The sequence below is a fragment of the Pseudarthrobacter sp. NPDC058362 genome (assembly GCF_042723515.1).
Taxonomy (GTDB): domain Bacteria; phylum Actinomycetota; class Actinomycetes; order Actinomycetales; family Micrococcaceae; genus Arthrobacter.
Genome location: NZ_JBHXIW010000002.1, coordinates 416,427 through 644,280, shown reverse-complemented (window position 1 = coordinate 644,280; position 227,854 = coordinate 416,427). Strand labels below are relative to the sequence as shown.

General features: G+C 67.2%; 197 protein-coding genes, 4 tRNA genes and 1 riboswitch (2 of these 202 only partly in view). Of the genes, 77 read left to right on the top strand and 124 right to left on the bottom strand.

Translation table 11 applies throughout. The features are described 5' to 3' along the window. Both ACFWIX_RS07505 and ACFWIX_RS07500 read left to right on the top strand, forming a co-directional pair. Positions 1–584, top strand: partial view of a DUF4439 domain-containing protein gene (locus ACFWIX_RS07505; protein WP_377215479.1) — the 3' portion only. It extends 265 nt beyond the left edge of the window; the window shows 584 of its 849 coding nt (coding positions 266–849); its start codon lies off the left edge, out of view; it ends in the stop codon at positions 582–584. A 129-nt stretch (positions 585–713) separates the two neighbouring features. Beyond that, positions 714–1,487, top strand: a complete 774-nt coding sequence (locus ACFWIX_RS07500; RefSeq protein ID WP_377215478.1) for a VIT family protein — start codon at positions 714–716, stop codon at positions 1,485–1,487. Between the two features lie 75 nt (positions 1,488–1,562). Here ACFWIX_RS07500 and ACFWIX_RS07495 read toward each other — a convergent pair whose 3' ends face one another. Genes ACFWIX_RS07495 through ACFWIX_RS07485 form a run of 3 tightly spaced genes read right to left on the bottom strand, consistent with a single transcriptional unit; the run spans position 1,563 to position 5,657 of the window. Beyond that, a complete protein-coding gene (locus ACFWIX_RS07495; protein ID WP_377215477.1) occupies positions 1,563–2,990 on the bottom strand; it encodes a pyridoxal phosphate-dependent decarboxylase family protein in 1,428 nt (475 codons plus the stop codon). A 52-nt stretch (positions 2,991–3,042) separates the two neighbouring features. Beyond that, positions 3,043–3,789, bottom strand: a complete 747-nt coding sequence (locus tag ACFWIX_RS07490) for a sulfite exporter TauE/SafE family protein (RefSeq protein ID WP_377215520.1) — start codon at positions 3,787–3,789, stop codon at positions 3,043–3,045. Positions 3,790–3,848: 59 nt separating this feature from the next. Beyond that, a complete protein-coding gene (locus tag ACFWIX_RS07485) occupies positions 3,849–5,657 on the bottom strand; it encodes a proline--tRNA ligase (protein WP_377215476.1) in 1,809 nt (602 codons plus the stop codon). A gap of 430 nt (positions 5,658–6,087) precedes the next feature. Here ACFWIX_RS07485 and ACFWIX_RS07480 point away from each other — a divergent pair, with 430 nt between their 5' ends. From ACFWIX_RS07480 to ACFWIX_RS07470, 3 genes are read left to right on the top strand one after another with little or no spacing between them, the layout of a single operon-like run. Then, the gene (locus tag ACFWIX_RS07480; RefSeq protein ID WP_377215475.1) at positions 6,088–6,864 is read left to right on the top strand and encodes an ABC transporter ATP-binding protein; all 777 of its coding nucleotides are present in this window, start codon (positions 6,088–6,090) and stop codon (positions 6,862–6,864) included. Between the two features lie 8 nt (positions 6,865–6,872). Next, a complete protein-coding gene (locus ACFWIX_RS07475; protein WP_377215519.1) occupies positions 6,873–7,616 on the top strand; it encodes an ABC transporter permease in 744 nt (247 codons plus the stop codon). Further along, entirely contained in the window at positions 7,613–8,203 is a 591-nt protein-coding gene (locus ACFWIX_RS07470) for a TetR family transcriptional regulator (protein ID WP_377215474.1), read from the top strand. The genes ACFWIX_RS07475 and ACFWIX_RS07470 overlap by 4 nt, the downstream gene beginning before the upstream one ends. Before the next feature lie 19 nt (positions 8,204–8,222). On the opposite strand, the gene ACFWIX_RS07465 is transcribed toward ACFWIX_RS07470, so the two are convergent. The 7 genes from ACFWIX_RS07465 to dxr all read right to left on the bottom strand — a co-directional run bounded on the left by ACFWIX_RS07465 (position 8,223) and on the right by dxr (position 14,403). Next, complete coding sequence (locus ACFWIX_RS07465; protein WP_377215518.1) at positions 8,223–9,113, bottom strand: GNAT family N-acetyltransferase; 891 nt, start codon at positions 9,111–9,113, stop codon at positions 8,223–8,225. Continuing rightward, positions 9,076–10,242 carry a flavodoxin-dependent (E)-4-hydroxy-3-methylbut-2-enyl-diphosphate synthase gene (gene ispG, locus ACFWIX_RS07460; RefSeq protein WP_364160194.1) on the bottom strand — a complete coding sequence of 389 codons (1,167 nt, stop codon included), beginning with the start codon at positions 10,240–10,242 and terminating at the stop codon, positions 9,076–9,078. Before ispG ends, ACFWIX_RS07465 begins: the two co-directional genes overlap by 38 nt. Positions 10,243–10,272: 30 nt before the next feature. Further along, a complete protein-coding gene (locus tag ACFWIX_RS07455) occupies positions 10,273–10,566 on the bottom strand; it encodes a YciI family protein (RefSeq protein ID WP_377215473.1) in 294 nt (97 codons plus the stop codon). Between the two features lie 80 nt (positions 10,567–10,646). Next, positions 10,647–11,051 carry a hypothetical protein gene (locus ACFWIX_RS07450; protein WP_377215472.1) on the bottom strand — a complete coding sequence of 135 codons (405 nt, stop codon included), beginning with the start codon at positions 11,049–11,051 and terminating at the stop codon, positions 10,647–10,649. Positions 11,052–11,081: 30 nt separating this feature from the next. Further along, the gene (locus ACFWIX_RS07445) at positions 11,082–11,774 is read right to left on the bottom strand and encodes a MarR family transcriptional regulator (protein ID WP_377215471.1); all 693 of its coding nucleotides are present in this window, start codon (positions 11,772–11,774) and stop codon (positions 11,082–11,084) included. A 93-nt stretch (positions 11,775–11,867) separates the two neighbouring features. Then, entirely contained in the window at positions 11,868–13,199 is a 1,332-nt protein-coding gene (locus ACFWIX_RS07440; RefSeq protein WP_377215470.1) for a M50 family metallopeptidase, read from the bottom strand. 19 nt (positions 13,200–13,218) lie between these two features. Continuing rightward, positions 13,219–14,403, bottom strand: a complete 1,185-nt coding sequence (dxr, locus tag ACFWIX_RS07435; RefSeq protein ID WP_377215469.1) for a 1-deoxy-D-xylulose-5-phosphate reductoisomerase — start codon at positions 14,401–14,403, stop codon at positions 13,219–13,221. A gap of 64 nt (positions 14,404–14,467) precedes the next feature. Between dxr and ACFWIX_RS07430 the strand changes: the two genes are divergently transcribed. Beyond that, positions 14,468–15,919 carry a lipase maturation factor family protein gene (locus tag ACFWIX_RS07430; protein ID WP_377215468.1) on the top strand — a complete coding sequence of 484 codons (1,452 nt, stop codon included), beginning with the start codon at positions 14,468–14,470 and terminating at the stop codon, positions 15,917–15,919. An 18-nt stretch (positions 15,920–15,937) separates the two neighbouring features. Here the strand turns inward: ACFWIX_RS07430 and ACFWIX_RS07425 are convergent, their stop codons facing one another. From ACFWIX_RS07425 to ACFWIX_RS07395, 7 genes are read right to left on the bottom strand one after another with little or no spacing between them, the layout of a single operon-like run. Further along, positions 15,938–16,771 carry an HpcH/HpaI aldolase/citrate lyase family protein gene (locus ACFWIX_RS07425; RefSeq protein ID WP_377215467.1) on the bottom strand — a complete coding sequence of 278 codons (834 nt, stop codon included), beginning with the start codon at positions 16,769–16,771 and terminating at the stop codon, positions 15,938–15,940. Next, positions 16,768–17,337: a MaoC family dehydratase gene (locus ACFWIX_RS07420; RefSeq protein ID WP_377215466.1), complete on the bottom strand. Its 570-nt coding sequence runs from the start codon at positions 17,335–17,337 to the stop codon at positions 16,768–16,770. The genes ACFWIX_RS07425 and ACFWIX_RS07420 overlap by 4 nt, the downstream gene beginning before the upstream one ends. Then, positions 17,334–18,104, bottom strand: coding sequence for a CoA transferase subunit B (locus tag ACFWIX_RS07415; RefSeq protein ID WP_377215465.1), 771 nt, complete (start codon positions 18,102–18,104; stop codon positions 17,334–17,336). The genes ACFWIX_RS07420 and ACFWIX_RS07415 overlap by 4 nt, the downstream gene beginning before the upstream one ends. Positions 18,105–18,106: 2 nt before the next feature. Then, the gene (locus tag ACFWIX_RS07410) at positions 18,107–18,892 is read right to left on the bottom strand and encodes a CoA transferase subunit A (protein WP_377215464.1); all 786 of its coding nucleotides are present in this window, start codon (positions 18,890–18,892) and stop codon (positions 18,107–18,109) included. 34 nt (positions 18,893–18,926) lie between these two features. Beyond that, on the bottom strand, positions 18,927–20,090 hold the full coding sequence (locus tag ACFWIX_RS07405) for an acyl-CoA dehydrogenase family protein (RefSeq protein ID WP_377215463.1): 1,164 nt from the start codon (positions 20,088–20,090) through the stop codon (positions 18,927–18,929). Beyond that, positions 20,087–22,336 carry a biotin carboxylase N-terminal domain-containing protein gene (locus tag ACFWIX_RS07400; RefSeq protein ID WP_377215462.1) on the bottom strand — a complete coding sequence of 750 codons (2,250 nt, stop codon included), beginning with the start codon at positions 22,334–22,336 and terminating at the stop codon, positions 20,087–20,089. Before ACFWIX_RS07400 ends, ACFWIX_RS07405 begins: the two co-directional genes overlap by 4 nt. Positions 22,337–22,343: 7 nt before the next feature. Further along, positions 22,344–23,951, bottom strand: coding sequence for a carboxyl transferase domain-containing protein (locus ACFWIX_RS07395; protein WP_377215461.1), 1,608 nt, complete (start codon positions 23,949–23,951; stop codon positions 22,344–22,346). A 199-nt stretch (positions 23,952–24,150) separates the two neighbouring features. Between ACFWIX_RS07395 and ACFWIX_RS07390 the strand changes: the two genes are divergently transcribed. Then, positions 24,151–24,762 carry a TetR/AcrR family transcriptional regulator gene (locus ACFWIX_RS07390; protein WP_377215517.1) on the top strand — a complete coding sequence of 204 codons (612 nt, stop codon included), beginning with the start codon at positions 24,151–24,153 and terminating at the stop codon, positions 24,760–24,762. Between the two features lie 147 nt (positions 24,763–24,909). Here the strand turns inward: ACFWIX_RS07390 and ACFWIX_RS07385 are convergent, their stop codons facing one another. The 3 genes from ACFWIX_RS07385 to pdhA are packed head-to-tail and all read right to left on the bottom strand — an operon-like array spanning position 24,910 to position 28,486. Further along, complete coding sequence (locus ACFWIX_RS07385) at positions 24,910–26,298, bottom strand: dihydrolipoamide acetyltransferase family protein (RefSeq protein WP_377215460.1); 1,389 nt, start codon at positions 26,296–26,298, stop codon at positions 24,910–24,912. A gap of 8 nt (positions 26,299–26,306) precedes the next feature. Then, positions 26,307–27,317 (bottom strand): alpha-ketoacid dehydrogenase subunit beta, encoded by a 1,011-nt coding sequence (locus tag ACFWIX_RS07380; protein ID WP_377215459.1) that lies wholly within the window; start codon positions 27,315–27,317, stop codon positions 26,307–26,309. Then, positions 27,317–28,486 (bottom strand): pyruvate dehydrogenase (acetyl-transferring) E1 component subunit alpha, encoded by a 1,170-nt coding sequence (gene pdhA, locus ACFWIX_RS07375; protein ID WP_377215458.1) that lies wholly within the window; start codon positions 28,484–28,486, stop codon positions 27,317–27,319. Before pdhA ends, ACFWIX_RS07380 begins: the two co-directional genes overlap by 1 nt. A gap of 195 nt (positions 28,487–28,681) precedes the next feature. Here pdhA and ACFWIX_RS07370 point away from each other — a divergent pair, with 195 nt between their 5' ends. Continuing rightward, entirely contained in the window at positions 28,682–29,155 is a 474-nt protein-coding gene (locus ACFWIX_RS07370; RefSeq protein WP_377215457.1) for an Lrp/AsnC family transcriptional regulator, read from the top strand. Between the two features lie 147 nt (positions 29,156–29,302). Then, positions 29,303–29,902 carry a hypothetical protein gene (locus ACFWIX_RS07365; RefSeq protein WP_377215456.1) on the top strand — a complete coding sequence of 200 codons (600 nt, stop codon included), beginning with the start codon at positions 29,303–29,305 and terminating at the stop codon, positions 29,900–29,902. Positions 29,903–30,036: 134 nt separating this feature from the next. Here the strand turns inward: ACFWIX_RS07365 and ACFWIX_RS07360 are convergent, their stop codons facing one another. Together ACFWIX_RS07360 and ACFWIX_RS07355 are read right to left on the bottom strand one after the other, a co-directional pair. Continuing rightward, positions 30,037–31,653 (bottom strand): cation acetate symporter, encoded by a 1,617-nt coding sequence (locus ACFWIX_RS07360; RefSeq protein WP_377215455.1) that lies wholly within the window; start codon positions 31,651–31,653, stop codon positions 30,037–30,039. Beyond that, positions 31,650–32,030, bottom strand: a complete 381-nt coding sequence (locus ACFWIX_RS07355; RefSeq protein ID WP_377215454.1) for a DUF485 domain-containing protein — start codon at positions 32,028–32,030, stop codon at positions 31,650–31,652. Before ACFWIX_RS07355 ends, ACFWIX_RS07360 begins: the two co-directional genes overlap by 4 nt. 182 nt (positions 32,031–32,212) lie before the next feature. Between ACFWIX_RS07355 and ACFWIX_RS07350 the strand changes: the two genes are divergently transcribed. From ACFWIX_RS07350 to ACFWIX_RS07335, 4 genes are read left to right on the top strand one after another with little or no spacing between them, the layout of a single operon-like run. After that, on the top strand, positions 32,213–33,415 hold the full coding sequence (locus ACFWIX_RS07350) for a sensor histidine kinase (protein ID WP_377215453.1): 1,203 nt from the start codon (positions 32,213–32,215) through the stop codon (positions 33,413–33,415). 36 nt (positions 33,416–33,451) lie between these two features. Beyond that, complete coding sequence (locus tag ACFWIX_RS07345) at positions 33,452–34,168, top strand: LytR/AlgR family response regulator transcription factor (RefSeq protein WP_377215452.1); 717 nt, start codon at positions 33,452–33,454, stop codon at positions 34,166–34,168. Beyond that, the gene (locus tag ACFWIX_RS07340) at positions 34,165–34,515 is read left to right on the top strand and encodes a hypothetical protein (protein ID WP_377215451.1); all 351 of its coding nucleotides are present in this window, start codon (positions 34,165–34,167) and stop codon (positions 34,513–34,515) included. Before ACFWIX_RS07345 ends, ACFWIX_RS07340 begins: the two co-directional genes overlap by 4 nt. Positions 34,516–34,522: 7 nt before the next feature. Beyond that, positions 34,523–35,989, top strand: a complete 1,467-nt coding sequence (locus ACFWIX_RS07335; protein WP_377215450.1) for a cation acetate symporter — start codon at positions 34,523–34,525, stop codon at positions 35,987–35,989. A gap of 20 nt (positions 35,990–36,009) precedes the next feature. Here the strand turns inward: ACFWIX_RS07335 and ACFWIX_RS07330 are convergent, their stop codons facing one another. The 6 genes from ACFWIX_RS07330 to rpsB all read right to left on the bottom strand — a co-directional run bounded on the left by ACFWIX_RS07330 (position 36,010) and on the right by rpsB (position 40,963). Next, positions 36,010–36,594, bottom strand: a complete 585-nt coding sequence (locus tag ACFWIX_RS07330) for a DivIVA domain-containing protein (RefSeq protein WP_377215449.1) — start codon at positions 36,592–36,594, stop codon at positions 36,010–36,012. 75 nt (positions 36,595–36,669) lie between these two features. Further along, the gene (locus ACFWIX_RS07325) at positions 36,670–37,593 is read right to left on the bottom strand and encodes a phosphatidate cytidylyltransferase (protein WP_377215448.1); all 924 of its coding nucleotides are present in this window, start codon (positions 37,591–37,593) and stop codon (positions 36,670–36,672) included. Next, a complete protein-coding gene (frr, locus tag ACFWIX_RS07320) occupies positions 37,593–38,150 on the bottom strand; it encodes a ribosome recycling factor (RefSeq protein ID WP_377215447.1) in 558 nt (185 codons plus the stop codon). Before frr ends, ACFWIX_RS07325 begins: the two co-directional genes overlap by 1 nt. Positions 38,151–38,277: 127 nt before the next feature. Next, positions 38,278–39,015, bottom strand: a complete 738-nt coding sequence (gene pyrH, locus ACFWIX_RS07315; protein ID WP_377215446.1) for a UMP kinase — start codon at positions 39,013–39,015, stop codon at positions 38,278–38,280. A 129-nt stretch (positions 39,016–39,144) separates the two neighbouring features. Then, positions 39,145–39,981: a translation elongation factor Ts gene (tsf, locus tag ACFWIX_RS07310; protein ID WP_377215445.1), complete on the bottom strand. Its 837-nt coding sequence runs from the start codon at positions 39,979–39,981 to the stop codon at positions 39,145–39,147. A 130-nt stretch (positions 39,982–40,111) separates the two neighbouring features. Continuing rightward, positions 40,112–40,963: a 30S ribosomal protein S2 gene (rpsB, locus tag ACFWIX_RS07305; RefSeq protein WP_377215444.1), complete on the bottom strand. Its 852-nt coding sequence runs from the start codon at positions 40,961–40,963 to the stop codon at positions 40,112–40,114. 471 nt (positions 40,964–41,434) lie between these two features. Between rpsB and ACFWIX_RS07300 the strand changes: the two genes are divergently transcribed. Then, positions 41,435–41,938, top strand: a complete 504-nt coding sequence (locus ACFWIX_RS07300; protein WP_377215443.1) for a M23 family metallopeptidase — start codon at positions 41,435–41,437, stop codon at positions 41,936–41,938. On the opposite strand, the gene ACFWIX_RS07295 is transcribed toward ACFWIX_RS07300, so the two are convergent. From ACFWIX_RS07295 to ACFWIX_RS07270, 6 genes are all read right to left on the bottom strand, one after another. Then, entirely contained in the window at positions 41,935–43,143 is a 1,209-nt protein-coding gene (locus tag ACFWIX_RS07295; RefSeq protein WP_377215442.1) for an acyl-CoA dehydrogenase family protein, read from the bottom strand. The two genes, ACFWIX_RS07300 and ACFWIX_RS07295, sit on opposite strands and share 4 nt — an antisense overlap. A 122-nt stretch (positions 43,144–43,265) precedes the next feature. Then, positions 43,266–43,339, bottom strand: a tRNA-Ile gene (locus tag ACFWIX_RS07290). Between the two features lie 79 nt (positions 43,340–43,418). After that, positions 43,419–44,615: a glycosyltransferase gene (locus tag ACFWIX_RS07285; protein ID WP_377215441.1), complete on the bottom strand. Its 1,197-nt coding sequence runs from the start codon at positions 44,613–44,615 to the stop codon at positions 43,419–43,421. Between the two features lie 93 nt (positions 44,616–44,708). Further along, the gene (locus ACFWIX_RS07280; RefSeq protein WP_377215440.1) at positions 44,709–45,617 is read right to left on the bottom strand and encodes a DMT family transporter; all 909 of its coding nucleotides are present in this window, start codon (positions 45,615–45,617) and stop codon (positions 44,709–44,711) included. After that, a complete protein-coding gene (locus tag ACFWIX_RS07275) occupies positions 45,617–46,240 on the bottom strand; it encodes a CDP-alcohol phosphatidyltransferase family protein (protein ID WP_377215439.1) in 624 nt (207 codons plus the stop codon). The genes ACFWIX_RS07280 and ACFWIX_RS07275 overlap by 1 nt, the downstream gene beginning before the upstream one ends. 76 nt (positions 46,241–46,316) lie before the next feature. Next, complete coding sequence (locus ACFWIX_RS07270) at positions 46,317–47,168, bottom strand: phage holin family protein (protein ID WP_377215438.1); 852 nt, start codon at positions 47,166–47,168, stop codon at positions 46,317–46,319. A gap of 178 nt (positions 47,169–47,346) precedes the next feature. On the opposite strand from ACFWIX_RS07270, the gene ACFWIX_RS07265 reads away from it, so the two are divergent. From ACFWIX_RS07265 to ACFWIX_RS07255, 3 genes are all read left to right on the top strand, one after another. Then, on the top strand, positions 47,347–48,570 hold the full coding sequence (locus ACFWIX_RS07265; protein ID WP_377215437.1) for a multidrug effflux MFS transporter: 1,224 nt from the start codon (positions 47,347–47,349) through the stop codon (positions 48,568–48,570). 28 nt (positions 48,571–48,598) lie between these two features. Then, complete coding sequence (locus tag ACFWIX_RS07260; protein WP_377215436.1) at positions 48,599–48,814, top strand: hypothetical protein; 216 nt, start codon at positions 48,599–48,601, stop codon at positions 48,812–48,814. A 71-nt stretch (positions 48,815–48,885) separates the two neighbouring features. Continuing rightward, positions 48,886–49,293: a hypothetical protein gene (locus tag ACFWIX_RS07255; protein WP_377215435.1), complete on the top strand. Its 408-nt coding sequence runs from the start codon at positions 48,886–48,888 to the stop codon at positions 49,291–49,293. A gap of 54 nt (positions 49,294–49,347) precedes the next feature. On the opposite strand, the gene ACFWIX_RS07250 is transcribed toward ACFWIX_RS07255, so the two are convergent. The 6 genes from ACFWIX_RS07250 to ACFWIX_RS07225 all read right to left on the bottom strand — a co-directional run bounded on the left by ACFWIX_RS07250 (position 49,348) and on the right by ACFWIX_RS07225 (position 55,601). Continuing rightward, positions 49,348–49,420, bottom strand: a tRNA-Asn gene (locus ACFWIX_RS07250). A 146-nt stretch (positions 49,421–49,566) separates the two neighbouring features. Continuing rightward, positions 49,567–49,639 (bottom strand) — tRNA-Asn (locus tag ACFWIX_RS07245). A gap of 82 nt (positions 49,640–49,721) precedes the next feature. Next, the gene (dnaG, locus tag ACFWIX_RS07240) at positions 49,722–51,635 is read right to left on the bottom strand and encodes a DNA primase (protein WP_377215434.1); all 1,914 of its coding nucleotides are present in this window, start codon (positions 51,633–51,635) and stop codon (positions 49,722–49,724) included. Between the two features lie 52 nt (positions 51,636–51,687). Beyond that, positions 51,688–52,989, bottom strand: coding sequence for a deoxyguanosinetriphosphate triphosphohydrolase (locus tag ACFWIX_RS07235; protein ID WP_377215433.1), 1,302 nt, complete (start codon positions 52,987–52,989; stop codon positions 51,688–51,690). Continuing rightward, entirely contained in the window at positions 52,982–54,163 is a 1,182-nt protein-coding gene (gene dusB / locus ACFWIX_RS07230) for a tRNA dihydrouridine synthase DusB (RefSeq protein ID WP_377215432.1), read from the bottom strand. The genes ACFWIX_RS07235 and dusB overlap by 8 nt, the downstream gene beginning before the upstream one ends. A gap of 61 nt (positions 54,164–54,224) precedes the next feature. After that, complete coding sequence (locus ACFWIX_RS07225; RefSeq protein ID WP_377215516.1) at positions 54,225–55,601, bottom strand: YibE/F family protein; 1,377 nt, start codon at positions 55,599–55,601, stop codon at positions 54,225–54,227. A gap of 154 nt (positions 55,602–55,755) precedes the next feature. On the opposite strand from ACFWIX_RS07225, the gene ACFWIX_RS07220 reads away from it, so the two are divergent. Together ACFWIX_RS07220 and ACFWIX_RS07215 are read left to right on the top strand one after the other, a co-directional pair. Next, complete coding sequence (locus tag ACFWIX_RS07220; protein WP_377215431.1) at positions 55,756–56,463, top strand: alpha/beta hydrolase; 708 nt, start codon at positions 55,756–55,758, stop codon at positions 56,461–56,463. Beyond that, positions 56,460–57,275 (top strand): DUF1295 domain-containing protein, encoded by an 816-nt coding sequence (locus ACFWIX_RS07215; protein WP_377215430.1) that lies wholly within the window; start codon positions 56,460–56,462, stop codon positions 57,273–57,275. The genes ACFWIX_RS07220 and ACFWIX_RS07215 overlap by 4 nt, the downstream gene beginning before the upstream one ends. Before the next feature lie 24 nt (positions 57,276–57,299). Here ACFWIX_RS07215 and ACFWIX_RS07210 read toward each other — a convergent pair whose 3' ends face one another. From ACFWIX_RS07210 to ACFWIX_RS07200, 3 genes are all read right to left on the bottom strand, one after another. Continuing rightward, complete coding sequence (locus ACFWIX_RS07210; RefSeq protein ID WP_377215429.1) at positions 57,300–58,352, bottom strand: GNAT family N-acetyltransferase; 1,053 nt, start codon at positions 58,350–58,352, stop codon at positions 57,300–57,302. Between the two features lie 2 nt (positions 58,353–58,354). Then, positions 58,355–59,740, bottom strand: coding sequence for a glycine--tRNA ligase (locus ACFWIX_RS07205; RefSeq protein WP_009359370.1), 1,386 nt, complete (start codon positions 59,738–59,740; stop codon positions 58,355–58,357). 135 nt (positions 59,741–59,875) lie between these two features. After that, complete coding sequence (locus ACFWIX_RS07200; RefSeq protein ID WP_377215428.1) at positions 59,876–60,877, bottom strand: DMT family transporter; 1,002 nt, start codon at positions 60,875–60,877, stop codon at positions 59,876–59,878. Positions 60,878–60,909: 32 nt separating this feature from the next. Between ACFWIX_RS07200 and ACFWIX_RS07195 the strand changes: the two genes are divergently transcribed. Next, positions 60,910–61,143: an RNA-binding S4 domain-containing protein gene (locus tag ACFWIX_RS07195; protein WP_377215427.1), complete on the top strand. Its 234-nt coding sequence runs from the start codon at positions 60,910–60,912 to the stop codon at positions 61,141–61,143. A gap of 68 nt (positions 61,144–61,211) precedes the next feature. Here ACFWIX_RS07195 and ACFWIX_RS07190 read toward each other — a convergent pair whose 3' ends face one another. Continuing rightward, a complete protein-coding gene (locus ACFWIX_RS07190; protein WP_377215426.1) occupies positions 61,212–61,862 on the bottom strand; it encodes an alpha/beta hydrolase in 651 nt (216 codons plus the stop codon). Positions 61,863–62,019: 157 nt separating this feature from the next. Here ACFWIX_RS07190 and ACFWIX_RS07185 point away from each other — a divergent pair, with 157 nt between their 5' ends. After that, a complete protein-coding gene (locus ACFWIX_RS07185) occupies positions 62,020–62,874 on the top strand; it encodes an SGNH/GDSL hydrolase family protein (protein ID WP_377215515.1) in 855 nt (284 codons plus the stop codon). A 32-nt stretch (positions 62,875–62,906) separates the two neighbouring features. Next, positions 62,907–63,392, top strand: coding sequence for a hypothetical protein (locus tag ACFWIX_RS07180; protein ID WP_377215425.1), 486 nt, complete (start codon positions 62,907–62,909; stop codon positions 63,390–63,392). A gap of 35 nt (positions 63,393–63,427) precedes the next feature. Here ACFWIX_RS07180 and ACFWIX_RS07175 read toward each other — a convergent pair whose 3' ends face one another. After that, entirely contained in the window at positions 63,428–64,912 is a 1,485-nt protein-coding gene (locus ACFWIX_RS07175) for a CoA-acylating methylmalonate-semialdehyde dehydrogenase (RefSeq protein WP_377215424.1), read from the bottom strand. Between the two features lie 32 nt (positions 64,913–64,944). Continuing rightward, positions 64,945–65,874, bottom strand: a complete 930-nt coding sequence (gene mmsB / locus ACFWIX_RS07170) for a 3-hydroxyisobutyrate dehydrogenase (RefSeq protein ID WP_377215423.1) — start codon at positions 65,872–65,874, stop codon at positions 64,945–64,947. Positions 65,875–66,013: 139 nt separating this feature from the next. Here mmsB and ACFWIX_RS07165 point away from each other — a divergent pair, with 139 nt between their 5' ends. Further along, positions 66,014–66,913 carry a LysR family transcriptional regulator gene (locus tag ACFWIX_RS07165; protein ID WP_377215422.1) on the top strand — a complete coding sequence of 300 codons (900 nt, stop codon included), beginning with the start codon at positions 66,014–66,016 and terminating at the stop codon, positions 66,911–66,913. Between the two features lie 30 nt (positions 66,914–66,943). On the opposite strand, the gene ACFWIX_RS07160 is transcribed toward ACFWIX_RS07165, so the two are convergent. From ACFWIX_RS07160 to ACFWIX_RS07150, 3 genes are all read right to left on the bottom strand, one after another. Further along, positions 66,944–68,062: a zinc-dependent alcohol dehydrogenase family protein gene (locus ACFWIX_RS07160; RefSeq protein ID WP_377215421.1), complete on the bottom strand. Its 1,119-nt coding sequence runs from the start codon at positions 68,060–68,062 to the stop codon at positions 66,944–66,946. 110 nt (positions 68,063–68,172) lie between these two features. After that, entirely contained in the window at positions 68,173–69,555 is a 1,383-nt protein-coding gene (locus ACFWIX_RS07155; protein ID WP_377215420.1) for an MFS transporter, read from the bottom strand. Between the two features lie 181 nt (positions 69,556–69,736). Then, complete coding sequence (locus tag ACFWIX_RS07150) at positions 69,737–70,852, bottom strand: homoserine O-acetyltransferase (RefSeq protein ID WP_377215419.1); 1,116 nt, start codon at positions 70,850–70,852, stop codon at positions 69,737–69,739. 12 nt (positions 70,853–70,864) lie between these two features. Continuing rightward, a riboswitch (SAM riboswitch) is annotated at positions 70,865–70,980 on the bottom strand. A 173-nt stretch (positions 70,981–71,153) separates the two neighbouring features. Between ACFWIX_RS07150 and ACFWIX_RS07145 the strand changes: the two genes are divergently transcribed. Further along, a complete protein-coding gene (locus ACFWIX_RS07145; protein WP_377215418.1) occupies positions 71,154–71,792 on the top strand; it encodes a VOC family protein in 639 nt (212 codons plus the stop codon). A gap of 88 nt (positions 71,793–71,880) precedes the next feature. On the opposite strand, the gene ACFWIX_RS07140 is transcribed toward ACFWIX_RS07145, so the two are convergent. From ACFWIX_RS07140 to tdh, 6 genes are read right to left on the bottom strand one after another with little or no spacing between them, the layout of a single operon-like run. Further along, complete coding sequence (locus ACFWIX_RS07140; RefSeq protein WP_377215417.1) at positions 71,881–72,660, bottom strand: CPBP family intramembrane glutamic endopeptidase; 780 nt, start codon at positions 72,658–72,660, stop codon at positions 71,881–71,883. A gap of 1 nt (position 72,661) precedes the next feature. Then, positions 72,662–73,450: a DeoR/GlpR family DNA-binding transcription regulator gene (locus ACFWIX_RS07135; protein ID WP_377215416.1), complete on the bottom strand. Its 789-nt coding sequence runs from the start codon at positions 73,448–73,450 to the stop codon at positions 72,662–72,664. 43 nt (positions 73,451–73,493) lie between these two features. Then, complete coding sequence (gene hutI, locus ACFWIX_RS07130) at positions 73,494–74,705, bottom strand: imidazolonepropionase (RefSeq protein ID WP_377215415.1); 1,212 nt, start codon at positions 74,703–74,705, stop codon at positions 73,494–73,496. 12 nt (positions 74,706–74,717) lie between these two features. Further along, positions 74,718–75,818 (bottom strand): NAD(P)/FAD-dependent oxidoreductase, encoded by a 1,101-nt coding sequence (locus ACFWIX_RS07125; protein ID WP_377215414.1) that lies wholly within the window; start codon positions 75,816–75,818, stop codon positions 74,718–74,720. Between the two features lie 38 nt (positions 75,819–75,856). Further along, positions 75,857–77,053, bottom strand: a complete 1,197-nt coding sequence (locus tag ACFWIX_RS07120) for a glycine C-acetyltransferase (RefSeq protein ID WP_377215413.1) — start codon at positions 77,051–77,053, stop codon at positions 75,857–75,859. A gap of 9 nt (positions 77,054–77,062) precedes the next feature. After that, positions 77,063–78,109, bottom strand: a complete 1,047-nt coding sequence (gene tdh, locus ACFWIX_RS07115) for an L-threonine 3-dehydrogenase (protein ID WP_377215412.1) — start codon at positions 78,107–78,109, stop codon at positions 77,063–77,065. A gap of 131 nt (positions 78,110–78,240) precedes the next feature. Here tdh and ACFWIX_RS07110 point away from each other — a divergent pair, with 131 nt between their 5' ends. Further along, on the top strand, positions 78,241–79,152 hold the full coding sequence (locus tag ACFWIX_RS07110) for a LysR family transcriptional regulator (RefSeq protein WP_377215411.1): 912 nt from the start codon (positions 78,241–78,243) through the stop codon (positions 79,150–79,152). Here ACFWIX_RS07110 and ACFWIX_RS07105 read toward each other — a convergent pair. The 14 genes from ACFWIX_RS07105 to ACFWIX_RS07040 all read right to left on the bottom strand — a co-directional run bounded on the left by ACFWIX_RS07105 (position 79,149) and on the right by ACFWIX_RS07040 (position 92,587). Further along, positions 79,149–79,763 carry a hypothetical protein gene (locus tag ACFWIX_RS07105; protein WP_377215410.1) on the bottom strand — a complete coding sequence of 205 codons (615 nt, stop codon included), beginning with the start codon at positions 79,761–79,763 and terminating at the stop codon, positions 79,149–79,151. The two genes, ACFWIX_RS07110 and ACFWIX_RS07105, sit on opposite strands and share 4 nt — an antisense overlap. Before the next feature lie 208 nt (positions 79,764–79,971). Further along, positions 79,972–81,480 (bottom strand): Asp-tRNA(Asn)/Glu-tRNA(Gln) amidotransferase subunit GatB, encoded by a 1,509-nt coding sequence (gene gatB, locus ACFWIX_RS07100; RefSeq protein ID WP_377215409.1) that lies wholly within the window; start codon positions 81,478–81,480, stop codon positions 79,972–79,974. After that, the gene (gatA, locus tag ACFWIX_RS07095) at positions 81,480–83,051 is read right to left on the bottom strand and encodes an Asp-tRNA(Asn)/Glu-tRNA(Gln) amidotransferase subunit GatA (RefSeq protein WP_377215408.1); all 1,572 of its coding nucleotides are present in this window, start codon (positions 83,049–83,051) and stop codon (positions 81,480–81,482) included. Before gatA ends, gatB begins: the two co-directional genes overlap by 1 nt. Positions 83,052–83,053: 2 nt before the next feature. Then, positions 83,054–83,350, bottom strand: a complete 297-nt coding sequence (gene gatC, locus ACFWIX_RS07090) for an Asp-tRNA(Asn)/Glu-tRNA(Gln) amidotransferase subunit GatC (RefSeq protein ID WP_377215407.1) — start codon at positions 83,348–83,350, stop codon at positions 83,054–83,056. 72 nt (positions 83,351–83,422) lie between these two features. Further along, on the bottom strand, positions 83,423–83,800 hold the full coding sequence (locus ACFWIX_RS07085) for a RidA family protein (protein WP_377215406.1): 378 nt from the start codon (positions 83,798–83,800) through the stop codon (positions 83,423–83,425). Between the two features lie 38 nt (positions 83,801–83,838). Further along, positions 83,839–84,351 carry a GNAT family N-acetyltransferase gene (locus tag ACFWIX_RS07080; protein WP_377215405.1) on the bottom strand — a complete coding sequence of 171 codons (513 nt, stop codon included), beginning with the start codon at positions 84,349–84,351 and terminating at the stop codon, positions 83,839–83,841. A gap of 81 nt (positions 84,352–84,432) precedes the next feature. Beyond that, positions 84,433–85,242 (bottom strand): inositol monophosphatase family protein, encoded by an 810-nt coding sequence (locus ACFWIX_RS07075; protein ID WP_377215404.1) that lies wholly within the window; start codon positions 85,240–85,242, stop codon positions 84,433–84,435. Then, positions 85,239–87,503 carry an NAD-dependent DNA ligase LigA gene (gene ligA, locus ACFWIX_RS07070; RefSeq protein ID WP_377215514.1) on the bottom strand — a complete coding sequence of 755 codons (2,265 nt, stop codon included), beginning with the start codon at positions 87,501–87,503 and terminating at the stop codon, positions 85,239–85,241. The genes ACFWIX_RS07075 and ligA overlap by 4 nt, the downstream gene beginning before the upstream one ends. A 60-nt stretch (positions 87,504–87,563) precedes the next feature. Continuing rightward, complete coding sequence (locus ACFWIX_RS07065; protein WP_377215403.1) at positions 87,564–88,118, bottom strand: hypothetical protein; 555 nt, start codon at positions 88,116–88,118, stop codon at positions 87,564–87,566. Positions 88,119–88,203: 85 nt separating this feature from the next. After that, a complete protein-coding gene (locus ACFWIX_RS07060; protein WP_377215402.1) occupies positions 88,204–88,980 on the bottom strand; it encodes a PP2C family protein-serine/threonine phosphatase in 777 nt (258 codons plus the stop codon). A 31-nt stretch (positions 88,981–89,011) separates the two neighbouring features. Beyond that, the gene (locus ACFWIX_RS07055; protein ID WP_377215401.1) at positions 89,012–90,106 is read right to left on the bottom strand and encodes an adenylate/guanylate cyclase domain-containing protein; all 1,095 of its coding nucleotides are present in this window, start codon (positions 90,104–90,106) and stop codon (positions 89,012–89,014) included. Then, entirely contained in the window at positions 90,103–90,729 is a 627-nt protein-coding gene (locus tag ACFWIX_RS07050; RefSeq protein WP_377215400.1) for a PH domain-containing protein, read from the bottom strand. The genes ACFWIX_RS07055 and ACFWIX_RS07050 overlap by 4 nt, the downstream gene beginning before the upstream one ends. Then, positions 90,722–91,627, bottom strand: a complete 906-nt coding sequence (locus tag ACFWIX_RS07045) for a biotin--[acetyl-CoA-carboxylase] ligase (RefSeq protein WP_377215399.1) — start codon at positions 91,625–91,627, stop codon at positions 90,722–90,724. Before ACFWIX_RS07045 ends, ACFWIX_RS07050 begins: the two co-directional genes overlap by 8 nt. A gap of 75 nt (positions 91,628–91,702) precedes the next feature. Then, positions 91,703–92,587, bottom strand: a complete 885-nt coding sequence (locus ACFWIX_RS07040) for an SDR family oxidoreductase (protein WP_377215398.1) — start codon at positions 92,585–92,587, stop codon at positions 91,703–91,705. Between the two features lie 222 nt (positions 92,588–92,809). Between ACFWIX_RS07040 and ACFWIX_RS07035 the strand changes: the two genes are divergently transcribed. The 4 genes from ACFWIX_RS07035 (at position 92,810) to ACFWIX_RS07020 (ending at position 98,012) form a co-directional block, all read left to right on the top strand. After that, positions 92,810–94,393, top strand: a complete 1,584-nt coding sequence (locus tag ACFWIX_RS07035) for an acyl-CoA carboxylase subunit beta (protein WP_377215397.1) — start codon at positions 92,810–92,812, stop codon at positions 94,391–94,393. Further along, a complete protein-coding gene (locus tag ACFWIX_RS07030) occupies positions 94,390–94,647 on the top strand; it encodes an acyl-CoA carboxylase subunit epsilon (RefSeq protein ID WP_377215396.1) in 258 nt (85 codons plus the stop codon). The genes ACFWIX_RS07035 and ACFWIX_RS07030 overlap by 4 nt, the downstream gene beginning before the upstream one ends. Before the next feature lie 21 nt (positions 94,648–94,668). Continuing rightward, a complete protein-coding gene (locus ACFWIX_RS07025; RefSeq protein ID WP_377215395.1) occupies positions 94,669–96,345 on the top strand; it encodes a DUF885 domain-containing protein in 1,677 nt (558 codons plus the stop codon). A gap of 254 nt (positions 96,346–96,599) precedes the next feature. Further along, entirely contained in the window at positions 96,600–98,012 is a 1,413-nt protein-coding gene (locus tag ACFWIX_RS07020; RefSeq protein WP_377215394.1) for a dicarboxylate/amino acid:cation symporter, read from the top strand. Between the two features lie 74 nt (positions 98,013–98,086). On the opposite strand, the gene ACFWIX_RS07015 is transcribed toward ACFWIX_RS07020, so the two are convergent. Next, positions 98,087–98,650, bottom strand: a complete 564-nt coding sequence (locus ACFWIX_RS07015) for a hypothetical protein (protein WP_377215393.1) — start codon at positions 98,648–98,650, stop codon at positions 98,087–98,089. A gap of 186 nt (positions 98,651–98,836) precedes the next feature. On the opposite strand from ACFWIX_RS07015, the gene ACFWIX_RS07010 reads away from it, so the two are divergent. The 6 genes from ACFWIX_RS07010 to ACFWIX_RS06985 all read left to right on the top strand — a co-directional run bounded on the left by ACFWIX_RS07010 (position 98,837) and on the right by ACFWIX_RS06985 (position 105,857). Beyond that, positions 98,837–99,493, top strand: coding sequence for a TetR/AcrR family transcriptional regulator (locus tag ACFWIX_RS07010; RefSeq protein WP_377215392.1), 657 nt, complete (start codon positions 98,837–98,839; stop codon positions 99,491–99,493). 16 nt (positions 99,494–99,509) lie between these two features. After that, positions 99,510–102,029, top strand: coding sequence for an MMPL family transporter (locus tag ACFWIX_RS07005; protein ID WP_377215391.1), 2,520 nt, complete (start codon positions 99,510–99,512; stop codon positions 102,027–102,029). A gap of 9 nt (positions 102,030–102,038) precedes the next feature. Continuing rightward, positions 102,039–102,698: a Maf family protein gene (locus ACFWIX_RS07000; protein WP_377215390.1), complete on the top strand. Its 660-nt coding sequence runs from the start codon at positions 102,039–102,041 to the stop codon at positions 102,696–102,698. A gap of 130 nt (positions 102,699–102,828) precedes the next feature. Then, a complete protein-coding gene (locus tag ACFWIX_RS06995; protein ID WP_377215389.1) occupies positions 102,829–104,640 on the top strand; it encodes an acetyl/propionyl/methylcrotonyl-CoA carboxylase subunit alpha in 1,812 nt (603 codons plus the stop codon). Positions 104,641–104,656: 16 nt separating this feature from the next. Then, positions 104,657–105,094, top strand: a complete 438-nt coding sequence (locus ACFWIX_RS06990; RefSeq protein ID WP_377215388.1) for a YybH family protein — start codon at positions 104,657–104,659, stop codon at positions 105,092–105,094. 31 nt (positions 105,095–105,125) lie between these two features. Then, the gene (locus ACFWIX_RS06985) at positions 105,126–105,857 is read left to right on the top strand and encodes a glutamine amidotransferase (RefSeq protein ID WP_377215387.1); all 732 of its coding nucleotides are present in this window, start codon (positions 105,126–105,128) and stop codon (positions 105,855–105,857) included. Positions 105,858–105,969: 112 nt separating this feature from the next. Here ACFWIX_RS06985 and ACFWIX_RS06980 read toward each other — a convergent pair whose 3' ends face one another. Next, positions 105,970–107,382: an MFS transporter gene (locus ACFWIX_RS06980; RefSeq protein ID WP_377215386.1), complete on the bottom strand. Its 1,413-nt coding sequence runs from the start codon at positions 107,380–107,382 to the stop codon at positions 105,970–105,972. Between the two features lie 297 nt (positions 107,383–107,679). On the opposite strand from ACFWIX_RS06980, the gene ACFWIX_RS06975 reads away from it, so the two are divergent. Genes ACFWIX_RS06975 through ACFWIX_RS06965 form a run of 3 tightly spaced genes read left to right on the top strand, consistent with a single transcriptional unit; the run spans position 107,680 to position 112,890 of the window. After that, entirely contained in the window at positions 107,680–109,107 is a 1,428-nt protein-coding gene (locus ACFWIX_RS06975) for an MFS transporter (protein ID WP_377215385.1), read from the top strand. Between the two features lies 1 nt (position 109,108). Next, the gene (locus ACFWIX_RS06970; protein WP_377215384.1) at positions 109,109–111,334 is read left to right on the top strand and encodes a molybdopterin oxidoreductase family protein; all 2,226 of its coding nucleotides are present in this window, start codon (positions 109,109–109,111) and stop codon (positions 111,332–111,334) included. After that, positions 111,331–112,890, top strand: a complete 1,560-nt coding sequence (locus tag ACFWIX_RS06965) for an FAD-dependent oxidoreductase (protein ID WP_377215383.1) — start codon at positions 111,331–111,333, stop codon at positions 112,888–112,890. Before ACFWIX_RS06970 ends, ACFWIX_RS06965 begins: the two co-directional genes overlap by 4 nt. A gap of 16 nt (positions 112,891–112,906) precedes the next feature. Here ACFWIX_RS06965 and ACFWIX_RS06960 read toward each other — a convergent pair whose 3' ends face one another. After that, positions 112,907–114,019 carry a hypothetical protein gene (locus ACFWIX_RS06960; RefSeq protein WP_377215382.1) on the bottom strand — a complete coding sequence of 371 codons (1,113 nt, stop codon included), beginning with the start codon at positions 114,017–114,019 and terminating at the stop codon, positions 112,907–112,909. Positions 114,020–114,271: 252 nt separating this feature from the next. Here ACFWIX_RS06960 and ACFWIX_RS06955 point away from each other — a divergent pair, with 252 nt between their 5' ends. Continuing rightward, a complete protein-coding gene (locus tag ACFWIX_RS06955) occupies positions 114,272–114,604 on the top strand; it encodes a hypothetical protein (RefSeq protein WP_377215381.1) in 333 nt (110 codons plus the stop codon). 74 nt (positions 114,605–114,678) lie between these two features. Here the strand turns inward: ACFWIX_RS06955 and ACFWIX_RS06950 are convergent, their stop codons facing one another. Further along, the gene (locus ACFWIX_RS06950) at positions 114,679–116,094 is read right to left on the bottom strand and encodes an NAD(P)H-quinone dehydrogenase (protein WP_377215380.1); all 1,416 of its coding nucleotides are present in this window, start codon (positions 116,092–116,094) and stop codon (positions 114,679–114,681) included. Between the two features lie 93 nt (positions 116,095–116,187). Between ACFWIX_RS06950 and ACFWIX_RS06945 the strand changes: the two genes are divergently transcribed. Beyond that, positions 116,188–117,006, top strand: a complete 819-nt coding sequence (locus ACFWIX_RS06945) for a purine-nucleoside phosphorylase (protein WP_377215379.1) — start codon at positions 116,188–116,190, stop codon at positions 117,004–117,006. Positions 117,007–117,045: 39 nt separating this feature from the next. Here ACFWIX_RS06945 and ACFWIX_RS06940 read toward each other — a convergent pair whose 3' ends face one another. Continuing rightward, on the bottom strand, positions 117,046–117,813 hold the full coding sequence (locus ACFWIX_RS06940) for a FadR/GntR family transcriptional regulator (protein WP_377215378.1): 768 nt from the start codon (positions 117,811–117,813) through the stop codon (positions 117,046–117,048). Between the two features lie 130 nt (positions 117,814–117,943). Continuing rightward, positions 117,944–119,746 carry an L-lactate permease gene (locus ACFWIX_RS06935; protein WP_377215377.1) on the bottom strand — a complete coding sequence of 601 codons (1,803 nt, stop codon included), beginning with the start codon at positions 119,744–119,746 and terminating at the stop codon, positions 117,944–117,946. A 185-nt stretch (positions 119,747–119,931) separates the two neighbouring features. Here ACFWIX_RS06935 and ACFWIX_RS06930 point away from each other — a divergent pair, with 185 nt between their 5' ends. After that, a complete protein-coding gene (locus ACFWIX_RS06930; protein ID WP_377215376.1) occupies positions 119,932–121,707 on the top strand; it encodes a phospho-sugar mutase in 1,776 nt (591 codons plus the stop codon). Here ACFWIX_RS06930 and nirD read toward each other — a convergent pair. Next, positions 121,704–122,081, bottom strand: a complete 378-nt coding sequence (nirD, locus tag ACFWIX_RS06925) for a nitrite reductase small subunit NirD (RefSeq protein WP_377215375.1) — start codon at positions 122,079–122,081, stop codon at positions 121,704–121,706. The genes ACFWIX_RS06930 and nirD overlap by 4 nt on opposite strands. Positions 122,082–122,361: 280 nt before the next feature. On the opposite strand from nirD, the gene nirB reads away from it, so the two are divergent. The 6 genes from nirB (at position 122,362) to ACFWIX_RS06895 (ending at position 129,478) form a co-directional block, all read left to right on the top strand. Beyond that, positions 122,362–125,004 (top strand): nitrite reductase large subunit NirB, encoded by a 2,643-nt coding sequence (nirB, locus tag ACFWIX_RS06920; RefSeq protein WP_377215374.1) that lies wholly within the window; start codon positions 122,362–122,364, stop codon positions 125,002–125,004. 2 nt (positions 125,005–125,006) lie between these two features. Beyond that, positions 125,007–126,041, top strand: coding sequence for a uroporphyrinogen-III C-methyltransferase (gene cobA, locus ACFWIX_RS06915; RefSeq protein WP_377215373.1), 1,035 nt, complete (start codon positions 125,007–125,009; stop codon positions 126,039–126,041). A gap of 14 nt (positions 126,042–126,055) precedes the next feature. Then, entirely contained in the window at positions 126,056–127,240 is a 1,185-nt protein-coding gene (locus ACFWIX_RS06910; protein WP_377215372.1) for a uroporphyrinogen-III synthase, read from the top strand. 201 nt (positions 127,241–127,441) lie between these two features. Then, positions 127,442–128,263: an FAD-dependent oxidoreductase gene (locus tag ACFWIX_RS06905; protein ID WP_377215371.1), complete on the top strand. Its 822-nt coding sequence runs from the start codon at positions 127,442–127,444 to the stop codon at positions 128,261–128,263. 189 nt (positions 128,264–128,452) lie between these two features. Next, a complete protein-coding gene (gene deoC / locus ACFWIX_RS06900; RefSeq protein WP_377215370.1) occupies positions 128,453–129,166 on the top strand; it encodes a deoxyribose-phosphate aldolase in 714 nt (237 codons plus the stop codon). A gap of 54 nt (positions 129,167–129,220) precedes the next feature. After that, complete coding sequence (locus ACFWIX_RS06895; protein ID WP_377215369.1) at positions 129,221–129,478, top strand: hypothetical protein; 258 nt, start codon at positions 129,221–129,223, stop codon at positions 129,476–129,478. Positions 129,479–129,549: 71 nt separating this feature from the next. Here the strand turns inward: ACFWIX_RS06895 and ACFWIX_RS06890 are convergent, their stop codons facing one another. Both ACFWIX_RS06890 and mfd read right to left on the bottom strand, forming a co-directional pair. Next, on the bottom strand, positions 129,550–130,365 hold the full coding sequence (locus tag ACFWIX_RS06890) for a metal-dependent hydrolase (RefSeq protein WP_377215368.1): 816 nt from the start codon (positions 130,363–130,365) through the stop codon (positions 129,550–129,552). A gap of 5 nt (positions 130,366–130,370) precedes the next feature. Then, positions 130,371–134,063 carry a transcription-repair coupling factor gene (gene mfd, locus ACFWIX_RS06885; RefSeq protein WP_377215367.1) on the bottom strand — a complete coding sequence of 1,231 codons (3,693 nt, stop codon included), beginning with the start codon at positions 134,061–134,063 and terminating at the stop codon, positions 130,371–130,373. A 289-nt stretch (positions 134,064–134,352) separates the two neighbouring features. Here mfd and ACFWIX_RS06880 point away from each other — a divergent pair, with 289 nt between their 5' ends. From ACFWIX_RS06880 to ACFWIX_RS06865, 4 genes are all read left to right on the top strand, one after another. Continuing rightward, on the top strand, positions 134,353–135,858 hold the full coding sequence (locus ACFWIX_RS06880) for an SDR family oxidoreductase (RefSeq protein WP_377215366.1): 1,506 nt from the start codon (positions 134,353–134,355) through the stop codon (positions 135,856–135,858). 44 nt (positions 135,859–135,902) lie between these two features. Continuing rightward, the gene (locus ACFWIX_RS06875; RefSeq protein ID WP_377215365.1) at positions 135,903–136,400 is read left to right on the top strand and encodes a DUF2505 domain-containing protein; all 498 of its coding nucleotides are present in this window, start codon (positions 135,903–135,905) and stop codon (positions 136,398–136,400) included. A 4-nt stretch (positions 136,401–136,404) separates the two neighbouring features. After that, complete coding sequence (locus ACFWIX_RS06870) at positions 136,405–136,626, top strand: SCO4848 family membrane protein (RefSeq protein WP_377215364.1); 222 nt, start codon at positions 136,405–136,407, stop codon at positions 136,624–136,626. A 125-nt stretch (positions 136,627–136,751) separates the two neighbouring features. Continuing rightward, positions 136,752–138,065 carry a UDP-glucose dehydrogenase family protein gene (locus ACFWIX_RS06865; protein ID WP_377215363.1) on the top strand — a complete coding sequence of 438 codons (1,314 nt, stop codon included), beginning with the start codon at positions 136,752–136,754 and terminating at the stop codon, positions 138,063–138,065. 6 nt (positions 138,066–138,071) lie between these two features. On the opposite strand, the gene ACFWIX_RS06860 is transcribed toward ACFWIX_RS06865, so the two are convergent. Genes ACFWIX_RS06860 through ACFWIX_RS06850 form a run of 3 tightly spaced genes read right to left on the bottom strand, consistent with a single transcriptional unit; the run spans position 138,072 to position 142,446 of the window. Then, entirely contained in the window at positions 138,072–139,649 is a 1,578-nt protein-coding gene (locus ACFWIX_RS06860) for a glycerophosphodiester phosphodiesterase family protein (RefSeq protein ID WP_377215362.1), read from the bottom strand. Continuing rightward, the gene (locus ACFWIX_RS06855) at positions 139,646–140,965 is read right to left on the bottom strand and encodes a hypothetical protein (RefSeq protein ID WP_377215361.1); all 1,320 of its coding nucleotides are present in this window, start codon (positions 140,963–140,965) and stop codon (positions 139,646–139,648) included. Before ACFWIX_RS06855 ends, ACFWIX_RS06860 begins: the two co-directional genes overlap by 4 nt. Then, positions 140,965–142,446: a polysaccharide biosynthesis tyrosine autokinase gene (locus tag ACFWIX_RS06850; protein WP_377215360.1), complete on the bottom strand. Its 1,482-nt coding sequence runs from the start codon at positions 142,444–142,446 to the stop codon at positions 140,965–140,967. The genes ACFWIX_RS06855 and ACFWIX_RS06850 overlap by 1 nt, the downstream gene beginning before the upstream one ends. Before the next feature lie 218 nt (positions 142,447–142,664). On the opposite strand from ACFWIX_RS06850, the gene ACFWIX_RS06845 reads away from it, so the two are divergent. The 5 genes from ACFWIX_RS06845 to ACFWIX_RS06825 all read left to right on the top strand — a co-directional run bounded on the left by ACFWIX_RS06845 (position 142,665) and on the right by ACFWIX_RS06825 (position 149,207). Further along, complete coding sequence (locus ACFWIX_RS06845; RefSeq protein ID WP_377215359.1) at positions 142,665–143,894, top strand: glycosyltransferase; 1,230 nt, start codon at positions 142,665–142,667, stop codon at positions 143,892–143,894. Next, complete coding sequence (locus ACFWIX_RS06840) at positions 143,891–145,432, top strand: lipopolysaccharide biosynthesis protein (RefSeq protein ID WP_377215358.1); 1,542 nt, start codon at positions 143,891–143,893, stop codon at positions 145,430–145,432. Before ACFWIX_RS06845 ends, ACFWIX_RS06840 begins: the two co-directional genes overlap by 4 nt. Then, positions 145,425–146,405 (top strand): glycosyltransferase family 2 protein, encoded by a 981-nt coding sequence (locus ACFWIX_RS06835; protein WP_377215357.1) that lies wholly within the window; start codon positions 145,425–145,427, stop codon positions 146,403–146,405. Before ACFWIX_RS06840 ends, ACFWIX_RS06835 begins: the two co-directional genes overlap by 8 nt. Before the next feature lie 399 nt (positions 146,406–146,804). Continuing rightward, positions 146,805–148,073, top strand: a complete 1,269-nt coding sequence (locus tag ACFWIX_RS06830; protein ID WP_377215356.1) for a hypothetical protein — start codon at positions 146,805–146,807, stop codon at positions 148,071–148,073. A 96-nt stretch (positions 148,074–148,169) separates the two neighbouring features. Next, entirely contained in the window at positions 148,170–149,207 is a 1,038-nt protein-coding gene (locus ACFWIX_RS06825) for a hypothetical protein (protein WP_377215355.1), read from the top strand. A 94-nt stretch (positions 149,208–149,301) separates the two neighbouring features. Here the strand turns inward: ACFWIX_RS06825 and ACFWIX_RS06820 are convergent, their stop codons facing one another. The 16 genes from ACFWIX_RS06820 to ACFWIX_RS06745 all read right to left on the bottom strand — a co-directional run bounded on the left by ACFWIX_RS06820 (position 149,302) and on the right by ACFWIX_RS06745 (position 173,032). Then, a complete protein-coding gene (locus ACFWIX_RS06820) occupies positions 149,302–152,121 on the bottom strand; it encodes a PKD domain-containing protein (RefSeq protein WP_377215354.1) in 2,820 nt (939 codons plus the stop codon). 11 nt (positions 152,122–152,132) lie between these two features. Beyond that, entirely contained in the window at positions 152,133–156,416 is a 4,284-nt protein-coding gene (locus ACFWIX_RS06815; RefSeq protein ID WP_377215353.1) for a PKD domain-containing protein, read from the bottom strand. 242 nt (positions 156,417–156,658) lie between these two features. Further along, positions 156,659–157,579, bottom strand: coding sequence for a hypothetical protein (locus ACFWIX_RS06810; protein ID WP_377215352.1), 921 nt, complete (start codon positions 157,577–157,579; stop codon positions 156,659–156,661). Positions 157,580–157,581: 2 nt separating this feature from the next. Then, a complete protein-coding gene (locus tag ACFWIX_RS06805; protein WP_377215351.1) occupies positions 157,582–158,226 on the bottom strand; it encodes a hypothetical protein in 645 nt (214 codons plus the stop codon). 143 nt (positions 158,227–158,369) lie between these two features. Continuing rightward, positions 158,370–159,212, bottom strand: coding sequence for a CDP-alcohol phosphatidyltransferase family protein (locus ACFWIX_RS06800; RefSeq protein ID WP_377215350.1), 843 nt, complete (start codon positions 159,210–159,212; stop codon positions 158,370–158,372). A 5-nt stretch (positions 159,213–159,217) separates the two neighbouring features. After that, positions 159,218–160,384: a DUF1972 domain-containing protein gene (locus ACFWIX_RS06795; protein WP_377215349.1), complete on the bottom strand. Its 1,167-nt coding sequence runs from the start codon at positions 160,382–160,384 to the stop codon at positions 159,218–159,220. Next, a complete protein-coding gene (locus ACFWIX_RS06790) occupies positions 160,381–160,842 on the bottom strand; it encodes an adenylyltransferase/cytidyltransferase family protein (RefSeq protein WP_377215348.1) in 462 nt (153 codons plus the stop codon). Before ACFWIX_RS06790 ends, ACFWIX_RS06795 begins: the two co-directional genes overlap by 4 nt. A gap of 384 nt (positions 160,843–161,226) precedes the next feature. Then, positions 161,227–161,676: a Fe-S cluster assembly sulfur transfer protein SufU gene (sufU, locus tag ACFWIX_RS06785; RefSeq protein ID WP_377215347.1), complete on the bottom strand. Its 450-nt coding sequence runs from the start codon at positions 161,674–161,676 to the stop codon at positions 161,227–161,229. Positions 161,677–161,700: 24 nt separating this feature from the next. Beyond that, positions 161,701–163,026: a SufS family cysteine desulfurase gene (locus tag ACFWIX_RS06780; protein ID WP_377215346.1), complete on the bottom strand. Its 1,326-nt coding sequence runs from the start codon at positions 163,024–163,026 to the stop codon at positions 161,701–161,703. 326 nt (positions 163,027–163,352) lie between these two features. Further along, positions 163,353–165,962: a LuxR C-terminal-related transcriptional regulator gene (locus ACFWIX_RS06775; protein ID WP_377215345.1), complete on the bottom strand. Its 2,610-nt coding sequence runs from the start codon at positions 165,960–165,962 to the stop codon at positions 163,353–163,355. Between the two features lie 31 nt (positions 165,963–165,993). Next, the gene (locus ACFWIX_RS06770; RefSeq protein ID WP_377215344.1) at positions 165,994–168,726 is read right to left on the bottom strand and encodes a LuxR C-terminal-related transcriptional regulator; all 2,733 of its coding nucleotides are present in this window, start codon (positions 168,724–168,726) and stop codon (positions 165,994–165,996) included. 123 nt (positions 168,727–168,849) lie between these two features. Then, positions 168,850–169,437: an aminoacyl-tRNA hydrolase gene (pth, locus tag ACFWIX_RS06765; RefSeq protein WP_377215343.1), complete on the bottom strand. Its 588-nt coding sequence runs from the start codon at positions 169,435–169,437 to the stop codon at positions 168,850–168,852. Positions 169,438–169,527: 90 nt separating this feature from the next. Beyond that, a complete protein-coding gene (locus tag ACFWIX_RS06760) occupies positions 169,528–170,154 on the bottom strand; it encodes a 50S ribosomal protein L25/general stress protein Ctc (protein WP_377215342.1) in 627 nt (208 codons plus the stop codon). A 245-nt stretch (positions 170,155–170,399) separates the two neighbouring features. Further along, complete coding sequence (locus ACFWIX_RS06755) at positions 170,400–171,380, bottom strand: ribose-phosphate diphosphokinase (RefSeq protein ID WP_377215341.1); 981 nt, start codon at positions 171,378–171,380, stop codon at positions 170,400–170,402. Between the two features lie 2 nt (positions 171,381–171,382). Then, entirely contained in the window at positions 171,383–172,861 is a 1,479-nt protein-coding gene (gene glmU / locus ACFWIX_RS06750; RefSeq protein ID WP_377215340.1) for a bifunctional UDP-N-acetylglucosamine diphosphorylase/glucosamine-1-phosphate N-acetyltransferase GlmU, read from the bottom strand. 99 nt (positions 172,862–172,960) lie between these two features. After that, positions 172,961–173,032: transfer RNA gene (locus ACFWIX_RS06745), tRNA-Gln, on the bottom strand. A gap of 177 nt (positions 173,033–173,209) precedes the next feature. Here ACFWIX_RS06745 and ACFWIX_RS06740 point away from each other — a divergent pair. Further along, on the top strand, positions 173,210–173,809 hold the full coding sequence (locus tag ACFWIX_RS06740; RefSeq protein ID WP_377215513.1) for a TetR/AcrR family transcriptional regulator: 600 nt from the start codon (positions 173,210–173,212) through the stop codon (positions 173,807–173,809). A gap of 37 nt (positions 173,810–173,846) precedes the next feature. On the opposite strand, the gene ACFWIX_RS06735 is transcribed toward ACFWIX_RS06740, so the two are convergent. The 5 genes from ACFWIX_RS06735 to ACFWIX_RS06715 form a co-directional block, all read right to left on the bottom strand. Then, positions 173,847–175,676, bottom strand: a complete 1,830-nt coding sequence (locus ACFWIX_RS06735) for an ABC-F family ATP-binding cassette domain-containing protein (RefSeq protein ID WP_377215339.1) — start codon at positions 175,674–175,676, stop codon at positions 173,847–173,849. A gap of 34 nt (positions 175,677–175,710) precedes the next feature. Continuing rightward, entirely contained in the window at positions 175,711–176,673 is a 963-nt protein-coding gene (locus ACFWIX_RS06730) for a 4-(cytidine 5'-diphospho)-2-C-methyl-D-erythritol kinase (protein WP_377215338.1), read from the bottom strand. Continuing rightward, positions 176,670–177,542, bottom strand: a complete 873-nt coding sequence (rsmA, locus tag ACFWIX_RS06725; RefSeq protein WP_377215337.1) for a 16S rRNA (adenine(1518)-N(6)/adenine(1519)-N(6))-dimethyltransferase RsmA — start codon at positions 177,540–177,542, stop codon at positions 176,670–176,672. Before rsmA ends, ACFWIX_RS06730 begins: the two co-directional genes overlap by 4 nt. Before the next feature lie 113 nt (positions 177,543–177,655). Continuing rightward, complete coding sequence (locus tag ACFWIX_RS06720) at positions 177,656–178,834, bottom strand: transglycosylase family protein (protein WP_377215336.1); 1,179 nt, start codon at positions 178,832–178,834, stop codon at positions 177,656–177,658. A 258-nt stretch (positions 178,835–179,092) separates the two neighbouring features. Further along, positions 179,093–180,001, bottom strand: coding sequence for a TatD family hydrolase (locus tag ACFWIX_RS06715; protein ID WP_377215335.1), 909 nt, complete (start codon positions 179,999–180,001; stop codon positions 179,093–179,095). Positions 180,002–180,162: 161 nt separating this feature from the next. On the opposite strand from ACFWIX_RS06715, the gene ACFWIX_RS06710 reads away from it, so the two are divergent. The 3 genes from ACFWIX_RS06710 to ACFWIX_RS06700 are packed head-to-tail and all read left to right on the top strand — an operon-like array spanning position 180,163 to position 185,140. Next, positions 180,163–181,251 carry an AAA family ATPase gene (locus ACFWIX_RS06710; protein WP_377215334.1) on the top strand — a complete coding sequence of 363 codons (1,089 nt, stop codon included), beginning with the start codon at positions 180,163–180,165 and terminating at the stop codon, positions 181,249–181,251. Positions 181,252–181,259: 8 nt separating this feature from the next. Further along, positions 181,260–182,651, top strand: a complete 1,392-nt coding sequence (locus ACFWIX_RS06705) for a DUF58 domain-containing protein (protein WP_377215333.1) — start codon at positions 181,260–181,262, stop codon at positions 182,649–182,651. Beyond that, a complete protein-coding gene (locus ACFWIX_RS06700; RefSeq protein ID WP_377215332.1) occupies positions 182,648–185,140 on the top strand; it encodes a DUF3488 and DUF4129 domain-containing transglutaminase family protein in 2,493 nt (830 codons plus the stop codon). The genes ACFWIX_RS06705 and ACFWIX_RS06700 overlap by 4 nt, the downstream gene beginning before the upstream one ends. On the opposite strand, the gene ACFWIX_RS06695 is transcribed toward ACFWIX_RS06700, so the two are convergent. Both ACFWIX_RS06695 and rsmI read right to left on the bottom strand, forming a co-directional pair. Further along, entirely contained in the window at positions 185,128–186,627 is a 1,500-nt protein-coding gene (locus ACFWIX_RS06695; RefSeq protein WP_377215331.1) for an NAD-dependent succinate-semialdehyde dehydrogenase, read from the bottom strand. The genes ACFWIX_RS06700 and ACFWIX_RS06695 overlap by 13 nt on opposite strands. A 183-nt stretch (positions 186,628–186,810) precedes the next feature. Continuing rightward, on the bottom strand, positions 186,811–187,686 hold the full coding sequence (gene rsmI, locus ACFWIX_RS06690) for a 16S rRNA (cytidine(1402)-2'-O)-methyltransferase (protein ID WP_377215330.1): 876 nt from the start codon (positions 187,684–187,686) through the stop codon (positions 186,811–186,813). A gap of 47 nt (positions 187,687–187,733) precedes the next feature. On the opposite strand from rsmI, the gene ACFWIX_RS06685 reads away from it, so the two are divergent. Together ACFWIX_RS06685 and ACFWIX_RS06680 are read left to right on the top strand one after the other, a co-directional pair. Next, positions 187,734–189,389, top strand: coding sequence for a dolichyl-phosphate-mannose--protein mannosyltransferase (locus ACFWIX_RS06685; RefSeq protein ID WP_377215329.1), 1,656 nt, complete (start codon positions 187,734–187,736; stop codon positions 189,387–189,389). Positions 189,390–189,450: 61 nt separating this feature from the next. Continuing rightward, on the top strand, positions 189,451–191,280 hold the full coding sequence (locus ACFWIX_RS06680; protein WP_377215328.1) for an AMP-dependent synthetase/ligase: 1,830 nt from the start codon (positions 189,451–189,453) through the stop codon (positions 191,278–191,280). On the opposite strand, the gene ACFWIX_RS06675 is transcribed toward ACFWIX_RS06680, so the two are convergent. The 5 genes from ACFWIX_RS06675 to ACFWIX_RS06655 form a co-directional block, all read right to left on the bottom strand. Further along, positions 191,277–192,470 carry a TIGR01906 family membrane protein gene (locus tag ACFWIX_RS06675; RefSeq protein ID WP_377215327.1) on the bottom strand — a complete coding sequence of 398 codons (1,194 nt, stop codon included), beginning with the start codon at positions 192,468–192,470 and terminating at the stop codon, positions 191,277–191,279. The genes ACFWIX_RS06680 and ACFWIX_RS06675 overlap by 4 nt on opposite strands. Before the next feature lie 151 nt (positions 192,471–192,621). After that, the gene (locus ACFWIX_RS06670) at positions 192,622–193,857 is read right to left on the bottom strand and encodes an Ig-like domain-containing protein (RefSeq protein WP_377215326.1); all 1,236 of its coding nucleotides are present in this window, start codon (positions 193,855–193,857) and stop codon (positions 192,622–192,624) included. Between the two features lie 63 nt (positions 193,858–193,920). Beyond that, positions 193,921–195,387: an adenosylhomocysteinase gene (gene ahcY / locus ACFWIX_RS06665; RefSeq protein WP_377215325.1), complete on the bottom strand. Its 1,467-nt coding sequence runs from the start codon at positions 195,385–195,387 to the stop codon at positions 193,921–193,923. A 126-nt stretch (positions 195,388–195,513) separates the two neighbouring features. Beyond that, positions 195,514–195,771: a Trm112 family protein gene (locus tag ACFWIX_RS06660; RefSeq protein WP_377215324.1), complete on the bottom strand. Its 258-nt coding sequence runs from the start codon at positions 195,769–195,771 to the stop codon at positions 195,514–195,516. Between the two features lie 78 nt (positions 195,772–195,849). Continuing rightward, positions 195,850–196,239 (bottom strand): DUF3499 domain-containing protein, encoded by a 390-nt coding sequence (locus tag ACFWIX_RS06655; RefSeq protein ID WP_377215323.1) that lies wholly within the window; start codon positions 196,237–196,239, stop codon positions 195,850–195,852. A gap of 117 nt (positions 196,240–196,356) precedes the next feature. Here ACFWIX_RS06655 and ACFWIX_RS06650 point away from each other — a divergent pair, with 117 nt between their 5' ends. Beyond that, positions 196,357–196,869: a metallopeptidase family protein gene (locus ACFWIX_RS06650; protein ID WP_377215322.1), complete on the top strand. Its 513-nt coding sequence runs from the start codon at positions 196,357–196,359 to the stop codon at positions 196,867–196,869. Between the two features lie 32 nt (positions 196,870–196,901). Here ACFWIX_RS06650 and ACFWIX_RS06645 read toward each other — a convergent pair whose 3' ends face one another. From ACFWIX_RS06645 to ACFWIX_RS06635, 3 genes are read right to left on the bottom strand one after another with little or no spacing between them, the layout of a single operon-like run. Then, positions 196,902–198,563 (bottom strand): DUF5719 family protein, encoded by a 1,662-nt coding sequence (locus tag ACFWIX_RS06645; protein ID WP_377215321.1) that lies wholly within the window; start codon positions 198,561–198,563, stop codon positions 196,902–196,904. After that, a complete protein-coding gene (locus tag ACFWIX_RS06640) occupies positions 198,556–201,909 on the bottom strand; it encodes a glycosyltransferase (RefSeq protein WP_377215320.1) in 3,354 nt (1,117 codons plus the stop codon). The genes ACFWIX_RS06645 and ACFWIX_RS06640 overlap by 8 nt, the downstream gene beginning before the upstream one ends. 29 nt (positions 201,910–201,938) lie before the next feature. Then, positions 201,939–202,469, bottom strand: coding sequence for a WhiB family transcriptional regulator (locus ACFWIX_RS06635; protein ID WP_377215319.1), 531 nt, complete (start codon positions 202,467–202,469; stop codon positions 201,939–201,941). A gap of 302 nt (positions 202,470–202,771) precedes the next feature. Between ACFWIX_RS06635 and ACFWIX_RS06630 the strand changes: the two genes are divergently transcribed. After that, on the top strand, positions 202,772–203,470 hold the full coding sequence (locus tag ACFWIX_RS06630; protein ID WP_377215318.1) for a TIGR03089 family protein: 699 nt from the start codon (positions 202,772–202,774) through the stop codon (positions 203,468–203,470). Between the two features lie 16 nt (positions 203,471–203,486). On the opposite strand, the gene ACFWIX_RS06625 is transcribed toward ACFWIX_RS06630, so the two are convergent. Beyond that, positions 203,487–204,035, bottom strand: a complete 549-nt coding sequence (locus tag ACFWIX_RS06625) for a GtrA family protein (protein WP_377215317.1) — start codon at positions 204,033–204,035, stop codon at positions 203,487–203,489. Positions 204,036–204,207: 172 nt separating this feature from the next. On the opposite strand from ACFWIX_RS06625, the gene ACFWIX_RS06620 reads away from it, so the two are divergent. Genes ACFWIX_RS06620 through manA form a run of 4 tightly spaced genes read left to right on the top strand, consistent with a single transcriptional unit; the run spans position 204,208 to position 208,946 of the window. Next, the gene (locus tag ACFWIX_RS06620; protein ID WP_377215316.1) at positions 204,208–205,404 is read left to right on the top strand and encodes a 5-(carboxyamino)imidazole ribonucleotide synthase; all 1,197 of its coding nucleotides are present in this window, start codon (positions 204,208–204,210) and stop codon (positions 205,402–205,404) included. After that, positions 205,401–205,976, top strand: coding sequence for a 5-(carboxyamino)imidazole ribonucleotide mutase (purE, locus tag ACFWIX_RS06615; RefSeq protein ID WP_377215315.1), 576 nt, complete (start codon positions 205,401–205,403; stop codon positions 205,974–205,976). The genes ACFWIX_RS06620 and purE overlap by 4 nt, the downstream gene beginning before the upstream one ends. Positions 205,977–205,986: 10 nt before the next feature. Further along, a complete protein-coding gene (locus ACFWIX_RS06610; protein WP_377215314.1) occupies positions 205,987–207,651 on the top strand; it encodes an LCP family protein in 1,665 nt (554 codons plus the stop codon). Positions 207,652–207,683: 32 nt separating this feature from the next. Then, positions 207,684–208,946 (top strand): mannose-6-phosphate isomerase, class I, encoded by a 1,263-nt coding sequence (gene manA, locus ACFWIX_RS06605; RefSeq protein WP_377215313.1) that lies wholly within the window; start codon positions 207,684–207,686, stop codon positions 208,944–208,946. Between the two features lie 13 nt (positions 208,947–208,959). Here manA and ACFWIX_RS06600 read toward each other — a convergent pair whose 3' ends face one another. Continuing rightward, positions 208,960–209,994, bottom strand: coding sequence for a lipid II:glycine glycyltransferase FemX (locus ACFWIX_RS06600; protein WP_377215312.1), 1,035 nt, complete (start codon positions 209,992–209,994; stop codon positions 208,960–208,962). Between the two features lie 100 nt (positions 209,995–210,094). Further along, positions 210,095–211,117 carry a class II fructose-bisphosphatase gene (gene glpX / locus ACFWIX_RS06595; protein ID WP_377215512.1) on the bottom strand — a complete coding sequence of 341 codons (1,023 nt, stop codon included), beginning with the start codon at positions 211,115–211,117 and terminating at the stop codon, positions 210,095–210,097. Positions 211,118–211,367: 250 nt separating this feature from the next. On the opposite strand from glpX, the gene ACFWIX_RS06590 reads away from it, so the two are divergent. The 3 genes from ACFWIX_RS06590 to ACFWIX_RS06580 all read left to right on the top strand — a co-directional run bounded on the left by ACFWIX_RS06590 (position 211,368) and on the right by ACFWIX_RS06580 (position 214,154). After that, a complete protein-coding gene (locus ACFWIX_RS06590; protein ID WP_377215311.1) occupies positions 211,368–212,015 on the top strand; it encodes a DUF4245 domain-containing protein in 648 nt (215 codons plus the stop codon). 10 nt (positions 212,016–212,025) lie between these two features. Further along, positions 212,026–212,640 (top strand): carbonic anhydrase, encoded by a 615-nt coding sequence (locus ACFWIX_RS06585; protein WP_377215310.1) that lies wholly within the window; start codon positions 212,026–212,028, stop codon positions 212,638–212,640. An 86-nt stretch (positions 212,641–212,726) separates the two neighbouring features. Continuing rightward, positions 212,727–214,154: a class II fumarate hydratase gene (locus ACFWIX_RS06580; protein WP_377215309.1), complete on the top strand. Its 1,428-nt coding sequence runs from the start codon at positions 212,727–212,729 to the stop codon at positions 214,152–214,154. Positions 214,155–214,252: 98 nt separating this feature from the next. Here the strand turns inward: ACFWIX_RS06580 and ACFWIX_RS06575 are convergent, their stop codons facing one another. Beyond that, a complete protein-coding gene (locus tag ACFWIX_RS06575; protein WP_377215308.1) occupies positions 214,253–214,774 on the bottom strand; it encodes a prepilin peptidase in 522 nt (173 codons plus the stop codon). 118 nt (positions 214,775–214,892) lie between these two features. Here ACFWIX_RS06575 and ACFWIX_RS06570 point away from each other — a divergent pair, with 118 nt between their 5' ends. Next, positions 214,893–215,540 (top strand): GNAT family N-acetyltransferase, encoded by a 648-nt coding sequence (locus tag ACFWIX_RS06570; RefSeq protein ID WP_377215307.1) that lies wholly within the window; start codon positions 214,893–214,895, stop codon positions 215,538–215,540. Here the strand turns inward: ACFWIX_RS06570 and ACFWIX_RS06565 are convergent. After that, complete coding sequence (locus tag ACFWIX_RS06565; RefSeq protein ID WP_377215306.1) at positions 215,537–216,952, bottom strand: PhoH family protein; 1,416 nt, start codon at positions 216,950–216,952, stop codon at positions 215,537–215,539. The genes ACFWIX_RS06570 and ACFWIX_RS06565 overlap by 4 nt on opposite strands. A 255-nt stretch (positions 216,953–217,207) precedes the next feature. Further along, positions 217,208–217,969 (bottom strand): isoprenyl transferase, encoded by a 762-nt coding sequence (locus ACFWIX_RS06560; protein WP_377215511.1) that lies wholly within the window; start codon positions 217,967–217,969, stop codon positions 217,208–217,210. A 253-nt stretch (positions 217,970–218,222) separates the two neighbouring features. Between ACFWIX_RS06560 and ACFWIX_RS06555 the strand changes: the two genes are divergently transcribed. Next, positions 218,223–218,864 (top strand): hemolysin III family protein, encoded by a 642-nt coding sequence (locus ACFWIX_RS06555; protein ID WP_377215510.1) that lies wholly within the window; start codon positions 218,223–218,225, stop codon positions 218,862–218,864. Between the two features lie 28 nt (positions 218,865–218,892). Here ACFWIX_RS06555 and ACFWIX_RS06550 read toward each other — a convergent pair whose 3' ends face one another. Both ACFWIX_RS06550 and mca read right to left on the bottom strand, forming a co-directional pair. Next, positions 218,893–219,240, bottom strand: a complete 348-nt coding sequence (locus ACFWIX_RS06550) for a hypothetical protein (RefSeq protein WP_377215305.1) — start codon at positions 219,238–219,240, stop codon at positions 218,893–218,895. Between the two features lie 94 nt (positions 219,241–219,334). Next, positions 219,335–220,240 (bottom strand): mycothiol conjugate amidase Mca, encoded by a 906-nt coding sequence (gene mca, locus ACFWIX_RS06545; RefSeq protein ID WP_377215304.1) that lies wholly within the window; start codon positions 220,238–220,240, stop codon positions 219,335–219,337. Between the two features lie 114 nt (positions 220,241–220,354). Between mca and ACFWIX_RS06540 the strand changes: the two genes are divergently transcribed. Both ACFWIX_RS06540 and greA read left to right on the top strand, forming a co-directional pair. After that, a complete protein-coding gene (locus ACFWIX_RS06540; RefSeq protein ID WP_377215303.1) occupies positions 220,355–220,822 on the top strand; it encodes a DUF4307 domain-containing protein in 468 nt (155 codons plus the stop codon). Between the two features lie 142 nt (positions 220,823–220,964). After that, complete coding sequence (gene greA / locus ACFWIX_RS06535) at positions 220,965–221,459, top strand: transcription elongation factor GreA (RefSeq protein WP_377215302.1); 495 nt, start codon at positions 220,965–220,967, stop codon at positions 221,457–221,459. A 99-nt stretch (positions 221,460–221,558) separates the two neighbouring features. Here greA and ACFWIX_RS06530 read toward each other — a convergent pair whose 3' ends face one another. The 4 genes from ACFWIX_RS06530 to ACFWIX_RS06515 form a co-directional block, all read right to left on the bottom strand. Beyond that, positions 221,559–222,173 carry a rhomboid family intramembrane serine protease gene (locus ACFWIX_RS06530; RefSeq protein ID WP_377215301.1) on the bottom strand — a complete coding sequence of 205 codons (615 nt, stop codon included), beginning with the start codon at positions 222,171–222,173 and terminating at the stop codon, positions 221,559–221,561. A 6-nt stretch (positions 222,174–222,179) separates the two neighbouring features. Then, positions 222,180–223,418, bottom strand: coding sequence for a threonine ammonia-lyase (gene ilvA, locus ACFWIX_RS06525; RefSeq protein ID WP_377215300.1), 1,239 nt, complete (start codon positions 223,416–223,418; stop codon positions 222,180–222,182). A gap of 134 nt (positions 223,419–223,552) precedes the next feature. Beyond that, on the bottom strand, positions 223,553–224,776 hold the full coding sequence (locus ACFWIX_RS06520) for an AI-2E family transporter (RefSeq protein WP_377215299.1): 1,224 nt from the start codon (positions 224,774–224,776) through the stop codon (positions 223,553–223,555). Between the two features lie 39 nt (positions 224,777–224,815). Next, positions 224,816–225,766: an aldose 1-epimerase family protein gene (locus tag ACFWIX_RS06515; protein ID WP_377215298.1), complete on the bottom strand. Its 951-nt coding sequence runs from the start codon at positions 225,764–225,766 to the stop codon at positions 224,816–224,818. Between the two features lie 98 nt (positions 225,767–225,864). Between ACFWIX_RS06515 and galT the strand changes: the two genes are divergently transcribed. Then, positions 225,865–227,100: a galactose-1-phosphate uridylyltransferase gene (galT, locus tag ACFWIX_RS06510; RefSeq protein ID WP_377215297.1), complete on the top strand. Its 1,236-nt coding sequence runs from the start codon at positions 225,865–225,867 to the stop codon at positions 227,098–227,100. Further along, positions 227,097–227,854, top strand: the 5' portion of a protein-coding gene (gene galK, locus ACFWIX_RS06505; protein WP_377215296.1) for a galactokinase. It continues 406 nt past the right edge of the window; the window shows 758 of its 1,164 coding nt (coding positions 1–758); it begins with the start codon at positions 227,097–227,099; its stop codon lies off the right edge, out of view. Before galT ends, galK begins: the two co-directional genes overlap by 4 nt.

The following is a 227,854-nucleotide window of genomic DNA, read 5'->3' as shown; positions in this document are numbered from 1 at the left end:
TCAGGAGCGTACCGGCCTCCACGACCGCCACACCGTGCCCCTCCCCCAAGGCAGCCCCTGCAGCCTCTGCGCCGACAGAACCTGCCACCGCCCCCTCCCCGGATGCTGCCGCCGCGCTGTCGGCTGTCGTGCAGGCTGAACGGGAGGCTGTCTACGCCTACGAGGCCGCAATGCCGCGCCTCGCGCCCGGCGCGGCCGGTCCGGCGTCGGCATTCCTTGGCAGCCACCGGACCCTCGTCCGGGACGCCGAAAACCGGCTCCTCCTGCACTGCCGCGCCACGCCGATCCAGCAGCCCGGCTACGCCATCGACGCAGATTTCCTCCAGTCCCCGGCAGGCCGGCTGGGCAGGCTCGAAGCCGGAACCCTGGGCGCTTACGGCGACCTCATTGCGCTCTCGGAAGGCGGGATCCGGGAATGGGCGGTATCGTCACTCCGGGCGGCGGCGGCGCGTGCAGTCCAGTGGGGTGCCGACCCCGGCCCGCTACCCGGCCTCGCCATCGACCCGGCACAGCTCCCCGAGCTGCCCGGACCATCCGAACCGGCCGGTCAGCCCGGGCCGGCAACACAGGGCCCCCAGCGCTAACGGCCGGGCCTCAACCCTGGTGGCAGGGCCCCACACTGCCGCCGGCCGCGGCGCTGTAGTAAACGGCGTGCCAGCGCTGCCGCCCGGCCGGCACTGGTCCTGCTCCTGCCGGAGTGGTTTGCTGGGGACATGCACGCACCCGAGCCCGCAGACGCTTCCCGGACCGGCAGCGGTGCTGACCGGCCCCTGCCCGCTGCTCCGCACGGCGACGAGCCCCACGGCAATGACCTGGCACACCGGCTCAACTGGCTGCGGGCGGGGGTCCTCGGCGCCAATGACGGCATCGTTTCGGTTGCGGCCATCGTGGTTGGCGTGGCCGGCGCCACCCCGGCGACAGGCCCCATCCTCGCCGCCGGCATGGCAGGGCTGGTGGGCGGTGCCATATCGATGGCCTTGGGCGAATACGTCTCCGTCAGCAGCCAGAGCGACAGCCAGCGGGCCCTGATCGAGAAGGAACGCCGCGAACTCGCCGAAGAGCCCCAGGCTGAGCTGGCCGAACTTGCCGCCATCTACGAAGGCAAGGGCCTGACACCGGAAACAGCAGCCACGGTGGCCCGGGAACTGACGGCCAAGGATGCCCTTGCCGCACACCTGTCAGCGGAACTCAACATTGACGAGACCGACATCGTGAGTCCGTGGCACGCTGCGTTCGCTTCTGCGGTGGCCTTTACGATCGGCGCTGTCCTGCCGATGCTGGCCATTCTGCTGCCGCCTCCCGAAATCCGCGTGCCCCTGACCTTCCTCGCCGTTCTGCTTGCCCTCGCCCTGACCGGCGCCGTGGGGGCGTGGATCGGCGGCGGCTCCAAGCTCAGGGCTGCGGTCCGGGTGGTGGCTGGCGGTGCGCTCGCCCTCGCGGCCACCTTCGCCATTGGCAACCTCCTGGGCGCTTCCGGGGTGGTCTAGATCTCCTGCCCGGTGTTGGATCTACCCAGTGCAAACCCCACGGCTCGGCGCAAACCCCACGGCTCGGCGCCCACATCAAGGGCTATGTAACCCGCCGCGGACTGCGGCCAGGGCGGACCTGACGGCGTCCACCGCCGTGTCGACTTCGTCCGGGCCGGTTTGCCAGTTGCTGACGGAAACACGCAGGACGTCGCGGTCCCGCCAGCGCGAGCCCGACATCCACACCCGGCCGTCCTCGATGATGCGCTCCGTCACGGCCCGGGTGGTGGCGTCATCGCCGAAGGCCACGCATATCTGGGTGTACTGCACCTCGTTCAGCACCTCGACGCCGTCGAGTGCGTCCAACCCCTTGGCAATGCCGGCCGCAGCCTCTGCAAGCCCGGTCACCTGGCTGGCCACGCCCGCCCGGCCAAGGCTCCTCAGGGCAGCCCAGACCGGCACACCCCGCGCCCGCCGTGAAAGCTCCGGCGCCTTCTCGAACGGATCCCCCGGCCCCTCGGCATCGTGCATGAGGTAGCTGGCGTGCAGGCCCATCGCGGACCGCAGTGCGCCGGCGTCCCTGACGATGGCGATGCCGCAGTCGTAAGGGACGTTCAGGGTCTTGTGGGCGTCCGTGCCCCAGGAATCGGCCTGCTCGAAGCCTGCAACCAGCTGCCTGAGGGCAGGGGCTGCCGCTGCCCATAGCCCGAAAGCACCATCCACGTGCACCCAGGCGCCGTGTCGGTGGGCCACTTCGACCGCCCGGTCAAACGGGTCGAAGGCGCCGGAGTGAAGGTTTCCCGCCTGCAGGCAGACGAGCGCCGGTCCGCCTGCACCTGTGCCGCTGCGTCCACCGGTCTCAGAGAGGGCAGCATCGAGGGCCTCCGGAAGAAGCCGTCCCTGGTCATCGGTATCCACCACCGTGGGCCGCCCCAGGCCCAGGTAGCGCAGCGCAAGGTCAACCGTGTCGTGGCGTTCCCGGCCCACGAAGCAACGGATCCTGGGCGCCCCCGCGAGACCGTCCCGGTCAAGGTCCCATCCGGCGTCCGCCATCAGCCGCCACCTTGCCGCAGCCATGCCGGTGAAGTTGGCCATGGTGGCGCCGGTGACGAAGCCGACGTCCGCCTGCGGCGGCAGCCCCAGCAGGTCCAGCAGCCAGGCGGCGGCGGCCTCCTCGATGGCTGCCATGGCCGGGGTGGCGTAGCGCAGCCCGGCGTTCTGGTCCCAGGCGCTCACCAGCCAGTCGCTGGCAAGGGCCGCTGGAAGGGTACCTCCAATGACCCAGCCGAAGAACCTTCCGGACGGCATCGCCATCAGTCCGGGGTCGGCTGTCCGGGCCAACAGGTCGATGACCTGGTCCGCAGGCATCCCTTGCGCCGGAAGCGGACCGCCGAAGGCCGGCACGAGATCGTGCGCGGTCCTGCCCGGACCAATGTGCCGCCCCGAAAGGCTCCCCAACCATGCTGCTGCGTGCCGGGTGGCGGCGGCAAGCGCCGGCGCGTACCCGTCGTCGTCGTGGGACATACCTGCATGCTACGCCGGGGCGCCGCGGCGGACGAGGCCTCTTCGGGGCAGGTCAACCCAGGTTTTCCTGCACGATGTCGTAACCGAGCTTGATGATCAGGGCCGCGACCACCAGCAGGAAGACAGTCCGGACGAAGCGGCTGCCCTGCTTCACCGCCGTCCTGGCGCCGAGGTAGCCGCCCGCCATGTTGGCGGCCCCGAGCAGCAGCCCCAGGCCCCACAGGATGGATCCGTGCGGGAGGAAGAACATCAGCGCACCGGCGTTGGTGGCCATATTGACGATTTTGGCCTTGGCACTGGCCTCCAGGAAGGCATAGCCCATGGCGGAGACGAGGGCTATCACCAGGAAGGATCCCGTGCCCGGGCCAATGAGGCCGTCGTAGAAGCCGATGACTCCACCGATCAGGCACGCCACCACGTAGTGCCTGTGGCCTTCATGCCGCAGTGCGGTGAGGTGCCCGGCGTCGGGCTTGAGCGCGGTGAAGAGCGCCACGGCCACCAGTGCCGCCACAATCACCGGTTTAAAGACCGACGACGGGAGGCTGGCGGCCAGCACGGCGCCGCCGAAGCTGCCGGCCAGGGCAATGACCGCCATGGGAAGGGCAGTTTTCAGGTCCGGCCCGACCCTGCGGTAGTACGTCGCGGCGCTGGTGGCCGTCCCGAAAATAGACCCCATCTTGTTGGTGGCCAGCGCCTGGACCGGTGTGATGCCGGGTACCAGCAGCAGGGCGGGGAGCTGGATCAGCCCGCCCCCGCCCACCACGGCGTCCACCCAGCCGGCGGCGAAGCCGGCAACCATGATCAGGAGGATCGTGCCGAAATGCAGCGACTCCGGGAAAAAGTCCACTGCCGCAGCCGTTAGCTGCGGACGGCGTTGACTACGTAGTCAACGGCCTTGTCCACGGCAACGTTCTCTGCTTCGCCGCTGCGGCGGTCCTTGATTTCCACTACGCCGTCCACCAGGCCGCGGCCCACGGCGAGGATGGTGGGAACGCCCACCAGTTCGGCGTCACCGAACTTGACGCCCGGGGACACCTTGGGACGGTCGTCGTAGATGACGTCCAGGCCCGCGGCCTGCAGGTCGAGGGAGAGTTGCTCGGCCGTAGCGAAAATGTCGTCGCCGCGGCCCACGGCCACAACGTGCACGTCCGCAGGTGCGACGGCGCGCGGCCAGACCAGCCCCTTGCTGTCGTGGTTGGACTCAGCCAGGGCGGCCACGGCCCGGGTGACACCCACGCCGTAGGACCCCATGGTGACCGTGACCTGCTTGCCGTTCTGGTCCAGCACCTTCAGCTCGAGTGCCTCCGCGTACTTGCGGCCCAGCTGGAAGATGTGGCCCATCTCGATTCCGCGGGCAGTCTCCAGCGGACCGGAGCCGTCCGGAGCAGGATCGCCCTCGCGGACTTCGGTGCACTCGATGACGCCGTCCCACGCGAAGTCCCGCCCGGCCACCAGGCCATAGACGTGCTTGCCCGCCTGGTTGGCGCCCGTGATCCAGGACGTGCCGCGGACGACGCGGGGGTCGACCAGGTACAGGAGCTTAGTTGCGCTTTCGGCGCCGAGGAGCGGTTCTTCAAGGGACAGGCCGGGACCCAGGTAGCCCTTGACGATGAGCGGCTGCTTCTTGAGGTCGTCGTCGTTGGCCGCCTCGATGCCGAGTTCGCCGGCAATGGGCAGGAATGCGCCGATGTTGGCCTCGACGCGCTTGAGGTCTACACCCCGGTCGCCGGGGACGCCGATGACCACGAGCTGCCGTTCCCCGGTGGGCAGGGTAACGGCGAGCACCACGTTCTTGAGCGTGTCAGCGGCCGTCCAGGCGCCGCCGTCGGACTCCGCCCGCGGTGCGATCTGGTTCGATGCCGCCACGAGGGTTTCGATGGTGGGCGTGTCCGGCGTGTCCAGGACCTCTGCTGCGGGGGCACCGGTGAAGTCGACCTCGGCGGGCACTACGGTGGTGACGGCCTCTACGTTTGCGGCGTAGCCGCCGGCCGAGCGGACGAAGGTGTCCTCGCCGATCTCCGTGGGGTGCAGGAACTCTTCGCTCTTGGACCCACCCATGGCCCCGGCTGTCGCCGTGACGGGAATGACCTCGAGGCCCAGGCGTTCGAAGATCCGCAGGTAGGCGCCGCGGTGGGCGGCGTAGCTGGCGTCCAGGCCGGCGTCGTCCACATCGAAGGAGTAGGAGTCCTTCATGATGAACTCGCGGCCGCGCAGGAGCCCGGCCCGGGGACGGGCCTCGTCACGGTACTTGTTCTGGATCTGGTAGAGGCTGAGCGGAAGGTCCTTGTAGGACGAGTAGAGATCCTTGACCAGGAGCGTGAACATCTCCTCGTGCGTCGGAGCCAGCAGGTAGTCCGCACCCTTGCGGTCCTGGAGCCGGAAGAGCCCTTCGCCGTACTCCGTCCAACGGTTGGTGGCCTCGTAGGGTTCGCGCGGGAGGAGGGCCGGAAAGTGAACTTCCTGGGCGCCGATGTTAGCCATTTCTTCGCGGATCACTGCCTCCACCTTGCGCAGGACGCTCAGGCCCAGCGGGAGCCAAGTGTAGATACCGGGGGCCGCGCGGCGGATGTAGCCTGCCCGGACCAGGAGCCTGTGGCTGGCAACCTCGGCGTCGGCGGGGTCTTCACGGAGGGTGCGCAGGAAAAGCTGGGACAGTCTAAGGACCACGGGTGGTATCCGTTTCTGGGGAAGTGCTGGATCAGCAGGGCCGGACGGGTTTTGTCTGGGTACTAATCTACCGGCACCCGGCACCGGGCCCGCACTTGGCCCGGCCGCCTGGCCTTCCGGAGGCACGCCCTGGAAACGCGTCCTGGAAGCAGTAGAGCCACGCCCGGGAATACAAAGCCCCTGGCCCCCCATGGAGCTGGTCATCGCATCCGGGCGTGGCCCGACGCCGTTACCGCCTTCGTGACTGGTGAGAACAGAGACCGTCCAAACCACTCCAGCGCAGCTAGATCGAACCTATGTGATGACGGGCACATTGACAAGTATTTTTTTGATCCGGCCTGTTGACCGGCTTTACCTGGGGTCCTACCGTTAATTCATCAGCTGGTGAATTACGGGCATCCGGCCGGTAAGGCCAGCAGCGGAGGCGGCCATGTCCCACTCGGCAACACTGCCGGGATCGTCCCGTACCGCGGCCCACGCCGCGGTGGCAGCCAGCGGCTTGTCCGTGCGGCGCGGCAGGGTCCCGGTCCTGCGCGGCCTGGATTTTTCGATACCCATCGGCAGGATCACCGGGCTCCTGGGCCCCTCGGGCAGTGGAAAGACCACCCTTATGCGGGCCATCGTCGGCGTGCAGATGGTCTCCTCCGGCACGGTCCACGTCCTGGGCCTTCCCGCAGGCAGTCCTGTCCTGCGCCACCGTGTCGGCTACGTGACCCAGTCCCCCAGCGTCTATCCGGATCTGACCGTCGAAGCCAACGTGAGGTACTTCGGTGCCATGCACGGCAAAGGGAAAGCCGACGTGGCGGAGGCGATTGCCGCCGTCGGGCTTGAACCGCAGGCGAAGCAGAAGACTTCAGACCTCTCCGGCGGCCAGCTAAGCCGCGCGTCCCTCGCCTGCGCGCTGGTTGCGCATCCCCGGCTGCTGGTGCTGGACGAGCCCACCGTGGGGCTTGATCCAGTGCTGCGGGCTGACCTGTGGGGCCGCTTCCGCGCCATGGCGGACGCCGGCACCACGCTGCTGGTGTCCAGCCACGTCATGGAGGAAGCCAGCCACTGCAGCGAACTCCTGCTGCTGCGCGACGGCAGGCTGCTGGCCCAGTTGACGCCGGCCGAACTGAGCCGCCGCGGCCGCAGCACGGACCTCGAACAGGCATTCCTGGCCATCATCCGGGAATCCGAGGAGAAGCCGGAAGGCGGTGCACGATGAACCTGCGCATGATGCTGGCCACCACCCGCAGGGTGCTGAGCCAGCTGCGGCACGACCACCGCAGCGTCGCCATGATCCTGGTGGTTCCCGCGCTGCTGCTGACCGCCGTCTACTTCCTCTACGAAAACGAGACGCTGCCGCCGGGGGCGCCACGCACCTTCGACCGCGTCGGCCTGATGATGCTGGCCATTTTCCCGTTCGTCGTGATGTTCCTGGTCACGTCCATCACGATGCTGCGGGAACGGACATCGGGAACGCTGGAGCGGCTGCTCACCACGCCGGTGCACAAGGCCGACCTGCTCTTCGGGTACGGTCTGGCCTTCTCCATCATGGCTGGCCTGCAGTCGCTGGTGGCCACTGCCGTGGCGTATTGGGTTTTTGGCCTGGACATCCAGGGCTCGCCCGGCTTCGTGGTGATGATCGCGGTGATCAATGCGGTGCTCGGCGTCGCTCTGGGCCTCTTCTGCTCCGCCTTTGCCCGGACCGAATTCCAGGCGGTGCAGTTCATGCCGGTGGTGGTGGTGCCGCAGATCCTGCTGTGCGGGCTGTTCGTGCCGCGGGACCGGATGAATGAAGTACTCGAGGCCATCAGCAACGTCCTGCCCCTGACCTTCTCGGTGGACGCGCTGCGGGAGGTCGCGGCCTTTGCCGAACCCACAGAGGCCCTCTGGCAGGACGCCGGCACTATGGCAGCGATTGTCCTGGGCATGCTGGTGCTGGCCTCCCTGACCCTGCGCCGGCGCAGCCCATGACCGCTGCACGGGGTCGTCGCAGCGGGACCACAGCCTCGAGGGACCATATCCTGGAAGCGGCCCGCCGTCTGTTCGCCGAGCATGGATTCGAGGGCACAAGCCTGCGGCAGGTTGCCCGGTCCGCCGGGGTGGACCCCGCCATGGTCCACCACTTCTTCGCGGGCAAGGACGAGCTCTTCGCCCTCAGCATCGAACTTCCCGCCGATCCCGAGCAGGTCCTCTCCGGAGTGGTGGATGCGGACCCCGAAAAGCGCGGGGAGCTGGTGGTGCGGGCCGTCCTGCGCCTGTGGGAGAGCCCCGCCCAGCCGGGCCTGCTGGCGTTCATCCGCGGCACGCTGGGGTCGAAGGCGAAGACCACCCTGCTGCGGGAAATGGTGACCCGGACCATCATTAACCGGATCATCGCCGGACTTCCGGGCAGCCCCGGGGAGCTGGCGCTGCGGGGAAACCTGGTGGCCACCCAGATGGTGGGGCTGATGATGGTCCGGTATGTGGTTCGCCTTGAGCCCCTGGCATCGACACCGGCCGAGGAAGTGGTTCAGCTGGTCGCGCCGAATGTGCAGCGCTACCTGACGGGAGCCCTCTAGCCGAAGAACCCGGGTCCCGCTAGAAAAGGACCGTCGCGAAGGTGCCCCGCTGGACGAAACCCACCCGTTCATACGTTGAGCGGGCCCTGGTATTGAAGCCGTTGACGTACAGGCTGGTGACCGGAGCGATTTCCTGCGCCCGCTGCACCACGGCGGCCATGTATCCCGCACTGAGCCCCAACCCGCGGAATTCCGGGTTCATCCAGACTCCCTGCACCTGCGTGACCTCCGCCGTCACCGCCCCGAGCTCGGCCTTGAACACCACGTCGCGGGCCTCGTTGAGGTGGACCAGCGAGTGGCCCTGCCTGATCAGCCCCTCAACCCTGCGGCTGTAGAACTCCCTGCCGCCCAGGAAGGGTGAGTAGCCGACTTCCTCCTCGAACATGGCGGCGCAGGCGGGAAGAATGCGCTCGAAGTCGGCCAGGTGCCCCCGTTCCAGCCCGGGATGGGGTTCGACGGCGGGGGGGCCTTCGATGGTCATGAGCGGCTGGTCGTCGCGGACTTCATGCGCCCGGTGTCCGAGCGCTGCGAGCTTCGCGTGCAGCGCCAGGACAGCATCGGCAGGGCCAAAAGCGGAGGCATAGCGGCGCCCGGAGCGGTTGGCTGCCGCGGCCACGGCTCCCGCCAAGGCCGGGTCCAGCTGCACCGGGACAAGGTTGGCTCCGGCCCAGCAGGCACCCACCAGCAGCCCGCCGTCGAAGACACCAAAAATGCCGGCACCGCCGCTGGTGGGCGCGGCAGTGCCGGCAGTACGCAAATGCGCGAGGATGAAGACATTGCCCACCGGGTCCCGTTGGGCAAGAGAGCGCAGGGAAGCGGTATCTTCACCGTCCAGCGTGCGGACGGAAATGCCCGCCGGCGCCTCGTCTTCCCTACGAGACGCTAACCACGGGGCTACCCTTGACAGCATCTTCGCCATCGGCCTCCCCCATCTCTTCAGCGATACGCATGGCCTCTTCGATCAGTGTCTCAACAATTTGGCTTTCGGGCACCGTCTTGATGACTTCGCCCTTCACAAAGATCTGGCCCTTGCCGTTGCCCGAAGCCACTCCGAGGTCCGCTTCACGGGCCTCGCCCGGTCCGTTGACTACGCAGCCCATGACGGCCACGCGGAGCGGGATCTCCATCCCCTCCAGGCCGGCGGTCACCTGCTCTGCGAGGGTGTAGACGTCCACCTGGGCACGGCCGCAGGAGGGACACGAAACGATTTCGAGCTTGCGCGGCCGCAGGTTCAGCGACTGCAGGATCTGGTTGCCCACCTTGATTTCCTCCACCGGCGGAGCGGAGAGGGAAACGCGGATGGTGTCGCCGATGCCGCGGGAGAGCAGGGCCCCGAAAGCGGTTGCCGACTTGATGGTTCCCTGGAAAGCGGGCCCGGCCTCGGTGACACCGAGGTGCAGCGGCCAGTCGCCTTTCTCGGCGAGCATTTCGTAGGCGGCGACCATGACCACGGGGTCGTTGTGCTTGACGGAGATCTTGAAGTCATGGAAGCCGTGCTCTTCGAAGAGGGAGGCTTCCCAGACGGCGGATTCCACCAACGCTTCCGGGGTTGCCTTGCCGTACTTCTTCAGGATGCCCGGCTCGAGCGAACCGGCGTTGACGCCGATGCGGATGGAGGTGCCGTGGTCGCGGGCCGCGGCCGCGATTTCCTTGACCTGGTCGTCGAACTTCCGGATGTTCCCGGGGTTGACCCGCACGGCGGCGCAGCCGGCCTCGATGGCCGCAAACACATACTTGGGCTGGAAGTGGATGTCCGCGATCACGGGGATCTGGGACTTCCGGGCAATGATGGGAAGCGCCTCGGCATCATCCGCCGAGGGGCAGGCCACGCGGACGATGTCGCATCCGGAGGCCGTGAGCTCAGCGATCTGCTGCAGGGTCGCGTTGATGTCCGTGGTGGGCGTGGTGGTCATGGACTGCACGCTGATGGGCGAGTCCGAGCCTACTCCCACGGAGCCGACTTTGATCTGGCGCGTCTTGCGGCGCGGGGCAAGGACGGGGGGCGGGGCTGAGGGCATTCCCAGGCTGACCGAGGTCACGTGGACTCCTAGAGTTGGAAAGTGTGGCGGCTACGCGGCGGTTCCGGCGAGCATGCCGGTCACGGGAGCCCATTCGGTAATGCGGGTGCCGGCGATGACGCCTGCGGCGGCGAAGGGATCCTGCTTGAGGATCGAGTGCAGGGCAGCCTCGTCGGCGGTCTTGAAGATCAGCAGCGCTCCGGCACCGTCCCCGTAGGGGCCGCTCGCCAGGATAACGCCATCCTGGGCGAGGCTCCCGGTCCATTCGCGGTGTGCCGGCCGGGCCTCATCGCGGGCTTCGGTGGAATCGGCGGCGTAAACGTACTCAACGGCAAAAACTGTCATACCGCTACCCTATCGCTCCCCCGCGCTGCCCATGCATCCGGCCGGCCCTGCCCGGAGCGCTCAGGCCCTGTCACGGGCAGTCAGGCGAGGAACAGTGCCATGACCAGGGCTGTGGTCCCGGCAGCCCACAGCAGGGACGTCAGGGTGCCGATAATGAACCGTTCCGCCGCCACCGGGGTTTCCTTCAGCTCCGCGAACCTGCCCAGTCCCTTGATGGCCACAATGTAGGCGATGGCCACGGACTGGCCGGTGAGAATGGCCACGGCCACCCCCAGCCGTTCGAGGACCCCAATGATCGCGCCGCCGCGCAGGATCCGCTGGCGGGGTGCATCCGGAGCATGCACCGGACCGGCGACCGTTTCCTCCGGCGCCGGATCCGCTGCACGGTCGTCGATGGTCCTGGCCAGCTTGAACACCAGCGTCGTCACCGGCCAGCCGCCAAAACCGGCCACCACCAGCGCTGCGATTATCCAGACTGCGGTCACGGCAGTTTCCCTCCTGGTCCCTGGGCAGGTCTACCCGCCCGCGTCACTGGCCCCGCCCGGGCCGACAATCCTGGTCCGGGCGTATTCGAGCAGCATCGCTGCCGCAGGCCTCGCCGCCCATTCTTCCTGCCAGCCGGACCGGACCAGGGTCCGGCTCACCGATTGCTCCGTAATTCCCAGTTCACCTGCCACCTGCTTCTGGCGTCCATGCTTGTCCGGGCCAAGGCGGCGAAGGGCGTCCACCACGCGCCATTGGGCGTCCGTGCGTTCGTGGACCAGACGGCCCAGGAGCCGCAATACGGCCTCTGCGTTGGCGCACGCCCGCACCCCCTCGTCCCCTGCCGGGGTTCCCCCGGCGTCCGTGCCCATGGCGCCGGAGACCACTGACAACGGGACCAGCGGCGCCGCGGCCTTGGCTGCTTCCACGGCTCGCCGGGCGGCCACGAAGCCCGTACCTGAACCCTCTCGGGAGCTGGCGCCGGGTGGGAGGACCACATGGCCGACACCGATCCCGACATACCAGCGCCCGGAGCGCAGGGCATGGAGCGCGGCATCCACCACCGCTCCGGGGTCAGCCAGGACTCCCTGCACCTCATCCCCCACTGAGCGTTCGAAAGCGGCACCGCCCGCAGGGTCCGTAAGGACCCTGAGTTCGGAGATCAACTCCGGCACGCGGTCCCGGTCGCCGGTACTGCCCCGTTGGTCAATGGTCAGAACGAACATGCCTCAACCATAGACGTCTGATAATCGAATATCAATCACAAATGGCTGATAATTAGATAATGACCCAAAAAGGGCTGATATTGGGGCTGGTGTCTAGCCGAAAATGTTAACCGGCTTCACGATGTCCGCATAGATCAGCAGCACGCTCATACCGATCAGCAGGGCGGCCACCACGTAAGTCACCGGCAGCAGCCTGGCAATGTCGAACGCTCCCGGGTCCGGGCGGCCGGCCAGCCTGGCCACCTGCCGTCGCGCACCCTCGTACAGTGCACCGGCCACGTGCCCGCCATCCAGCGGCAGCAGCGGAATGAGGTTGAAGACCGCGAGCGCGAAGTTCAGCCCGGCAAGAAGACCCACCAGCGTGGCCAGCCGCGAAACGGCCGGGATTTCCTCCATGGCGGCCACCTCGCCGGCCACGCGTCCCACCCCGACCACGCTGATAGGGCCGTTGGGATCGCGCGGCTCTTCGCTGAAAGCGGCCTTCGCAACGCCCACCACCCGGGCAGGCAGGTTGAGCACGACGCCGGCCACCTGGCGGATGTTCTCCCCCGCCATGGGCAGCACGGACGACGCCGGCTGGGGCACCAGGGTGGTTTGCGCGCCAATGCCCAGGAATCCTACGTCCTGGTACCGGAGGTTGCCTTCGCTGTCCCGCTCCTGCCGGCCGTCCACGCCGACGACGGGACGGGCCGAAAGGACGGGCGTCACGGTGGTGGAGACCGTTTCGCCGCCGCGCTCCACGGTGATGGCCACTTCCTGCCCTGCAGAAGCCCGGATCCATTCCGTGAGTTCTTCCCAGTTGGTGACGGTCCTGCCGCCGAAGGAGAGCACGGTGTCGTTGGGCCGCAGCCCGGCAGCGGCGGCAGGCGTGGGCGTGCAGTCGCCGGAATCGGGGTCGATGGTTTCACCGGCCGCCACCTGGCATTTGGAGACGTCAGCGATGGTGGTGGTGGCCGTGGCCATGCCAAACCCCATCAGCAGCACCGCCGTGAGGATGAGGCCCAGCACCATGTTCATGGCAGGCCCGCCCAGCATGATGATGATCTTCTTCCACACGGGCAGCCGGTAGAAGACCCGGTTCTCATCGCCCGGACCCACTTCGTCGTGGGCCATGGAGCGGGCCTCCGTGGCCAGTGCCTGGAACATGCCGGTGCTGGAAGCGCGGACAGTGCCGTCTTCCGTGTTGGGCGGGTACATTCCGATCATGGACACATAGCCGCCCAGCGGGATGGCCTTGATGCCGTATTCGGTCTCGCCCCTGCGCCGGGACCACAGCGTAGGGCCAAAGCCGATCATGTACTTGGTGACCCGCACCTTGAACAGTTTGGCGGGCAGCAGGTGGCCCACCTCGTGAAGGGCGATGGACGCGGCGATACCGACGGCGACGAAGACGACGCCGAGGATAAAGAGGAGTACGGGTGTCATGGGAGGTGTTTACTGCTTCCTAGAGGCTGCTGAGTGCTAAACGTTCGTTGGCGCGGGCGCGTGCCCACGTTTCAGCTTCCAGCACCGACTCCACCGTCAGCCCGGAGGATCCTGCATGTTCGCTGAGGACGGCCTCGATGGTGTCCACGATGTCCGTGAAGCTGATCCGGCCGGCGTGGAATGCGGTGACCGCCTCCTCGTTCGCGGCGTTGAAGACCGCCGGGAAGGTGCTGCCGCGGCGGGCAGCGTTCCTGGCCAGCTCCACGGCCGGGAAGGCCACGGTGTCGAGGGGTTCGAAAGTCCAGGCAGCGGCCTTGGTCCAGTCGCAGGCAGACGCGGCCCCGGGCACCCGGTCGGGCCAGCCCAGCCCCAGCGCAATGGGCAGCCGCATATCCGGCGGTGACGCCTGGGCAATGATGGAGCCGTCCACGAACTCCACCATGGAGTGGACCACGGACTGCGGGTGGACCACCACGTCGATCCGGTCCAGCGGAACGTCGAACAGCAGGTGCGCCTCAATCAGCTCCAGGCCCTTGTTGACCAGGGTGGCGGAGTTGGTGGTGACCATGACGCCCATGTCCCACGTGGGGTGGGCAAGCGCCTCCTGCGGGGTCACTGCGTGCAGGTCATTGCGGGTCCGCCCGCGGAAGGGCCCGCCGGAGGCCGTCAGGATCAGCTTTTGCACCTCGGACCGCGTGCCGGAGCGGAGGCACTGGGCGATGGCCGAGTGCTCTGAATCCACAGGAACGATTTGGCCTTCCCGGGCCGCGGCCTTGACGAGCTCGCCGCCCACGATCAGCGATTCCTTGTTGGCCAGCGCCAGCGTTGCGCCGGACTGCAGTGCCGCGAGGGTGGGCGCGAGGCCGATGGAGCCGGTGATGCCGTTCAGCACCACGTCGGCGTCGACGGCGGCGATGCGTGCTGAGGCGTCCGGGCCGGCCACGATCTCGGGACGGTAGCCGGTTTTACCGGCTGCGGCGGCTGCCTCGGCGATCAGCGCCGCCAGCCGGCGGGGATCCCCATCGGCGATCCCGACGGCGGCCGCGCCCGTGTGCACGGCCTGGCGGGCCAGCAGTTCAAGGTTTCCCCCTCCCGCGCTGAGTGCGACCACCTCGAAAAGGTGCGGGGCGCCGTCGACGACGTCAATCGCCTGGGTGCCGATGGAACCGGTGGATCCGAGAAGGACGATTCTGCGAGGCTGCATTGCTTAAGTATCCCGCACATCGCCAACCTCCCGGGCGGCGGCTGCCCGGCGTAACGTTGATCCCGTGGACTGGCTCTCCTGGTTTGATGCGCCCGAATACGGATTCGCCCGGCAGGTGCTGCAGCGCGGCGTGGCAGCACTCTACTTCGTGGCGTTCCTGTCCACGCTGAACCAGTTCCCGGCATTGCTCGGCGAACGCGGGCTGCTGCCGGTACCCGAGTATCTGAAGGGTTTCAGCAGGCTGCGCCGGCCCACGCTCTTCCGGTGGCGCTACTCGGATGCCCTGCTGCGGGGAGTCTGCGCGGTGGGGCTGGTGGTGTCTGCTTTGCTGGTCGCCGGTATCCCGCAGACCGGACCGCCCTGGGTTCCGCTGATCGCCTTCCTGGTGCTGTGGCTGCTGTACATGTCGATTGTGAACGTGGGCCAGACGTTCTACGGTTTCGGCTGGGAAATGTTGCTCCTGGAAGCCGGTTTCACGGTGGCGTTCCTGGGCTCGGACCAGACGGAGCCGCCGCGGACCATCCTGCTGCTGGTGGTGTGGCTGGTGTTCCGGCTGGAATTCGGCGCCGGGATGATCAAGATCCGCGGCGGGAGGGAGTGGCGGGACCTGACCGCGCTGTACTACCACCACGAAACACAGCCCATGCCCGGCCCGCTGAGCCGGCAGGCGCACCTGCTGCCCAAGCCGCTGCACCGTGTGGAAGTGTTGGGAAACCATGCCGCCCAGCTGGTGGTGCCGTTCTTCCTGTTCGCACCGCAGCCGGTGGCCAGCGTGGCGGCAGGAGTCGTCATCGCCACCCAGCTGTGGCTGGTGGCCAGCGGAAACTTTGCCTGGCTGAACTGGATTGCGATCGTGCTGGCCTTCGCCGCCGTCAGTGATCCGGTGCTGCGGGCCGTATTCCCCTTCCTTCCGGCGGACTGGCCGGGCAGGGAAGCACCCGCCGGGACTCCGCTGTGGTGGCTGGCCATCACGCTGGCCGCCACACTGCTGCTGGCGGTCCTCAGCTACTGGCCGCTGCGGAATCTCGTCTCGAAGCAGCAGCTGATGAACGCCAGCTTCAACCGGTGGCAACTGGTCAACACCTACGGTGCGTTTGGCACCGTGACCAAACAGCGCATCGAAATCGTGGTGGAGGGAACCCTCGACGCCGATCCGGACGATGCGTCCGACTGGCGGGAATACGGGTTCAAGGGCAAGCCCGGTGATGTCCGGCGCATCCCCCGCCAGTGGGCGCCCTACCACCTGCGGCTGGACTGGCTGATGTGGTTCCTGCCTCTGCGCACCGTGCACGAGGAATGGTTCTACGCGTTCCTGGGCAAGCTGCTGGAGGCGGACCGGCAGACGCTGCGGCTGCTCCGGCATGATCCGTTCGACGGCGTCCCGCCCCGGTGGGTGCGCGTGCGCGGTTACCACTATCGTTTTGCCACCCGGGAAGAGTTCCGCAGGACGGGGAACCGGTGGATCCGGACCCTGCTCTCCGAACCGATTCCGCCGTTGTCCCTGCGCCGGTCCTAGAGCCGGGACCTGCGGATCCTAGAGTCCTGCCCTGCGGATGGTTGCCTGGGCGTGCTTCAGGATGGGCCCGTCGATCATCTTCCCGTTGTGCTGGAACACTCCGGACCCGGCGTCCCGCGCGGCCTGCAGCAGTTCCTGCGCCGCTGCAACGTCCTCTTGAGACGGCGCATAGGCCTCGCGGACCACGGCAGCCTGGCTGGGGTGGATGCAGGCCTTGGAGCTGAATCCGGACGCGACGGCGTCCGCCGCTTCGGCAGTGAGGCCCGGCAGGTCCGGAATGTTCACGTAAACCGCGTCCACGGCCTCCTTGCCGTGCGCCCGGGCCGCCAGGAGCACCGCAGAGCGCGCGTGCATCGCCACGGCCCGGTAGCCACCGTCGTCCGTCCTGCTGGAGGTGCCGCCCAGGCTGGCGAGGAGGTCCTCCGCCCCCCACATCAGGGCCACCACGTTGGGGGCCGCGGCGATGGCGGGGGCGTTCAGGACGCCGAGCGCCGTTTCGCAGAGGGCGATGACGTGGTAGTCGGCCAGGGCTTCGAGCTGGCCGGCGTCCTCGGCCTTGGCCAGCATCACGGTCCGGTAGGGGGTGTGCGCCAGGCAGTGCAGGTCCTTCTCGAATTCGTCCGTGCCCACCGGGTTGACCCGCACGATGGTGCGGGTCGGTTCCAGCTCGGGCGCCTCCCCTGTGGCGCCCACCTGGGCCAGGATGGCACCTCGGGCGCGCTTCTTGTCCGCGGGCGCCACCGCATCCTCGAGGTCAAGGATGACGGCGTCGGCACGGGCTGCGGCCTTCTGGTAGCGCTCAGGACGGTCGGCCGGGCAGAAGAGGAGGGACGGGCCCATCACGAAAGTCATACCGGCATTGTCTCCTGTCCATCCCCGGCGCCGCCGCGCAGTTGCCGGGCGTGCGCTTCCCTGGTCCACATCAGGCAGCTGCGGGTGGCCAGTGCCACCACCGTGCCGTCCTGGTTGCGGCCGGTGTGTTCCATGGTGACGATTCCCTGCCCGGGCCGGGACCCGGACAGCCGCTTGCCGCTGATCACCGTCTCCGTGTACAGCGTGTCGCCGTGGTAGAGCGGGTGCGGGAAGGACACGTCCGTCAGGCCGAGCTGGGCGATGATGGTGCCCTGCGTGAGCTGGGATACCGATTGGCCCACCACGGTGGCCAGCGTAAACATCGAGTTGACCAGGCGCTGGCCGAACGGCTGCCCGGCGCTCCAGGCGGCGTCCAGGTGCAGGGCCTGGGTGTTCATGGTCAGCGTCGTGAACAGGACGTTATCCGCTTCGGTGACCGTCCGGCCGGGACGGTGCGCATACAGGACCCCCTCCTCCAGTTCGTCGAAGTAGAGCCCGCGCTGCTCGATGATGCGGGGGCCGGCGTCGTGCGCCGGTGCGTTGCCGTTCTGTGAATCGCCGTTCATACGGTCAGTTCCATGTCTTCCTCGAAGAGTTCCGCGGCGGTGGCCGCAGCCACGTCCGCCACGGAGACGTTGGGGGCCAGTTCGCGCAGCACCAGCCGCGGACCGGCGTCGTCCCGCACTACGTCGATGACGGCCAGGTCCGTGATGATCCGATCCACACAGCCCTTGCCGGTCAGCGGCAGGGTGCACTCCTGGACAATCTTGGGGTTGCCGTTCCGGTCCACGTGCTCCATCATCACGATGACTTTCTTCGCCCCGAACACCAGGTCCATGGCGCCGCCCATGCCTTTGACCATCTTGCCGGGGATCATCCAGTTGGCCAGGTCCCCGTTGGCGGCCACCTCCATCGCACCGAGGACGGCGACGTCCACGTGGCCGCCGCGGATCATGCCGAAGGAGGAGGCGGAGTCGAAGAATGCCGCGCCCTTGTTCACGGTAACGGTTTCCTTGCCCGCGTTGATCAGGTCAGGGTCCACGGCGTCCTCCGCAGGGTAGGGCCCGACGCCGAGGATCCCGTTCTCGGAGTGGAGCACCACCTCCACGCCCTCAGGGATGTAGTTGGGGATAAGGGTGGGCATGCCGATGCCGAGGTTTACGTACTGGCCGTTGTGCAGTTCCCGGGCCACGCGGGCAGCGAGTTCGTTGCGGGTCCACCCTTTGGTCTCGGGGCTGCCGTCGGCCGGCGCCGGGTGCTCCTGGTGGGAGGCACGCCGGTATTCCGGCCGGACCGCTTCCGGGCGGGGGGCCTCGGGGCTGTTGGGGTCCATGGCTATGCTCCTGCCTGCTGGGTGGTGGCGTTGGCCTGGTCGAGGGACACCGTGCGTTTCTCGATCCGTTTCTCCGCGCCGGGGGCCAGGACCACGCGCTGGACGAAGATGCCGGGCGTGTGGATGTGCTCCGGGTCCAGTTCACCGGGCTCCACCAGTTCCTCCACTTCGGCGATGGTAATCCGGCCGGCCATGGCACACAGCGGGTTGAAGTTCATGGCGGTGGCATGGAAGACCAGGTTGCCGTGGCGGTCGCCCTTCCAGGCGTGGACCAGCCCGAAGTCCGGGGTGAGCGATTCCTCCAGCACATAGTCCACCCCGCCGAACGGGCGCACTTCCTTCGCTTCCGAGGCGACGGCAATCCCGCCGTCGGCGTCGTACTTTTGCGGCAGGCCGCCGTCGGACACCTGCGTGCCCACCCCCGCCTTGGTGTAGAACGCAGGGATGCCGGCACCCCCGGCGCGGAGCTTTTCCGCCAGGGTGCCCTGCGGAGTGAGCACCACCTCCAGCTCGCCCGAGAGGTACTGGCGCGCAAACTCCTTGTTCTCCCCCACATACGAGCTGATGGTGCGCCGGATGCGGCCGTCCTTGAGGAGGATACCCAGGCCCCAGTCGTCTACGCCGCAGTTGTTGCTGACCGTTTCGAGGCCGGTGGTGCCGGCCCGGTGGAGGGCGTCAATGAGGGTGACGGGGATGCCGCAGAGGCCGAACCCGCCCACGGCCAGCGAGGCGCCGTCCGGGATGTCCGCCACGGCTTCCGCGGCGGATGCAACAACCTTGTCAATCATCAGTGATCCTTTCGGCCGGCAACGGCGCCCGGGCCTAGAGGCCCAGTTCGCGGGCGATCAGCATCAGCTGGACCTCCGTGGTGCCCTCCCCCACTTCAAGGATCTTGGAGTCGCGGTAGTGGCGCGCCACGGTGAACTCGTTGATGAAGCCATAGCCGCCGAATACCTGGGTGGCATCCCGCGCGTTGTCCATGGCTGCCTCGCCTGCGACCATCTTAGCGATGGCCGCCTGCGTCTTGAACGGCTTGCCGGCGAGCATCCGGGCCGCGGCGTCGTAGTACGCCAGCCGGGCCGTGTGGGCGCGTGCTTCCATCCGGGCGATCTTGAAGGAGACGGCCTGGTACTTGCCGATTTCCTGGCCGAAAGCGCGCCGTTCGCTGGCATAGCGGACCGAGAGGTCCACGCAGCCCTGGGCCGCACCTGTGGCCAGTGCCGCGATGGCGATCCGGCCCTCATCCAGGATGGACAGGAAGTTCGCGTAGCCGCGGCCTTCGGCTCCGAGCAGGTTGGCTTCCGGGACCCGGACGTCCTTGAGCGTCAGCGGGTGCGTGTCGGAGGCGTTCCATCCCACCTTGTTGTACGGCTTCTCCGCCTTGAAGCCCGGCGTGTCGGTAGGCACCAGGATGGTGGAGATGTCTTTCTTCACGGACCCGTCCGGGCGCTCGGTCTGGCCGGTGACGGCAGTGACGGTGACCAGGCGTGTGATGTCCGTGCCGGAGTTGGTGATGAACTCCTTGTTGCCGTTGATGACCCAGTTTCCGTCCTCGCGCCGCGCGGTGGTCTTGGTACCGCCTGCGTCCGAGCCCGCCTCGGGTTCGGTGAGTCCGAAGCCTGCGAGCGCCTGGCCCGAGGCCAGCATCGGCAGCCACTCCTGCTTCTGCGCGTCTGTGCCGAACCGGTAGATAGGCATGGCGCCCAGGGAGACTCCGGCTTCCAGGGTGATGGCCACGGACTGGTCCACCCGGCCCAGTTGTTCCAGCGCGAGGGCAAGCGCGAAGTAGTCGCCGCCCATGCCGCCGAATTCTTCCGGGAACGGCAGGCCGAAGAGGCCCATCTCCGCCATCTGCTTGACCACTTCGTAGGGGAAGCTGTGTTCCTCGTCGTGCTTGGCGGAGACCGGGGCCACCACCGTGTCCGCGAAGTCGCGGACGGTGTCGCTGAGGTCCTGGTATTCCTCCGTCAGTTCAAAACCGTTCATGCCTGGGCTCCTTCGCCATCAAGTTCGTTGGGGGTGTTCGTGTCGTCGAGCGGGTGGATGGTGGCCACCACCTGGTCTGCCTTCACCAGGGCGCCGGCAGCCGTTGTCAGGTGCACCGTGCCTGCCAGCGGCGCGAGGAGCTGGTGTTCCATCTTCATGGCCTCCACGGAGAGCAGCACCTGGCCGGCCTGCACGGTGTCGCCGTCCCGGACCGGTACGGAGACCACCGTGCCCGGCATGGGTGAGCGTACTGCCGGGTCCGCTGCGCCTTCTTCCCGCTGCACTGCCGCCAGTACGCGTTCCAGGCGGGCCTCGCGGGTGAGGATTTCCAGCCGGCAGGACCAGCCTTCATTGCCCAGGAAGAGCGCCGAGGGACCCGGCTGGGGGTCCAGCCAGCTTTGCGCCTGGGGTCCGGTGAACACCGGGGCCAGCGAGTAGTCCCGGCCCTCGCCGTCGAGTTCCAGCCGGAATGCCGCGCGGGAGCTCAGGTGCAGCGCGGCCCGGCGCACCGGGCCGCCGTCCACTTGCACGGAGGCCCGCAGGTGCTCCTTCCCCGCTGCGTCCCCCGGCGCCTCCAGGGCGCCGACCGCCACGGTGGCCACGCCGCCGTCGGGCGTACCGACACTGATGCGCCGCGGCGCCGGGCTGCCCACCCGCCAGCCGTCCTTGCGCTGCCATGGACCCGCCGTGCCAGCCGGATCGGGCGGGGTGTTCTGCCGCTCGTGGTCCGCGGCATAGAGGGCGGCCGCGGCGAACTCGAACGCGTCGGGCCGGCGGAAGGCGAGCTCCGGCATGCGGCGCCCGATCAGGCCTGTGTCCAGGCGGCCGGCGCGGACGTCCGGATCGTTGATGAGCAGGCGGAGGTACTCCACGTTGGTGTGCACGCCCAAGGCGGTATAGCCGGCGAGCGCAGCATCGAGCGTATCCAGGGCGTCCGTACGGTCCGCGCCCCAGGCGATCACCTTGGAGATCATCGGGTCATAGCTGGAGGAGAGTTCCAGGCCATCCACCAGGGAGGAGTCCACGCGGACCCTCCCCCGGGCGGTGGCCACTTCGTTGGCTGGCGGGGCGCCGGGGCGTTGCCGGGGACCGGGCAGTTCGTCAAGAAGGAGTACAGTGCCGGTGGAGGGCAGGAAGTTTTTTTCCGGCACTTCCGCGTAGACGCGCGCCTCCACGGCGTGGCCGGAAAGTCCGACGTCGGACTGCCGGATGGTCAGTTCCTCACCGGCGGCGATGCGGACCTGCCATTCCACCAGGTCGATGCCGGTGACCATCTCCGTGACGGGGTGCTCCACCTGCAGCCGGGTGTTCATTTCCATGAAGAAGAACTCGTCCGGAGCCTCGTCCGAAACCAGGAACTCCACGGTGCCCGCGCCGGTGTAGTTGACGCTGCGGGCGGCGTTGCAGGCCGCCTCGCCGATCCGGGCGCGGACCTCGGCGCCGTTGGGGAGCCCGGCCAGCAGCGGCGAGGGCGCCTCTTCGATGACCTTCTGGTGGCGGCGCTGCAGCGAGCATTCGCGCTCGCCGAGGTGGATGACGTTCCCGTAGTTGTCGGCCAGCACCTGCACCTCAATGTGCCGCGGGGTGGTGACGAGCCGCTCCAGGAAGAGGGTGTCGTCGCCGAAGGCGCTGGCCGCCACGCGGCGCGCGGTTGCCAGCGTGGCGGGCAGCTCTTCCGGAGTGGCCACGGCGTGCATGCCCTTGCCGCCGCCGCCCGCGGACGGCTTGATCAGGAGCGGATAGCCGACGGCGGCGGCCGCCTCCACGAGCTCAGCGTCGGTCATTCCCGGGCGCGCCACGCCGGGGACCACCGGAACGTCGTAACCCGCCACGTGCGTCTTGGAGCGGATCTTGTCCCCCATGACGTTCAGTGCCTCCACGCGGGGGCCGATGAACGTGATGCCCGCTTCGTCCAGGGCACGCGCGAACTCCACGTTCTCGCTGAGGAAGCCGTAGCCGGGGTGCACCGCGTCGGCGCCGCTCCGCCGGCAGGCCTCAATGACCGCACCGATGCTGAGGTAGCTCTCGGCGGCCGCTGCAGGGCCGATCCGGACGGCCGTGTCAGCCTCGCGCACGTGGCGCGCACCGGCGTCGGCATCGCTGTAGACGGCGACCGAGCGGATGCCCAGGGCGCGCAGGGTGCGGATGACCCGGCACGCGATTTCGCCGCGGTTCGCCACCAGGACGGTGCCGAACAGGGGCGGGACGGCCTGGGGCATGGATTCGGAAAGTGCGGGAGTAGTCATGGCTGGTTCACATCCGGAAGAGGCCGAAGGAGGTTTCGGGCAGCGGGGTGCGGGCTATGACGTCAAGCGCCAGGCCCAGGACGGTGCGGGTGTCCGCGGGGTCGATCACGGCGTCGTCCCAGAGGCGTGCCGTGGAGTAGTACGGGCTGCCCTGGTCCTCGTATTGCCGGCGGATGGGCGCCTTGAAGGCTTCTTCGTCCTCGGCGGACCAATCCGTTCCGGCGGCCTCGAACTGGTCCCGCTTGACGGTGGCCAGCACGCTGGAGGCCTGGTTGCCGCCCATCACCGAGATCCGCGCGGCCGGCCACATCCATAGGAACCGCGGCGAGTACGCCCGGCCGCACATGGAGTAGTTGCCGGCGCCGAACGAGCCGCCGATCACTACTGTCAGCTTGGGCACCCGGGCTGTTGCCACGGCGGTAACCATCTTGGCGCCGTTTTTGGCGATGCCGCCCTGCTCGGCGTCCTTGCCCACCATGAAGCCCGAGATGTTCTGCAGGAACAGCAACGGGATGCCGCGCTGGTCGCAGAGTTCGATGAAGTGGGCGCCCTTGAGCGAGGACTCGCCGAAGAGCACGCCGTTGTTGGCCACGATGCCCACCGGGTGCCCATGGATCCGGGCGAAACCGGTGACCAGGGTGGTGCCGTATTCCTTCTTGAACTCGTGGAACCGGCTGCCGTCCACCAGGCGGGCGATGACCTCGTGCACGTCATAGGGGGCATTGACGTCCGTGGGTACGGCGCCGTAGAGCCCGGCCGGATCCTCGGCGGGTTCGGCGGCGGGCTGCACCTCCCAGGCGGGCGCGGGCGGTGGCGGCAGGGTGGCAACGATGTCGCGGATGATCTGGAGCGCGTGCTCGTCATTTTCCGCGAGGTGGTCCGTCACACCGGAAACGCGCGAGTGCACTTCGCCGCCGCCCAGTTCCTCTGCGGTGACGATCTCCCCGATGGCGGCCTTCACCAGCGGCGGCCCGCCGAGGAAGATGGTGCCCTGGTTGCGGACAATGACGGTCTCATCGCTCATGGCCGGCACATACGCGCCTCCGGCCGTGCAGGACCCCATCACGGAGGCGATCTGCGGAATCTTCGCCGCCGACATCCTCGCCTGGTTGAAGAAGATGCGGCCGAAATGCTCCTTGTCCGGGAAGACCTCGTCCTGCTTGGGCAGGAATGCCCCGCCGGAGTCCACCAGGTAGATGCAGGGCAGCCGGTTTTCCAGCGCGATCTCCTGGGCCCGCAGGTGCTTCTTCACCGTCATGGGGTAGTACGTGCCGCCTTTGACGGTGGCGTCGTTGGAGATGACCAGGACGTGGCGGCCGTGGACCAGCCCGATGCCCGCAATCACGCCGGCGCCGGGAGCTTCGTCGTCGTACATCCCGTTGGCTGCCAGGGGGGAGATCTCCAGGAACGGGCTGCCGTCGTCCAGGAGTTGGTCGATGCGCTCCCGGGGCAGCAGCTTGCCGCGGGCCACGTGCCTCTGCCGGGATTTCTCCGGCCCGCCCAGTGCTGCGTCCGCAAGTCGTTTGCGCAGGTCAGCCACAAGCTCAAGCTGCCCCTGGCGGTTGGCCGCAAACGCCTCACTGGCTGGGTCAAGCCGGCTGAGAAGGGTCTCCATCGACGCGTTCCGTTTCTCTTCCGTTCCGGGCCGGGAATGCCAACTCGGTTAGTGTTCAATAACTGAAATTCAGGTTAGTCTCTATTAACTGTGATGTCCAACACAGGCGGGGCCTTGCTAGGCTTTGCGGGTCCAAGGAGGAGAAGTGCCCACCAGCAGCAGCGGCGCTGTCCAGCGCAGCACCACGGAGCGCAGTCCCGTGACGCAACGCAGCCCCGTCACGCAGCGCAGCCAGGCGAAGGAAAGCCGCCGGCGGGCGCTCCTGGCCGCTGCCGCTTCCCTGTTTGCGGTGAACGGCTTCAACCGGGTCTCGCTCGAGGACCTGGGCTCGGCGGCCGGTGTGAGCGGCCCGGCGGTCTACCGGCATTTCTCCGGCAAGCAGGCCGTCTTGGCGGATCTGCTCACCACGGTCAGCCAGGACCTCCTGGAAGGCGGCCGGCGCGTCGTGGCGGACAACCCTGACCCGGCCGTTGCCCTGCGGCGCCTGGTGGAATTCCAGGTGGACTTTGCCTTGGGGAAGCCGGACGTGATCCGGGTCCAGGACCGGGACCTGAGCAACTTGTCGGAGCAGGACCAGTCGGCGGTGCGGACGCTGCAGCGCAGTTACGTCGAGGTCTGGGTGGAGGTGCTGGCCCTGATCCATCCGGGCACGGATGCATCCGAGCTTCGCATGCGGGCACACGCCACGTTCGGCTTAATTAACTCCACGCCACACTCGGTGCGCAGCCACGGCCGCAAGATGGCCTCGCGGACCGCCCGGCCGCTGCTGGAAACCATGGCCCTGGCTGCCCTGACGGTCCCCCCCGACTGATCCCCGCCGCCACAACCGGCGCCGGCGCGCATAACGGGCCCCGTGGCGGCGGGCCCCCCAATCATCCCGCCGCAACAACCGGCCCCGGCGCGCATAACCGGCCCCTGGCACCACCGCCCAAGCGGGCCGGGGCCGGTCGTGCGCATGTCAGACCATGGTGAGGACCATGCCCGGCTCGGCCATGATCGCCCCGACGTCCGCGAGGAACCGGGAGGCCTGCTCGCCGTCCACGAGCCGATGGTCGAAGGACAGGCTCAGAGTGAGCACCTGCCGCAGCGCCACTTCGCCCTGGTACTCCCACGGCATGTTCCGCACCGCGCCCAGGGCGAGGATTGCCGCTTCGCCCGGGTTGAGGATGGGCGTGCCGGCGTCGATCCCGAAGACACCGATATTGGTAATCGAGATCGTGCCTCCGGAAAGATCCGCGGGAGCGGTCTTGCCGGCGCGGGCCGTTTCCGTGAGTTCCGTGATCGCGCCCGCAAGGTCCCGCAGCGACAGCCTGTCGGCGTCCTTGACGTTCGGCACGGTGAGCCCGCGCGGGGTGGCCGCGGCGATACCCAGGTTCACGTAGTTGAACGTCACGATCTCCTGGCTGGCCTCATCCCAGCGCGAGTTCAGTGACGGATTCCGCTTCAGGGCAATCAGCACCGCCTTGGCCGCAAGCGTCATCGGCGTGACGCGGCAGCCCTGAAACTCCCGGCTGGCCTTGAGCTTTGCCAGCAGTTCCATGGTGGGTGTGACGTCCACGGTGAGGAACTCTGTGGCGTGCGGGGCCGTAAAAGCGCTCTGGACCATGGCCGCAGCCGTGAACTTCCGGACGCCCTTGATCGGAGTGCGGACCTCGCGCGGCCCGCCGGAGGCACTTCCAGCTGTGGCGCCGGTTCCCTGCTGCCCGGTTCCCTGCGTTCGGGCATCCTGTGCGCCGTCGGCGTAGGCCTGGACATCCTCGCGGGTGATGAGCCGGTCCGGGCCGGTCGCCGTGACATCGGCCAGGTCGACGCCCAGGTCCTTGGCCAGCTTCCGCACCGGCGGCGTGGAGCGCGGGCGTTCACCGGAACCGGCAGGCGCCACGGCTGAATCGGGAGTGGAGTCTACGGAAGCAGGCGCAGCAGCCGGCGCAGGCGCCGCCGACGCGGTCGCAGCAGAAGGAGCCACTGCCGCGAAGTTCCGGGGCCGCCGTGCGGGACGGCCGGAGCTTTCGACGACGGCGCCGTACCCCACCAGGTTGGGTTCCCGTTTTCCGATGGCCCCTGCAGCGTCGCCCCCTTCCGCGCCGGAAGGTGCGCTGCCGCCGTCGTCCGCTACTTCAAAGGTGACGATGGGCTTTCCCACCTCCACCACTGTTCCCGGTTCCTCGTGAAGCGCCTTGATGACTCCGGCAAAAGGAGAGGGCAGCTCCACCACGGCCTTGGCCGTCTCCACCTCGGCGATGACCTGGTTGAGCGTGACGGTGTCCCCCACCCCGACCTTCCAGCTCAGGATTTCAGATTCGGTGAGGCCCTCACCCAGGTCCGGAAGCCGGAATTCCTTGATCATGGTGGCGCTCATCCTTCCAGCCCGCTCAGGGAGTTGGGCCGGCCCAAGGCACGGTCCACACCGTCCAGGATGCGGTCAAGGCCCGGCAAGTGGTGCATCTCCACCTTTGAATAGGGATAGGGAACATCGAACCCGGTCACGCGCACCGGCGCGGATTCCAGGTAGTAGAAGCAGCGTTCGGTGATGCTGGCAGCCACTTCCGCGCCCACGCCGCCGGACTGCCCGGCCTCGTGGGTGATGACCATGCGCCCGGTCTTCCGCACGGAGGCAACCACTGTGTCGTAGTCCACGGGGGCGAGCGAGCGCAGGTCGATGACCTCGATGGAGATACCCTCGTCCGCTGCCGCAGCGGCAACGTCCATGCACGTCTTGACCAGGGGCCCGTATGCCACGAGGGTAACGTCGGTGCCCTGGGTGAGGATGCGCGCCTTGTCCATGGGGAATGCCGAACGCGGGTCGACGGACTCGTCCACCTCGCCCTTGTCGTGGTAGCGGCGCTTGGGCTCAAAGTAGAGGACGGGGTCGTCGCAGGCGATGGCCTGCTGGATGACGGTGTGGGCGTCCTGCGGGTTGGATACCGTGACCACGCGCAGCCCGGAGGTGTGCGTGAAGTAGGCCTCCGGGGATTCGGAGTGGTGCTCGGGCGAGCCGATGCCGCCGCCGAACGGAACCCGGATGGTAATGGGCATCTTGACGGCGCCGCGGGTGCGGTAGTGCAGCTTGGCCACCTGGCTGACGATCTGGTCGAAGGCCGGATAGATGAAGCCGTCGAACTGGATTTCCACCACTGGCCGGTAACCGCGATAGGCCAGGCCAACGGCGGTACCCACAATGCCGGACTCGGCCAGGGGCGTATCCACCACCCGGTGCTTGCCGAAGTCCTTCTGCAGGCCATCGGTCACCCGGAACACGCCGCCGAGCGTGCCGATGTCCTCGCCGAGGAGAACCACCTTGGGATCATTTTCCAGTGACTTGCGCAGCCCCGTATTGATGGCACGGGCAAAGGTCATCTGCGTCATCAGCGTGCACCTTCCTGGGAAGCGGCGCCTGCGGGATCACCGAAGGACGCCAGGTAACGGGCGTAGTGGTCCTGCTGCCGGTCCAGCCAGGAGTTGGGCGTGCTGTAAACGTGCTTGAAGACATCCAGGGGCTCAGGGTCCGGCATGGAGATGCAGCCCGAGCGCATTTCCTTGGCCACGGCGTCAGCCTTGCCCTTGACCCGCTGTTCCAGGTCGTCGGTGAGGAGGCCCTTGCGGTCCAGCAGGGCGGCCACCCGGGTGATGGGGTCCTTGGCAGACCAGTCCTCAAGCTCGTTGGGGTCGCGGTAGCGGGTGGGGTCATCCGCCGTCGTGTGCGGTCCCATGCGGTAGCTCACGGCCTCGATGAAGGTGGGGCCGCCGCCGCGGCGGGCCCGGTCCAGTGCTACCCGCGTGGCGGCCATCACGGCCAGGACATCGTTTCCATCCACGCGGAGGCTGGGAATGCCGAAGCCGGTGGCCCTGTCTGCCAGCTGGATGTGGGACTGCAGGCGCACTGGCTCGGAAATGGCCCAGTGGTTGTTGGTACAGAAGAACACGACGGGAACCTGGTAGCTGGCAGCAAAGACCATCGCCTCGTTGACGTCGCCTTCACTGGTGGCGCCATCGCCGAAGTAGGTGATGGCCACTGAGTCAGCACCGTCGTTCTGGATGCCCATGGCGAATCCGGTGGCATGCAGCGTCTGGGCGCCGATGATGATCTGCGGGGTGGCCATGTTCACCGTGGCCGGGTCCCAGCCGGAGGACGCATTGCCGCGCCATACCCGCACCAGATCGGTAAGGTCCACGCCGCGGCAGTAGGCCACGCCGTTTTCCCGGTAGCTGGAGAAAATATAGTCGTCCTCGCGGAGCGCCCGGGCTGAGCCAACCTGTGCTGCCTCCTGGCCGAGCAGCGGTGGCCACAGGGCGAGCTCGCCCTGGCGCTGCAGCGCGGTGGCCTCGACATCGATCCGCCGGATGACGGTGAGGTCCTCATACAGCGAACACAGCTGTTCGTCGGACACGTCCTTGACCCAGAAATCAAACTCGGGATGGCTGATCCTCTCCCCCGCGGGGGTGATCAGCTGGACGAGGTTCTGCCCTGCTCCTTGGGTACTCCGGGCGCCGTTCCGGGATCCTGCCCCGATGTGGCCCGCTTCGTCTGTAGACACGATAGCCCGCAACCTTCTTACGTCGTTGACCTGCGGCTGGAGGAGCTTGTGGCCCCGGCCAGCGCCTGCCTTCCGGGCGCCGTTGCCCCGGATACTGTGACCCTACTCACAATGCTCAGGGGGCACAACCACTTTGAAATTCCTTGAGCATAATGCTCTGTCCGGACACTCCGCACCGTGCTAACGTTGCGCATTATGCAAGCTTTGGATGGCACTGACACCCGCCTGCTGTCTGCCCTCGCGCAGGACCCCCGCAGGACGGTGGTGGCACTGGCCCAGAAGCTGGGACTCTCCCGGAACACCGTCCAGGCGCGCATGGCCCAACTGGAGAAGAAGCATGTCTTCCTGTCGTTTGAACGTCGCATCAATCCGGCGTCCCTGGGGTACCCCCTGATGGCGTTCATTTCCGTCCACGTCCAGCAGCAGAAGCTGGGCGAACTGGCCGGCAAGCTTGCGGACATTCCGGAGATTCTGGAGGGCTACGGCCTGACCGGGTCCGCGGACCTGCTGCTGCGCGTGGTGGCCGTGGATGCCGAGGACCTGTTCCGGATTAACGGCAAGATCTTGGCGTGCGACGGCGTCGACCGCACCGATACGGCACTGGCGATGGGCGAACTCATTCCCTTCCGGGTCCAGCCCTTGCTCGAGCGCGGATCCGCCGGGGCGTGACCGGAAGCGGCCGGCTTCCGGTTCCCACTTCCGGCGCAACGAAAGTACGGACCGGGCGACGCGCCCGATAGGCTGGTGCCCGTTATTGCGCGGATCCAGTGCGCGCGTCCAGGCGGTGCCTCCGCACCACGTCCGGAAAGGCTTCCCTTGAGCGGTCCCCAGGAACCTTACCCGTCCCAGCAGCCGCGCCTGCCGCACGGCCTGCCGCCCGTCCCGGACAGAGAGCCGCAGCAGTCACCCGGACAGGATGACGACGGCGGCGTGCAGCCGGGCGGGCGGCGCAAGGCCCGCGCCGCGGCCCGTGCAGAGGGCCGCGTCCCGGGCAGGCCCCGGCCCATGGTCCTGCTGGCCGGCACCGGCGGACTCGTGCTCCTGCTGGTCCTTGGCATCATCATCGCCGTCAACGTCACAGGCAGCACCAGCAACCAGGCCCGTGGCCTGGCGAAAGACTTCACGGATCTGGTGATCGCCGGCGACACCGCCAAGGCCTACCGCGAATACCTGGACCCCGCACTCCAGGAGCAGCTGTCCAAGGAACAGTTCATGACCGGTATCGGCACCCTGAAGCTGACCCAAAGCTGCGAGCCGGCCTTCAACGACTTCACGGTAGACAACGATGGCGGCACCAGGCGTGCTGATGTCACTGGCCTGATCACCTGCGGGGACAGGAAGACCGACCTGTCCTACCGTTTCGAGGGTGCCGACCAGCTCAAGATGACCAGCATCACCCTGCGCCCGGCGGGCTAGCACCGAGGGTTTCCTGAAGCACTAAGCCCCTGCGCCTTGAACGGGAGTCCAAGGCGCAGGGGCTTCGTGGCGTGCGGACCGGACCGCTTGCCGTGCCCTTCAGGTGCAGTGCACCCGGCCCGGCAAGGGCCGGATCAGTGATCCACCGCTTTCTCGGCGCCGACGCCGGTCAGCGACCGCACCTCCATTTCGGCCTGCTTGGCGCTGTCTTCCCGGTTCTTGTCCAGGGTCGTTCCCAGCCAACCAAGGAAGAACGCCAGCGGGATGGAGACGATACCCGGGTTGCTGAGCGGGAAGAACGCAAAGTCGGCGCTCGGAATCATGGACTTCTCCGTGCCCGAAACCACCGGGGAGAACATGATCAGGATGATTGCCGAGGCGAGACCGCCATACATGCTCCACACCGCACCCTGTGTGGTGAACTTCCGCCAAAACAGGGAGTACACGATGGTGGGCAGGTTTGCCGAGGCAGCCACCGCGAAGGCGAGTGCCACCAGGAAGGCGACGTTCTGGCCGTTGGCGAGGATACCGCCAAGGATGGCCAGGACACCGATGACCACGACGGTGCGCCGGGCCACCTTGACCTCCGTCTCGGCGTCGGCCTTTCCCTTGGAGATGACGCTGGCGTAGATGTCATGGGCGAAGGACGCCGCCGCAGTGATGGTCAGGCCGGCCACCACGGCGAGGATGGTGGCGAATGCCACCGCCGAGATGAAGCCGAGCAGGAGCGGGCCGCCCAGGTAGAAGGCCAAGAGCGGGGCAGCGGAGTTGACGCCGCCGGGCGCGGACTTGATCGTCTCGGCACCCACCAGGGCAGCGGCGCCGTAGCCCAGCACCAGGGTGAACAGGTAGAACAGGCCAATCAGCCAGATGGACCACACCACGGACTTGCGGGCCTCTTTGGCCGTGGGCACCGTGTAGAAGCGCATCAGGACGTGCGGCAGGGCTGCGGTGCCCAGGACCAGGGCCAGGCCCAGGGACATGAAGTCGAGCTTGGACGTCTCGGACTTGCCGTATTGCAGGCCCGGGTTAAGCACGGCGGGATTGTTGGCGGTGTCCACTGCGGCGCCGAGCAGGCTGGAGAGGTTGAAGCCGTAGATGGCCAGCACCCACAGGGTCATTACGGCGGCACCGGCAATGAGCAGGATGGCCTTGATGATCTGCACCCAGGTGGTGCCCTTCATGCCGCCGATCAGGACGTACATGATCATGAGGGCGCCGACGACGATGATCACCAGCGCCTGTCCGCCCCAGTCGCTGATGCCGAGCAGCAGCGAGATGAGGCTTCCGGCGCCGGCCATCTGGGCGAGGAGGTAGAAGAAGCAGACGGCCAGGGTGGACAGTGCCGCAGCGATCCGGACCGGGCGCTGCTTCAGCCGGAAGGAGAGCACGTCCGCCATGGTGAACTTGCCGGTATTGCGGAGAAGTTCCGCCACCAGGAGCAGGGCCACCAGCCAGGCAACCAGGAAGCCAATGGAGTACATGAAGCCGTCATAGCCGTTGATGGCGATGGCGCCGGTGATGCCCAGGAAGGAAGCCGCGGACAGGTAGTCACCGGCAATGGCGGTGCCGTTCTGGGAACCGGTAAATGACCGGCCGGCCGCGTAGTAGTCGGCGGCAGTCTTGTTGTTCCGGCTGGCCCGGAACACAATGACCATGGTGACGGCCACGAAGAGGCCGAAGATGCCCATGTTCAGCAGCGTGGTGTCCTTCAGGGCGGACACGTCCACCGCCGTGGCGATTCCGATCATTTGTTTACTCCGCCCACTGGGTTGCCGTGCTTATCAAATTCGTGCCCTTCGATTTCGTGGCGGATCTCCGCCGCGATCGGGTCCAGCCGCCGGTTGGAGTAGCTCACGTACCAGCCGGTGATCGCAAAGGTGGAGACGAACTGGAGCAGGCCCAGGATCAGGCCGATGTTGATGTTCCCCCAGACCTTGGTGGACATGAAGTCCACGGCGTAGTCCGCGAGCAGAACGTACGCGAAGTACCACAGCAGGAATGCCGCGGCCATGGGAAAGACAAAGCTGCGGTGACGTTTGCGCAGTTCCTGGAACCGCTCCGTCGATTGGACCTCTTCAAAGTCCACGGACGCCGCTGCGTCCGGAGTGTGGGCGTCGTGACCCATCATTCCTCCTCATTGAGACTTGCCTGGACACACCGGGCGGCAGGGCCCCGCAAGGCGTACCGGCGCTGTGACTCCCATCACTCTGCTGTGTGGGGCGGGGAACATTCCAGCCCCCGCGGTCGTGCGGTCGCTCAACGGCCCCGATGCTGCGACAAGCGGCAGCCGCCGCTACGCTGGGCACCATGCCCGACTCCCCCCTCCTGACCGCCGCGGCGGTGGCCGTCATCGCCCTGGCCGTTGCCGCCGTCGTCGGCGTGGGACTGAAAGTACTCCGCTCCTTCCGCGACCTGGGCACCGACGCCGAGCGGGCCACCTACCACACGCTGCACGCGGCGTCCCAGGCGGGACAGCACCTGCGGCGCGGGCTCAATCCGGCCGGAGCGGCCAAGGCCAGCCGGCAGCTGAGGGCCCTGCTGGGCTGCGAGGCCCTGGCGATCACGGACACGTCCGGGGTGCTGGCCTGGGACGGCGCCGCCGAGGACCTGAAGCCGCGCCTGATGGATCTCGCTGCGGGGGTCCTGTCGGGTGGCCACACGGCGGTGCTGCGCGCCGGCAGTCCGTCCGGGCCGGACGCGGTTGACGCTACCGGAGGCCCCCTGGCAGCGGTCATTGCGCCCGTGCGTGCCGGCACCCGGGTAGTGGGTGCGGTGGCGGCCTTTGCGCCCACGGCCGGCGCCGGGCTGGTCCGGGCCACCACCGAGGTGGCGGACTGGGTGGCGGCGCAGGTGGAACTGGCTGAGCTGGACGCTTCGCGCACCCTCCTGATGGAAGCCGAAGTCCGGGCCCTCCGCGCCCAGATCAGCCCGCACTTCATCTACAACTCGTTGAACGCGATTGCGTCCTTCATCAATACGGACCCCGCCCGGGCGCGCGAACTGGTGGTCGAATTCGCCGACTTCACCCGCTATTCCTTCCGGCGGCACGGCGACTTCACCACACTGGCCGAGGAGCTGCGCTGCATCGACCGGTACCTGCTGCTGGAGCGTGCGCGGTTCGGCGAGCGCGTCCAGGTAAGCCTCCGCGTGGCGCCGGAGGTCCTCAGCACGGTCATCCCGTTCCTGAGCCTGCAGCCGCTGGTAGAAAACGCCGTGCGGCACGGCCTGGAGGCCAAGGAGGGCCCCGGCCACATCAGCATCACGGCCAACGACGCCGGCGCCTTCGCCGAGGTGACCATCGAGGACGACGGCGTGGGCATGGACCCGGCGCAGCTCCAAGCCGTCCTGGCCGGGCACGCGGACGGCGACCATGTGGGACTGCGCAATGTGGACGCCCGGCTGCGGCAGGTTTACGGCAACGACCACGGCCTGGTCATCGAAACCGCCCCCGGCGAGGGCACGCTCATCACCATGCGGGTGCCCAAGTCCCAGCCGGGGCACGATGCCTGAGGCCGCTTTGGCGGACGCGTTGGCTAACCTAGGAACATGATCAATGTCCTCGTCGTCGACGATGAGCTTCCCGCCGTCGAAGAGCTCGCGTTCCTGCTGGGCCGGGACGAACGGGTGGGGAAGGTCTTGCGGGCAACCTCCGGCAGCGAAGCGCTGAAGGCGCTGGCCGCCGGCGGCGTGGACGCAGTCTTCCTGGACATCCACATGCCCGCCCTCTCCGGCCTGGACATCGCCCGTGCCATCGCCGGGAGCAGCAACCCGCCGGCGGTGGTCTTCGTCACCGCGGACGAGGACCACGCGCTGGACGCCTTCGAACTGGCCGCGGTGGACTACCTCCTCAAGCCGGTGCGCGCGGAGCGACTGGCGCGCTCGGTGGCGCGGATCAGTGAAATGCACGACGGCGCCGCCGCACCGGAGATGATCACGGTTGACCAGGGCGGGACCACCAAAATGATCAGGCGCGACGACGTCACGTACGTCCAGGCGCAGGGAGACTACGCGCGGCTCCACACGACGGACGCCAGCTATCTGATCCGGGTGCCTCTGGCCGACCTGGAGCAGCAGTGGGCCGAGGCCGGCTTCATCCGCACGCACCGTTCGTACCTGGTGGCGCTGAAGCACGTGACGTCGATGAAGCTCGCCGCGGACGGTCCCAGCGTCACGGTGGCGGGTGCGGGGCTTCCCATCAGCCGGCGGCACCTGCCCCTGGTCCGGGAGAAGCTCGAGACGACCCGGATCAGGCCGCAGTCATGACCCGGGTCCGCGTCACCGCGCCGCGCACCGCGGTGCAGCCGGCCAAGGAAAGCCGCGAGGCCGCACTCGACTCCGAGGTGGGCCAACTGTTCGTCCGCTCGCTGATCCGGTCCCAGCTCCGGCTGGCCCTGGTGGTGGCCGGCGGGTTCCTGCTGATCCTGGGGGCATTCCCGCTCCTGCTCGCCGCCGCGCCGGGCCTGGCCGGGACGCGGATTGCCGGTATCCCCTTCAGCTGGCTGCTGCTGGGCGCCGGCATCTACCCGGTCATTGGCCTCAGTGCTTGGCTGTTCATCCGGTCCGCGGCCCGCAACGAGGCACGCTACCGCGACCTCGCCGAAGACCGGTGAGGCCGGCATGAACCCGGCAGTGGCGCTCGCCGCCGTGGCCGTGGTGGTCCTGGCCACCGCCGCCATCGGTTTCTACGGGCTGCGGATCTCCCGCACCACCGGCGACTTCTACGTTGCCTCCCGGACCGTGCGGCCCTGGTGGAACGCCTCGGCCATCGGCGGTGAGTACCTGTCCGCGGCCAGTTTCCTGGGCGTCGCCGGGCTCATCCTGCTGTCCGGGACCGACGCGTTGTGGTTTCCGGTGGGCTATACGGCGGGATACCTCATGCTGCTGCTGTTCGTGGCGGCCCCGCTGCGGCGCTCCGGGGCCTACACGATTCCGGACTTTACCGAGGCCCGGCTGGACTCCCTTGCCGTGCGGCGGGTGACCAGCATGGTGGTGGTGCTGGTGGGCTGGCTGTACATCGTCCCGCAGCTGCACGGAGCAGCGCTGACCATCAGGATCACCACAGGGCTGCCGTCCTGGGCAGGCTCCGTTGCGGTGGTCGTGGTGGTGTGCCTGACGGTGGTTGCGGGAGGGATGCGTTCCATTACGTTCGTCCAGGCGTTCCAGTACTGGCTGAAGCTCACGGCGCTGGCCGTCCCCATCGTGTTCATGGTCTTCGTGCTGGCCGGCAACGGAACTCCGGCGCTGTCCGGGCCGGACGTCAACCCCACCAACGCCCTGCCAACGGGCATGTATCAGAACATCTCACTGTTGGTGGCCCTGTTGTTCGGCACCCTGGGGCTCCCCCACGTGCTGGTCCGCTTCTACACGAACCCGGACGGCCAGTCGGCCCGGCGGACCACCCTGATCGTGCTGGGCCTGCTGTCAGTGTTCTACCTCTTTCCCACGGCCTATGGTTTCGTGGGCCGGGTGTTCGCTCCGGACCTTGCGCGGTCCGGGCAGGCGGACGCCATGGTGCTGCTGCTGCCCGGCCGGCTGGTGGGCGGGACCGCCGGGGACCTGCTGTCTGCCCTGGTGGTGGCCGGCGCCTTTGCGGCTTTCCTGTCCACCACCTCCGGGCTGGTGGTGTCGCTGGCCGGCGTCATCAGCCAGGATGCGCTGGGCGGCGGAGTCGGCGGCTTCCGCCTGGCCGCTGTGGTATCAGCGGTGGTGCCGCTGGGCTTTGCGTTCATGACCGATTCGTTTGCGCTGGCCGGCAGCGTGGGGCTGGTGTTTGCGTTCACCGCCTCCACCGTCTGCCCGGTGCTGCTGCTGGGGATCTGGTGGCGGGGCCTTACCGACGCCGGTGCCATCGCAGGGATGCTGACCGGCGGCTTGTTGTGCGGCGGCGCGCTGGTGGCGGGTGCCCTTGCCGGGGCGCACAATATCCCCGGCTGGCTGGCCCAGCCTGCAGCGTGGACCGTGCCGGCCGCGTTCGGGGTCATGGTGCTCGTGTCCCGGGCCACTTCCCGGCGGGTGCCGCGCACCGTCCAGCGGGTCATGACGCGGCTGCATACTCCGGAGCGGCCCCTGGCCACCGAGCGCTGAGCTGCGGCTTCGCCGGCTTGTTAGTCGATGGCGGCCATCAGTTCGACCACGCGGTCCAGGAACGCGTCCACCTGGGCTTCTTCGTAGCCTTCGCGGCCCACGGCGGGACGGAACACGGCACGGCGCACGCTGTCCACGCTGAGCGGCTTGTCCTTCTCCAGGTAGCCGATGAGCTCCCGGCACAGCCGGTCCACGTCGGCGGTGTTGTAGCTGCGGGCCTTTTTCCGGGACGGCCGGCGGAAGCGTTCGCCGTCGGGCCTGTGCAGACGGCCCCGCAGGGTTCCGGACAATTGGCCGATCTCGCGCAACCACGCTTCCTCGCCGCGGGCCGCGATGAGGTCATCCCGCTCCCTGCGGGCAAAGGCATCCTCCAGCCGGTCCAGGGCTGCATCCACGCGCGATGCGGAGTAGCCGCCCTTCACCGGGTCAAAGGAGACACTGCGGACATCCCCGCTGGTGACCGGATGGGTCGCCGCTTCGGGGGTCTCCAGGGACACGCGCGCACGGGCCAGGAACTGGTCCACCTGCTTGGCGTTGTAGCCGTAGTCGCTCCGTCCCACGCGCTCAAAGGACGCGGGAATCTGCCGGTGTTGGTCCAATGCCACTGTGTTTTCCTTCAATGTTCTTCTGCCGGATCGCTTGCACCATTCTAGGTGCCGCGGACGCGCCCGGGATGGATGTCAGGCGCCCGCTGCCAGCCCGAACAGGATGAACGCCACAGGGGCAGCGAAAACGATCGAATCGAGCCGGTCCATCACGCCGCCGTGGCCGGGAAGGATGGAGCTCATGTCCTTGATGCCGAGTTCGCGCTTGACCATGGATTCGGCCAGGTCCCCGGCTGTGGCGGCGGCTACCAGGGCAACTGCCAGTACCACTCCGACCCACCACGGCTTATCCAGGACGAAAACGCTGGCCAGCACGCCCACCACCGCAGCCCCGCCCACGGATCCGGCGAAGCCTTCCCAGGATTTCTTGGGGCTGATCTTCGGCGCCATGGGATGTTTGCCCAGGGAGGCCCCCACCAGGTAGCCGAACGTGTCGTTGGCAACCACCAGGAGGAGCATGACGGCAACCTGCAGCGCTCCTTCAGGCACCGTACCGCCGGGCCAGAGGCCCAGCGGCGACGCTCCGATGCCGGCGTGGAGCGGCAGTGCGGCGAAACTGATGAAGAAGGGCACCCAGCCCAGGGCAAAAACACCCGCGAAGATGCTGTTGGCCGAGCCCGCCGCCCCCTCGATGGAGCGCCACAGCAGCACGGCTACGGAACTCAGCAGCAGGGCGAAGAGCAGGCTCTCGATCCCGCCGAGATAGGCCGCGAACGGCATGGCCACGGTGCCGGTCATCACGGGAATGATGGGCAGCCTGGTGCCGTTGGCTTCCAGTGCGCGGAAGATCTCCCACACGCCGAACACGGCGAAGGCGGTGGTGACCGCCACGAATCCGAGCGGAAGGAACAGCAGGCCGCCCAGCACGCCGAACAGCATGGTCAGTCCCACCACCACCGCGGCGGGCAGGTTGCGTCCCGCTTTGGGGGTGGGGTTGGCCCTGGGCCGCTTCCCCCGTGTACGCGGACCCTGTGCGGGGGCCTGTTCTGCCTGGCCCATCAGACTTCGAGCAGCTCAGCTTCCTTGCGCTTTAGCAGCTCGTCGATGCCGTCCACGTGGGCCTTGGTCAGGTTGTCCAGTTCCTTCTCCGCCCGGGTGCCCTCGTCCTCGCCCGCTTCGCCGTCCTTGATCAGCTTGTCCAGGGTTTCCTTGGCCTTACGGCGGATATTGCGGATGGAGACCTTGGCGTCCTCGCCCTTGGTCTTGACGATCTTGACGTACTCCTTGCGGCGTTCCTTGGTCAGTTCCGGAATGGTGATCCGGATGACGTTGCCGTCGTTGGACGGATTTGCCCCCACCTCGGAATCGCTCAGGGCACGCTCGATGTCCCGCAAGGCGGTCTTGTCGAACGGCGTGATCAGGATGGTGCGGGCATCCGGGATGGCAAAGGAAGCAAGCTGCTGCAGCGGCGTGGGCGACCCGTAATACTCCACCAGCACCTTGTTGTAGAGGCCGGGGTTGGCGCGGCCGGTACGGACGGAAGCGAAGTCTTCCTTGGCTACCTCGACTGCCTTGTCCATCTTTTCTTCGGCTTCGAGCAAGGTTTCTTCGATCACGGTCTCTCCTGACGGTTCTGGTGCAGTCCGGGGCGCCGGTTTGATGCACAAGGTGGTTCTCTGTAGCTGCTTCCGTCCTCGGCGCAGAGCCGGGGACGAAACTGTCCTGCAAACATCCTAGCCGCAGCTAGGCCGTGACCAGCGTGCCCAGCTTCTCGCCGAGGATGGCGCGGGTGACGTTGCCCTCGCCCTCCATGCCGAACACCACCATGGAGAGCTTATTGTCCTTGCACATGGTCATGGCGGTCTGGTCCATGACCCGGATGTCCCGGCGCAGGGCATCGTCATAGCTGAGGGTCTCGAGGCGTTCGGCGGTGGGATCTTTCTTGGGATCGGCGGTGTAGACGGCGTCGACGCCGCTCTTGGCCATGAGCACGACGTCGGCGTGCACTTCCAGGGCACGCTGGGCAGCGACGGTATCGGTGGAGAAGTACGGGAGGCCGGCGCCTGCGCCGAAGATGACAACGCGGCCTTTTTCCATGTGGCGGATCGCGCGGCGCGGAATGTAGGCCTCGGCCACCTGGCCCATGGTGATGGCGCTCTGGACCCGGGTCTCCACGCCGGCCTGCTCCAGGAAATCCTGCAGCGCGAGGCAGTTCATGACGGTGCCCAGCATGCCCATGTAGTCGGCGCGGGAGCGGTCCATGCCGCTCTGGGAAAGTTCTGCGCCGCGGAAGAAGTTGCCCCCGCCCACTACGATGGCCACTTCCACCTCGGGGACGGCCGCTGCGATCTGCTTGGCTACGTCGCGGACCGTTTCGGGGTCGACACCCAGCTTTCCGCCGCCGAAGACCTCGCCTGAAAGCTTCAGGAGGACGCGGCGCCTGCTCTTCTCTGGCTGGATTACAGTGTTGACGGCTTCCATGATGCCTTCCCGTTGATGATCTGAAAAAAGGTTATCCTGCCCGGGCAGCTGGTCGGAACCGGCCGGGCGGCAATCGGCGCGCATGCAAAAGGGGCGGCCACCGAAGTGGCCACCCCTTGCATGGATCGACTAGGAGCCGACGCGGAAGCGTGCGAACGCGGTTCCCTTGACGCCGGCCTCTTCGAGGACCTGCGCCACGGACTTCTTGGCGTCCTTCGCGAATGCCTGGTCAACCAGGACCTCACCCTTGTAGAAGCCCGTCACACGGCCTTCGACGATCTTGGTGAGTGCGGCTTCGGGCTTGCCCTCGGCCTTTGCGGTCTCTTCGGCGATGCGGCGCTCGGACTCGACCAGTTCGGCCGGAACGTCCTCGCGGGTCAGGTAGTTCGGGGCCATCGCTGCAATGTGGACAGCGACGTCGTGGGCTGCGGTGGCAGCGGCTTCGCCTTCACCGTCAACAGCGAACAGCACGCCGACCTGGGCCGGGAGGTCCTTGGAGGTCTTGTGCAGGTAGGCGTCAACCGTTGCGCCTTCGAGGCGGGCAATGCGGCGGACAACAACCTTCTCACCCAGGACTGCGCCTTCTTCGACGACGACCTCGGACAGCGGCTTGCCGTCAACTTCGGTGGCCAGCAGGGTCTCGAGGTCGGCTGCGCCGGACTCGACGGCCACGGCCAGGACCTTGTCAGCCAGCTGGATGAACTTGTCAGCCTTGGCGACGAAGTCGGTCTCGCAGTTGACTTCGATCATGACGCCAACGCCGTTGCTGACCTTGGCGGCGACGAGGCCTTCAGCGGTGGAGCGGCCTTCACGCTTCGTGGCGCCCTTGAGGCCCTTGATGCGGATGATTTCGATGGCCTTCTCGGCGTCACCGTTGGCTTCGTCAAGAGCCTTCTTGACATCCATCATGCCGGCGCCGGTGCGCTCGCGCAGGGCCTTGATGTCCGCGGCAGTGTAGTTCGCCATGTGAACCCCTCTGTCTAGAAATTTGATGTGGTGTACGGACTGACAGGACAGCAGCCCGCCTGGCGGGCCGCCATCCTGTCAGCGGCTCCGGCGCCGCGGGCGGCGCCGGAGAATCCGGATTTACTTGTTGTTACTTGGCGTCTTCGGCCGGAGCTTCGGCAGCAGCCGGAGCTTCTTCTGCCGGAGCGGCGGGAGCAGCAGCGGCTTCTTCGGCCTTGTTACCTTCGAGGAGCTCGCGCTCCCACTCGGCCAGCGGCTCTTCCGGAGCTTCGGTAGCGCCCGTGCCGCGGTTGTTGCGGGCGATCAGGCCCTCTGCAACGGCGTCGGCAACAACGCGGGTCAGGAGGTTCACGGAGCGGATGGCGTCGTCGTTGCCCGGGATCGGGAAGTCGACTTCGTCAGGATCGCAGTTGGTGTCCAGGATGGCCACAACCGGGATGTTCAGCTTCTTGGCCTCGTCAACGGCGAGGTGTTCCTTCTTGGTGTCCACGACCCAGAGCAGGGACGGAGCCTTGGTCAGGTTGCGGATACCGCCGAGGTTGGCTTCCAGCTTGGTGAGCTCGCGCTTGAGGAGCAGCAGCTCCTTCTTGGTGTAGGCGGAACCGGCGACGTCATCGAAGTCGATCTCTTCGAGTTCCTTCATGCGCTGGATACGCTTGGCGACGGTCTGGAAGTTGGTGAGCATACCGCCGAGCCAGCGCTGGTTCACGTAGGGCTGGCCAACGCGGGTTGCCTGCTCGGCAATTGCTTCCTGGGCCTGTTTCTTGGTGCCGACGAAGAGCACGGTGCCACCGTGGGCAACAGTGGCCTTGACGAACTCGTAGGCGCGGTCGATGTAGGACAGCGACTGCTGCAGGTCGATGATGTAGATGCCGTTGCGCTCGGTGAAGATGAAGCGCTTCATCTTCGGGTTCCAACGGCGGGTCTGGTGTCCAAAGTGGACGCCGCTGTCAAGCAGCTGGCGCATGGTTACGACGGGCATGCCGACGCTCCTTCCGGCAGGTCATTCATGAGAGAGCCCCGAGGCTTCTTACCCTGCCAATAGTTGACGGTTGGTTTAGCGTGGCCCGGACGGGCCGTGCTCCTGGCATCCACCGCGCTTCCCATCCGTGCCGCAAGGCCCGGACCGCAGGAGGCGCAGTCCTTCACAGCTGAAGTTTGGGGCTTCTGTTGTGAAGGGCTGGATACGCGTAGTCAGCCACCGCTCCCCCACACTCCTGAATGAGATGTGCTGACGCTGCCCGGACAGGGAAAAATTCCGCTGGAATAATCCACCGGAACGGGAAGCGTTGAGGGCGCAGCAAACTGCTCCCCCAAGTGTACTACAGCCGCCCGCTCCGGGGGGACGGCTCACGCGGCCTGGACTCCCCCGCAAGGCACGGGGCTGCCGGCTTTTCCACATAGAGCGGCACACCCCTGCCGCACCGGCGGGCGGCCGCCACATGCTGGGCAGATGAAGACCATGGCGATCCTTGCCGCGCTGCTCCTGCCCCTGCCGGTTTCCGTCGCCCCGGGCCCTGTGTCCGGCCCGCTGGCGGCGGGCCCCACCTGGCAGTGGCCGCTGCAGCCCCGCCCGCCTGTCCTACGGGGCTTCGACCCGCCGCCGCAGCCATGGCTGAGCGGCCACCGGGGCGTTGATCTTGGAGCAGTGGACGACGGCGCACAGGTCATCTCGCCTGCCGACGGTACGGTCAGTTTCGTGGGGACCGTGGTTGACCGCCCCGTCCTGACCATCGACCACGGCAATGGACTCCGGAGCAGCTTCGAGCCGGTGGAGAGCACGCTCAGCAAGGGGACGCACGTGGAGGCGGGCCAGTCGGTGGGCATCCTTGGAACCGGGCACTGCGCCGCTCCCTGCGTCCATTGGGGCGTGCGCGAGGACGGGGACTACGTCAACCCGCTGAAATTCGTCATGGACCTGCGCCCGTCCGTCCTGCTGCCGCTCGGGACCGGCTAGACGATGGCCGAGATCCCGGTGACGCTGCGGCCCGCCACCAGGGTGTTGATTTCATGGGTCCCCTCGTAGGAGTAGATGGCTTCGGCGTCAGCGAAGATCTTGGCCATGCCAAAGTCGGTAACAATGCCGTTACCCCCGAGCAGGCTCCGGCCCAGGGCTGCGCTCTCGCGCATCCGGGCAGTGGTGAATGCCTTGGCCAGGGCGGACTGCTCATCCCTGGCCTGGCCGTCAGCCTCCAGCTGCGAGAGCCGCACCATCATGCCCATGGAGCTGACCGCGTTTCCCAGAATCTGGACCAGCTGCCCCTGGACCAGCTGGTAGGAGGCCAGCGGCTTGCCGAACTGGTGACGCTCCACGGCATACCGGCGGGCGACGTCGAACGTGGCAAGCTGCAGGCCGACAGCCTGCCAGGCTACGGCAAGCCGGGTTACCTTGAGCACCCTGTTGACGTCCTTGAAACTGTTGGCATGGGCCAGCTTGAAGAAGTCCGGGACCACCACGTCTTCCAGCGTGATGTCGGCGTTCTGGACGGTGCGGAGCGAGATCTTGTTTTCGATTTTCGCGGCCCGGAACCCCGGCAGGGAAGTGTCCACCAGGAAGCCCTTGACCTGGTTGTCGGCCACATCGCGCGCGAACACGACGACCCAGTCTGCGAACGTCGCGTTTCCGATCCAGCGCTTGGCGCCGTTGAGGATCCAGGTGTCCCCGTCGCGCCGGGCCGTGGTGCGCGTGCCGCCGGCAACGTCGCTGCCGCCCAGCGGTTCCGTCAGTCCGAAGGCACCGGTTTTCCGCAGGGAGTAGATGTCCGGCAGCCAGGCTTCCTGCTGTTCCGTGGAGGCCAGCGCTTCGATGGAACCCGTGAAGAGGCCGTCGTGGACACCGAGGAAGGTGGCGATGGAGGCATCGGCTCGGGTTACTTCGGCGTGCAGCAGGCCCGCGAAGAGCGTGGAGTGGCCCTGCCGGCGCACCGGGCTCACCAGGTCGACCTGGGCCAGCTTGGGAATGAGGTCCATCGGGAATTCGGCCCGGTTCCAGAAATCCGTGGCGATCGGCTTCACTTCGCGGTCCAGGAACGTGCGGACCTCCGCGAGGCGGTCCCGCTCCTTGTCCGTCAGGAGCTGCTCGAAGGCGTAAAAGTCACCGTCAGCGTAAGGCAGGGCCGGAGCCTCGCCGGGGGTTGCGGCAGGAGTGGACACAGCGGACATGGCTACCTCGCAAGGGTCTGGTGGGCATCTAAGTTACTGGTGAGTAACATACCGCATCCGCGCGCATTAACAAAGGAAGCCGCGGCCAACGTTTGATCGTTGGCCGCGGCTTCCTGTACCTGTAGGGCTACTCGGACTTGAACCGAGGACCTTAGGATTATGAGTCCCGCGCTCTAACCAGCTGAGCTATAGCCCCCTGCCCCCCGCAGTGCGTGTCCGGGTAAGGGACACCTGTCCGGGAGGGCAAAAACACTCTAGCAAATGCTGGAATGCGCTCAGACCACCTTGTCCTCGAACCCGGCGCCCCGGTACAGGTCCTCAAACGTTTGGAGGGTGCCCTGGATGCTGTGCGGTTCCACCATTTTGCGGCTGGCCCGGCCCATGGCGGCGCGCTGGTCCACCGGGAGCTGGAGGATCCGAGTGATCTTCCCTGCAAGGTCGTCGCTGTCGTTCGGTGTGAAGAGGTAGCCATTTTCGCCGTCACGGACCAGGTGCGGCAGCGCCATGGCATCCGCCAGGACCACCGGTGTCGAAGCGGACATGGCTTCCAGGGTGACCAGGGACTGAAGCTCGGCCGTTCCGGGCATGCAGAACAGGTCCGCGCGGATGTAGGCGGCGCGGAGGTCCTCGTCGCTGGCCAGCCCAAGGAACCGGACCCTGCCGCCGAGCCCCAGCCGGGCTACCTGTTCCTCGAGGGCAGGCCGCACCTCCCCGCCGCCCACGATCTCAAGGTGCACGTCGAGTTCCGCCGGTGTCTTGGCGATGGCGTCGATCAGCACGTCCACGTGCTTTTCCTCTGCCAGCCTGCCCGCGAACATCACGGTGGGGCTCGGATGCGGCTCAATCACCTCACCGGCCCGGAGTTCGTACGCAGCGGAATCGATACCGTTGGACAGCGGCAGGACCTTCCGCAGGAACGCGTGGTCGTGCATAGCCTTGGCGGCCAGCGGCGTGGGCGTGGTGACCACGTCCGCCTGCCCCATGACCTTGCCCATGTCCTTCCAGGAAATGCGCCCGATGATGTCCTTGAACCACTGCGGGAACGGCAGGAACGGGTTCAGGTTTTCGGGCATGAAGTGGTTGGTGGCCACTACCCGCACGCCGCGCTTCACGGCTTCGTACAGGACGTGCTCGCCGATCATGTAGTGGCTCTGGATGTGTACGACATCCGGCTTGATCCGGTCGAAGAGCAGGCTGATTTCCTTCTTGATCTCCCAGGGAAAGCAGATCCTGAAGTACTCGTGGGTGGGGACGCCGTGCGATCTGAGCCGGTGAACCGCAGCTTCGGACCGGAACTCGGTAAAGCTTGCGCCGTTATCGGCCCGGCACGCCAGCACATGGACGTCATGTCCGCGGCCGGTCATCCCCTTGGCCAGCCGATACCCGAACTGGGCGGCCCCGTTGATATGGGGCGGATACGTGTCCGCGGCGATCAGGATGGTCAGGGGACGCTGGTCGGCTGGCGTGGTCACGGGGAAAACTCCTGATGGTCACGGTGCGGACAGCATGGACTGACAGCACGGTTGGCCGCGGCATGATGGCGCCCGGCTGCGTGGATTGCACTGCTAATGGGACGCCCTGCCCGCGGTCTTCCGCGCGTCCTTCTTCCGTTTGGTGACCTCGGGATGGTGCCTGGAGAGGGCGACGACCCCAACGATAGCAAGGGATGCAGCCGTTCCCATGGCAATGGCCATGACGGCGTGGACGTCCGGGCGCAGCTCGCCGAGGATGGCGATACCGATCGCGATCCCCACAATGGGGTCAACCACGGTCAGTCCGGCGATTACCAGGTCCGGCGGGCCGGTCGCGTACGCGCTCTGCACGAACCAGGAGCCCAGGGCTCCCGCGGCGATGATGGCCACCACCGAATACCACTGCACGTTCAGCAGGAACAGGCCGTTCGGGTCCAGCAGGTGCTTGCCGATGATCCGGGTGAGGACCGCGACGAAGCCGAACAGCACGCCGGCGCCCAGGATGTAGACGAAGGCATTCATCCGGTGCCGGAACATGACCGCCAGGGAGCCGAAGACCCCCACCGCCAGGGCAAGCAGCAGGTCGATGGTGAGTTCATCACTAAGGCTGACGTGGTGGTTCTCCTGTGTCACCGTCACGGCCAGCAGGACAAAGAGCGCCGACCCCGTCACGCAGGCGGCGATCGCGACGACGGTGGCGCGGTTGATGCTGATGTCCTGGTCCCGGGCATTCACGATGGTGGTGATGACCAGAGCAATCGCGCCGATGGGCTGTACCACGGTGAGCGGGGCGGAGACCAGTGCCACGGCATTCATGGCCATGCCGGCGCCGAGCAGCAGCAGGCCAAACACCCAGCGCGGGTTTCGCAGCAGCCGCAGGAATCCGTTCGAGCTCAGCGCAAGTCCGCCGGTGTCTGCCTTGACCGCACTTCCCTGGCGCTGCGCCCCCAGCGCCAGGCAGAACGCCCCAAGCACCGCGAGCAGAACGGCGAACCACACCATCAGGAGGCCCCGCCGTCGTCCGTTGGCTGCAGTCCGCCCTTGCGCAGCATGGCCCAGAAATAGTTGTAGGCCGCAACCCAGTGGCCCACGAGGCCCAGCCCCAGGACCACCCACGCGGCCACGTACGCGGGCCCGGACACCGGGGTGTCCAGCCGTGAAAGCACCAGCAGCGGCATGCCGAGCAGGAGGAGCCCCGTGCGGACCTTGCCCACGACGCTGACCGGCAGGTCGGGGTGGCCGTGGAAGAGCGAGAGCGAAAGCACCAGGAGCACGGCGTCAGGGATCACCAGTGCAGCGAGGTAAAGCCAATGGACGACGCCGGCAATCACCAGGGTGATGGCCACCGCGATCATGGCAAGCCGGTCGGCGATGGGGTCCAGCACCCGTCCCAGCTTCGACGCCTGGTCGAAGCGCCGTGCAATGTAGCCGTCTATCCAGTCAGTGGAGGCCATGATGGCCAGGACGATGACGCCGGCGGCATATTGCTGCCTGCCCAGGACCAGCCAAATAAACAGCGGCACACCCATGAAGCGGACGACCGTCAGCAGGTTGGGAATGGTGAACACGGAGTCGTGGTCTATCTGGGGGCGGCCGGGCCGGGAACCGGCTCCAATGAATTTCACCCCGGGTCCCTTTCCTTCCTGCCAGTCGTGGCGGCGGCCTGGCCGCCTGCGTTCTTGTGCGGCCCGGAGGCCTGCGTCAGTAGGTGCGGATAAGCTTCCGAAGGAGCACCACCAGGATGGCTCCGGCAGCCGCCATGGCGGCCAGCGGTTTCCAGCGTGCGGCCAGGCCGCCGCCCGCGGCCCCGGCGCTCTGGCCTCCTGCCATGGAGGCCTTCTTCCGGGTAGCTGCAGCCTGGGCAGCCTCCAGCTTCTCCCTGGCGGCTGCGGCAAGGTACCGGGACTGTTTCTTCACGTCCAGTTCGGCACCCAAGTCGTCGCGGACCTCGGTGAGGTGGTGGCGGCGCTGGTCAAGGCGGCGGGCAAGTTCGGGTCCGGATGCCTGCGGGAACTCGCGGTCATGCTCGGCGGCTTTGGCGGCCTTAGCGGCCTTTTCCTTGGCGGCCGCTTCGTCCTTGGCTGCCTTCGCGGCCTTGGCTTCGGGGCTCTTGGGATCCAGGACGGCGGGGTTGTACGCGGAGCCTTCCCTGGCCACGCCGAGGTCATGCTTCAGCCCCCGGATGGCTTCTTCAGGAAGCAGGGGCATGGCCTTCTTGAACTTTCCGAGGCCCACCAGCGCACCGATGAGCGCAATGAGCAGGAACGCAGCGGAGACGATCAGCGCGGCAAGCCAGGCGGGCATCAGCGTTGCAAGTCCCATAATGGCTGCGACAATGAGGCCGACGGTCAGGAAGCACAGGAAGACGAGTGCGACGGCGAAGAACGCGGCCGCCACGCCCACCTGGATACCCTTGCGCTTGACTTCCGCCTTGGCAAAGGCGATCTCGTCGTTCAGCTGGCGTGGCGCCAGCCAGAAGAGGAGTTTGGCGGTGCGGGGCAGCGCGGTGATGCGCACCCCCCTGCCGGCCTGGCCGCTATGACGTCCGCTCATCGGTTCCGCCTGTCTGGTTATGGGTCGATTCGGCTTCCGTATTCCGCGGGAGGGTGTCCGTGCACCGTCCCCGATCCCAAAACTATCATTCAGGCCCGCGGCGTCCTTCCGGGCGGTCCGGGCGGCGTGGCCCCCGGCTCGGCTGATCCGACGGGTCCCGGGCCTAGGATTGGTATCCGTGACCACTCCCTCCAATCCGGGCGACCAGCTCAGCCGGCGCCGGAAGCTCCTGTACATCCTGCTCCTGGGCGCATTGACGGCATTGGGGCCATTCACCATCGACCTCTACCTCCCGGCTTTCCCCGCCCTCGAAGCGAGCCTGGGCGTGACCGAAGCCCAGGTCCAGCTGACCCTCGCCGGAACCACCTTGGGCTTCGCGTTCGGGCAGCTGGTGGTGGGTCCGTTCAGCGACAAGTTTGGCCGCCGGACCCCGCTGATCCTCGCCACGGCCCTGCATATCGCAACGTCGCTGGGTGCGGCCCTGGCCACGGACATCACCACACTGGGGATCTTCCGCGTGCTGATGGGCGTGGGCGCAGCAGGCGGCGGCGTGGTGGCCATGGCGATGGTCCGCGACCTTTTTTCCGGGTACGCGATGGTGCGGATGTTCTCCCGCATGGCCCTGGTGAACGGGTTGGCCCCCATCCTTGCACCGGTGATCGGCTCCCAGCTGCTCCTGGTGATGGAATGGCCGGGAATCTTCGTGTTCCTGGCCTCGTATGGCGCGGTGGTCATCGTCGCTACGCTCTTCCTGGTCCGCGAGACGCTTCCGCCGGAGCGGCGCGGCCAGTCCGGGATGACGGCAAAACAGCGTTACCAGGCTCTCTTCAGCGACCGGATCTTCGTGGGCCTGCTCATGGTGGGCGGACTGAACTTCGGCGGCCTCTTCACGTACCTGTCCGCGTCGCCGTTCCTCTTCCAGGATGTCTTCGGCTTCTCCGCACAGCAGTACGGGTACCTCTTCGGCATCAACTCGCTGGGCATCGTGGCCGGTGTGCAGACCAGTGCACGGCTGATCAAGCGGGTGCCGCCGCAGTGGATCATCGCCGGCGCCACCGCCTGGATGTTCGTCAACGCCTGCCTGATCGTGGCCTTCGACCAGCTGGACATGGGCCTGTGGGGCGTCATGGTGCCGTTGTGGCTCTACATCTTCGGGACCGGGTTCCTGTTCCCCTGTGTCCAGGTGCTGGCCCTGGCGGGCCACCCGGGACAGGCCGGCACTGCGGCGTCGCTGCTGGGCGCTGCCACATTCACCACCGCGGGCCTCATCTCGCCGATAGTCGGCTGGCTGGGCATCGACAGCGCCACCCCCATGGGGGGCGTGCAGGCCGCCTGCATTCTGCTGGCCATGGCGGCACTGTGGCTCGTGGTCCGGCCCCGCACCGTTCCCTCGATCCACTAGGCACCCCGCCTCAGGAAGGACTATGCCCATGAGCCGCGAAAAAGATACTGCCGGGAACCCCCGAAACCGCCGCAGGCCGCACCGCAACCGGAGGGGACTGTTCCTCGGCGCGGTGCTGGGCGCCGTCGCCGGCTATTTTGCGGGGCGCGCATCCGGCAACCCGGCCCTGGGTATGGCGCTGGGAATGGTGGCAGGGTCAGCGCTGCTCTACCGGGTTAACCCCGGCCCGTGGAACCGACCCTGACACGGGCCGCAGCGGCATCGGCAGCCGGGAAGCACCTGCCCCTGACGGGAGTGCCGCGATAAAATAGGGCTGTGCCCCACCGGCAGGACCAGCCCCGGATTCCAGCCACATGGCAGCGGTGCGACGCCCGCATCCTCCCCCTGTGGTGGGACCGGCTCTGCGCCAGTGCCGGTCCGCAGTCTGCGGCGCTCTACGCCGCAGGGCTCTTTGCCGAAGACCGGCGCCGGCCCATCGCCCAATGGTTCAATCCTGCCTTTGACGCCGCGCTGCTGGTGGCGCCGGAAACGTCGCCCGAATGGCCCGTGCAGCGCTTCGGCATCTTCTACGCCCCGCCCGGCGGCGGGGTGGTGCACGTGCACTCGGCGCCCCATGAATGGAACCCCCGCCAGCCCCGCATCTCCCCCACCGGGCATGAGGCGTTCACGGCCGCCATCGCCGAGGCCGAAAGGTTCCTCCAGGTGGAAATGGATTTTGTCTGAGGAACGCAAAATCCCCGCCACTCCGCAGGGAGGGACGGGGATCTTCCGGGATTGCTCCTCCTGCTGGACTTGAACCAGCAACCCTTCGATTAACAGTCGAATGCTCTGCCAATTGAGCTAAGGAGGAATGAAGCAGGTATGACATTAGCAAAGGTTCCGGGAGAAAACGAAATCGGCTCCGGCAGTGCCCGCACCGGGCTCCGGACCGCGGATTTCCGGTTGTCGCCAGAGACAAAAAATCCCCGCTCCGGAGACCGGAACGGGGATTGGAAGCTCCTCCTGCTGGACTTGAACCAGCAACCCTTCGATTAACAGTCGAATGCTCTGCCAATTGAGCTAAGGAGGAATGAAGCGGGTACCAGCCTAGCAAACACCGGGCCCGGAAAGAAAATCGGGGCCGCCGTTGTGCCCAAGGCCACAGCCGGCCGCTATGCCTCCGACCGCAGCGAACGGCGTTCCATCTCCAGCATCATCAGCTCACGGTTGAGCCGCTGGTAGGTGTCGGGGTCCGCCACCGGGTCCAGCCGCTGCAACTGACCCATCTTGTCCGCCTTGACCCGGGTGATTTGCAGTTCGAAAAGCCGTGCCAGGATGTCCCTGCAGTACTTCTGCACGGCCTCTTCGGTGCTGGCAGGCAGCGGGACCACGGAGAGCTCGGACACCAGCGGGCGCAGCGGCTCCGGCACCTCCTCCATCACATGCTCCACCCAGCGGACAGGGTCCCCCGTCAGCCCTGGTCCGGTGGCCCGCATGGCGTCATGCACCGCCTGGAACGCAGGCGTGGCGAACCGCGCCGCCTCGAACCGCTCCCACGGAGGCCCGGCCAGCAGCGCCGGCTGCTGCAACGCAACCTCCAGCGCCTGGCGTTCCATGGAGGCCACGGGGTCGCGTGGGTCCGGACGGTGGAAGGAGGGAACAGCGCCCGACGACGGCCCGGCAGCCACGCCGGGTGCACCGGCCGCCGCGGTGGCCGGGGAAGGCGCGCCCGGTGCGCCGGGACGGCCGGTGTCTCCGCGCTTCACCGCCGCGGTGACCAGGCGCAGCACCTCATTGGGGTCCGGCATGCCCAGCCAGCCGGTGAGCGCCTGGCAGTAGCCGGTGCGGGTGGAGGCGTCGCGGATGGCGGCCACCACCGGCACCGAGGCTTTCAGCCCCTGTACGCGCCCTTCCACGGTGTCCAGGTTGAACTGCTTGAGCGTGGTGCGGATCGCGAACTCGAAGAGCGGCCGGCGGGACTGCACCAGGGCGTGGACAGCTTCGTCGCCTTTGCTCTGGCGGAGGTCGCAGGGATCGGCGCCGCTGGGCTCCACGGCCACGTAGGTCTGCGCGGTGAACCGCTGGTCTTCCTCGAATGCGCGGAGGGCCGCTTTTTGTCCGGCGGCGTCGCCGTCGAAGGTGAACACCACCTCTCCCCCGGTGCCGTCGTCCGACAAAAGCCGCCGGGCGATCTTGATGTGTTCGGTGCCGAACGCGGTGCCGCAGGTGGCCACCGCCGTCGTAATTCCCGCCAGGTGGCACGCCATGACGTCCGTGTATCCCTCAACGACCACCAACTGCCGCTCCTTGGCGATGCTGCGCTTGGCGAGGTCGATGCCGTACAGCACCTGCGACTTCTTGTAGAGGGTGGTCTCCGGGGTGTTGAGGTATTTGGGGCCCTGGTCATCCTCGTAGAGCTTGCGGGCACCGAAACCAATGGTGTCCCCCGCAATGTCCTTGATGGGCCAGATGAGGCGGCCCCGGAACCGGTCGTAGATCCCCCTGTTGCCTTCGGAAAACATTCCGGTCAGCTTCAGTTCGGCGTCCGTGAAGCCGCGGCCGCGCAGGTGCTTGAGCAGGGCATCCCAGCCCTGGGGGGCGTAGCCGCAGCCAAAGTGCTCCGCGGCGGCACGGTCGAAGCCGCGGCCGAACAGGAAGTTCCTTGCCTCGGCGGCACCCGGAGTGAGCAGCTGGGCGCGGAAGAACTCGTCCGCGATCTTGTGGGCGTCCAGCAGCCGCTGCCGCCGGCCCACTTCCTCGCGGCTGGGGCCGCTGCCGCCATCCTCGTACCGCAGCTCGTAGCCGATCCGGGCGGCGAGCTTTTCCACCGCTTCCTGAAACGAAGTGTGGTCCTGCTTCTGGACGAAAGAGATGACGTCCCCGTCCTCGCCGCAGCCGAAGCAGTGGTAGCGGCCCACCTGGGGGCGCACGGTAAACGAGGGCGAACGCTCGTCATGGAAGGGGCACAGGCCCTTGTAGGTGCCCAGCCCGGCGCCTTTGAGCGTGACGTAGCCGTCAACGACTTCCTTGATGTCCGTGCGCTGCCGTACTTCGTCGATGTCTTCGCGTTTGATCAGGCCGGCCACAAAGCCATCCTAATGCGGACGCCCGACATGAACGGGCGGGGCATGATCCTGCTCACCACAGGGACGGCAGGCTCCCCACCAGGCGTTCGTACATGGCCAGTGCGGAGCCGTCCGTCAGGGAAGCCACCTGGTCGATGACTACGCGCAGGCGCGCGCCGTCGTCCCCAGCTGCCCGCCAGTCCGCGGCGAACATGGGTTCCAGGTGCCGATCCCCGGTTGCGCTCAGGGCCGTGACCAGTGCATGCAGGACCTCGCGCTGGCGTTCGTAGATGGGCTGCCGGTGGTCCGTGGTCATCACGAAGGTGGTGGCCAGGCCCTTCATCACGGCGATCTCCATGACGGTCTCGTCTGGGACCATGAGCTCGGCGTTGTAGCGGGTCAGCCGGCCGGGGCCGTAGACGGCCCGGGTAGTCTCCAGCGCGCTTTGGCAGAACCGGCCGATCAGCTGGCTGGTCATGTTCTTCAAGGCTGCCATGGACTTGCGGCTGCCGTCCGCCTCCCGGACCCAAACGTCCGTGGCCTCCAGCCGGGCCAGGGCAGCGTCGATCGCGGCGGGGTCGTTGTGCGGCAGGTACCACTGTTTGGCGTAGCCCACCACGCGGGCCCGGTGGTCCGGGTTGTCCATCCAGCGCAGCTGGAAGTGGCCGGCCACGATGGCGTCCTCCACGTCGTGGACGGAGTAGGAGATGTCATCGGCCAGGTCCATGACCTGTGCTTCCATGCACGACCGGCGCTCGGGAGCGCCCTGCCGGATCCAGTTGAAGATGGGCAGGTCGTCCTCGTAGGCGCCGAACTTGCTGGTCCGCTGGCCGTGGATGACCGGGGCGTCCAGCGCGGACCAGGGGTACTTGGCCGCAGCGTCCAGGCTGGCGCGGGTGAGGTTCAGGCCTGCCGGGGCGCCCTCCGCGGTGAGCACCTTGGGTTCGAGCCGGGTGAGCAGGCGGAGGGTCTGGGCGTTGCCTTCAAACCCGCCGATGGAGTGTGCAACCTCGTTCAGCGCGGATTCGCCGTTGTGGCCGAAGGGCGGGTGGCCGAGGTCGTGGCTCAGGCAGGCGGTGTCCACCACGTCCGGGTCGCAGCCCAGTGTGCGGCCGAGCTCGCGGCCCACCTGTGCGACCTCCAGGCTGTGGGTGAGGCGGGTGCGGACAAAGTCGTCCGTGTCCGGGGCCACCACCTGGGTCTTGGCGCCGAGCCGGCGCAGCGCCGAAGAATGCAGGACACGTGCCCGGTCCCGCTCGAAGTCCGACCGGTACGTGCTCTTGGCGGGCTCTTCCACCCAGCGGGCGGAATCATGGCTGCCGTACCCCGACAACAGGGGTACCGAGCGCGGCTCCGACACGGATGTTTCAGCCACCGGACACGTCCAGTTCCGCCGCGGCGATGTCCCGCGACTGGTCCTCGTTCAGGGACCGGGAATCCAGCCAGTCCTTGGGCAGGGCGGGCTTTTTCGGGGAACCGGCGCGGCCGCGGGGGCCCTCGGAGTCGATGCCGGGATAGGGCACCTCCGGGTCCAGCTCATCGAGCAGCGAGCGCAGGACCTCGAGCGTGGGCACCGTGGCGAGTTTGGCGCGCAGGTCTCCGCCCACGGGGTAGCCCTTGAAGTACCAGGCCATGTGCTTGCGGATCTCGCGGAGGGCTTTGTACTCGTCGCCGCCGAAGGTTTCGATCATGAGCTGTGCGTGGCGGTAGACGCCGTCGGCCACCTGCCCCAGGTTGGGCCGGTGCCGGTGGTCGCTGCCTTCGAACGCGGCCTGCAGGTCGCCGAAGAGCCAGGGCCTGCCCTGGCAGCCGCGGCCTACCACAACGCCGTCGACGCCGGTTTCGCGGACCATCCGGACGGCGTCCTCGGCGGACCAGATGTCGCCGTTGCCCAGTACCGGGATGTCCGGGAGTTCCTCGCGGAGGCGGGCGATCGCGGACCAGTCAGCCTGGCCGGAGTAGAACTGCGACGCGGTCCGGCCGTGGAGCGCGACGGCGGCAACGCCGGAGTCGCGCGCGATGCGGCCGGCGTCGAGGTACGTAAGGTGGTCGTCGTCGATACCCTTGCGCATCTTGATGGTGAGCGGGATGTTGCCCTTGCCCGCCTCCTTGACGGCGGTCTGCACGATGGCGGTGAAGAGGTCGATCTTCCACGGCAGGGCCGAGCCGCCGCCGCGGCGGGTCACCTTGGGTACGGGGCAGCCGAAGTTCAGGTCGATGTGGTCTGCGCGGTCCTCTTCCACGAGCATCCGGACCGCTGCGCCAACTGTTGTGGGATCCACGCCGTAGAGCTGTACCGAACGGACTTTCTCGTCCCCGTCATGGGAGATGATCCGCAGCGACTCGGGGGTGCGCTCCACCAGTGCGCGGGAGGTCACCATCTCGGCGACGTACATGCCGCCGCCGTATTCGCGGCACAGGCGGCGGAAGGCCGAGTTGGTGATGCCGGCCATGGGGGCCAGGATCACCGGGGTGTCCACGGTCAGGGGACCCAGCTTCAGGGGCGGGAGTTCCAGCCTGGGGGCGGGAGGAGTTGCTGCAACAGTCACCTGTCCATTGTTGCAAAGCGGGGCAAATCGTGGCGGCAGGGTGTCGCGGCGGCAGCTCCCGTCAGCTGTGCCGGGCCCGCCGTCCGCGCCGGGTTTCCGGCAGCTCCGTGTCTTCGGCCGCCCCTCCTTCGCGCTCCGTCAAGGCCGCCGCTGCGAGCGCTCCGGTGTCCTCGACGTCGTCCGCTGTGTGGTGCGGGCCGGGCCCGGCGACTGCGGGAACAGCTCCCCCCGTACCGGTGGCCTTGACCACCAGCACGGCGATCAGCGTGGTGACCGGGATGGCCAGCACCAGGCCGATGGACCCCACCAGCGTGCGGATGACTTCCTCCGACAGTTCGGCGCTGGTGAGCGTTTCCACCAGCGGCCGGTCGTAGAGCATCACGATGATCAGGATGGGCAGTGCGGCACCGGCGTAGGCGAACGCGATGGTGTACACGGTGGAGGCAATGTGGTCACGGCCGATCCGCATGGCGGAGGTAAAGAGCTTGCGCGCACTGCTGGACGGGGCGAGCTCGTAAAGTTCCCACACCGCGGAGGATTGTGTGATGGTGACGTCGTTGAGGACGCCCAGGCCCGAGATGATCAGCCCGCACAGGATCACGCCGGAGATGGAGATGTTGGCGGAGGTGTTGATCAACGTGGTGGCCTCGTGGTTGCCCACTCCGGCCAGGTTGGCGCTGCCCGTGGCCCATGCGGCCAGGAGCGCGGTGATGCCCAGTCCGAAAATGGTGCCTAGGAGGGCAGTGGACGTCCGGGCCGAGAACCCGTGGGCAAAGTAGAGGACCCCGATCATGATCACCGTTGAACCCACCAGTGCCAGCAGCAGCGGCGGCTTGCCTTCCACCAGGCCCGGCAGCATGAAGCCGGCCAGCACGAAGTAGGCTCCCACCAGTCCGATCAGCGCGCGCAGGCCGCGCCATCGGGCCACAGCGATGACCACCGCGGCATAGAGCAGCGCCAGCAGGAGGATGGGCAGCGTGCGGACAAAGTCCACAAAGATATAGGCCGGCGATCCCGACGCCGAGACGCCCTCGGCGCCCGAAAGATTCAGGTAGCGGATCTGGTCGCCGGGGTCCACCCCGTGGGACTTGGCGATGTCCGGGTTGATGACCACCTTGACTGCGCTTCCACCCCTGTCCGGCTCCGTGTAGGCGAACGTGCACTCCGAGCCGGCGGGCTCGGTGCCCTGCGGGCTTCCTTCCTGTCCGGCCTGGCTGGGGTCCTGGAGGCCGGCTCCCTGCATGCACGGTTCGGTAACCACGCGCTGGATGGCGCCGGTGTCGAAAGTGACGCCGGCGGCCGTGGAATAAGGGTTGGCCAGCGAGATGCCTTCCTTGCTGCCGGAAGGCCACAGCATGGCCATGGCCGCGAGTGTCAGCAGCGTCAGCGGAACCAGGATTGCCGCCAGGATGCGGTTGGCCTTCCGGCGGGCAGCCATCGCCTGGGGCGTCGGCTCCGAATGGTCAGTAGCAGCGTGGGAGTGTCCGGCGCCCATCAGCAGTGAAACCTCATACCTTGAACTCTACGGCCGGCACCTTAGGGTTGATAAATGGCCTGCCCGCCCGGGGGCGGCAGGCCGGAAGGCGGCAGGAATGGTTCAGAGCAGCAACGGCGCAGTCCTCAAAGTCCTGGCACCCGCGGGTCCGGTCCGCGGCGTGGCCCTGGTGCTGCATGGCGGGAAGTCCCAGAGCAGGGAGCCTGTGCAGGCGCGGCATCTCAGCCCGGCCCGGATGATGCCCTTCGCCAGGGATCTGCACCGCGGCGGGGGGCGGCACGGGCTGGCCGTCTGGAGCCTGCGCAACAGCGTCCGGGGCTGGAACGGCGCCGACATGTCCCCGCTGCAGGATGCGCGGTGGGCATTGCAGCTGATCAGGGAGCAGCATCCGGGCGTGCCGGTGTTCCTGGTGGGCCACTCCATGGGCGGCCTCACCGCGCTGTCCGCCGCCGGCGACCCACAGGTGGTTGCCGTCGTGGCGCTGGCACCGTGGCTGGGCCCGGCCAGCCCGACAGCCAGCGTGGCCGGCCGGGAGGTGCTGATTGTGCACGGCACCAGGGACCGCTGGACGAGTCCCGCCGCGTCGCTCGCCTTCGCCCAGCGGGCAGCGTCCGGGGCCGCCAGCATGCAGTACGTGGCGCTCCGGGGCGCCGGACACTTCATGCTGCGCAAGGTCCGGCTCTGGCAGTCGTTGACCACGGGGTTCGTGCTGAAGTCCTTCGCCGAAAGCACCGGGGCTCCGGTGGCGCCGCCGCCCGCATTCGGTGACCTGTTGCCGGAGTCCTCGCTCCAGGTGACCCTGTGAGCCCATACCCTGTAGCTGCCTTCCCGTGGGCCGCCTTTGTGGCGGCGCTCCCCTGGACTGCGGGTGCCGTCGTCGTACTCCTGATGGTGACGTTTGCCGTGGCGGTGCGGCAGGGGCGGCACTCGGTGATGGACGTGGCGTGGGGGCCGGGGTTCGTGGCGGTGGCGGTGGTCGCATGGGTGCTGTCCGCCAGTCATGGCGACGACGGCCGGCGGCTCCTGCTGCTGGTTTTGACGGCCGCATGGGGCCTGCGGCTGGGCCTGCATATCGGCTGGCGGGCCCGCGGCGGGCATGAGGACCCGCGCTACCGGGACCTGCTAGCCGGCGCGCCGGGTTCCCGCAATGCCTACGCGCTGCGCCGCGTGTACCTGCCGCAGGGTCTGGTGATGTTCTTCGTGTCCCTCACCGTCCAGGTGGGAATGTTCAGCACGGGACCGCTGGGGTGGCTGGCAATAGCCGGCACCATGCTGTGGCTGGTGGGCTTTGCGTTCGAGTCCGTGGGCGACTGGCAGCTGGCGCAGTTCAAAAAGGACCCGGCCCGGAAAGGGACCGTGCTGAACAACGGGTTGTGGCGGTATACGCGGCACCCCAACTATTTCGGCGACGCCGCGGTGTGGACCGGACTGTTCCTGGTGGTGGCGGACTCCTGGCCGGGAGTGTTGACAGTCCTCTCCCCCGCCCTGATGGTGTGGACGTTGGCTGCGAAGACCGGCAAGCCGCTGACGGAGAAGGCCATGTCCGGCCGGCCGGGCTACCGGGAGTATGTCGAGGCCACGAGCGGATTCATCCCGTGGCCTCCCAAGCGGCCCTGACCCCGCCCTACCTGCGTCCCCTGGTTAGTCAGCGACGACCAGGGTTTCGGGTCCGGCCAGGCGGGCCTTGCCGCTGTCCAGGAGGGGTTCGACGGCGGCGCGCAGGGCAGCCATCGAATCGTCCAGTTCCAGCATCACCGGATGCTGGTACGCGATGAGGGACAGGATGTCCCGTACGGCATCGGCGGCGTCAGCCGGCTCGAGCCCGGGTTCGTGCCCCACGAAGACATCCGTTGGAGTTTCCCTGCCGTCGGCGTTTTCGGTCCCGGCGGCACCGGTGCCTGGTACGCCGGGCGCGGCGTCCGGGTCCGCCGGTGCTGCGTAGCTGACGGCGAAGGCGCGGATGCGGCCCTTTTTGGTGGGCTTCACGCCGGCGCCGAATGCCGATTCCGGCCGGGCCCGGAGCACGATGGCGCCGTGCGCGCCGGTCAGTTCATCCAGGAACAGCTTCTGCACCTGCCCCACAGACAGCACGCCGGGCGAGTCCCAGCCGTGGATGGACGAGTAGTACCGACCCACCACGTCCGTCAGTTCCACGGAACCGGTAGCCAGGTCCATGACCACATCGGATCCGGCGTTTTCGCCGCCGGCGGCTCCGCCGTCGTCCGGGAACACCGGAAGCTTCAGCGCGCCAGGTTCTACCACCACCAGGCGGGACCGCTGGATGGGCGCCAGCCCAAACGCCTCGGCGAAGGCGGCACCGGGGGTGCCGGGCTCCACCTTGGCGCGGAGCTTTTCAACGCCCGACGGCGCGTGGCCGGCTTCGCGCCGCAGCATAGTCAGCAGCGTGGCGCCGATGCCGGAGCGGCGGTGGTCGCGGGCCACCTCGATGTAGGTCCAGAGCCGTTCCGGATGCAGGGATGCCTCGTAGACCACGCCGGCGGCCACCGGGATGCCAACGCCGTCAAGAACGTCCTCGGCCACGATGCAGCGGCGCCAGGGGGTGCCGGCTCCCCCGTCGGAGGAGACCGCGAGGGCGCTGCGGAACTGGCGGGCCTGGGCAGTCTCCGGGCCACCCCAGATCTCCAGGAGCGCCAGGTCGTCGCCCTCACGCCATTCGCGGTATTCGATGGCCATGCCTAGGCCCCGATCAGGCGTGCGGCCAGGTAGCCTTCCACCTTGTCCAGGGAGACGCGTTCCTGGCTCATGGTGTCCCGTTCGCGGATGGTCACGGCCTGGTCCTCGAGGGTGTCGAAGTCCACCGTGATGCAGAACGGGGTGCCGATCTCGTCCTGGCGGCGGTAGCGGCGGCCGATGGCCCCGGCGTCGTCGAAGTCGATGTTCCAGTTCTTCCGCAGCTGCGCGCCAAGGTCCTTGGCCTTCGGGGACAAGTCCTCGTTGCGGCTCAAGGGCAGCACGGCGGCCTTGACCGGGGCCAGGCGCGGGTCGAGCTTCAGCACGGTGCGGACGTCCACGCCGCCCTTGGCGTTGGGGGCCTCGTCCTCGGTGTAGGCATCTATAAGGAAGGCCATGAAGGACCGGGTAAGGCCGGCGGCGGGCTCGATCACGTACGGGGTGTAACGCTCGTTGGTGGCCTGGTTGAAGTAGCTCAGGTCCGTGCCGGACGCCTTGGCGTGGGTAGAGAGGTCAAAATCGGTGCGGTTGGCGATGCCCTCGAGCTCGCCCCACTCGGAGCCCTGGAAGCCGAAGCGGTACTCGATGTCCGTGGTGCCCTTGGAGTAGTGGCTGAGCTTTTCCTGCGGGTGCTCGAAGAAGCGGAGGTTTTCCTCGCGGATGCCCAGGCCGGTGTACCAGGCCATGCGCTCCTTCATCCAGTACTGGTGCCATTCCTCGTCCGTGCCGGGCTCCACGAAGAACTCCATTTCCATCTGCTCGAACTCGCGGGTGCGGAAGATGAAGTTTCCGGGAGTGATCTCGTTGCGGAAGGACTTGCCGATCTGGCCGATGCCGAACGGCGGCTTCTTGCGGGACGTGGTGAGCACGTTGTTGAAGTTCACGAAGATGCCCTGGGCGGTTTCCGGGCGGAGGTAGTGCAGGCCTTCCTCGCTGGCCACGGGGCCCAGGAAGGTCTTGAGCAGGCCGGAGAATTCCTGCGGCTCGGTCCATTCGCCACGGGTGCCGCAGTTGGCGCAGGCAATGTCCTTGAGCCCGTTTTCGGCAGGACGGCCCTTCTTTTCCTCGTACTCTTCCTCGAGGTGGTCCGCACGGTAGCGCTTGTGGCAGGACAGGCACTCCACCAGCGGATCGGAGAAGACCTCTACGTGGCCGGACGCTTCCCAGACCTGGCGGGGCAGGATGACGGATGAGTCCAGGCCCACTACGTCTTCCCGGCCACGGACCACGGACTGCCACCACTGGCGCTTGATGTTTTCCTTCAGCTCGGCGCCGAGGGGCCCGTAGTCCCAGGCAGAACGCGAACCTCCGTAGATCTCACCGGCCTGGAACACGAAGCCCCTCCGCTTGGAGAGGGAGATGACCTGGTCGAGAACGGATTTTGCTGCCATGGGGGTAACTCCAATTTCTACAGGGCCGCTGGGTGCGGTCCGCGGTTGTTCCGGCCCCGTGCTTCCCGCGCGGAAAGCACTGGGACGCCGCAAGTCCGGATGCGGAAAAGATGCAGGAAAGCTGCGAGACCTAGCCTACCGGCCCTGCCGCCGAAAGGCGCCCCGTGGCCAGGGCAGGGTGGTCAGGACGATGGCAGCAAGGGTCAGCAGGGTTCCCAGCACCGTGGCCGGCGCCACCACGGAGCCCGGGGCCGGCAGGACGATGTCCAGGACCAGTGACCCCACCAGTTGTCCGGCGATCATGCCCAGGCCGGTGACCAGCACTCCAAGGGTGCGCACCAGCAGGGCGCTCAGGCCGATGAAGATGCACCCCATCGGCCCGCCAAGGTAGTACCACCACTCCCCCGGCAGCGGTGCCACCGGGCCGGTCACTGCCACCTTGACGGCGAGCGCAGCCCAGAGGACCACGGTGCCGGCGATGAAGTTGACCAGGGTGGCGGCGATGGGCGACCCGTAGTGCATGGTGGCAGTACCGTTCATGGCCTGCTGGAAGCTCATCAGGAAACCGGCCAGGACGGGCAGCAGCACAGGCACCAGCAGCGCCCCCGGACCGCCTGAACCGTCGGCAGCAGCAGCGGCTCCCGTCCCGGTGAACCGGGGGGACACCGCCCATGCCACGGCCGCGATGGTCAGGACCGACCCCGCCGCCCGGATACCGGTGACGGCCTTGCGCCCGGCCGGGCCGATGCCCATCCGGTCCACCAGGAGGCCGCTAACAGTTTGCCCGGTCACTGTGGCCACGGTGAACAGTGCCACCCCGAGGATCCCCACGGTGAACGACTGGGCAAAAACGAAGAATGCACCGATGGCACCGGCGAGCGCATACGCGGGCGGGAAGGCCCGGCTCCGGAGCGCAGGGACAATCCGGGCGAGCCCTGCCCGGCCCCGCGGCAGGAGCAGCGAGACCGCCACCATCAGGACCAGCCCTGTGCTGAAACTCACCACGGCAGCGGCGATGCCGTCATCCAGCCGGGTGCCCAGGGCGCCGTTGATACGGCCCTGGACGGGAATGGCGAGCCCTGCGCCGACGGCCAGGGGAAGCCCGGCGAGCAGCGGCAGTCGGGAGGGAGAGGTCATTGAACACACCTTACGTCAGGCATTATTGCTTCATGAGCAACCCCGTTGAAGACGTCCCCATCCGCGACACCATGATCCGCCTGGGCCAGCTCCTGAAGCTTGCCGGCCTGGTGGAGGACGGCGTGGAGGCCGCAGATCTGATCAAGAACGGGCTAGTCAAGGTCAACGGGGAAATCGAGGACCGCCGCGGCCGCCAGCTCCACCACGGCGACACCGTCACCGTCAACGGGCAGTCTGTGCGGGTTGCCGGCCCCGGCGAAAGATAACCGCCGGGCTGAGCCCCCCGAAGCCCCCGCAACTGGCCCGCGCAGGCCGCGTCCCGGCGTCGTACGCGCTATTTCCGGAGCACCTCGTGGGTGAGGAATTCGCCCACGTGCCCGATTTCCTGCTGGTTGATGCCATGCCACATGCCCGTGTACAGCACCTTGGTGAGCTTGACATGCTTGCGTACCCAGCCCATGGTGAAGTCGATCTTGTCCGGGGTGATGACCGGATCCTGCTGGTCCCGCCCCCAGAACATCGGAACGGTGCCGTCGAGCTGGTCGTCGTGGAAGGTGGGATCGTCCCCGGCGTCCACCACAAAACCGGAAAGCCCGACGACGGCGGCAAAGTCCGTGGGCCGCTGGCGCAGGAGAGTGGTGGCCATGGCCATGCCCATGGAGAATCCCAGCAGCGTCACCGACGGGTGGCCCACCCGGATGGTGTCGATCCACTCCAGCACATAGGCGGAGGCGGCCTTGACCCGCTCCAGCGAGTAGTCGATGGAAGCCGTCAGCGGGAACCAGGTGAACCCCGGACCCATGGCGATGGGCGCCCGCACCGAAGCGACGGCGAAGTCGCCCGGAAGCAGGTCCGCCAGACTCAGCAGGTCCTGCTCGTTCGCGCCGTAGCCATGCAGCAGGACCAGCAGCGGTTTGCCGTCCCGCTGGTCCTCCGGGTGGGACCACAAGACAACGGGGGCGGGAAATACTTCGGCTTCAGTCATGGTTTCCATTCTTACAGCACCTTCCCGGCGCATCAGCAGCAACCTACGTTCGCGTAGCCAGAGCGGCGAAAGGCAGGATAGGACCGTGAGTGAGACCAACGCCATCCAGACCACTCCGGCCCGGCCGGGATCCCACCCCTGGACCCGGTACGTGGCAATGGGCGATTCCTTCACAGAGGGCATCGGCGACCCCGAACGCTCGAGTCCGGGCGGCTTCCGCGGCTGGGCGGATCGGGTGGCGGAGGAGCTGGGACGCACCCAGCCGGACTTCGCCTACGCCAACCTTGCCGTCCGGGGCCGGCTCCTGCAGCAGATCGTGGACCAGCAGCTCGCACCCTGCCTGGCGCTGAAGCCGGAACTGGTGACCCTGTCCGCCGGCGGAAATGACCTCCTGCGCCCCGGCGGGGATCCCGACGCCCTGGCGGAGAAACTCGATTCCGTGGTGCAGATCCTGGCCATGGGCGGTGCCACCGTGGTTCTCTTCAACGGGCCCGACACCGGCTCATCGGTGCTGGGCCGGATCCGCAGCAAGGTGGCCATCTACAACGAGAACCTGCGCACCGTCGCGGCCCGGCATGACGCGGTCATTGCGGATATGTGGTCGCTCCGCCAGCTGAAGGACCCCCAGATGTGGGACGAGGACCGGCTGCACTTTTCCCCGCTGGGCCACCACACCATCGCGGCCATGGTGCTGGACGCGCTGAACGTGGAGCACACCCTGCAGCCGCTCCAGCCCAAGCCGCTGCCTCCCCGCACCTGGCGCGAGGCCCGCTCGGAGGACCTGGTGTGGGCGCGCGAATACTTCGTGCCCTGGGTGCTCCGCCGACTGCGGCACCAGTCCTCCGGCGACGGCATCACCGCAAAACGTCCGACGCCGGGTCCCGTTTTTGGGCCGGGCGTTCCCTTGGGTTCCGGCGAGGGGCCGCTCGGCAGCACCGGCGGGCAGGACGCCCTGGGCGGGGGCACCCCTGACCCAGCGGCACGGGAAGCCGGGCAGGGCAGCCGGGCTTAAGCTGGAAGGACATATCTGAGAGGCGATTCCCCGTGAACAACCTGTTTTTCTGGATCCTTGTCCTGTCCTTCCTCATCCCCATGGGGCTGCGGATGTACCGGAAGTCCATGGCCCGCCGGAACCAGGACCGGGGATTCCCCGGCCAGTACCCGGGCCCCGGCCACTTTCCCGGAGACGGACAGTTTCCCGCCCCGGCCGCACCGCAGAACAGGCAGCCGCGCGACGGCTATACCCAGCAGGACTACTTCTCCGGCGGATTCCGCGAGATCAACCGGCCGCGGCCGGTGGAGCCGCCGGCTCCGCTCCCGGGACTCTATGGCGAGCCGCCCGCGCCGCCCCAGCCCTGGCAGCAGCAGCCGGCTCCGGAAGAGCCGGCTGCCCCGGCCACTCCCCCGCCGCCGTCGGCCCCGCAGGGCTTCCGTGCCCGGAAGCTCGCCGAACTCGACAGGCAGTACAGCGACGGCGACATCTCCATGGAGGAGTACATGACCCGGCGCAGCGACATCATGGACGGCTGACCGCCCCCGGGAAAACCTGGGGGCGGTCAGGGTGATCAGTCGATCTGGGGGAAGCCGAGGTCGATGACGGAGGTCGCGGGGTCTGGCCACCGCGTGGTGACCACCTTGCCGCGCGTGTAGAAGCGGATGCTGTCCGGGCCGTACATGTGCGTGTCGCCGAACAGCGAGTTCTTCCAGCCGCCGAAGGAGAACGTCCCCACCGGTACCGGGATGGGAACGTTGATGCCCACCATGCCGGCCTCGACGTCGAACTCGAACTGCCGGGCGGCGCCGCCGTCGCGGGTGAAGATCGCCACGCCGTTGCCGAACTCGTGTTCGTTGACCAGGCGCACGGCATCGCTGTAGGTTTCGGCGCGGACCACGGACAGGACAGGCCCGAAGATTTCCTCATCGTAGACCTTCATACCGGGCTTGACGTGGTCCACCAGGCTGACACCGATGAAGAACCCGTCCGAGTCGAACTGCTGCTCACGCCCGTCCACCACAACGGTGGCGCCTTCATCTTCGGCACCGGCCACGTAGGAGGCAACGCGGTCGCGGTGTTCCTTGGTGATGAGCGGACCCATCTGGGATGCCGGATCCGTGCCGGGCCCGATCTTCAGGTCCGCCATCCGGGTCCGGATCGCCTCTACGAGGTCGTCGGCGATGCTGCCCACCGCCACCAGGACGCTGACGGCCATGCAGCGTTCCCCTGCGGAGCCGTAGGCGGCAGAGACGGCGGCGTCCGCGGCCATGTCCAGGTCGGCGTCAGGCAAAACCACCATGTGGTTCTTCGCCCCGCCAAGGGCCTGGACGCGCTTACCGTGGTCCGCTGCGCGCCTGTAGATGGACTGGGCGATGGGGGTGGACCCCACGAAGCTGACCGCTTTGACGTCCGGGTGCTCCAGAAGGACGTCCACGGCTTCCTTGTCGCCCTGGACGACGTTGAGGACGCCGGCCGGCAGGCCCGCTTCAGCAAACACCTCGGCGATGAAAACGGCCGACGAGGGGTCCTTCTCGCTCGGCTTCAGGAGCACGGTGTTGCCACAGGCCAGGGCGCTGCCGATCATCCACAGCGGAACCATCGCCGGGAAGTTGAACGGGGTAATGCAGGCCACGACGCCCACAGGCTGGCGGACTGAGTGGACGTCGACGCCGCTGGAGACCTGCTCGGACCGCTCGCCCTTGAGCATGTGGGACAGCCCGGTGGCGAACTCGATGTTTTCGAGGCCGCGGGAAATTTCGCCCTCGGCGTCGGAGAGGACCTTGCCGTGCTCGCTGGTGAGAATGGCGGCGAGTTCGGGCTTGCGCTCGTTCAGGATCTCGCGGACCTTGAAGAAGATGTTGCTGCGCCGGGCCAGGCTGGTGGCGCGCCACGCCGGCAGGGCTGCCTTCGCCGCCGCGATGGCTTCCTCCACCCGGGCACCGGAGGCCAGCGCCACCTGCTTGTCCTGGGCGCCCGTGGCGGGGTTGAAAACAGGGCCGAAGCGCTCTGCGTCGCTGACGCGCTGGCCGTTGATGAAGTGCGGAATTGTCTGCATGGGTCTCTTTCGGGCTGGGAAGTTCGGTACGGTCAGGCGGACTGGTCTGCGGCGCCGGGCTGGGCTGCGGCGCCGAGCGAACCGTCCGCGAGCTTGATGATCATGGAGCAGTCCTTGCCGGACTCCCCTGCGTCGATCAGGCGCTGGAACAGCTGCTGGACGTGCTTGCCGATTTCCAGCGGAGTTCCCGTATCCTCCGCTGCGCTGATAGCCAGGCCGATGTCCTTGTTGGCCAGTTCGGTGGTGAACGTGGGGGCAAAGTCGTTGTTCGAGGCTGCGGTGTCCACCACGCCGGGGACGGGGTACCAGGTCCGCAGTGCCCAGCTGTCGCCGGAGGACACGGAGGCAATGTCCCAGAAGACTTGCTTGTCCAGGCCGAGGCGGTCGGCCAGCACAGCGCCTTCGGCGGTGGAGGCGAGGTTGATGAAGAGCATGAGGTTGTTGCAGATCTTGGCGGCCTGGCCGGTGGTGGCGCCACCGGTGGGGATGATGTTTGCGGCCATGGGGCGGATGTACTCGGTGGCATCGGCCACCGCGCCGTCCTCGCCACCCACCATGAACGTCAGGGTGCCGGCCTTGGCACCGCTCATTCCGCCGGACACCGGGGCATCGACGAATCGGAAGCCGGCGGCAGCAGCGGCGTCGTGCAGTTCCTGCGCCGAGGCGATGTCGATGGTGGAGGAATCAACCAGGAGAGTGCTGGTGGAGGCGTGCGCCAGCACGCCGTCCGGGCCCAGGTACACGGCTTTGGCGTGTTCGCCCTTGGGAAGCATGGTGAAGACAACGTCAGCCCCTTCCACCGCCTGGGCGATTCCGGCGACGGGCTTGACGCCGCCGGCCTCCGCAGCGGCCACGGCGGCGGGGTTGAGGTCGAAGCCCCGGACGTCGTGACCTGCCTTGGCGAGGTTCACTGACATGGACCCGCCCATGTTTCCCAACCCGATCCAACCGATAACTGCCATGTGCAAGCTCCTTCGCTTCTGGTCCGGCCGCCTTGGCCGGAGTCGTCTGTGTCCACCATCACATGCTGGTAAAGTGCAATCAAGGTAAAAAATCACAGATGCCATGTGCATTGATGCACAGGGATGGAAGGCGGAATACGTGGGCAGTCTGCCGAGCCCCGACGATTTGCTGATTCTCCTGACGGTGGCGAGACTGGGCCGGTTCAATGCGGTGGCGGAGGCGCTGGGCACAACGCACACGACGATTTCGCGCAGGATCCTTGCCCTGGACCGGCAGTTGGGCGGCCGGACGCTGGAGCGCAGCCCGCACGGCTGGGAACTGACGGAACTTGGTGCCTCCGCGGTCGCTGCGGCCGAGGCCATCGAGGAGACGCTCGGCACCCTGGCCGGCGCCATCGGCCAGGAGCGCGATGCTTTGTCCGGAATGGTGCGGATCAGTACCTCGGACGGTTTTGGCGCCGACTTCGTCACGCCGGCACTGGTCCGGCTGCAGCAGCGCCATCCGATGCTGAATGTCGAGATGCTCAGCGCCACCCGCAAGGTCAGCCAGAACAGATCCGGCGTGGACCTCGAAGTGGTGGTGGGCGGAACGGACGTGCGGAACGCGCAGACGATCTTCCTGACCAATTACTACCTGCGGCTTTACGCCAGCGCCGGCTATGCGGCGCGGCAGGGCCTTCCGGAAACGCCCGACGACGTCGGGCAGCATGGCTTCGTCTCTTACGTTGAGTCCGCACTCCAGGTAGCGGAATTGGGCCACCGTTCCTCGCAGCTTCCCATGCCGAAATCCAGCTTCCAGGCCACCAGCATCTTTGCCCAGGTGGAGGCGGTGCGCCGAGGCGCCGGCATCGGCCTCCTGCCGAGCTTCATGGTCAGCCGCGATGCCGATTTTGTTCCCGTCCTGCCGCACGACTTCGAACGGCAGCTGCCCATCTGGGCGGTGGCCCGGCCGGAGTCGCTGCGCTCAGGACGCGTGCAGGCCGTCGTCGCTGCGCTGAAGGAAGAGGTTGCCGCACGGCAGGACCTGCTCGCGTCCTGAGGCTGTTCGCACCGGCACGCGGCGGGATGCTCAGGGCTGGAATAGCCGGCGGACCACGCGGCCGGCCGCGAGGGCGTCCAGGCCCTCGTTAATTTCATCCAGCGGCCGGGTGTCCGTGTGCAGCAGTTCCACAGGCAGCCGGCCTTCGCGCCAAAAGCCCAGGTACCGGGGGATGTCGCGCTCCGGGACCGCGTCGCCCATGTAGGACCCCAGCAGCCGCTTGCCGGCGCCGGCGAACTGCAGGGCCGGGACGGTCAGTTCCGCCGAGGGATGAGGCAGGCCGACGGACACCACGGCGCCGCCGCGGGTTACCTGTTCCAGGCAGGACGCGATCACGCGCGCCGAACCCACGGCTTCCACTGCCACGTCTACGCCGTCACCGGTGGCGTCAGCGATCAGCTGCGCGGCGTCGTCGGGCGTTCCCACGGCAGTGGCTCCGCAGTCCAGTGCGAGCTGGTGCTTGCCCTCGTTCGGGTCGATGGCGATAACGGAAGCCGCGCCGGCAAGACGTGCTGCCATGACTGCCGAAAGCCCCACGGCGCCGAGGCCGAAGACGGCGACCGACTGGCCGGCGTCGACCGCTGCCGTGTTGAAAACCGCACCCATGCCGGTGAGCACAGCGCACCCGAACATGGCCGCCACGGTGTCCGGAACGTCGTCGTCGATCACCACGACGGATTCCCTCGCCACCACGGCATAGTCGGCGAATGCCGAAACGCCAAGGTGGTGGTTGACGCGTTCCCCGGCAGGGGTCCGGAGCAGGGCCTCGCCATGCAGCAGGTCCCCTGACCCGTTGACTTCGGCGGCGCGGTGGCAGAGTGCCGGCCGGCCGGCCCGGCAGGCGCGGCAGTCGCCGCAGCTGGGGACGAAGACCAGGACCACGTGGTCGCCCACGGAGACGCCTTCCACGCCGGGCCCTACGGCCTGCACGCGCCCCACAGCCTCGTGCCCCAGCGCCATGGGCAGGGGACGCACCCTGGACCCGTCGACCACTGAGAGGTCCGAGTGGCACAGGCTGGAGTAGGTGATCGCGACGCCCAGTTCCCCGGCACGCGGTTCGGGGCGGTCAAGTTCCTCCACCACCAGCGGGTGCGCCTCGGTGTAACTGGTGCCGGCGGGAACGGTGTTGTAGAGGACAGCGGCTCGCATGGCGGCTCCTTGCTGTGGCTGATTCGTGGAGTGGAGGTTCATGGCATGCAGTTGCCCGGACCCGGAAGCCGGGTCCGGGCAACTGCCCTGGCTGGTGTCGCCCGCGTGGGTTATTTCTTGGACGCGGCGAGCAGATCCGCGGTGCCCTTGGCGTCCGCGGCGTCAACGTCGTGCAGCGAAATACCCCGGGTTTCCTTGAGGAAGAAGACCGAGACTGCCGTGACGACGCAGGCTCCGAGCAGGTACAGCGCCACCGGAGTGGACGAGCCGAAGTTGCTCAGCAGTGCCGTGGCGATGATCGGGGCCAGCGAGCCGGCAACGATCGAGGTCACCTGGTAGCCCAGGGACACGCCGGAGTAGCGCATCCGGGTGGGGAACATTTCGGCCATGATGGAGGGCTGGCCCGCGTACATCAGTGCGTGGAAGATCAGGCCGATGGTGATGGCGGCCAGGATGATCATGTCGTTGGCAGTGTCCATCATGGGGAAGGCGAAGAAGCCCCAGGTACCGCCGAGGATCGCACCGGCCATGTAGACCGGGCGGCGGCCGAAGGCATCGGACATCTTGCCCACCAGCGGCACGGTGCAGAAGTGGATGAAGTGGGCCACCAGCAGCAGGAGCAGGATGCGGGAGGTGTCCGTCTCCACGACCACTTTCAGGTAGGTGATGGAGAACGTCACCACGAGGTAGTAGAGGATGTTCTCGGCGAAGCGCAGGCCCATGGCGGTGAAGACACCGCGCGGGTAGCGGCGGAAGACCTCAGCCACGCCGTAGCCCTTGTTCTCAACGGCGACTTCCTTGCGGGCCTCGATGAAGATCGGGGCGTCCTGGACCTTGGTCCGGATGTAGTAGCCGATGATGACGATCACGGCGGAGAGCCAGAACGCTACGCGCCAGCCCCAGCCGAGGAAAGCTTCCTGGGACAGCGTGGAGGACAGGGTGAAGAGGACGCCGGTAGCCAGCAGGTTGCCCATCGGCACCGCAGACTGCGGCCAGCTCGACCAGAACCCGCGCGACTTGTTGGGGCTGTGCTCGGCCACCAGCAGGACGGCACCGCCCCACTCGCCGCCGACCGCAAAGCCCTGGACGAACCGCAGGAACACCAGGAGGGCGGGCGCCCAGTAGCCGATCTGGGCGAACGTGGGAAGGCAGCCCATGAGGAAGGTGGCAACGCCCACCATGATGATGCTGAGCTGCAGCAGCTGCTTGCGGCCGAACTTGTCGCCAAAGTGGCCAAAGACAATGCCGCCGATGGGGCGGGCAACGAACCCGACGGCGTACGTCACGAAGGCGGCGATGATGCCGTCCAGCTCCGTACCCGAGTTGGGGAAGAACGTCTTGCCAAATACGAGCGTGGCGGCTGAGGCGTAGAGGAAGAACTCGTACCATTCAACGACCGTGCCGGCCATGGAAGCCGTGACGACCTTCTTCAGGCCCGTGGACTTGACGTCGGGCTCCCCGACCCGCCCTGCGGCGGACTTTTCCGTACTCATTAATGAACTCCTTCGGCGTCTACGTCGACACCAGATGCGACCAGGATGTGGCGATGCGATGTGAGGTACACAACATACCGCCGATTCACACGAGTATGGTCTGCGTGTGGCTGCAAGCTCAACGGCAAATAGTGCAGAAGGCCTCTGCATAAATGCACAGGGAGGGCGCGGAAGCCCGGAATTAATCTTCGAGATGGTCGCGCAGCTGGGCGCCCAGCTGGCCGATTTCGGTCAGGAATCCGTCGTGGCCGATGGGCGCAGAGATGACGTGGACATCCACCTCGCCCGGCAGTGCGGCGGCGAGTTCGTGCGACTGCTCCGGGAAGTACAGCCGGTCGGTATCCACCGCGGCCACGAAGAATTTCGCGGTGGCCCGGCTCAGGCTTTCGGCCAGGGACCCCCTGCCGCGGGTGACGTCGTGGCTCATCAGCGCCTCGGTGAGGGCGATATAGCTGTTGGCGTCGAAGCGCCGGACCAGCTTGCTGCCCTGGTGGTCCAGGTAGCTTTCCACTTGGTAACGGCCGCGGCCGGAAAGCGTTTCGGCCTGCAGCGGTGCTTCGCCGGACTGCGGACTGCGGCCGAAGCGGCCGTCAAACTCCCGGGCTGAGCGGTAGGTAATGTGGGCGATCCGGCGGGCCAGGGCCAGGCCGTCCTCGGGGGACGCACCGCCGTAGTAGTCGCCGTCGTTATAGTTCGCGTCCTGACGGATGGCGAGCGTCTGGGCCTGGGCAAAGGCGATCTGCTCGGCCGTACTGGCGGCCCCGACGGCGATGACCGCGCAACGCTGCACCCGCTCAGGGTAAGTGACGGCCCATTCCAAAGCCCGCGCACCGCCCATGGACCCGCCCAGCACGGCGAACCAGGACCGGATGCCCAGCTGGTCGGCCAGCCGCGCTTCCGCCACGGTGCTGTCGCGCAGGGTCACCAGCGGGAAGCGGGAGCCCCATGGCTTGCCGTCGGGAGCGGGCGACGACGGCCCGGTGGACCCGTAGCATCCGCCCAGGATGTTGATCGCCACCACGAAGAATTTGTCGGTGTCGACGGGCGCGCCCGGGCCCGCCAACTCTTCCCACCAGCCGTCCTCGTCCGTGTCGCCTCGGGTCACGTGGGTGCTGCCGGTCAGTGCATGTTCAATGAGGACGGCATTGGAGCCGTCGGCATTGAGCGTGCCCCATGTTTCATAGGCAAGGATGACGTCCGGCAGGAAGCCGCCGGCTTCCAGTTCCAGCCCGCCAATGCCTGCATACCGGACCACGCCGTGCCGCGGCCCCGCGGTGCGGGGAACGGTGACTGTCATGTGCAAACCTCTTCTACGCGCTTGCCCGCCGCCGGAGGGCCGGCGGGCCAGGTCCTCACCCGGGGCACCCCGCCGCGGTAGGAGGGTTGCCGGCCAGCAAGCCGGGGCTGTTGCTGGCACTCATGACCTCCCTCGAGTGTATGAAAGATCCCCCCAGCGGCGCCACGCGTGTGACCCGTTATGACATCCGCCGATACACCGGCATCCAACCCGCGGCGCTTTGCGCCAAGGGTTCCGCCCCCATTTCCAAGTAAGGCAAACCTAAGCTGAGAGCCTGATCACAAAGTGCCAAGATGTTGCCATGCGCATGGATCACGTCTCTTACGCCTGTGAACACGATGGCCTGGCGGCCACCACTGAACGGATTTCCTCCGCCCTGGGCGTCGAGGCAGTCAAGGGCGGGGTACATCCCCGTTTTGGAACGCGCAACATGATCATCCCGCTGGCGGGACACAAATACTTGGAGGTCGTGGAGGTCCTGGACCACCCGGCTTCGGACAAGGCACCGTTCGGCCAGGCTGTGCGTGCCCGTTCGGCGGCTGGCGGCGGCTGGATGGGCTGGTGCGTCGAGGTGGACGACCTGGCACCGTTCGAGGAGCGCCTGGGCCGCTCGGCGGTCAACGGCAACCGCAAGTTCCCGGATGGCCGCGAGCTGGTCTGGAAGCAGATCGGCATCCTTGGCCTGATCGCCGACCCGCAGGTGCCCTACATGCTCAAGTGGGAGGGCGACCCGTCGCTGCACCCCTCGAATGCCTACAACAGCAGCCTCAAGATGCGGTCGCTGACCATCGCCGGCTCTCCCGAGCGCGTCACCGAATGGCTCGGCGAGCCGGTAGAGCGCCCGCTGGAAGACGTTGCCGTGGACTGGGTGGCGCCGCACGGCACCCCGGGCATCCTGTCAGTGACGTTCGAGACTGCCACCGGCGCCGTCACGATCTGACCGCACCACAGCTTCGGCCGCCATCAGCGGGTGACAATGGCGTCACCCACCGATGGCGGCCGAATTCTTTTTAACCAGGCCCCGCCGGTCAGCCCAGGCCCACCGCACGGCCGAAGAGGCTGAAGCCGACGAACGCCACCGTATCGAGCAGGGCGTGGGCGATCACCAAAGGCATGACCCTCCGTGTCCGGGTATACAGCCAGGCGAAGACGATACCCATCACCACGTTTCCGATGAAGGGTCCGAACCCCTGGTACAGATGGTAGGTGCCGCGCAGCAGGGCGCTGGCGCCAATGGCGGCGGGGACGCTCCAGCCGAACTTGCCGAACCGGTCCAGCAGGTAGCCCACCACGATCACCTCCTCCACCAGCCCGTGGCGCACCGCCGAAAGAACGAGGACCGGGACCGTCCACCAGTAAGCGTCCAGTGCGCTGGGGATGATGGCTGTGGTGATGCCGAGTGCCCGACCCGCTGCGTAGAGCCCCAGCGACGGCACCCCGATCAGCGCAGCCAGCCCCAGGCCGTGCAGGATGTCACGGCCTGGGCGGGACAGGTCCAGGCCCAGCTTCCGGAACGCAGATCCGCTGGAAGGAAGCCCTTCGGAGGCGGTCCGCCGGTGGTCCGTGAGGAAGTAGATCACCAGCAGCACCGGGACCAGGGCAAAGACGATGTCCAGCAGCTGGTAGGTCAGGTCGAAGTACTCGCGGCTGCTCTGCTGGCGGTTGAGCGTGGACGTGCCCTGCGCCAGCGGCGCCCGGGACATCTTGTCCAGGAGCTGGACCACGGAGTACACGGCGGACTGGCCCAGGGACAGGCCCAGGACAATGAGGACTTCGAAGGTGAGTCGTCGGCGTGATGAGACCAGCATGTCAGGCAGGCGCCACGATCACTTCGGTGCCCCGGGCTTCAAAGGCGGCCTTGTCCCGTGCGGAAATTCCGGAGTCGGTGATCAGCCGGGTGAAGTTATAGCCGTGCATGGTGGCGAAGGCGCGGACGCCCACCTTTGACGAATCGGCCAGGACGTAGGACACCCGGGCCCGGCTGGCCAGGAGGGCATTCACGGAAGCTTCCCCTTCGCCGGTGTTGGTGGGCCCCACCTCGGGATCGATTCCGTTGACGCCGATAAACGCGATATCCAGCACTACCTTCTGCATGATGATGTCCGTGTAGGGGCCCACCAGTTCATAGGACCGGGGGTTGAGGATTCCACCCGTCACCATGACCTTGATGTTGGGCCGGACGGCCAGCTGCCCGGCGATGTTGATGGCATTGGTGACCACAGTAAGGGTGGGCTGGTTTGAGGGTGCATTGAGGTCCTCGCGGGTGGCCAGGATCTGGGCCAGCGCCGTGCTGGTGGTGCCGCCGCACAGGCCGATGACGGCGCCGGGGCTGATGAGCGCGGACGCGGCCTGGGCAATCTGCTGTTTGGCCTCCGCGTGGTCGTCCCGGTTGTACCGGCCGGGCAGGTCGTAGGCCAGGGCACCGGTGGTGGCCCCGCCCCGGGTGCGCGTCAGCAGCCGTCGCTTGGCCAGGCTGTCCAGGTCCCGCCGGGCAGTTGCGGGCGAGACGTTCAAGGTGGTAACGATTTCCTCGACTTCCACCTGGCCGGTCCGGGCCAGCAGGTCCAGGATCGCCGTGAGTCGGTCGGTACGGGTCATGCTGGAAGCCTCCGGGGGTTGCAGTCTGGGGCGGTGCCGGCTGCTACCCCACCCGCACGCCGGCCCGCCACACAGCGTACGTCAGCGGCATGCCCGGACGGTAGGCGAGATGCGTGGCGGAGGGGGCGTTCAGCAGGTGGAGGTCCGCGCGGTGTCCGACGGCGATGGATCCCACCGCGCGTTCGCCGTCGGCATCCTTGCCCGTGTCCCGGTGGAGGGCCAGGGCGCCTCCGTAGGTTGCGGCGCGGACGGCTTCATGCACGCTGAGCCGCATTTGCAGCACCGCGGTGGTGACGCAGAAGGACATGGAGCTGGTGTAGGAGGTGCCGGGATTGCAGTTGGAAGCCAGCGCCACCTGGACGCCGGCGTCCAGCAGGGCGCGGGCGGGAGCCAATGGCTGGCGGGTGGAGAGGTCGCAGGCCGGAAGGCACGTGGCCACGGTGCCGCGCCGGCCCGATCCTGTGGCGGGATCCCAGCCGGTCCAGGTGCCGGCGAGCGCTGCAACGTCCTGTTCGGAGAGGTAATTCACATGGTCCACGCTGGCCGCGTCGAGCTCGACAGCCAGCTGGACGCCCGGGCCTTCGCCCAGTTGGTTGCCGTGGACACGCAGGCCCAGGCCGGCGTCGCGGCAGGCCAGCAGCACCCGGCGCGATTGTTCGGCGGTAAACGCGCCTTCCTCGCAGAATACGTCGGCCCATTTCACGTAGGGGCGCACGGCGTCCAGCATGGGGCCGCAGACCAGGTCCGTGTACGCATCCGGGTCCTGGCCCACGGGGACCAGGTGCGCGCCGAGGAAGGTCACTTCGTCGGCGACGGTGGATGCGATGCGGGCGCTCCGGGCCTCGTGCTCAATGTCGAGGCCATAACCGGTCTTGGTTTCCAGGTACGTGGTGCCCTGCGATGCCGCTTCCACCACCCGCCCCATGGCCAGCCGGGTCAGGTCGAAGTCTGAGGCTTGCCGCGTGGCGCCCATGGTGACGCCGATGCCGCCGGCAGAGTAGGACTCCCCCGCCATGCGTGCCTCGAACTCCGCGGTGCGGTCCCCGGCGAAGACCAGGTGGCTGTGCGAATCCACCCAGCCGGGCAGCAGGGCACGGCCTCCGGCGTCCACGGCCTCGTCGGCGGCCGGGGCGCCTGCCGCGGAACCGATCCAGGAGATCCGTTCGCCTTCCACCACCACGGCCGCGTCTTTCAGGACCCGGTGTTCCAGGTCCTGGGTCATCAGCTCGGCCACATTGGTGATCAGCGTACTCATGCACTCCATTCTTCAGCGCCGAATGGACCATCGGGTGGCGGCCACAGCCTGTCCTGTCCGGGATTCCGGACTGGCTGCGGCTCCCTGCCCGGCCAGGATTTGCCCGGCCGCGAGTTCGGCCAGGGCCGAGGAGGTCTGGAAGCCGTAGCCGCCCTGGCCGGCCAGCCAGTAGAAGCCCGGGGCTTCAGCATCGAAACCCGCCACGGGAATGCCGTCCGCCGCCTCGGTCCGCAGCCCGGTCCATGCGCTTCGCACGGCTGTGATTCCCAACGTGGTGATCGTATTCAGCCGCTCCACCAGTCGCTCAATGTCCCCGGGGCGCGGCCGGGCGTCCTCCGGGCCGCTAGGCACGCTTTCGGAGGGCGAAATCAGCACGTCCCGTCCTTCGGCGCGGAAGTAGAAGGTGTGGTCGGCGGCTGCCACCATCGGGGCGGATTCCGGCAGGGGACGGTCGACGGCGGCAATCGCCGCGGTGCGCCGGTACGGCTGGAAGCCGAGTTTCTCCACGCCGCTGAGCACGGCGAGTTCGTCTGCCCATGCACCGGTGGCATTGACGAGGACCCCGGCCTGGAACGCCTCCGTCCCGGCCCCCACCTGCCAGCCTGAGCCCAGCCGCTGGGCCGAATGGACCCTGGCACCGGTGATGATGTCCGCACCGGCGGCAAGTGCACTCCGGCGGTGGTCTTCCAGGAGCAGCGGTGCATTACAGGCGAAGGATCCGGTGTCCAGTCCGGCGGCCTGGAACGAATCCGGAACCAGCGCCGGGCACAGCTCAAGCGCCTGTTCCACCGTGATGGGTTTCATGTGGCCGCTGGCTTCTGCCGCCACTGCAGCTTCCGAGCCCACCAGCATGAAACTGCGGGGCGTGAGGACCGGCTCGCGGAGGTCAGAATCCCGGCTGGCCAGAAGTTCGAGTGTCCGCATGGTCAGCTCCTGGACCACCGGCGGCCCGTAGCTGGGGATCAGCTGGCGGGCGGAGCGGGAGGACGTGTGGTACGCCAGCTCCTGCTCCGCCTCCACCAAGGCAACGCTGCAATGGCCGGCCAGCCGGGAGGCCAGGGACAGCCCGGCGATGCCGCCGCCCATGATCAGGACATCGTACTGTGCGCTCATGGGTCCATGATGGCAGAGGAGGGGCCCGGGCGGCGGAGCTAAGCGGCTGCCTCCGCGCGGCTGGCGACGAACGCACGGACGCACGCTTCGACGTCGTCCGTTGAATGCGCGGCGGAAAGCTGGACGCGGATCCTGGCCGCCCCCCTGGGCACCACCGGGAAGCTGAAGGCGGTCACGAAGACGCCGTGTTCCAGCATGCGGTCCGCCACCCTGGCGGCCTGGACGGCGTCGCCGAACATGACCGGGACGATGGCGTGTTCTCCGGGAAGCAGGTCAAAGCCTTCCTCGGTCATGCGGGCGCGGAACAGGGCCGCGTTGCGGAACAGCCGGCTCCGCAGGTCCGCGGAGTTTTCCACCAGGTCCAGTGCCTTGATGGTGGCGGCCACGATGGCAGGAGCCAGGGAGTTGGAGAACAGGTATGGCCGTGCCTTCTGCCGAAGCATGGCCACTACCTCCGCACGGCCGGACACGTAGCCGCCGGACGCACCGCCCAGGGCCTTGCCGAACGTGCCGGTGTAGATGTCCACTCGGTCCGAAACGCCGGCGTGTTCGGGCGTGCCGGCTCCGGTGGCGCCCATGAAGCCCACGGCGTGCGAATCGTCCACCATGACCAGCGCGTCGTGCTTCTCGGCGAGATCGCAGATTGCCTCCAGCGGCGCAAGGTAGCCGTCCATGGAGAACACGCCGTCCGTCACGATGATACGGCGGCGGGCGCCCGCGGATTCGACCAGCTTCGCTTCGAGGTCGGCCATGTCCTGATTGGCATAGCGGTAGCGCTGCGCCTTGCAGAGCCTGATGCCGTCGATGATGGAGGCGTGGTTCAGGGCGTCGGAGATCACCGCGTCCTCGGCGCCCAGCAGGGATTCGAACACCCCGCCGTTCGCGTCGAAGCAGCTGGAGAAGAGGATGGTGTCCTCGGTGCCCAGGAAACGGGAGACCCGTGCTTCCAGCTCGAGGTGCAGGTCCTGGGTGCCGCAGATGAAGCGCACACTGGCCATGCCGAAGCCGCGCTGGTCCATAGCGGCCTTCGCGGCGCCGATGATGTCCGGGTGATCCGCCAGCCCGAGGTAGTTGTTGGCGCAGAAGTTGAGCACGTCCGCGCCCGGCCGGCCGGGCTGCCCGGCGGTGATGTGGCTGGACTGTGGAGAGCTGATGCTGCGTTCGGCCTTGAAGAGCCCGGCGGCGCGGATCTCGTCCAGTTCGGTGCGCAACTGGTCCTTGATGGAGGTGTACATGGCGTTTCCTTAGAGTTTGGTCCAGTCGAGGACGACCTTGCCGCCGGTCCCGCTGCGGGCAATGTCGAAGCCTTTTTCCCATTCCGTGGCCGGCAGGACATCGGTGACCACCGCGGAGATCCCGGCATGGAGTACGGGGTTGGAGGAGAGCATGGCGCTCATGGCGTACCAGGTTTCATACATCTCGCGGCCATAGATACCCTTCAGCGTCAGCATGTGGGTGACCACCTTGGCCCAGTCGATGGTGATGTCCTGGCTGGGCAGGCCCAGCATGGCGATGCGGCCGCCGTGGTTCATGTTGTCAATCATCTCCGGCAGCGCGGCCGGGTGCCCGGACATTTCCATGCCGATGTCGAACCCTTCCCGCAGGCAGAGCTCCTGCTGGGCTTCGCGGATGCGCGTGGTGGAGACATCGATGGCCAGGTCCGCCCCCAGGCGGCGGGCCAGCTCCAGCCTCGGTCCGGAAACGTCCGTAACGGCGATTTTGCGGGCACCGGCGTGCCGGGCCACCGCGATGGCCATCAGCCCGATGGGGCCGGCGCCTGTGATCAGGACATCCTCGCCCACCAGCGGGAAGCTCAGGGCGGTGTGGACAGCATTGCCGAAGGGATCGAAGATGGCACCGAGTTCAGGTGTGACGGAAGAGTCGTGGTGCACCCAGACGTTCGTCTCGGGAATAACAACGTATTCGGCAAAGGCGCCGTCCCGCTGGACGCCGACGCTGACGGTATGGATGCACATCTGCCGCCGGCCGGCGCGGCAGTTGCGGCAGATTCCGCATACGACATGACCTTCGCCGGAGACCCTGTCCCCCACTTTGACGTCGCGCACGCCGGCACCGGTTTCCACCACTTCGCCGTAGAACTCGTGGCCGGGGATCAGCGGCGCCTCGATAATGCCCTGCGCCCAGGCATCCCAGGACTGGATATGCAGGTCCGTGCCGCAGATGCCGGTGGTCATGACGCGGATCTTCACGTCTGCCGGGCCCGTGACCGGTTCCGGGCGGTCCACCAGCTCGAATCCGGCCTGCGGGCCGGCCTTGTACAAAGCCTTCATCGGCTTCCTTACTCTTGGTCCATACGCGTGGCAGGGTGCTGCCTTCCCCATTACAGCGAGGAAAAAGCTTTAGAACAATGGGGAATATCTCAATCGACGATGTAGGTATTCCTAATGCGTAGACTGGTGCGGTGGAAATACACCAGCTTGAAATCCTGCGCGAGCTCGGGGCCCTGGGCAGCGTGAAGGCAGTCGCGGACACCCTCATGGTGACCCCCTCTGCCGTCTCCCAGCAACTGGCCCTGCTGCAGCGTTCCGCGGAGGTCCCGCTGACACGCAAGGAAGGCCGAAACCTGGTCCTCACGGAGGCGGGCCAGGTGCTGGCGGACGCCGGTGCCGCGGTGGTCAGCGCCATGGCCGATGCCCGGAGCGCGATCGGCAGCTACCACGGCTCCGAAGCAGCGCGCGTCACCCTGTCCGGATTCCACAGCGCCGGGCAGGCACTGTTCGCGCCGCTGGCCAAAGCATTGGAAGGACCAGGGCGGCCGCACATTGAACTCTCCGACGAGGACGTCGCCCAGCATGACTTTCCCGCCCTCACCGCCCGGTACGACCTGGTCCTTGCCCACCGGATGGACCACAGCCCTCGCTGGCCCACCGAACGGGTCACCGTGGTTCCGCTGGCGCACGAACCGCTGGACGTTGCCCTGCCCGCCGGCCACCGGCTGGCACAGCAGGCGTCGGTTTCCGTGGCCGACGTGGTGGACGAGGCCTGGGTGACCAGCCACGCCGGCTATTCCCCCGCAGACGTGCTGTCCGCCGTCGCGGCGGTATCCAGCCGGGAACTGAGGATCGTGCACCGGATCAACGACTATTCCACGGTGGCCGCCTTGGTGGCGTCCGGCGGGGTGGCGGGCCTCCTGCCGCGGTACACAGCAGGACCTGTCCTCAACCCGGCCATCGTCCTGCGTCCCCTCCAGGGCATCAGCACGCGGCGCCGCATCGACCTGCTGGCCCGACCCGAAAACCTGAAGCGGCGCGCGGTCACAGTGGTCTGCGAAACCCTGCAGGACATCATGGCCGGCCTGGTGGAGCCGGATTAGCGTCCGCTGCCTCGGGAGTTTCCTGCACCGGCCGCGATCCGCGTCGCCGTCACCCGCTCCGCCTCCTTGAGGCCGAAGATGCGCACCGCGTCCCCTACGGCAATGTCCGCAATGGTGCCGGTACGCCGCCCGGCCGCCTTATCGTCGTCGTCCGCTGCAGGCGACCGGTGGCCGAAGGCGGCACCGCTTCCGATGATCTTGGTATCCGTGTCCACGACATAGGCCTGCGAGTAACCGTCTTCGCTCCGGACGGTGACCGACGTGCCGCTGACGGCTTCCACGGTTCCGCGCTGGACCAGGATGGTTCGGAAGCTGCCGTCAGCGTCCTTGACCACGCTCTCGCTGTGCTGAAGCCGCCCGCCGCGGGCATGGTCGGCTTTGTGCTGTTTGTCAGGCGGGTGCTGCTTATCCTGTTTGGCCTGGTTGCCCTGCTTGTCCCGGTGGCCGGGCGGATTATGCGACGGCGCGCTGGAGGTCTGGGCGGTGGACGACGGCTGCAGGGAGGGTCCGCCGGCCGGCCAGGCCAGCGCGGCCCCCGTACCTGCGAGCGTGATGGCAACTGCTCCGGCGAGCACGAGTGTCCGTGTCCTGCTCCGGCCCTTGAACGGCACGGTCCGCCCCCTTCACCTGGCTGACTTGCATGACTGGCCGGGACCGCTGCCGCGGCCCCGTGGGGTCAAGTGTAGGGCTGCAGGACACCACTGCATACGGGTACTTTTGGCGGCGGCCACCTGAGTACTTAAAGCGCAACTGGGTAGCGCTAAGTGTCGTTATGGACGCTCAAAACGACACTTAGCGCTACCCAGTTGGGGTGGAGGGCTAGGCTGAGACGCCCAGCTTCTCGAGGATGAGCTCGCGGACCCGGCCGGCGTCGGCCTGGCCGCGGGTGGCCTTCATGACCCCGCCCACGATGGCGCCGATGGCCTGGACCTTGCCGCCGCGAATCTTGTCGGCGACGTCGGGCTGCGCGGCAAGCGCGGCGTCGATGGCTTCCAGCAGCGGACCGTCATCGGACACCACGGCGAGGCCGCGCTGCTCCACGATGTCCGCCGGGGTGCCTTCGCCGGCGAGGACGCCGTCCAGCACCTGGGACGCCATCTTGTTGTTGATCTTGCCGTCTTCCACCATGCGGTTGAGCTCCACGATGGTGCGGGGCTGGACGCCAAGCTGGCCCGGATCCACGTCTGCTGCCTTGGCACGGCCCACGATTTCGCCCATCCACCACTTGCGCGCAACGGACGCGCTGGCACCGGCGGCAATGGTCTCCTCGATCTCGTCCAGGACGCCGGCATTCACCACGTCCCGGAATTCCAGGTCCGAGTAGCCCCAGTCGGCCTTCAGCCGCTTGCGGCGCTCGGCCGGAGGCTCGGGCAGCGTGGCGCGCAGTTCCTCGACCCATTCCCGCGACGCAACCACAGGAACGAGGTCCGGCTCGGGGAAATAGCGGTAGTCGTCGGCGTCGGACTTCGGCCGGCCCGAGGTGGTGGTGCGGGTGTCCTCGTGCCAGTGGCGGGTTTCCTGCACCACGGGGTTGCCGGCATCCAGGACGGCGGCGTGGCGCTGGATCTCGTAGCGGACGGCGTGTTCGACGGCGCGCAGCGAGTTGACGTTCTTCGTTTCGGATCGGATGCCAAAGCGTTCGCGCCCGTGCGGGCGGAGCGAAACGTTCGCGTCGCACCGCACGTTGCCGCGTTCCATCCGGGCATCCGAGACGCCCAGGTTCTTCACGATTTCACGGATGGCGGCCACGTACGCCTTGGCCAGTTCCGGGGCACGGGAGCCTGCCCCCTCGATCGGCTTGGTGACGATTTCCACCAGCGGCACGCCGGCGCGGTTGTAATCGACCAGCGAGAACTCCGCCCCGTGGATGCGGCCGGTGGCACCGCCCATGTGGGTCAGCTTGCCGGCGTCCTCTTCCATGTGGGCGCGCTCGATCTCCACGCGGAACACGGTGCCGTCTTCGAGTTCGACGTCCAGGTAGCCGTCGTACGCGATGGGTTCGTCGTACTGGGAGGTCTGGAAGTTCTTGGGAGTGTCCGGGTAGAAGTAGTTCTTCCGGGCGAAGCGGCAGCTCTCCGCGATCTTGCAGTTCAGCGCCAGGCCGATCTTGATGGAGGACTCGACAGCGGTCTTGTTCACCACGGGCAGGACGCCCGGCATGCCGAGGTCCACCTCGTTGACGTTGGTGTTGGGTTCATCGCCAAAGACGTTCGGAGCGGAGGAGAACATCTTGGTGTTGGTGTTGAGCTCCACGTGGACCTCGAACCCCAGGACGGGATCGTATTTCTCCATGGCCTCTTCGAAGCTCAGGATTTCCTCGGTGATCATTATTTTGCCTCCTGGGTTTCGAGGGCCGGGGAGCCGGCAAGTTCGGGGGCCTGTGCCAGCAGCGGGCCGCCCCATTTTTCCTCGAGCAGTGATTCCAGCACCGCGCCGACGCGGTACAGGCGGGCGTCCTCGCGGGCGGGGGCCAGCAGCTGGATGCCGACGGGCAGCCCGTCCTCATCCGCCAGGCCGCCTGGCAGTGATAGTCCCGGGACACCGGCGAGGTTTGCCGGGATGGTTGCCACGTCGTTGAGGTACATGGCCAGCGGGTCGTCGAGCTTTTCGCCCAGGCGGAACGCGGTAGTGGGCGCCGTGGGCGAAATCAGGACGTCGGCGACCGTGAAGGCGGCGTCAAAGTCGCGCTGAACCAGGGTGCGGACCTTCTGCGCGGAGCCGTAGTACGCGTCGTAGTAGCCGGCGGACAGCGCGTAGGTGCCCAGGATGATGCGGCGCTTGACCTCGTCGCCGAAGCCTGCGGCACGGGTGGCACCCATGACGCGTTCGATGGTCATGGGACCGTCCTCGGGCAGGACGCGCAGGCCGTACCTGACGCCGTCGAACTTGGCCAGGTTGGAGGACGCCTCGGACGGCATGATCAGGTAGTACGCGCCCAGCGCGTACTGGAAGTTGGGGCAGGAGACCTCCACGATCTCGGCGCCGGCGTCCTTGAGCAGCTCCAGGGCTTCCTTGAAGCGGTTTTCGACACCGGCCTGGTAGCCCTCGCCGTGCAGTTCCTTGATGATGCCCACGCGCAGGCCCTCGACGTTGCCGGTCTTCGCCGCGGCTACGAGGTCCGCCAGCGGGTCGGGCAGGGAAGTGGAGTCGCGGGGGTCATGGCCGCCGATCACCTGGTGCAGCAGTGCCGAGTCCAGGACGGTGCGGGTGACAGGACCGATCTGGTCCAGCGAGGATGCCATGGCGATGGCGCCGTAGCGGGACACGCTGCCGTAGGTGGGCTTGACGCCCACGGTGCCGGTGACGGCGCCGGGCTGGCGGATGGAGCCGCCGGTGTCCGTGCCCAGTGCCAGCGGGGCCTCAAACGCGGCGACGGCGGCAGCGGACCCGCCGCCGGATCCGCCCGGGATGCGGTCCAGGTCCCATGGGTTTCGCGTGGGTCCGTAGGCCGAGTGCTCGGTGGAGGAGCCCATGGCGAACTCATCCAGGTTGGTCTTGCCCAGGATCGGCATCCTGGCCGCGCGCAGCCGCTCCACGACCGTGGCGTCGTAGGGGCTGTGCCAGCCTTCGAGGATCTTCGAGCCGGCAGTGGTGGGCTGGCCCACGGTGACGATCAGGTCCTTGACGGCGACGGGCACGCCGGCCAGGACATGCAGGGCCTCAGCTTCGGCGCCTCCCGCGGCGCGGATGGCATCCACTTCGGCGGCGACGGCCAGCGCTTCTTCGGCGTTGACATGCAGGAACGCGTTGACGCCGCGTTCGCCGCCGTCCACGGCGGCGATGCGGTCCAGGCAGGCCTGGGTGACGGCGACGGAGGTGACCTCGCCGGCGGCGAGCTTTGCGGCCAGTTCCGCGGCGGAAAGCCGGATCAGGGAGTCGGCGGTGTTCAGTTCAGTCATGGTTATGCCTCATCCAGGATTGCCGGGACCTTGAAACGGTTGTCTTCGGAATCCGGCGCGCCGGACAATGCCTGCTCGGCCGTGAAGGTGTGGCCCACAACGTCCTCGCGGAACACATTGGCCAGCGGGATCGGGTGGGACGTGGCCGGGACGTCGTCCCCGGCGGCCTGGCTGACGGACTTCACCGAATCCACGATGACGGCCAGCTCCCCGGCCATCCTGTCCAGCTCTTGGTCACTCATCTCGATGTGAGCGAGCCGCGCGAGATGCGCAACATCGTCACGGTTGATCGCAGCCATGGATCTCCCCTGCAAAGTACGGATTGTTTTCCGATCCAGTCTAGTGGGGAAACGGCCGGTGCCCCGCGTGGGTCAGCCCTTCTGGGCCACCAACTCGATTTCCACCAGCATCTTCGGGTCAAGGAACGGCAGCACGTGGACCAGGGAGAGCGTGGGGCGGATCTCGCCAAAGACCTCGCCGTGTGCCCGGCCGGCTTCCTCCCATTTGCTGATGTCCGTCAGGTACAGCTTGGACTGGACCACGTCACCGTAGCCGAAGCCTGCGTCGGAGAGGACGGTGCCAAGCTTCTCCAGGATGTAACGGGTCTGGGTGTAGAAATCCTCGCCCACTATCCCGTCCTCGCCGCTGGCCGCCGTAGCCGAAATGTAGAGGGTATTGTCCACCTGGACGGCCCGGGAATAGCCGAGGGTCTGTTCCCAGACGGAGCCGGTGCCGAAGGTTTTGCGCATGGTGGAGCCTTTCAAAGCCGGAACGGGTCGGCACCACTTTAGGGCTGGTGCACGTCCAGCCGGTAAACCAGCAGCTTTATGTCGGTCCCCGGGACCAGCCAGTCACGCTCGGGGATCCGGCGGAAGCCGGTGGCCCGGTAGAGGCCGTGCGCACTAAGCCAGCTTTCGCCGGTGGTCAGTGCCACGGCGCGAATCCCCGGAAGCGCCCGGGCGTGCGCGATGATCGCTTCCAGCAGGGCCCGTCCGGCGCCGCTGCGCTGGACGGCGGGGTCCACGACGAGCATGCGGAATTCGAGTTCATCATGCAGCGCGATGTCCGCATAAGGTTCTCCGGCCACAGCCAGCGTCACAGACCCCACGACGGCGCCGTCACGCTCGGCAACCCAAATGGTGGCCTCACCGGCGCGCAGGGCGACGTCCTGGATCTTGCGCATGTACGGGTGGTCCGCGTCATCGAAGTACCCCGCAGCGAGGTAGGCGTCGCGCGTGATGCGGGCGACGTCGTCGTAATCTGCCTCGACGGCGGGACGGATGGTTATCTGCGGCTGCACCCGTCAATGGTAGTGGCGGGCGCAGCCGCAGAGGCGCCGGAGGGCATTTTCCGTGACTGAACTATCACTCCCCGCGCCGGGTCAGAGCGGAAACCTGCCCGAAAGCTCCAGCCCCGCGGCGCACGTCCAGGCGTCCAGGCGTTCCTGGTCCGACGGGCCGCCGTCCAGCGGGCTGGCCAGCCGCGGCCGGCGCACCCAGCAGCCGGCCTCCTCGGCGATCAGGGCACCGGCGGCGAAGTCGTGTTCATTGAGTCCCCGCTCGCCGTAGGCGTCGTGCGTGCCGTCCGCCACCATGCACAGGTCGAGGGCGGCCGAGCCCAGCCGCCGCACGTCGGCGAAGCCTTCGGCCAGTTCCGCAAACGCTGCTGCCTGCTGCGACCGGACGGCCGGATCGTAGCTGAAGCCGGTGGCCAGGATCTGTCCGGTCCGCCCGGGCACCGGACCCTCCAGCCGGGTCAGCCGGCCGCCTTCCTCAAGCCATGCGCCCTCCCCGCGCACCGCGTGGTAGATCCGGCCGAGGGCAGGGGCGTGGACGACGCCGGCCAGCCACGTACCGTCCGGACCGGCCACTGCCACCGAGGTGGCGTAGTAGACGATGTTTCGGATGAAGTTGGTGGTGCCGTCCAGCGGGTCGATGGACCAGCGGTAGCCGCTGGGATCGGCGGGGCGCGTGGTGCCGTGTTCCTCGCCGGTGATGCTGTCGCCCGGGCGGGCCGCGGTGATGACGCCCCGGACGGCGTCCTCGGCCGCGACGTCGAAGGCGGTCACCCAGTCCCCTGCCGCGCCCTTGTTGCTCGGCGCAAGGGCGTCGGCGGTGCGCCCGACGAGTACTTCGGCGCCCGCTGCGGCTGCTGCCCTGGCAACGGCAAGGAGTTCGTCCGCGGCGGTCACGCCTGATCCTCCGCGGTGTCGGCCGCTTCTTCCGGCACATCCGGATCCGGCGTGACTGCCCCGCCCCCCAGTGCCGCCGGTCCGCCGTCGAGCAGTTTCCGGAAGCCCTCCTCGTCCAGGACGGGAATGCCCAACTGCTCGGCCTTGTCCAGCTTGGTGCCCGCGCTTTCGCCGGCCACCAGGTAGTCGGTTTTCTTAGAGACCGAGCCCGACGCCTTGCCGCCGCGGACCAGGATGGCTTCCTTGGCCTCGTCCCGGCTGAAGTTGGGAAGGGAGCCGGTGACCACCACGGTGACGCCTTCCAGCGTCCGGGGGGTGGATTCGTCGCGTTCATCTGCCATCCGGACACCGGCGGCCGCCCAGCGGTCCACGATCTCCCGGTGCCAGTCCTCCGCGAACCACTCCTTGAGGGCCGCGGCGATGGTGGGGCCGACACCGTCCACGCCCGCCAGTTCCTCCTCCGATGCCTGCCGGATGGCGTCCATGGTTCCGAATTCGGTGGCCAGTGCCCGCGAGGCACGCGGGCCGACGTGCCGGATGGACAGCGCCACCAACACCCGCCACAGCGGCTGGGACTTGGCCTTGTCCAGCTCCTTGAACAGTTTTTGGGTGGTGGCCGTGGGCTTGGACGGGGACTTGGCCGTGCCTTTGCTGTAGAAGTACGGCACAAGTTCGAACTCCCCGGTGGACATGCCCTTGCTCCGCTTTTCCCGCCGGATCCGGACCTCGGCGAGGGACTCGGGGGTGAGGTCGAAGAGGTTGGCCTCGGAAGTCAGCGGTGGCACTTCCGGTTCAGCAGGCTGCGTCAGCGCGATGGCCGCTTCCCAGCCGAGTGCCTCGATGTCGAACGCCCCGCGGCCCGCAAGGTGGAAGACCCGCTCTCGCAGCTGCGACGGGCAGGACCTGGCATTGGGGCAGCGGATGTCCACGTCCCCCTCCTTGGCCGGCTTGAGCGGCGTGCCGCAGGAGGGGCATTCGGTGGGCATCACGAAGTCGCGGACCGGCGGGTCCTGCTGGTCCCGAAGCGCCAGGACGGGTCCCACGATTTCCGGGATGACATCACCGGCTTTGCGGAGCACCACGATATCGCCGATCTTCACACCTTTGGCCTGCACCACGTCCTGGTTGTGGAGCGTGGCCATCTCCACGGTGGACCCGGCCACCTTGACGGGCTCCATGATGCCGTAGGGGGTGACCCGGCCGGTGCGTCCCACGTTCACTGCGATGTCCAGCAGCTTGGTGTGCACTTCCTCGGGCGGGTACTTGTAGGCGACTGCCCAGCGCGGAACACGGCTGGTGTAGCCCAGGCCGCGCTGGGTGGCGAAGGTGTCCGCCTTGACCACGATGCCGTCGATCTCGTGGAGCAGTTTGTGGCGCTGCTCGCCATATTTCCGGATGAACTCCAGCACCTCGTCCAGCCCGTCCAGGACCTCGTAGTAGGGGCTGACCGGCAGGCCCCATGACTTCATCAACGCATAGGTTTCGGACTGGCTCCTGGCCTCCAGGCCTTCCCGGGCGCCGATGCCGTGGACGAACATCTTCAGCGGCCGCTTGGCCGTTTCCGCCGGGTCCTTTTGCCTCAGCGAGCCGGCAGCGGCGTTGCGCGGGTTCGCCAGCGGCGCCTTGCCCGCCTCGATGAGCGCGGCGTTGAACTCCGCGAAGGCCTTGGACGGGATGAAGACCTCGCCGCGGACTTCCATCTCCGCCGGAAAGCCGGAACCCGTGAGCTGCTGCGGGATCTCCTTGATGGTGAGGACGTTGTGGGTGATGTCTTCGCCGGTGGTGCCGTCTCCCCGGGTGGCGGCCCGGACCAGTTTCCCGTCACGGTAGAGGAGGTTGACCGCGAGTCCGTCGATCTTGAGTTCGGTCAGCCAGGCGGTTGCGGCGGCGCCGTCACCCAGCCTGGCGATGCTGGCCCGGGCCTTGGCAAGCCAGGCTTCGAGCTCATCGAGGGAGAAGACGTCCTCGAGGCTGTACATCCGCTGCAGGTGCTCCACCGCGGCGAAGGCCGCCGAGACTTCGCCGCCGACTTCCTGGGTCGGTGAGTCGTTGGCCACCAGCTCGGGGTGCAGCGCCTCGATTTCCTCCAGGCGGCGGAAGAGCGCGTCGAACTCGGCGTCCGAGACAAGGGGTGAGTCTTCCTGGTAGTACGCAAACCGGTATTTGCGGACCAAGTCCACCAGGTTCTCGTACTCCCCGCGAATCGAACCGGCGGGAGTCGACTCCTGGCTGTCCTGTCCGTCGGTCCTGGTGTCGGTCAATTCTGCGGGGCCTGGTCCTGTGCTCACAGACCTATCTTGCCTTACCGCCGGGAGGGTCGCTCAGTGCGCCCGCACCCGGTTCCTGCCGTACCAGGCGAAGGCGGCGGCGCTGATTCCCACGAGCATGCCGCCGGCGGTGATGTTCAGCGGGTCAGGCCCGCCGGACCCGCCAACGCGGGACAGCTTGGCCTCTGTGGGGCGGGCGGACCGCGTGTAGGGGGTGTCCCAGTTGGACTCCGTGGACGGTTCCGCCGAACCCGGATGTGAAGGCGAGGGCGTAGCCGTCTTCGCCGGTGCCGCCGTTGCCGGGGGCGGGGCAGGCACCGTTGCCGGGGTGGCAGGGACGGGATCCACCTCAGGGCCTTGCGGAGCCGGGGCTTCCGGGGGTGCGGGCTCTGCAGGTGCCGGCGGGCCGGGCGTCTCCTTGTTCTTGCCGCGTCCCTCACCGGGCCGGGATTCCGTTCCCAGGCAGGATTCTCCGCAGTCCGGGGATGTAGTGGCGTCCGGCGAATCAGCCGCCGCCACACCGCCTGCCGAGAGGCTCACCGAGAGCGCCAGGACCGCGGCCGAGGCCGAAGCGGACATGGCGCGGAGTGCCGATTGGGAGGGGGTCATTGCTACCTTTCGATGCGCGCAGTCCCCCCACCCGCGGCTTTCTGGTCCAACCGGTAGTCTGCTATACCTCCCGGAGGGCCGCAAATCAGGCAGCGCCCGCAGCCCTCGTATCCACCACGATCACGGTGACGTTGTCCCGGCCGCCGTGGTCCAGCGCGGCATGGATCAATTCCATGGCTGCGTCCTGCGGATCGGCCACCGTGTCGAGGATGCGGGCGATGCTCCGGTCGGCCAGTTCGCCTGTCAACCCGTCGGAGCAGACCAGGACCCTGTCGCCTGCTTCCGCAGGCACCAGCCAGAAGTCGGCTTCGTTGTCCTCGCCGGTCCCCAGGGCACGGGTGACCACATGCCGCTGCGGATGGCTGGCGGCTTCCTCGGCGCTGATCTCTCCGTCGTCCACGAGTTCCTGAACCAGCGAGTGGTCCACGCTCAGCTGTTCCAGGTGGCCGTGACTGAACCGGTACGTGCGGGAATCCCCCACGTTCATCACGAGCCAATAGGTCCGGCCCAGTTGCTCCACCAAGACGGCACCGGAGAGCGTGGTTCCAGCGCGGGATCCGGTGGCGCCGCGGATTGCAGCGTCCGCCCGGAGCAGGTGGGCCTGGAGGGCGGGCGCCGTGAGGCTCCGCTCCCCGGTTTCGACCTGGGGAATCGCCGCCAGCGACTGAACGCAAAGGCCGCTGGCCACCTCCCCGGCTTCATGGCCCCCCATGCCGTCGGCCACTGCGAAAACCGGTTCGCGGGCAAGGTAGGAATCCTCATTGAGCGCCCGGCGGTGTCCCCGGTCCGTGCCGTGGCCGCAGGTGAGGGCGAGCCGGGTGCCTGCGGTGGTGCCCGCGGCCTGGTTTGGTTGTGCGTTCATATCCGTCATCACGTTAGGACAGGCACCCGGCCTAGTCCACCACCAGGCCCTTACCCAGTCCGCGTGTCAGCCGCACCGGCCTGATCTCGCCGAAGCCGCGCACGTTCTCCGGGGGACGCGGCTCCATCACGAAGCGCTCGTCGTGTTCCAGTGCGGAGGCGGTCATGGAGTCGATCAGGACCGTTCCGGGGTCCGCCAGGGAGGTGAGGCGGGCTGCCAGGTTGACGGTGGGGCCGTAGATATCGCCAAGGCGGGACAGGATGCGGCCCCACACCATCGCCACGCGGGCCTCGGGGAGGATCTCGTCGTCAGTGAAAGCCTGCGCCAGCGCCAGCGAGATCTCCGCTCCGGCCGCCGGTGTTTCGGCAATGTAGAGGACTTCGTCTCCCACTGTCTTGACCAGCCTGCCGCCGCCCACGGAGATGATCTCGGCGCACTTGTTCTCGAACCGCTGGACCAGCCGGGCCAGCGTTTTCTCGTTCATCCGGCGGGAGAGGCTGGTATAGGAGACCAGGTCCGCGAAGCCCACGGCGCGCGCGAGCGGCAGCGGGGCGTCATCCTCATCGCCTTCGCGGCCTTCCTCGCTGGCGCGGAGTCCGGCTTCAGCCCGGACGGCCAGTCTTTGGATGCCTGCGTTCAGCTGCCGGCGCCAGGAGTAGACGAGCATTTCCTCAAGGGCATCGACCAGTGCGGGCAGTTCGTTGACCAGCCGTTTGCGGGCCACCGCGTCCGTCACGCCCTGTTCATGGACCATGTCTTCCACCAGGGCCTCGATTTGCCACACCACCATCCGGTCCGTCATCTGGCCGATTGACCGGGTGATTGAGATGGCGGCCTCTTCCGTCAGCTTCCCGGAGCGGACCAGGTCCACCACGGTCGAGAGCGCCGACTGGTCGCGTTCGGTGAAGGCAACGTCGTCGTCGCCGAAGTTGGGGAAGCCGAGGGCGCGCCACAGCTTGCGCGCGGACAGCAGGGAGAGCCCGGCGCCGGCTGCAACTTCACGCCGGCGGAGCTTGCGTTCGCCGCCCAGCAAGCGGGATTCGAGGGCCTTGGCTGCCAGCCGCTCGGCGGACATGGCCTCGGGCGCGGCAGGTTCGACGGTCTCCTCTGCGTGCTCACCGTTCATACCGTCCACCTTCTCCCGTTTCCTCTACTGCCTGCTCCGCCACTGCCTGTTCCGCCATCCTCCGGTTCCGTGCCGCCGAATTGCGCCGCTTCCGGCCCGGACTCCCGGGTGTCCGCAGGGAGCTCCGCGATGGCGTCGAGGATGAAGTCCCGGAACCGAGCCGCCTCCGGCACGTCCGGCAGGGTCATGGTGTCCTGGTATCCGGTTTCCAAGGATATATTCCCGCTTCGCAGCAGTCGCTGCAGCAGCGTTTCATGGACGGTGAGGTTACGCACGGAGGCGAGGTTCACCTGGTGTTCGCTGCGGCGCAGCATTCCTGAGCGGGCCAGGAGGCGGCGGCTGGTGAGGATGTAGCGGGTTCCGTGCCAGCGCAGGAGCCGCGGCAGGCAATAGCCCAGCCAGGCCGCCAGGACGGCGGCGGCAAGGGCGGCCACGAGCCAAGGCGTCCATTCCTGACGGAGGGCGGGCACCAGCCGCACAGCCTCCCCGCGGATCACCCAGGCCGCGGTGAACGCGGACATGGCGGGTGCAAGGATAAAAACAACGACGGCGCCGGCAAGTTTCCGTGGCTGCGGACGGGTGGTGACAATCACCTGCTCGCCCGGGACCAGGTGTTTACGCATAACCGTCCTGGCCGGAACTGTCCGGCGGCGTCCACGGCCGGAGGTGGACCACGTCGCCGGCCGTGACCACATGCTCACGGCCGTCCCGGTCCACCACGAGGAGGGACCCGAACTCGTCCAGCCGGGTGGCGTGCCCGATGATTTCGTGGTCGCCCGGCAGCTGCGCACGGACCTGCTTGCCCAGGGTGGCCATCACCGATTCGACGCGCTTGTGCAGTGAAGGGCCCCCCGCGAGCCCTGCCGCAGGGTCGCCGTCGGCGTTGCAGAAACTCCGGTAAAGCGAGGCGAAATGGGAAAGGTAGCTCTTAAGCAGCTCCGTGCGGTTCACGGTGCGGGGCGATTCCAGGACAACGGACGTGGCCGTGGGCACCGGCAGGTCCTCCTCCCGGAGCGTCACGTTCAGCCCAGTCCCCAGCACCACAGGCACGGATCCGTCCACCATGGGAGCCAGCTGGGCGAGGATGCCCGCGATTTTCCGGCCGCGGACCAGGACGTCATTGGGCCATTTCAGTTCAGCGGGGATCCCTGCGGTTTCGAGGAGGGTTTCACGCAGCGCCACGGCGGCGATCAGGGACAGCCATGAATAGGTGTCCGTGGGGAGGGGCCTGCCCTCCGCGTTGACGGGGCGCAGGACGACGGAGACGGAGACTGAGCTGAGCGGCGGCGCTTCCCAGTGCCGTTCCAGGCGGCCGCGTGCCGCTGTCTGGTACTCGGCGGTGAGGACGGAGAGGTCCGTCCAGGCGGCAGGATCGGATGCCACCGCCCGCAGCAGGTCCGCATTGGTGGAGCCGGTGGAGTCCACTACGTCCAGCCGGGGAATTCCGGCCGCCAACAGGAAACGCTGGTCTGCCAGTTCCGTCCTGTCCAGGGGGGTGCCTTGGGTGCGTGCGTCGTCCATGACTAGATCCTATCGACACGGACCGGCCGGAGCCCGCAGGATAACCGGGTGGAGGCGCGCCCTTCCAATGGCGGCCTAGAGGAAAATGTCCGGGACAAGCTGGTCCTCCGGCGCACCCAGGCTGTAGGGACCGAAATCCGCCACTCCGGCTGCGCGCAGCACCTCCTCGTCCGTATAAAAGTTCCCGCTCGCCGCCCGCCCTTCGCCCAGCGACCCGGTCAGGATGGCATGCGCGGCGTCCGCCATGATCCGGGGACCGCGCGCGGCCTGCACCATGTCCTCCCCGCGCGGCATGTTACGGATGGCGGCGGTGTCGATCAGGGTGCACGGCCACAGGGAGTTGACGGCGATCCCGTCTGCCGCGAGTTCCTCGGCGAGGCCCAGGGTGGTCAGGCTCATGCCGTACTTCGCCATCGTGTAGGCCAGGTGCCGGCCGGCCCAGGCCGGATCAAGGTTCAGCGGCGGTGAGAGCGTAAGGATGTGGCCGTGCGGGGACTGTCGCAGAGCCGGCAATGCCAGCTTGGACAGCAGGAAGGTGCCCCGGACGTTGATGTCCTGCATAAGGTCGTACTTTTTCATGTCGATCGCCTCCGTCGTGGAGAGGTCGATCGCGGAAGCGTTATTGATGACGGCGTCGATGCCGCCGAACCGCTCCACGGCCGAGTCAACGGCGCGCGCCACGTCCTCGTCCCGCCGGACGTCGCCCACCAGCGGAAGCGCCGCTCCGCCGGCTGCGGTGATCTGTTCGGCTGCCGTATATACGGTGCCCGCCAACCGGGGATGGGGTTCGCCGGTTTTGGCCATCAGGACGATGTTGGCCCCGTCCTGCGCCGCCCGTTCCGCGATGGCCAAGCCAATGCCGCGGCTTCCGCCGGAAATGAGGAGGGTCCGGCCCTGCAGGGATCCGCTGGCCTGATAGGGGCTGCCGGCGGCCGTCAAAGCGTCGTTGCTCGAAGTCATGGGAACACTGTAACCCAACTAAGTTACTGACCAGTAACATTACGTTGCGGCTGAGGGCACGACTGAAAATTGTAGGTTCCCTACAGCTGCAGGGGCAGGATGCGTCACTAGACTAGCCAGCAGGGTCCGTTTTTTGTGTGGAAGCTACTTAAGGTCCGGCAGCCACGGTCCGCCAGCAAAGACAGCGCCACAGAACCAACTGCTACAGAGCCGGAGATATCCATGAGCCACGATCTGACAACGACAGCGGGAAAGATCGCCGATTTCCGCGACCGCCAGGCCCGTGCAGAGCAGCCCTCCGGCCCCGAGGCCATCGAAAAGCAGCATGCGCGAGGGAAGAACACCGCCCGGGAGCGAATCGCCCTGCTGCTGGATGAGGACTCCTTTGTTGAATTCGACGCCCTCGCCGTACACCGTTCCACGGCCTTCGGCATGGAGAAGAAGAAACCGCTCGGCGATGGCCTCGTTTCCGGGTACGGCACCGTTGACGGCCGCCTGGTGGCGGTCTACAGCCAGGACTTCTCCGTCTACGGCGGCTCGCTGAGCCAGGTCAACGGCGAGAAGATCGTCAAGGTTCAGGAATTTGCGCTCCGCAACGGCTGCCCCGTCGTCGGAATCCTGGACGGCGGCGGCGCCCGCATCCAGGAAGGCGTCGCCTCCCTCGCCATGTTCGCGGACATCTTCCGCAATAACGTGCACGCGTCAGGCGTGGTGCCGCAGATCTCGCTGATTATGGGCCCCTCCGCAGGCGGTGCGGCCTACTCCCCCGCCCTGACCGATTACGTGGTGATGGTGGACAAGACTTCACACATGTTCATCACGGGCCCCGACGTCATCAAGACCGTCACCGGTGAAGACGTGGACATGGAGACCTTGGGCGGCGCCCGGCAGCACAACGCCACCACCGGGACCTCCAGCTACCTCGCCTCGGATGAAACGGACGCCATCGACTTCGTCCGCGAACTGCTGGACTTCCTGCCCTCCAACAACCTCTCCGAGGCGCCGGTGCTGGAGCACCACCAGGAGCTTGAGGTCGACGATGACGACCTCGTCCTGGACACGCTGATCCCGGACTCCGCCAACCAGCCGTATGACATGCGCAGCGTGGTGGAGCAGATCGTGGACGACGGGCACTTCCTGGAGATGCAGGCTCTCTACGCGCCGAACGTGATGATCGGCTACGGCCGGGTGGAGGGCCACACCGTGGGCATCGTCGCGAACCAGCCGCTGCAATTCGCCGGAACCCTGGACATCGCCGCTTCGGAAAAGGCGGCCCGCTTTGTCCGCCACTGCGACGCATTCAACATCCCCATCATCACCCTGGTGGACGTGCCCGGATTCCTGCCCGGCAAGGACCAGGAGTTCCAGGGCATCATCCGCCGCGGAGCCAAGCTGCTCTACGCGTACGCCGAAGCTACCGTCCCCAAACTCACCGTCATCACGCGCAAGGCGTACGGCGGCGCGTACATCGTCATGGGCTCCAAGAAGCTCGGCGCGGACCTGAACCTGGCATGGCCGACGGCGCAGATCGGTGTGATGGGTGCCCAGGGCGCGGTGAACATCCTGTACCGCCGCGACATCGCCGCCGTGGCCGAGGCCGGCGGCGACGTCGAGGCCCGCCGCGCGGAAATGATCCGCCAGTACGAAGAGGAACTCCTCAACCCCTACCAGGCAGCGCAGCTGGGATACGTGGATGCCGTTATCGCGCCCTCCGAGACCCGGGTGCAGATTATCCGCGGGCTCCGGGCCCTGCGGGACAAGCGCGCCAGCCTTCCCGCCAAGAAGCACGGGAACATTCCGCTGTGACGGATCCCAAGGAAGACCAGGCATTCGACGCCCAGGCAAACGGAGAACAGGCACCCGAAGCGCCGCTGCTTTCCGTGGTCAAGGGACAACCTACGGCCGAAGAGCTCGCTGCGCTGACCGCCGTCGTACTTTCCGTGGGCGGAAGCGAAAGCGCCGGCACCGTCCGCCCCAGCGTCCGCCACTGGGTGCGGCGGCAACAGCTGCGTCTGGCGCCCACCCCCGGCCCCGGGGCGTGGAAGCGCAGCAGGGGCTGACGTTCGACTAGTCTCGGGGGTGTGACTACCGACACCCGCCGCCCGCACACCCGCATTGACGCCGTCGCCGACGATTACACCGAGACCCTCATCGCGCTGAACCCGACGTTTGCCACCACCTTGGGCATCCCGGGCCACGAAACCGAGTACCAGGACTTTTCACCGGCCGGAATCGCTGGGTTTGCCGAGGCTGCCCGCGACGCCTTGACCCGGCTGGAGGGTCTGGAGCCCGAAGATGATGTGGACGCCGTCACCCTCGATGCGATGCAGGAGCGGCTCGGGCTGCAGCTGCTGATCCACGCCTCCGGCTGGGACTATGCGGACCTGAACAACATCGCTTCCCCCGCGCAGGACATCCGCGCCATTTTCGACCTCATGCCCACCGACACGGAAGAGCAGTGGGAACACATTGCCGGCCGCGCCCGCAACGTTCCAGGGGCCATCGACGGATATGTCGAGTCACTGCGGGAAGCGCGCGACGCCGGCCGGGTTGCCGCCGCGCGCCAGGTCAGGATAGTAGCGGGGCAGGCTGCGAAGTACGCGGCGGAGGAAGGCTTCTTTGCCCGGCTCGCAGCCGATGCGGCGACGGCAACCGGCCCCCTGGGCCCCGCCACGCAGAAAATGCTCGACGACGGCGCTGCCGCTGCCCGGGACGCCTACGCCCGCCTCGCGGAATTCCTCGAAACTGAACTGCTGCCGTCCGCTCCGGAGAAGGACGCGGTGGGCCGGGCCCGCTACGCCTTGGCCTCGCGGTCCTTCCTGGGCGCCACCGTTGACCTGGAAGAGACGTACGCGTGGGGCGTGCAGGAACTCGACCGGCTGATCACCCAGCAGGAGGAGGTGGCCAACCTGATCAGCCCTGGCGCCACCATCGCGGAGGCCAAAGACCTCCTCGACAAGGATCCCGCGCGGCAGCTGAAGGGTACAGACGCGCTCCGGGAGTGGATGCAGGCGCTCTCCGACAAGGCTGTGGCGGAGCTGGCCGGCGTGCACTTCGAGATTCCGGACGTGATGAGGAAACTCGAATGCCGGATCGCGCCTACCGATGAAGGCGGCATTTATTACACCGGCCCCTCGGACGATTTCAGCCGGCCTGGCCGGATGTGGTGGTCCGTCCCCGCCGGGGAGGACACCTTTACCACGTGGGCCGAGACCACCACCGTGTTCCACGAGGGCGTGCCCGGCCACCACCTCCAGGTGGCCACCGCGACGTACCGCCGCGAGCTGCTCAACAACTGGAGAAGGAACGTGTGCTGGACTTCGGGGCACGGCGAAGGCTGGGCACTGTATGCCGAGAAGCTGATGCACGAGCTCGGCTACCTGTCCGATCCCGGCGACCTGATGGGCATGCTGGACATGCAGCGCATGCGTGCGGCGCGCGTGGTCTTCGATATCGGCGTCCACCTTGAGCTCGACATGCCGGAACGATGGGGCTCCGGCGCCTGGACTGCGGTCAAGGGCTACGCCTTCCTCAAGGAGAACCTGCCCATCAGCGAGGGGCAGCTGGACTTCGAGTTCGCCCGGTACCTGGGCTGGCCGGGCCAGGCGCCGTCCTACAAGGTGGGTCAGCGGCTGTGGGAGCAGATCCGTGCGGACCTTGAGGCCCGGCCCGGGTTCGACCTGAAGGAGTTCCACACGCGGGCCCTGAACGTCGGCTCGGTGGGACTCGACACCCTCCGCCGGGCGCTGCTTAAGTAAGCCGAACCCTTCGGGGTGGGAGGGCGACATCCTCGGCGCGCTGCTCGTTCCTCGCTTTGACGCGCGCTGCCGGATGTCGCCCTCCCGCCCCCGCCCCGACGAGACATTAAGCACACTCTGTCCGGGAATAAGTAACAAAGACCGCTTGAACCCTTGATTTCACGGGAATTTTTTGCATCCTCGGAAACTCGGGGCCCGTAATATTTCTCAATGTCCGTTCGCCGTGCTAGTCGGTCCGGTCCTAGCGTGTCCGGGTGAGCACATCAACGAGCACCCTTCCCCCCGCCGGAAAGACCGGCTTCCAGCTGCCCCGATGGGCCGGATCCTTCGGCGTCCAGATCATCGCGGCCCTCATTGTCGGCCTGGGCCTTGGCCTGCTGGCCAAGTACACGGGCAGCACCAAGGAAGTGCCCAACGGCCTGGGCGCCACGCTGCAGACCATCGGCTCCAGCTATGTCTCCCTGCTGCAGACCGCCGTGGTCCCCCTGATCTTCACGGCCGTAGTCAGCTCCATCTCCAACCTCCGGGAAGTCTCCAACGCAGCCAAGCTCGCCTGGAACACTCTCCTGTGGTTCGCCATTACCTCCCTCATCGCGGTCCTGATCGGCATCGGCCTGGGCGTCCTCCTGCAGCCCGGCAGCAACACAGGCATTGTGGGCGAAGGCTCTGAACCGGCCAAGGTGGGCAACTGGTGGGCATTCCTGACCGGCCTGTTCCCCAAGAACTTCCTGGGCCTCGGCGCCACTTCCACGGTGGCTGAAACCGGCGCGGTCACCACGGCCGTCAGCTTCAATGTGCTGCAGATCCTGGTCATCGCCATCGCAGTGGGCGTCGCCGCGCTGAAGGTGGGGAAGGCCGCCGAGCCCTTCCTGGCCCTGAACGCCTCTGCCCTGGCCGTCATCCAGAAAGTCCTCTGGTGGATCATCCGGATCGCCCCACTGGGCACCGTGGGCCTGATTGGCAACGCCGTGGCCGTCTACGGCTGGGACACCATCGGTTCGCTGGGCCGGTTCACCTTCGCCATCTACGTTGGCCTTGCCCTGGTCATCTTCGGGGTCTACCCGGCGCTGGTGCGCAGCCACGGATTGTCCGTGAAGCAGTACTTCTCCGGCGTCTGGCCCGCCGTGCAGCTGGCGTTCGTATCCCGCTCTTCCGTCGGCACCCTGCCGCTGACCCAGCGCGTCACCGAGCGCAGCCTGGGCGTCCCCCGCGCCTACGCCTCGTTCGCCGTGCCACTGGGCGCCACCACCAAGATGGACGGCTGCGCAGCCATCTACCCCGCCATAGCGGCGATCTTCGTGGCCCAGTTCTTTGGTGTCCAGCTGGACTTTAGCCAGTACCTGCTCATCGCCCTGGTCTCCGTCCTGGGCTCGGCGGCCACCGCCGGAACCACGGGCGCCGTGGTGATGCTCACCCTGACGCTCTCCACGCTGGGACTGCCGCTGGCCGGCGTCGGACTCCTGCTGGCGATCGACCCGATCCTGGACATGGGCCGGACCGCGGTTAATGTTGCCGGCCAGGCGCTGGTGCCCACCATCGTGGCCAAACGCCAGGGCATCCTGAATGAAGCGCTGTACAACGCACCGCGCAACGGCACCCCGTTCGTGGATGACAGCGAAGACACCGCCGGCGGGGACACCCGCGTCCTCCAGGACGCCAAGGCATAAGTCTCAACGCCAAAATCCCCGGGACGCCTGTCCCGGGGATTTTCGCGTGCCCGGCGCAGGCCGACGGCTCCGGATCAGTGCCCGCCGCCGCCGATCACGCCAGCCTCCACGGCCTTGGCAACGGCATCCGCTTCAGCCTGCGTGAGCTTCCCGTCGGTCACCGCCTGGTCCAGGCGGTCCTTCAGGGCAGCAGCCCGTTCAGCCTGCGCTTCGTTCCGGAGCTCCCCGAGCGCCGCGGTGACCTTAGCCTCCTCGATACCCAGGGCTTCGGCCAGCGATTTCGCCAGGTTCGCTTCCCTGGTGGCCCGGTCCGGGCGCCCTTCCGCCGGCGGGGAGAACGGACGGTTCGCTTCGTGGAAGGCCTGCAGCGCCTCCGTGACGTCTGCCTTGTCCACTCCCAGCTTCCCGGCGAGGGCCGAGGCCTGTTCCGCGCCGTGCATCCCGCCGCCGTGCATGCCGCGGCCTCCGTGCATACCCATGCCGCCTTCCGGTGCCGCGGTGCCGCTCTCAGCGGACGCGCCCGCGCTGGGTGACGGGGCGGGCGTGGTGGCGGAGGCCATGCCCGCCAGTCCAAGTCCGGCGCCGAGGGCCAGCGCGGTGGCCGACAGCCCGAGGGTCATTTTCTTTATGCGTGTCATTGCGGTGCCTCCTGGATCCGCCGTCGGTGACGGCTGTTTGCGGTACGTTCCCTCCCGGGACATTTCCAGCATGGGCGGGGAGGTTCTGTACGGGCTTTCGAAAACCTTTCATTCTGCTGTGAAGGTTGTCTGCGCCACCCGCACAACAAGTTGCGCACAGTGCAAACTTGCACGTAGTGTAATCATGTGAACATATCTGCCGCCGGAGCCCTGGCGTCTCCAGCCTCCCGCCGTGAACTGAACAAAGCGGCCACCCGCCAGAACATCACCGAGGCTGCGCTGGGCCTCCTCCGTGCCAACGGCCCGGGGAACTTCACCGCGGAAGATATTGCCGAGGCCGCCGGCATTTCCCGCCGCACGTTCTTCAACTACTTCAACAGCACAGACGCCGCCCTCGCCGCGATCACCCACGGCTTCCTGGACAACGCCATCCAGCAGCTGCGCCTGCGGCCCGCCGGGGAACCCATCATGGAATCCGCGCAGGCGGCACTGATGGCCCTCGCGGACCCGGCGGCCGTGGCCCCGCTCGCCGAACTGTTCTCACTGACGTCCGAAAGCGCACTCATGTCGCAGTCCGAGCTCGCGGCCTGGGACTACTGCCGGGAGCAGATCACCGGCGTGGTCCGCGAGCGCACGTCCGGCGCAGCCGGCGACCTTTACGCCCACGCGCTCGCCGGATCGGTGATTGCCTGCGGCAAGGCGGCCCTGGAGACCTGGTTCAGGCAGTGGGGCCCGGACCTCTCCGCTGAATCCCTCGCTGCCCTCCGCGGGCAGCTCATCGATGCAATGGCCCTCCTGGGCTCGGGCTTCACCGCACCACAGCCTTCCCCCCGTTCCTCCTGACCAGATCGGTTTCCTCATGGCACTCCTCCTCTACCGCCTCGGCATGTTTTCCTACCGGCGCCGCTGGCTGGTTGTTTCGCTTTGGGTCGCCGCACTCCTGGCAGTAGGCGGTTCCGCCGCCGCCTTCCACGGCTCGCTGTCCAACAACTTCCAGATCCCCGGCACGGAAACGCAGCGGATCGCGGACAAGCTCAAGGCAGACCTGCCCTCGGCGTCCGGCGGCACTGCCACCATCGTCTTCGAAGCGCCCGACGGCGGATTCACCCCCGCGCAACGCACAGCGGTGGCGGATGCGCTGGGCAAGCTGGAGTCCCTGCCGGAGGTCCGCGGCACAGTGGACCCATTCGCCACCCAGGCCGAACTGGACCAGGCTGGCCAGGCCATCCGTGACGGCGAAGCCCGGCTGACCAACGGAACCAGGGAGCTGGAGGACAACCGTGCCCGGCTTGAGGCCGGTGAAGCGCAGCTGGCCGCGGCGGAGCAGCAGCTCAGAGCCGCTGGAGCACCCGCCGAAGTCATCGAAGCACAGCTGGGTCAGCAAAAGGCGGCGCTGGCTGAAGGACGCGCCAAGTTGGAGGCCGGAGCCCAGGAGTTGGAAGCCGGCAAGGCGAAGCTGGAACTGGGCAAGCGCCAGGCGGAGGCCTCCGAGGGCATCCGGTTCGTTTCCGACGACAACCTCGCCGCCGTGGCACAGGTGCAGTTCAACACCTCCATCAACGGCCTCAGCCCGGAGCTGCGCCAGCAGGTCCAGGACATCGTGCACGGAACCTCCAGTGCCGGCGTCACCGCCCTGGCCAGCAAGGAAATCACCGAGGACATCTCTGCCCTCTTCGGCACCGCCGAGATCGTCGGCATCGGGGTGGCAGCCCTGGTCCTCGTTATCATGCTGGGAACCCTCGTGGCCGCCGGACTGCCGCTGCTCATGGCCGTCATCGGGGTCGGCATCGGCGTGGGCATCACGTTCGCACTCTCCGGGGTGTTCGATATGAGCTCCATCTCCCCCATGCTGGCCCTCATGCTGGGGCTGGCCGTAGGCATCGACTACTCACTCTTTATCGTGAACCGGCACCGGACCCAGCTGCTGGCGGGCATGGACCCGGCTGAATCGGTGGCCCGCGCCACGGGCACGTCCGGTAACGCCGTGGTCTTCGCCGGCCTGACGGTGATCATTGCGCTTGCCGCGCTGGTGGTCCCCGGCCTTCCGTTCCTGGCCGTGATGGGCCTCGCGGCCGCCGGGACCGTGGCGGTGGCCGTGCTGGTGGCCATCACGCTGACGCCCGCGGTGCTGTCCCTGATCGGCCGGCGCATCATCTCCCGCCGGGCCTGGGAGCGGGCCGAGGCGCACAATGCCGAGCCCGGCCATGAAGCCCGCGACGAGGCCGTGGATCAGGAAAGAAGCAACCGTGGCTGGGGCGGGCTGGTGACCCGCCATCCGGTGCTGGCGCTCCTGGCCGGCGTCCTGCTGCTGGGCACCCTTGCGCTGCCCGCAGCGCAGCTCCAGCTGGCGCTGCCCGACGGCGGCAGCGAACCCGTGGAGTCCGAGGCATACCAGGCCTACAGCGTCACGGCCCGCAGCTTCGGCGAGGGCGTGACCGGCCCCATCGTGGCGGTGGGCGAGTTCCCGGCCGGCCTTGACGCAGCACAGGCGCAGGACCTGCAGCTCGACGTCGCGGACAGGCTCCGTTCGGTGGACAACGTGGTGGCGGCCGTCCCCGTCGCTCTCAGCGAGGACCGCCGTACGGCTGTCTTCCAGGTCATCCCAGAGGAAGGGCCAGCCAGCGCCAGCACCGTCCAAGTGGTGTCCGAGCTGCGCGGCCTCAACACGGAAATCCAGGACGACGTGAACGTCTCCATGGGCCTGACGGGGCAGACCGCCGGCAATATCGACGTCTCCACGAAACTCGGTGACGCCCTGCCGCCCTACCTGGCGATCGTCGTCGGACTTTCCCTGGTCCTGCTCCTGCTGGTGTTCCGCTCCATCGTGGTTCCGCTGCTGGCCACGGGCGGGTTCCTGCTCTCGCTCGCCGCAGCCTTCGGTGCCGTGGTGGCCGTCTACCAGTGGGGCTGGCTGGGCAGTGTGTTCGATGTCGCCAATCCGGGCGCGGTCCTGAGTTTCCTGCCTATCATCCTCATCGGTGTGCTGTTCGGGCTGGCCATGGACTACCAGGTATTTATCGCCTCCGGCATGCGTGAGGCCTACATGCACGGCTCCACGGCCAGGCAAGCGGTGCGGGTGGGCTTTCACCACGCCGCCGCCGTGGTGACGGCTGCCGCGATCATCATGGTGAGCGTCTTTGCCGGGTTCATCTTCAGCCACCTGACCATGGTGCGGCCGCTGGGCTTCGCGATGGCGTTCGGCGTGCTGCTGGATGCGTTCGTCGTGCGCATGACCATCGTCCCGGCCGCCATGTACTTGCTGGGCGAAAAGTCGTGGTGGCTGCCCCGCTGGCTGGACCGGATCCTGCCGGACGTGGACGTGGAGGGTGCGCAGCTGGCGCGGCCGGAGCCGGCAGCACCGCCGCAGGCCGTCCACTAGGCTGGAGGCGTGGTCCGCCTGATTCTCGCTTCCCAGTCCCCCGCCCGCACCAAACTCCTGGCCGAGGCCGGCATCCGGCACACCGTGCTGGTCTCGGACGTGGACGAGGATGCCGTCCAGGCACGGTACGGCGTCACGGACCCGCACGACACCGCCCTGCTCCTGGCGCGCGCCAAGGCCGAGGCGGTGGCGGCGCTCCCGGAAGCCGAAGGCGCCCTGGTCCTCGGCTGCGACTCCGTCTTCGAATTCGACGGCGAGGCGCACGGCAAGCCCTACACGGCCGCCGTCGCGCGTGAACGCATGCTGCGAATGAGCGGAAACTCGGGCGTCCTGCACACCGGCCACTGGCTGGTGGACTGCCGGGACACCGCGTCCGACGGCGGCGCGGGCGAAGCGGGGTCCGGCGCCACGCTGGGGACGGTCGCCTCAGCCGAGGTCGCCTTCCTGGAGATGGAACCGACCGAAATCGATGCGTACATCGCCACGGGCGAGCCGCTGCACTGCGCCGGGTCGTTCACGATCGACGGCCTGGGCGGGGCGTTCATCCGGAAGGTGGACGGCGACCCGCATACTGTGGTGGGCCTCTCGGTTTCGACGCTGCGCGGGCTGCTGGCTGCCGCGAACGTGCGCATCACCGACCTGTGGGCCGCGCCGGAAACCACCGGCTGAAACTTCGCCTTTTCCGGCGCACTTGTAGCTTCCCTACAAAGCGGCCGCTGTTTACGCGCGGAATCCGCAAGTAATATCGGCGGAACCTCCAAAACCGCGCTAGGCTCCCTGAAGGAAAGAAGGAGACGCCTTGTCAGCAAATTTGGAGCAGTCCGCACGTCCCACGCACTCGACCCTCACAAAGGTGCTGATCGCCAACCGCGGTGAGATCGCCGTGCGCATCATCCGCGCCGCACGGGATGAAGGCATCGCATCCGTGGCCGTGTACGCAGATCCGGACCGCGACGCCCTGCACGTCCGCCTGGCTGACGAGGCCTACGCCCTGGGCGGGAACACCGCAGCAGAGTCCTATCTGGTGATGGACAAGATCATCGACGCCGCCCGCCAGTCGGGCGCGGACGCCATCCATCCCGGCTACGGCTTCCTGGCCGAGAACGCGCAGTTTGCCGCGCGCGTGATCGAGGCCGGCATCACCTGGATCGGCCCCTCCCCCGAGGCCATCTCCGCGCTGGGCGACAAGGTCCAGGCGCGGCACATCGCCGAAAAGGTGGGCGCGCCCCAAGTCCCCGGCACGGCGGACCCGGTGGAATCGGCCGAGGAAATCCTCGCGTTCGTGGACAAGTTCGGACTGCCCGTGGCCATCAAGGCGGCCTTTGGCGGCGGCGGCCGCGGCATCAAGGTGGCCCGCACCCGGGAGGAAATCCCCGAACTCTTCGAGTCCGCGGTGCGTGAGGCCACGGCTGCGTTCGGCCGCGGCGAGTGCTTCATCGAGCGCTTCCTGGACGCCCCGCGCCACGTCGAAACCCAGTGCCTGGCGGATGCGTACGGCAATGTCGTGGTGGTCTCCACCCGCGACTGCTCCCTGCAGCGCCGCAACCAGAAGCTCGTGGAAGAGGCACCGGCGCCCTTCCTTACCGACGAGCAGAACCGCCGGCTGTACGAGTCCTCCAAGGCCATCCTGAAGGAAGCCGGGTACCTCGGCGCCGGCACCTGCGAATTCCTGGTTGGCCAGGACGGCACCATCTCGTTCCTCGAGGTCAACACCCGCCTGCAGGTGGAGCACTGCGTCTCCGAGGAAGTCACTGGCATCGACCTGGTCCGCGAACAGTTCCGGCTGGCCCGCGGCGAAGAGCTGGGCTACGGCGACCCGGAGGTCCGCGGCCACTCCATCGAGTTCCGCATCACCGGCGAGGATCCGGGCCGGAACTTCATGCCGGCCCCCGGCACTGTCCGCGTCCTGAAGAACCCCACCGGCCCCGGTGTCCGGATCGACTCCGGTATCGAGCAGGGCGACGTGATCAGCGGGAACTTCGATTCCATGCTCTCCAAGCTGGTGGTCACCGGCGCCACGCGCAAGCAGGCACTGGAACGGTCCCGCCGCGCGCTGGAGGAAATGGTGGTCGAAGGCATCCCCACCGTTATCCCGTTCGACCTCGCCGTGGTTTCGGATCCCGCGTTCGCGCCGCAGGAGGGCCCGTTCAGCGTGCACACACGCTGGATCGAGACCGGCTTCACCAACAACCTGCCCGCGTGGACCCCGGACGGCGCAGCCGACTCCGACGGAGCCGGCGATGACCGCCAGCGCGTAGTGGTGGAAGTGGGCGGCAAGCGCCTCGAGGTGGTCCTGCCCGCCGCCCTGGGCTCCGTCTCAGCCGGTTCGGCAGGCGCCGGCAAACCGGCCAAGGCCAAGAAGCGTTCCCGCTCCGGCGGGCCTGCCGCCGCCACCGGCAATGCGCTCTCGTCGCCCATGCAGGGCACCATCGTGAAGGTGGCCGTGGCGGACGGAGACGTCGTGGCCGAGGGCGACCTGGTGGTAGTGCTGGAGGCCATGAAGATGGAACAGCCGCTGACCGCGCACCGCTCCGGCACCATTACCGGGCTCAAGGCAGCCGCCGGCGAAACTGTATCCGCCGGCGCCGTCATCGCCACCATCGAAGACTAGGCCCGGGGAGGCCCTCATGCTTGCACCCAGTTTCCAGGACGAAGTGGACCGCTACCACGCGGCAGTTCCCGAAATAACCCGTGGCAACACGGATCCCATCAAGGACCTGTATTCGCGGCAGGACGATGTCACCCTGGCAAACCCCTTTGGCGGGATCGCCCGCGGCTGGGCCCAGGTGGAGGCCCGCCTGGACCAGGCCGCACGCCAGTTCCAGGACGGCGAGATGCTCGGCTTTGACACCGTCACGTCCTTCCACGCGCAGAACACCGGTTACCTGGTGGAGACCGAGCACTTCCGGGCCCGGCTCGAGGGTGCAGCCGCGTCGGAGGAGTTCGCCCTGCGCGTCACCAGCATCTTCCGCCGCGAGGAAGGCTACTGGAAGCTGGCGCACCGCCACGCCGACCCGGCGGCCAAGCCTGGCTCCCGCCGCTCGCTGGTTCAGCCCGCCGGCTGACACGGGCTTGCGGCCAAGGCAGACTTAGCAGATGCTGCCATTCCTGCTCCTGGCCTCCCGGGCGGAAGATACCGCCGCCGAGGACGAATACGCCGCCTACCTGCGGTATTGCGGGTTGGAGCCGCGGGAGCTTCACCGGGTCCGGATGGAGGCCGCCCCGTTGCCGCCCCTGGACCTGGACCGCTACTCGGGCATCATCGTGGGTGGCAGCCCGTTTACCTCCAGCGATCCGGTGGAGAAAAAAAGCGCGGTGCAGCTCCGCGTGGAAGGCGAGCTCTCGCACCTGCTCGATGCCGTCGTCGCCCGCGATTTTCCGTTCCTGGGTGCCTGCTACGGGGTAGGCACCCTGGGGACGCACCAGGGCGCGGTGATCGACCGCACCTATGGTGAGCCCCTGGGAGCCGTGCAGGTGGAGCTCACGGGGGAAGGCCTCGCGGACCCGCTGCTGGCGGGCCTGCCGCCGTCGTTCACCGCCTTCACCGGGCACAAGGAGGCCTGCACTGTCCTCCCCGCGCATGCGGTGCTGCTGGCCCGCTCCGCCACCTGCCCGGTCCACATGTTCCGCATCCGCCGGAACCTGTACGCCACCCAGTTCCACCCCGAACTGGACTCGGAGGGGCTGGCTACCCGGATCGACATCTACCGGCACGCCGGGTACTTCCCGCCCGAGGCGGCCGAGGAGCTGATGGCAGCGGCCAGGCAGGTTACCGTGACCGCGCCGATCACCATCCTGAGGAACTTCGTCGCGCGCTACGCCCGCTGACATGCAGCTCCCCAGCCAGCGGGTAGCCGGCCGGACAGCAAAATGCCCGGCCTACTCCCCTGCTGGGTAGGGGGTACGCCGGGCATTGCCGCACCAAGACCGGACAGCTGCGTCAGGCCACGTTGTTCTCGTAGTCAGTGTCTTTGGTTTCACGGGTGATCCACAGGGCGATGAACGTGAGCACCGCTGCGGCGGCTATGTAGAGGCCCACCAGGAAGGTCCCGCCGCCGGCCGCCTGCCACAGCGCGATGGCAACGAACGACGCCGGTGCGGCGCCAATGACGCTGGACAGGTTGTAGGCCACGGCGGAGCCGGTGTACCGGACGTTGGCCGGGAACAGCTCGGGCAGGATCGCGGCCATGGGGCCGAAAGTGAGGCCCATGAGAGTGAAGCCCACGATGAGGCCGACGACGGCGGCGCCGGCACCCGGGCCGAACATGGTGAACCAGAGGACGCCGAACACGAAGATGCCGGCGGTGACACCCAGGAGGAACTTCCGGCGGCCCCACTTTTCAGCCAGCGGACCGGACACCAGGGTGAAGATGCCGAAGAACACGACGCCGAGGATCAGCATCCAGAGGAAGTCCCCGCGGGGGATGCCCAGGCCGGGGACGAAACCGGCCACCTCGGCGGCGGACATGGGCTTTCCGGCCTTTTCTGCCGCGGCCTGGGCAGCCTCGACGGATGCCGGCTTGGTTCCATAGGTGAGCGTGAAGGACGTCATGACGTAGAACAGAACGTAGGTGGCGAACATGATGAACGTTCCGGCCAGCACCGGGCGCCAGTGGCTCTTGAGGGTGGCCGCAAACGGAACCTTGGCAACCTTGTCCTCGGTCAGGACCTTCTGGAAGGAGAGGCTTTCCACGAGCTTCAGCCGGACGTAGAGGCCCACGATGACCAGGATGGCGCTGAGCAGGAACGGTACGCGCCAGCCCCAGGAGAGGAACGCTTCCGGGGTGAGTGCGAAGTTCAGCCAGATGAAGAGCAGGTTGGCGAGGATGAAGCCGATCGGCGCGCCAAGCTGTGGGAAGGTGCCGTAGACGGCGCGCTTGCCCTTGGGGGCGTTTTCGGTGGCCAGCAGTGCTGCGCCGGACCACTCACCGCCGAGGGCCAGTCCCTGGGCGAAGCGGAGCACCACCAGCATGAGCGGTGCGAGGATGGCCCAACCCGGCAGCGACGCCGTGGGCAGCAGGCCGATCAGGAAAGTGGCGATTCCCATGGTCAGCAACGATGCGACCAGAGTGCCCTTGCGGCCGAACTTGTCACCAAAGTGTCCGAACAGCACCGAGCCGACCGGACGGGCGATGAAGGCGACGCCGAAGATGGCGAACGAGCTCAACAGCGCGTTGATGTCCGTGGCCTGCGGGAAGAACAGTTTGGGGAACACCAGGACGGACGCCGTGGCGTAGATGTAGAAATCATAAAACTCAATCGTGGTGCCGATGAGGCTGGCAAAGATCACTTTGCCCTTGGAGTTGACCGGTTGTGCCGACCCCGGCTCCGTTGAGGTTTCGAGTGATGACATGTAAGCGCACTTTCGTGAGAAACCGGCCGGACATTGATCAGCCCGGCATGCATGTGTGGTGCAGTACCCAGAGTTCGATATTACTTGTCGACGTCCAGTCAATGGACAAAAGGTCCATAATGCGGACTTGCGTGTCGCTGGCCACACGGAGAGGCCGTCGGATGCCTTTCGTAGCCCTCACATCTGCCCGCGGCGGCAGATAGGCAAATGTCACAGCGTGTTAACACGGGGCGTCGGTCCGTGAAACGCGCCGTCCCTACCTTGGAGGAACAACATCCCCCAAACAGGAGGTACGCCGTGACTGATGACCGAACCGCAGGTGCCGGGGCCGGACATTCCCTGGACCTTGACGAGGCAACGCGTCCCACAACCGCAACGGCGCTGGACTTCCGTCCCGGCCGCTGGATTGCCAACTGGGATGCCGAAAACAAGGAGCAGTGGGAAACCGCAGGCCGCTCCATCGCCCGCCGCAACCTGAACTGGTCCATCTTCGCCGAGTTCCTTGGCTTTGTCGTCTGGCAGCTGTGGTCCATCGTGGTGGTCCAGCTCCCCGCCGCCGGATTCAACTTCTCCACGTCGGAAATCTTCTGGCTCATCTCCATGCCTAGCCTGGTGGGCGCCACGCTCCGCATCCCCTACACCTTCATGGTCCCCCGCTTCGGCGGCCGCAACTGGACCATCGTCTCCGCCCTGCTGCTCCTGATCCCCTCCATCGGCCTGGCCCTGTGTGTCTCCAATCCGGAAACGCCGTTCGGTGTCATGCTGCTGATCGCCGCCCTGGCCGGTTTCGGCGGCGGCAACTTCGCCAGCTCCATGGCGAACATCACCTTCTTCTACCCGGCCCGCGAAAAGGGCTGGGCGCTGGGACTGAACGCCGCGGGCGGAAACGTCGGTGCCGCCGTCGCGCAGCTCGCCGTTCCGATCGCCATCACGCTCCTGGCCGCGGGCACCGTCAACCTGCCCATCGCGGGCTGGATGTGGGTCCCGCTGATCCTCCTCGCCGCCTTCGGCGCCTGGAAGTACATGGACAACCTCACCAGTGCCAAGGGTGACGTGGCGGGCTCCGTCGCGGCGCTCAAGGAACCGCACCTGTGGATCATGGCGCTGCTGTACATCGGCACCTTCGGCTCCTTCATCGGCTTCGCCGGTGTGTTCCCCAAGCTCATCAAGGACTACTTCCCGGAGTTCTCCTCGATCGCCGTCGGTACCGTCGCCCTGTCGCTCGCGTTCCTCGGCCCCCTGGTGGGCTCCCTGGCCCGCCCCTACGGCGGACGCATGGCAGACCGCATGGGTGGAGCCCGGATGACCGTGACCGCCTTCGCCGCGATGGGCGTCATCACCCTGACCATGATCTGGACCCTGCCGCTGAAGAACTTCTGGCTCTTCCTGGTCCTCTTCCTGATGCTCTTCACCGCCAGCGGCTTCGGAAACGGCGCCACCTACCGCATGATCCCGGTCATCTTCGCCACTTCCAGCCGGGCAGCGAAATCCGGGGCAAGCTCGGTGGCCACCCAGCGCCTGGCCTCCTCGGCACTGGGCCTGATCTCCGCCATCGGCGCCTATGGCGGTTTCGTCATCCCGCAGGTGCTGAACGCATCGAACTCGGCCAGCGGCTCCTACACCCCGGCCTTCTACGGCTTCGTCGCGGCCTACGCCCTGATGCTCGCCGTCTGCTGGTTCTGCTACATCCGCAACGCCAACCGAAATGCGATGGGACACGTCTAACATGACCAACAGCGCCGACACGCACTGCCCTTACTGCGCCCTGCAGTGCGCCATGACGCTCACGTCTCCAGCGGAACTGGCCCCGGCTCCCCAGCCGGGGCCAGTCCCCGTGCCGCTCCTGCCCACCCTGCACTCCTCCGCCCCGGCGGCTGCGGCACCTGCCGCCCTTGAGGTCAGCGGACGCGATTTCCCCACCAACCGGGGAGGCCTGTGCCGCAAGGGCTGGACCTCCGCAACCCTCCTGAACCACCCGGGCCGGATCACCGAGCCCCTCCTCAAAGGTCCCGACGGCGTGCACCGGCCCATCAGCTGGGACCACGCCCTGGACCTGGCCGCCTCCGCCGTCCGGGACGTGCGCGCACGCTACGGTGCCGACGCCGTCGGCGTGTTCGGCGGCGGCGGGCTCACCAACGAAAAGGCCTACATGCTGGGCAAATTCGCCCGGCTGGCCCTGCGCACCTCGCGCATCGACTACAACGGCCGCTTCTGCATGTCCTCCGCGGCGGCCGCCGGAATGCGCGCCTTCGGCGTGGACCGCGGCCTGCCCTTCCCGCTGGAGGCCCTGGACACTGCCAGCACCATCCTCATGCTCGGGTCCAACGTGGCCGAAACCATGCCGCCGTTCGTCCAGCACCTCAAGGGAGCGCGCGACGCCGGTGGGCTCATTGTGGTGGATCCGCGCCGCTCCGCCACGGCCGCCTTCACGGCCGACGGCGGCGGCCTGCACCTCCAGCCCCTGCCTGGCACCGACCTCACCCTCCTGCTGGGCATCTCCCACGTGGTCATCCACGAAGGCCTGGTGGACACGGCCTTCGTCGAGGAACGCACTGCGGGCTACAGCGCCGTGGTCCGCAGCGTCAACTCCTTCTGGCCCGAACGCGTCCAGTCCCTCACCGGCGTCCCCGCCGACCTCATCCGGGAAACCGCCCGCAGGCTTGCCGCCGGCGCCCGCCAGGGCGGCAGCTACATCCTCACCGGCCGCGGCGTGGAACAGCACACGGACGGTACCGATACCGCCACCGCGGCCATCAACCTGAGCCTCCTGCTGGGCCTGCCCGGGTCCGCACGCAGCGGCTACGGCACGCTCACCGGCCAGGGCAACGGCCAGGGCGGCCGCGAGCACGGCCAGAAGGCCGACCAGCTGCCCGGCTACCGCAAGATCACCGACCCCGCCGCCCGCGCCCATATGGCCCGCGTCTGGGGTGTTCCGGAGGAAACCATTCCCGGTCCCGGCCTGCCGGCGGTCCAGCTGCTGAAGTCGCTGGGACAGCCCGACGGCGTCCGGTGCCTGTTCATCCACGCCTCCAACGTGGTGGTGGCCTCCCCCGACGCGAACGCCGTGACCGCCGGCCTGCGGAGCCTGGACTTCCTGGTGGTCTGCGATTTCTTCATGTCGGAGACCGCCGCGGAGGCCGATCTCATCCTCCCGGTGCTCCAGTGGGCCGAGGAGGAAGGCACCCTCACGAACCTGGAAGGACGGGTCCTTCGCCGCCGCCGGGCCCTGGCCCCGCCCGCCGGTGCCCGCAGCGAACTGTGGATTATGGCGCGGCTTTCGGAGCGGCTGGACGCCCCGTCCACGTACAGCGAGGACCCCGAAACCGTCTTCGAGGAACTGCGCCTCGCCTCCGCCGGTGGCCTGGCGGACTACTCAGGCATCGATTACGCGATGCTGGACCGCGGGGAAGCCGCCTACTGGCCCTACCCTGCCGGCAGCACGGGCACGCCCCGGCTGTTCCGGGACCGCTTCGCCCACCCGGACGGCAAAGCCGTGATGACCCCCGTGGTCCCCCGCCGCCGTCGAACGCTTGCCGCCAGCCCTGACCCGGCAGCGAAAACCATGACCCTCATCACCGGCCGGCTCCTGGAGCACTACCAGTCGGGTGCGCAGACACGCCGTGTCACCGAACTGCTGGCATCCCAGCCCGAGGCGATGGTCCAGGTCCACCCCGCGGCCGCCGAGGCGATGGGCATCACGGCCGGCTCCCTGGTGTCCGTGGCGAACGAGCGCGGCGAGGTGGTGTGCAAGGCCGAGCTCAGCACCGACATCCGGCCGGACACGGTCTTCCTGCCGTTCCACTTCCCCGGCCTGGGCAGCGCAAACCGGTTGACAGAGGCCGCCACGGACCCTACGTCCGGAATGCCTGAGTTCAAATTCAACAAGGTTTGGGTGCAGGCCGTGGCTGCACCCCTGTCCAGCAAAATGCTTCAAACGACGGAGGCCTCATGAGCGAGCAGGTTGTCATTGTTGGATTCGGCCCGGTGGCTGCCCGGCTGGTTGACGAACTCCTCCCCGCCGTACGTGCCGGGCACGTGGGACTGACCGTGGTGGGCGAGGAAGCTGAAGCCGCCTACAACCGCGTCCTGGTGGCGGACCTCGGAGTTGGCCGCACCACGGCCGACGCCCTCGCCCTCTCCGACGCCGCCGCCCTGGTGGCCGAGGGCGTTGACGTCCGCCTGGGCGTCCGGGTCCGGCGGGTGGACCGCGCCCGGCAGCAGGTCCTGCTGTCCGGTGGCGATTCCGTCCACTATGACCGGCTGGTGTTCGCCACCGGTTCGCGTCCGGTCATCCCCAACCTGACGGGCATCAACCCGGACCCCACCTCCCCGGTCCTGCCGGCGGGCGTGACGGCCCTGCGCGACCTTCGCGACGCCGACGTGCTCCGGCGGGCGGTGGACGGCGGCAAGCGCGTGGTGGTCCTGGGCGGCGGGGTCCTGGGGCTGGAAACAGCCCTCGCCGCGGCCGAGGAAGGCGCCACGGTGACGGTGGTCCACAACGGCCCGCACCCGCTGGGACGCAACATCGACCGCGGCGGCGGCGCCGTGCTGGCTGCGGGGCTGCGCCGCTGCGGCGTCCGGATGGCCGGAAACGCGCGATCCACCGGCGTTGAGCACAACGCGCCCGACGGCGGATTCTCGGCGCTGCTGCTGGACGACGGTTCGGCGATCGACGGCGACCTCCTGGTCATCTCATGCGGGGTGCGTCCCCGGACGGAACTCGCCGAAGGCTGCGGACTCTCCACCGGCGCCGGGATCCTGGTGGACCACCGGCTCCGTGCCCACCACGAGCCGCACATCTTCGCCGTCGGCGACTGCGCGGAGGTGCGCTGCCCGGACCCGGACTGCTCGGCCTGCCGTAACGCCACGGGTCCGTCCGGGCTGGTGGGTCCCGGCTGGCGCCAGGCCGAATGGCTGGCAGAGTACCTGACGCTGCTGGCCTCCGGCCTGTCGGAGGAAGCCGGGGTGCTTCCTGAGCTGCCCGCGGAAAAGCCGGGCGTGATCGTCCTCAAGGCCCGCGGCATGAACCTGGCCGTGGCCGGGGACAACAGCGCCGACCCTTGGGACGAGGAAATGCTCACCGCCGGGGCAGTGGACGGCCGGCCGCGCCTGCAGGTGGCTCAGTGGGCTGACCCCGAACACGGCCGCTACGTGAAGATGACCACCCGCGGCGGCGTTCTTGAAGGCCTCGTGGCTGTGGGAATGCCACGAACCGCCGCGGAGCTGGTAGGGCTGTTCGAGCGGTCAGCCGAATTGCCGGCGGACCGTTCCCTGCTGCTCCGCCTGGACGGCGCGGACCAGCCTGCTGCGTCTTCCGGGGCCGATCGGGCCGTAACCGTCTGCCGGTGCGCCGGGGTAGCCGGCGGCACCATCGCGGACGCTGTAGCGGGCGGCTGCTCCACTGTGGGCGAGGTGTCCAAGTCGACCCGCGCCGGCACGGGTTGCGGCGGCTGCCACGATGACATCAGGGGCCTGATCGAGAAACACTTCTCCCCAGCCGCCGCGTGACCGCGCCGATGCTGCGTCAGAGCCTGGCGCTCCGGACCAACGCGATGAATTGCTGTTTGGTCTGCTCTGCGGATGGTCCTGCCGGGGAGATCAGGATCTCGGCAACGAACGTGGCGAGGGTCTGGCCCTTGGTCACCTGGATGTACATGACGGTGGTGGGCACATTCGCCGCCGGACGGAGCGATTTGGAGCCCGTCGGTTCGGTCCTGGCCAGGAAGACCGCTTTGTCCCCGAGGCCTGCAATGCTTTCCCCTTCCATGGCCGGAGCGTCGGGGCCCGGGCCGGTTGCCTCGAGCACTTCCACGGTGAAGATCAGAGAGTCCGGGCCAGGGGTGCCCAGGTTGCCGAAGGTGTACCGGCAACTGACTTCTCCGGGAAGCACCTGCGGCTCCTTGGACGCTCCGAACGCCTGCCTCACTTCGACGGCGGTAAGCAGGGCGCAAACGGGATTGTTGGTGGAGTCCGGCGGGCCCACCGCGGGTGCAGCGGGAACGTTGAGAGGCGTCCCGTTCCCCCAGCCGGCGTCGATCGCAGCCTGGGATACTGCGCGGGCCATTGCGTCCCCGTCGGGAACGCTGCCCGCCATCGGTGGCGGAACAACATACGGCATTTCCAGGACCTCAGTGCCACGGACGGCATGCAGGACCACGTTGGCCGATGCTCCGCCGGCCTCGCCCTGGAAATGCCCGGTCCACTGCAGACAGGCGAAATCCCCGATCCCGGCGACAGGCGAACAGTCCGGGGCCGACTTCGCGGCAGCCACGTCCGCTGCGGATGCCGGCGACGTCAGCGCCACGGACAGGGCAACGGACCCGGAATCGGACTTGCTGGAGTAGGAACACAGATACGCTTCGCTGCCCGGCGGCCTGGCACCGCCACCCTGGCCCACCGGACTCAGATCCGGGACCACCTTACCGGCGATCTCTGGGGTGATGAGGTCACAGGCAGGGTTGCCCGTGCCGGTTCCTCCTCCGGCCGCGTCCGTGCTGGCTGTCGGCGCGGACCCCGGGCCGCCCTGGCCGGCCGGTTGGGAGCAGGCGGCCAAGGACACGGCAAGTGCCGCCGTCGTCATCGCTGCGGCGAAGCCGCGCCGTCCGGCCCACGCAGCCGATGTCTCTACTGCAACCATGCACCCAGTGTGTGGCTCCGGTTAAGGCCCGCCATAGGGCCGAAGGTACCGACCTCCAACGGCGTCCGCGGGACGCGCGCGTCCTCCCGCCGCCGCCAAGCACAGGCTCTTCCCCGGCCGTCCTGCCCACAGTAAAATGCGGCCACGGGCCTGATCCGGCCCCGAGGTAGCAGGCCTGCGCTGGGCAGGGCCAAGGCTTGCACCCGACTGCAGCGCCTGCGGCCTGAAGCTCTCGAGAGGCAAAGGAATCCCATGCGCATCACAACGCTGTTCAAAACTGCCGTCTGCACGCTCGCCTTGCTCGGACTCGGTGGCGGTCCAGCCCTAGCCGGCCCTCCGGAAGATGTTCCCCGGGGCCAGACGGAACGCGGCCCGGAGAACGCCAACTCCATCTGCTCCTTCTCCGGACTCAACGACAACCCTGACGCGCCCTTCCCGGAGGGCGGACAGGTACAGTCCTACGGCCAAATCATCCGGATCCCCGGGATAGGCCCCGCTGACCTCAAGGCGTGGGGCGAGACCCCGGCACTGCTCTGCAACGGGCACCTCATGCCATGGCCTGAGGCTTTCGGGGGTGGCCACTGACAAACCCGGCAGGCCCCAGGTCTCGGGGCCGACACCGGTTGCCCGTGCTGGTTCCCGGAATTGCCGGCAGGTGCCTACAGGTGCACGTGCAGGCGGCGGGCAGCCTCGGAGATGGATCCGGTGAGCGACGGGTAAACGGTGAAGGTGCTCGCCACATCGTCCACATGCAGCTTCTGCTTCACGGCGATGGCGATCGGGAAGATCAGCTCGGAAGCGTTCGGGCCCACCACCACGCCGCCAATGACGGTTCCTGAACCCTTGCGGGCGAAGATCTTGACGAAGCCGTCCCGGTGATTGCGCATCTTGGCGCGGGCGTTGCTGCGCAGCGAAAGCTTGATGATGTCGCCCTGGTATTTGCCGGCGTCGATCTCCGCCTCGGAGACACCCACGTTGGCGATTTCGGGGGACGTGAAAATGTTCGACGCCACCTGGTGCAGCTTCAGCGGCGTGACGGTGTCCCCCATGAAGTGCGCCACTGCGATGCGGCCCTGCATGGCGGCCACCGAGGCCAGCGGCAGGACCCCGGTGCAGTCACCGGCGGCGTAGATGTTCGGCGCTGTGGTGCGGGAGACGCCGTCCACCTTGATGTGGCCGCTTTCGCTGACGGCCACGCCGGCTTCCTCCAGGCCGATGCCCGCGGTGTTGGGAATGGAGCCCAGGCAGAGCAGGCAGTGGCTGCCGGTGACCTTCGTGCCGTCACCCAGGGTGACCACTACGCCCTCGTCCGTCCTTTCCACCGACTCCGCGCGGGACCGCGAGAGGACCCGCACGCCCCGGCGCTCGAAGACCTCCTCCAGCACCACAGCAGCGTCCGTGTCCGAGCCGGGCAGGACGCGGTCGCGGCTGGAAATCAGCGTGACCTTGGAGCCCAGGCCGTTGTATGCGGACGCGAATTCGGCCCCCGTCACACCGGAGCCCACCACGATCAGGTCCTCAGGGAGCTCGTCCAGGTTGTAGATCTGCGTCCAGTTCAGGATCCGCTCGCCGTCCGGTCGGGCTGTGGCCAGCTCGCGCGGGTGCGCGCCGACAGCCAGGAGGATGGTGTCCGCTTCCACGGTCTCGGTGCCGTCCGCGGTGAGAACCTCAATGGTGTGGTTGTCCAGGAGCCGGCCGGAGCCCGCCAGGATGCGGACGCCCTGGTGCTCCAGGCCGTCGTGGATGTCCCGGGACTGGCTGCGGGCCAGGTTCAGCAGGCGGTCGTTGATGTGCTTGAGGTCCGCCCGCATGACCGGCACGAAGTCTCCACCGTCGACGTCGAACTTCACGCCCAGCTCCCCCGCTTCGCCCACGCGGGTCATCAGGTCAGCCGTGGCGATCAGGGTCTTGGAAGGGACCACGTCGGTGAGGACTGCGGAACCGCCCAGGCCTGCGCGCTCGATGATGGTCACCTGCGCTCCGAGCGAGGCGGCCACCATGGCGGCTTCGTATCCGCCCGGACCACCTCCCAGGATTGCGATCCGGGGCGAACTGAAATCTGGATGCGTAGTCACAATCAACCATTCTCGCCCATCCGGGGCCGGAGGGCCAAGAATCCCGGGCCTTCCGGGGTGGGCGCACGGGGAACGGCAGGATAACTTGTACCAGTGAGTACAACAGACTTCCTGAACACGGACCCTTTCGCCGCCGCGCGCGCCGCCGCCGACTACATTGCCGAGGAGACGGGCGTGGACAGCCACGACGTCGCCCTGGTCCTCGGCTCCGGCTGGGGTGAAGCCGCCGACCTGATCGGCGAAACCACCGCCACCCTGTCCGCGCAGGAGGTGCCCGGCTTCCATGCACCCGCCGTGGAAGGCCACGTGGGCACCATCCGCTCCGTCCTGACCGCTGAGGGCAAGCGCGCCCTGGTGCTGGGCGCGCGGACGCACTACTACGAAGGCAAGGGTGTCCGTTCCGTGGTGCATGGCATTCGCGTGGCTGCCGCCGCGGGCTGCAAGACGCTGGTCCTCACCAACGGCTGCGGCGGGCTCAACGAGGACTGGGCCCCCGGCACGCCGGTGCTGATCAGCGACCACATCAACCTGACGGCCACGTCACCGCTGGAAGGCGCGACGTTCGTGGACCTGACCGACCTGTATTCGCCAAGGATCCGGGGCGTGGCGCGCGACGTCGATCCCACCCTCGCCGAGGGGGTCTACGCCCAGTTCCCGGGCCCGCACTATGAGACCCCCGCCGAGGTGCAGTACGCCAAGCGCATCGGTGCGGACCTGATCGGCATGTCGACGGCCCTGGAAGCCATCGCGGGCCGGCATGCGGGCATGGAAGTGTTCGGGATTTCGCTGGTCACCAACCTTGCCGCCGGCATCAGTCCGCAGCCGCTGAGCCATCAGGAGGTCATCGAGTCCGGCCAGGCGGCCGGCCCCCGGATCTCCAAGCTGCTGGCAGGGATCATCGCCCGGCTTTAACCGCAACACGGGGTCGCTCCCGGCCCATGACGGCGCGCGTTATCCGGCCGGAGGTGACTCTGCGCTGTCCTGGGGCGGGGCGGTGGCCGCTTTGGCCTGCCGGTGGAACCATTCGATGTGTTTCTCCAGCAGGCGCGCAGCGAGGTCGCCGTCGCGGGCCCGCACTGCGTCGAAGATCCCGTGGTGCTGTGACCGCAGTATGGCAAGGACTTCCGGCCAGTCCGCCATGGCCCCCATGGCGCCCTTGACGTATCCCACGATGGACCCGCTGAGGGACTCCATCATCGTGGCCACCACGGCGTTGCCCGCCAGCGAACTGAGCGCCACATGGAAACGGGCGTCCAGCTCGTGGAATGTTGCCCGGTCGATGTCTGTGTTGTCCATGGCCCGCAGCAGATCGGCGGCCTGCGCCAGGTCTTGGTCGGAGTTCTCCCGTATTGCCGCCGCCCTGGCGGACCAGGTCTCCAGCAGGATGCGGGTCTCCACGATGTCCGCCACCGGAAGCCTGCTGCTGGCCACATGCAGCCGCAGGGCGGACGAGAGCCCCACCGACGGATCGGAAATGACGATGGCGCCCGACGTGGGTCCGGATCCCACTGAGCGGCGCAGCACGCCCATAGCGTCGAGCACGCGGATCGCCTCACGGACGGACGCCCGGGAAATGCCGTAGGCCTCTGCCAGCGCGCGCTCGCCCGGAAGCCGGTCGCCCAGCTTGATCTTGCCCGAGCGGAGGTCCGCCTCGATGTCCTTCAGGAGGGCGTCGTGCGTGCGGCCGCGGGGGGCCGCACCGGCTTCTCCGGCTGTCACTCTGGTTCCTTCCGCGGCAGGGCAACTGTTCCGCCTACCTTATTGCAGGGATGGCCGGTTGCCTCGCAGCATCCGGCCATCCCACCTTACGCAACAGCCGGCGCGCCCTGTGGATCCCCTGCGGCGGATGTCAGCGCCCGACAGCTTCCGCAGCCTGCCGGTGCACTGCGCGGGAAGGCTGCTGCCGGCACATCCAGCGGACCAGCAGGGCAAGTCCGGCAAGGAGCAGGACCAGCAGGACGGTGCCCGCGTTGAAGCCGAAGCCATGAATGAAGAGGAACGCCGCGATCCCGCCGGCCAGGCAGTAGTACGTGGTCACCAGGACTGTCTGCCGCAGCAGGTCGCCTTCCCGGCCCAGCAGGCCCACCGTAGCCGACGCGGCGACGATGTTGTGGATGGAGATCGGGTTCCCTCCCGCGCCGCCCACGGCCTGGGCCGCCACGACCGCCTCCGGCGGGACCCCGATCTGGGCGCCGGTGGAGAACTGGAACTGCGAAAACGTCAGGTTGGACACGGTGTTGGATCCGGCAACGAAGGCTCCCAGCGCGCCCACCCAGGGCGCGATCAGGGGCCAGGCTCCACCGGACACCGCGGCGGCACCCTCGGCCAGGGTGACCGGCATGCTGGACAGGCCGGAAGCATTTAGTTCCGGTCCCGACTGGATCAGGATGCGGACCAGGGGCACCGCGAACATCAGCGCCACGGCTGTACCCGCCAGCTGGCTGGCGGATACCTTGACCGCCCGGGCAATCTGCCGGCCGCTCATGCGGTGCAGGACGAAAGCGAAGACCGAGGCGAGGATGAGCACGAAGCCCGGGAGGTAGAACGGCTGGATGCTGGTGCTGATGCCTGAGCCCAGGATGTCCTTGACCGGCACTGCGAGCCCCACCAGGAACGTCTTCAGTTCCGGAATCACCCGGGTGGATACCAGCAGCAGCGCCATCAGCACGTAGGGTGCCCACGCGCGGACAGCACCCATGGGGGCACTGAGGTCTGCAGCTTTGGCCGGTTCGAGGGATCCCGTCCAGCGCTCGGACCAGGTGGAGCGCGGGCCGAAGTCGAACGTTTCCCGAGGCATCAGGAAGCCGCGGCTGGAGGTGAACATGACCAGCATGAGGCCGATCAGGCCACCAAAGAGCGACGGAAATTCGGGGCCGAAGAACCGTGCCGTCAGGACAGACGGGATCGTCATGGCCACCGAGGCGTAGAGTGCGAACGGCCAGATGGCCAGGCCGTCCCGGAAACGCTTCTCCGGACCGAAGAAGCCGGTCAGCATGCAGACCAGAATCAGTGGAATCAGCAGGCCCACGAGGGCGTGGATGGAGGCGACCTGTAAACCAATGGAGCTGATGAACTCGGGCATGGTCAGGCCCAGGACGCTGACGCGCGCAGCGACGGCGGGGTCGCCGCCCAGTCCCTGGCCGACGCCGATGATGATAGGGGTGCCGACGGCGCCGAAGCTCACCGGGGTGCTCTGGATGACCAGGCCCACCATGACGGCGGCCATGGCAGGGAAGCCAAGCGCCAGCAGCAGGGGTGCCACCACCGCAGCCGGGGTTCCGAACCCGGAAGCACCTTCGATGAAGCTGCCGAAGAGCCAGCCGATGATGATCGCCTGGACCCTGCGGTCCGGGGAAATGTTGTTGAAGCCGGCCCGGATGGCCGACATCGCGCCGCTGACCGTGAGGGTCGACAGCAGCAGCAGTGCGCCAAAGACGATGTACAGCATGGTGCCTGCGGTGATGAGTCCTTCCAGGGAGGCCGCGAGGATGCCGGTGAAGTCCATCCGCCACACCAGCAGCGCTACGATCACCGCAACGGCGTAGCCCACGGGCATGGCGAATTTCGCTGGCCAGCGCAGGCCGGCCAGAAGGACGCCGACCACGAGGATCGGCGCCAAAGCTAAAGGAGCCAGAACGGCCAGATTGTCCATGGATTTCCTCCACGTTGAGGGGACGAACGGAAGCTTGTTTGGTCAGACCACTATGGTCTGACCATAGGAGTGTAGCCCATGATCGGGAAAAATGTGAGCCCGTTCACGTTTCAATGTGGCGGCAGCCTGTCCCCGACGGCACGTGTTGCAGCAGGCGGCGGGCTAATGACGATAGCGTTAGGACCATGACGTCTTCCGATGCCGCCCTCCGCCTGTTCGACGAAGCCCGCGGATGGGCCGCCCAGGACCCCGATCCCGCCACCGCCGCGGCCCTGCGCGACCTGCTCCGGCTCGCAGAAGACGGTGTCCCGGCAGCGCTGCAGGAACTCCAGGACAGCTTCAACGGCACGCTCCAGTTCGGCACGGCAGGACTCCGGGCAGCCCTCGGCCCCGGCCCGAACCGGATGAACCGCGTGGTGGTGCGCCGCGCAGCGGCAGGGTTCGCGGACTTCCTGGTCAGTACGGTGGGCGACGCATCCCCGGGAACCCGGCCGCGCGCCGTCGTCGGCTACGACGCCCGGCACAACTCCGACATCTTTGCCCGGGAGAGCGCCGCCATCTTCACCGCTGCCGGCATCGAGACTTTCCTGATGCCCGCGGCGCTTCCCACTCCCGTGCTGGCGTACGCCGTCCGGGCGCTGGAGTGCGACGGCGGCGTGATGGTCACCGCCAGCCACAACCCGCCGCAGGACAACGGCTACAAGGTCTACCTGGGGCGGCACGCCGTCCCGGACAGCGGCAACGGGGCCCAGATCGTTGCGCCCTACGACGCCGAAATCGCCGCGCGGATCGACGCCGTCGGGCCGCCCGATTCCATCACGCTGGCTCCGGACGGGTGGACAGTCCTCGGCGAGGACCTTGCCGCCGGGTACCTGCACGACACGGCAGGGCTCGCCCGGCCTGAGCACTTTCCCGCCCGGGACCTGCGCGTCGTGCTCACTCCGATGCACGGCGTGGGCGGGCAAACTGCCCTGGCCGTCCTGGCCGCGGCGGGATTCAATGACGTCACACTCGTCGCCGAACAGGCCGAACCTGACCCGGACTTTCCCACCGTCAACTTTCCCAACCCCGAGGAGCCCGGCGCCCTGGACCTTGCCCTGGAAACCGCCGGCCGGCTGGATGCGGACATCGTCATCGCGAACGATCCTGACGCTGACCGGGCCGCCGTGGCAGCCAAGGACCCTGACACCGGCGAGTGGCGCATGCTCCGCGGGGATGAAGTTGGCTCCCTGCTGGGCGCCCACGTGGCGGCGCGCCTGGCAGCAGCGGATGCCGCGGCCGCAGGCGGCACCCGATCCGGCGAAACCGGTGAAGGGAACCGCGGCGTGTTCGCCAATTCGATCGTCTCGTCGCGCCTGCTGGCGCGTATCGCAACCGCCGCGGGCTACGCACACGAGGAAACCCTGACCGGGTTCAAATGGATTTCGCGGGTCCCCGGCCTGGTCTACGGCTACGAGGAAGCCCTCGGCTACTGCGTGGCTCCGGAGCTGGTCAAGGACAAAGACGGCATCTCGGCCGCGCTGCTGATCGCGGAACTGGCCGCAGCCGCCAAGGCAGCCGGGAAAACCGTGTTCGACACGCTGGACGAGCTCTACCTGCAGCACGGCCTGCACGCCAGCGACCAGCTGAGCATCCGCGTGGCAGACCTGGGCCTGCTGGACGCCATGATGAACCGGCTGCGGGTGTCCCCGCCGGAATCGTTCGGCTCATCGGCTGTGGAGGTGTTTACCGACCTGGCCGAGGGCTCGGAGCAACTGCCGCCCACGGACGGCCTGTTCTACATCACCCGCGACCTCACCCGCGTGATCATCCGTCCCAGTGGCACCGAGCCGAAGCTCAAGTGCTACCTGGAGGTCATCCAGGAAGTGGGCTCCGCCGCGGAACTGCCCGGGGCGCGGCAGGCGGCCCGGGCAGCCCTGGACGAGGTGCTGCGCGACGTGAGTGAGGCGTTGGGGCTCTAGAGCTCCACTTCCACCCAGCCGTCGTTAAGACGGGTGCGGAACGTGGGCAGGGCAAGGCCGGGCGTACTGAAGCACTGCCCGGTTTCCAGGTCGTAGACCTCTTTGTGCAGCGGCGAGGCAATCGTCAGGCGGCTGCCCTTCGAACCCAGGATGCCGCGCGCCATGACGTGCGCACCCGTGGCCGGGTCCTCCTGGGCGACGGCATAGACCCTGTCCCCCGTACGGAACAGTGCCACCTGGCGACCGGCAACGAGTGCCGCCTCGCCCCATGCGGGTTCGAGGTCCGTCACCGGGCACACCCGGTGCCAGCCCGCAGTTCCGGCGGCCGCGTCAGTACCGGTAGCCAGTGCCCCAAATTCCAGTGTTGCCGTCATGTCCGGCTCCTCTCCCCGTGGTGGTGGTCCGTGCCTGCTGGTTGCAGTGGCCGTCAGTGCAGCCGTCTTCCACGGTAGGACCGGGGTGTTTCAGGGGCATGCAGTGAATGTGTCCGGCGGGTAAAAGGCACCTCACCCGGCCGGAAACGCGTTCGTGATGCAGAAGTTAAGTCTGCGAAACAATCGGGAAACTGAAGCGAAACTGCGGCTCCCTAGTCTGAATGGACACTCGACAAAGAAGGCTGCAGAACCGCCGGCAGCCCTTGCGAAAGGCCCTCCAGTGACCGAACAGACTTCCCGCACAGAGACTCCGCGCCGCATCGTCGTCGCCGGCGGCGGCCCCGCGGCCCACCGTTTCGTGGACGCCATGCATGCCCGTGGGCTCGAGGGCTGGCATGTCACGGTCCTCACCGAGGAAGCCCATCTCCCCTATGACCGGGTTGCGCTCTCCAAGGCCCTCACCGACATGGACTACGACCTCACCCTGGGTGACGCGTCCATGTGGGACCACGGATCGCTGGAGCTCAAGACCGGTGAGCGCGTGGTAAAGATCAACGCTGGGGCCAAGACAGTCGAGACCGCTGCAGGCAACACGTTCGCGTACGACGAACTGGTGGTCGCGACGGGCTCCAACGCGGCACGCCTTCCCATCCCCGGCAACGAACTGACCCACGTCTACCGGACCCTTGAGGATGTGTGGGCCATCAACAAGTCCATCGCGGAACTCAGCGAAAAGCTGGGCCGCAAAGTCAGGGCAGTCACCATCGGCGGCGGCCTGCTCGGCCTCGAGTCCGCCGCCGGCACCGAGCAGCTGGGCGCTACCCCGGTCGTCATCGACGGCTCGCAGTGGCTAATGGCCACGCAGCTTGACGAGGGCGCGGGCCAGGCAATGGGCCGCCTGATCAAGGAAAAGGGCTTTGAGGTCCACGGCGGTGTCTTCCCGTCCGAAGTGCTTTCCGACGGCGGGGGCCAGGTCACCGGGGTCCTTATGGCAGACGGGCGGATCATCGACGCCGACATGGTGATCGTCGCTATCGGCGTCCGCCCCCGCGACGAACTCTTCCGCGCCGCCGAGGGCGAGGAACAGGTATTCAGCATGGGCCAGCGCGGTGGGGTGGTCATCAACGACTTCTGCGCCACCGAGGTACCGGGCATCTGGGCCATCGGTGAAGTGGCCAACTTCGGGGGCATGTGCCTGGGCCTGGTGGCGCCGGCGAACACCATGGCCGAAATCGTCGCGGACCGCCTCCACGGCGGGGATGCCACCTTCCCCGGGTTCGACACCGCTACCAAGCTCAAGCTCTCGGGTGTGGACGTGGCCAGCTTCGGTGACGCCTTCGCCAAGACCGAGCACGCCCTGGAAATCGTCTACGCCGACCCCGCCCGCGGCGTCTACCAGAAGATCGTCACCACGGACGACGCCAAGACCCTCCTGGGCGGCATCTTTGTGGGCGACGCCTCCCCGTACATGAGCCTGCGCCCGCTGCTGGGACGGGAACTCCCCGCCGAGCCAGGCGCGTTCCTCAGCGCCGCAGGCGGCGGCGAGGCCCCCGAAACCGAACTGCCCGATGACGCCACGCTCTGCTCCTGCAACAACGTGACCGCCGGCAGCATCCGCGATGCCGTCAACGGCTGCGGCACCTGCGAGGGCAACGCTCCGGTCCAGGAGCTCGGGGAGCTGAAGGCCTGCACCCGTGCCGGCACCCAGTGCGGTTCCTGCGTGCCGATGCTGAAGAAGCTGCTGGAAACCGAACTGACCAAGTCCGGCGTCGAGGTCTCCAAGGCTCTGTGCGAGCACATCGAACTCTCCCGGCAGGAACTCTTCGACGCCATCCGTGTCCTGGAACTGAGCTCCTTCGAAGAGATCATGGCCAAGTACGGCTCCGGCGCAGGCTGCGACATCTGCAAGCCCACCATCGCCAACATCCTGGCCAGCCAGAACAGCGCCTACGTGCTGGACGCCGGCCGCGGCACGCTCCAGGACACCAACGACCGCGCCCTGGCCAACATGCAGAAGGACGGCACCTACTCGGTGGTCCCCCGCATCGCCGGCGGTGAGATCACCCCGAAGAAGCTCGGCGTCATCGCCGCCGTCGCCGAGAAGTACGGCCTGTACACCAAGATCACCGGCGGCCAGCGGATCGACATGTTCGGCGCCCGGCTGGAACAGCTGCCGGAGATCTGGAAGGAACTGGTGGACGCCGGCTTCGAGTCCGGCCAGGCCTACGGCAAGAGCCTGCGCACGGTGAAGTCGTGCGTCGGCTCCACCTGGTGCCGGTTCGGCGTCCAGGATTCGGTGGCCATGGCCATCAAGCTGGAGCTGCGCTACCGCGGGCTGCGCAGTCCGCACAAGCTCAAGATGGGTGTTTCCGGCTGCGCCCGCGAGTGCGCCGAGGCCCGCGGCAAGGACGTGGGCGTGATCGCCACGGCGGACGGCTGGAACCTGTATGTCGGCGGCAACGGCGGTGCAACGCCTGCACACGCACAGCTGCTCGCCAAGGACCTCGACGACGAAACGCTGATCAAGTACATCGACCGGTATTTCATGTACTACATCCGCACCGCGGACCGTTTGCAGCGGACGGCCCGCTGGCAGGAAGAGCTTGACGGCGGCATCAGGCACGTTGAGGACGTGGTGGTCAAGGACACCCTCGGCATTGCCGCGGACCTGGAAGCCGCCATGGCCAAGCACGTGGACACCTACGTGGACGAATGGGCGGACACCCTCAAGGACCCGGAACGCCTCCGCCGGTTCCGGTCCTTCGTCAACGCCCCCGACCAGAAGGACGACTCCATCACCTTTGTCCCGGACGAGCGCGGCCAGATGCGTCCCGCTACGCCGGAAGAGAAGGGAAAGGTCCTGCTCGGGGCCTCCATCGGCGTGCGCCCCGGAGCACCGGAAACCATCGGAAACGAGGCGTAGCCATGCAGCTCAGCATCGATCTCACCGGCCGGGACGTCCTGGTCACCGGCTCCCCGGCCGCCGCCCGCCAGGCCGTGCGGCGCTACCAAGCCGCGGGCGCCGTCGTGCACCGCCTGAGCACCCCGCACGGCGGACCGCTGGACGGCCCCCTCCCGGAGCACCCCTTCCTGGTGGCAGCGGTCGACGACGGCCAGCCGGGTTGGGAGCCCCTCCTCGCCAGGTGCGGGGAAGCCGGAATTCCCGTGGCGGCCGAACCGGCCGCCGGCGCGCCGGGGCACGTCACCCTGGTGGGCGGCGGGCCCGGCACCGCTGAGCTGCTGACGGTTGCGGCCGTCACCGCGCTGCGCGACGCCGACGTGGTGTTCTACGACCGGCTGGCCCCGTACCAGGAACTGCCGTCCCTCACCTCGGCCGAGCTCGTGGACGTGGGGAAGAAACCCGGACACCACAAGGTCAGCCAGCGCGACATCGAAAAGCTCATGGTGGACAGCGCCCTGGCGGGCAACAACGTGGTCCGGCTCAAGGGCGGGGACCCGTATGTGTTCGGCCGCGGCGGCGAGGAAGTGGCTGCCTGCGTGGCTGCCGGGCTGAAGGTGCGCGTGGTCTCCGGCGTCACCAGCGCCATCTCGGTGCCGGCAGCAGCGGGCATTCCGGTCACGCACCGGGAAGTCAGCCACATGTTCACCGTGGTTTCCGGGCACGCGCCGCTGACCGAGGAGGAACACCGGCACCTGGCCGGCCTGGGCGGAACCATCGTGGTGCTGATGGGTATCGGAACCCTGCACCAGCTGGCTGCCGGGCTGCGGCGGGCAGGTATGCGAGCGGACATGCCGATGGCCGTCGTCGAACGCGGTTACCGGCCCGGGCAGCGCACCACGATCGCCGACCTGGGGACCATCGCCTCCGCCGCGACCGGGTGCAGCAACCCTGCGGTGCTGGTCATCGGCGAGGTGGTGCGGGTGGCTGAGGCCAACCGCGGGCATGCCGAGGCCGCTGCGGACCTGGACCGGCTGGCGGCCTCGCTGCTCGGTTCATGAAAGGATTGACCGCCATGACTGTCCTTGCACCAGCCCATGCTGCCCTGCGCGGCGAACCTGCGCAGCCCGGCGAGGCGATCGACCCGACGGAGTCCGTGTCGGCGTCGGAATCCCCGCTGGAGGGGTTCCGCATCGGCGTGACGTCACACCGGCGGTCCCGTGACCTGATCGAGGCCCTGGAACGACGCGGCGCCGAAGTGCTGCACGCGCCGGCGCTGAAGATCGCCCCTGTGCAGGAGGACCTCCACCTGATCGAGGACACCCGGGCCATCATCGCCGCCAAACCGGACCTGTGCATCGCCACCACCGCGTACGGCATGCGCCGCTGGTGCGAGGCCGCGGACACGTTCGGGATCGGCGACGAACTGCTGGAAACGCTGGGAGCCTGCCGGATGTTCGTCCGCGGACCCAAAGCGCGCGGTGCGGTGCGCGCGGCCGGCCTGGCCGACGTCGGCATCAGCAGTGACGAAACCACTGCGACGCTGGTGGATATGCTCCTGGCGGAGGGCGTGCGCGGCAAGACGGTCGCGGTGCAGCTGCACGGCTACACGGACGTGCGGCAACTGGAACGCCTGCGGATGTCCGGCGCTACCGTGCTGACCGTCACGCCGTACCGCTGGGTCAAGCCCGACGGCGCGGACCGGCTGCCGCGGCTGATCGAGGCCGCCTGCAGCGGAAACCTGGACGTGCTGACCTTCACCAGCGCACCCGCCGTGGACGCGGTCTGGAGTACAGCGCACGAGATGGGCGTTTACCAGGAGCTCATCCATAGCCTGAAGACGAACGTCACCACGGCGGTAGTGGGACCGGTAACCGCGCAGCCGCTGCTCGACGCGGGGGTGACGCCAATCGTGCCTGAGCGGTTCCGCATGGGCGCCCTGATCCGGCTGGTCTGCGAGCATCTGGCCCTGAACCACGTGCGCCGGCTGGAAACCCGCTCGGGAACCGTCGAGCTGCGCGGCCGCTGCCTGCGGATCGACGGCGAACCCGTGGAGCTGCCGCCGGCTCCGCTGCTGCTGCTCCGGGCGCTCCTGGGTGCCGGGGGTGCCGTGCTGTCCCGCGAGTCGCTGTCCGAGCTGCTCGAACTGCGCGGCTCGGTGCACGCGCTGGACATGACCGTCAGCCGTTTGCGCTCCGCGCTGCCCGACGGCAGGCTCGTGGAGACCGTAGTGAAACGGGGTTACCGGATCCGTCTCTAGGCTGTCCAAAGCGGGCTAATGTGTCGGCTGCCCGCGCGGATGAGAGGCAGGTCACGGGTTCTGTTACCGGCCGGTAAACACTGGCGAACACGGTCCCGAGAAACAGCAACTGCGGAGAAACACCCCGGAAAAGGCGGGTACCTACGCTGGGTCCATCACGAAGTTCCGGCCGTTCCAGGCCGCCAGCGAAAGGGCCAGCACATGTCCGCTCCGGTACCCTCCACCTCCACCACACGCATTGTCATCGCAGGGGCCGGCCCGGCTGCCCAGGCACTGGTCAGCCAGCTTGACCGGGCCCGTTTCACCGGCACTATCACGGTCCTGAGCAACCGGGACGACAGCCCGGAGGAACTGCTGAAGCTGGCGATGCTGCCCGGGGTTTCCGTCCGGTTCGGGCAGCCGGCCAGCCATATAGACCCTGTGAACCTCACAGTGGCCACTGCGGACGGCATGGAATTTGCCTACGACCAGCTGGTCATTGCCACCGGATCGGCGCCCGTGGCCAGCCCTGTCGAGGGAGCGGGCCGATGCCTGACCTACTCGACCATCGATGACGCCGCCCGCGTCGGCGAGGCCGTGAGCCAGGTAGCCAGGGAGCTGGGCCGGCGTCCGCTGGGAATCCTGGTCGGCACTGGCGCCGCGGCCGGCCAGGCAGAGGCTGTCCTCCGGGCCCGCGGCGTGCGCCCGATCCGCACGACAGCCCGACCCGCCGCCGTGATCCCCTCCCCGCCCGCATCGGGATGTGCCGCCTCCGGCGTGGTTTTCGAGGACGGAAGCAGCATGTACGGCGACCTGGTGATCCTGGCCGAGGAACGCGAATCGCGGGACGAGCTCGCCGCCAGTGCGGGACTGGAGACGGCGGCAACCGGCGGAATCGTCATCGGCCATGACTTCCGGACATCCGTTCCGGGCATCTGGGCCCTCGGAGACGCCGCGGTGTTCGACGGCGTCCGGCTGGGCCTGCTGGTGGCCGCCGCCTCCGCGGCGGGAGCCTGTGCCACCCAGCTGCTGACAGCGGCCTGAAAAGCAACGTGGGATGCCTTCTGCCCTATCCGCCTGCCGCTTTCGAGCCGGAAGCATCCCCGCGGTGCAGTGGTTGCACGCCTGCGGCGGCGGTGCGGTCCGGGATGCGGCGTGTGGCAAGATGGTTCCCGAAAGAGCCCCGGACGCTGTAATGCGGCAGGCCCACAAGGCCGGCCGGAGAGGACCACCATGAGCAACGACGCCCCTTCCGCCAACCCCGCGGACGCAGCCACCGGCAACCTGGCCAAGTTCATCGATCACACCCTGCTGAAACCCGAAGCCGGCGAAGCGGACATCCTGAAGGTCTGCTCCGAGGCCGCGGAATACGGATTCAAGTCCGTCTGCGTCAACCCCGTCTGGGTCAAGACCGTCAAGAACGCGCTGCGGGGCTCCGGTGTGCTGACCTGCTCCGTGGTTGGCTTCCCGCTGGGCGCCACCCCCACCGATGTCAAGGCCTTCGAAGCCCGCGGCGCTGTGCTGGACGGGGCGGACGAGGTGGACATGGTGATCAACATCGCCTCCGCCCGTGCCGGGGACAAGGGAGCGCTCGTGGAGGACATCACCGCCGTGGCCGAGGCCGTGCACGCCGGCGGTGCCATCCTCAAGGTCATCATTGAGACGTCCCTGCTCACCGATGACCAGAAGGTCCTGGCATGCCAGGCCGCCGTGGAAGCCGGCGCGGACTTCGTCAAGACCTCCACGGGGTTCAACGGCGGCGGCGCCACGGCCGGGGATGTTGCCCTCATGCGCCGCACGGTTGGTCCGGATCTGGGCGTCAAGGCCTCCGGCGGAGTGCGGTCCCGCGAAGATGCTCAGGCTATGATTGCTGCAGGTGCAACGCGTATCGGCGCCAGTTCCGGGATTGCCATTGTCAAGGGTGAACAGGGTTCGTCCGCTTACTGACGGCTGACTGCCGAACGCCACAGATTGATAGCCCCGCGGGGCCAAGGAGGAACAATGTCCAGCAAGACCACGGCCACGACCCACGCCGCAGAACACGGCACCATCCGGACCCCGCAGAACGAGAACAACCTGGCCACCAGCGTCATGCTGTTCGTGGTGTCCATCGTGCTGTTCCTCGCCGCGATCTACTCGCTGTCCTTCCTGACCCTGGACAACTACTGGCCCATGGCCATCTGCCTGGGCCTGTTCGCCCTGGCGTTCTGGATTCCGCTGACGGTTACCGGCCGTTCGGATTCCGCCGGCGAGCACTAGATTCTTCCAAACATCAACGGCCGTTATGAAGTTCATAACGGCCGTTGCTGTTTTCCGGGCTGCATTCCGGCCTAGCGGCCCAGCCCCGCCCATGCGTCGACCGCAAGGGTAGCCACGCGGGGCCAGTGGCTTTGTGCGATTGCCCACCCGGCCACGGCCATGCCCACCATCGCGTAGGCGCTGACGGGGATGAGCACGAGCCACTCACGCCTCGACCCGGCCCGGCCCAGGATCGGCAGGGCCAGTGCCCCGTTGGGCCGCCAGACCGCCCGCAGCAGCGGCATTTTCCGCAGGAACCGGGGTGGACGCAGCATCAGCGGCCACAGCAGCGGGACACCCCCGGTGGTGATGAGGTCACCCACGATGTGCACCGCGACCCCGATCAGCATGGACATGGGCAGCCAGGTCCACTGCTCGGGCGCATAGACGGTGACCAGCCCGGCCATCGCCAGCGCGAAGATCCAGTTGGAGATGAAGCCGCCCTTCGGAAACAGCTTCAGGGCTTTCGCGGCGATGTTGATCATGAACATGCACAGCAGCCCCGCTCCGAGCGAGAGCTGGCCTCCGGGTGTGTCCACGTGGATCTGCCCGGCAACCGCGGCCAGCGCCACAAAGGCCGCTCCGCCCACGATCGAGTGCGTACCCTGCCGGTGGCCGCCGCTGGCGCTTTCGATCCCCCGTGCGATGGCGTTGGACAACGGCGGCAGCGCATGCGCCACGGTGCTGTGCCGGTGGTCCCAGTCGCACACCAGGGCCGTTCCCGCCGTCGCCATGCCGCCGATCAGGATGCCGGTGGCGTCCAGCGGGTACCAGCCAAGCGTGTACGGCCCCGTTGAGGCAATAGCCACCCACGCCGCGGCTCCCGACGCGGCGTGGTGTCCCCCCATCACGGTCAGTCCGCCGCAGGCGCGGCGGCAACCGGCTGGTCTGTGAAGATGTTGCGGATCACGCCGTTGGCCCACTCCAGGATTTCAGCGTCCTGCAGGTCGCGCCCGCCGATCCGGGCCGTCTTGGGCTTGGGGATGAGCACCGCGTCCAGCGCGGGCTTGGTCTGCGAACCGGGGTACATCCGGGTCAGCCGCATCACCTTGGACTCGGGCAGCTGCGCCGGGGAGAACCTGATGAAGTTCCCCTGGAGCGCGACGTCGGACAGGCCGGCTTCGCGGGCACCGACCCGGAAGCGGGCCACGGCCACCAGGTTCTGCGCGGGCAGCGGCGGCTCGCCGTAGCGGTCCACCAGTTCGGCCAGGACCTCGTCGATGGCTTCGTTGGTGAGCGCGGACGCGAGCTTCCGGTAGGCCTCGAGGCGGAGCCGTTCGCCGGGGACGTAATCGTGCGGCAGGTGGGCGTTGACCGGCAGCTCGATCTTCATCTCGGCAGCCTTTTCCTCGGCCTCCCCGCGGAAGTCCGCCACGGCTTCGCCCACCAGGCGGATGTACAGGTCGAAGCCGACGCCCTGGATGTGGCCGGACTGTTCCCCGCCCAGCAGGTTGCCGGCGCCGCGGATCTCCAGGTCCTTCATGGCCAGCTGCATGCCGGCGCCGAGCTCGTTGTGCGCGGCAACGGCTTTGAGGCGTTCCAGTGCCACCTCGCCCAGCGGCTTCTCCGACGGGTACAGGAAGTAGGCGTACGCGCGCTCCCGGCCACGTCCAACGCGGCCGCGGAGCTGGTGCAGCTGGGACAGGCCGTACTTGTCCGCCCCGTCAACAATCAGCGTATTGGCGTTGGAAATGTCCAGGCCGGTTTCGATGATGGTGGTGCACACCAGCACGTCGAAGCGCCGCTCCCAGAAGTCCACGATGATCTGCTCCAGCCGGCTCTCGGACATCTTGCCGTGGGCCACCTCCACGCGGGCCTCCGGGACGAGTTCACGGATCTTCGCCGCGGTCCGTTCAATGGTGGACACCCGGTTGTGCACCAGGAACACCTGGCCTTCGCGCATCAGTTCGCGGCGGATGGCGGCGGAGGTCTGCTTGTCTGTGTACGGGCCCACGTAGGTGAGCACCGGATGGCGTTCCTCCGGCGGGGTGGCCAGGGTGGAGGTTTCGCGGATACCCGTGAGCGACATCTCCAGCGTCCTGGGAATCGGTGTGGCACTCATGGCCAGGACGTCCACGTTGGTGCGCATCTTTTTCAGCGCTTCCTTGTGCTCCACGCCGAACCGCTGTTCCTCATCCACGATCACCAGGCCCAGGTCCTTGAACTCGAAGTCCTTGGCCAGCAGCCGGTGCGTGCCGATCACCACGTCCACGGATCCGTTCTTGACACCCTCCGCGGTTTCCTTGGCCTCCTTGGCGCCCTGGAAGCGGGACAGCGGCTTCACCCTCAGCGGGAAGCCGGAGAACCGTTCGGTGAAGGTCTCGTAGTGCTGCTGGGCCAGCAGGGTGGTGGGTACCAGCACCGCCACCTGCTTGCCGTCCTGTACGGCCTTGAATGCTGCCCGCACGGCAATCTCGGTCTTGCCGTAGCCCACGTCGCCGGAGACCAGGCGGTCCATGGGGATCTCCCGCTCCATGTCCGCCTTGACCTCGTTGATGGTGGTCAGCTGGTCCGGCGTCTCCACGTAGGGGAAGGCTTCCTCCAGTTCCCGCTGCCAGGGCGTGTCAGGTCCGAACGCATGCCCGCGCGAGGCCATCCGGGCCGAGTACAGCCGGATCAGTTCCCCGGCGATCTCCTTGACCGCCTTGCGCGCCCTGGACTTGGTGCTGGCCCAGTCGGCGCCGCCCATCTTGCTCAGCACGGGGGTGTCGCCGCCCACGTAACGGGTCACCTGGTCCAGCTGGTCGGTGGGAACGAACAGCCGGTCGCCCGGCGCACCGCGCTTGGACGGTGCGTACTCCAGCACCAGGTATTCGCGAACGCCGTCTCCGCCGCCGGCCACCTTCCGCTGGATCAGTTCGACGAACCGGCCGATGCCGTGCTGTTCGTGCACCACGTGGTCCCCCGCCACCAGCTGCAGCGGGTCCACGGCATTGCGCCGCTTGGACGGCATCCGCCGCATGTCCTTGGTGGAGGCTGCGGAGGTCCGGCCCAGCAGGTCGGCTTCCGTGAGCAGCCCCAGCTTCAGGCCGTCCAGGACGAAACCGCGTCCGACGGCGGCAGTCGTCACCTCGATGATTCCCGCCTGGGGTTCGTGGTCCAGGCTGTCCACGCGGGCGCACGGGATGTCCGCGTCATGGAACAGTTCGGCCAGGCGCTGGGCGGGGCCGGGGCCTTCGGTGGCCACCACGATGCGCCACTGGTCGCGCACATGCGAGCCGATGAAATCCATCATTTCGGCGACGTCGCCCTGGTAGCCGCGCGGCTCGCGGGCATGCAGGTTCAGCACGTCGATCTCCGGCAGGAGTTCGGCATCCTGCGCCAGGGATGTGATGGACCACCAGGACACCTGGTGGTCCAGGGCCGAGCTCCGGGTCTCGGCAAGCGACCGGAAGCTGGCCGAATGGAGGGCAGCGCCCGCCTCGGAGCCGAGGACTGTGTCCAGCGCCAGAGGCGCGGTCCCGCCGTCGGACGCCGTGGACCAGGCCGCTTCGAGGAATTCCTCATTGGTGGCAGCGAGGTCGTGGGCTCGGGTTCGGACCTTTTCCGGTTCGATGACCACGGAAATGGAACCCTCCGGAAGCTGGTCCACGAGCGGCACCATGGCATCCACCAGCACCGGGGCCAGCGACTCCATGCCTTCCACCGCGATGCCGCCTGCGATCTTCTCCAGCATGTCCGCCGCGGCAGGAAGCTGGGACTTGAGCGTTGCGGCGCGCGACATCACCGACGGTGTGATGAGGATTTCGCGGCACGGCGGGGCATGCAGTTCGGTGGGATGGTGGATGCCGGGCGCGGACAGCGAGCGCTGGTCTGCCACGGCGAACCAGCGCATCTGGTCCACCTCGTCGCCAAAGAATTCCACGCGGATGGGATGGTCCTCGGTGGGCGGGAAGACGTCGATGATGCCGCCACGGACTGCGAACTCGCCCCGGTGGGTCACCATGTCCACGCGGGCGTAGGCGGCGTCCGCCAGGCTCCGCACCACGTCGGTGAACGGGATGTCCTGGCCTACCTTGAGGGTGACGGGCACGAGGTCGCCCAGGCCGGACACCACCGGCTGGACTACGGCGCGGACGGGTGCGACGACGACGCGCAGCGGACCCGCCGTCGAGCCTTCCGGGTGTGCCAGCCGACGCAGCACGGACAGGCGCCGCCCCACGGTATCCGACCGCGGCGAAAGCCGCTCGTGCGGCAGGGTTTCCCAGCTGGGGAATTCGGCGACGGTGTCCGCGGGAAGGTACGCGCGCAGGGCGGCTGCGAGGTCCTCCGCTTCGCGACCCGTGGCGGTGACTGCCAGCACAACACCCGGCGCACCGCCGTCGTCCTCCCCTGCCCTCGCAGCCAGCCCGTCCGCCATTTCGGCGAGCAGCACGGGACGCAAACCGGCCGGGGCGCTGATCTGGTAGTCCTGGCCGCGGACCGCGAAGCCGCGGACAGCCTCGGCCTGTACGCGCGCGAACGTCTGGTCCTGGCCGAGGGCACGGCGCAGGCCGGCCAGGGACGGCCCGTGCACGGCGGGGGTAGAAGGGCCGGAAGGGCTCATGGCGGAACTCCTGGTGTTCAGTTCACGGTATTCGTCGGTTCACAGTGTGCATCGGTTCGCGGTGTTGTTCCGTTCGGAGGCAACGCGAAAACCCGAAATTCGCTGCGAATCCCGGGATCGTCCCAGCCTACCGCGCACCGCCGACACCAGTGGGCCTGCTCAGCGTGAAGACCCGGGGCAGGGGGCATAGGCTGGCAGGGGCCGCACCATCTGGCGCGAAGCATTTCCGCCGAAGCAGCCGTCCACCCGCACCGCCGCTCCGAATCCCCGGGGACGAACAGGAGCCAGCATGACCGAAGGTACTGACCGCACAGCGCCGCGCACCGTCCTGGTCACAGGCGCCACCGGATACATCGGCGGCCGGCTGGTGCCCAAGCTCCTGGAGGCCGGCCACAGGGTCAAGGTGCTGGTGCGCTCCCCGGACAAGATCGCGGGCGTGCCCTGGCGTGACCGGGTGGAGGTGGTGGAGAGCAGCCTGGACGACGGCGATGCCCTCCGCGGTGCGCTGGCCGGCGTCGATGTCTTCTACTATCTGGTCCATTCGATGGCTGCCGGGGCCGGGTTCGAGTCGACCGAGCAGGCCATGGCACGGACAGCCGCGCAGGCTGCCGCCGCTGCGGGCGTGGGCCGGATCGTGTACCTGGGCGGACTCCATCCCGAGGGAGTGGAGCTGTCCACGCACATGCGGTCCCGCGAAGCGGTGGGCAGGGTGTTCCTCGATTGCCCCGTGGACGCCGTCGTGTTCCAGGCCGGCGTGGTCATCGGCTCGGGCTCGGCATCCTTCGAGATGATCCGGCACCTGACCGAGACTCTGCCGCTGATGCCTGCACCCAGCTGGGTGCGCAACCGGATCGAGGCCATCGCCGTCCGGGATGTGCTGTACTACCTGGTGTCCGCAGCGGCCGTGGCCGGGCCAGTCAACCGCACGTTCGATATCGGCTGCCGGCAGGTGCTGACCTACGCCGGGATGATGAAGGAGTACGCGGCTGAGGCGGGACTGCCGCACCGGGTGGTACTGGCGCTTCCGATACCCGCGCCCCGGCTCGCCGGCCTGTGGGTGGCCCTGACCACGCCCATTCCGCTGGCCATGGCGGTGCCGCTGGTCCAGTCGCTGCAGCACGATGCCGTGTCCAACGAGCACGACATCGACCAGTACGTTCCAGTGCCGGACGGCGGCCTCACGCCGTACCGGACAGCGGTGGCACTCGCTTTGGGCAAGGAGCGGGACGGGCAGGTGGAGACCACCTGGGCCAACGCCGGCGTAGCGTCCGATCCCCTGCCAAGCGACCCGGACTGGGCCGGACACAAGGTGTACGTGGATGAGCGGACCTTCCACGGTGAGGCGGACCCTGCTCTCGTCTGGACCGTGATCGAAGGGATCGGCGGCAGCAACGGCTGGTACTCCCTGCCGCTGGCGTGGCAGGTGCGCGGTTGGCTGGACAAGCTCACCGGCGGGGCCGGGCTGCTGCGCGGGCGGAGGCATCCGCACACCCTTGCCGTGGGGGAAGTGGTGGACTGGTGGCGCGTGGAACGGATTGACCGCGGCCGGCTGCTGCGGCTCCGGGCCGAGATGAGGGCGCCTGGCCGGGCCTGGCTGGAGCTGTCCGTGGAACCCGACGGGACGGGCAGCCGCTACCGGCAGCGGGCCATCTTCTTCCCGAAGGGGCTCAGCGGCCGGCTGTACTGGCTGGCGGTGCTGCCGTTCCACTCGGTGATTTTTCCGGCGATGGCGCGCAACATCACCGCCGCGGCGCAGGAAATAGCGGATGCGGAGCGGACCGGCCGGAAGCCATAGGATGTACGGAGCCAATTTCGTTCCGAATTTCCCCAGGAGGACCCATGGCCCTGAGCGCCACCACCACGCTTCCCCATTCCGTTGACAGCGTCGCTGCCGTGCTGGTCAACGAGGACTTCCAGCGCCACGTCAGCCAGCTGGTAGGCGGCACGCTGGAATCCTTCACCGTCGACGGCGACGTTGCCGGTGCGTTCTCCGCAACGTCCGTGCGCACGCTGCCCACCACCCGCCTGCCGGAGATTGCCCGCAAGTTCGTGGGCGAAAGCCTGAAGGTGACCCAGGTGGAGAACTGGGACGCTCCGGCAGCGGACGGTTCGCGCCAGAGCAACATCTCACTCAAGGTTGCCGGCGCGCCCGTGGATGTCAGCGCCGTCCAACGCCTCGTTGCCGAAGGCGGCAGCACCCGGGTTGAGCTCGCCGGCAACGTCACCTCCTCGGTGCCGTTCCTGGGCAGCAAGATCGCCGACGCCGCAGAGCCCATGGTGGCCAAGGCGCTGAACCTCCAGGCAGCCCAGGCCCAGGCCTGGCTCGAAAGCCATTAGGACCGTGGAGCTTCCTGTCTTCGCGAGCCTCGTGCTCGTTGTTGCCGGCGTCTGGTCCCTCGTGGTGTGGCCGCAGTTCCTGCGCCGGGTCATGAAGGACCCGCGCGCCCGTGATGCTGCAGGAAAGGCAACGAAGTTCCTGGCCGTGCACGTGGTGCTGGTCAGCATCTCGATGGTCCTGGGCGCGGCTACGGCCGTGATCGGGGTACTGGGGCTCTTGGGCTAGCCGGCAGCTGTGCCGGCCAGCCAGGCCCGACGCCGCCTCCGAGGCATCTGCGGAAGCCCTGTGGAAGCCCGCAGGGTTTTCGCAGTGCCATGGTTATGTCCCCGGGGGTGCGGGATGGTGGAGCTGTGCGGATCTCAGTTATTGGTTGCGGCTACTTGGGTGCTGTCCACGCAGCATGCCTGGCAAAGCTTGGTCATGACGTCGTGGGGATCGACGTCGACCAGCGTAAGGTCGACCGGCTAAGCGAGGGAAAGGCACCATTCTACGAACCTGAACTTGATGCCCTCCTGACAGAGCTGGAAGAGTCCGGACGCCTCAGATTCACCACCGGGATGGCCGCCGCAGCAGGCTGCGAGGTCCACTTCGTCTGCGTAGGAACGCCCCAGAAACGTGGAGAAAACGCAGCCGACCTGCGCTTCGTGGATGCAGCCATTGCCGAACTGGCCGGCTTCTTATCGCCGGGGGACGTAGTGGCCGGTAAATCGACTGTTCCAGTGGGGACCGCGGACAAGCTCGCTGAAGTCATCGCGGCCGTGCAACCGGCGGCCGCCCTCGTGTGGAACCCCGAGTTCCTCCGCGAAGGCCACGCTGTTGACGACACCCTGCGTCCTGACCGCTTTGTCTACGGTGTCCCGGACGGCAACGAGGACCACCCGGCCGTAGCGATCCTCGATGAGGTCTACCGGACGGCGCTTTCCACCGGGACGTTGCGGCTCATTGTGGACTATCCGACTGCGGAACTCGTCAAGACCGCTGCCAACTCGTTCCTCGCCACCAAGATTTCCTTCATCAACGCCATGGCTGAGGTCTGCGAAGCCACCGGGGCTGACGTCACGCGCCTGGCCGACGCCATCGGCATGGATGACAGGATCGGACGCAAATTCCTCAACGCCGGCATCGGATTCGGCGGCGGATGCCTCCCCAAAGACATCCGCGCCTTTATGGCCCGGGCCGGGGAACTCGGCGCGGACCAGGCACTGACCTTCCTGCGCGAAGTCGACGCCATCAATATGCGGCGCAGAACACGGGTGGTCGAGTTGACCCGGGAACTCTGCGGCGGGATACTTCTCGGCCAACGGATCGCGGTCCTCGGCGCTGCCTTTAAGCCGGAGAGCGACGACGTCCGGGATTCACCGGCGCTGAGCGCCGCCGCCCAGCTCCAGCTTCAGGGTGCCGTGGTCACGGTCACTGATCCGCAGGCCCTTGACAACGCAGCGAAGAGGTTCCCGGAGCTCCCGATGGAGCCGGACCTGGACACGGCACTAACCCGGGCGGATGCCGTCTTGCTACTGACCGAGTGGAAGCTCTACCGGGAGCTGGATCCATATTCAACCAAGTCCTTGGTGTCCTCGGCGCGGGTCCTTGACGGCCGCAATGTCCTGGATCCAGCCAAGTGGCGCGCTGCGGGCTGGACATACCGCGGCCTGGGCCGACAGTAGCCCCTGTCACGCCCCGGCGTCGCAGGCGTCCGCTGCCCCGGCGGGCCGGAACGTGACGTTCCGGAATTCGACGGGGGCGCCGCCGTCGTAGTTCTTGACCAGTGAAAACCAGCCGCCGCCATACGCCGCGTCGGCCGAGTCTACGCCCTGCCCGCCCAGGCCTTGCCGCCGGACGCTGATCATGTGCGACGTCACCTCTATCACCAGCTGAATCCACTCGCCAGGCTCGGGCGGGGCTCCCTTTGCTTCGGCAAGCAGGGTGCTACCGGCGGTACCCCTATCCTTGCGCCACAGAGCCAGCCTGCCGTCCGCCCCGAGTTCCAGCTGGTAACCCTGCCCCGCGGTATCCGCGCCCACTTTGAAGGGCCCGTCATCGTCCTGGCCGAAGGCAACGCCCGCGCCGCCGGAGCCTTCGGGCAGGGCCTCCGGCCAACGCAGCTCCAAGGTCAGTTCCCGTTCCGAGGCCGACAGGGCGCCCATGGAGCCCATCAGATAGGAGACACGGTCCGCAGCGGCCATGCGGAGCGATCCCTGATCAAACAGCGGTTGGCCGTCCCAAGTGCCGTCCGAGCGCCCCGGCAGATCCCCGGCACGGCGGAGTCCGCTGTCGAAGCCGTCTTCAGGATGCCGCTCTTCAAGGTGCATTACGTGGACAATATTGGAACAGACGAATCCCTTAACCCCCAGGCCCTTGAGCCGGGCATAATCGCTCCGGCGGCGCACTTCCCAGGCTGCCACCGGCTTCCCGGAGGCCACCAGCTCGCGGACAACGGACTCGGGCGCCGAGCGGTGCACCCCCAAGAGGTCCACCCGGGGAATCAACGCCGGAAGGTTACCGAAGTCCGGTGTGGTCACATAGCCCCACGTGGTATAGCCGTGACTCCTGGCCCGGGCATGCCCCGGTGAAGAGGCGGGCTGCTTCCACACCACCCTTTCCCTTGCTCCGGGATAGGTCTCCAGCAGCTCCAGCAGCTCGGCAGCGTTGGTCCCCTGCTTATCCTCGAGGAAGATCACCCGCGAGGACAGGAACGTCCGAAGGACATCCTCCAGCAACGGAATCGGCTCAAGGGGCGCTCCAGGGCCCAGCCAAGCGCGGGCATCATTCCTCAAAGTCTGCAGCGCAGCATAGCTCGCGCGGCCGATCACGAGGTCTGCCCCCGTTAACCGGAGGGTGTTGAGATCGTGATGGCACACCAGGACACCGTCCGCCGTCGACGAAACTGATACCTCCAACGCCTTGAGGCCGGCAGCAGCCGATTGGGCATAGGCACGCATGGTGTGTTCCGGCCAGTTGTCACCGGACCCCCTGTGTGCCACGAAAAAGCCCGGAGCGGCAAGCATGCCGGCGATGCTGAACGGCCCATCGTCACCGGCGGCGGCCAGCACACCTTCATCAATGAATGCTGCAGACGCTTCCGATGCCGGAACATACTCCGGGGTAGGTCTCGCCGACTGGCCGCCGGAGGGCCGGTTGCAGGGAACCCCGCAGCCACTGCCGGTCAGGACGGAACCGGCAGCAACCAGGGCCAGGAAGCCCCGTCGTCCAATGCCCGGTGCAGGGCCACGACCGGGCCGCCCGATCATCGTGCCGCCAGTTCGGCCGCCGGTCCGGGGCCGCCCTGCTGGCGGTCCGCTCCGTCCGCCACCGGCAGCCGTCGCCGCGCCCTGGCTTCATCGCCCGCAATGACCACCATCGCCATCAGAGTCCACACCGCGATCCCTGCCACGGACCGGGTGGCGAGCGAGCTGTACGTCTGCGGGACCACTACTGCCAGAAGGCCGGCCAGCGTCAGTCCGCGATAACCGTGTCCGGGGGCGTTGCGCAGCACCAGCACCAGCATCAGGCCGAAGTACAGGGCAGCGAAAAGGATACCGAAATCGATGCTGTACATGAGGATGGGATTTTCGAAGCTCGTCTCCAGGCCTGCCTGGACGGCTACGCGGTAGCTCGAGCCGATACCTTGCCCTGCGACAGCATAATCGGCCCAGCGCGTCAGGAAATACTCCAGCGCCAGGCCGCGGGCCTCGGCAGAGCCCGTGTCATCCGCAAGGCGGGCATACAGTCCCTCAACCAGCGGCGAGGAGGTGAGAAGCGCCGCGGCCGTTCCCATCAGCAAGACCATGAGCAGCCTGGTCCACAGCTTCCGCTGGGAAAAGACCGCCACTGCAAGGACGGAGACGGCGACAACCGCGATGCCGACCCGCGACTGGGTGATGAGCACGCCCACCAGCATCAGGACGAGCAGGAGTGCCTGTATCGACGCCCGTTTCAAGCAGGAAACCAGCGGCGCGGCCATGGAAATCACCAATGAGAGTGCCAGCGGCTGGTCAAGGGTCCCCATCCAGCGTTGCGTGTCCGGATTGAACCAGTACTGAGTCTGGAAACCGGAACTGTAAACCAGGGGGGCGCCGCTGAGCCACTGGAACACCGCGATGATACACACGACGGCCACAAGGAGCAGCAAGAGCGAGCGCAGTATCGTGACAAGGCCGGGCTGACGGACGCTGTTCGCAAGGAGCAGCAGGAAATAGAGCACTGGAGCGAGGATCTGATCCACCAGCAGCAGCATGCCGCCTCCCTCCTCAGAGGTTCTGGAAGCCAGGAAGGCCGCGGCCAGCACGAGCGCGAGGATCAGGAACACGAAAAAGTGGCGCGCCAAGGCTTCCGCGATGCTCCACGGATCGTGCAGGAGCTGGGTGGCCAGCACAGCGACAACCAGCCACGATGCGGCGTGGAAACCCAGGGGACCTGCCGGTTCGCCCGTAACGACGGGATTGCCTACTGCCGGAACCAGGAACCACAACGTCAGCACTGCCGCAAGAAGGACCCGGGGACGGGAACGGAGCAGGATGGATCCCACCACGCATAGCCCAATCCAGAGTGCCAGCTGCAATGTCATTACCTCCGGCGGGCCGCATGCCTGACGGGTTGCCCCGCCGGCAGGTCAACGGATACCAAGTGTGGGACCGTCGTACGCAGCCATGGACGCCGCGGGCGCCGCAGCGCGCGCAGGACCCGGGCCCGGACGCCTCGTCGTTCCTCCGCCAGGTATCCGGGCAGTGCATTGATGACAACGCCGGTGGCTTGCTTGTTTACGGACCGGAGGTTCCTCAGAGCAGCCTGCAGGCGCTCAGCCGATACGTGCCCATGCCGAACCACCAGGAGAGTACCGTCAACAGCGGCGCCGATCAGGGCGGCGTCGCTGTAGGGCTGCAATGCCGGCGCATCGACTACCACCCGGGTGTAGCGGGCCCGCAGTTCGTCCAGGAGTTCGTGCAGCATCCCGCCGCGCAGCAACTCGGTTGGATTGACCGGAATCGTGCCCCCCGCGATGGCGTGCAGCCTGTCCACGGTCGTGTGCTGGATGACGTTGGTCAACGGCATGGTTCCGGCGAGGACATCGGACAAACCAATGCTCTTGCCCAGGCCGATTTCCGCGGCCAGAGTCGGCTGCCGGAGTTGTGCCTCGATCAGGAGGACCTGCTCCCCCGCGTTGGCCCAGGCTTCTGCCAGCATGAGTGAAACAGTGGTTTTCCCCTCCCTGCGCCCTGCCGACGTCACGGCAATGACGTCCGTCGAAGGCAGTGAGGGAAGATGGTCCACGTTGGTCCGGAGGCGGCGTGCCGCCTCCTCCAGAAAACGGCCAGCCCGTGCCCCGCGCAGCCCGGAGGCCTGCCCCAGGGCTGCCGGGCTGGAGGGTACGCGCGCGAGCAGCGGCACCCCGGAGGCTGCCTCCACTTCCTCTGGTGTCCGCAGCGATTTATCCAGCAGCCGCCTGGACACAGCGATGACAATGCCGATGGCCAGGCCCAAGAGTGTCCCCAGTCCCAGGTTGAGCGGAACCCTGGGTGATATGGGCGCGGGCAGCACGCTTGGTCCGGACACCACATTCAGGACAGTCTCTCCGCCGGGGAGGGTACGCCCGGCTTCGAGCTCATTGACGGCAGCGCCAAAGTTTTTGGCAACGGCGGTAACCGTGGCCTGGGCTGCATCGAAGCTTGGTTGGGTGACTGTCACGGTGAGCATCAGGGTTTCACTGTCCGCGGATGCACTCACACTCTCGGCGGTCTGCTCGGCCGTCAACCCGTTGCCGCTTACCCGAACCACCCTGTCGATGAACGCATCACTCTTTACGAGACTGGCGTACGAGGCGATTCTTCCCCTCGAGAGTTCCAATGACTGCAAGGGCGATTGTCCGTTGACTGCGGGGCTTACGACGAAGAAGCGGACCATCCCCTGATACATCGGCGTAGCGTTTATGGTCACAAGCACGGCCGCGCCCAGTCCGGCCGCCACGCACAAGAGCACTATCCACCAACCACGGGCTATTGCCCGGGTATACTCCGCGAGCTCCAATGCAACCCCCAGCGCGGTGGCCATGCCCTGCCATGACCGGCAAAGTACGTCATGGACCGCTGTCTATTCGCACCATTATCAAACGCCAGGCACCGCTGTGGAAGCATTTTCGATTGTGGCTTTCCACAGGATTGGCAAACGTCCCGCCGCTTGGGGGCAGGAGTCCTAGCGGAACGTGCACCCCCGCCGTAGTCTGGCTCTATTCCGGGGCAGGCTATGCCCGTACACGAGGGAAGTCGTCCATGGCCGGGAAGTTTGCCGGCTACCTCGGACCGCTCCACTCCGGCCCGTCCACCGACCCGGGAGGCATGATGAATGAGCTGACGCCACCCCTTAAGGTCCTGGTGGCACATCCGAGTGCCGATCTCTACGGCTCTGACAGGGTGCTGTTGGAGACACTGAACGGCCTGGTACGTGCCGGCGCGAATGTGGTTGTAACAATGCCTTCGAAAGGCCCGCTTGTTACCGAGATCCAAAGCCGCGGTGCCGCAGTGATCCTTTGCCCCACTCCTGTGCTGCGGAAATCCCTGCTGTCTCCCAAGGGGCTGGCGAAGATCCCCGCAGCAGCCACCCATGGACTCCTTCGCAGTATCGGCGTCATGCGTGGCGTCCGGCCCGACGTCGTGCTGGCCAACACCATCACCGTTCCCGTGTGGACGGTGGCGGGAAGGCTCTGTCGCGTACCCGTGGTCACGCATGTCCATGAATCCGAAGCCAGCGCGCCCGGTGCAGTGCGTGCCGCCTTGGCACTCCCGTTGGTCTTTTCAACCGCCGTCTTGACGAACAGCCGGTTCAGCACTGAGACCCTTGAACGTTCCCTCCGCATCCTGCGGGGCCGCTCCACTGTGCTCAATAACGGCGTCCCTGGGCCGCCATCGGACCGCCCGCCGAGGGCCAGCCTGACGGGCGGGCTAAGGATCCTGTACGTTGGACGGCTCTCACGCCGCAAAGGGGTGGATGTCGCTGTGGAGGCGCTCCTGCAACTGCTGGCTCAGGGAATCCCGGCGCAACTGTCGATTGTCGGTGCCGCATTTCCCGGCAACGAGGTGTATGAGGAGGGGCTGCACGACAAAGTCCGGGCTGCGGGTGTTTCGAGGAACGTTACGTTCCATGGCTTCCAGCACGATGTGTGGCCGTTCCTCGCCGGTTCCGACGTGGTTGTGGTTCCCTCGCGGCTCGATGAGCCCTTCGGCAACACTGCGGTGGAAGCGATCCTCGCCTCCCGCCCGGTGGTGGTCAGCGATACGTCCGGGCTTCGGGAGGCGGCGGACGGCTACCTGTCTGCGCAGTTTGTTGCCCCGGGAAACCCCACCGAATTGGCGGCAGCGTTGATTTCAGTGTCAAAGGACTGGCCGCGGTTCCGGGCTGCCGCGACTGCCGATGCCGCCCGGGCTGCCTCGAGGCATAGTCCCGAACGGTTCGGCGCGCTGATGGCCTGCCACGTTGCCCAGGCAGCAGGCCGGCCGGTATGAGCGGAATTCCGGAGGCTTGGCCGGCGGGAGCCGAGCGACAAAGTCCACGGGACAAGGAACCTGATGCCGTTGGCCCCAGGACAGCGCGGAGCGTCCGTTGGAGTCTGGGCGCAGTCCTGGCCAAGCAGGGCTTCCAGATTCTCTCTGCAGTCGTCCTTGCCAGGATCCTTGGACCGCAAAGCTATGGCGTCATTGTCGGTGCCACCGTATACATCAGCCTCGTGATGCTTGTCCTGGACCAAGGCCTGTCCGCAGCGCTGATCCAGCGGCCGGCCGTTACGCGCCGAATGGCCGGCGCCACGGTCACCCTGAACCTGATCCTTGCCACGCTGCTGGGTACCATCACCTGGTTCGCGGCGCCCTGGCTCTCAGGATTTTTCCGGATCAGCGAGCTGGAACCGATCCTGCAAGTCCTCGCGATCGCCGTCCCGATTAAGGCGCTGGCCATCACGCCCCGTGCCATGCTTGCCCGGGAGCTGCGTCTCCACTTAGTGGGCGCGTCAGACATCGCCGCCGCTGTTGCGGGAAGCGCAGCAGCGATCGGCGCCGCAATTGCCGGGGCCGGACCGTGGGCGATGGTTTACCAGGTTGTTGTGACCGACCTCGTTTGCGCGGCGGCGCTGATTGCTGCCGGCAAGGGGCCCCTGCCAAGTCTCAAGCTCCAAGCGGCCATACCCCTGTTGAAGTTTAGTGCCAGCATTTTCGCCACTGACTGTCTCGCCTATTTTTCCCGCAACCTTGGCAACATCCTCGTGGGCAGGTTCCTGGGTGTGGCTGCTCTGTCCCTGTACGGAATGGCCTACCGGATAATGGTGCTGCCGGTTCAGCTTCTCGGCCAGACCGTCAACCGGGTGATGTTCCCTGCGTTCGCGCGGGCCGCCCAGGAGCCGAAATCCGTGGCGGCGAAGTTGGTGGATGCCACCCGTATCCTCGCTGTTTCGGCCATACCCCTGATGGCTTTCGTGGCTTGCGCCGCGCCCGCGCTCGTGAACTTGGTCCTGGGCCCGGCGTGGCTCCCTGCAGCGGCGCTGATCAGCATCCTCGCCATCGGCGGTGCGCGTGAAACGGTGTTCTATGTCACCCCTTCGCTGATGAAGGGTTTGGGCCGGGGAGGGCTGATCATCCGATATGAAATTCTCGCGGCCGTGGTCCAGGTCAGCGGCATCGTCGTCGGCCTGCAGTTTGGACTGCTGGGCGTTGCCGTGGGCTACGTGGCTTCCGGCTTTGTCCTGACTCCCGTCCTCCTGCATATCCAGAAGTGGCTAACCGGGGTAACGGCCAGATCGCAGCTAGGTACGATCTTTCCCGGTGCCCATGCTGCGGCCTGGGGCGCCGCGGGGTATGGGCTGCTGTCACTGTCACAGTTGGGCGATGCGGCCATGCTGCTGGGCGGCTTTGCTGTCTTCATGGCTGCCGCGGTCAGCAGCCTCTGGCTCTTCCACCGCAGGTTCCTCAAGGACTGCCTTCATGACGCGGCATTACTGATCGGCCGGAGCAGGCCGCACCAATTGGACGGGTTGGAGGACTCCCATGGCTGAGCAGCACCCGATCGCATTGCAAAGACCGGGCAGCATTGTCATCGCGGTCCTGACATACCGCCGTACGGAAGACCTCCGAATGGTACTCCCCCGCCTAGCGGAGCAGGCTCACTCGGTTAGCGACGCTGCCGCCGGTACTGTGCGCCCTCAGATCCTGGTCATTGACAATGATCCGGCTGCAAGCGGCCGCAGCACCGTCGAGGCCGTTGCCGCGGCATTTAAGCCGGGGCTCATCACCTATATCCACGAGCCCAAACCAGGCATTGCGGCGGCCCGCAACCGGGCCCTGGCCCAGTCCGCCTTCGCAGATCTTCTCATCTTCATTGACGACGACGAGATGCCATACGGGCGCTGGCTCGCGCATCTCGTTAATCTCCAACGTGCCACTGGAGCAAGTGCCGTGGTTGGGCCGGTCATCAGCGACTACCAGGACGAACCCGACGCTTGGATCACCGCAGGCAGATTCTTCGAGCGTCGTCGTCTGGCAACAGGAACGCCCTTGACGGTTGCAGCAACCAACAACCTCCTGCTGAGCGTGCCCAAGGTCAGGGAACTGAACCTCGAATTCGACGAAAGATTCGGGCTCAGCGGGGGCTCGGATACCCTGTTTACCCGGCAACTGGTGCGGCGCGGCGGCACTATGCTCTGGTGTGATGAGGCAACCGTCGTGGACAGGGTGCCCACCATGCGGTTGACCAGGGGCTGGGTACTCCGGCGGGCCCTGCGCAGCGGCAACTCAGCCGCCAGGGTCAGCCTGGAACTCGAACGCACGGCAGGCCGCCGGCTGGCCGCGCGCAGCGCGTCGCTGATCTCCGGACTCATTCGGCTAGCGGGCGGCGCGGGCCAGATGGCGCTGGGGCTCCTGGCGGGATCCACCACCCATGAAGCAAGGGGTTTTCGAACCGCCGCCCGGGGTCTGGGAATGGCGTCAGGAGCCTTCGGTTACGTCTACCAGGAGTACAAGCGCATGTGATTTATTTCACGAACTTTGGCAATGCTTGGTCTTATACACGCATTCCGCGTCATTACACGGATTTTCACCGCGTGTCGCCGTATCCCATAGCCCCGTTCTGCCATCAAAAAATCTAATCCTCCCCCTCCGGGAGGCCGTTACCGTTTTGCAACATTCGCTGAACTCTACTACGGTGAGTGTCCATCAGCCGTGGCTAGGGGATGCCAACGGAAGTCACCGCAGCTGCGCTCGGATCCCACCCGCTAGAGGGTCTTGGGCCCAGCCAGTCTGAGTTGGCGCCGCACAATTGGCACATAATGCTGGCACTACGCCCTGGTGGACCCTGCTCTGCCGTCCCATGAAAACGTTGCCTGTGCGGTTCCCCGTGTCCGGAGAACGAAACGTAGAGGTTGTTGCACCATGGCAAGACAGACACCAGAGAAAAATGGAAGGATTGCGCTGCCCTTCAGCGCGTCCATCATCACGGCGGCAGCACTCGCCCTGGCTGGCTGCGCCCAGCCTGCCAGCATGGGCACAGCCGGTTTGGTTCCTCCCGATATTCAGTCCTCGCAGGACGCCAGTGATATTGCCGAGAAGCCCGGCACTCCCAAGCCTTCCGCGACCGCGGAGGATGCAGCCGGGGATGCCGATAGTGCATCGAGCCTTGTAACGGAAGAAGCCGCTCCCGCGGAAGCAGCCGTACCGGCACCGACCCTGATGCCGCAGGGCAACATAAAGGCTTCAGCAGCGCCCCAACCTGCCGCCGCTGAACGTACAGCCCTAGTCCCGGGAACATACCAGCCATCGGCTGAGAACACCGGCGTTCCTGCAGGAACTGCACTGGTGCCCTACAACACGTCAGGCGCTGATCTGGTGATCACCCGTGACGGCACCGTACTTGACGGGCTGGAAATTTACGGCGATATCAAAGTCCGTGCCGCGAATGTCACCATCAAGAACAGCCGGCTCCACGGCGGCAGGCACACTCCAGGGAGCAACACTGGCATCATCGACGCCAACAATGCAGCTGTAGCGAACCTGGTTGTCCACGACAACACGATCATTCCGGACAAGCCGTCCTACTACCGCGACGGGATTGTGGGCCACGACTACGCCGCCCTGCGGAACCACATCCAGCGCACCAACGATGGGCTGGGGATCTTCAACCGCCCCGGCGGACCAGCGGCAGCGAATGTGAGGGCTGAAGCCAACTACATCCACTCGCTCACTTATTGGTCCTACGACCCTGCCCACAGCGACGGCACCCACAATGATGGGATCCAGGTCCAAGGCGGCGAGAATATCCGCCTCGCCGGGAACAACGTCGTGGCCAACGCCGTCCTCGGGGAAGGGTCCGGGCCCAACCCCCGCGGCGACCACGCCGGTATCGGCATCATGCTCCAGCAGAACGTAGCCAAGTTGGCCAACGTCGTAGTGGAGAACAACTGGGTGGACGACGGGCAGACATCGATCAACATCGCCCACGGCAAGTACGCGAATATCACGGTGACCGTCCGAAGCAATTACCTGGGCCGGAACCAATACGACTTTGGAAACGGTTCAACATACCCGATCCGAATCATCAGTCGCGCGGCAAGCACCGTATATGGTCTGGACAGCAACCGCTGGGCCGACACCCTGGCGTTGCTCGTTGAAGGCCGCGACGGCGGCATCCGCTACAACAGCTAGTCCACCCCAACGCGGGACAGGGGTCTCAAGCCGACGTGCGCCACCGCGCTGCAGACGCTTAATGCCTGCCCGCGTGTTCTTGAAAAAGGAATAGTCATGAACTCAACGAAAACCCTCACCCGACGCCGTGCCCTGGGGCTCGGCTTTACAGGCGCCCTCGGCACCCTCGTGGCCGGTTATGGCGCAGCCCAGCCCGCCACGGCAGCCACCAGCCGCGACAGCTTGGTCTATGGCGAATACAAGCCGAGCAACGCGACCACCGGCGTTTTGACCGGAACGGTGCTAAAGCCCTACAACACCTCCAGCGCGGACCTGATCATCAGCCGTGACGGTACAGTCCTGGAAAACCTGGACATTTACGGCGACATCAAAGTCCGGGCCCGAAACGTCGTCATCCGCAACTGCCGTCTCCGGGGCGGTAAGCACATCCCGGGCTCCAACACGGGCATCGTGGATGCCAACAGCGCAAACTGCTACAACCTCCTCGTCCAGGACTGCACCATCATCCCCGACCGCCCCAGCTACTACCGCGACGGAATAGTCGGCCACGAATACACGGCCCGTCGAAACCGCATCAAGCGGACCAACGACGGTCTCGGAGTGTTCAACCGCCCGGGCGGTCCTGTGCAGGCCAACGTCACCATCGAGGGCAACTACATCAATGAGCTCACCTACTGGAGCTACGACCCGGCGCACTCCGACGGCACCCATAACGACGGCATCCAGGTGCAGGGCGGCGAAAACATCCGCATTGTGGGCAACACCGTGGTGGCATCCGCGGTGACCGGTGCGGGGAGCGCACCCAATCCCCGGGGATCCCACGGCGGTATCGGCATCATGCTCCAGCAGAACGTGGCCAAGCTCGCCAACGTACTGGTCCGCAGGAACTGGGTGGATGATGGCCAGACCAGCATCAACATCGCAGTGGGAAGCAAATACAGCGACATCGTCGTGACGGTCCAGAGCAACTTCCTGGGACGCAACCAGTACGACTTCGGCAATGGCTCGAAGTACCCTATCCGCATCATCAGCCGCTCCCGAAGCAAAGTGACCGGCCTCCTCTACAACCGCTGGGAAGACAACAACACCTACCTCAGGGAAGGCAGGGACCTGGGCATCCGTTACGACAGCTGAAAGCTGTCCGCTGCTGCGGCACCGCAGGCTGGGATGCCGCAGAACACGCAGGGCACGGGCAATCCGTGTCCTGCGTGCCTTCCCGGCGGCCGTGTTATAAAGGCTCTGCCGTGAAATCGTCGAAGCGTGCAACCACGGGTGCATTGGTCGCGGAACCGGACAGGTACGCCAGCAGCCCAACGGAACCGGCCGTCTGCAGTGCCGCCGTGGAGTCAGTCGCCGTCAGCATCCAGCCTCCTGGCTCTGCCTTTCCAGTCTCCCACGCCTTGACTCTGATAGTGGTGGGCGAAGCACCTGTCACCTGGACGCGCACGCTCACAGTCTGCCCAGCGACAATGGAGAACCCTGCCGAAACCTGGCCCAGCGTGGCTTCATTGCCGCCGGCAAACCGGGTGATCTGCACGGTCACGGCGCCATTGGCGGCCACCTTGAGCTTGCCCCGGTACTCGTTGCTGCTAACTCGTCTGCCGGCCACTCCCATGAATGTTCCGCCGCCGTTGCCGATCCTGTCGAGGGAGAGCGTCACCGCGGTATCGGCGCCCGTCACCGACACTCCTGGAAGGTAGGCTGAGGGTCCGCGGCTCGCCGCCAGGCTAATGGCGCCCACCCCGTTTCCAACAGAGAAGTACGACGACGACCCGTTCAGTGACCACGTCCCTCCAGTGTCAGCAGTCCCCCAGCCTGAGGGCACCGTCCGGCCGAAGGCATCGGAGGCGAACGCCGTTCCCGGCGTCGACGACACCGTTACCGTCCGTGCCGTGCTGGCGGTGGCGCCGTCGTTGTCGGTCACTGTCAACGTGATGGTGTACGTTCCCGCAGCGCCGTAGGTGCGTTCCGCGGTAACACCGGCGGCCTTCCCTCCGTCGCCAAAGTCCCAACTGTATGAACTGATACTGCCGTCCGGATCCGAAGATTCCGAAGCGTTGACGGCCGCGGTGAGTCCGCTTGCTGAAGCAGTGAAGGACGCAGACGGTGCCTGATTGGCGCCGGAACTGACAGTCACAGTCCGGGAGGTACTGCTACTGGCTCCGCTGTTGTCCCGGACCGTCAGGCTGATGGTGAAAGTGCCGGCTGCGGCGTAGGTGTGGCTGGCGGTGGCGCCAGTGGCGGCGGCACCGTCTCCAAACGCCCAGGCGTAGGAACTGATGCTGCCGTCCGGATCCGAGGATGCGGAGCCGTTGACATTGACCGTGAGACCGCTGGCCGAGGCGGTAAAGCTGGCCACGGGCGGCTGGTTGCTGGACCCGGCAATGGAAATCGTCCTGCTGTCCCCCGTGACCGTGTTCCCGAGCGGATCGGTAACCCTGATCCGGTAGCTGTGTGTCCCCCCGGCCAGACCGCTGTCATTGAACGTCAGCGTGGGGCGCTGCCAGAAGGTAGAGAGTTGGGAAACCGTATGTGCCGGTGCCCCGTTCCGCAGGACGGTGTAGGTCAGGTTCGAGTTGTCACGGTCCCAGTTGGACTGCCACTGCACACGCACCTGGCCCGCCCCGGGGCTGGTGAGCGTCGGCATAAAGCCGGCCCCTGACACCCTGGGCCCCTGGTCGTTCGGCGCAATTTCCTTGACTGCGAAGCGCGACAGGCCCTGCTGCGGGCTCTGGTTCACGTTGCGGAATTCCCCTACCATCACCACATAACTGTTGTTGCCTGTGACAGCCCACGGGCCTTGGCTTTGTCCGCTGGCAGTCCCGGTATCCATATCCGGGAACCAGTTCAACATGGAGGGTGCAGGCTGTCCGGTGAAAGAGGGATAGCCGTAGGGATCCTTCACCAGGGTGCCCGTGGCGGCTTTACTGAAGGACACCGCGCGGTGCCAGGTGCGGGGGCTTGTCTCGGGGAACCCACCGAAGTTGCCGCAGTAATGGGGATGGCCGGCAACATAGACGGCGGTGTTGTTGGCAAAGGCCCCGTATGAGTCGCCATGGCAGTCCTCCACCCACTTGATCCTGGCATCTGACCAGTTCGCCGCGAATGCGCCCTCCAGGTTGCCGCCGGTTCCATAAATGTAGCCCACACCGTAGAAGGTGGTGCCGTCGGTGGATAGCCCGAGGATGGCAGAATCCGTGCCGGCATTGCGGACCACGTCGTTGGCCTGGATGGCCAAAGTGGCACCCGTGGAAGCGTTGACCATGCCGAGTCCGTAACCGGGCCTGTTGGAGCCGTTCAGCGTTGTAAAGGCGCCGCCGACCACCACCCGGCCGGCTTCGGGCGAGAGCACCAGTGCGTTCACCCTCCCGTTAGCGGCTTGGGGTGCCCACGGGAGCAGTGCGCCCGTGCCTGCGTCCGCGGCCGCGAGGCGCATCCTGGAAACCGACCCGACGGAGGTGAATGTTCCGCCCATCCACACAGTGCTGTTGGTCACTGTAATGGCCCTGACGCTGGCCGCCATCTTCGGCGCAAAGGATGGGATGAGCGCACCCGTTGCGGGGTCCAAGGCTGCTACCCGCCAGCGCTGGACTCCGTTGACGGAGGTGAAATCACCTCCGACATAGATCCGGGATCCATCCGGAGAGGCTGCAATGCTCAGTGCCTGTGCGTTGAGCGAGGGCGCCCATGGCAGCAGCTGCCCTGTAGCGAGGTTGAAAGCAAGGAGGTTAGCGCGGGAAACGGTGTTGCTGCCCGGGGCGGATCCGTAGGGTCTGGCGGTGCTGAACTTTCCGGCCACGTACACGGTGTTTCCGATGATCGCGGCCTGCCAAGCCACTCCATCGTGCTGTGCGGTGGGCAGGCTGTCGGCCGTCACGGTAACCGGAGTTTTAGGGTCGCTTGGATCGATGGGTGCTGAGTCCGCGTAGCCCGGCGTTCCGAGCAAAACGCTGGAGAGGAGCAGCAGCCAGACGGCGACCGCTGTCACGGCCCGTTTGGCGCTGCTCCTCTGTACTGCATCTGCGGCCGCCTCTGGGTGGAGGGCCATTTCTTTGCTCCTTAGGGTGATTTCACGGTGAAGTCATCAAATCGCGCGACGACCGGGAAGTTGGTCGCCGTCCCCCAGAGATAAGACATGAGGCCGCTGGTTCCAGCCGACTGCAGCGACGCCGTGGTATCACTGGCAGTCAGCAACCAGTCGGACGGTTCCGCCGCACCGTCCCGCCACACTTTCGCCCTGATAGCGGTAGGGCTGGTACCTGAGACCTGCAATCGAAGCTGCAGGTCATCATTGGCCGCCACCGTCAGGCCGGGCACAGAGACAGACTGCAGGGTGGTTTCAGCCCCGCCGGAAACACGCGTTAGATAGAGCGCGGTGCCGCCGTTAGCAAAAATACGCAGTTTGGCCCGGTATTCATCAGCGCTGACCTTGCGTCCCACGACACCCAGGAAGGAACCTCCGCCGTTGGCGATCCGGTCCTGTGACACCTTCACCTGGATTTCCGCGGCCGTCAGAGAGAGGTCAGCGAGGGTTGTCTGGCGCAGGGTCCCTGCTGCACCCAGAACCATGGTGCCGACGCCGCTGCCCACGGTGTAACTGGCCGGTCCGCCGCCACCAATACTCCAGGGCCCTCCGGTATCCGCATTCCCCCAGCCGGAAGCCGAGGTTCGGCCGAACGCGTCGGCAGCCAGAACGCCCACCAGAGCTCCCTCGGACACAGCGACTGGCTGGGTCACCGAACTGGTGGCGCCGTCGTCGTCCGTCACCGTCAGTGTGACGCTGTATGTTCCGGCTGCTGCGTAGGCGTGCGACGCCGTCGATCCCGTTCCGCTGCTTCCGTCCCCGAAGTCCCAGGCATAGCCTGCGATGGTGCCGTCGCTGTCCGTAGAACCGCTGCCGTCCACGGACGTGGAAAGCCCACTGACGGTTGAGGTGAAACTGGCAACAGGTGCAGCGTTAGCCACGGGCGCCCCGCCGGCGGTGACTGACAGGTCATCGAATCGCATTACCACGGGGGCGTTGGTGGCAGACCCGGAAAGATAGGCTACGACACCCATTGCGCCAGCCGCCTGCAAGGCAGCTGTGGAGTCATTGACGGTGAGCTGCCAAGTTGTTGGCTCGGCTCCGGACGCCCGCCAAACCTTGCCGCTGACGGCGGTGGGGCCTGTACCTTCCAGCCTCAGCCGAAGGACCAGGGGATCGCTGGCCGCCATCGTCAGCCCGGAGATGTTCAGTGGTCCGGCTATGGTGGTTTCCGCGTTATTGACCACGCGCGTCAGGTAGAGGGATACCGCGCCGTTGCCGGCGATCTTGACCTTCGCCCGGTAGTCGTTGCTGCTCACGCGCCTTCCAAGCAGCGAGGCGAACATTCCGCCACCGTTGGCCACCTTATCGGCGGACAAGGTGATGCGCCCGTCGAAGGCAGCGGTTGAAACGTCCTCAAGGAACGCACTTCGGCTGGCACCGGCTGCTCCCAACGTGGCCGCCCCCGAACCATTGTTGACGGCGAAGTTCGTGTTACCGCCCGCCACCGTCCAGGCACCGCCAGTGTCCGCGGTACCCCAGCCTCCTGTTGCAGACCGGCCGAAGGCATCTGCTGCCAAGACCGTGCCGGCAGCGGGAGCCGTGACCGTAAGGCTCTTCGTGACGGCGCCCGTGGCGCCATCATCGTCGGTGACGGTGAGCTTCACCGCATACGTGCCCGCCTCCGCGTAGGTGTGGGTGGCAGTGGCTCCGGTCCCGGTCGTGGAGTCCCCAAAATCCCAGGTATAGCCGGCGATGGTGCCGTCCGGATCGGACGAGCCGGACCCGTCCAGGGAGGCTGTCAGGTCTGCTACATCAGCAGTGAACGAAGCGACCGGCACCTTGTTGGCCGGTGGTGCAGTCACGGTGACGGCCTTGGTGGTGCTGTGCTTATTGCCCGTGTTGTCGGTCACGGTCAGCTGGATGGTGTAGGTACCGCCAGCGGCATAGGTGTGGCTGGCCTTGACTCCGGTACCCGTGGCGCCGTCACCGAACTTCCAGTCATAGGCGGCAATAGGCCCGTTGGCATCCGAGGAGGCAGTGCCGTCCACGTTAACAGTCAGGCCGTCGGTCTCCGCCGTGAATGCCGCCGTCGGCGGCGCGGGCGGGGCGTCGACGGTACGGCCTGAGGCAACATAGTGTGCCTGTATCCGGGACAGCGGCAGCACGCCGGGGTAAATGGCGACGTCGTCGATCTGCCCGGTGAGGTAGCGGCTTGTCGGCCGGCTGGGCCAGTTCGAGAGGTTGTCCCCGCCAACGCGCCAGTAGCCGTCGAAGGGCCAGGCCGCCGTGACATCGGTCCTGCCGGCCCTGACTGTCCCGTCCACAACTATCTGCATGCCGTTGGGACCCAACGTTGCCACCACGTGGTGCCACAGGTTGTTGTTAAAGACCAAAGTGGTGTTGACAGTGAGCCGGGTTCCGGTGCTGCCCGCCGGACGGACGCCAAAGAAGATCCGGCCAAGATTGTCCATATAAACATGGCGGTCGTAGTCCGCTGACACTCCGGTCACTGTGTTGCCGTAACCGATGATTCTTCCACCGCTAATGCTGTTGGTCCTGATCCAGGCTTCTGTGGTGAAGCTACCGGGGCGGGAGACCAGGGTGGGACTGCCGGCAACGGCGTCAGCAGTGCCGTTGAACGCCGCAGCGGTGTTCGTTTCTCCGTTCAGGGCACCGGCAGCCCCGAACGTGACACCGGGCCGGACGACGAGATCGTCCCTTCCAGCCAGGTCCACCGCTGTGGCACCGGAGCTTTCCCCGAGCCGCCAGTAATTTACCGGGTTGTCAGCCAGCACCTGTCCGGCGTAAGAGCCCGCAGGCGCCACTGACCCCACGGCGTCGATGGTTACGGTGTCACTCCGGGCCTCGTTTCCAAACGGGTCACGGACAAAGATCCGGTAGCCGTAGCTTTCCCCCGGGACCAAGCCAGTATCGGTGAATGTCATGCCAGGGCGCTTCCAGAAGGTCGAAGCTTGGTTGAAGGTGGCGACTACTGCCCCGTTGCGCCTTACGTCATAGGTTAGGTTCGCGTTATCTTGGTCCCAGTTTGCCTGCCACCGCACCCGCACCTCGCCTGCCGCGGGGGTGGAAAGGGTGGGGTTGAAGTTCTGCCCCGTAACCCGTGGCCCCCGGGCGTTCGGGGCAATGCTGCTCTTCGCAAAACGGGTCATCCCTTGCTGGGGCTGGTTGTTCACGATGGTGAATTCCCCTGCCATGACCACGTAGTCGGCGCTTCCTGCAACGGTCCAGGGCCCCTGGTCCTGACCCGTGAATGTGCCGGCGTTCATGATGGGGAACCAGTTCAAGAGTGAGGGGGCCGGGTTGCCCGCGAAGTTTGTGTACCCATGGCTTTCAGGGCTTACAACGCCCGTGGCTGCCCGGCTAAAGGCAATTCCCCTGCTGAATTGCCACGGCTCCTCCTGCGGAAAGCCGCCGACGTTTCCGCAGTAGTGGGCATGGCCGGCGGCGTAGACGACGTCGCCGATGGGCTGGACGGAATAAGTATCCCCATGGCAGTCCTCCAGCCAAGAGGTGGTGTCGTCAGACCATTTCACCGAGAAAATTCCCTCGAGTGTGCTGGAGCGCCCGAAGGTGTAGCCGGAGCCGTACACGTTGGCTCCGTCCGTGGCAAGGCTGGTGATGGAACCGCTGGTGCCGCCGTTACGGACAATATTGTTGATCTGGAAGGGCTGGAGAGCCCCAAGGTTGGTATCCACTTTGCCCAGTCCATACCCGGGGTTGGTCGATCCGTTGAGGGAGGTGAACGCGCCGCCTACCACCATGCTAGCCCCATCCGGAGAAAGTGCCAGCGCATTCACCCGCCCGCCTGACGCAACCGGATTCCACGGCAGCAGTGACGCGTCAGTTGCACTGACGGCGGCCAGACGGTCACGGCTTACGGATCCCACGCCGTTGAACAGTCCCCCCAAAAAGACCGTGTCTGCCGTAGCGACGATGGCCCGCACTGAAGCGGACATCTTGGGCAGGAAACCGAGGTTGAGAGCGCCGGTTACGGGATTGAGTGCTATGGCGCGCCAGACCTTGGCGCCGTTAAACGAAGTGAACGAACCTCCGACGTAGAGCCTGGATCCATCCGGAGACGCTGCGAGCGCCGTCACTTCTCCGTTGAGGGACGGGGCAAAGGGCAGGAGCTCGCCGGTGGTCAGGTTGTACGCGAGTATGTTCTCCCGGACCACCTCGTTGGTGCCCGCCGCCGCGCCGGCTGGCCGGGCACGCGAGAAGTCACCGCCAACAAAGACCGTGTTTCCGATGACGAGCTGCACCCAGGCCACGCCGTTATGTTGGGGTGTGGGCAAGGCGTCGGCCGAGACTGTCACAGGTGTGGACGGGCTGGTGGGATCCAGGGGAGACGAATCGGCGAATGAAGGGAAGGAACCCGTCACCGCCAGGGATATGGCAAGAGCAACCCCGAGCACAGCAGCGACGCTTTTGCGCAAGAGCTCATCGACGGTCCTGAACGCGTGCCTTGGGATTGTGTCGCGTCCAGTCGCGGTGGCCGGAATGGAAGGCGTTGCTTGCGAAACCACGGTAGTCCCCTTTACTTTGGCAACTGGTGGTCGCCGTTCGTGGCGATCGCCAGGATGTCATCGGCCGCGTACAGGCCAGTGATGAGAAAGTCGTTGCGGCGGTTCCCCACGTTCTCTGCCATCAGGGAACTCTCCTGGCTGCCTGGAATAATTGGGAAGTGGCGCGGCGCGGTGCGGACCTGACGGACAGGGATACCCGCCCGCAAAGCCGTCCGGTGCAGCCAGATATCGTCAGCGCCGGGCGCGGCTGCGAGGAAACCGTCCCCCTGACGCCTAAGTTCTTCCAGCATGGCGGGCGGATAGATCACACCCGAAACCCCGAGCGCGAAGTTTCCGCCGGCGGCGCCTGTGTCCCGCGCACGCCGCCAATCGCTGTAAGGGACAACACGTGACGCCCTGACCTGCATGACGTTAACCCAGTGACCGTGAACGGCTTCCGGATCCGCATGATGGGCCCTTATCAAGAGATCCAGCCACGAGCGGGGATAGATGATGTCATCGTCGGCCGTGACGAGGGGAAGAGTGTGGTGGTCTGTTCCCGCGACGTATGGGTAGTACTTTGTGTGCGGCCCATAGTTCGATGTAAGCAGCACCTCCAGCCCCCGGCTCTCCAGTCGACGGACAGCTGCCGGCCGGTCAGCCATGAGAGCCTCGGAATCGAGCCACAGGAGAAGCCTTCGCGGCCGGACCCGACCGGACGCTATGGATTCAAGCGCTATTGAGACGGTGTGGATCCGTTCTCCGTGGGTGGTCATCGAAACCACAACGGGAGCTGACCCGGTGACCGGTGCCTGCGACAACAGGTTCAAGGACCGCAGGCAGAGAGCACTGCCGTGGGCCGCCAGACGTTTCCAGCCCTTGCGTCCGCGACGAACTGCAGCACGCAGGCGCAATGGCGGCACCAGGCTGCCGATTCCTCCTGATGCCGTCATTTTCAGTCCGGTGCTTTCCCGGCGAATGCCGCTATGGGTGTTTCGGCGTCCAGGCTGAAGTAGATCCGCACAGCATCACGGGAATCTTCGGGCACCGAGAAGACATAGACTGCCTCGGCGGTACCCCCGGGTGGTACGGAGGCCGGGAATGGGGCGGTACCGGGTCCGCTGAGTTCCCCGGCGGGCAGTTCATCCGCGCCAAAGCTGACGTTCACCAGCACACCGGCCAGGGACAAATCCATTTGCGTCTCGTTCGTGATCGTCACCCTGAACCGCAGTGCGGGGCCGGCAATTTCGCCTACACCTTGGGCTTCCCCTTGTACTGCCTCCAACGCGCCGACGGCAGCGGAGACACCATGCCTCACTGTCTTTTTGGCGTCCAGCGCCACTGCGGACGCCACCGGTTGTGGGATTTCGGCCAGCTGCTTCTCGCTCCGGCCCCTGCGGTCCACCGGTGCTGGCGCCGCGTCCGACGGGACCTCGCTGCCCGTGCTGGCTTGTGTTGATCCAGGTCCCGGCACGGACGGCCGTGTTGACCCTGGACGTGCAGCGGCTGTTTGTTCCGGCAGCACCGTGGCCGGCGGGTCGGTCGCTGCCGCGGATGTCTCCGGGGTTTGGAGGGCGCCTGCCGCCTCCGGCTGCGGCATCTGGACAAATCCATTTGTTGCCGCCCAGGAAACACCGGCGAAGAGAAGCAATGCCAGGGCACCGGCACTTGCTTTCCAGGCACGCGATCGGCGGCCCGGGCCCGCAGCGCCTGGCTTCCGGGCCGGATCTTGAAAAAGCCTGCTCACGGCGTCACGTCCAATGCCTGGTGTTCCAGCGGTGCATCAACGCTGCGCAAGTGCCGTCCCGTACTGCCGGGGGGTTTACGGGGAACCGACGAGAGTTCCCTGAACCACTTTATGGAGGCAAGGATCAGGAAAGCCGCGGTGGCGGCCGCTATCACGGTATAAACCGTCATGAATACGGGTATGGCTCCGTAGAAAAGGAACGTCAGGCAGAGCACCCCGTAATCCATCGGAACCACCAGAAGTGAACGCAACCACGAGGGTCCTGCCGCGCGTGCTGCGACCGGCCCCGTACCGCTCTGCTTTCGCAGCTGCTCGGTAAGGATCATCGAGAAGAACAGAACAGCGGACACTACCGCGGCGCCGAGCGGAACCAGAAGCCAACCCGGCTGCACGGCGTCGAACCGGTACAGCGCAACCGCGAGCGCCAACGGCAGCATTGAGGTCTTGACTGCATCAACCATGTGATCCAGCCACTCTCCCGCCGGGGAGCCAGTACCACGGAGGCGGGCTACCTGGCCGTCAGCGGAGTCGAGTGCATAGCCCACTACCAGGCATCCGGAAACAACGATGCCCAGGAGCCAGCTTGGCGGAAACATTGTCAAAGCCAGGATGCCGGCGAACGTGAAGAGTGCGCTGACTGCTGTGACGGCGTTGGGTGTCAGCCCGGCGATAAACGCAGCGGCGGCAAACAGCCGGCCCAGCCTCCTGTTGATGAAACGCGAGTAGGCAGGGGCGCTGCGGGCCGCCGCTTTTTGCGCGGCGGCCAAGCGGCGCACGGTGGCGACATACCCTGGGCGGGCCCCTCCGGAACCGGCTTCCCCCGGGAACTTTGAATCCATGACCGTCATTTCCTGGCTCCTGTCACCCATGGAACGCCGCGGTTCGCAACGCGGTGGCGGGGAGCCTTCCTCTTTGCCGCAGCGAGTTCCAGGCAAAGCCGCTCGTAACCGTCCGTAACCACGTCCCAGTCGTAGCGGCGGGCCATCTGCTGGCCAAGGAGGCCCCGCGCGGCGAGTTCCGGGCGCACATTTTCGGCTTCGGAGGCGAGCTGTGCCACGTCCTCCGGGGAGGAAAAATACCGGCCTGCATCGCCCAGGACTTCACGGTTGAAATCGACGTCGAAGGCATTGGTGGGTGCGCCAGCCCCCATGGCGCGCAACAGGGAAGGATTGGTGCCGCCGACGGAATGGCCATGCCAATACACCATCGCATTTGAGTACAGCTGGTCCAGCAGCTCCTGGTCCCAGACGCCACCCACAAAACGCACCCGATGATCGGCCAGCGCATGCACGACCCGGGTATATTCGCCGGAGTACGGTGCAGAGCCCACGACGACGAGAGGGGCTTTCGCGCCGCTCCTTGCGAATCCGTCAACCACCAGGTGGAGGTGGTTTTCCGGTTCAAACCGGGCAACCACCAAGTGGTACCTGCGGCTCTCGAGATCCAGTTCCGCGAGCCTGCTCGATGCCCTGGTCGACAGTATGGGTGCCCCGTACGCGAGGTACACGGTTTCCACGTCAAATTTCCGGCGGTAGTAGTTCTGGATACCGATCGCGTCGGCGATGAGCGCGTCGGACCATTTCACTGCCATTGCCTCCGCCCGCTGATAATACTTCCGCCCGGCAGGGCCCCACTTTGCCCGCTTCCACTCAAGCCCGTCCACGTGCGTGGCGACAGGGATGCCGGCAGCACGGATGAGCGGAAGGTACGGGGCGTTCGCTGCGTTGAACAGAAGGGCCGCGTCCACACGGTGGCGGATCAGATGCGTCACCGACAGCCCTGTGTGGCTCAGCGTCTCAAGGGAGCGCTTGCGAAGCGCCGGCAAGTGCACCAGGTCCATCCCCAGATATGTTTCTTGCGTAGCTTCCCGCTCCAGATCCCGGCAGTAGACTGTCACCCGATGTCCCCGTGCGCACAACCGCTGTCCTATTTCCTCGATGGCGGTCTCGAATCCGCCATAGCGGGCGGGGACCCCCCGCGTGCCGATCATGGCTATCCGCAGCCCGTTCATCGCGGGGCCTCGTGCATGCGTCCCGCCGTACCCACGGGTTGATTGATAAGTTCGAGAGCAGTCCGCAATGCGGAGCTCGACGTGTGCACCGTGTAGGGAAAGTAAACGACCTCGACGCCCACTTCGCTGAACGCTTTCTCCAGTTTCTTCCCCTGAGGGGTTCCACGCCAGTCATCGCCCTTGAAAAAAACAGTGAACCGAAGTTCTTCCCAAACGAGGAGCTTGTCTGAAATCGACTCAGCGTAGGCCATGTCGACATACGTGATGTTTCTCACGATCTCCAGCCGCTCCGCAAAGGGAACCACGGGCAACCGGCCCTTGGCGTGGACCAGGATCTCGTCCGTCACCACACCGGCGATGAGGTAGTCACACTGTGATTTTGCGTGCTTGAGGATGTTGAGGTGACCTATATGGAACAGGTCAAATGCGCCGGCAGCGTAGCCTATTCTGAGTCCCACGTCCGCCTCCTTTCGCCTTTATCGGGCAACAGCCCAGCAGAGAAGGGATGCAGGCGCAGCACTGTGGCAGAAGAAGAGCGGTGGCCCGGCACTCGGCCAGCCAGCCCGCGGTGTACGGGCCTCCCGATGAGGCGGTTATCGCCGCCGCGGGCGTCCACAAAAAAAGGGTATAGCCTGGCCTGACTCATCCTGAGACCCTTTGCTGGGTTCGGTTCCTGGTTAGGACTAGTCAAGCTTGCGAAGGGACCGGTTACACCGGTAATTGCTACCTGTCTTGGGCGTGGAAGAGTTACCTACTTGTACTCGCGCAATCGGGGCATGACTACCTAGGCGGAAAGCTGCCGGAACGGTTCGTTCGGCACGCCGACAGTCGGCACGAAAGTCCTATGCCGCCTGGTTCAGGGCGTCCTCTGCGGCGACCCACGAGATCATGGCGCACTTGACCCGGGCGGCGTAGCGGGCTACCCCTTCGAAGGCTGCTGCATCGCCAAGGAGTTCGGCGTCCGCTGCAACCTTTCCGCGGGAGCGCAGGACTTCCCTGAAGCTGTCAATGACTTCATGCAGTTCCGCCACCGTCATGCCTTCGGCCAGTTCGCTGAGCACCGAGGCGGAGGCCATTGAGATGGAACAGCCTGTCCCGTCCCACGAGACCTGGGCTACTTTGCCGTCCGCCACGGCAAGCCGCAGGGTGACTTCATCGCCGCACACAGGGTTGAGCTGGTGCGACTGCCCGGTGCTGGCGCCTTCCGGCGCAGCCGTTCCGGCCAGGCCGCTGCCGTGGCGGGCTTTGGAATGGTCCAGGATGATCTGCTGGTACAGCTGGTCAAGGCTCATGGATATACCTTCGAATCTGCTCTGCTAGGCACCGAAGTAGCCCCGCACGCCGGACACGGCGTCCAGGAAGCGGTCCACGTCGTCGGTGGTGTTGTACAGGTAAGCACTCGCCCGGGTGGTGGCGGTCAGGCCGAGCCGGCGGTGCAGCGGCTGGGCGCAGTGGTGGCCCACGCGGACGGCGATGCCGCGCGCGTCAAGGAACTGCCCGACGTCGTGCGCGTGGACGCCGTCGACGTCGAAGGCGGCCAGGCCAATCCGCTCCTCCCCCGCCCCAGGACCCAGGACCCGGATGCCTGGCAGGTCCGCGAGACCCGCAACCATGCGCTGGCCCAGTTCGGACTCCCACCGGTGGATGCGGTCCAGGCCGGTCTCGGTGAGGTAGTTCGCGGCCGCGGCGAGTGCCACCGCCTGCGAGATGCGCTGGGTGCCGGCCTCGAAGCGCTGGGGTGCGGGAAGGTATTCGGCCCGATCCATGGTGACCGTGGTGATCATGGACCCGCCGGTGAGGAATGGCGGCAGGATGTCCAGAAGCTCCTGCTTGCCGTAGAGGACGCCGATGCCGGTGGGTGCCAGCATCTTATGGCCAGACAGGACAGCGAAGTCCACGTCGAGTTCCTTGACGTCCAGGGGCATGTGCGGGGCGGACTGGCACGCGTCCATGACCACGAGTGCGCCGGCCTTCCGGCCCAGCTCCACCAGGTCATGGACCGGATTGATGGTGCCCAGGACGTTCGATGCGTGCGTAAAGGCAAGGACCCGGGTACGGGGGTTGATGATCCGGGCGGCCTCATCCATGTGCAACCGGCCGGCGTCGTCGATGGGGATGAAGCGGACCGTGGCGCCGGTCCGGAAGGCGAGCTCCTGCCACGGGATCAGATTGGCGTGGTGCTCCATCTCGGTGACCACGATCTCGTCACCTGGACCGAGTGCCAGATCCTTCAGGCTTGCGTCGCCACGGCCGTGCGCAGCCCACAGCCCGGCATTGGAGAGGGCATAGCTGACCAGGTTCAGGCCCTCGGTGGCATTGGAAGTCCACACCGTCTCGGCGTAGTCCGCACCGATGAACGCGGACATCGTCTCGCGGGCGGCCTCGAATACCTCGGTGGCCTCCACCGCCAAATGGTGTGCGCCCCGGTGGACGGCGGCGTTGCGCTGTTCGTAGAACTCCTGCTCAGCTTCAATGACGCTCAACGGATTCTGCGACGTGGCGCCGGAATCGAGATACACCAGGGGCTGGCCGTTGACCTGCTGGTCAAGGACCGGAAAGTCGTTCCGGATCCGGGCAACTTCACTGTTATCCATCGCCGGCAGGGCAGGCGAGAGGGTGGCTGGCGTTGATACTACGGCCAAAACGGACTCCTTGAACTGCCAATGGATGACATTCAATTGTCCCACAGCACGGCTGTGGCGGCCGCCGGGAGCAGCCGCCACCGCCGCTCCGGGCTTCACCCGCGGAGCGGAGGGCCGGCGACGGCTGGGGGGAGAGTCTCGGTCTCAGAAGACTCTGTCGTCGCCGGCCCCGTCTTGACCGGCCCGGGGGCCGGAAGATCGTTTCCGCTTTAAGTAAAGACCGGGAAGCCGGCCGGCACACGAGTAGGAAGTACTCTAATCATCCGGGTATGCACTACGGGTACGCCAGCCGGTTACCCGCGGCAGCTGCCACGGATCCGCCGCCGCTAGTTGGGCAGCGCGGACTCCAGCTCTTCCCGGCTGCGAACCCCGAGCTTGACATACGTGCGGTACAGGTGGCCCTCCACGGTGCGGACCGACACCATCAGCCGCTGGGCGATCTCGCGGTCCGTCAGGCCCTGCACCGCCAGTTCCACGATGTCCTGCTCCCGGCGCGTCAGGTGGACGCTGGGTGCCGCGGCAATGAAGCGGCCCTCCCGGAACCGTTCTCCGAGCTCGTGGTCGCAGCGTTCCCGCTGGGCCACTGCCTGCCGTGAGCGCCGACGCTCACCCTCCCCGTCGAGCACGGTGCTGGCCCTGGCGTAGGCCTCGCGCGCGAGGTTCAGGAATCCGGCGCTTTCCAGGGCCGCCGCAGTCTCCATCAGGCCATCTCCCGCGGCCTGGTCCCAGTCCTCTGCCAGGGTGTGCAGGGCTCCCGCCCAGCTGCCCTGCACGGTGCCGGCCACGGCGCGCACCTGCGGTATCACCGAGCTGTCCCCTAGGTCCCAGCACATCGCAAGGATCTCCAGCAGGGTACCTGTCCTCCCCGAGGCTTCCGCCGTGGTTGCCACCGTGTGCAGGGAAGCCAGCCCCTTTCCGTCCCTCGCCAGGTATTCGGCAGCGGCGGCCACGTATCCGGCGGCCACAAGATCGTAGGCGGGGCCGCCCGCCGGCGCCTCCTTGTAGTCCTGTTCCAGGCGTCTGGCCTGGGCGGCGTCCCCCAGGCGCGCTGCCGCGTAAAAGCCCAGCGCGGACCCCAGCCGGAACAGCAGGAGCGGATCGTTCAGCCGAAGCGCCTCCACCGCCGGCAGCAGCAGCTGGTACGCGCGCTCCATCCGGCCCTGCCGGAGCATGGCGTAGCCGCGGAGGATCTGCAGGCTGCCGTTGAACGTGGGTGCGCCCGCGGCGTGCGTTGCCGCGTAGCTGCTGATTTCGTGCTCGGCGGAGTCCCACTCACCCATGGCAACGTAGGTGGCGGCCAGCCTGCCCAGGACGAACTCCGGGAAGAAGAAGAGGCTGTCATGAAGCGCCGGAAGCTCAGCTGCCGCCATCAGGGCCGTTTCGAGCCCGTCCACTGCCCGGCCCGCTCCGTCCAGGGTCTGGGCCAGCAGTGCGTTACCAACCGCGAGGACGGCCGCATGGCCGGGGCCCGGCTGCGGAACGCTCCGAAGCTGGTCCATGGCGTCTTCGAGCTCGCGTGGATCCGCCCGGTCCCCTAGCTGCAGCAGCCACGGCAGGGTCTGCGGCCATTGATGCCCGTCCACCCCGCCGGCGTCCGCGAGATGACCCCCTGCGCCCGGTTCCGCCGTGTGCCCTGCTGCCTGGTGGGCGCAGGCACGGAGCAGGATGGCGGCCGGTCCCTCGGGATGGCCGGCCAGGCTGTCGGCGCACCCGTCCAGCAGCGCCGCGGCGTCCGAATAGGCACCCTCGTTGTACAGCGCCCGCGCCTGGATGGCGTGGGCAAGGGGTGCCAAGGCGGGGCTGTGGACCCGGGCGGCAAGGGCTGCCGCGCTGCGGTTGCGGTACCGGTCCACGGCGTCCTTGGCGGCGGCGGCAAGGTCCGGTTCCGGCACCGCCACGCCGGACTCCAGGGCCCACTCAATGTGGCGGAGCCGCCCTTCCCCGTGCAGCGCGGACGTATCACGGCAGGCCGCGGTCTTTTCGAAAAGCTGGAGGCTGCGCGAGACGGAGACTGTATTCCGGAGGGCACGTGCGTATAGGTCATTCCACAGCGAGAGTTCCGACGGAACCCCCTGGGTTTCCACGATCAGCTGCTGGTCCAGGAGGGACCGGACCACCGCCGCGCCGTTGGCCTCTTCAATAGTCTTGCGGCCTATGGGTTCGGCCAGGGCGATCAGCCTGAGCGCCTCCTGTTCCTCCGGCGGACGGCGGAGCTGGTCCTTGGCCACCACGGCCGACAGCCGGGGACCGTGGGCCGGCAGCGGACCCACCAGGATCCAGATGCCGTTCCGTCTGGCCAGCGTCCCGGCCTCGGCGGCGTCGTGGAGCAGGGCATCGAGGATACGGGGATTCCCGCCCGTGCCATTCCAGATGGCATCAACCGTGGCATCCGGAACTGTCCCGTCGAGGATGTGGCCCAGGACCTCTTCGACCTGGTTCCGGTCCAGTGGCCGGAGATCAACCCGTTCCGCCAGCCCGTCGAACCAGAGCTGACTCATCGGCTGCGGCAGCCCCGGGCGGGGCCGTGCAGCCGCGACCACGCTGGCCCAGCCCGCTGCAATCAGGTCGGCCACCACTGCGGCGGACGAGTCATCCAGGTAATGCGCATCGTCCAGCACCAGCAGTACAGGCGCACTGCTACCTGCCCGCAGCTCCTCAAAGTAACTCCAGATGGACCGCAAAACTGCCACCGGAGACACTGATTCCTCAGCGCTCAGGTCTCCGGTGTAGGGGGTAAGGACTCCGAAGGGCACGGAAGATAGCGCTGCACTGCCATGGACCCTGACCACCGTCAGCTCGCCATCCAACCGTTCCGCGACGGCGTCGGCGAGGGCCGACTTCCCAACTCCGGGGCCGGCCATGATGAAAGCGGCATGGCTGGTTCCGTTGCGGATGATGGTGCAGATCCGGTCCAGGGGCTCGTGCCGCCCTACCATGGGGCGGTGCGGGCCTGAGGGCCGGCGGCCGTTAGACGAGTCCAGTCAGATCACCCCTGGAAGTCACGCCCAGCTTGGTGAACACCTGGTACAGGTGTCCCTCCACGGTCCGCACCGAGACACCCATCTCAAGGGCGATGTCGCGGTTGGAGGCTCCTCCTCCGGCCAGCCGGGCTATTTGGCGTTCCCGGCTGGTCAGCAGGGGGCTGCCGCTGGTGGGAACAATGGGAAGGTGGGCCACAGTCGCCGCGAGGATGTCCAGGCGGGCCTGCGCCGTCCGCGCGGTGGCGGCATCGCCGTCGTGGCGGGCGAAGTCCACCGCGAGGGCCATGCAGCGCGCCTCCACGGCGTCCAGCTCAAGGGTGGCGGCAAGCTCACCGCCGGCCAGCAGGGTTTTCGCGTCCTTGCTGCGGCTGCCGGACGCGATGAGGCGGGACACCTCCGCCAGCGGTCCCTGGCGGTGGCCGGCCATGTCCTCCAGGATCCGGAAGTCGGCGTCTCCTCCATTGACGGTGCCGGCCAGCTGATGAATTCCGGCGATGGTGTACCGGCCGGCTGCGGCGTTGAGCCCTGCCTGCTCCTTCAGCTCCTTCACCGCATCCGGATCACCGAGCCAGCGGCGGGCCACCATGGCGCAAAACCCGATGATGGTCTCAGCAATGAAGCTGCTCCTGCCAGGGGCGGACTGCAGTTTGGCGAGGTACTTTCGGGCCTGCGCCGAGTTGCCGGTCTGGGCGTAGGCGAGCGCGGTGGCCGCATAGGCCGTCCGCAGCGGCGTCTGGACGGGCTGGAGTTCCAGTTGCGCAACCGCGGACACCAGCGGGTCCAGGGCCTCCCCGCCGCGGCCGGCGAAGGCGTTGGCTATACCTGCTGCCAGTTCTGCACCGGCAGTACGGGAGGGCAGGTAACTGGGTTCCCGGTTCTCTTCGGCCGGCAGGAGTTCCGCGCAACGCCGCCACTGGCCGGCCAGCAGGAGCACCAGGTAGGACTCCCGGTGATAGCGCTCGCGCAGTCCCACCACCTCCGAAGCGTCGCTGAGCTGGCCTCCGAGCTGACGCATGAGGCTAAGCGCGTCCATCTCCCTTCCGGACACAGCCAGCGCGCCCATCAGCAGGATTCCGCAATGCATCCGGTACGCCGTGTCGGGGTTCCGCACGGGGTCAGCTGCCGCTTCCAGGTCCGGGATCATCGCCGGGTACTCGCCGGTGAAGGCCCGATATTCGAGGCTGCTGAGCTCTATCCGGTTGACTGCCCGGGCCGCTGGTTCGGGCCACCGGGTGTCCGCAGCGGCGCCGATGCGCTGCCGGGCCTGCGCCAGCAGCCCGGGTATTGCGGCCGTTCGCTCGGGCAGCCACAGCATGGTCCGGCATTTGGCCGCGATTACCTCGGCGTACTCCACCACGTCCAGGCCGTCCAGCTCCGGCCGGGACACCTCTTCCAGGGCAGCCATGGCCTGCAGTGGCAGGTCCAATTGCAGGTACGCAGCGGCTTTCCGGCGCTGTCCGGGCACCCATTCGGGGTCCGCCCTGCGGAGCATATCGGCATAGGTGAGGGCAAACCTCGGGTCGAACAGCTGCACAGCGGCATCGGCCGCGGCGAGCGCCAGCGCCGGAGCCAGCTCCGCCTCACACTCATGTGTCCACGCGGCGAATGCCATCAGTTCCTGGACGGTCATGCCGGCGGGGTCCGGCTCCTCGCCCTCCAGCAGTAATGCTCGGAGTTCGCGCCGGCGCGCTATGCCCAGCCAGGTGCGGACCACGTCGCCGATGTATTTTTCCCGTAGCGAGACCCAACGGTGTTCCGAGCAATCGATGTCGAGGAGTCCGGCATCCTCCATGTCCGCCACCACGTCTGCGCCGAAAAGTGCGCTGAGCCTGGTCAGCTCCACCCTTCGCGCGCAGGCGAGCATTTCGATGACGTTGCGGGCCTCCGGCGTTTCCCTGGACCAGCGCGACCGGACGATGTCCTCCAGGCTGGCGGCCCCGTCCAGGACGATTTTGTCCCGGAGCGTCCAGACCGAATCGGAGAGCACCAGGTTGCCCGACAGCTGCTGCTCGGCGACGAGGGCCTTGAGGAGAAGCGGGTTACCGCCCACCATGTGGTGGCAGGTGGTGACCAGTGAGGAAGATACCTTGTGGCCCAGGAGCGAAAGCAGCACCTGCCGGGTCTGCAGTTCGTTGAGGTTGTCCAGCCGGACCTCGCTCAGCCGGCGGTCGGCGAGCAGCCAGTGGAAGTCCACGGGAAGGTCGCTGCTCCTGGGCGCCACGGCCACGATCCTGGCCGTTCCGGTCATGAGCACGTTCAGGAGCACGCCGGCGCTCATGTCGTCAATGGCCCCGCAGGTGTCCAGCGTGATGACGCACTGCCTGCCCCCTGCGTCGGAACGGATCAGGGAGGTGATGCCCCGAAGAATGGCGGTCGGCGATCCCATGTAGGCCTGCGGCAGTCGTGCCAGGAGGAAGGACAGGCAGCCGTAAGGTGTGGCGGCGCCGGCGGGCCCGCAGCGTAACTGGAGCGGCCAGGCATCCTGGCCAAGGTCAGCGACGGCGGCACGCGCCAACGATGATTTCCCCACTCCGCGGGGCCCGGTGATGACGGCGCCGAGCGAGCCTTCGCGCGTGAGTGCCGCCCGGACCGCCTCGAGATTGGCGCTACGGGCAGGTGCTGACCAGTGTGGAACCTCGGGCGCCGAAGAAGCCCGGCTACGTAACCCGACGCTGTGGAGCGCTAACCCACGTCCCCAACTGAGTGGCTCGTTTGACATGAACTCGTCCCCTACGTCCCCGGTAGCGGAGGTTAGCCCCATTGCTCCCCCGCATAGGAAGTAGAGTACCCCCACCCTGTGACATCAAGACAGGGCCGAACGGCCTAAAGTTTTGGGAACGCGCTACCCGGACTTTGCCGGATGGAACCGCTGCTGGGCGGCGGTCAGCCCTTCCCGGACCAGCGATTCCACGGCGTCCGCGGCTTCATCGAGCAGGAAGGGCAGTTCCTTGAGCTCCGCGGTGCCAAAGTCGCGGAGGACGTAATCGGCAGTGTCCATCCTGCCCGGAGGCCGGCCCACTCCCACGCGCACACGCAGGTAATCCTTCGTTCCAAGGGCCTTGGAGATGTCCCGGAGCCCGTTATGGCCGCCTTCGCCGCCGCCGATTTTCAGCTTCACGGTACTAAAGGGGATGTCGATCTCGTCGTGTACCGCTACCACGCGGTCCGGCTCAATTCCGTAGAAGTTCGCCAGGGCGGACACCGGTCCGCCGGAAACGTTCATGTAACTCATGGGCTTGGCCAGCACCACGCGCGGACCGCCGATGCCCAGCCGTCCTTCGAGGACCTGTGCCCGTGCCTTGTGGGTCTTGAACCCGGCACCCATGCGGCCCGCGAGCTCGTCCAGAACCATCTGCCCTACGTTGTGCCGGTTGCCCTGGTACTGGGTTCCGGGGTTGCCAAGGCCAACGATCAGCCAGGTGTCAGTCATGGATCAATCCTAGGGTGTTGGAGGCGGACGGGGCCGGACACGGCAATGGCCGGACCCCTCGGGGTCCGGCCATTGCAGTACGCCGGGTGATTACTCGGCTGCGGCTTCTTCGGCTGCTTCTTCAGCTGCGGGAGCTTCCTCGGCTGCAGCTTCCTCGCCTTCGGTCTCTTCCTCGGCCACGACCGTGGGCTCCGAGATGTTGACCACGAGCGCGTCGGCGTCCGTCAGCAGGACGGTGCCCTTCGGCAGGACCAGGTCGGAGGCGTGGATGTGCTCGCCGGCACCGCGGCCTTCGATGCTGACCTCGACGGACTCGGGCAGGTGGGTTGCCTCGGCTTCGACGGACACGGAGGTCAGTTCGAGGTTGTGGACGGTGCCCGGAGCGGTTTCGCCTTCAACGTGGACGGGAACGTCAACGGTGACCTTCTCGCCCTTGCGGACGGTCAGGAGGTCGATGTGCTCGATGATCTGCTTGATCGGGTCGCGCTGGACGTCCTTGACCAGGGCCAGGTGGCCTTCGCCGTTGATGTCCAGGGACAGCAGGGCGTTGGGCGTGCGGACGGCCAGGGTGGTGGCCTTGGCGGGCAGGGTAATGTGGATGGGCTCTGCGCCGTGGCCGTAGATGACGGCGGGGATCAGGTTGGCCATCCGGGCGCGGCGGGCGTAGCCCTTGCCGAATTCGGTGCGCAGTTCTGCTGCGAGCTTCTGCTCAGACATGGATATCTCCTTGAAGATGAAACGGTGTTCAGCAAGGGCGGAGGTCTGTTGCGACCTTCAACGCCGGGCGGCCGGAGCCGGCCCATCCTCGAAGGGAGATTCAGACCCAGTCGATAACGGAGACCTGCAACGGGTTCCCGCGCATACGGTTACCGGTGCTCTCCCTCGCCAAGGTATCGCTGAACAGTTTAGCAGCGCCGGGACCGTTTACTGAAAACGTACCCGGCGCCGGCCGCGTGGGAACGTCAGGCGTTGCCGTCGAAGAGGCTGGTGACGGAGCCGTCGTCGAACACTTCGCGGATGGCGCGCGCAATCAGCGGTGCGATGGAAAGCACCGTCAGCTGCGGGAAGCGCTGCGAGGAGGACAGCGGCAGCGTGTTGGTGACCACCACTTCCCGGGCACCGGACTCGGACAGGCGCTGCGCAGCCGGTTCGGAGAACACGGCGTGGGTGGCGGCGATGATGACGTCCTTGGCGCCGGCGTTCTTCAGCACCTGCACGGCGCCGGAGATGGTTCCGCCGGTGTCGATCATGTCGTCGATCAGCACGCAGGTGCGTCCCTCGATCTGGCCCACCACGGTCTTGGAAACAGCCTGGTTGGGGACGGTCAGGTCGCGGCTCTTGTGCACGAAGGCCAACGGGGCGCCGCCCAGGCGCTCGGCCCACTGCTCGGCAACCCGGACGCGGCCGGTATCCGGGGAGACCACGGTGATGTTCTCGGCGTCCACGCGGGTACGGATGTAGTCAGCCAGCAGCGGGATGGCCATGAGGTGGTCCACGGGGCCATCGAAGAAGCCCTGGATCTGCGAGGTGTGCAGGTCGACGCTCATGATGCGGTCAGCGCCGGCGGTCTTGTAGAGGTCGGCCACCAGGCGGGCGGAGATTGGCTCGCGGCCGCGGCCCTTCTTGTCCTGCCGGGCGTATGGGTAGAACGGGGACACCACGGTGATGCGCTTGGCGGAGGCGCGCTTCAGCGAATCGATCATGATCAGCTGTTCCATGAGGTGGTTGTTCAGCGGGGCCGGGTGCGCCTGGATGACGAACGCATCCGTGCCGCGCACGCTCTCGCCGGCGCGCACGTAGATCTCGCCGTTGGCGAAGTCGTAGGCGTCCACGGGCAGCAGGTCCGTACCGAGCTCCTTGGCGATCTCCCGCGCCAGCTCCGGATGGGCACGCCCGGAGGCGAGTACCAGCTTCTTCTCGCCGTGCGCCGTAATTTCGCTCATGGTTACTTGCCCTCTTCTGTAGATGCCGGGGTACTTGAGGAATCTGTGGTGGCCGCCTGGGCCAGTTCGGCGGAGCGGGTGCCGGGTCGGTTCGCCGGAACCCAGCCTTCGGTGTTGTGCTGCGCCGCCATGGTGACGGCCAGCGCGCCCGCGGGAACGTCCTTCCGGATCACCGCACCGGCGCCGCTGTAAGCGCCGTCCCCCACGGTGACCGGGGCTACGAACACCGTATTGGAACCCGTGCGGACGCCTGAGCCGATGACCGTGCGGTGCTTCTTCTCGCCGTCGTAGTTGGCGGTGATGTTGCCGCAACCGATGTTGGTGTCCTCGCCGATTTCGGCATCGCCGGCGTAGCCCAGGTGCGACAGCTTGGAACCGCGCCCGATGGTGACGTTCTTGGTCTCGTAGAACGCGCCGATCTTGCCGCTTTCGCCCAGGACAGTGCCCGGCCGGAGGTAGGTGAAGGGGCCGACGGCGGCGTCCGCGCCGATGCGCGCGCCGGAGCCGTGCGTGCGGGTCACCGTGGCACCCTCGCCCACAGTCACGTCGGTCAGGGTGGTGTCGGGGCCGACGACGGCGTCGCGCGCCACGGCAGTGGTGCCGTGCAGCTGCGTATTGGGCAGGATCCGGACGTCCTCGTCCAAGGTGACGGAGGAGTCGATCCAGGTGGTTGCCGGGTCCACCACGGTGACACCGGCGCGCATCCACGCCTCCACGATGCGGCGGTTCAGTTCGGCACCGAGTGCCGAGAGCTGGACACGGTCGTTCGCGCCTTCGACCTGCCAGCGGTCGGTGGTGACGACGGCGGCCACACGTCCGCCCGCGTCCCGCGCCAGTCCCAGGACATCCGTCAGGTACTTCTCGCCCTGGGCATTGTCGGTGGTCACCTTGGCGAGGGCGCTGCGGAGCACGGCTGCGTCAAAGGCATAGATGCCTGAGTTAACCTCGCGGACCTGGCGTTCGGCTTCCGTGGCGTCCTTGTGCTCTCGGATGCCGGTCACGGTGCCGTCAGCCGCGCGCAGGATCCGGCCGTAACCGGTGGCGTCGTCCAGGACGGCGGTGAGTACGGTGACGGCGTTGGCGTCGCGTTCGTGGGTGGAGACCAGCTCTGCCAAGAGGTCGGCGGTGAGCAGCGGAACGTCGCCGTACGTGACCACCACGGTGCCCTCCAGCAGTCCCCGCGAGTCCAGGGCTTCCAGCGCCACCTCGACGGCCCGGCCGGTACCGGGAATCTCGTCCTGGTCGACCACGACGGCGGCGGGGTCCAGGTCGCTGACGTGGCGGGCCACCAGGTCGCGTTCGTGGCGCACCACGATGGCCAGCTGCCTGGGGTTGATGCTGCGGGCGGCCAGGAGGGCGTGCCCCACCATGGACCGGCCGCCGATTTCATGCAGGATCTTGGGGAGCCGCGATTTCATCCGGGTACCGGCGCCTGCTGCCAGAACGATTACGGCGGCGGGGCCGGCATTCTCGGGGATCACTTACGGGCTCTCCTTGCTTCGGTTCGCTGGCCGGCCGTGTCCGCCGGATTCCGGCCGGGCACCGCATGCCATCCTGCGGGACGCTGCTCGTCCCGGCAGTTCCGCCCATAGGATTCGAACCTATACTCCACGGCTCCAAAGGCCGGGGTGCTGCCGTTACACCAGAGCGGACCATGCCCCAGGGCACGAGGCCCGGGCACAAGTCCCTATTTTGCCACGGCTTCGGTCCGGCGCGCGACATGGCCGGGCCCTCCACTGCCCCTTCTGCGGCTCCGCTGCCTGCAATTCCGCGGGGAAGCGGTAGGGCATGATGGAAATGTGAGCAACAACCCCCTCCCCCGGACGCGCATGACCGGGCTCCAGCGCAGGAGCCAACTGATCGACGTCGGACGCGGCCTCTTCGCCGCGCGGGGACTGGACGGGACCACCATCGAGGAAATCGCCATGTGCGCCGGAGTGTCCAAGCCGGTGATCTACGAGCACTTCGGGTCCAAGGAAGGCCTCTACACCCAGGTAGTGGATTTCGAGTTCCGCATCCTCCTGGACGCCATCAATGCCGCACTCGGCGACGAGGCGAAGCCGCGCGTCCTCGTCGAGCGCGCCGCCCTGGCCCTGCTGACCTACATCGAGGAGCGCACGGACGGCTTCCGCATCCTCATGCGGGACGCGCCGCCGTCCCAGCCCGAAGGCGCCTTCTCCACCCTGCTCTCACACGTCACCGCCCGCGTGGAACACATGCTGGCCGACGAATTCTCCCGCCGCGGCCTCAGCGGCGAGGACGGCGCCATGTACGCGCAGATGCTGGTGGGCATGGTGGCCATGACCGGCCAGTGGTGGCAGGATGCCCGCCAGCCCGACAAGCACACCGTCGCCGCGCACCTGGTCAACCTCGCCTGGAACGGACTCACCGGGCTGAAGAAGGAACCGGAGCTGCAGTCTGAGGGGTGAGTGCCGGTACCGGCCGCGGCGCAGTGGCCCTTGGGTATCAGTCGCCCAGGAGCTCTGAGGCTTCCAGCCACTCCATTTCCAGGGCGTCCTTTTCGTCCCTGAGGTCTTTGAGCTGGCTGTTTTGTTGGGCGAGTGCGTCGAAGTCGGACTTCTCCGTGCTCTTGACCATGTCGTCGTGAAGCTTCTTTTCCTGCTGGTCGAGTTTCTTCAGCTGGCGTTCGATCCTATTAAGGGCCTTGCGGGCGTCGCGCTTCTCGGCCTCGGAGGGGCCTGACGCTGCGGCCCCCGGCTGAGCCTGTCCGGCGCTGGTGACCGGATTTCCCCCGCCGGTGACCGTGGAGCCGGCGAGGGCTGATTCGCGGAGCTCCAGATACTGGTCAACGCCGCCGGGCAGGCCGCGGAGCTTGCCGTCGCCGAGCAGGGCCATCTGGTGGTCGGTGACGCGTTCCAGCAGGTACCGGTCGTGGCTGACCACCACGAGCGTGCCGGGCCAGCCGTCCAGGACGTCCTCCACTGCGGCGAGGGTGTCGGTGTCGAGGTCGTTCGTGGGTTCGTCCAGCATGAGGACATTAGGCTCTCCCACCAGCAGGCGCAGGAGCTGGAGGCGGCGGCGTTCGCCACCGGAGAGGTCGCGGACCGGGGTCCACTGTTTCTGGTTGGTGAACCCGAGCTGCTCCACCAACTGGCCGGCGGTGAATTCCTTGCCGCCCACGTTGAAGGACCGCTTTTCGCGCTCGATGACCTCGATGACACGCAGGTCCGCGACGTCGTCGAGTTCCTTGACCTCCTGGGTGAGGACGGCCGTCACCACGGTCTTGCCCCGCTTCAGCTTGCCCGCATCCGGGGTGATCTCCCCGTTGAGGAGCTTCAGCAGGGTGGTCTTTCCGGCACCGTTCACGCCCACCAGGCCCAGGCGCTCGCCCGGAGCCAAACGAAGGGTGATGTTGTCGAAAAGCTTCCGGCCGGCGTCGTCATCCCGGAAGTTCAGCGACACATTCTCCAGGTCCAGGACATCCTTGCCCAGCCGCGCCGTAGCCATCTTGCTCAGTGCCATCGAGTCGCGGGGCGCCGGGACGTCCTCGATCAGGGCGTTGGCCGCCTCGATCCGGAACTTGGGCTTGGACGTGCGGGCCGGGGCGCCGCGGCGGAGCCATGCCAGTTCTTTTTTCACCAGCTGCTGGCGCTTGCTTTCGACGACGGAGGCCATGCGGTCGCGCTCGGCGCGGGCCAGGACGTAGGCCGCGTAACCGCCTTCGAAGGGATCGACGATGCCGTCGTGGACCTCCCACGTCTTCGTGCAGATTTCGTCGAGGAACCAGCGGTCGTGGGTGACCACCAGGAACGCACCCTGGTTGGCCCGCCAGCGGCTCTTCAGGTGTCGCGCCAGCCACGCGACTCCTTCGACGTCGAGGTGGTTGGTTGGCTCGTCCAGCATGATGACGTCGTGGTCCTCGATGAGGAGCTTGGCCAGGGCCACCCGGCGCTTCTGGCCGCCGGAAAGGGCGTGCACGTTGGCATGCCAGTCGACGTCGGACACCAGCCCGCCCATGATTTCCCGGATCTGCGGGTTGCGCGCCCATTCGTAGTCCGCCTGGTCCCCCACGATCGCGGCACCCACGGTGAGGTCGCCGTCGAGCACGTCGCTTTGGTCCAGGTAGCCGATGTTGACGTCGCCACGCTTGGTGACCCGTCCCGAGTCAGGGGTGGAGCGCAGGGCCAGCAGCCGCATCAGCGTGGACTTTCCGTCGCCGTTGCGGCCCACCATACCAATCCGGTCGCCCTCTTCCAGCCCCAGGGTGACGCCGTCCAGGACAGTGCGGGTTGCGAACGAAACGGTGAGGTTCTCGCCGCCAAGAAGGTGTGCCAAAGGGAACTGCTTTCTGCTGCGGGTAAGGGAAAATCTAGAGGAGGGTGTCGGACACGATGCGCGCACCGGGTACCGGGCCGTGGACCGGCAGGGCGTTCAGGCCAAAGCGGCGCAGGTCCTGCGCCAGGCCTTCGGCTGCGATGGAGTCCTCGGCGAGGAGGGCCACCGTGGGTCCGGAGCCGGAAACCATGCCTGCCACCGCGCCGTGGGATTCGCCGATTCCGAGCGTATCCCGCAGCGAAGGTGCCAGCTCGATGGCGGCGCGCTGCAGGTCGTTGACCAGCACCGTGCCCAGGGCCTCGGCGTCGCCGCCGCGAAGGGCGGTGAGTATCCGCGGGTCTACCCCGTCGGGCTCGGGCGCCTCCACGCCTTCGGCCGCACGGAGCCGATCCAGGGTGCGGTAAACCTCTGGAGTGGAGAGGCCGAAGTCGGCGGCCACCAGCACCCAATGCGTCTGCGCTTTTGCCAGCGCCGGGGACAGGTCATCGCCCAGGCCGAGGCCGACGGCGGTACCTCCCAGCAGCGAAAAGGGCACGTCAGCGCCCAGCTCGGCTGCGAGGTGGGCCAGCTCTTCGCGGGACAGCCCGCTGTTCCAGAGGGCGTCGCAGGCCAGCAGGGTTGCGGCGGCATCGGCCGATCCGCCGCCCATGCCGCCGGCAACGGGAACCCGCTTGGTGATTTCGAGGTGTACGCCGGTAGCGTGTTCGGAAACATCGGCCATGATGGCGGCCGCCCTGTAGGCCAGGTTCCGGTTGTCCAGCGGGATGTCCATGCCGTCCAGATCCAGGGTGCTGTCAGGGCTGATGGACACCGTGATGCCCGGCGTTTCCAGGCTCGTGGCTGCTACTTCCTCGTAGAGGGAGACGGCCAGGTAGACGCTGGCCACGGAGTGGTAGCCGTCAGGGCGGAGCGGCCCCACGTCCAGGGCGACGTTGACCTTGCCGGGCGCCCTGACGCGGACCGTCCTGGCCGCGAACCGCCCGGAAAGTGCGTTCACCGGCCGGCCTCCTTGGCCTCGGCGATCCGCGCGAACGCGGCAATATCGATCACTTCGCCGCGGGCGGTAGGGTCGACGCCGGCAGCTACCAGGCAGCGTTCGGCCTCCGGTGCGCTGCCTGCCCAGCCGGCCAGTGCCGCGCGGAGCGTCTTCCGGCGCTGGGCGAACGCGGCATCAACCACGGCAAACACCTGCTCCCGCGTAGCGGTGGTTGCCGGCGGCTCGCGGCGGGTGAAGGCCACCAGCCCGGAGTGGATCTTCGGTGCCGGCCAGAACACGTTCATGCCGATCACCCCGGCCTTGCGCATATCGCTGTACCAGGCGGCCTTCACCGAGGGGACACCATAGGTCTTGGAGCCCGGGCCGGCGGCCAGCCTGTCGGCCACCTCGTCCTGCACCATGACAAGCCCGTGCCGGAGGGTGGGAAAGTGCTGCAGCAGGTGCAGCACCACCGGCACAGCCACGTTGTACGGGAGGTTTGCCACGAGGGCGGTGGGTTCCAAGGGCAGTTCGGTGACTTTCATGGCGTCCGCGTGGACCAGGTGGAAGGCATCAACCGCCCCGGGGCGCCACTGCGACACCGTTGCGGGAAGCTTGGCGGCCAGTACCGGATCGATTTCCACGGCGACCACAGCTTTGGCCGCGTCCAGGAGTCCCAGCGTCAGCGAGCCCAGGCCCGGACCGACTTCCAGGACCGTCTCGCCGGGGCCGATGTCAGCGGCGGCCACAATCCTGCGGATGGTGTTGCCGTCGATCACGAAGTTCTGGCCAAGGGTCTTGGTGGGCCTGACGCCGATTTCTTCCGCCAGCCTGCGGATGTCGGAGGCACCGAAGAGCGGTGCGGGCGCGGCAGGGGTCGGTTCAGTCACCTAGGTATCCTATCCCGCGGCCCGGACCGGCCGCCGTCGTCCTTAACGCCAGCGGCCGGGCCCGGAAATCCGGGTCCGGCCATTGAAGCCCCCAGCGGGGCAGGCGGTGGGGGTTAGGCGCCGGCGGCCCAACCGCAGCCCCAGGGCTGCAGGCCGCGCTCGGCGTAGACGCGGTTGGCGATGTCGATCTGCTGGGCCTTGGTGGCCAGGCTGGCGTTGGGGGCGTACGCACCGCCACCGGCACCGATCCAGGTCTGGATGTCGAACTGCAGGCCGCCGTAGTAGCCGTTTCCGGTGTTGATGCTCCAGTTGCCGCCGGACTCGCACTGGGCGATCGCGTCCCACATGGCTTCGTTCATCATGGCCGGAGCCGCTGCGCCGGTGTTGCTGGCGGTGGCCGCGGGCTTCGGGGCTTCCTTGGTTCCTACCGTGACCTTGCGGGCCACGGGCTTGGCCAGCACGGTTTCAGCCACCAGGGACCGGGAGGCTTCGCGGCCGTCGACCAGAACCACCTTGAACGTCTTTTGCAGCGTGCCGGGCGTGCCCTCGCGGGTTACTTCCTCTTCCCCCTTGGGCAGGTCCGCGCTTTCGGTGGTGAGGGTCTCGAAGGGGACTTCCTCGGTGGCCACGACAGTCTTGCCCTTCTGGACACGGGAAACCTTGATGACCATGTTGTCCACCACGTGCGCGCTGTCCGGCTGGGAGGAACGGTCGTTGGCGCCGAGGCTTACGCCCGCTTCCTCGAGGACCTCGCCCACGGTGGCTGCGGTGGTGGTGGCGGTGTCCACCTTGCCGTCGGCAACAATGCTGACGTTCTTGGGCGTGGAGATCGATACGAAGGACCCTTCCACGGCGAGCCGCGAGTCCTTGGGCACCGAGACGGAGGATGCGCTGGCGACGCCGAGTTCGGTCACCAGTCCTGCCACGTCGGGTGCGGTGGTGTTCACCGTCTGTTCGGAACCGTCCAGGCTGACCTGGACCTCCTTGGCCTTGTTGACGTTGATCACGGTGCCATTGCGGACCGATTCGTCGATGGACGGGGACACCCGGTCTTCGGGTGACAGATCCAGGCTGGCACTCTTGACCACCTGGCCCACGGTTCCACCGAACGTCTGGACGGAAGAAACTTTGCCATCAACATTGAGCGTGATGGTTTTGTTATTGCCGACGAAGGCCACCAGGCCTGCCACCAGGCCGCACAGCACCAGGAGCTGCACACCAACCTTCAAGAAGCTGAACTTGCCGTCCGACGTAAAAAACTTGACCACGATCGCCCGTAACTTTTGGTCCATCCGGGCACGGGGATAGCGCAGTAAAAATGCCCGGGACCACCATTCACAGGGTTGTCCGGGCACCCTTGCGCCGCCACACTCCAGCCCGGCGGACAGGTCGGGCCAAGGCCCGGCACCATCCGGCGCGAAAAGGAGTGAAATTACCCGCTGGCCTTCCCCGACCCCGGCTAATAGTCATCCACTGTAACCGTAGCGTTATAAACGAGCCAAGAATTGTGCATACCGGGTATGTATCAAGCCCTGCCCGCTCCGGACCGTTCAGTCCCAGGATCCGTAGGCGCGCACGGTGTTTTCACTGATGGCCGAACACAGTCCGGCGAGGTCTGAGCCTGTCAATTCCGCCATGGCCCGCACGGTGTAAGGAACCATGTAGCTCGCGTTCGGCCTGCCCCGGTGCGGGTGCGGAGTCAGGAACGGCGCGTCCGTTTCCACCAGCAGCAGGCCAGGGTCCGCCACCGCGAGCGCCTCGCGGAGGTTGTCTGCGTTCTTGAAGGTCAAAGTGCCGGCGAAGGACATCCACCAGCCCTCCTCGTTGCAGATCCGGGCCAGGTCCGCATCGCCGGAGAAGCAGTGGAACACCACGCGTTCGGGAGCGCCTTCGTCGCGGAGGACCTGCACGACGTCGCTATGGGCATCTCGGTCATGGATCTGGAGGGTCAGGTCCAGCCGCTTGGCGATGTCGATGTGGCGGCGGAAGGAGTAGCGCTGATGCGCCAGGCCCTCGCCGGATGTACGGAAGAAGTCGAGCCCGGTTTCACCGATGGCCCGGATGCGCGGGTGTCCGGCGAGCTGTTCAATTTCCGCGAGGGCCTCTTCCAGTTCACCCCGTGCGGCGTAACGTGGCGCGTCGTTCGGGTGCAGGGCCACAGCGCCGAGGAGCCGCGGGTCCAGGTCCACGGCAGCGGCGGTAAACCGCGAGGATTCCAGGTCGCAGCCGACCTGCACGGCCCCCTGCACCCCGACGGCCGCGGCGGCGTCCAGGGCAGCCGTTATTCCCACGGGGGCGTTTCCGTCCGGGAAGTCCAGATGGGTGTGGTTGTCCATCACCGGAACGGGGAGCGGCTCCGGGGCTGGCGGAAACATGCGTACCTTGGAAGTCCCCGATGAACCGGCAGACTCTTCAGCATCTGCACTCTGGTAGGCGGCGGGAACAGCGTCATCACACATCCGTCCAGCCTAACGCCGGGAAGGCCGTCCGGATTTACCGGAACTCCCTGCCGCCCGGAGCAGTTGTGTTAGTAGTCTGGAAGATACGGATGCGAGCGCCCACGGCTGGTCAAAGGCAGGCTTGCTGACCCGGCCAGGCCGTACCCGCTGAAAGGTTGCCGATGGAGTCTTACCGACGCACTGCTGACGCTCCGGGCGCCGGAAGCCGCGCCACGGCGGTCCCCGCCGGTGCAGCCGGCCGGCTCAACGGACACCGGCCGGTCCCCATGGAGGCCGGCGCATTCCATGACGCCACCCGCCGCATCCTGGACACGGTCAACACCGTCATCGACGGCAAACCGGACGCCGCCCAGCTTGCCCTGACGGTCCTGCTGGCTCAGGGCCACCTGCTGGTGGAGGACGTCCCCGGCGTGGGTAAGACCCTTCTGGCCAAGGCGCTGGCGCGCACGGTGGACTGCACCGTGAACCGGATCCAGTTCACCCCGGACCTGCTGCCGTCTGACGTAACAGGGGTATCCGTCTACAACCAGGCTTCACGGCACTTCGAGTTCCGGCCGGGCGCTGTCTTCGCCAACATCGTCATTGGGGACGAGATCAACCGGGCGTCGGCCAAGACCCAGTCCGCCCTCCTTGAGTGCATGGAGGAACATCAGGTCACGGTGGACGGCACCTCTTACCACCTCGACGAGCCGTTCATGGTGGTGGCTACGCAGAATCCGATCGAGATGGAAGGCACCTATCCCCTGCCGGAGGCCCAGCGGGACCGCTTCATGGCCCGGATCTCCATGGGATATCCGGACCGGGATGCGGAGATCGACATGCTCGAGACCCACCAGGCAATGTCGCCCCTCGGCGGCGTCACCGCCGTGGTCACCGCCGCCGAGGTGGCGTCCATGATCGCCACCGTGCAGCAGGTGTACGTCTCCCAGGCGATCAAGGAGTACACGGTGACGGTGGGCCGGGCCACCCGGGACAGCCCGCTCCTGCGTCTGGGCGCAAGCCCGCGTTCCCTGCTCCAACTGCTCCGCGCGGCCAAGGCCACAGCAGCTCTGGACGGCAGGGACTTCGTACTTCCGGACGACGTCGGCCAGGTGGCCGAGTCCGTCCTGGCGCACCGGATCATCCTTGACCGGAAGGCCTCGGCCGGCGGCGAAACCCCACAGAGTGTCCTGCGGAGCATCCTGTCCCGCCTGCCGGTTTCCGCGGATGCCGGCAGCAGCTCCGGCGCCGCTCCCGCCAGGAACCGCTAGGGGCGCCCATGGCGCTGCGGGGCTGGTTGCCCGGACACCTTTTCACCCCGCGCGGCTGGGGCATGCTGGCGGCGGGCGCTGCCTCCCTCGCCGCGGCACACATCATGGGCCGCCGCGATCTGCTGGCCCTGGCCATTCTGCTGGTCGTGCTGCCACTGGCGTCGCTGGCCGGCCTCCGGCTGGTCCATCCCCGGTTCCGCGTGGCCCGGACTTTCACCCCTTCCCCGGTGGAGACATCAGCCCCGGTCACGGTGCATCTTCGGGTGGCACGGACCGGTCCGGGGTCCGGGCGCGCCGTCATGGAAGAACGTTTGCCTGCCCGTTTTGGCGAGTCACCGTCCTTCCGGTTTCCGTCCCGGGCGGCCACCGGCGGCACCAGCCGGTATGAGTACCGGCTACGCCCGGCGCAGCGCGGCCAGTTCCGGATCGGACCGGTCACCGCGGAATTCACGGACCCCTTTGGGCTGTCCCTGCACAGGCAGGCAATCGACGACGGTGAGACGCTCACCGTGACGCCCGCCGCCGTCGTGCTTCCCCGGACTGTACTGGCAGGGGCGCGCGGCCACGACGGTGCCACCGCCACGCGCAGCCGCGCCAATCCCAGCGACGACGACGTCATGACCAGGGAATACCGCCACGGCGACCCCATGCGGCGGGTCCATTGGGCAGCAACGGCCCGCCACGGCGAACTGATGGTGCGGCAGGAGGAGTCCGTCACCACACCCGAAGCCACCATCCTTCTGGACCTGCGGGCAGCCGCCTTCCCCGGCGGGAACCATGACGGGGGCATGGCGGCGGGCAGCCTGGCGTTCGAATGGGCAGTGGTGGCCGCCATGTCCGTCAGCTCCCACCTTGCCGGACGAAGCCATGCCCTCCGCGTGCTGGACCAGCACGGCGCTCCGGCATTCCGGCATTCACCCTCCGCCCCTGAGCCTGAAGCGGAGGAATACGCGGGGTCCTCCGGCCTACAGTCCATCGCCGAGAGCCTGGCCGCGATCCAGCCCGCCGTCGCCCACCGGGAAGTCAGGGGACAGAAGGTGCCGCGGCACGCCGACCCGGATTCACAGCCCGCGCCGTTCGACGACGGCCTGATGGACAAGCTGTCCGCCCACCGCATGCGCGGCCCGCTGGTAGCGGTACTGGGCCGGATTACCGTTGCCGAGGCACGCGCCCTCGCCCCCGCCGCCGCCTATGCCACCACCGCCATGGCGGTCGTCGCCACGGACGCGCCGGCGGAAGTGGCTGACGCGCTGGAACTCCTGCGCAGTGCCGGCTGGCATGCGGTGGCGGCAGCGCCCGGGGTGTCCCCCGCTGACGCCTGGGGGCGGCTGGACGCCGGCCGGGCAAGCCAGGCGGCAACGGGAGCCGGTCCCCGCCGGAGCGCCGGAGCAGTGCAATGACTATGGCCCCCGCCAAGAACAGCGGCGCCCGGACGCCGTCCGGCGTTTCCGGACACGGGCCCGCCGCAGGATCCCCCGCTGCATCCCGGCCCCGCGTGGGAGCGTTCCCCTGGGCCATGGCCGCCGCGGTGACGCTGGCAGTCTGCGGCGCCGCCCTATCCCTGAACGGCGTACTGCGCGGGTGGGGTTGGTACCTGGCCGTCTTCACCACCGTGCTGGCTGTGAGCCTCACCCTGGCCGCGCTGCGCGCCGTGCGGGCTCAACCGCTGCTGGTCACCGCAGGTGGATTCCTTTCCCTGGGAGCCGTCCTCACCCTCACGTTCTTCCGCGGAAGCAGCATCGCCGGATTCATCCCAACCGGAGGCACGTTGGGCGAACTGGACCGCCTGCTGCGCCGGGCCAGCGAGACGGTCCTTGCCGAGACTGCTCCCGTTGCCCCGAACACGGGCATCGTGATGGTCTGCTGCGCAATTCTGGGCCTGGCCGTGATCCTGGTGGATGCCTTGGCGGTCCCCCTCCGCATGCCCGCCGCCACAGGGGTAGGGCTTCTCGCCCTGCTGGTGGTGCCGGCCGTCATCAAGCCGCAGAGCGTGGGACCATGGGCTTTCACGGTGACCGCGGCCGGATACCTGATGATCCTCGCGTTCAGCCAGTGGTTCGTCCCGCAGCCGCTGGCGGGCGAGGGCATGGCACGCACCCCGGGCCAGGCCCGACGCGCTGCGCTCACCGGTGCCGCTGCCTTGGCTGCGACACTCGCACTTTCGTCCGTAGTGCCCGGATTCGACCAGGGCACCTTCCCGCAGGGCTCGCGGCTCAACCCGTGGGGTGCATCCAACGGCCTGAACCCGATGATCACCCTGGGCAGCAGCCTCCGCACGCCCGAGGGAAGCGGCAGGATCACGTACGCCACCAGCGCCACGGCACCGCTGTACCTCAGGTCGGTCACCGTGGACAATTTCGACGGCGAATCGTGGGGGCCGGACGACCGCGCCGCTTCCCGCGTGCCATTGGCAGGGCCCATCGACCCAGGGTACGACGTCACAGCAGCCGTGCAGCAGCGAGTAGTCACCGCTGTTGATGCCGGGACCTTCACCAGCCCCTACCTGCCGGCGCCATATGCACCCGAGACTGTGCTGGGACTCAGCGGTCACTGGACCTGGGATCCGGCCACGCTGACGATCAAGGGGACAGACACCACCTCCCGCCGGCAGGAGTACGTGGTGGTGTCCACCGCCCCGGCCATCACGGCAGAGCTACTGGCCGGCTCGCCGCGGCGGGTCGAAGGCATCGCCGACGACTTCACCCGGGTTCCGGGCAACGTCCCGGACATTGTGCGGTCCACCGCTACCGAAATCGCAGGGAGTGCGGAAAGTCCTTACGAAAAGGCCCTTGCCATCCAGCGGTATCTCCGCTCGGCAGCGTTCACCTACTCACTCGAGTCCCCGGTCCAGGGCGGCTACGACGGGAACGGGTTATCGGTTCTGGCCGACTTCCTGGACCGGAAGAGCGGCTATTGCGTCCACTATGCGTCGACCATGGCGGTCATGGCACGGCTGGAAGGCATCCCCAGCCGCATCGCGGTGGGCTACGCACCCGGCCGGCTCACGGGTGCCACCGTGACAGTTGCGGGCCAGGCGGGCCTGGCTGAATACGAGGTGGATGCCCGGGATGCCCATGCCTGGCCGGAACTGTATTTCCAAGGCCTCGGCTGGATTCCGTTCGAGCCCACTCCCTCGCGCGGAGTCGTCCCGTCCTACGCGACGGGGGCATCCGTCCCGACCGCGCCGGGCAACCTGGACAACGGCCCGGATCTGGTACCGGGGACAACCGCCCCGCCGGCAGCCCCGGCTACCGAGAGCGCTGAACCGGTCCCGGGCATCGACGCAGGACCCGGAGCCTCCGGTAAGGGCGGGCCGGGTCCGTGGCTCGCGGGAATCGGCGGAGTGCTCGCCGCTCTCCTGCTGGCAGCTGCTCCCCGAACGGTCAGGCTGGCCATCCGCGGGCACCGGCTCCGCCAGGCTGCCTCAGGTTCGGCCGGTTCGGGCTGGCGCGAGCTGGTGGACCTCGGCCGGGACTATGGCCTGCCGCCGCTGGCCAGCGAGACGCCCCGGGCGTACTCGGCCCGCTTCCGCGGATCGCTGCTCGGAGGAGCGGACGGACCGGACCGTTCGGCCCACCTGGCGGTCCAGGCCCTGACAGCGGAGTTCGAACGCCACAAGTACGGCCGTCCCGCTCCGCCGCCGGCTTCCGGGTCCGCCCCGGACCCGCACACGGGTGTGCCGGACGAACGTGCCCTTGCGGTGTACACGGATCGCATTGAGGGCCTGGCGGCGGCACTCCGTGCCAAAACCGCCCTGGGCCGGCGGCTCCGGGCGGAATGGCTGCCGCCGTCGGTGACCGCCCGGGTGGGTCGCTGGCTCAGCACCCCCTTCCGGGCGGCCGGACGGGCTGCGGGGTTCCTACTGGGCAGGCCGCGCTATCCCGCGTAGGGATCGGCGATGCCGATGTACTGCGTGTAGAGGTATTCCTCGATGCCTTCCAGGCCGCCTTCGCGGCCCAGGCCGGACTGCTTGACGCCGCCGAACGGGGCGGCGGCGTTGGAGATCACGCCGGCATTCAGGCCGAGCATGCCGGTTTCCAGCCGCTCCCCCATCCGGAGGCCGCGGTTCAGGTCCTTGGTGAAGACGTAGGCCACGAGTCCGTATTCGGTGTTGTTGGCCAGCCGGACGGCGTCGTCTTCGCTCTTGAAGGTGACAATGGGCGCAACGGGGCCGAAAATCTCCTCGGACAGGATCCGGGTTCCTTCACTGACGCCGGAGAGGATGGTGGGCTGGTAGAAGTAACCCGGGCCCTCCACCGGTCCGCCGCCCAGGACGGCCGTGGCGCCGGAGGAGACGGCGTCGGACACCAGCTCGTGGACCTTGTCCCGGCTCTTGGCGTCGATCAACGGGCCAACCTTGGAATCCGGCTCCGTACCCCGGGCTGTGGTCATGTCCTTCATCTTCGCCGCGAACTTTTCGGCGAACTCCGCTGCCACCGATTCGTGCACGATGAAGCGGTTCGCGGCCGTGCAGGCCTCACCCATGTTGCGGAGCTTGGCAAGCATCGCGCCGGCCACTGCGGCGTCGAGGTCGGCGTCTTCGAATACCAGGAACGGTGCGTTGCCGCCCAGTTCCATGGACGTGCGGAGCACGGTGCCGGAAGCATCGGCCAGCAGGCGGCGGCCCACTTCGGTGGAACCGGTGAAGGACAGCTTCCGGAGGCGGGAATCCTTGATCAGCGGACCTGTGGTGGCGCCGGCAGTGGAGGTGGGAATGACGTTCAGGACGCCAGCGGGCAGGCCGGCCTCCATCATGACGGCGGCAAAGAGCTGGGAGGTCAGCGGCGTGAGGTTGGCGGACTTGAGCACCATGGTGCAGCCGGCTGCCACAGCGGGGGCGATCTTCCGGGTGGCCATGGCCAGCGGGAAGTTCCAGGGCGTGATCAGCAGGCAGGGCCCTACCGGTTTCTTGGTGACCAGCAGGCGGGACTTGCCGTCAGGTGACATAGAGTAGCGGCCGAAGGCGCGGACTGCTTCCTCGGAGAACCAGCGCAGGAACTCGGCACCGTAGGTGACCTCTCCGCGCGCCTCAGCGAGGGGCTTTCCCATTTCCAGGGTCATCAGCAGCGCGAAGTCTTCGGCCCGTTCGGTGACCAGCTCGAAAGCCCGGCGCAGGATTTCGCCGCGCTCGCGGGGCGGTACCTTGGCCCAGGACTCCTGTGCGGCTGCGGCAGCATCCAGCGCGGCTGCGCCGTCCTCAGCGCCCGCGTCGGCAATGCTAAGCAGGGCTTTCCCGGTGGCAGGATCCTCGACGTCGAACGTTTTCCCTGACGCCGCGTCGCGCCATTCCCCATTGATAAGCAGTCCGGTAGGGACAGAGGCCAGAAGGCGGCTTTCGCGGTCGGCGGTAACGGCCTGGGATGCGGTGACAGTCACGGTGACTCCCTCGTCAGTAGGGTGGCGCCCGCGTTGGGAGAAGCCTGAGGCTCCGGCGGGCGGCTGATTTACTGCCAGACTACTGCCGCCATGGAAGCCGGTCTACGCCGTCGCGCACTGCGGACGGCCGCGCCTGCTGTGCACCTGCACAGTCACGACCCCGGCCGCGCTGGTCTCCAGCCGTCAGCGCGCGGCCAGGACCGCCGCGTACAGCTCCCGCTTGCTGACACGGGCGTCCTCGGCAACCGCGGCCACCGCTTCCTTGAGCCGGATCCCTTGGGCGACGAGGCCGTTCACCGCCGCGACGTGGTCTTCCGGCGTGCCTGGCGCCTTGTCCGGAGCGCCACCCAGGACCACGGCGATCTCGCCGCGGACCTCGTTGGCCTCCGCCCACTGGAGCAGGTCGGCGAGCGTGCCGCGGAGAACTTCCTCGTACGTTTTGGTCAGTTCCCGGCAGACGGCCACTGGCCGGTCCGGGCCGAACCGCTCCCGCAGTGCGCGCAGCATGGCTTCAAGCCGGTGCGGGGCCTCAAAAAACACCATGGTGCGCCGTTCGTCCGCCAGGTCCGCCAGGCGGGAAGCGCGTTCCCCCGCTTTCCGGGGCAGGAACCCCTCGAAGCAGAACCTGTCGGTAGGCAGGCCGGAGAGCGCCAGGGCGGTCAGCACGGCGGATGGTCCCGGGACGGCGGTCACCGTCAGCCCGGCAGCGACGGCGCCTTCCACCAGCCGGAAACCGGGGTCCGAAACGGACGGCATGCCGGCGTCGGTCACCATCACCAGCGTGCTGCCGGAGCGCACCTGCTCCAGCAGTTCGGCCGTCTTCGCTGCCTCGTTGTGCTCGTGGTAGCTGACGACCCGCCCGGCTACGGTGATGCCGAGGCTCTGCACCAGGCGGTGCAACCGGCGGGTGTCCTCCGCCGCCACGATGTCTGCCGTGCCCAGTAGTTCCACAAGCCTGGCCGAGGCGTCACCCGTGTTCCCGATGGGGGTGGCGGCGAGGACGATGCGCCCAGCGGCGGCCGGACCGGTGACAGGAAGGGGGCGAGGGTTAGGATCCACGCCCTCCAGCCTACTGCGGCACACGGGCCGCGGCGCCAAAAGGTAGCATGGGGCTCGTGACGCAGACCTCGACCCGGCCGGCCGGGGCCGGACAAAACTGGCTGAACCGACCCGACGAGGCCTTCACGCCTGAAGCCCTCCGGGCCCGCCTCCTGGGCACCGCGCAGACCTGGCGGGACTACCCGCCGTCGTTGCGCCTGTGGTTCTTCCTGGTGCCGCTGCTGGCTGCCGCCGTCGGGGGTATCCTCCGGTTCGTCCGGCTGGGCACTCCCGGCACCCTGGTCTTCGACGAGACCTACTACGTCAAGGACGCCTTCTCCTACCTGACCAGCGGCTACGAGCGAAGCTGGGCGGACAAGGCCAACGACTCGTTCAACGCCGGCAACCCCACCGGACTCCTCGACTCCCCCGAGTATGTGGTCCACCCGCCGGTGGGCAAGTGGATGATCGCGGCCGGGATGTGGCTGTTCGGCCCGGACAATGCCTTCGGCTGGCGGTTTTCCGCTGCATTGATTGGCACGCTGTCCATCCTCCTGCTGAGCCTGATCGCGCTGAAGCTCTTCGGATCCCTGCCCCTGGCCGGGGCGGCAGGACTGCTGCTGGCCGTAGACGGCCACCATCTGGTGATGTCCCGGACGGCGCTGCTGGACATCTTCCTGATGTTTTGGATCCTGGCCGCGTTCGGTGCGCTGTTGCTGGACCGCGATGACGGACGGTGCCGGCTCGCGTCCCGGCTGGCAGCCGCAGCCGGGAACGGCGGCCGCCCGCCCGCCATGGTGCTGGCTGCCGGCCCGTTCACCGGCGTCCGCTGGTGGCGCATTGTTGCCGGAATGTGCCTGGGCCTGGCCATCGGCACTAAATGGTCCGGGCTTTTCTTCCTGGCAGCCTTTGGCATCCTGACCGTGCTCTGGGACCTGAACGCCCGGCGGGTGGCAGGGGTGCATGGCTGGATCAGCGGGGGCATCATCAAGGATGGCGTGCCCGCGTTCCTTTCCATGGTCCCCGCGGCCGCTGCCGTCTACGCCGTCACCTGGACCGGCTGGTTCCGTTCCACGGACGCCTATTTCCGGCGCTGGGCCGAATCGAACCCCTCGCCGGAATGGGGCTGGCTTCCCGACTCCATCCGTTCCCTGGCGCACTATCATCTGGAGGCGTACAACTTCCATCAGGGCCTGGGATCGGACCACCCCTATGAAGCGCGCGCCTGGAGTTGGCTGGTACTGGGACGGCCGACGTCGTTCTTCTATGAGGACCCCGCGCGCGGGGTCCCCGGCTGCGACGTCGAAAAGTGCTCCTCAGCCATCCTGTCAGTGGGCAACCCGCTGATCTGGTGGGCGGCCGCGTTATCCCTGGTGGTGCTGCTTTTCTGGTGGGCCGGGCGGCGCGACTGGCGCGCCGGCGCCATCCTCGCCGGCGTTGGCGCGGGATACCTCCCGTGGTTCATGTACCCCGAACGCACCATGTTCTACTTCTACTCGGTAGCGTTTGAACCGTATCTGGTCCTCGCCCTCGTGTTCTGCCTGGGGCTCGTGCTGGGACGGGCCACGGATCCGTTGTGGCGCCGCAGGTCCGGGCTCTACGTGGCCGTCCTGTTCGTGGCGGCCGCCATCCTGCTGTCAGCCTTCTTCTACCCGGTCTGGGCCGCTGAGGTGATCCCCTATTCCGACTGGAAAGCCCGAATGTGGATGCCCTCCTGGATCTAGGGAAAGATGGCTGGAGACCCCCTGAAGGAGCCGCTGCCGCGGCAGCGGAACGGAGAACCGCGTGAGAGAAGCAAGCACCGGGCTGCTCGTGGAGCTCGACCCGGACAGCAACGTCACGGACCTGCTCATCGAACAGGAGGCGGCGAACGCCGCGCATCCCCTCTACCGCCGGAGGGGCCCCAACGGCTGGGTGGATGTTCCGGCGCTGAAGTTCCGCGAAGAGGTCAGCGCGCTGGCCAAAGGCCTGATCGCCGGCGGGCTTGAACCAGGCGACGCCGTGGCGGTCATGTCCGGAACCTCGTACGAGTGGACCCTGGTGGACTTCGCCATCTGGTTCGCTGGCGGCGTCACGGTCCCCATCTACGAAACGTCCTCGCCACACCAGGTGGAATGGATCCTCCGCGACGCCAACGTCCGGCGCGTCTTCGCCGAAAACGCCGCCAAGGCTGAACTGATAGCGGGCGTCCTCGCCGGTGCCGAAGGCCTGCGGGAGCGGCTGATCAGCGTGGTGCGGATGGAGCACGACGGCGGCGCCCCCAACCTTGCAAGCCTCGCCGCGGCAGGGGCCGGGGTGGGTGACGCCGAGCTGGAGCGGCACAGGACGCGGGCGGGCCTGGCCGACGTCGCATCGCTCGTATACACCTCGGGCACCACCGGCAATCCCAAGGGCTGCGAAATTACGCACGGAAATTTTGCCCTGGTGGCGAAGAACATTGTGGCGTTTCTGCCCGAGATCCTTCAGGAGGAGCAGGCCAGGACACTGATGTTCCTGCCCTTGGCCCACGTCCTTGCCCGCGCCGTGCAGGTCGTCTGCCTCACCGCAGGGGCAACTCTGGGGCATACTCCGGGGGCCGCCCGCCTCTTGGAGGACCTGGGCACGTTCCGTCCCACTTTCCTCCTGGTCGTGCCGCGGATTTTCGAAAAGGTCCGCGCCACGGCAGGGCACAAGGCCGCGCTGGCCGGAAAGTCGCGGCTGTTCAGGGCGGCCTCAGCCACCGCCATCGAATATTCGCAGGAACAGGACCGCAAGAGCCGGGGCGAAGGCACCGGACCGGGGTGGCTGTGCCGGACCCGGCACGCAGTTTTCGACCGGCTCGTTTACCCCCGTCTGCGCCAGGCCCTGGGCGGCAGCATCGGGTACACCGTATCCGGCGCGAGCCACCTGGCCGCCGACGATGCCCATTTCTTCCGCGGTGCAGGTATCCCGGTCCTGGAAGGCTACGGCCTCACCGAGACCACTGCCCCGTGCACGGTCAATACGCCCTCGCGCACCCGCGTAGGCTCGGTCGGCATCCCCATTCCCGGCACCACTGTCCGGGTGGCCGCTGACGGGGAGGTGCTGGTCAAAGGCATCGGCGTTTTCCGTGGCTACCACGGGAACCCGGCCGCGAACGCTGAGGCCTTCGTGGACGGTTTCTTCCGCACGGGAGACCTGGGCGAGCTGGACGCCGACGGCTTCCTGACCATCACAGGCCGGAAGAAGGACCTCCTGGTGACCGCCGGCGGCAAGAACGTGGCCCCGGGGCCGCTGGAGGACGCCATTCGCGCCCACCAGCTAGTGGCCCACGCCGTGGTGGCGGGCGACGGCCGGCCCTTCATATCCGCACTGGTCACCCTGGATCCGGAGGGCCTGGCCGACTGGCGCTCCGAACGCGGCCTGCCCGGGCTCCCCGTCGCTGACGCAGTGACCGATCCTGAGGTTCGGGCGGCTGTCCAGGACGCCGTGGACTCGGCCAACCGGCTGGTCTCCAAAGCAGAGTCCGTCCGGAGCTTCACGATACTGGACACCGAATTCACGGAGGAATCGGGCCACCTGACCCCGTCCCTGAAACTCAAGCGCGCAGACGTGCTCCGGGACTTCGATGCGGAGGTCAGCCGGCTCTACGCCTAGGCTTTACCGGCCCTGGATTCCTTTGTCGGCTTGGATTCCCTCGGGGCTTTGGGCTCCTTGGCCGGTTTGGGTTCCTTCAGGGCTTTGGGCTCCTTGTCCGCTTTCGGTTCCTTCTCCGGTTTCGGTTCGCGGGGCGGCAGGCCACGGCGGCGGCGGGTTGGCCAGGTCAACACCAGGGTCACAAGCGAGGCGATGAATACCAATGCGGCAATAACGATCCCTGCGTCCACCCAGAACTGCCCGGGGAACAGCCGGATGAGGGTATCCTCCAGGCTGAAGGTCCAGGTGCCGTCAGCGAAGAAGATCCGGTGGAACTCGGTGAAAAACTGCTGCCAGCCCAGCACGCCCAGCGTACCGAGGCCCAGGATGGCCACAAGACTGATGATGGAGCCGGCGAAGAGTCCCCGGCGGACTCCGCCGGTGCTGCGCTTCCGCAGGTACAGGATTCCGATGATGGTGACGATCACCAGCAGGGCCCCCGCGCCGAAGGAGGACAGGATGACTGCCTTGACGTCAGCCATGTGGCTGACTTCGCCGTCTTTGAACAGCCGGTCGCCGCTGCGGTTCACGAGGTCGCCCAAATACCGCGGACCCGCCCAGTTGCTCAGGTAGTCCACGGTGTAGGAACCATAGGTCATCCGGTCGTCGGTGCTGAAGCCGTAACCGTCGCCGGGGAAGCCCGGCCGGTTGTACTCCACCCACAGGAACCAGGGGCTGGTCACGGCGCGGACGGCCAGGACCAGGAGGATGATGGGAAAGAACAGCGCCAGCAGGACCTGCATCAGCCGCGGTCCGGCGGGCTTGGCATTGGCGGCGCTGTCCCGCTGGGCGTAGCGGCGCGCCACCTCGTCCTCCGGCGGACGGACCTGAAGGGCTGACGTGGCCAGGGGCTCCTCGAAAACAGCGCGGCTTCCGTGTCCTCCCGCCGCTCCGGTGGCGGGCGCTCCGGTGGTGGGCATAGCCGCAGCGTGCCCGCCTTTGGCGGGAACAGAGGGGTCGACGGCGGCGTCCGCCGCCTTGCGTTCGGCGCGGGTTTCGGGCTGGGCCGGGCCGTCAGCTGCCGCGGCAGTGCGTGGCGCCGTCGGGGCCATCCACGAGAACGCCGGCTCGTCGGAGTCGGCCGGGGTGTCCATCAGCGGTTCCGGAGCCGATCCCGCGCTCTTGTCGGGGCCCGGTTTATCGTCTTTCACAGCAGCGTCACTTCCGTTGGTTTTGGTGCGGGGCGGTGTTCCGCAGCCGCCCATTTTCTGTAGACGAGCCTATCGTTCGGCGGCATGGCCCCGGCCTCGGCCACCCCGTACCGTTTACAACGATTCAGGCACTGGCCCGGCGGGCCAAAGATCAGTTGTCGTATTCGCTCCATGGAATATTCCAGTCGCCGTACCCGTCGTCGTGGGCGGCATAGTCGCCCTTGGTGTTAATGATGTTCACCACGTCCCCGGTGCCCATGTTCTCGAAAACCCAGGCGGCGCCGGCAGGGGCGAACCCGATGCAGCCGTGCGAGACATTCTTGTTGCCGATGTAGGGATAGGCCGATTTAAGTGCCTGGTGGATGTAGGCGCCGCTGAGTGTCAGCCGGATGGTGTATTCGACGTCAACGTTGCCATAGTAGGCGGGATCGCCGGGCTTCAGGCCGATGCTCGAGGCCCGGAAGTGGTCGTACCGTTTCTTTTCCATGAGCACGCCGTAGCCTCGGGCGGATGGGAACCGCGCGTCGCCCATGCTGACCGGGAGCGTCTTGACCGGCTTGTCGTTGATGCTGAGGGTGAAGGTGTGCGCGGCTGCGTCCGCAATAGCCACCTTCTTGTCGCCGATGGCGATGTTGACCTTCTTGTTGAAGTTGGCGATCTGCCCGCCGCCCAGGTCAACACCGAACAGCTTCATGTCCATGGTGATCTTAGAATTCGCCGTCCAGAAATTCTGCGGCCGGTAACGGACCATGGTGTCGCTGTGCCAGTGGAAAGCGCCCTTCTGGCCGGCGCTGCTGGTGATGGTGATGGCCTTTTCCACCGCGTCCCGGTTGGTGACCGGTTCACTGAAGATGATCTGAAGGGGCTGCCCCACGCCCACTTTCATGCCGTCCAGCGGGTAGATCGCAGCGTCCGCTTCATGGGAGCTGGAGACGGTGCTGAAGGTCCGCGTGGTGCTGGTTTCGCGCCCGGCGGCGTCCTTGACCACATACGTGTAGCTGTAGTCGGTATTGAATGCCAGCGGCGCGGTGGCCTTCCAGCCGGTGGCCGCGGCGTCGATGCTTCCCGGGACCGATTCACCGGAGGTGCTGGTCAGTGTCACCCGCTCGATGGTGCCGTTGTCCACCTGGAGGGACACCGGCACGGCCGGGTTCACCTGCTTGGCACCGTCTGCGGGCTTGGCTTCGGCGGCCACCGGCGGAATTACCGGGGTGGCAATGCCAGGCGAGGTCCGTACGGCGGACACTGATTCGGATTCGAGCGACGGACCGGCCAGCCCGGGCGCGACCGCAGCGAACACGCCGCCCGCGGCGGCGAGGATGCACACTGCGGCGATGATCAGGATCTTTTTCAAGGTTGCCGTGCGTCGGCCGGGCTGGGACTGCATCTTTTGATCCTAGGCGCTGAAAGTAACAACCCGGGTGCACATTGCACCCGGGTCACTCACTTCTTAGTAACGATAATGTTCGGGCTTGTAAGGGCCGGCAACGTCGATGTCCAGGTACTCTGCCTGGTCCTTGCTAAGTTCAGTCAGTTCCACGCCCAGGGCGTCCAGGTGCAGCCGGGCCACCTTCTCGTCCAGGACCTTGGGCAGGACGTAGACCTCGTGGCGGTACTCGCCCTGGTCCTTCTTGGTCCACAGCTCGATCTGGGCGATGGTCTGGTTCGCGAAGGAGTTGCTCATCACGAACGACGGGTGCCCGGTGGCGTTGCCCAGGTTCAGGAGGCGGCCTTCGGAAAGGACGATGATGGACCTTTCGGCGTCCGTGCCTTCCTCGAACACCCATTCGTGGACCTGGGGCTTGATCTCCACCTTCTTGACACCAGGGATCCGGGCCAGGCCGGCCATGTCGATCTCGTTGTCGAAGTGACCGATGTTGCCGACGATGGCCTTGTTCTTCATCCCGGCCATGTGTTCGGCCATGATGACATCCTTGTTACCGGTGGTGGTGATGAAGATGTCGCCCTGGGCCAGCACGGATTCGAGACGGGCAACCTGGTAGCCGTCCATGGCGGCCTGGAGCGCGCAGATGGGGTCGATTTCGGTGACGATGACCCGCGAGCCCTGGCCGCGCAGCGCCTCGGCGGCGCCCTTACCCACGTCGCCGTAACCGCAGACGACGGCGACCTTGCCGCCCATGAGGACGTCGGTGGCGCGGTTAATGCCGTCCGGCAGCGAGTGGCGGATGCCGTACTTGTTGTCGAACTTGCTCTTGGTGACGGAGTCGTTGACGTTGATGGCCGGGAACAGCAGCTTGCCCTGTTCCGCCAGCTGGTACAGGCGGTGTACGCCTGTGGTGGTCTCTTCCGTGACGCCCTTGATCGTGGCGGCCGTCCGGGTCCACTTCTGCGGGTCCGTTGCCAGCGAGCGGCGGATGACGTCAAGGAAGACGGCGTATTCGGCAGAGTCCTCAGGGGCGGCTGCCGGCACATTTCCGGCCGCCTCGAACTCCACGCCCTTGTGCACCAGCATGGTGGCGTCGCCGCCGTCGTCCAGGATCATGTTCGGTCCCAGTTCGGGGTTGGTGTCGGCGCCCGGCCAGGTCAGGATCTGCTCGGCAGTCCACCAGTACTCCTCCAGTGTCTCGCCCTTCCAGGCGAAAACAGGAACACCCTGCGGGTCCTCAGGCGTTCCCTTGCCCACCACGACGGCGGCCGCGGCGTCATCCTGGGTGGAAAAAATGTTGCAGGAGGCCCAGCGGACCTCAGCCCCCAGTGCCGTGAGTGTTTCGATCAGCACAGCGGTCTGCACGGTCATGTGCAGTGAGCCGGCAATCCGGGCACCCTGGAGCGGCTGGGTGGGGCCGAACTCTTCGCGCAGGGACATCAGGCCGGGCATCTCGTGCTCAGCCAGGCGGATTTGGTGCCGGCCGGCCTCGGCCAAGGAGATGTCGGCAACTTTGTAGTCAAAAGCCATGGGTGGGTCCTTTGTTCGGCCCGGCGCGTGCTCCGGCCGGGGTTTTGATGCCGACGGCGGCACCTGGGTGTGCGGGAAGGCTGGCTGGGCGCGGGTTGGGCCTGGCCGTCCAAACCGGGATCGCGGCTAGGCCGTGCCGGCGGCCGGGTCCGTGCCGGAGATGCCTGTGGAGGCAGCGTCGTGCTGGTCAGAGCCGGCGGTACTCGCCGCTGCCATGAGTTCGGGCGGCAGGAGCAGCGGAATGCCGTCCTCGATGGCATAGCGGGGCTTGTTGCCTGAGGAGTCGGCCGCCGTGGCTACCAGCTCTTCTCCCTCCTGGACCAGCGCTGAGCCGGTCACGGGGCATCGCAGGACGGAGAGGAGTGCAGGCATGATCTTTGGCATTTCTTCGTGCTCCCAGACGGGCGCGCTCGCGCCGGTAGCGGAATGGTGTTCACCTTCCAGCCTACCGTCACGAGGGCATCAGGAAGGTTCGCGCAATACCCGGAGGTGGCCGCGCCGGGCGCCATCCTGGGCGGCGGGGCCGTCGATGGCCGCCTGACCTCCGCGCTGCACCTGGGGTTCCGGGGCCCGGGCAGGGCGGGCGGCCGCGTCGCGGACCGCGTTGGCGAGGGCCAAGAGGTCGTCCGGGCCTGGCTGCTGCGGGGTGGTGGGCATGGCCAGGCGCATCACTTCCCAGCCACGTGGCACGGTCAATGAGTCGGCGTGCTGGGCGCACAAATCGTAACAATGCGGTTCGGCGTAGGTGGCGAGCGGTCCCAGGACGGCGGTGGAGTCTGCGTAGACATACGTCAGAGTGGCCACCGCTGACTGGCGGCAGGCAGATCTTGAACACTGACGGATAGCTCCCACGACATCCCAGCGTACTGCCTGCAGCCGGCAATGGCGTGCATTGCCGCTCCGGAACCGCCCGGTATGGTTGCGGGCCCGTATATCGCGCAAAGCTGCGGCCGGGTTTACAGTCAATGTATGCAGTCATCGAACCATGAATCACGCTTTACGGTCCGGTTGGCTGACCCGGATGCCGGCAAGGATCCGGGAGCTGCCGGCCAGGTCCGGAGCTTTGCCCGGCGGAGGCGCAACCGCCACGGCCGCGGCCTGCGCGGCGAAATCATGCTTCCCACCCACCCCGGTTACCGGACTCGCTCGGACCGGTTTGACGACTTGGTCCTCGATTCAGCCCAGCGCCTCCACGACATCTGGGGCAGGACGCTGGACGGCGTGCGGTTTGGCGTGGACGAAATCCCCCCGGACCTGGAACGGCTGGCGGCGGATTCCGCCACGGCGCCGATGGGCGCCTACACCCCGGCTTCGGCCGGCGACGGTCCCATGATCACGGTGTACCGCCGGGTGGTGGAACAGGCGTGCTCCAGCGTGGAGGAACTCCAGGACCTGGTGCATGACGTGGTGGTCGAGTACACCGCCGAAATGCTCGGCGTCGCCCCTGAAACCCTGGACCCTGTGTACCGTCGCCGCTACTGAAGGCGGCGGACGACAGCCGGCTCACGGACCACTCAGTAGCCCACGGTCACTGGTACGGTTTCCTGGCCCGCCGCGGCCGGGAGCAAGCCCAGCGCGGAAATATCATTGCGACCGTCCGCGCCGTACATGAGCACGGCCCCGTAGGCGGCGTCGCCCGATGCCGAGACCACGTAGCCGAGCACTCCGGAGCCGCCAACTTTCTCCGGCACGGTGACCGCCGCCGTCGTCCCGCCGGCAATGTCAGCCGATGCGGGCGCATGCACTTTGCCGTCCGCAGTGATAGCTGCGTAAGTGATGGTAGCCCGCGTGTCCAGGACCCCGAACACCAGGCGCCGCGTGCCGCCGGCCGGAACGGAGACCACATGCTGGCTCCCCAGCCGCAGCCCCGACGGGGCCCATGCCATGTCCGAGGCGCCGCCCGCCTTCAGCCCGCGCGCCATCCGGGCGGTGGCCACGAAGGACACGTCGGAAGACGCGGAAACGGTGTACTGGCCGGCCGGGACACCGGCGAGCGAAACCTCGGTGACTGCTCCGGCTTTGGCCGTTACGACTCCCCCTGAGGGCAGCGCCTTCTCCCCGTCCGGCCCCAGCAGTTTGACCTCCACGACGGCGTCGGACGGGCCCGGGACGGTCAACTGCAGGACAGGACCCGCGTCTTCATATCCGGCGTTCCCCAGCAGCGAGTCCACTGCTGCCGGGTCCTGGATGTCCACGCCCGGCATGACCTGGCGCACTGCGGGCGCTGCGCCCGGCGCGATGAAGTCGAGGCCACCAGGAGTGAGTCCGCGCAGGGTGCTCTGCTGGATGAGGGCTGCCACAGGGCCGCCAGTGCTGCGCACGTGCACGGCAAGCTGGGCTTCGGCGGGCGCCAAGCCTGCCAGGACTACGGACCGTGTCGTGTTGGGGGCCACCAGCAGGCCGCGGCTGCCGGGGGCCTGGATACGGCCTGCTTTACCGAAGAGTTCCAGGTTGACCGTTGCCGGGGTTGAGGAGGCGTTCGTCAGGACCAGCACGGAGGTGCGGCCGATGGTGGTGCTGGCCCCTGCGAGCCATTGGTCGTTCGACGGCCTGAGGCAGTTCGCCGCAGCGGTGCCCTGGAGGTCGCCGTCCGTGGCGGAAAACTTCATGGCTCCGGCCGCCGACGCCTGTTGGTTGGCCAGCGGATCAGCGCTCAGCACTGTGGGACCGGTGACCGGGCGGGCGGCCACCACGCCGGCCAGGAGTTTCTGCGCGCCTTCTTCCGGGGCCTTCTCACCAGACTTGGCCAGTTCTACGGCGGTCTTCCCGTCGAGCCCCGCCAGGCGGCTGGGCGGCACCGCCCCCGCAGAGCTCAGCACGGCGCCGGTCACGGACGTGGCGGCAGTGGCCGATTCGGGACTGAACTGTGGGTCCGTACCTGCTTCGGTGCCTTCAAGCAGGCGCGCGGGGCCGGCGCAGACCCCCTGGGTTGCCCCGGCCGGGACGGCCGCTGCAGCGGGGGGCACGGTTCGGCTGGATGCCGTCGGAGGCAGGACCGAGCCAGCGGCCACCACAGCCCCGGCACCGGCGAGGACCAGCAGGGCCGAGGCCACGCTTCCGACGACGGCCTTCCGCCCCCGCTTTTCGCCCCTTGCCTTTTCTTTAGGCTTGGCCGGCGTTTCGACGGGTTCCGGGCTGTTCTGCGCTGCCACGTGGGCGTCGGTCTGCTCATGCATTCTGGTGTTCCTTACGCAGGGAGCCCTCATCCCGGGACAGCCCGGTCCTGACGCGCCGGGCAGGCATGGGGATGGCGAGCAGCACGGTCAGGCCGATCACGACGCCCTGGCCTATGGCGGACCACACGGCCCACGGGTTCTGGTAGCTGATGGTGAGCTGACCGCCGGACGGCGGCAGGGTAAAGGCCTGGGACCAGCCCGAGGTGGTGGCGGTCAGCCTTCGACCGTCCAGCCAGGCGCTCCAGCCGGGGTCGGCACGCTCGGCCAGCACCACCAGGCGCCCTTCCGGACCCTTCGCTACCGGTGCGTCCACCCCCTGTGTACCTGACGGCACCAGGGCCACCGCAGCGCCTTCGGCGTCCACGATCCGGACCCGGTGGGTGATGTCCGCCGGTTGCAGGGCCGGCTGGTTCAGCGGCGTGACCCGCCACAACCAGCCCACGTCCGTCTGGCCTACGGCGGCGAGGCCGGGAACCGCATCCAGGCGGCTCGCCGTCAACTGTGCGGCGGTATCCGCCGACCGCAGCACCACGAAACCGGCGCCAAGCTGTTCCAGGTCCTTGCGCGGATCCACGCCCTGGCCCGCCACAAGGGTGGCCACCACCCTTCGAAGGGCAGCAGTGGCGGCGTCGTCCTCGCGCACCGTTTCCGAACCCGGGGCACCGATGATGTTCCGTGCCGCCGCGACGGTGGAAAGGCTGTCCAGGCGGGTTCCGGCTCCGTTGGCCAGGCTGGCTTCAAACCCGCCGTCCTGCCGGGACCTGATCAGCAGGGTGCGTGTCTGTTCCCTGCCGGCGCCCCTGTCGATAGCCGTGGCCGGAAGCGTCCTGGTACCGGAAGCCTCCACCAGGGGCGCGGCTCCCAGCGGACCTGGACCCGAGTCCGCCGGCGTGGCCTCGGGCTGCTGGACGGCAGTCTCTGGAGCCGCGGGGTCCGGCACTGCGGCGGCGCTCTGCGGACGGAGGAGACTTTGGGCGGACCACGCCGCCATGCCGGCCACCGGACCTGCCACGAGGGCAATCGTCGCCAGTGCCACTGCGGATTTGGCCGCGAGCCGGCGCCGGCCTGGGTGGTCGAACCTGTGTGCCCTGGCCAGCAGGTGCTCCGCTCCGATCAGGGCAGCACCGAGCAGCGCCGCCGCGGTGGCAGAAACAGCCGGGCCGGTAAAAGGCACCACCAGCGCGTCGGCGTTAAGCCCGGTGGCGACGTGGCCGGCCAGCCATCCGCCAGCCAGGAAGACGGCCCCGGCCACCCAGAGTGCCCGGGCCAGGAGCGATCGCCGGCTGGGAACGAAGAGTCCCGCCACGGCAAAGACCAGCATGGGCAGGCCCACCAGAAGTGCCAGGATGAGCGCCCACGGCGTCCCGCCGTCCGGGAACAGCGGGAGCCCGCGCAGCCCGGCCGCGGGATTGAACTCCAGCGGCTGTCCCAGCATCTGCTGCCAGAGTGGTGCCGCTGCGAAGTCCAGGGGCAGTCCGGGATCGGCCAGGAGCGCGCGCGGCCGGTCCAGCACGGACAGTCCGAATGGAATGAACAAAGCTGCAGCGGGCAGCAGCGCCCACCACAGGGTCCGACCGCGGCGGCGGAGTGCGGCGCCGCACAAGGCGATCACCGCCACCGAGGGCAGGAGGAGCGATGGCGCCGACGCCGTAACGACGGCGAGGACCAGGCCGGCAGCGGCCGCGGCCGTCCAGGACGGAGTGCCGTTGACCCCGGGCTTAACTGGAGGCGGCTCGGCCGCGGACAGCGCAAACCGGCCGTGCCCGGCGACTGATCCCGTCGCCCGGAGGAGCGCCAGGACAAGCAGCGGAAGCAGCACGTGGGCAATCAGGGCCCCGACACGTCCTTGGTTCAGTGCCACCTGCAGCGCCGGGGCAGCCGCCCAAAACAGCGCGGCCACCAAGCGGAGCCGGCGGCGCCGGGTGAGCGCTCCGGCGGCGAACCAGGCTGTCAGAGCGGACAGTGGCGCGCCCAGGAGCAACAGCCACACGAGCGCCGCGTTGGCGTCACCGCCGCCCAGCACCCCCAGCAGCCACAGCACGTAACCGAACGGATCCCCGTGGCCCGGCAGCCCGGACCCGAGGCTGACCCACCAGCTTGAGGCGTGGTGCCAGATCTCCCCAAGGCCCGCGGACGCGGGAATCAGGGCGCCGCCGGAGGCCGCCTCGGCGCGGAAAAGGCCGCCCAAGGCCAGCGCCGACGCCACTGCAGCGATGCCGGCGGCTGCGATGGCGCCGTTTCCCACCCAGCCCCGCCGGGTGGTGGCCAGAGCCGCGAAGTCATCAGAGGAGTCACCGCTGGGCTGCAGCGCCAGGGGATCCTGTTCGAGGTCGTCGCCCGCCGTGTCCGAGCCGAAGGCTTCCACCAGCGAGCGCCTGTGGCTCCATACCTCGCGGCGGGGCGTCTGCAGTTTGCGGATCACCGAGCGCCGGATCCGCCGCGTCCTGCGTGCGGCAGCGCGGGCCCTGACGATGGCGCGGGGACGGCCCAGCGCAGCCCAGGTGGCGAGCATCTGGCCAAACCCGTGTCCGGGCTCCTTGACCAGCACGCCAAAGACCAGGCGGACCAGGCTGCCGATGAATGCGCCCGCGGCATGCACGGGAACCATCCACAGCGGCGCATGCTTGAGCCGCAGGTGGATTTGGGCCTTCCTTGCAGCCGCGGGATTGCCCAGGCCGTGGGGGCGATGGGCCACGTGGTACATCCGGGCGCTGGGCACCACCACCACCCGGTGCCCGGCGAGGCGGTTGCGCCAGCAGAAATCGACGTCGTCGCCGCTGCCCGGCAGCGCAGGGTCGAAGCCTCCGAGCTGTTCCCAGACGTCGCGGCGCACCAGCATGCCCGCCGAGTTCACGGCAAAGGTGTCGCTCCGGCCGTCGTACTGGCCCTGGTCCATTTCCTCGGCATCGATGAGGGTCAGGCGTTCCGCCCAGCGGCTGGTGGAGAGTCCGACGTCGACCAGGCGGCGCGCCACATGCCAGTCAAGCTGCTTGCAGCCGGCTACCGTAACCGACGGTGCACGTTCGACGGCGCCCAGCAGCTCTGCAAGGGCGTCAGGGTGCGGCGCGGCGTCGTCGTGGAGCAGCCAGATCCATTCGGCGCGCGCCTCAGGCGTGCCGGACCAGGGGGCGAGGGCAGAGAGCCCGGCGGAAACGGCCGCGCCCATGCCGCCCTTGGCGCGGGAAGTGCTGATGACGTTCGGCCGCCCGAGCGACTGTTCCAGGAGGAGCAGCGAATCATCCGAGGACGCGGCGTCCACGCCGATGGCACGGTCCACCGAACGCGTCTGGTCCGCCAGGGCTGCCAGTGTTCTGGGGAGATAGTCACTGCCGTTGTGTGCGACCACAACGGCGGTAACGTGTACTTCCTGGTGAATTAGAGTGCTCGCTTTCTCAGCCGCCGGCGTTCACGCTCGGACAGGCCTCCCCAAATGCCGAACCGCTCGTCGTTGGCCAGGGCGTATTCCAGGCACTGCGAGCGGACGTTGCATGCGCCGCAAACCTTCTTGGCGTCGCGGGTGGACCCTCCCTTTTCGGGGAAGAACGCCTCCGGGTCCGTCTGGGCGCACAGTGCGTCGGTCTGCCAGCCAAGTTCGCCTTCATCGTCGAAATCCTGTTGGAGCGGCAGCCCGATCCACACGGGCTGGCCCGCGCCTGAGGCAAGCTCCATGGGCGGATCCAGATGGTCCTCCGGTTCATCGCCTCCGTCCAGGAAGGCCTCGTGGGCGGCCAGGAACGCTGTGGCCTGGTCTTCCAGGGCCCCTCCCGCGCTCCTGTTGAACCGCTCGGCAGCGTGGGGGTCGGCGGGATCGATATACCAATCCCCCGGCACCCCCCGCGCCCGGTATTTTGCCGTGGCCTGACCGGCTACTGCGGCATCTTCCTGGATAAGCTCTGCCTGCCCCATGTGGCGACCCTCCTGTGTTGCGGCGCTTGCCCTTCTGCGTGGACACTCGGTTGTGTGCCGGCAATTAGGCAGTTGCCTTAGATCTCTAATTACACGTGTGTAACTAGGGCGAGTCAAGCCGTCCCGGGATAATAATCAATGCCTCCCCATTTACGGATGCACGCCACGCCCGGACTTTGTCGGCGCGTCGACCGGCTGGCCCGGGCCGTCAGCGGATGAGACTAAGATCACACCCCGCGGGATGCGCAAATTCCCCGCTCCCGTGCCGTGACCCCGCCCGGGACGGGTGGCAGGATGGGACCATGACTATTCCCGCGAGAGACCTCATGGCCCGGCTCCGTTCGGGCAACTCCACCGCACCACGGCTGACCTGGTACGGGCCGGACTCCGAGCGGGTGGAGCTCTCCGGGCGGGTGCTGGACAACTGGGTGGCCAAGACCGCCAACCTCCTGCAGGACGAACTGGATGCAGAACCCGGGATGCGCCTCCGGCTGGACCTGCCCGCGCATTGGAAGGCCCTGGTGTGGGCCTTGGCCGGCTGGCAGGTTGGGCTGGAAACCGTGCTCGGTGGCGGAGAAGCCGAGTTCCTGGCCACCAGCCGCCCCGAGGCAGCAGACGGGACGCACGAGGCCGTTATCGCCGTCGCGCTTCCCGCGCTTGCCATGCGCTGGCCGGGTGAGCTTGCGGCCGGGTGCCTTGATTACGCCGCGGAAGTGCGCTCCCACGGGGACGTGTTCATGGCGCATTCGGACCCGGACCCCGATTCGCGGGCGCTGATGGGCGCGGACGGCACCGAGTACCGGCACCGGGACCTGCTGGCCGGTTTCGCTGCCGGGCACGAAGACGGCGCGAGGCTCCATGTAGCGGCCGCGGACGGCCTGGAACCGGCGCTGGCCAATGCCCTTGGCGCCTGGGAGCGCGAGGGTTCAGTGGTGCTCACCCATGCAGACGTGGCATTGACGGACAAGCTGCTGACTGCCGAACGCATCCACGGTAGCTAAGGCCATATCCCGCAAGTCAGCGGGTCTCCTCCACACCGGTCTGGGATTCGGCGGCCGCTGCGTGCTCGCGGTGCGGGTGCAGTTCAATGAGTTCGTGGTCGTGGGAGAACTCGGGCTCGGCGTCCAGTTCGTTGTTAAACACCAGGAAGCGGTAGGCGAAGAACCGCACCACGGTGGCCACCAGGATGCCTGCCACTCCGGCGAAGAACAGCATGTTCTTGTCCGTAATTCCCATGCCGTACTTGGCCAGCGCGGTAAAGCCGGTGGAAATGCCGATTCCGATGCCGTTAATCAGCACGAACATCAGGAACTCGCGCGCCACGTTGGCCTGGCGGCGGTGCCGGAAGGTCCACAGCCTGTTGGCGATCCAGGAAAAGATGGTGGCCACGGACGCGCCGACAAAGCGCGCCTTGGCTTCACTGTCCGACATCGGCCCGTGCATCAGGTAGTAGGTCAGGCCGTTATCAATGACGAACGCCACACCGCCGACGGCACCGAACTTGGCCACCTCGCGCCAAAAAAGCGAGGCAAGGCCCCGGACCCGATCTGCAAGTGAGCTAAACATGACCCTCCATGGCCGTACGAACTAAAGGGCCACTAGGCCGAAGGCCCATTTTAGCCCCCAAACCCGGGGACAGCCCCGACAAAGCGGCGCTGCAGGAGCGCCCTGCGGAAATTCCGCGGCATTGCTGTTCCCGGAAGGCGGGAAACCGGCACTCTTGGGTAGGCTGGCCCATGTGACTTTTCCAGTGATAGGTGTGGTTGGCGGCGGACAGCTCGCCCGAATGATGGCCCCGGCAGCTACGGCTCTTGGCTTCGAGCTGCGTGTCCTTGCCGAAGGCGACGATGTTTCCGCGGTCTCCGCAGTGTCCTCCTCGCCCGTGGGCGACTACAAGGACCTGCAGACCCTCCTTGAGTTTTCGCAGGGCTTGGACGTCATGACGTTCGACCACGAACATGTTCCCACCGCGCACCTGCGGGCGCTGCAGGAAGCCGGCGTCAACATCCAGCCCGGCCCCGACGCCCTGGTGCACGCCCAGGACAAGCTGGTCATGCGGGCAGCGATCGACCGGCTGGAACTGCCGAACCCCGAGTGGGCCTCGGTGGCCGACGTCGCCGCCCTGGTCGCCTTCGGCGAGGCCATCGGCTGGCCCGTGGTACTGAAGACGCCCCGCGGCGGCTACGACGGCAAGGGTGTCCGCATTGTCTCTTCCGCAGAGGACGCAGCGGACACCGTGGACTGGTTTGAGGCCATGAGTCCGCTGCTGGCCGAGGCCAAGGTGGAGTTCACCCGGGAACTGTCTGCGTTGGTGGCCCGTACCCCGGACGGCGAGGCCCGGGCCTGGCCCGTGGTCCACACCATCCAGGTGGACGGCGTGTGCGACGAGGTCATCGCCCCCGCCCTGGACATTCCGGTGGAAGTTGCCGCGGCCGCAGAGGACGCCGCCCTGCGCATTGCCGCGGAGCTGGGCGTGACCGGTGTGCTGGCCGTGGAGCTGTTCGAAACCCCTGGCTCCGGCGCCGGCTTCCTCGTCAACGAGCTCGCCATGCGGCCGCACAACACCGGCCACTGGACCCAGGACGGCTCGGTCACCAGCCAGTTCGAACAACACCTGCGCGCAGTCCTGAACCTTCCGCTGGGCGCCACGGACATCCTGGCCCCCGTCGTCGTCATGAAGAACTTCCTGGGCGGCGGCAACCAGGACCTGTTTGCCGCCTACCCCGCTGCCTTGGCCGCGGAGCCCGCGGCCAAGGTGCACTGCTACGGCAAGTCCGTCCGTCCGGGCCGGAAGATCGGCCACGTCAACCTGGCCGGGCCGTCGACGGCGGACGTCGACGCGGTCCGCCACCGCGCCGCCATGGTGGCGGGCATCATCCGGGACGGCCGGGTCCCGGCAGAAGAACCGGCAGCAACTTTCGAGGAGAACGCATGAACCCCCAGGCCGCCGGAAACTCCGCAGCCGCTCCGCTGGTAGGACTCGTCATGGGGTCCGACTCCGACTGGCCTGTCATGGAAGCCGCAGCCGAAGCGCTGGCTGAGTTCGGCGTTCCCTTCGAAGCAGATGTGGTCTCTGCCCACCGGATGCCCACCGAGATGATCCGTTACGGCCAGACCGCCCACGAGCGCGGCCTGCGCGTCATCATCGCGGGGGCCGGCGGCGCCGCCCACCTGCCTGGCATGCTGGCCAGTGTCACCCCGTTGCCCGTGATCGGCGTTCCTGTTCCCCTCAAGACCCTGGACGGCATGGACTCCCTGCTGTCCATCGTGCAGATGCCTGCGGGGGTGCCGGTGGCCACGGTCTCCATCGGGGGCGCGCGCAATGCGGGCCTGCTCGCCGTCCGGATGCTGGCTTCGGGCACTGATGAACTCGCGGGCTCCCTGCGCGCTGACCTGCAGGAGTTCGCCGCCGACCTCAACGCCGTGGCCGGCCGCAAGGGTGCAAGCCTCCGCCAGAAAGTCAGCGAGGTCTTCGCCGAAGGCAACGGCCTCCGGGGCAGCCATTAGGACCCCGCCCATGTCCAGCAGCAAGGTCCCGCACTCCGCGTCCGATACCGGCATGACGGATCCGGTCCGCTACCCGGTCAGCGCCTCGGCGCCCGTCCGCACCAAGCGGGCCTTCCTCCTGGTCCTCATGACGCTCCTGGTACCCGGCAGCGCACAGCTGGTGGCCGGTGACCGCCGGCTGGGGCGGGCCGCGCTGCGCGTAACGCTCGCCGCCTGGGCCGTGCTCATCCTGGCCTTGTTGCTCCTCCTGGTCAACCGTTCGCTGTTCATCAACATCCTGAGCAACCCGGTGGCATCACTGGCGATCATCGTGGTCCTCGCGGCCTTGGCCGCCGGCTGGACAGTGCTGTTCATCAACACGCTGCGGATCATCCGCCCTGTGCTGCTCAGGCCGCCGATGCGTCCCGCCGTCGTGGTTTCCCTGGTTTTGGCCATGGTCCTGGGCAGCGGATCGCTCGGCTACGCGGCCTACCTGCTCAACGTCAGCCGGAACGCCATCGGCAGCATCTTCTCGTCCGGACCGGCCATCGATCCGGTGGATGGCCGCTACAACTTCCTGATGATGGGCGGCGACGCCGGCGAGGACCGCACCGGCCGCCGGCCGGACAGCCTCTCGGTGCTCAGCGTTGATGCCGAGACCGGCCAGACCGCCATCATCTCCGTCCCCCGCAACCTGCAGAACGCCCAGTTCGCCGAGGGATCGCCCATGCGCGAAATCTACCCTGAGGGGTACAACTGCGGCGACGAATGCCTGATCAACGCGATCAACACCGAGGTCACCAACGAACACACGGACCTCTACCCCGGTGTAGCCGACCCCGGCGCGCAGGCCACGCTGGAGGCGGTCTCCGGAACTCTGGGCCTGACCGTGCAGGCCTTCGTGCTGGTGGACATGGAAGGGTTCTCCTCCCTCATCGACGCCATGGGCGGAATCCGCATCAAAGCCGGTGGCTGGGTACCCATGAGCGGCTACTTTGACGACTACACCCAGACCCACGGCAAACCGCTCGGCTGGATCCCCGCGGGCGAGCAGACCCTCAACGGCGAGCAGGCACTCTGGTACGGACGGTCCCGCGAATACGTGGACGACTACGCGCGGATCCAGCGGCAGCAGTGTGTCCAGCAGGCCATGCTGCGCCAGCTGGACCCGACCACGCTGCTGGCCAAATTCGAGGACATCGCCAACGCCGGAACCAAGGTGGTGGAGTCCAACATCTCCTCGTCGCAGCTGGGCAGCTTCGTGAACCTTGCCATCAAGGCGAAGGGACAGGACGTGAAGCGGCTTACCATCGGCCCGCCGGACTTTGACGCGTCCTTCTCCACCACACCGGACTTCGGCGAGATCCACCGCCGCGTGGATGAGTTGCTGGCCTCGGCCTCGGCCGGGGCGGAGCCCGCCGCGGCGCCGCGGGACGGAATCGTGGCGCCTGCGACCCCCGGCGGCCGGCTGCAGGCGGCCGCGTTCCGCGCGCCCGGCCTTGGACCGGCTGCCGGAAGCCCCGCCCACGTGGCCACCGCGCAGCAGTCTCCCCCGCCGTCGGACTTCACGCCGGTGACCACCACGCCGGACGGCGAACCCATTACCGAGGCGATGCTGGACCAGCTCAAGAGCGAAGGCAACGAAGAAGCCATCCGCCAGCTCGTTGCCACCAACGGCCAGTGCGCGCCGCTCTAGCCGGCCCACCCACCTAGCGAACGGAACAGAACTTGTACCAGCTCGAGAACGTCCTCCGGGACTACGCATGGGGATCGACGACGGCGATTGCCGCCTTGCTGGGGCGGCCAGAGTCAGGGCGTCCGGAGGCTGAGCTCTGGATCGGCGCGCATTCCGGCTCGCCCTCCGTGGCGCACGTTCCGGAGGACGGTACCGACACCCCGTTGGACGCCCTGATCAGCAGGGACCCCGAGCACTTCCTGGGGGCTGACTCCGTGGCGCGCTTCGGTCCCCGCCTGCCGTTCCTGGCCAAGGTGCTGGCAGCCGCGGAACCGCTGTCCCTGCAGGTCCACCCCAGCCTGGAGCAGGCCCGCGCCGGTTTCGCCCGGGAGAACGACGCCGGCCTGCCCGCCGACGCCGCCAACCGCAACTACCGCGACGACAACCACAAGCCGGAAATGATCTTCGCTCTCACCCCGTTCGAGGCGCTGTGCGGGTTCCGGCCCGCGGCAGCCACGCGGCGCATCCTTGAGCACCTGGTCCAGTCCTTCGGCGCCGCCCGGATTCCGGTTCCCGTCGTGCTGTCCGGGCTGCTTGAAGACCTGTCCGGCGGCGGTGACGGCGAGGGTGGCGACAGCGAGGCGCTGCAGCGTGCCTTCCGGCGGCTGATCACGGGCGGGGAAGACGTTGCGGAAGCTACCTCACACGTGGTGTCCCTGCTGAAGTCCGGCGCACCGCTGGCTTCCTACCAGGCCGAACTGTCCACCGTGGTGAACCTGGACAGCAAGTACCCGGGCGATCCCGGCGTCCTGATCTCCCTGCTGCTCAACCGCATCTCACTGCAGCCGGGCGAGGCCGTCTACCTGCCCGCCGGCAACGTGCACGCATACCTGCACGGGCTGGGCGTGGAGGTCATGGCGTCCTCGGACAACGTGCTGCGCGGCGGTTTGACGCCCAAGTTCGTTGACGTGCCCGAACTGCTCCGGACCATCGATTTCAAGCCAGTCGCCGTACCCATGCTCGACGCCGAACGCACCGTCCTGGACCAGGAGCTCTTCCGGCCGCCGTTCGAGGAGTTCCAGCTCCAGCGGATCGAGCTCAGCCCGGAGGACGGACCCGTGCCGCTCGCCCAGTCCGGAGCTGCCGTCGTGATCGTGGTGTCCGGTGCTGTCTACCTGGATTCCCCCAAGGGCGACCTGGAACTCGGGCGGGGCGGCAGCGCCTTCCTGCCTGCGGCCGAGGCGCCAGTCAACGTCCACCTCGCGGCCGGCAGCACGGAACCCGCGCTGGCCTTCGCCGTGACCACCGGCCTGTAGGTACCGGGGTGAGTTACCGGCCGGGACGGATCCGGGCGGTGGCGGCTTTGAGCAGCCGGCGTGCCCCCTGCAGTCCCTTGCGCGCCAGTGGCATCGCCGTGGAGTACGCCGGGTAGAACGGGGACAGCGGCTTGTCCCAGGTGCCCATCAGCATGTTCTCATGCTTGGCGAACTGCTTCTTGAAGTCGCTGATGCCGTCGTTGAGCAGCCCGTTGAAGTCGTAGCGTTTGCAGCCGTCTTCCCGCATGGCCTGCAGCGCAGCCCACTTGACGCCGTAGTTGACGCGCTGCTTCTGGCCCTCGGCCGAGACGCCGCCGTACAGTTCAAACGCTGTTGCCGCGCTCCTGGCGAGCCAGACAAAGGCAAGGAGGCGGCCGCCGTCGAACGCTCCGATGATCGGTGACCCATCCCCCATGTTCCGGAAGATGTCGCGGTAGTACTGATCCTCGTGGATGCCGAAACCGGCCCGGTCCGCGGTCTCGTGGTAGACGGCGAGGACCTGCTCAAGCTCGGCATCGCCCTGGACCTTCCGGAACTCCACGTCGCTGCGCATGGCCTTGCGGATGTTGGCCCGGGTGGATTTGGACATGTCCGCCATCAGTTCATCGTCCGTGCGGGTCAGGTCCAGGATGAGGGTGCGGGGAATCAGTACCGTGTTAGCCGTCCCGCGGAACCCTGCCGAGGAAACGGCCGCAGCAAAATCGGAGTCCCGGTCCCAGTCAGGCTCGATGCTCAGGGCCACCGCACGGTGCCGGACAGCGGCGTGCTCTGCCAGCCGGTCCAGGACTGTCCCGGTGTGCTCGGGCGCACACAGGGGCCCACGCGGGATGTAGGCCAGGGCGCGGAACGGAACGGGCAGCCGGCGGATGAGCAGCTGGGCGGCGCCGATGGTAGTGCCCCCGTCTTCGACCAGCACACGGTCCACGGACCAGCCGTGCATGGCCTTCGTTTCGCCCCAGCCCCATAGCTGCTGCGGGTGCCCCTCGAACTTGTCGACGTAGCCATCCCAGAGGGCGCGTTCAGTACAGGGGACAACAGCAGGATTCATGAATTAAACCCTATACCAGGCATTAACGCGCCAGTCCCCGGACAACGCCGTTGCGCGTCCGGGGACTGGCTGCCGTGCCGCGTGGAACGAGCAACCGGGATCAGGCCTTGCGGGCGTAGCCTTCCCACTTGTCCGCGCGGTGCTCGCCGTCCACGAACCGGATGGTGCCGGACTTGGAGCGCATCACGATGGACTGGGTCAGGACCTTGTCCTTGGGGTAGCGGACACCCTTGAGCAGGTCTCCGTCGGTGATTCCCGTGGCGGCGAAGTAGCAATTGTCGCTGGAGACCAGGTCGTTGGTGGACAGTACGCGGTCCAGGTCGTGGCCGGCGTCGATGGCCTTCTGCTTCTCGTCGTCGCTGGTGGGCCACAGGCGGCCCTGGATGACGCCGCCCAGCGACTTGATGGCGCAGGCGGCGACAATGCCCTCCGGAGTGCCGCCGATGCCCATCAGGGCATCCACGCCGGTGCCGGAACGGACCGCGGCAATGGCGCCGGCCACGTCACCGTCCATGATGAACTTGGTGCGCGCGCCTGCCTCGCGGATCTCCTCCACCAGCGGGCGGTGCCGGTCGCGGTCCAGGATCATGACGTTGAGCTGGTTGACCTTGACCCCCTTGGCCTTGGCAATCAGGTGCAGGTTCTGCTTCACGGGCAAGCGGAGGTCCACCATGTCCGCGGCTTCAGGACCGGTGACCAGTTTCTCCATGTAGAACACCGCCGAGGGATCGAACATGGAACCGCGCTCTGCCACCGCCAGGACGGCAAGCGCGTTATTGATGCCCAGCGCGGTCAGGCGGGTGCCATCGATGGGGTCCACGGCCACGTCCACCTCGGGGCCCGTGCCGTCGCCCACGCGCTCACCGTTGAACAGCATGGGAGCCTCGTCTTTTTCGCCTTCGCCGATAACCACGACGCCGTTGAAGTGGACGGTCTGCAGGAAAGAGCGCATGGCGTCCACTGCTGCGCCGTCGGCGGTGTTCTTGTCGCCGAAGCCCACCCAGTGGCCGCCTGCAATGGCCGCGGCCTCGGTGACGCGGACGAGCTCGAGGGCAAGGTTGCGGTCCGGCTCGTCATTGCCCACCGCAAGGGATGGTGAGATCGTGGAGTACTTCTGGGTCATGGACGCTGGTGACACGTGAACCTCTTCTTCGAGTGGCGATCATTGAACCCGCCCGCCGGTGCAGCAGCGCGGTGATTCCTCTGGTATCGATCATAGTCGGGGCGCCCGCCGCCGTTCCCCGGATGACGCTGCGGCGCAATATGCGGGGCTGCGTCCCTCCCCCGCGTTCCGCGTTGGCCAGGCGGCCCGTGCCGGCCACCCCGAATATGAGTTGGGCGGAGGCATGGGCGACTATAGAAGGGTGAACGATATGCAGGAAAAGGCTCCCACCGGTCCCGACGCCGCCCGACCGGCCGCCCCCGTCAAGCCCGTCATCGCCGCCGCGGCGGCCAAGCGCGCCAACGCCTCCGTGATCGGCATGGGCATTGCCCTCCTGCTGAGCATCGCAGCCTTCCTGCCCATCGTGCTCATGAACCCCGCACCCAAGTCCGACGGCTACCGCCCGGACGTCGATGTGGCCGCCACCGCCCGGAATGCCGCCGACGTGGCGGGGTTCGCACCCGTCGCGCCGGAGGCCGGCGACGGGTACCGGCCCAACTACGCCCGCTGGGAAGCCGGGACCGCCAGCGGGGTACCCACCTGGGAGGTGGGCTTCCTCACCCCGAAGGAGTCCTTCATCGGCCTCGTGCAGACTGCCAAAGCCAACCCCACCTGGCTCCTGCAGCAGACCCGCAACGCCCCCGTTACCGGAACCCGGGCAGCGGGAGGCCAGGACTGGGAACTCCGGGACACCGGAAAAGGCGCGAAGTCCATGGTCCTCGACTACCGCGGAACCACCGTCATCCTCTCCGGCGAGGCCAAACTTGACGAATTCGCGGTGCTGGCCGACGCCGTCGTGGAATCCATGGACAGCAACCCGCCCGTCATAAGTTCCCCCGGGGCCAGCCCCACGCCCTAAAATAAGCAGGGTGACTACCTACCTGACTCCGGCACTCGCCTGGCGCCGCCTGCGCGAAGGCAACGAACGCTTTGTCAACGGCGAATCCTCGCATCCGAACCAGAACGCCTCCCGCCGCTCATCGCTGGTGGAAACCCAGAACCCGTTTGCGGTGATCTTCGGCTGCTCGGACTCCCGGCTTGCCGCTGAAATCATCTTCGACGTCGGCCTGGGCGACGTCTTCGTCGTTCGCACCGCCGGCCAGGTGATCGACGACGCCGTCCTCGGCTCCCTGGAGTACAGCGTCGGCGTCCTGAACGTCCCACTGATCGTGGTCCTGGGGCACGACAGCTGCGGTGCCGTGACGGCCACAAAGACTGCCGTGGAAACCGGCGAGATGCCGGTCGGCTTCATCCGGGACCTGGTGGAGCGGATCACGCCCTCCGTGCTGACCTCCCTGCGCAACGACGAAACCGACGTCAACGACATGGTGGTGGAACACGTCAAGCAGACCTCCCAGCGCATGGCGGACAGCTCTCGTGTGATTTCCGACGCAATCGGGGAGGGGCGCACCGCGGTGATCGGCCTTTCCTACAGCCTGGCCGACGGCCGGGCGCACCTCGTTTCCGGAATCGGCGAGCTCTAGGCAGTCCTGCGGGCGGTCCGTCGGGCCGCCCGCAGCACCTGCTTCACGGTTTTCGATGCGGCCCGGGTGCGTCCTAAGCTAGCCCCATGACTTCCACTGAAGAGTTCCGCATTGAACATGACACGATGGGCGAAGTCCGCGTCCCCGTGAACGCACTGTACCGCGCGCAGACGCAGCGGGCAGTGGAGAACTTCCCGATTTCCGGCAAGACCCTGGAACGTGCCCACATTGAGGCGCTGGCCCGGGTCAAGAAGGCTGCCGCCCTGGCCAACGCTGAACTGGGCGTGCTCGATGGCGAGCTGGCCAAGGCAATTGCAGAAGCAGCCGACGAAGTTGCCGGGGGCAAGTACGACGGCGATTTCCCCATCGATGTTTTCCAGACCGGTTCGGGCACGTCCTCGAACATGAACACCAACGAGGTCCTCGCCGAGCTGGCCACCCGCTCGCTCAAGGCCGCCGGCAGCGACAAGGTGGTCCACCCCAACGACCACGTCAACGCCTCACAGTCCTCCAACGACGTGTTCCCCACGTCCGTGCACGTTGCCGCTACCTCGGCACTGATCAACGACCTCATTCCCGCCCTGGGCTACCTGGCCGAGTCGCTGGAACGCAAGGCCGTTGAGTTCAAGGACGTCGTCAAGTCCGGCCGTACCCACCTTATGGACGCCACCCCGGTGACCCTCGGCCAGGAATTCGGAGGCTACGCGGCACAGGTCCGCTACGGCATCGAGCGCATCAACGCCTCCCTCCCCAGGGTCGCCGAGGTTCCGCTGGGCGGCACCGCCGTGGGCACGGGCATCAACACCCCGGCCGGCTTCCCCGAGCGCGTCATCGAACTGCTCGCCACGGACACCGGCCTGCCGCTGACCGAGGCCCGCGACCACTTTGAGGCCCAGGCCAACCGCGATGGCCTGATCGAGGCTTCCAGCCAGCTGCGCAACATCGCGATCTCCTTCATGAAGATCAACAACGACCTCCGCTGGATGGGCTCCGGCCCCAACACCGGCCTCGGCGAGATCGCCATCCCTGACCTGCAGCCCGGTTCCTCGATCATGCCCGGCAAGGTCAACCCGGTGATCTGCGAGGCCTCCATCATGGTCTGCGCCCAGGTCATCGGCAACGACACAGCCATCGCCTGGTCCGGCACCAACGGCGCGTTCGAGCTCAACGTCGGCATCCCCGTCATGGCCGCCAACCTGCTGGAATCCGTCCGCCTGCTAGCCAACACCAGCCGCGTCATGGCGGACAAGATGATCGACGGCATCACGGCGAACGTGGAGCGCGCGCGCTTCCTCGCCGAGGCATCTCCGTCCATCGTCACGCCGCTGAACAAGTTCATCGGCTACGAGAACGCCGCCAAGATCGCCAAGACCGCAGTGGCGGAGGGCCTCACGGTCCGCCAGGCCACCGAGAAGCTCGGCTTCGTCGGCGACGGCGAGGGCCAGGTCTCCGAGACCGACCTCGACAAGGCACTGGACGTCACCACCATGACCTCCCCGGCCCACAAGGCCTAGCCCCTTTTCTCCCCGGAGGACACACAAAGTACGACGGCGGCCGCCCACCTTCCCCGGCGAAGGCGGGCGGCCGCCGTCGTTCGCTGGAGTTGCGGAGGCTAGGCGGGGAGGAGCATAGCCGCCGCGGCGCCGGCAAGCATGAACGGCCCGAAGGGGATGTCGGACTTGAGGCTGCCGCGCCGGCTGGCCAGGAGTGCCAGCGACCAGAGCCCGCCCAGGAGAAAGGCCAGGAACGTACCGGCAAAAAGGTGCGACCAGCCAAGATAGCCCAGGTACATGCCCAGCACGCCTGCCAGCTTGACGTCGCCAAAACCCATTCCGGGCGGGTAAACCAGCCGGAGCACGAAGTAGAACAGCCACAACACTGCAGCGCCGGCCACCACACGGACGGCCGGTGCTCCGAGGAACCCGTCTGCGGGTCCTGCCAGCAGCGCTGCGGCCAGCAGCAGGACCCCGGCCACCGCGTAGGACGGGAACACGATCCTGTTGGGCAACAGGTGGTGCCGGATGTCGATGACCGTGAGCCGCACCGCCATCACCGCGAAATAGGCGCAGGCGGCAAGCACCAGCCAAAAGGCCACAGGAGTGTGCCGCCACAGGTCGCCGAGTTCTCCGATCACCCCTCGGATGCTACTGGAACCGGTGCGCCTCCCGCAGCACTGGCACCGCAACTGTGGATATGTTGCCTGCGCCCGGACGTGACAACTCCGGTGGGGGAACATCGGCTAGGCTTCGCGGATGAGCGACCTATCCACCATTTGGCCCCTCTTCGGCCTTCAGCTCGCCACTCCCCGGCTGGAGCTGCGCCCGATCCATGACCAGGACATTCCCGCGGCTGTGGCGGCAGCTGCCAGCGGCGTCCACGACCCTGCACGGAATCCGTTCAGCAACCCCTGGACTGCGCTGCCGCCAGACCAGCTGGGGCCCAACATGGCCCGCTGGTACTGGCGCTGCCGCGCCGAAGCGGCCCCGGGAAACTGGACGCTGCTGTTGGGCGCCTGGCACGAGGGCAGCTTCGTTGGCTGCCAGGACCTGGCGGCGAAGGACTTCGGCACCCTCCGTACTGTTACCACTGGCTCCTGGCTCAGGCAGTCCGTGCAGGGCCGCGGCCTGGGCAAGGAGATGCGCGCCGCCGTCGTGCTTTATGCCTTCGACTGGCTGGGCGCGGAGGTGGCCGAGTCGGACGCGGCCGAGTGGAACAGCTCTTCCCTAGGTGTCTCGCGCGCGCTGGGGTACGAACCCAACGGCGTCTCCCGAAGGGAGTGGGGCGGCGTCGTGGAAACCCTCCAGCATGTCCGGGTGACCCCGGAATCGTTCCGCCGGCCGAACTGGCCGCTGCAGGTCCAGGGGCACGATGCAGCGGCCAGTTTCCTGAAGTCGTCCTAGCCCTCCAGGAGCTCGGTCACCAGGGCAGCGATGGGCGAGCGCTCGGACCGTGTGAGGGTCACGTGGCCGAAGAGCGGGTGGCCCTTCAGGGTTTCGACGACGGCAGCGATTCCGTCGTGGCGGCCGACACGGAGGTTGTCGCGCTGGGCGACGTCGTGGGTGAGGACGATCTTGGAGTTCTGCCCCATGCGGCTCATGACTGTGAGGAGGACGTTCTTTTCCAGGGACTGCGCCTCATCAACGATGACGAACGCGTCGTGCAGCGAGCGGCCGCGGATATGGGTCAGCGGCATGACCTCCAGCATTCCCCGGTCCATGACCTCTTCCACAACCTCCTGGCTGACCAGGGCGCCCAGTGTGTCGAACACCGCCTGCGCCCAGGGATTCATCTTTTCGGATTCGGAGCCGGGCAGGTAGCCAAGCTCCTGGCCGCCCACGGCGTAGAGCGGCCGGAACACGATGACCTTGCGGTGCTCGCGACGCTCCAGGACTGCCTCCAAGCCGGCGCAGAGGGCCAGTGCGGACTTGCCAGTTCCGGCGCGCCCGCCGATGGACACGATGCCCACGGCGGGGTCCATCAGCATGTCGATGGCCAGCCGCTGTTCTGCGGAGCGCCCGTGGAGGCCGAACACGTCGCGGTCGCCCTTGACCAGTCGGACCTGCTTGTCCGCGCCTACCCGGCCCAGGGCCGAGCCCCGGTTTGAGAGGAGCACCAGGCCGGTGTTGACCGGCATTTCGGCTGCCGCAGGAATGAAGACGGGTTCGTGGCCGTACAGGGTGGAGATTTCCTCTTCCGTTGCTTCGATTTCGGCCACCCCGGTCCAGCCGGAATCCTTGACCAGTTCATTGCGGTACTCGTCCGCGGCCAGGCCCATGGCGGAAGCTTTCACGCGCATGGGCAGGTCCTTGGAGACCACGGTGACATTCCTGCCCTCGTTGGCGAGGTTCTTGGCGACGGCGAGGATGCGGCTGTCGTTGTCCCCGCTGCGGAACCCCAGCGGAAGCACCTCTGCGGAAATGTGGTTCAGCTCCACCATGAGGGAACCGCCGTCGCCGATGGGAATGGGCTGGTTGAGGCCGCCGTGCTTGACGCGCAGGTCATCCAGGAGACGGAGGGCCTTGCGGGCGAAGAAGCCGAGTTCGGGGTCATGCCGTTTGGCTTCGAGCTCGGTGATGACCACCACCGGGACGATGACCTCGTGTTCTGCGAAGCGCAGCAGGGCGTGGGGGTCGGACAGGAGGACAGAGGTGTCGATCACGAACGTATGGATGACGGCGTCCCCTCCGGAAACAACAAAACCGGCCGCAGCGTCTGGTGCCGCGCCGGATTCAGAAGTGGCTCGCATGGCGCGAGAGGTAGCTTTTCCTGCCTGGTCGGAAAGGACCGTGGACAGTGCTTCAGAAGTAGCCACATCGACTCCAGCCCCGGGCTTCAGCCCGGATTTGTTATGGGTGAGGCGGTTCGGCCACGAGGCCGGATCCGGCCTCCCATACAACCGGTGCGATGATTCGCTCCATGTACTGGCCTCCCCGATCAGCCGGCGGTTTTGCCTGCTGATGGATACAACGTAAATCCAGGCTCCGGAATTTCCGCGTACATCCGACGGCGATTCTTCTGTCCTTCATGTGAACTCAGGATGAACCCGGGACGCCACGCCCGGGGACGGTCAAGACCCGAAGCGGCGTTGCCGGCCGGCGTAGTCCCGCAGGGCGCGCAGGAAATCGACTTTACGGAATGCCGGCCAGAGGGCCTCGCAGAAGTAGAACTCGCTGTAGGCGCTTTGCCACATCAGGAAGCCGGAGAGCCGCTGCTCACCGGAGGTCCGGATGACCAGGTCCGGGTCCGGCTGGCCGCGCGTATAAAGGAAGCGTGAAATGTCCTCGACGGACAGGCTGTCCGCCAGTTCCGAGATATCCGCACCCCGCGCCACGGCGTCGTGAAGCAGTTCGCGGACGGCATCCACGATCTCCCGGCGCCCGCCGTAGCCCACGGCTACGTTGACGTGGATCTTTTCCTTCACCGGGGTCCGGGCGGTCAACTTGTTCAGGCGCTCGGCCAGGTAGCCGGGAAGAAGTTCCGGAGCACCCATGGCGTGGACGGAAAGATCCGCGTCCTCATCCAGGCGGTCCAGGGTGTTGGCGATGATGCCCATCAGCAGGTCCAGCTCTTCGCTGGAGCGGTTCATGTTGTCCGTGGACAGCATGTAGAGCGTGACTACCTTGACACCCAGCTCCTGGCACCAGCCAAGGAACTCGTGGATCTTGTCCGCTCCGGCCTGGTGGCCCTGGCTGGTGGGTGCGTTGAACTGCTTGGCCCAGCGGCGGTTGCCGTCCACCATGACCCCGATGTGCCGCGGAATGCGGTCACGCGGCAAGTCCTTCAGGAGCCGCCGCTCGTAGAAGCCGTAGAGGAACCCGGGCAACTCCACGCGTCCACTCACCTGACTTCCTTGCTGACGGCACTTTGCACATCCTAGGCTACCGTCCGCGGCAGCCGCCGCCATCCACCTGTCGAGGCCCGCGGCCCGAGACTGTTGTTACCGCTGGGTAACTTACTCGAACGTAGGTTATTCTGGGACCATGACCAGCGATCCCTCGGACGCCCCGCGGAGGGGCCCTGCCCGCGGCGCGGACCGCCCTCGCCGGCCGGAGCCCAACACCATGGATGACGCCGCCGTCCGCATCGCCGAGCTGCTCATGATCAAACCCAAGTGGCGCGGCTGGATCCACACCGTCACCGCTCCCCTGGCGCTGGCTGCCGGTATCGTCCTTATCGCCCTGGCGCCCACGGCGGACCGCAAGGTGACCTCGGCCATCTACGCCGCGACCGGCGTGCTGCTCTTTGGCGTCAGTGCCGTCTACCACCGCGGCAACTGGTCACCCGGGGTGAAAATGGTCCTCAAGCGCCTGGACCACACCAACATCATGCTGGTGATCGCCGGAACCTACACCCCGCTCGCCTGGACCCTGCTGGAACGGTCACAGGCTGTCCTGCTCCTCTGGGTCATCTGGGCCGGCGCGATCCTGGGCGTACTGTTCCGCGTGCTGTGGACGGACGCGCCGCGCTGGCTTTACGTGCCGATCTATATCGCGCTGGGCTGCGGAGCGCTGCTCTACCTGCCGCAGTTCTTCCAGGCCAGCGTCGCGGCCGCGGTGCTGATCTGCGTTGGCGGCGCGCTCTACATCACCGGCGCGGTGTTCTACGCCCTCAAGAAGCCGAACTTCAGCTACCACCACTTCGGGTTCCACGAGTTGTTCCATGCCTTCACGGTCTTCGCGTTCACGGCGCACTATATTGCGATCGCCCTGGCCGTGCTCCGCTGACGACGGCGGCAGCCGGCACCGTCGTTGGCTACTCCGCCGGACGGGAGGGGCCGGCACCGCCCCGGCCGTCAACCCCGGGCGCTCCGGGAGCGGCGGCGCCGTCCGTGGCGTCCAGGCCGTCCTGGGCGTCAGCGGCTGCGATATCGGCGGCCGCGGCGGCTTCCATGCGCTCCTGCTCGACCTGCGCCCGGTAACGGACCCTGCGGATGCGGCGGACCATATCCACGATCAGCAAAGTGGTGGCCACCACGAAGAACGCCGTCATGATGAATCCCCACAGGCCCGGGGTGATCTGGTCCTCGGAAATCCCCTCCCGCAACGTCGGCGTCGGCATCGGCGTCGGGGTGGTGGCCAGGCTAAGGAGCAGAGAATGCACGGTGAAAACCTTCTGTGGAGCGAAAGAGCGGCAGGGAATGGACTGCACCGCCTCGCGGCCGTCTTCTACACCAGATAGAAAGTCCCTGCAGTGTCTATCTTAGCCCGGCGAAAAGGTCCTTCTCCGGGAGTTCGGACTCGACCTTGGACTTGATCAGCGAGTAGTCCTCCCAGGGCCAAGCCCGGCGCTGCATCTCCGGCGAGACGGCGAAGAAGAAGCCCAGCGGGTCAACCTGCGTCCGGTGGGCACGCAAGGCGTCGTCCCGCAGTTCGAAGAAATCGCCGCAATCGATCTGCGTGGTGGTGGGGTGGCGGGCCGGCGGCGGCGTATGTCCTTCGGCGTCGGATTCGAGCCAGGCGGCCAGCCGCTCCGCATAGGGCGACTGCAGCCCGGCTTCTTCCAGCGCATAGTGCAGGGCCCGGAATCGTTCGGGGCTGAAGGCACGGTCATAGTAAAGCTTGCTGGGTTCCCACGGCTCCCCTGCCTCCGGGTAGCGCGCCGGGTCCGCTGCCGCGTCAAATGCTTCCACCGCCACGCGGTGCGCCATGATGTGGTCAGGGTGCGGGTAGCCGCCGTTCTCGTCATAACTGAGAATGACGTGGGGCTTGAAGGAGCGGACCAGGCGCACCAGCGGGGCTGCGGCCTGGTGCAGCGGCAGCGTGGCAAAGGAACCCGCGGGCAGCGGCGGCAGCGGGTCGCCTTCCGGCAGGCCCGAGTCCACGAACCCGAGCCACTGTTGCCGGATCCCCAGGATTTTCGCGGCGGCTTCCATTTCCAGGCGCCTTGCACCGGCCATGTCCCGTTTGGGGTGGGGTTCTCCCTCCACCGCGGGGTTCTGGATGTCTCCGCGGGAGCCGTCGGTGCAGGTGGCCACCATGACGTCCATCCCGGCGGCGGCGTACATCGCCATCGTGGCGGCGCCCTTGCTGGACTCGTCGTCCGGGTGGGCGTGGACTGCGAGCAGCCGGAGCGGGGCCGGGGCGGTGCTGGACGCTGTCATGGGAGGACGGCTCCTTAAGTCTCTGCCGCGGCGGGTGGCTGCTGGCTCGTCGGGTGGTGCGGCGGGGCGGTCCGTGCGGGCGCCATCCGCCGGAATGGGCACTAAACTGGACTGGTGACTTCCCCGGACCAGCAGGACTCTTCCGCGCCCGCAGACACTAGCCTAGCCAATCGCTACGGCACCCAAAAGCGCAGCCTTCCGCCGCGCACCAAGCGCATCGTTACCGGCGCGGCACTGGCAGCCGGCATCGGTTTCATGGCCTGGGTCTCCACGTCCTCGGCGGTCAACGGGGTCACGTTCAAGGACATCGGCTACAGCACGGTGGACGCCACTCTTGCAGAGGTGGATTTCCAGGTCACCCGGGATCCCGGCACCCGGGTCAAGTGTGCCGTCAAGGCCCTCGATTCCAAGTACGCCGTGGTGGGGTGGAAGGTGGTGGAGGTTCCGGCCACCGCAGCGGAGGGAGCGCCCGACGGCGGCCGGACAGTCGCCCAGCGCGTCACCATCCGCACGGAGTCGCTTTCCGTATCCGGAGTAGTGGACAGCTGCTGGGAGGCGGACGACAAGGGACACAGCATGTGACGTGCACCGCTTGCTTATTGGGTTTCATCCAAGGGATTGACTACAATGAATCAATACCTTTACCCCGCTGAGCTGGTTGCTGTTCCACAAGTGGCCACCGTGGCGGGGTCTTTTGCATGTAGGACCATTAGAGGAGAAGTCCGTGTCTACCACCAACAGCGCAGCTGCAGCCTGGCTCACCCAGGAAGCTTTTGACCGCCTGAAGGCAGAGCTGGACCACCTTTCCGGCGCCGGCCGCGCAGAGATCGTCCAGAAGATCGAAGCAGCCCGGCAAGAGGGCGACCTCAAGGAAAATGGCGGATACCACGCAGCCAAGGAAGAACAGGGCAAGATCGAGGCCCGCATCCGGCAGCTGACGGTCCTGCTCCGCGACGCACATGTCGGCGAGTCCCCCGCCGATGACGGAATCGTGGAGCCCGGCATGATCGTCGTGGCCAGGATTGCCGGCGATGAGGAAACCTTCCTCCTGGGATCCCGCGAAATTGCCGGCGACTCGGACCTGGACGTCTTCAGTGAAAAGTCGCCGCTGGGCGCAGCCATCCTGGGCCACAAGGAAGGCGACACCCTGAGTTACACCGCGCCGAACGGCAAGGACATCAAGGTGGAGATCCTGTCCGCCAAGCCGTACACGGCATAGCCACAGCCAGCAAACGCCAGGTGCCGGCCGCCCACGGGGTGGCCGGCACCTGGCGTTTTAAGGCGCTCCATCCCGTCTCAGGAAGCCGGCAGCGGGGTATCAGATGCGTTCCGGGCCGAAGCGCCGGCGCAGCAGTACAGCGGCCACCACACCGCCCGCTGCGCCGCCCAAGTGCGCCTGCCAGGAGATCTGGCCACCCATGAGGGGAAGCAGCCCCAGCAGGATGCCGCCGTAGCCCATGAAGAGGACCACTGCCAGCAGGATCTGCCGCCAGCTGCGGTTGACGAACCCGCGGACCAGCAGGAAGGCGAACAGGCCGAAGACCAGCCCCGAGGAACCGATGGTAATGCCGCTGTTGCCGATCAGCCATACCGTCAGCCCGGACCCGAGCCAGCTGGCGGCCAGGGCCGTCAGGAATACGCGCAGTCCCGACAGAAACACCAGGAACCCAAACACCACCAGCGGCAGGCTGTTGGAGAGCAGGTGGTTCAGGTTCGCGTGCAGGAGCGGAAAGGTGAAGATGTCCAGCAGCCCGTCTGCGCTGCGGGGCCGGAGCCCGAAGGTCCGGTTCAGTGACCGCAGCATTAGCAGGTTGACGGCTTCGATGGCGAACAGCAGGGCAACGAAACCGCCCAGAACCAGCAGCCCGCCCTTAGCCCGTGCGGCCAGCACCTGCCGCTGGCCGGGCCGCCTGTTTCCTGCCGGCAGGACCATGGCGTCTTAGTGGACCACGATGGGCTGGAAGCCTTCAGCGCGCAACGCACTGAGGACCTGCTCGCCGTGCTGGTGGCCCTTCGTCTCCAGGTTCACAGTGATGGACACGTCGCCCATGCTGATGGAACCGCCTACCCGCGTGTGGTCCAGGCCGGTGACGTTGGCGTCGTTTTCGGCAATGATCCGGGCGATGGTGGCCAGCGAACCCGGCCGGTCGTCGAGCATCATCCGCACGGTCATGTACCGGCCGGCAGCGGACAGGCCCCGCTGGATCACCTTGAGCATCAGCATGGGGTCGATGTTTCCGCCGGAGAGCACTACCACGGTGGTCCCGGGATTTTCGATCTTGCCGTCCATGAGGGCGGCGACGCCCACGGCACCTGCAGGTTCCACCACCATCTTGGCCCGCTCCAGCAGGAAGATCAGGGCCCGCGCCAGGGAGTCCTCGCTGACGGTGACCACGTCATCCACGAGTTCGCGGATGATACTGAAGGGGAGTTGTCCCGGGCGCCCTACGGCGATGCCGTCCGCCATGGTGGACACCTTTTTCAACGGCACCAAGGCATCCGCAGCGAGCGACGGCGGATAGGCGGCTGCGTTTTCAGCCTGGACTCCGATGATCCTGATCTCCCGGCCCAGTTCCTTGGCGCGCGCCTTGACCGCCACGGCGACGCCGGCGAGGAGGCCTCCGCCGCCAACGCCCATCAGGATGGTGTCGACGTTGGGTACCTGCTCCAGGATTTCCAGGCCGAGCGTCCCTTGGCCGGCCACCACGTCAACATTGTCGAAGGGGTGGACGAACACCATGCCGGTTTCGTTGCTGTAGCGCTGCGCCTCGGCGAGTGCCTCGTCCACGTTGTGCCCGTGCAGGATGACCTCGGCGCCGTGGCTTCGGGTCGCCGCGAGCTTGGGCAGGGCAACGCCCAGGGGCATGTAGATGCGGGCCTTGATACCGAGCGCCTTGGCCGCCACCGCGACGCCCTGGGCGTGGTTTCCCGCAGACGCAGCCACCACGCCGCGCTTCTTCTCTTCGTCCGAGAGCCGCGCCATCCGGACATAGGCGCCGCGGACCTTGAAGGAGCCGGCGCGCTGCAGGTTCTCACACTTGAAGAAGACCTCTCCGCCAGCTACCGATCCCAGCGCGCGGGACGATTCCACGGGGGTCCGCGCAATAATCCCGTCAAGCAGCTTCTGCGCCGCAAGGACATCGTCCAGGGTGACGGGAAGGGTTTCCAGGATGTTCACGGACTTATTCTCCTCTGGTTCGGCCCCGGCGCCCGCATCCCCTGGGGCGGCGGACAGCAAGGATTGTTTGCTGCTGTGCCGGCTGCCTGGGCGGGCTGTCCTGCCGCGGCGGTATCCCTGCGGCTGGCAGCACGCTAGGGACGGCCCGGCGGTTCGACGTCGCTGACGGTGTTGTCCCCGCCGGCTGTGGCTGGCATTGGCGCCCCGGGCAAAGCCGGCACGTGTTCATGTTCCCACGTTCTGGCTGCGATGTAGCGAACGGCCGAGTTTGCTACGGCGAGCACGGGGACCGAGAAGAGCGCACCGGGAATGCCGGCCAGGTACGAACCCGCGGCCACGGAGAGGATCACGGCCACCGGATGCAGGGAGACTGCTTTGCCCATGATCAACGGCTGGAGAATGTGGCTTTCCAGTTGCTGGACCAACAGCACGATGCCCAGCATGATCAGGGCGTTGACCAGTCCATTGGCAACCAGGGCCAGCAGCACGGCAATCGCGCCGGTTACGAGAGCGCCCACGATCGGGATGAACGAACCGATGAACACCAGCACGCTCAGCGGCAGTGCCAGGGGTACGCCGATAATCGCCGCGCCCACTCCGATGCCCACGGCGTCGACGAAGGCCACGAACATCTGGATGCGCGCGTAGCTCACCATGGACGCCCAGCCCTTGCGGCCGGCGCCGAACGCAGCCGGCCGTGCCTTTTTGGGCAGCAGCCGAACGATAAAGCCCCAGATCCGCTCGCCCTCCAGCAGGAAGAAGATCAGGATGAACAGGGCGAGGATCAGTCCGGCGGCAAAGTGTCCTGCGCTGCTGCCGAACGAGAGCGCTCCGCTGAGGATGCTGCTGGTGTTGTCCTGGAGGGCTGTGCTGGCTTCCTTGAAGTACTGGTCCATCTGGTCCGCGGTCAGGTGCAGCGGACCCTCGGAAAGCCAGTCCTGAATCTGTTTCACGCCAGTCAGCGCCTCGGACCAGAGCGCACTGAAGCCCGAGTAGAGCTGGCGGCCAACCAGCGCCAAGGCCCCGCCGATGAGCCCCAGGAAGCCGAGGGCCGTGACAGCCACAGCCAGCCCGGCGGGAAACCGGTTCCGTTTGAGCCAGCCGACGACTGGGTTGAGCAGGCCTGCCAGCAAGGCCGCCACCATCACCGGGATAATGAGGAAACTGACGTGGCTCAGCAGCCACACCAGTCCGCCGCCCACCAGCAGGATCAGGCCCAGGCGCCACGACCACGCAGCCGCGATGCGGATGCCGTAGGGGATGTCAGCCTCGAGGTCGCGCTCGCGCCGCCGGTGCGCCTGGGCCTCGGGCGCGGGATGGTCTGGCGCTGGCGTTGCGGCGTCGTCAGGGGGCGTCATAGCCCAATACTTCCCCAGCTCCCGCCGAATGGGAAACCGTCACCCGGCGGTGTAGTCGATGCCCCATTCCATGGTGAATGACTCGCCGGGCTGGAGCCAGCGAAGGCCCTCACCGGAGTTAAAGGCGTTCGCCGGGCCCGTCATTGGTTCGAGGGCCACGGCGCGCGTCCGGCCGGGGTAGGTGGGCGTGATGAAGACGTGGACGTACCCGCAGGAAGTATCCTGCCAGAGACTGACCGCCCGCCCCTGCGGGTCCGCGAGTACATGACGGGCCCGTCCGTCCCGGAAATCCAGTCCGGTCAGCGCGACATCCACGTCCAGCATGCCCACTGTCCTCCCGTCCCGGAAATCCACGTCCCCGGACACCGGGGCATGGCTGCGTGGAATCTTGCGTTCGTCCGCCACCAGCTGGGTATCGGCCCCGACGGTGAGGACCAGGTCTTCGGCCGCAGTATCACCGACGCGCAGGTACGGGTGGGCACCAAGGACGAACGGCGCCGGCGCCCCGCCGTCGTTCAGCAGCGTCTGCCGGACCTCGAGTCCGAGCCCTTCATTGATTCCATAGCGGACCTGGTGCCGGACCAGGAATGGGTAGCCGTGCTGGGGGAAGATTGCAGCCTCGAGCGTAACGGAGTGTTCAGATTCGTCGACAAGCGCATAGCCGGCGTTGCGCAGCAGGCCGTGGCTGGCATTGTTCCGGGACACTTCGGTGATATCCAGCTGCTGTTCTTTGCCGTCCAGCTGCCACGTGCCGCCTTCGATCCGGTTGGCCCACGGCGCCAAGGTGATACCCGCCGCGCCCGGCGGAATCTCGTGGTCGGCATACGTTTCCGTCAGCAGCACCGCGCCGCGCCGGAATTCTCGCAGGCCCGCGGCCAGCTCGGTCACCACAGCCACGGCATCGCCGCGCCGCAGCTCATACTGGCGTCCGGTGGCGTAGGACTGGACGCCGCGGTCCGAAGGAGCCGGCGTATTGGAAGTGATCTTCATGGGCACCACGGTACCCGCACCAGAGGCCTGCGATCGACCGAAATGTTAGTTTTTGTTAAAAACTATTCTTTTTTGATAGACCGTGGGACACTCGATGCATGACCGCGATTACCGCCACCACGCTCTCGGACGGCCGGGAGCTTTTCTACTTCGACGACGCCGGAACCACAGGTCCCGGGGAAGGCTCAAGTGGGATGTCCACCGCCGGCGCCGAACGCACCAAAGCTGCCAGCCGGACGCCCGCTGCGGACCAGCGGGCCCTGCCGCCCCGCGGCGAGCCGGGTGAGGTACGCTTCGACGCGCTTACGGACGAATGGGTCGCCGTCGCTGCGCACCGCCAGACGCGCACGCACCTGCCCCCTGCAGACCAGTGCCCCATCTGCCCCACCACACCGGCGAATGCGTCGGAGATCCCGGCAGCCGACTACGACGTCGTCGTCTTCGAAAACCGTTTCCCGTCGCTGGGACCGGCGCTTGGCCCGGTACCCGGTCAGGCTGCTTGGGGAACCGCGCTGCCTGCTTACGGGCGGTGCGAGGTAGTTTCCTTTACCCCGGAACACACCGGCTCGTTTTCCGGACTGGGCCAGACGAGGGCACGCACCGTCGTTGAGGCGTGGGCACAGCGCACGGCGGCACTCAGCGCGCTTCCCGGAATAAAGCAGGTGTTCCCGTTCGAAAACCGCGGAGCGGACATCGGCGTGACGCTGCACCATCCGCATGGCCAGATCTACGCATACTCCTACGTGACCCCGCGCGCTGCCGCCATCGGGGCAGCTGCACGCCGCTACTACGAGGCCCATGACGGACGCGGCACCCTGACCGGTTCCCTCCTGCGCTCTGAGCGTGAAGACGGCAGCCGGATGATCCTGGAAGGCAATCACTTCAGCGCCTACGTGCCCTTCGCCGCGCGCTGGCCCCTGGAGATCCATCTGGTACCGCACCGCCAGGTTCCCGACCTGGCCGCCCTGGACGGGAAAGAGAAGGACGAACTGTCCCAGGTGTACCTGGAACTGCTGCAGCGGGTGGATGCGCTGTACCCCACGCCCACCCCCTACATTTCCGCGTGGCACCAGGCTCCGCTGGAGGCGGCGCACCGCGAGTCGGGCTACCTCCACCTGCAGCTCACCTCCCCTCGGCGGGCCGCCGACAAACTCAAGTATTTGGCGGGTTCGGAAGCGGCCATGGGAGCGTTCATCAACGACACCACCCCGGAAGCTGTCGCCGAGCGCCTCCGTGCCGTTAGGGTGCAAGCGCCCTGCGGCGCCGCCACGGCAGCAGGAACCACGGCACCCGCGGTGCCCGGACCAGCAGAACCCCAAGGAGCCCCCGCGTGAACACCACCCATTTCCGCAGCGAAGACCTGGCGGCACGGTTCGAGCGTGAGTATGGCGCTGCGCCGGACGGGATCTGGCAGGCCCCCGGTCGTGTGAACCTGATCGGCGAACACACCGACTACAACGAAGGGTTCGTCCTGCCCTTCGCCATTGACCGGGCCGCGCGGGTCGCCGTGCGGGTCCGGGATGATACGACGGTCCGGCTCCTGTCAACGTACGGCGATCACGGGCTGGCCACCGTTGGCCTTGAGCGCCTGGAACCCGAATCCGCCAAAGGCTGGACCAAATATCCCCTCGGAGTACTGTGGGCGCTGCGCGAGGCAGGCATCACGGTGCCGGGCATCGACCTGCTGCTGGATTCGGACGTTCCGCTGGGCGCCGGGCTCTCCTCCTCCCACGCCATAGAGTGCGCCGTGATCACCGCACTGAATGACCTCACCGGCGCGGGCATGACGGCGCAGGACATGGTGCTGGCCACGCAACGGGCGGAAAACGGCTTCGTGGGGGCCCCCACCGGCATCATGGACCAGTCGGCCTCGCTCCGGGGCACCGAAGGCCATGCCGTCTTCCTCGATTGCCGCGACCAGAACGCCACGCTGGTTCCCTTCGAGACCGCCCCGGCCGGCCTGGTGCTGCTGGTGATCGACACCAAGGTCTCGCACTCACATGCCGACGGCGGCTACGCGTCCCGGCGGGCGGCGTGCCAGCTGGGTGCGGAGGTGCTGGGAGTTAAGGCATTGCGGGATGTGCAGAT

What these genes read in the sequence shown, in the direction of transcription:
- ACFWIX_RS07500 (WP_377215478.1), top strand. Translation starts at nt 714, where the DNA reads ATGCACGCACCCGAGCCCGCAGACGCTTCCCGGACCGGCAGCGGTGCT.
- ACFWIX_RS07495 (WP_377215477.1), bottom strand. Translation starts at nt 2,990, where the DNA reads ATGTCCCACGACGACGACGGGTACGCGCCGGCGCTTGCCGCCGCCACC.
- ACFWIX_RS07490 (WP_377215520.1), bottom strand. Translation starts at nt 3,789, where the DNA reads ATGGTTGCCGGCTTCGCCGCCGGCTGGGTGGACGCCGTGGTGGGCGGG.
- ACFWIX_RS07480 (WP_377215475.1), top strand. Translation starts at nt 6,088, where the DNA reads ATGTCCCACTCGGCAACACTGCCGGGATCGTCCCGTACCGCGGCCCAC.
- ACFWIX_RS07475 (WP_377215519.1), top strand. Translation starts at nt 6,873, where the DNA reads ATGATGCTGGCCACCACCCGCAGGGTGCTGAGCCAGCTGCGGCACGAC.
- ACFWIX_RS07470 (WP_377215474.1), top strand. Translation starts at nt 7,613, where the DNA reads ATGACCGCTGCACGGGGTCGTCGCAGCGGGACCACAGCCTCGAGGGAC.
- ACFWIX_RS07465 (WP_377215518.1), bottom strand. Translation starts at nt 9,113, where the DNA reads ATGCTGTCAAGGGTAGCCCCGTGGTTAGCGTCTCGTAGGGAAGACGAG.
- ACFWIX_RS07455 (WP_377215473.1), bottom strand. Translation starts at nt 10,566, where the DNA reads ATGACAGTTTTTGCCGTTGAGTACGTTTACGCCGCCGATTCCACCGAA.
- ACFWIX_RS07445 (WP_377215471.1), bottom strand. Translation starts at nt 11,774, where the DNA reads ATGTTCGTTCTGACCATTGACCAACGGGGCAGTACCGGCGACCGGGAC.
- ACFWIX_RS07440 (WP_377215470.1), bottom strand. Translation starts at nt 13,199, where the DNA reads ATGACACCCGTACTCCTCTTTATCCTCGGCGTCGTCTTCGTCGCCGTC.
- dxr (WP_377215469.1), bottom strand. Translation starts at nt 14,403, where the DNA reads ATGCAGCCTCGCAGAATCGTCCTTCTCGGATCCACCGGTTCCATCGGC.
- ACFWIX_RS07425 (WP_377215467.1), bottom strand. Translation starts at nt 16,771, where the DNA reads ATGACTTTCGTGATGGGCCCGTCCCTCCTCTTCTGCCCGGCCGACCGT.
- ACFWIX_RS07420 (WP_377215466.1), bottom strand. Translation starts at nt 17,337, where the DNA reads ATGAACGGCGATTCACAGAACGGCAACGCACCGGCGCACGACGCCGGC.
- ACFWIX_RS07415 (WP_377215465.1), bottom strand. Translation starts at nt 18,104, where the DNA reads ATGGACCCCAACAGCCCCGAGGCCCCCCGCCCGGAAGCGGTCCGGCCG.
- ACFWIX_RS07410 (WP_377215464.1), bottom strand. Translation starts at nt 18,892, where the DNA reads ATGATTGACAAGGTTGTTGCATCCGCCGCGGAAGCCGTGGCGGACATC.
- ACFWIX_RS07405 (WP_377215463.1), bottom strand. Translation starts at nt 20,090, where the DNA reads ATGAACGGTTTTGAACTGACGGAGGAATACCAGGACCTCAGCGACACC.
- ACFWIX_RS07400 (WP_377215462.1), bottom strand. Translation starts at nt 22,336, where the DNA reads ATGACTACTCCCGCACTTTCCGAATCCATGCCCCAGGCCGTCCCGCCC.
- ACFWIX_RS07395 (WP_377215461.1), bottom strand. Translation starts at nt 23,951, where the DNA reads ATGGAGACCCTTCTCAGCCGGCTTGACCCAGCCAGTGAGGCGTTTGCG.
- ACFWIX_RS07385 (WP_377215460.1), bottom strand. Translation starts at nt 26,298, where the DNA reads ATGATCAAGGAATTCCGGCTTCCGGACCTGGGTGAGGGCCTCACCGAA.
- ACFWIX_RS07380 (WP_377215459.1), bottom strand. Translation starts at nt 27,317, where the DNA reads ATGACGCAGATGACCTTTGCCCGTGCCATCAATACGGGGCTGCGCAAG.
- ACFWIX_RS07370 (WP_377215457.1), top strand. Translation starts at nt 28,682, where the DNA reads ATGCAAGCTTTGGATGGCACTGACACCCGCCTGCTGTCTGCCCTCGCG.
- ACFWIX_RS07360 (WP_377215455.1), bottom strand. Translation starts at nt 31,653, where the DNA reads ATGATCGGAATCGCCACGGCGGTGGACGTGTCCGCCCTGAAGGACACC.
- ACFWIX_RS07355 (WP_377215454.1), bottom strand. Translation starts at nt 32,030, where the DNA reads ATGGGTCACGACGCCCACACTCCGGACGCAGCGGCGTCCGTGGACTTT.
- ACFWIX_RS07350 (WP_377215453.1), top strand. Translation starts at nt 32,213, where the DNA reads ATGCCCGACTCCCCCCTCCTGACCGCCGCGGCGGTGGCCGTCATCGCC.
- ACFWIX_RS07345 (WP_377215452.1), top strand. Translation starts at nt 33,452, where the DNA reads ATGATCAATGTCCTCGTCGTCGACGATGAGCTTCCCGCCGTCGAAGAG.
- ACFWIX_RS07340 (WP_377215451.1), top strand. Translation starts at nt 34,165, where the DNA reads ATGACCCGGGTCCGCGTCACCGCGCCGCGCACCGCGGTGCAGCCGGCC.
- ACFWIX_RS07335 (WP_377215450.1), top strand. Translation starts at nt 34,523, where the DNA reads ATGAACCCGGCAGTGGCGCTCGCCGCCGTGGCCGTGGTGGTCCTGGCC.
- ACFWIX_RS07325 (WP_377215448.1), bottom strand. Translation starts at nt 37,593, where the DNA reads ATGGGCCAGGCAGAACAGGCCCCCGCACAGGGTCCGCGTACACGGGGG.
- pyrH (WP_377215446.1), bottom strand. Translation starts at nt 39,015, where the DNA reads ATGGAAGCCGTCAACACTGTAATCCAGCCAGAGAAGAGCAGGCGCCGC.
- tsf (WP_377215445.1), bottom strand. Translation starts at nt 39,981, where the DNA reads ATGGCGAACTACACTGCCGCGGACATCAAGGCCCTGCGCGAGCGCACC.
- rpsB (WP_377215444.1), bottom strand. Translation starts at nt 40,963, where the DNA reads ATGCCCGTCGTAACCATGCGCCAGCTGCTTGACAGCGGCGTCCACTTT.
- ACFWIX_RS07300 (WP_377215443.1), top strand. Translation starts at nt 41,435, where the DNA reads ATGAAGACCATGGCGATCCTTGCCGCGCTGCTCCTGCCCCTGCCGGTT.
- ACFWIX_RS07295 (WP_377215442.1), bottom strand. Translation starts at nt 43,143, where the DNA reads ATGTCCGCTGTGTCCACTCCTGCCGCAACCCCCGGCGAGGCTCCGGCC.
- ACFWIX_RS07280 (WP_377215440.1), bottom strand. Translation starts at nt 45,617, where the DNA reads ATGGTGTGGTTCGCCGTTCTGCTCGCGGTGCTTGGGGCGTTCTGCCTG.
- ACFWIX_RS07270 (WP_377215438.1), bottom strand. Translation starts at nt 47,168, where the DNA reads ATGAGCGGACGTCATAGCGGCCAGGCCGGCAGGGGGGTGCGCATCACC.
- ACFWIX_RS07260 (WP_377215436.1), top strand. Translation starts at nt 48,599, where the DNA reads ATGAGCCGCGAAAAAGATACTGCCGGGAACCCCCGAAACCGCCGCAGG.
- ACFWIX_RS07225 (WP_377215516.1), bottom strand. Translation starts at nt 55,601, where the DNA reads ATGGCTGCCCGCCGGAAGGCCAACCGCATCCTGGCGGCAATCCTGGTT.
- ACFWIX_RS07220 (WP_377215431.1), top strand. Translation starts at nt 55,756, where the DNA reads ATGGTTCAGAGCAGCAACGGCGCAGTCCTCAAAGTCCTGGCACCCGCG.
- ACFWIX_RS07210 (WP_377215429.1), bottom strand. Translation starts at nt 58,352, where the DNA reads ATGGCCATCGAATACCGCGAATGGCGTGAGGGCGACGACCTGGCGCTC.
- ACFWIX_RS07205 (WP_009359370.1), bottom strand. Translation starts at nt 59,740, where the DNA reads ATGGCAGCAAAATCCGTTCTCGACCAGGTCATCTCCCTCTCCAAGCGG.
- ACFWIX_RS07200 (WP_377215428.1), bottom strand. Translation starts at nt 60,877, where the DNA reads ATGACCTCTCCCTCCCGACTGCCGCTGCTCGCCGGGCTTCCCCTGGCC.
- ACFWIX_RS07195 (WP_377215427.1), top strand. Translation starts at nt 60,910, where the DNA reads ATGAGCAACCCCGTTGAAGACGTCCCCATCCGCGACACCATGATCCGC.
- ACFWIX_RS07190 (WP_377215426.1), bottom strand. Translation starts at nt 61,862, where the DNA reads ATGACTGAAGCCGAAGTATTTCCCGCCCCCGTTGTCTTGTGGTCCCAC.
- ACFWIX_RS07185 (WP_377215515.1), top strand. Translation starts at nt 62,020, where the DNA reads ATGGGCGATTCCTTCACAGAGGGCATCGGCGACCCCGAACGCTCGAGT.
- ACFWIX_RS07175 (WP_377215424.1), bottom strand. Translation starts at nt 64,912, where the DNA reads ATGCAGACAATTCCGCACTTCATCAACGGCCAGCGCGTCAGCGACGCA.
- mmsB (WP_377215423.1), bottom strand. Translation starts at nt 65,874, where the DNA reads ATGGCAGTTATCGGTTGGATCGGGTTGGGAAACATGGGCGGGTCCATG.
- ACFWIX_RS07160 (WP_377215421.1), bottom strand. Translation starts at nt 68,062, where the DNA reads ATGCGAGCCGCTGTCCTCTACAACACCGTTCCCGCCGGCACCAGTTAC.
- ACFWIX_RS07155 (WP_377215420.1), bottom strand. Translation starts at nt 69,555, where the DNA reads ATGAGTACGGAAAAGTCCGCCGCAGGGCGGGTCGGGGAGCCCGACGTC.
- ACFWIX_RS07150 (WP_377215419.1), bottom strand. Translation starts at nt 70,852, where the DNA reads ATGACAGTCACCGTTCCCCGCACCGCGGGGCCGCGGCACGGCGTGGTC.
- ACFWIX_RS07145 (WP_377215418.1), top strand. Translation starts at nt 71,154, where the DNA reads ATGCGCATGGATCACGTCTCTTACGCCTGTGAACACGATGGCCTGGCG.
- ACFWIX_RS07140 (WP_377215417.1), bottom strand. Translation starts at nt 72,660, where the DNA reads ATGCTGGTCTCATCACGCCGACGACTCACCTTCGAAGTCCTCATTGTC.
- ACFWIX_RS07135 (WP_377215416.1), bottom strand. Translation starts at nt 73,450, where the DNA reads ATGACCCGTACCGACCGACTCACGGCGATCCTGGACCTGCTGGCCCGG.
- hutI (WP_377215415.1), bottom strand. Translation starts at nt 74,705, where the DNA reads ATGAGTACGCTGATCACCAATGTGGCCGAGCTGATGACCCAGGACCTG.
- ACFWIX_RS07125 (WP_377215414.1), bottom strand. Translation starts at nt 75,818, where the DNA reads ATGAGCGCACAGTACGATGTCCTGATCATGGGCGGCGGCATCGCCGGG.
- ACFWIX_RS07120 (WP_377215413.1), bottom strand. Translation starts at nt 77,053, where the DNA reads ATGTACACCTCCATCAAGGACCAGTTGCGCACCGAACTGGACGAGATC.
- tdh (WP_377215412.1), bottom strand. Translation starts at nt 78,109, where the DNA reads ATGAAGGCTTTGTACAAGGCCGGCCCGCAGGCCGGATTCGAGCTGGTG.
- gatB (WP_377215409.1), bottom strand. Translation starts at nt 81,480, where the DNA reads ATGATCACCGAGGAAATCCTGAGCTTCGAAGAGGCCATGGAGAAATAC.
- gatA (WP_377215408.1), bottom strand. Translation starts at nt 83,051, where the DNA reads ATGACTGAACTGAACACCGCCGACTCCCTGATCCGGCTTTCCGCCGCG.
- gatC (WP_377215407.1), bottom strand. Translation starts at nt 83,350, where the DNA reads ATGGCTGCGATCAACCGTGACGATGTTGCGCATCTCGCGCGGCTCGCT.
- ACFWIX_RS07085 (WP_377215406.1), bottom strand. Translation starts at nt 83,800, where the DNA reads ATGCGCAAAACCTTCGGCACCGGCTCCGTCTGGGAACAGACCCTCGGC.
- ACFWIX_RS07065 (WP_377215403.1), bottom strand. Translation starts at nt 88,118, where the DNA reads ATGACCCCCTCCCAATCGGCACTCCGCGCCATGTCCGCTTCGGCCTCG.
- ACFWIX_RS07060 (WP_377215402.1), bottom strand. Translation starts at nt 88,980, where the DNA reads ATGAACGCACAACCAAACCAGGCCGCGGGCACCACCGCAGGCACCCGG.
- ACFWIX_RS07055 (WP_377215401.1), bottom strand. Translation starts at nt 90,106, where the DNA reads ATGAACGGTGAGCACGCAGAGGAGACCGTCGAACCTGCCGCGCCCGAG.
- ACFWIX_RS07050 (WP_377215400.1), bottom strand. Translation starts at nt 90,729, where the DNA reads ATGCGTAAACACCTGGTCCCGGGCGAGCAGGTGATTGTCACCACCCGT.
- ACFWIX_RS07045 (WP_377215399.1), bottom strand. Translation starts at nt 91,627, where the DNA reads ATGGACGACGCACGCACCCAAGGCACCCCCCTGGACAGGACGGAACTG.
- ACFWIX_RS07040 (WP_377215398.1), bottom strand. Translation starts at nt 92,587, where the DNA reads ATGACTTCGAGCAACGACGCTTTGACGGCCGCCGGCAGCCCCTATCAG.
- ACFWIX_RS07035 (WP_377215397.1), top strand. Translation starts at nt 92,810, where the DNA reads ATGAGCCACGATCTGACAACGACAGCGGGAAAGATCGCCGATTTCCGC.
- ACFWIX_RS07015 (WP_377215393.1), bottom strand. Translation starts at nt 98,650, where the DNA reads ATGACACGCATAAAGAAAATGACCCTCGGGCTGTCGGCCACCGCGCTG.
- ACFWIX_RS07005 (WP_377215391.1), top strand. Translation starts at nt 99,510, where the DNA reads ATGGCACTCCTCCTCTACCGCCTCGGCATGTTTTCCTACCGGCGCCGC.
- ACFWIX_RS06990 (WP_377215388.1), top strand. Translation starts at nt 104,657, where the DNA reads ATGCTTGCACCCAGTTTCCAGGACGAAGTGGACCGCTACCACGCGGCA.
- ACFWIX_RS06985 (WP_377215387.1), top strand. Translation starts at nt 105,126, where the DNA reads ATGCTGCCATTCCTGCTCCTGGCCTCCCGGGCGGAAGATACCGCCGCC.
- ACFWIX_RS06980 (WP_377215386.1), bottom strand. Translation starts at nt 107,382, where the DNA reads ATGTCATCACTCGAAACCTCAACGGAGCCGGGGTCGGCACAACCGGTC.
- ACFWIX_RS06970 (WP_377215384.1), top strand. Translation starts at nt 109,109, where the DNA reads ATGACCAACAGCGCCGACACGCACTGCCCTTACTGCGCCCTGCAGTGC.
- ACFWIX_RS06965 (WP_377215383.1), top strand. Translation starts at nt 111,331, where the DNA reads ATGAGCGAGCAGGTTGTCATTGTTGGATTCGGCCCGGTGGCTGCCCGG.
- ACFWIX_RS06960 (WP_377215382.1), bottom strand. Translation starts at nt 114,019, where the DNA reads ATGGTTGCAGTAGAGACATCGGCTGCGTGGGCCGGACGGCGCGGCTTC.
- ACFWIX_RS06955 (WP_377215381.1), top strand. Translation starts at nt 114,272, where the DNA reads ATGCGCATCACAACGCTGTTCAAAACTGCCGTCTGCACGCTCGCCTTG.
- ACFWIX_RS06935 (WP_377215377.1), bottom strand. Translation starts at nt 119,746, where the DNA reads ATGGACAATCTGGCCGTTCTGGCTCCTTTAGCTTTGGCGCCGATCCTC.
- ACFWIX_RS06930 (WP_377215376.1), top strand. Translation starts at nt 119,932, where the DNA reads ATGACGTCTTCCGATGCCGCCCTCCGCCTGTTCGACGAAGCCCGCGGA.
- nirD (WP_377215375.1), bottom strand. Translation starts at nt 122,081, where the DNA reads ATGACGGCAACACTGGAATTTGGGGCACTGGCTACCGGTACTGACGCG.
- cobA (WP_377215373.1), top strand. Translation starts at nt 125,007, where the DNA reads ATGCAGCTCAGCATCGATCTCACCGGCCGGGACGTCCTGGTCACCGGC.
- ACFWIX_RS06910 (WP_377215372.1), top strand. Translation starts at nt 126,056, where the DNA reads ATGACTGTCCTTGCACCAGCCCATGCTGCCCTGCGCGGCGAACCTGCG.
- ACFWIX_RS06905 (WP_377215371.1), top strand. Translation starts at nt 127,442, where the DNA reads ATGTCCGCTCCGGTACCCTCCACCTCCACCACACGCATTGTCATCGCA.
- deoC (WP_377215370.1), top strand. Translation starts at nt 128,453, where the DNA reads ATGAGCAACGACGCCCCTTCCGCCAACCCCGCGGACGCAGCCACCGGC.
- ACFWIX_RS06895 (WP_377215369.1), top strand. Translation starts at nt 129,221, where the DNA reads ATGTCCAGCAAGACCACGGCCACGACCCACGCCGCAGAACACGGCACC.
- ACFWIX_RS06890 (WP_377215368.1), bottom strand. Translation starts at nt 130,365, where the DNA reads ATGGGGGGACACCACGCCGCGTCGGGAGCCGCGGCGTGGGTGGCTATT.
- mfd (WP_377215367.1), bottom strand. Translation starts at nt 134,063, where the DNA reads ATGAGCCCTTCCGGCCCTTCTACCCCCGCCGTGCACGGGCCGTCCCTG.
- ACFWIX_RS06880 (WP_377215366.1), top strand. Translation starts at nt 134,353, where the DNA reads ATGACCGAAGGTACTGACCGCACAGCGCCGCGCACCGTCCTGGTCACA.
- ACFWIX_RS06875 (WP_377215365.1), top strand. Translation starts at nt 135,903, where the DNA reads ATGGCCCTGAGCGCCACCACCACGCTTCCCCATTCCGTTGACAGCGTC.
- ACFWIX_RS06860 (WP_377215362.1), bottom strand. Translation starts at nt 139,649, where the DNA reads ATGATCGGGCGGCCCGGTCGTGGCCCTGCACCGGGCATTGGACGACGG.
- ACFWIX_RS06855 (WP_377215361.1), bottom strand. Translation starts at nt 140,965, where the DNA reads ATGACATTGCAGCTGGCACTCTGGATTGGGCTATGCGTGGTGGGATCC.
- ACFWIX_RS06850 (WP_377215360.1), bottom strand. Translation starts at nt 142,446, where the DNA reads ATGGCCACCGCGCTGGGGGTTGCATTGGAGCTCGCGGAGTATACCCGG.
- ACFWIX_RS06845 (WP_377215359.1), top strand. Translation starts at nt 142,665, where the DNA reads ATGGCCGGGAAGTTTGCCGGCTACCTCGGACCGCTCCACTCCGGCCCG.
- ACFWIX_RS06840 (WP_377215358.1), top strand. Translation starts at nt 143,891, where the DNA reads ATGAGCGGAATTCCGGAGGCTTGGCCGGCGGGAGCCGAGCGACAAAGT.
- ACFWIX_RS06835 (WP_377215357.1), top strand. Translation starts at nt 145,425, where the DNA reads ATGGCTGAGCAGCACCCGATCGCATTGCAAAGACCGGGCAGCATTGTC.
- ACFWIX_RS06830 (WP_377215356.1), top strand. Translation starts at nt 146,805, where the DNA reads ATGGCAAGACAGACACCAGAGAAAAATGGAAGGATTGCGCTGCCCTTC.
- ACFWIX_RS06825 (WP_377215355.1), top strand. Translation starts at nt 148,170, where the DNA reads ATGAACTCAACGAAAACCCTCACCCGACGCCGTGCCCTGGGGCTCGGC.
- ACFWIX_RS06820 (WP_377215354.1), bottom strand. Translation starts at nt 152,121, where the DNA reads ATGGCCCTCCACCCAGAGGCGGCCGCAGATGCAGTACAGAGGAGCAGC.
- ACFWIX_RS06810 (WP_377215352.1), bottom strand. Translation starts at nt 157,579, where the DNA reads ATGACGGCATCAGGAGGAATCGGCAGCCTGGTGCCGCCATTGCGCCTG.
- ACFWIX_RS06805 (WP_377215351.1), bottom strand. Translation starts at nt 158,226, where the DNA reads ATGCCGCAGCCGGAGGCGGCAGGCGCCCTCCAAACCCCGGAGACATCC.
- ACFWIX_RS06800 (WP_377215350.1), bottom strand. Translation starts at nt 159,212, where the DNA reads ATGGATTCAAAGTTCCCGGGGGAAGCCGGTTCCGGAGGGGCCCGCCCA.
- ACFWIX_RS06795 (WP_377215349.1), bottom strand. Translation starts at nt 160,384, where the DNA reads ATGAACGGGCTGCGGATAGCCATGATCGGCACGCGGGGGGTCCCCGCC.
- sufU (WP_377215347.1), bottom strand. Translation starts at nt 161,676, where the DNA reads ATGAGCCTTGACCAGCTGTACCAGCAGATCATCCTGGACCATTCCAAA.
- ACFWIX_RS06775 (WP_377215345.1), bottom strand. Translation starts at nt 165,962, where the DNA reads ATGGTAGGGCGGCACGAGCCCCTGGACCGGATCTGCACCATCATCCGC.
- ACFWIX_RS06770 (WP_377215344.1), bottom strand. Translation starts at nt 168,726, where the DNA reads ATGTCAAACGAGCCACTCAGTTGGGGACGTGGGTTAGCGCTCCACAGC.
- pth (WP_377215343.1), bottom strand. Translation starts at nt 169,437, where the DNA reads ATGACTGACACCTGGCTGATCGTTGGCCTTGGCAACCCCGGAACCCAG.
- ACFWIX_RS06760 (WP_377215342.1), bottom strand. Translation starts at nt 170,154, where the DNA reads ATGTCTGAGCAGAAGCTCGCAGCAGAACTGCGCACCGAATTCGGCAAG.
- ACFWIX_RS06755 (WP_377215341.1), bottom strand. Translation starts at nt 171,380, where the DNA reads ATGAGCGAAATTACGGCGCACGGCGAGAAGAAGCTGGTACTCGCCTCC.
- ACFWIX_RS06740 (WP_377215513.1), top strand. Translation starts at nt 173,210, where the DNA reads ATGACCGGGCTCCAGCGCAGGAGCCAACTGATCGACGTCGGACGCGGC.
- ACFWIX_RS06720 (WP_377215336.1), bottom strand. Translation starts at nt 178,834, where the DNA reads ATGGACCAAAAGTTACGGGCGATCGTGGTCAAGTTTTTTACGTCGGAC.
- ACFWIX_RS06715 (WP_377215335.1), bottom strand. Translation starts at nt 180,001, where the DNA reads ATGTGTGATGACGCTGTTCCCGCCGCCTACCAGAGTGCAGATGCTGAA.
- ACFWIX_RS06710 (WP_377215334.1), top strand. Translation starts at nt 180,163, where the DNA reads ATGGAGTCTTACCGACGCACTGCTGACGCTCCGGGCGCCGGAAGCCGC.
- ACFWIX_RS06705 (WP_377215333.1), top strand. Translation starts at nt 181,260, where the DNA reads ATGGCGCTGCGGGGCTGGTTGCCCGGACACCTTTTCACCCCGCGCGGC.
- ACFWIX_RS06700 (WP_377215332.1), top strand. Translation starts at nt 182,648, where the DNA reads ATGACTATGGCCCCCGCCAAGAACAGCGGCGCCCGGACGCCGTCCGGC.
- ACFWIX_RS06685 (WP_377215329.1), top strand. Translation starts at nt 187,734, where the DNA reads ATGGGGCTCGTGACGCAGACCTCGACCCGGCCGGCCGGGGCCGGACAA.
- ACFWIX_RS06670 (WP_377215326.1), bottom strand. Translation starts at nt 193,857, where the DNA reads ATGCAGTCCCAGCCCGGCCGACGCACGGCAACCTTGAAAAAGATCCTG.
- ahcY (WP_377215325.1), bottom strand. Translation starts at nt 195,387, where the DNA reads ATGGCTTTTGACTACAAAGTTGCCGACATCTCCTTGGCCGAGGCCGGC.
- ACFWIX_RS06660 (WP_377215324.1), bottom strand. Translation starts at nt 195,771, where the DNA reads ATGCCAAAGATCATGCCTGCACTCCTCTCCGTCCTGCGATGCCCCGTG.
- ACFWIX_RS06650 (WP_377215322.1), top strand. Translation starts at nt 196,357, where the DNA reads ATGCAGTCATCGAACCATGAATCACGCTTTACGGTCCGGTTGGCTGAC.
- ACFWIX_RS06645 (WP_377215321.1), bottom strand. Translation starts at nt 198,563, where the DNA reads ATGCATGAGCAGACCGACGCCCACGTGGCAGCGCAGAACAGCCCGGAA.
- ACFWIX_RS06635 (WP_377215319.1), bottom strand. Translation starts at nt 202,469, where the DNA reads ATGGGGCAGGCAGAGCTTATCCAGGAAGATGCCGCAGTAGCCGGTCAG.
- ACFWIX_RS06630 (WP_377215318.1), top strand. Translation starts at nt 202,772, where the DNA reads ATGACTATTCCCGCGAGAGACCTCATGGCCCGGCTCCGTTCGGGCAAC.
- ACFWIX_RS06625 (WP_377215317.1), bottom strand. Translation starts at nt 204,035, where the DNA reads ATGTTTAGCTCACTTGCAGATCGGGTCCGGGGCCTTGCCTCGCTTTTT.
- purE (WP_377215315.1), top strand. Translation starts at nt 205,401, where the DNA reads ATGAACCCCCAGGCCGCCGGAAACTCCGCAGCCGCTCCGCTGGTAGGA.
- ACFWIX_RS06610 (WP_377215314.1), top strand. Translation starts at nt 205,987, where the DNA reads ATGTCCAGCAGCAAGGTCCCGCACTCCGCGTCCGATACCGGCATGACG.
- ACFWIX_RS06600 (WP_377215312.1), bottom strand. Translation starts at nt 209,994, where the DNA reads ATGAATCCTGCTGTTGTCCCCTGTACTGAACGCGCCCTCTGGGATGGC.
- glpX (WP_377215512.1), bottom strand. Translation starts at nt 211,117, where the DNA reads ATGACCCAGAAGTACTCCACGATCTCACCATCCCTTGCGGTGGGCAAT.
- ACFWIX_RS06590 (WP_377215311.1), top strand. Translation starts at nt 211,368, where the DNA reads ATGCAGGAAAAGGCTCCCACCGGTCCCGACGCCGCCCGACCGGCCGCC.
- ACFWIX_RS06580 (WP_377215309.1), top strand. Translation starts at nt 212,727, where the DNA reads ATGACTTCCACTGAAGAGTTCCGCATTGAACATGACACGATGGGCGAA.
- ACFWIX_RS06570 (WP_377215307.1), top strand. Translation starts at nt 214,893, where the DNA reads ATGAGCGACCTATCCACCATTTGGCCCCTCTTCGGCCTTCAGCTCGCC.
- mca (WP_377215304.1), bottom strand. Translation starts at nt 220,240, where the DNA reads ATGACAGCGTCCAGCACCGCCCCGGCCCCGCTCCGGCTGCTCGCAGTC.
- ACFWIX_RS06530 (WP_377215301.1), bottom strand. Translation starts at nt 222,173, where the DNA reads ATGGTCCTGCCGGCAGGAAACAGGCGGCCCGGCCAGCGGCAGGTGCTG.
- ACFWIX_RS06520 (WP_377215299.1), bottom strand. Translation starts at nt 224,776, where the DNA reads ATGACGCCCCCTGACGACGCCGCAACGCCAGCGCCAGACCATCCCGCG.
- ACFWIX_RS06515 (WP_377215298.1), bottom strand. Translation starts at nt 225,766, where the DNA reads ATGAAGATCACTTCCAATACGCCGGCTCCTTCGGACCGCGGCGTCCAG.
- galT (WP_377215297.1), top strand. Translation starts at nt 225,865, where the DNA reads ATGACCGCGATTACCGCCACCACGCTCTCGGACGGCCGGGAGCTTTTC.